Origin of the sequence: Borreliella chilensis (assembly GCA_000808095.1) — a bacterium.
Lineage (GTDB): Bacteria > Spirochaetota > Spirochaetia > Borreliales > Borreliaceae > Borreliella > Borreliella chilensis.
The window spans coordinates 57672-288357 of record CP009910.1 but is presented as its reverse complement, the minus strand read 5'-3'; the positions used below and the strand labels follow the sequence as shown (position 1 = coordinate 288357).

Here is a 230686-nt window from a genome sequence, read left to right as displayed (position 1 = left end):
CAGAAAAAATTGGAGATATAAAAGGTTTTGATTTGTTAAAAGAACTTACAGAAGAGGTTGAGTGATAGTTATGTTATTTGTTACATTATAACTTAAATTGTTAAGAGGTAAATTATGAGTGTAGATGAAAAAGGCGACAATGGAGAAAAGCCTGAAATAAAAGGAGTTAAGCTTCCTGATTTAATTGATACTTTGCCAGAAGGGGTTGATCCTAGTAATTTTGGACTTTTAATGGATGTTTCTATGCAGCTTACTGTAGAGCTTGGAAGGACAGAGCGAAAAATAAAGGATATACTTGGTATGTCTGAAGGTACGATTATTACTCTTGATAAACTTGCTGGTGAGCCTGTAGATATTTTAGTAAACGGTAAAATAGTTGCCAGAGGGGAAGTAGTTGTAATTGATGAAAATTTTGGGGTTAGAATTACTGAGATAATTAAAACTAAAAATGAATAATATATTTTTATTTTTAGTTTTTTTAGCGTTTTCTAATTTTTTTACATATGCTAATTCACAAGAGCAAGTAAATTCAGCGTCTATTGATCTTGAAGTTGAATCTAACTTGCCAATTTTTGAAGAAGTCAAGACAGATCTTGCTGACAATGGCAGTGTTCAGTCAGTTTCTCTTTTTAATATTTCGGATTTGGTAAAAATAGTATTATTTTTATTTATTGCTCTTTTTATTTTTTTCTTGCTTAAGAAGTTGATTTTTCATTCAAAAAAAAGTAAATATGAACAAAATTCTAATCTTATTAAGGAGCTTGTTTTTTACGAAATAGATATTAAAAGCTCAATAAGAATTATAAACATATTAGACAGTGTTTATATACTTTTAGTTTCTAACAATTCTTCTATTTTGCTTAAGGAGATTAAATCTGAAGAAGAGTTAGAAGATTTGAATCTTAGGCTTAGCAAAATTAATAATTCTGTTAAAAAAGATTCTTTTAAATCGATTTTTAAAAAAATGTTGTTTAAAAAAGAAGAGATTCCTTTTCCTGGAAATGATTATATTAAATTTGAGAAGGAAATTGAGATTTCACTTAAAGACAAACAAGATAGATTAAAAAAATTTTAGAGGGTTTATTTTGAGAAAGTGTTTTAAATTTTTTTTATTTTTTAGTATAACAAGTTTATCTTTTGCTCAAACAAAATCTTTTCAATCTACTAATGGTCTTAATTTCCCGTTTTTAAATTTTGAAAATATTACTGGTTCAGAAATAGCTTTTTCTTTGCAACTTTTGATTTTATTAACCATTATTACTCTTTCTCCAGCGTTTTTAGTTTTAATGACTTCATTTTTGAGAATATCTATAGTTTTGGATTTTATTAGGCGAGCTTTATCTCTTCAGCAATCTCCTCCTACTCAGATAGTAATGGGATTGGCTTTATTTTTAACCATTTTTACTATGTGGCCAACTTTTAATGTTATATATAAACAAGCTTATTTACCCCTTAAGGAGTCAAAAATAAATTTTGATGAATTTTATAACAAGGGAATTGCTCCTCTTAGAATTTTTATGTATAAGCAAATGTCTGGTGGACGTCATGAAGAGATTAGATTATTTATGAGTATTAGTAGTTATGATCGACCAAAGAATTTTAGTGAAGTGCCAACACATGTTTTAATTGCAGCTTTTATTTTGCATGAGCTTAAAGTGGCTTTCAAGATGGGAATTTTAATATTTTTGCCTTTTATAGTTTTAGACATTATTGTTGCTTCTGTTTTAATGGCTATGGGTATGATAATGTTACCCCCCGTAATGATATCTTTGCCTTTTAAGCTTATTCTTTTTGTAATGGTAGATGGCTGGACTTTAATTACTAGTGGTCTTATTAAAAGTTTTATGTGAGGCTATATATGACCGCAGGGCATATTCTTTATTTAATTAGAATTTCTATTGAAAATATTATTATCCTATCGGCGCCAATGTTGATTATAGCCCTTATAGTTGGTCTTTTAATTTCAATTTTTCAAGCTATTACTTCAATTCAAGATCAAACTTTAAGTTTTATTCCTAAGATTATTGTTATACTTTTAAGTATTGTGATTTTTGGTCCTTGGATTTTGAATAAGCTTATGCAGTTTACCTATGTGGTTTTTAATCAATTACAAAATGTTTAATTTATTTTTTAAAATTGCATTGTGTGGATGAAATTTTGAATTTTAGTTTTTTAGTTTTAAAATCTTTTACAATTTTACCCGTGATGGTTAGAATTTTTATGTTTTTAAAATTTTCTCCGTTTTTTTCAACAATAAAAATTGGATATTTGAATTTTTTCTTTTCTTTAATTCTATCTATAATTATTGTTGAAAAGATTAGAATTGTTTATCCTTTAGATAATATGCTTTCTTTTATGTTAATTTTATTAGGAGAAGCTGTATTAGGGCTTATTCAAGCATTTTTTGTTAATATAATTTTCAATGTTTTTCATTTAGTTGGGTTTTTCTTTTCCAATCAAATTGGACTTGCTTATGCAAATATTTTTGATGTTTTTTCAGAAGAAGATAGCATGATTATTTCTCAAATTTTTGCTTATTTGTTTTTGCTTTTGTTTTTATCAAGCGATTTTTTGCTTCGGTTTTTTGTGATTGGTGTACATGATTCTGTTTTAAATATTAGGGTTGAACATTTGGTAAATATGAGAAATTCAGAATTTGTAAAGCTTTTGCTTATGTCTTTTGGATTTCTTTTTGAAAAAGCTTTATTGATTTCGTTTCCAATATTGACTTTACTTTTACTTTTTTATTTAGTATTAGGAATACTTTCAAAATCATCGCCTCAGATTAATTTATTAATGATTAGTTTTTCAGCTTCGCTATTTTTAGGATTGTTAATTTTATATATTGGATTTCCAAGCTTAGCAATATCTTCAAAAAGAGTAATTGAACTTTCTTTAGATTCTCTTACTAGTTTTTTAAAATTGTTTTCTAGAGTTTCAAAATAATGACTAAAGATAAATTTTTGATTAAAAGTTGGTACATTCCTCTTGATTTTTTTTCTGCAGATGATGAGGGGAGAACCGAATTACCTACTGACCAGAAAAAGCAAAAAGCAAGAGAAGAAGGGCGTGTATTAAAGTCTGCTGAAATTAATACTGCTGTTAGCCTTTTTTTATTATTTGCATTGTTTTTTTTTATGCTTTCTTATTTTGCTTTAGATTTAGCAGCTGTTTTTAAAGAACAGGCTAGCAAGCTTCCTGAAGTTATGAGGATTAGTGTTTATTCAATGGGATTTGCGTATATTAGATCTATAATAGGGTATGTCATTTGGTTTTTCTTTGCATCTCTAGCTGTTAATTTTTTTGTCAATATTATTCAAGTAGGCTTTTTTATTACTTTTAAATCCTTAGAGCCAAAGTGGGATAAAATTAATTTAAATTTTTCCAGGTGGGCAAAAAATTCTTTTTTCTCAGCAGGGGCTTTTTTCAATTTATTTAAAAGTTTGTTAAAAGTTGCTATAATATGCTTGATATATTATTTTATTATAGAAAACAATATAGGCAAAATTTCTAAGCTTTCGGAGTATACACTTCAGTCTGGGATTTCTATTGTATTGTTACTTGCCTATAAAATATGTTTTTTCTCAGTAATGTTTTTGGCAATTGTTGGGGTGTTTGATTATTTGTTTCAAAGATCTCAGTACATTGAGAATTTGAAAATGACAAAAGAAGAGGTAAAGCAAGAGAGAAAAGAAATGGAAGGAGATCCTTTACTTCGATCTAGAATAAAAGAGCGAATGAGGGATATTTTAAGCACTAATTTAAGGGTAGCTGTTCCTCAAGCGGATGTAGTAATTACAAATCCAGAACATTTTGCAGTTGCTATTAAGTGGGATAGTAGCACAATGCTGGCTCCAAGGGTGCTTGCAAAAGGTCAGGATGAAATAGCCCTCACAATTAAAAAAATTGCAAGAGAAAATAATATCCCTTTAATGGAAAATAAACTGCTTGCAAGAGCGCTTTATGCTAATGTTAAGGTTAACGAAGAGATTCCAAGAGAATATTGGGAGGTTGTTTCAAAAATTCTTGTGAGAGTATATTCTATTACTAAAAAGTTTAATTAGAGGTTCTATTGTTGGATGCTAGAAAAAATTCTATATTAGGATATTTAGGGCTTAGTAATAAGTCTGATTTAATAATTTCGGTTGGTTTAATATTTATTGTTGCTGGGTTTATTTTACCCCTTCCTGCCTTTATTTTGGATGCTTTGATTACAGTTAATTTGGTAATAAGCCTTTTAATTATTTTAATAGTTCTTTATTCTAAGAGGTCGCTAGATTTTTCTGTTTTTCCTACTTTATTACTTGTGATGACTATTTTTGGACTTGTTCTTAATATTTCTTCTACTAGATTAATTTTAACTAAAGGTATAAATTTTGATGGGCAAATGATAAGGGCTTTTGGTACATTTGTTGTGGGTAGTTCTGGAATTCAAGGACTTGTTGTTGGATTTATAATATTTATTATAATTATTGCTGTTCAATTTATTGTAATTACTAAAGGAGCAACAAGGGTAGCCGAAGTTGCAGCTCGTTTTGCTCTTGATGCGCTTCCTGGTAAGCAAATGGCAATTGATTCTGCTTACAGTTCTGGAAATTTGACAGAAGAAGAGGCTACAAGGCAGAAAAATGATTTACAATCTGAAGTTAATTTTTATGGTGCAATGGATGGAGCTTCTAAATTTGTATCGGGTAACGTTAAAGTTGGATTTTTGATAACCCTTATTAATATTATTGGTGGTTTATTGGTAGGAATAACTCTGCAAGGTCTTAATTTTAGCCAAGCTCTTAATAATTATGTGTCATTGACGGTTGGTGATGGACTTGTTTCTCAGTTGCCGTCTCTTTTGATTTCAACGGCAACAGGATTGATCGTTACTAGATCGATTTCAAAAAATAGTTTTGGTGGTGAGATTTTTGATCAGTTTACAAATCATTTGGGAGTTTATTGGATTGTTTCTGGGTTTTTGTTTTTTTTAGCTTTTCTTCCTGGATTTCCAACCTTAATTCTTATTTTATTAAGTTTGATGATTGCATTTTTAGCTTATTCTCTTTCGGGAATAAGACGTAAAGAAGAAATGGATGAAAAGAATAAGCTAGAAGAAGAGCAAGCTTCAAGTTATGCGGATAAAGATGTTGCACCGGTTGTTCCTCTTGATCCACTAGCTCTTGAGATTGGATACAATCTTGTTCCAATAGTTGATGATACAAAAACCTCTGAACTTCTTGATCGTATTGTTAAGATAAGGCGTGAGATTGCATTTGAATTTGGAATAGTTGTTCCTAAGATTAGAATAGTTGACAATATGAGACTTCAGCCTAATGCGTATTCTTTTAAACTAAGAGGAGTTGAAGTTGGGCGAGGTGAGATTAAGCTTGGTAAGTTTTTAGTAATAAATATTGGAATTGATTCTGGAATAGATGGAGATCTTGTTAAAGATCCTTCATTTGGACTTCCCTCTCTTTGGGTAAATGATGATGGGCGAGAAACTGCTGAAAAATTGGGATATACTGTTGTTGATCCCCCATCTATTATTGCTACTCATATGACAGAACTTATTAAAAGACATTCTTATGAGATTTTGACTCGTCAAGATGTTCAAAATACTCTTGATGTTTTTAAGAAAGATTATGGAGCTATTGTTGAAGAGGTTCTTAAAGATTTTTCAGTTGGTGAGATTCAAAGAGTTTTACAAGGTCTTTTAAAAGAGCAGGTTTCAATTCGCAATTTGGTTACAATTTTTGAAACAATTGCAGATTTCACAAGTATTACTAAGGATATATTTTTCTTGATTGAAAAATGTAGACAATCAGTTGGAAGACAGATAACTAGTGGATATTTGGATTTAAATTCTGAGCTTAATGTGATAACTTTAAATCCCGGTTTTGAGCAAATAATAATTGATTCTCGTGTCGAATCTAATCATGATCTTATAAGTTCGATTGATCCTAATTTGAGAACCAAATTTATTTATGAGCTTTTTAAAATTGTAAATGAGGTTCAAACAGATGGGTTTTATCCAGTTATTCTGTCAAGTGAGTCGGCAAGGCCTATAATAAAAGTGATAACAAGTAGGGAAATTCCAGAGCTTGTTGTTATGTCTGTTTTAGAGGTTCCCCAAAATATTAAAGTTAATGTTCTTAAAACAGTAGAGGTTGAAGAATAGTATTATGGTTCAATATTTTACAGAAAAAGGTCCAACCTATAATGAAGTTATAGAAATAATTAAGAAAAAATATGGCAAGAATGCTAGGGTCATGACTTATAAAACAGTTCCTCATGGAGGAATTTTAGGTTTGTTTAGCAAAGATTGGGTTGAAGTTTCAGGTTATGTTAGATATGACATTGGTAATCAGCAGATTAATGTTGAAGATGAAAAGCGAAAGATTCTTCAAAGCATTAAAAGAGAAGAAAATTCTTCAATTGAAGATGTACTTAAGGAAGTAAAGTCTCTTAAGACAGAGCTTGCTCATAAAAAAGAAAATATTAATCATCCAACAATTACAAAAATTGAAGATATTTTAAGAGAAAATGATTTTTCCGAAAGTTATATTAAAGACATTAATGAGTTTATTAAGAGAGAATTTAGTTTGTCGGATCTTGATGATTATGAGAGAGTTAGAGAAGATGTTGTTTTGTATATTGCAAAGACAATTAAATGCTCAGGATCTATTATCGATGATCTTAAGAAAAGGGTTTTTATTTTAGTTGGTCCAACAGGTGTCGGAAAAACTACCACAATTGCAAAACTTGCAGCAATTTATGGTATTAATGGAGAATCTAAGAGTTTGAATATTAAGATTATTACTATTGATAATTATCGTATTGGTGCTAAAAAGCAAATTCAAACCTATGGTGACATTATGGGCATTCCAGTCAGAGCAATTGAGTCTTTTAAGGATTTAAAAGATGAAATTACTGATTCAAAGGATTTTGATCTTATACTTGTTGATACAATTGGGAAAAGTCCTAAAGATTTTATGAAACTTGCTGAGATGAAGGAGCTTCTTAATGCTTGTGGAAGAGATGCCGAATTTCATTTGGCTGTGAGTTCTACTACAAAGACATCAGATGTGAAAGAAATATTTCACCAATTTTCTCCTTTTAATTATAAAACTGTGATTTTTACCAAAGTGGATGAAACCACTTGTGTTGGTAATTTAATAAGTTTGATTCATGAAATGAAAAAAGTAGTTTCTTATGTTACAGATGGACAAATTGTTCCTCATAATATCAGTGTTGCAGAACCACTTACTTTTATTAGAAGAATAAATGGCTATAGAATAAGCGATGATGCAGAGTTTATTAAGAAGATAAAAAGTAAATCTTATTATTAAGGAAAGTTATAATGGAAGATCAAGCTCAAAGTTTGCGAGATATGATGAGATTAAATGGTAAATTTAATTTTTCAGTTGATGAGAAAGTTCAAAACAGTAAAACAAGATTTATTGCTGTTAGTAGTGGTAAAGGTGGTGTTGGCAAAAGCAATATTGCAATTGGACTTGCTCTTAAATACGCTGAGCTTGGCAAGAAGGTGCTAATACTTGATGCTGATATTGGAATGGCTAATGTTAATATTTTACTTGGAGTTATTCCTAAGTATAGTATATATCACATGATTGCTCAAAGTCGTGATATTAGAGAGGTGATAACAAAAACAGAGTACAATATTGATCTTTTAGCCGGTGCTTCTGGTACAATGGAGCTTTTAGATCTTTCTGATATTGATGTTAATAAATTTATAAAAGAACTATTAAAAATATATGAATATGATATAGTTGTAATAGATACTAGTGCTGGGATTTCAAGGCAAGTTATCTCATTTTTGCTTTCCAGTGATGATGTTGTTATTGTTACGACTCCAGAGCCTACTTCGATTACCGATGCTTATGGGATAATAAAGGTTTTGTCTTATAAGATGGAAAATTTAAAAAATTTAAGACTTATTGTCAACAGAGTAGCTAATGTTAGTGAGGCTAAGGGGGTTGCCAAAAAAGTTATAGATATTTCAGGACAATTTTTAAATTTAAATATTGATTATTTGGGATATATTTATGAGGATCAAAACATTAGAAGCTCTGTTTTCAAACAAAAGCCTTTTGTTTTGGTAAATCCAAATAGCAAAGCTAGTTATTGTCTTGATTCTATTATTGCTACTCTTGAAGAGGTTTCTCTAGATAGTAGGAAGAGAAGGGGTGTTATAGGTTTTATATTAAGATTTTTTGGTGTGGAATAGGGCATTATGTTTGTAAGTAAAGAATTAAAATATATTTTATTAGCTAGTGTGTCGGCATTGCTTATTTCTGCAGTTTTAGGTTTGTTTTGTGGTTTGTCATTTTTTACAGTCTTGGTGAGATCAGTTTTGCAGTTTGCATTTTTTTTCGTTATTGGACTTTTAATTGAGTTTATCTATAAGAAATATTTATCTAATCTTTTTTCTACAGAATTGCCTGGTGATATAGAAAACAAGTTTCAAGATGATAATAAGGCTTATAATAATGATTTTAATGAGAGTCAAAATTCTAATTATGAAGGCCTTCAAAATAACAATAGTAGTGTTGATTTTATAGAAGAGGTCAAAAAGTATAAATTTGAGACTGAAGACATGAATAATGGAAATGTCAAAAATAAAAAAATGGCATTTATTGAAGATAATGATCCAAAAGTTGTTGCGGATGCTATTAAAACTTTAATGAGCAAGAAGGAATGAATATGGGAGGCAGGGATATAAATTTTTTTGAACTTTGTGATAAAATGCGAGCTTATTTGGAAAGAGAAAGTCATGTTGATTTGATGGAAATAGAAGCAGATACTCTTGAAGAAGCTCTAAATGATGCTTCTTTAGAACTTTCGGTGCCTTATAAAGAATTGGACTATGAAGTTTTGTTAAAAGGTAGTAATGGTATCTTAGGATATGGAAGGAAAAAATGGAAGATAGTTGCCTATAGAAATTCTTCTAGCAAACCAAATGTATCTCTTGATTCAAGAAATGATTCAGGAGAAGAAAAAACGATTTCATCGGACGGTGAATTTTTTATCAGAAAATCTTCTAAAGGTATATTTTTAAAGGTTGTCTCATCAAAAGGTCAAGGAATTCCTATTAGGTATCAAGATGTTCTTTCCAAATTGGAATTGCACAGTAATATTGAAAAGTTTGACAAGGATACTGTAAAAGATATAGTTGAGAATGCTAGTGGTTATTATGAAAAAATTGCTGATTTTGAATCTGATCCTTCTGAGAATGTTACAATGATGGTTCAAATATCAGAAAATTCAATGTCAGTTACTATTGAATTTACTACACCTGGAATTAATGGGGCAGAAATTTTTGCACAAGATATTTTTAATATTCTTAGAAAATATGGGGTAGTAGATACTGCAATACTTAAGGATAGAGTAGCAAAATTTGTTGATTACCCTGTTTATGGGGAACCTGTTGAGCTTGCAAGAGGATTAGAGCCAGTAAAGGGTAAGGATTCTTATATTGATTTTATTGTTGATGAAAATAGCAGGCTTTGTGAGTATGAGGTTTCAAGTATAGGATTTAGGAATGTTGTTGAAGGTGAAGAGTTGGCCAGAATTGTTCCTTTTGGGAAAGGAGTAGATGGTTATACTGTTTTTGGCAAAGTTTTAAGAGCAGAGAGTGGACAGGATATTAATTTTATTATTGGCGAAAATACTTTTAGAGATGATTATAAAATTAGAGCAAAGTGTAATGGATATATGTCTGTTTCAGATGGTATAATATCTGTTCATAATATTTATTTAGTCAAAGGTGATGTTGGGCCTGCTACTGGAGATATAGTGAATAATGGAATGGTTATTGTCCAAGGCAGTGTTTTAGATGGATATAATATTATGGCTAAAAGTGGAATAGAAGTAAAAGGATTAGTGGGTCGGTGCAATTTGAAAACGGATGGCTCTATTATTTTCCATAGTGGTGTTAATGGCAAGGGTGATTCTAAGATTTATGCACAGGGTAATATTAAGTCTAAGTTTTTAGAAAATGTAACTTTAAATTGTGGTGGGGAAGTTGAAGTTTTAAGAGGTATTGTGAATTCTTCAGTTTCTTCTAAAAAGAGAGTTCTTTGTATCGGGAAGAAATCGAAAATAGTCGGTTCTAATGTTTGTGCTAAGGAAGAGGTTAGAGCTTATTCTATTGGCTCTGATAGGAGTTGTGAAACTTGTATTGATGTTGGCTATGATCCTGAAATTAAAGATTTGCTAACTAGGTTTACTAATCATCTTGAAAAAATTGAAAAGCGGTTAGAAGTTTTAACTAAAGATATTGTTGCTTTAAAAAAAAATATTTTGTTTATTACAGATAAGTCAGAAAAATCTTTAAAGATTGACAGTTACAATGAATTTGTTAATGAGAGCAAAATTCTTCGTACGGAAATAAAAATGATAGAAGCTAAGCAAATTGATTTGCAGAATGAGCTTGAGAATACTAAGATAGAGGGCAAAGTTTCTGTTGAAAATATAGCTTACTCAGGCGTTAAGCTATACATTAAGAATGCTTTTTATGAGCTTTCAAAAGATTACAGTAATGTCACTTTTGTAGAGGATGACAATTATATTAAAGTTATGACCTATATTCCTTTCAAATCTAGGTGAATAATATTTAATAAGGATTTTTATATGAATACATTTGAAGTTTTTAAAATGTCTGTTGACGGTTATTTAAAGACTTGGCAATTTTTAAGTGAAGATGAAAAGCGCAAGAGATCAAAAATTAATAAAAATGCTAGATTTAGATTTTTAAGAGATTATCATACTGATTCTGAAGTTACCAATGTATGTTCAGCTAGTAAAGTTGAGGATGATTTTTTGCTTTCGTTTCCAGTTAAAAAAAATAAGAATGAAGATAAGGTAATGCTTGGCTTATATTCTGATAAATTTGAAGATCCTAAAGTCGGTAAAAATGTTAATGTTAAGAGATAAGATGTCTTAAGGCTTTATATGTTTATTGTTTTTTATCTTATTTTAATTATATTTATTTTTATATATTTTCATGTTTATATTAATTTGAAAATAAAATCTAATAGCATACTCAGAAAGTTCAAAAGCGAGGTAGATAAAACAATTATTGAGATTAATCAAGCTACTGATAGAAATATAAATATTATTGAAATAAAAATTGAAAGTTTAAATAGAATTATTAAAGAGGTTGATGAGAGAATCGAAATTCTTGATCAGAGGTTGTTAGGGTTTAACAATAGTTCTATGCCTGTAAATAGTTCTTCTAATTTTGGGTCTAAGAGTGATGGAATTTATAAAAGCAATTTGGATTATTCCATACCTACTATTGAAAAAAATATAATAAAAGAAAGTTATAATGTCCGCAATCAGGTTATTTTACTCCATGAGCAGGGTGTATCTTTTGAAGCTATTGCTAAAAAGTTTAAGTTAGATTTAGGTGAGGTTGAGTTAATTGTTTCAATACATAGGGGAGGTATTCATGAAAAAATGGATAGGTATTGATCTTGGAACTACAAATACTGTAGCGTCGTATTTTGATGTTAGTTCTAAGATAATATTAAATGAAAGGGGTGAGCGAATGACCCCTTCTATTGTCTCTTTTTTAGATAAGGATGTTCTTGTTGGAAGTGCTGCTAAGAATCAAATATTAGTTAATCCTCAAAAAACATTCTATGATTTTAAAACTAATATAGGTTCTAATGCTTTTTATAAAGTAGGTGGTGAATTTTATAGAGCAGAATACATTTCAGCCCATTTGCTATCTAGCGTCAAAAGGAATGCTGAAAAATTTTTAGATGAAGAAATTGAAAATGCTGTAATAACGGTTCCTGCATATTTTTCCGAGGTTCAAAGAAGAGGTGTTGTTGAGGCTGCAAATCTTGCTGGTTTGAATTGTAAGGCAATACTTAATGAGCCAACAGCAGCTGCTATTGCGTATGCCTTTGAAAGACAGATTGATGGAATTTTTCTTATTTATGATCTTGGGGGTGGAACTTTTGATGTGACTCTTATGGAAAAGCAAAGCGATACTTATACTGTTCTTTCAGTTAAAGGACAAAGCCGTCTTGGAGGAAATGATTTTAATAAAATCATAGAAAAGCATGTTTTAGATAGTTTTAAAAATGAATATCCTGATTTTAATTTGGAAGATATTTTTCTTCTTGAGCAGTTAAGAGAACGAATTGAAGAGGGCAAAAAAAATTTATCTATTATGGAAGAAGTTGACATTACTTTGCTTTTTCTTGATGGTAAGCATTTGAATTATAAACTTAAAAGGAATGAATTTAATTCAATGATAAGTGAATATGTTGACAAAACTATTCAGTTATCTATGGAATGTATTGTTGATTCTGGGGTTGATATTAATAGTGTTTCAAAAATTATACTCTCTGGTGGCTCAACAAGGATTCCTTTGATTGAAAGAGTTTTAAAGGAATCTTTTCCTTCTGTTGCAATTTTAGATGCTTTAAATCAAGATGAAGTTGTAGCTATTGGAGCAAGCATTCACGCTTTTAGTCTTTCTAGAAACGATTCTGTTATTAAATTTAAAGATGTGACCCCTTATTCTCTTGGACTTGAGATAAGGGATAATGAATTCTTTACTTTAATAGAGAGAAATACTGCTTTACCAATTTCTAAGAGCAAATTATTTACTACTACCAATGATTATCAAGATGAAATTGAGATCCATATACTTCAAGGTGAATATAAAAAAGCTTCTTTGAATTATTCTATAGGTAGGTTTTCTTTTGGCAATATTCAAAAAGCTTTAAAAGGAATTCCTAAAATAGAGGTGCTTTTTACTTTAAATGAAAGCGGTATTTTAAGTGTTAATGCAAAAGATTTGGAGACAAATTCTTCCAACTTTATTGAAATAAAAATTACAAGTTCATCTGATAATGTAGCAAAAGACAGTCTTTCAAATACTTTTACAAGTGTTGTAGATTAAATATTAAGAAGAATAAGATAGATTTGGTTTTTAAAAGTAATAAATTATTTTTCCCAATATGTTATCAATTTTTATAAAACCATAATCTCTTGAGTCTAATGAGGTCTGTTTATTTTCTCCTATGACCAGATAGTGGTTATCGGGGATTTTTTTAGTATTGTTTTTTAAAATATTTTCATCTATTTTGAAGTTTAAGTGATGTATGTATATTTCGTTTTTTTCTATTTGCTTAAATTCCTCTCCCGGAATTGCGAAAATTTTTTTGATGGCAATTTTATTTGTTATAGGATCTTTAATAAGTACCATTTCATTTTTTTGTGGATTTTTCCATAAAAAAAGATATTTTTGTTGATTTTCAAGTCTCAATCCATATGCAAATTTGTAACTTACAACCCAATATTTTTCCAATATTATTGGTAACATTGATTCGCCTTTTACTATGTAAAATGATAAGAATAACTTTATTAAGGTTATTAGCAATATAGAAGCGGTTAAAATTGACGCGAGTTCATATTTGTGGGCTTTAAATATTCTCATAACTTTTAAACGGTGCTTTCATTAAAATGCAATTTTCTATTGTATAATGAAATAGCATGTTATGATTATACCAAAAAAAAAGCAAAGGGTAGAAAAGCGTAAAAAACATTTTTTATTCAATAGCAAAAAGAATGTCAATTTTGAATTGAAAGATTTTGCCAATATGAGAAATATTGGTAAAAAAAGAAAAAAAGTTTTCAAATTTAAAAACTTTTTTAAAAAAGATTTGATTTTTTTAAAAAAGTTTTTTTTATTTTTCAGTAAGTTTAAAATACAAAATGTTAATCATTATGAATATAAATATTATTATAATAGCTTAAGAGAAAAAGTTTTTGGCATTTTTAGTGCTAAATTCAATTACAAGCTTATTTTTAAGCTTAATGCAGTAGTATTTATTTTTATATTAACATTTTATATTAACATTTTTTCTTACTACGGTTCATATATTTTTTTAAATAGACTTACTTTGCCAAAAGATTATTTTATTGATACATTTTTATATTATAGTGATCAAGATATAGCACAAATTAGTAGTTATTTGCTTGAATCTAATATTTCAGAAAATGTTCCTGGATTAAAAAAAAATTTTGTATTAAAAGTTCTTGACCATAAAATTAAGCCTGGAGAAACACTCTCTCATGTTGCAGCTAGGTATCAGATAACCAGTGAAACTTTGATTTCTTTTAATGAAATTAAAGATGTAAGAAATATTAAACCAAATTCAGTTATTAAAGTTCCTAATATGAAAGGAATTGTTTATATTGTTAAAAAAAATGACTCTCTATCGTCTATAGCTAGTGCTTATAATGTTCCAAAGGTAGATATTTTAGATTCTAATAATCTTGATAATGAAGTTTTATTTTTAGGGCAAAAATTGTTTATTCCTGGAGGAAGATTGCCCAAAGATTTGTTAAAAGAGGTGTTGGGAGAGACTTTTATTTATCCTGTACAAGGGGTTATTACTTCAGGATATGGTTATCGACCAGACCCGTTTACAAGAGTTATTAGCTTTCATAATGGGATAGATATTGCAAATTTAGCCAATACCCCTATTAAAGCTTCAAGAGAGGGTATTGTTGTAACTGTGGGATTTAATGCGGGGGGGTATGGGAAATATATTGTTATTTCTCACAGTAATGGATTTCAAACTCTTTATGCGCATTTGAATTCTTTTGCTGTTAAAGTTGGGAAAAGGGTTGTAAGGGGGGAGGTAATAGGCTATATGGGAAGTACTGGCTATAGCACAGGAAATCACCTACATTTTACCATTTTTAAGAATGGCAAAACCGAAAATCCCATGAAGTATTTAAGGTAGCGTTTTTATGTGTATTTGGATATGTTAATTTTTTTAAGTATTTGAGTTAGTTTTTTGCCTTCTACCAGATCAATAAGCCTTCCTTCAATCATTTGTTTGGCCTTTAAAGAGAATTTTGATGGAGCAATGCAAAGCCCTTTTATCTTATTTTCTTTGATTTTTGAAATAAAATCTTTTAAGAATAATTCACCAAAAGTATCTTGTTCAGTTCTCACAAAGCGTACTATTAAATTTTCTTCCCACTGATTGTTTGCCAGGTGGAAGTTCATATCAATAAATTGCGATGTTATTTCATTTATTTTAAAATCTCTTACTTGAAATTTGTTTAAATAAAGCTTTAAAATAATTTCATTAGCTATTTTTTCAAAATTTTCTTTTGAACTACGCAAATATATTCTTAATGCTATGTTCTCGTTTAATCTTTTACTAAATTCTAATTTTTCTTTAATTTTTTTGTAGTTTGGATCAATATCCTCAACTTTAGTAAAAGCTTCTGTAGCTTTTTGGTAGTTTTCGACAGAGATTTGAAGTTCTCCAAGATTATAAAAGAGTTCTAGGAAGATTTTTTTTGGCAAATCAGGTTTTACTTTTATTATTTCTTTAATATTTTGTTCTAATTTTTCTAATTCTTTGTTTTTTGAATGAATTTCGGATGTAATTAGTAAAGCCTCATAAATCATTCCGTCTTTTTGTTTTATTTTGTTAGCAATTTCTAGTGCCAGATGATCTTGATTCATTTTTGACAAAGATTTGGCATATGCTAAAAGAGCATCAATGTCGCCTTGTATGTGTTTTTTTATATTATTAAATATTCCAGCAGCTTTTCTATAGCTTTCTAGATTAAATAAAGTTATTCCTATGTGTTTTAGGATGTCTTTATTGTTTTTATTAAACTTGTAGACTTTTGTAAGATAATATAGTGCTTCTTTGTACATTTCGTTTTTTAAGAATGCTATGCCAAGGTAATAATTTGCATCCTCGTCTGCTTTTTTTATCAGGTAAGCTTTTTTTAAAAATTCTAAAGCTTCCCTGTTAAAATTTCTTTTAAGATTGTAAAATCCATAGCTTAAGAAAGCTTTAAATGTATCTATTTCTTGGCTTATTGGATTATCTTCTATTAATTGGCATAATTTTTTTGCATATTTTATGCCATTTTCATAGTCTTTATTTTTATAGTAGTAATTATTTAAAATTTCAAGGGCACCTATTTCGTTTGGATTTGTTTTTAAGAGAGAAATTGCTCTTTCGATTAATTTTCGTGTTCTCTCGTCATCTTTTTTGATTTTTCCTCTATTTTTGCCTATTGTTAGCTTTAATGCTATTTTGAAAAATAAAAATACTAAAATAAACACTATAAATGAAGAGATTACTATAAATAGCGGTAACACTAGTATTGCTCCTAAATTTAAAATATCCCATGAATTAGTATAATCATAGATACTTTTAATAAAAGTTATTTACTTAAAATAAAAGTAACTTGTAAGTTGAACATCACATTATTTATATTATATTATAGTTATTATAATAATGATAACTATAATTAGTACATAAGTTTGTTTTCAATAAAATAAAGCAAAGAGGTTGTAATTTTTGAAAGGGTTTTTAGCGATAAAATTATCTAATAATGAGTATTATTCGGTTTTAAGTTTGGACGACAATTCTGTTAAAAGAGTAATATTGGGTAAGACTGCGGGTGATACTAGTATTAAATTGGATTTTTATGTTAGTGGGCATGAAGATTTTTTAGATCCTTTTTTGGTTGGTTCTTTTTTCTTAGATAATTTAAAAAAGGAAAGTTTAAGTGTCAATGTTTATTTTAAAGTTATGGAAGAAATACTTTATGTTTATAGTGAATCTGATGGGATTCAAGATAAATCAAAGTTTGATTTAAGTCTTTTAGAGTTTAATCAAACTTTTAAAGGATCTGGTAGTGAAAACCTTGTGAATGATTTTAAAAGCGACATTGGGAATGCTTTACCTGTTGAGAATTTGGATTCTGAATTTGATTTAAATTTTGAAGAAAAAGATGATTTTGTCAAAAAAGATGTTTCTAGTTTAAGCATGCCTACTGTTAGTTCTTTGGATCTAGAGTCCGAAGAAGATCGAAAAGTTGAAGCAGATGATTCATATTTTGAAGGTTTTAATGATATTGATAGTAGTTATATTGACTCTAAAGAGTTTAATTTAGAAACTAAAAAACTTGAGTATATTGATGATGAATCTTTGAATCTTAATAATTTTGAGTTTCAAAAATCAGAAGAAGATTCTTCTGAAGAAGATTTGCACGATTTAAGTGTCGAAGACATTATTGCAGATATTGACAAAAATTTAATAGATACTTCAGATGAGGATGTTGAATTAGATCTTAGAGAAGATTTTGAGAATGATGTAGGGAAAAATAATTTTAAATTAAATTCAGGTGAAGGAATAGTACATTCTCCTATGTTGTATTTGAGTCTTATTTCTCTTTTTCTTTTAATATTTTTTTCTTTATTTTTAGTTTTTTCAAAAGTTTTAAAGCCCAGAGATTTTGTTTCATATTATTTTGAATGTGGTAAAAAGGGAATTGAGAGATATGCTAAAGATCAATATGCTTAATAGAAGTTCTTTTATATTGCAAAATTTTCTTTTTGTCTTATTGTTTTTTACTTTATTTTCTTGCTTTGTGAAAAAAGAAATTTTGGGTAGCGATTTTATTAATATGCATTCAAGAGAGTTTGATTTAAATAATTTAAATTGGTTGTGGAATTTTGATTATTCAAAAAAAAATTTTGATAAGCATTTTAACATAGATTCAAGTTCTTATGTATATGTTGCTTATTTGTTTAAAAAAATAGGATTCGAAGAGAAATTTATAGAGTACATGAAGAAGGCTATAGATAATGGAGATAGCATTTCATCGCAATTTGCAGGAATTAAACTTATTGAGTATTTTAACTCAATAAAAGAATATTTTGCATCTGAATTGATTGCGGAGAAACTTTATAAAAAATATGAAAATAATAAATTCATTTTGCTAGGTTATTTTAAAAGTCTTTATTGGCAAAAGAAAAATGATAAGGCTCTTGGTCTTGTAAATAAGCTTGATAAGATGGAATTTTCTGAATATCAGGAAAATGAGAATATTTTGTTAAAAGCAGTTCTTTATCTTAACCTTTCTAATGCGAGTGAATCAAAAATCTACTTTAATAAACTTTTTGAAAATTTACCTGCAAATTCTTTACATGTTAGGGCTTATGATTACTTTATTATTGAAAATAAGTCTAAGTATTTTGGAACAAATTTCTTAAATCTTGTTAAGTTTAAGTATGAAGTAGCAAATGGTAATTTTAATGGTGCAATAAATATATTGAATAAAAATGGTTTAAGTGGATATTATGACAATAATATTGTATTAAGTGATGTTTATAAGGCTTTTATTGGTTCTGGTAAAGTTTTAAATGCTTTAAAATTTTTTAATAAAATAAGAAGCAAATATAAAAATTATTATTTGGGTGTTTTAAATCTTAGAGAAAAGAATAATTTAGGCCTTTTTCTTGTGAAAGAATATCTTGAAGGTTTAAATCTTAATAATGAGATTAACCGACTTTCTATGCTTAATATGGCTTTTGGTAATTTAATTTTTACCAAGAGTGCAAGAGATTATTTTGCAGAAAGTGTGTCCAAGTTTTATACTGAGAGTGATAAAAAAAATCCTGGGTTTATTAAGGTTTTAGAAGAGTATATTTTAGAATCAATTCAACTTGAAGACTATAGCAATCTTTATAAACTTTATTCTACTGCTCAAAGAGTTATTGATGGTTCTATTTTATCTAAGCTTGCTTTTATTAATGCAAGGCTTATATATCACAAATTAATTAAATCTAATGTAAGCGGAGAATATGAGCGTCTTTTGCATTCTGCTGTTAATTATGATAAATGGTCTTATTCTTCATTTATTAGCAGATATCTATTAGATCAAAATGTTAATGAATTTTTTACAAGTGGTGTTGATTTTAAATATGAACAATCTGATTATGAGATTTTTTTAGAGGGGTTTTTAAAATTTAATCTTTGTAGTTATGTTAAAGATTTTATTTCTGAGGATTTTAGGAATGGATATAAATTTTCACTCGATTTTTATCGAAGAGTTTACGATGAACTTTTGAAGAGTGAAAATTACTACTATGCAACTCTTGTGATTAATTATCTTGTAAATCAAGATAGATCTGCTTTAATGGAGAATGACTATAAAAGACTTTATCCTTATTTGTATGGATCTTTGGTAGAATATTGGGCTAAAAGGCGAGGGCTTGAAACCAGTATTGTATTTTCTTTAATAAAAGCAGAAAGCAGTTTTGAGAGAAATGCTGTCTCAAAACCAGGTGCTATTGGCCTTATGCAGGTCATGCCGTTAACAGCTAATGATATTTCTAAAGAACTTAAATATTTTGATTATGATTTAAAGACTCCAAAGGATAATATAATAATTGGAACATATTATTTGAAAAAAAGAATATCTACAACCGGTAGCCTTTATAAGGCTCTTGCATCTTATAATGGAGGTATTGGTAATGTTAGAAAGTGGGAAAAAAGTTATGGGCATTTGCCCAAAGAGCTTTTTATTGAGGCAATTCCTTTTACTCAGACTAGAAATTATATCAAAAAAATATTAGTTTATTCGATATTTTATGACGCTTTGTATGAAAAAAAGGGAATAGATTCGGTAATAGTTGAAATTATGGGTGAATTTCCCAAAAATTAGTATTGGGAGCAGCGTTTAATGACAAATATTTTAAGTGCAATTATTTTAGGTATTGTTCAAGGTATTACAGAGTTTTTACCAATATCTAGTTCGGGACATTTAGCGCTTTTTAGGTATTTTATGTATTTGAAGCTTCCAATAATATTTGATATTTATTTACACTTTGCAACAGTTTTAGTGATTATTATTTACTATCGCAAAAGGATTTTAGAACTTTTTTTAACTTTTATTAGATTCTTTTTAAGAAAAACTGTTAAATCTGATTTAGCAAATTTAAAATTAATGTTGTTAATATTAATAATAACTATTGTTACAGGAGTTATTGGAATTTTTATTTCAAAATATGAGAGAATTTTTACATTGCCTTTTATTTTAATTAATTTTATTATAACAGCGGTTTTAATCTTAATGTTAGAATTTAAATTAATTAAGATTGATTTTAAAGGTAATATTTTATTAATAGGAATTTTTATGGGCTTGATGCAAGGTTTTGGTGCATTTCCAGGAATTTCTCGTTCGGGAATTACGATTTTTTCTGCTATGATTATTGGGTTTAATAGAAAAAGTGCATTTGAAATTTCATTTTTGTCTTTAATCCCAATAGTTTTTGGAGCTGTATTATTAAAATATAAAGAATTTTATGATATTTTTATGGTTTTTAATAATTTTGAAATAAACTTAGGAGCGTTGGTTGCTTTTGTTGTTGGTATTTTCTCAATAAATTTCTTTTTTAAAATGCTTAATAACAAGAAACTGTATTATTTTTCAATATATTTATTTGCACTTTCAATTACAGTTGGTTATTTTTTTTAGAATATGAAGGATTTTTATCAGTATTTTCAGTTTCTGTTTTTTTTTATGCTTTCGGTTATTTCTTTTTCTCTTTTTGTAGCATTGACTCCTTTGAATAATATATTTATATTTTTCGTTTTCAATTTGATAGGTCAAATACTTCTTAATGTTTTTTCATTCTTATCATTTTATTTAATAGTTTATCCACTTGTTAATTGGTATGCTTATAAAAAGCATATTTTTACTAAACGATTTATATTTAATTGGAATTATACCGTAATATTATTTTTTACTTTAATATTTTTAATTAAAATCAATTCTAATGTTGAGGAATCTTATCTTATTAAAACATTCCTTATTAATTTTGGAATAATATTGGGGAATTTTTTTATTTTTACTCTTTTGATTTTAGAATTTGTTATTTGGATTTATTTAAATTACGTCTTTTTTAAAGATATTAATTTTATCTTAGATGCTTTTAAATTTTTAGAGTTTAAGATTAAGATTTTGTTTGAAAATATATTAAGTTATTTTCCCTTTTCAAATTCATTGGGTGTGAAAAAAGATATTAAAGTTTATGGAGATTCTGTAGAAGACCTAAAAGGTTCTCAAGGTTTTGATGAGAAAAACAATATTATCAATGATGAAGAATATCAAGCTTTATGGTCATTTAGTGCTTTCTTAAGAAAGAATAAAAAACCCCCCAATGTTAATTTAGCCAAAACTGTTTTTGAAGATTCAGACTATGCGCAGTCAAGTTCCTTAAATAAGGAAGCTTCAAATAATGGCATTTTAAATGCAGATGAGGATTTAATAGATGGGATTGATGGGTGTTGTGAGTATAAATACTTGGACAATCTTGAAAATAATAAGTTGATTATTAGTGGAAAGGTTAAGGCTGGTGAGATAAGAACTAAAGGTATAATTAGTCAAGTTGTTACTTCTCATATTTATGACGAAAATTCGGTTTTGGATAGAAAGACTGATTCTTACGTTATTGATATTTCAGTTTTTGACCAGAAAGAAGTTAAAAACGATATAGAAGATATTGAATATGAGAGAGAAATTAAAAAGCAATCAGTGATTCTTCAGGAGACATTAAAAGAGTTTAATATTAATGCTAAATTAATTGATATTATTAAAGGACCCGTTGTGACAATGTATGCTGTTCGTCCGGATAAGGGAATTAAGCTTTCCAAAATTACTTCTATTTCTGATAATATAGCTTTAAGGCTTGCAGCTATTAGGGTTAGGATTATTGCTCCGATTCCTGGCAGAGAAGCTGTGGGAATTGAAATTCCTAACAAGAGGCGTGAATTTATTTTAATTTCAGAGATTATAGACAGTAAAGAATTCAGGGGTAATTTTAGAATTCCTTTTGCTCTTGGAAAGGAAATTAGTGGTGAGAATATTGTTTTTGATCTTGTTAATTCTCCTCATTTATTAATAGCTGGTGCAACTGGGGCAGGTAAATCGGTTTGTGTGAATTCTTTAATTGCTTCGATTATTTTTTCAAAATCTCCAGATGAAGTGAAATTAATTATGATAGATCCTAAAATAGTTGAACTTAAGCTTTTTAATGATATTCCCCATTTGTTAACTCCAGTTATTACAGATGTTAAGAAGGCTTTAGAAGCTCTTAGATGGTGTCTTGATGAAATGGAGAGAAGGTACGTACTGCTTGATAATTTATTAGTAAGAGATATTGCTTCTTATAATAAAAAAATAAAAGACGAAAATTTAAATTTAATGGTCTTGCCATATCTTGTAATAATTATTGATGAATTTGCAGACCTAATTCTTTCTGCAAGAAAAGAGCTTGAAAATTTAATCTCTAGACTTGCTGCAATGGCTAGAGCTGTGGGGATTCATTTGGTTCTTGCAACTCAAAGACCTTCAGTTGACGTTATCACGGGAGTAATAAAAGCTAATTTTCCCTCAAGAATTTCTTTTATGGTAGCCAGCTCTATGGATTCTAGAATAATTCTTGGATCTTCTGGTGCTGAAAAGCTTTTGGGAAAAGGTGATATGCTTTATATTAGTTCTTCAAATCCTTTTCCTCAAAGAATTCAGGGTGGATTTTTAAAGGAAAAAGAAGTTTACAGGCTTGTTGAAGAAGTTAAAAAATTTGGTCCTCCAAATTATATTGATGATGAAATATTTATTGATAGTGCAAAAGAATCAGATTTAGTTGCTCTTGGGCCTTCTGATGAGCCAATGTTTGATGAAGCTCTTGAAATTGTTAAAACTACAAAAAAAGCGTCAGCATCTTATCTGCAAAGACGGTTAAAAATAGGTTACAATAGAGCGGCTCGAATTATTGAGCTTATGGAAGATATGGGGTACATAGGCCCTGTTAATGGATCAAAACCAAGAGAGGTGTTAATTTAAAGTAAAGAGATATCCACTTGAACATCTCTTGTTAGGTTACCTATTGGTTTTTTGTTTTAATTTTCTTACTTTTTTTGCTTGTTTTCTTTTAAAAGCTTTTTCTTTTTTTACACGGATTGTGGATGGTTTTTCATAATACTCTCTTCTTTTCCATTCACGAATAATTGCTTCTTTTTCAATCATTCTTTTAAAACGTTTCAATGCTTTTTCAAGATTTTCATTTTTGTCCACATTGACTGTTACCAAAAAATTCACCTCCTTTTACTCTATTCTTTTAATATTATTTATTATTTTATTTTTGTCAATAAGCATGCCATTTAAAAGGAAATCTGGGTTTATAGCTATGCCATTAATTCTTACTTCGAAGTGCAAATGAGGTCCTGTTGAGAGTCCCGTATTTCCAGTGTGTCCAATATATTCGCCCGCACTAACTACTTTATTTTCACTTACCCCTAATTTTGATAGGTGAAGGTAAATTGTAAATATACCTGGTAAATGTTGTATTATAAGGGTATTGCCTGTTAGCTCTCTATTTTGTGCGAATACAACTTTTCCTTTACCGGCAGCAAAAATTGGAGTATTTTCTCTTTTAAATGGGGCATAATCAATTCCATTGTGCATTGTATAATTTGAAATTTTTTTGTTACCCTGCATGTAAAGTCTTAATTCTCCGTAGTAGCTTGTTATAATGTGTTGGTCTTTTATCGGTTTAACTAAAGCATCATAGTGGTATATTGTTGTGTCTCCAATATTGCCAATAATATTCCACAAGACCAAGGATTGTTCTTTTTGTTTTGTTGATCTTTTTTGTGTTATGAGCTTGGCCTTTTCCTTATTAAAACTAATTTGTGTTTTTTTGAAGTTAAATTTTTTTATTTCTATTTCTTTGACATAGCTTTTATTTTTAAATTCTATTTGAATTTTTCTTTTGCCCTCTTTGATCATTGGAGTAATTCCTATAAATGCTATATAGTAAATTTTATTTCCTACTGTAAATTTAAATGGAGAGGAAGTTATGATTGGGGTTTTATTTGTACTCAAAAGTGATAACTTTTTAAAGTTTTCATTACTTGAAAAGTATATGTAATCTCCTTGAAATGCCTCTTTTTTGTATTGAACTTTAGGAATGGTATTTGTTATTTCTGAATTTATGTTTGCTATTCCTAGAATACAAAATATAAGCAAAGCTTTTTGTATTCTACACATTGACTTGAGTACTCTTTTTTATGTCTATTATTTTCAAAATCTTTTCTCTTGGGCAGTAAAAATCTTCATTAACTGTAAAAATGATATCCAAATATTGATCTTCTTTGATTTTCAATTCTTCTATTTTTTTTGTTCCGTTAAAAAAAATAGCTTTATAGTAATCGTTTTGTGATTTAAGACGCATATTTATGTGTTTTGAGCTATGATTTTTGTCAATTATTTTGAGTTCTTGAAGGTAAACATTTTCCATCATTAATATTGGCTCTCTAAATTCATAACCATAAGGTTCAAATATTTCTATTGTTTTAAAAAGAGAATCTTTTGTTAAATCCTTTGGAATAGTAGCATCTATTAGTATTGACTCATTTTTATCAAGAGTTTCATATTCAACTTTTGTAGTTGCATATTCTAATTCCTTAATAAACTCTTCAAGCAAATTTTCATGCAGTGTGAATCCAGCAGCAGCTTTGTGCCCTCCTGAATTTATTACTAAATGAGAAGGTACTATCGATATTAGTGTTTTTGAATTAATTTTATTGTTTGATCTAATTGATCCTTTAATAATATTGCCTTGTTTTGTTAAAAAAATAGCAACTTTTTGATAGTAAGTAGAAAGTCTAGTTGCAATTCTAGAGCTTATTCCTTTTGGAGTATTTTTATCATAGCAGACTATGAATTTATCATTTTTAAAAACAATATTTTTATTGTGCGAATTCCAAGCTTTTTCTTCTTTGTATTTTCTTAGTTGGTTGATTTCTTTTATTTCTTTAAATTTATTTTCTATTTGATTAGTATCGTTAGTAAGTAAAAAATTTATTGCAATATCTGCTTTTTCAAGTCTTCCTGTTGAGTTTAGTATTGGTGCAATTTTATATGCGATATCTATTGAAGTTATATTTGGTTTTGTTAATATGTTTGCATCCTTTAGTAGATAGTTAATAGGCATTCTTTCTCTTAGTGCAATTTCTTTGAGACCCGCTTTTAGGATTATTCTGTTTTCATTAATAATAGGCATATTGTCCGCTATTGTTCCGATTGCAACAAGACTAAGTCTTTTTAAGCATTTTTGTAGTAAATTTTTGTTAGTTTCAAAAATTATGTTATAAAATATGTAGTAAAGTTTTTCTTTAATCTTAATTTCTTTATATTTAAAATACTTGGTTGCTTGAATTAGATCCTTTAATGTTTTTCTTTTAAAATTTGGATATTTTTTTATAAAATTTTCACTAATATCAACTGTATCTATATTTATACTTTTCCCAAAACATTTATTTAATAATTGATCTTGCTCTTCTTTGTTAAAGATTATTATGTATTTGTTTTGTGAAAATTTTTCTAGTTTGTTTAAGTTAATTAAAGGATCATCCTTATTATTTAATCTTATATACCGTTTTAAAATATAATTTTTTATTTCTATTGCATGAAGAATAATTTCATTTTTTGCTTTTTCTAGAAATAGAAATACAAGGTTTTTAGAATAAAGATCTGTAAAGGATATACAAAGAGCAAGGCAAGTTTTAAAACTCACACAACATCCTGCTATTTCTTTGAATGGATATTTGTCATCTTTTAGATGTGGATTTATAACTATGCTTTTAGTTTTAAAGTCTTCGCTTGGAAGATGATGATCTGTGATTATTATTTCTATTCCTTGTGAATTTGCATAGTTTATTTCTTCAATGTTAGAGATACCATTATCAACGGTTATTATTAGAGAGATTTTTTTTTCTAAAGCTATGTTGATTAATTCGTTTGAAAGTCCATAAAATTCTCCGTTCGAAGGTATTTTATAGCTCACATTGAGTCCAAAATCTTTAAGAGTTTCATACATTATTATTGTTGCTGTGATTCCATCAGCATCTTTATCTCCAAAGATTAGTATGTTTTCATTTTCTTTAATTGCTTTATTGATTCTGCTTATAAACTTATCTATATTTTTCAATAAAAATGGGTTGTGCAGCAAATTTATGCTATCTTCAAGGAAAAACATGAAATCTTCTTCTTTGACTTCTCGTTTTATAAGCAAAGTTGCTTCAAAAAGATTGATATTATATTTCTTAGCAATGCGAGTTAGTTCTTGGTTTTGCATATTAGTTTCTTTTTGTTTCCAAATTTTCATTTATTTCTCTAGAATTCAATTTTTTATTGAGTTTTCAAACATTTTTTACTAACTTCACCATAGATTAATTATTTTTAAGCAGTAGTCATTGTATTTATTATTGAATGGTATAGCTTTAGTAGATTATAGCTGTTACCACAATTCAAGTTCTTTGCCATTATTTTAACTATGAAAATTCTCACTATATTATTTTATAATAAAAAAAAATATTATTAAATGAATTTTCATAAAATATTTGTTTTGTTATAATTAAGACTTAAGGAGATTTCAAATTTTATGGATGAATTAAAAAAAGCTAGGTTAGCAGACAAAAAGAAAGAAAAACCTGTAGCTGGGATTTTGCCTCATTCCAATAAACCCGCAAGAGCCCCTTTAATAGCAGTTCCTTCTCATCCAGTTTTTCCAGGTATGTTTATTCCAATTGTTGTAATCTCTGATTCTGATATGAAAGCAATCGAATATGCTATGAAAGGCAATGGAATTATTGCTTTATTTGTTTTAAATGATAAATTTTTAGAAAAAAATAATAACAATAATCAACATAAATTAATTGTTGATTATAGTAAAGATATTTATTCTGTTGGAGTTACTGGAAAAGTAATAAAAAAGATTAATCTTCCAGATGGTGGTTATAATATATTTGTGTCAACTTTTGATAGAATTAAATTTGTTAAAGTTGTTCTTAATGACAAGTTCCCAATAATAGAAATTGACTATTTAAAGCAAATTCCAGTTAGAAAAGATGATATTCAATCAAAGGCAGTTTACAGTAGTATTTTGCTTAGAACTAAAGAGATATTTTCACATAGAAAAATGCCCGAAGTTCAATTGAATATGGTTAATATTGAGGATAAGGGCAAGTTATGTGACATTGTGGCTAGCACCATTTCATCTTCAAAAAATGATCATCAAATAGTTCTTGAAACTTTGAGTGTAAAAGATAGGCTTAAAAAAGTTTTAGAGTTAATTTATGAAGAACTCAATTTAATTGAAATTCAAAATAAAATTGCTAGGGGAATTCAAGAGAGATTAGAAAAACAGCAAAAAGAGTTTTTTTTAAAGGAACAACTTAAAGCTATTAAAGCTGAACTTGGTATAGGCGATAAAAAAAACAGCGATTTAGCAAAGCTAAAGGCAAAGCTAAAGGCTTTGGAGTTAAAAGGAGAGTCTTTAGAGGTAGTTGAGAAAGAGCTGGAAAAATTTTCACTTCTTGAGACAAGTTCGGCTGAATATATTGTTATTAGAAACTATCTTGAGCTTATTACTGAGCTTCCTTGGCAAGATTTGAAAATTAATTTTGATAAGTTAGATTTGCAAAAATCTAAAAAAATTTTAGATAAAACTCATTATGGAATGACGGAAGTTAAGGATAGAATTATTGAATATATTTCTGTTCTTAAATTAAGAAAAACTCAAAAGGGAGCTATTATTCTTTTGGTAGGACCTCCTGGGGTAGGAAAAACTTCTATTGGAGCAGCTATTGCAAAGGTTTTGCGCACCAAATTTTTTAGATTTTCTGTTGGGGGGATGCGTGATGAATCAGAAATCAAGGGACACAGAAGAACTTATGTTGGTGCTTTGCCTGGAAAAATTATTCAAGGTTTAAGAATTACTAAGACAAATTCTCCTGTTTTTTTAATTGATGAGGTTGATAAAATCTCCGCTTCAAATTATGGAGACCCTTTTTCAGTTCTTCTTGAAGTTTTAGATCCTGAACAGAATGTCAAATTTAGAGATCATTATCTTGATCTTCCTTTTGATATTTCAAATGTATTTTTTATTTTGACTGCTAATTCTATTGAAACAATACCAAGACCTTTGTTAAATAGAATGGAGATTATTGAGGTTTCCGGATATGTCGATAACGAAAAAATAGAGATTGCAAGAAAGTATTTAATTCCTAAGGTTTTAAGCGAAAATGGAATTGATAAGGATTCTTTAAAGTTTCAAAGCTCAGCGCTTGTTCAAATTGCCCAAGAGTATGCAAGAGATAATGGAGTGAGAAATTTTGAAAAATATTTAAACAAAATTGTACGAAAGGTTGCAAGAAAGCTTATTGAGAATGCTGAGGTTAAATCTTATCAAATTTCAAATGATAATCTAGAAGAATATGTTGGTGTACCCGTTTTTAGAAAAGAAAGCATGCCTAATATTATGTATTCAGGTATGGTAATGGGTCTTGCTTGGACAAGCTATGGGGGTTCAACTTTGATGATTGAAACTGTAAAAACAGAGTCCAAGGTAGGTGGAATTAAGTTAACAGGTAGACTTGGGGATGTTATGAAGGAGTCTGCTAATATTGCCTATACTTATGTTAATAGTATTAAGGGAGATTTAAGCATTAATAAGTCTTTTTTTGAAAAATATATTATTCATTTACATATTCCAGAAGGAGCTACTCCAAAAGATGGTCCTTCGGCAGGAATTACAATAGCTAGTGCTTTTATTTCTCTTGCTCTTGATAAAGTTGTTAGACCCCATTTGGCTATGACAGGAGAGCTTTCTCTTACTGGAAACGTAATGATGATAGGGGGACTTAGAGAGAAAATAATTGCAGCAAAACGTAGTGGGGTAGAGCACATTATTGTTCCTCAGGCAAATAAAGTAGATCTAGAAGAGATTCCTATTAATATTAAGAGTGGCATTAATTTTTATCTTGTAGAGAATATGCGCGAGGTCATTAAATTATTGTTTTAATTTTTTAAAATTGTTTTTTTGGGCTAGTTTGACTCTAGGTTTAAATAAATGAATTAATAATGGAAGAAGAGTTAAAGATGCAAGAGATGTTGTTAGCATTGTAAAAGCAATTATTGCACCAAGAGTTGATATTATTTTATAAGTCGAAAATGTCAGGGTTAGAAACCCTATTCCAACAGAAATAGAATTTGCAAATATCCCATTAAATACGCTTGGTATTGATTCAAGAAGTGCAGTTTTGTAGATTTGACTTTTTTGGTATTTTAAAATAAATGTATTGAAAAAATGGATTGAATAATCTACTCCGACTCCCATGCTTACAGATGCAATTGTTGCTGTTGCAGGATTTAAGGTTATTCCAAACATCCTCATTACAGCAAAGTTTAAAAACACTGACCATGCTACTGGGATTGCAATAATTATTCCGGTTTTTATAGATCTAAAGAAAAGCATAAGCAATAATGTTATTGATCCAAGGGTTGTTATAATGTTCATAACCTGCTCTTTAACCATTGTTTTAGCAATTAATACTTTATCATATACCCCTGAGAAATGATATTTATTATTTCTCATATGTTCATTAATTGTTTGAATAGCATATTTTTCAAATTTTTTTATTCCTTCAGTTGAGTTGTCTTCAATTCTTACTATAATAGATATTAATGACCAGTCATCATTAATATACAGTTTTTTATTGTCTTGTGTCCAAGCACTTCTATCTACTAAGTTTATTAGTTTGTTTAGTATAGCTTTGTTTTCAGGCAGTTTATATTCTAGTGGGGATTCTTTTTTAATTTTAAAATTTGTAAATTTTAAAATTCCATTAATAGAGCTGGATTGAGTTTTTGCAGAAAATGCATCAAGCTTGTCTGTGATCAAATCTAAGGTTTGCATTGCTTTTGCATTTTTAAATTCGCCGGGGGTGCCTTCAAGTTCTATTTTAAAAACTGATATTCCCCCCATTTCTTTTTGCATTAAGTTTAATGTTTTTTTTACGCTTGTGCTTTCTTTGAAGTAATCTTTTTCATCAAAATTGATTTCTATTTTCAAAAGACCTACTATAGAAATCCCCAGTATTATGACGACTACTATGGAAGATATGTATTTTCTTTTTAATATAGACTTTGTTATTTGTGAATTCATTTTGGCAAGTTTTTCAAGGAAAAATATTTTGTGTATTTTATTTTCTTTTTGTTTTTCAAGTGATCTTTTTTTTGTAAATGGGATTAATGTTATTATTCCAGGTAGGACGGTTAATGATATAGTCATTGAAATTATTACTCCAATTGACATGAAAATACCCATTGTTTTGTAAGCATTAATTGAAGAGGTTGTAAGAGATAAGAATCCAAATGCAGTTGTAAGAGATGTTAGCAGGATAGGTGTTTTAAGTTTTTTAATTGTTTTTTTGATTGATTCTTTTGAAAGTTGATCTTTTTTTATTAATTTGAATATTCCGTTTATTATGTGTACAGCATTAGCGCATCCGATTGAAATAAGTAAAACAATCATTGAAGTTTCTGGCACTGTAATGGGAGATTGTACAAGTCCTTTAATTCCAAAAGTCCAAATCAATGATAATAATGCAATAAAAATAGGAATTAACGCTCCAATTAGATTTTTTATAATCAAATAAAGTGAGATTATTACTACAAAAGTAGCAAGAGGTCCTAAAATTTTGAAGTCTTCAACCATGTAGTTTAAGATTTTTTCTCTTACTATTAAATCTCCTGTAAGATATAACTTTAGGTCGTCTGTTTCATATTTTTTAATTGTGTTTTCCATCTCATCAAGTTCAGCTTTTAAGTTTCTACTGAAATTGATTTTATCGCTTTCTGATGGTATTATTATGAAGTATATTAAATTTTCTGAATTACCCAAGAATGTATTTTTTACGAATGGGGTTGAATTTATTTTATTTTTTATTTCTTCTATGTCTTTATCTGTGTAGGTTTCTTTTTTAAATTGTGGAAAATAAGAAAATATACTTGTAACGGCATTTGGAGATACTTTTAAAATTTTGGTTATTTCATTGATTACACTGTTTATTTTTTTAAAATTTTGTTTGTTGAAAATATTTTTTTTATCTTGAAATATTACTATTGTAGACAAAAGTGAATTACTTTTGTCAATGTCTATTAGGCTTTCAGTTTCTTTGGTTTTGGGGATAAGTTTTAAGATGTTTGCATCGAATTTAAGATTTTTTAAAAAAAATCCTAAAAAAATAGTAATTAATATAAATATTGTGAATATAATGCCTTTATATCTAATGCTTAGACTTTCAAAGTCCATGTTATGCCTCTTTTTTACTTTATCACTATGTTGACAAGTTTGTTTTTAATTGCAATTATTTTTACTATTTTTTTATTCAGTAAGTGTGATTTTATTTTTCTATTTTCCATTGCTATTTTTTTTAATTCTTCCTCATCTATTTCTTTGTCCAGTAAAATTTTGTCTTTTATTTTTCCATTTATTTGCAAGACGATTTCTTTTGTGTCTTTAATAATAAGGTTTTCATCGAATTTTGGCCATTTTGAATTTTTGAATAAACTGGGGGGTTCTCCAATGTGTTCCCACAGCTCTTCTGCTAAATGAGGTGCATATGGGGATAAAATAATGATAAAGGGCTTGAATATATTTAAATAATTTTTTTCATACTTTAGAAGTTTATTTATAAATATCATCATGGCAGAGATTGCTGTGTTGAAATTTAGGTTTTCTGTGTCTTCTGTGACTTTTTTTATTACTTTATGGAGCTGAGATGTTATTTCTTTTGGAGGATTGTCTTTTGATAGTTCTTTTTCTCTTAGGTTCCAAATTTTGTTTAAAAATCGAAAAACACCAACAATTCCTTTAGTGCTCCAAGGCTTAGAGTCTGTTAGTGGTCCCATAAACATTTCATAAACCCTTATTGAGTCTGCTCCAAATTCTTTGATAATGTCATCTGGGGCTATTACATTCTTTAAAGATTTTGACATTTTGGCAATTACTTGGGTTACTTCTTGATTGTCCTTTTTGTCAAAAAATTTATTGTCTTTTTCTATAACTTGATCATTAGGTATTAAAATCCCATTTTCTTTTTGATAAGAGAATGAGGTTATTATGCCTTGATTTATTAGCTTTTTAAAAGGTTCTTTAGTGTTTACATACCCTAAGTCATAAAGAACCTTGTGCCAGAACCTTGAGTAAAGTAGGTGTAATACTGTATGTTCAGCTCCACCTATGTATAGGTCAACAGGCATCCAATATTCAATATTTTTTTTACTTGCAAATTCTTTTTGATTTTTTGGATCAAGGTATCTCAAATAATACCAACAAGAGCCTGCCCATTGCGGCATTGTGTTTGTTTCTCTTGTAAAATCTGTATCTTTTATGTTTACCCAATCTTTAATTCTTGACAAAGGAGATTCTCCCGTTCCAGAAGGTTTATAGTTTGCAATTTCTGGAAGCTTTAAAGGTAGATCATTTTTTTCTAAAGGTATTGCATTTCCAAGCTTATCAAACAATATTGGTATAGGTTCTCCCCAGTATCTTTGCCTTGAAAAAATCCAATCTCTAAGCTTGTAGTTAACTTTTTCTTTTCCCTTTTTGTTTTTAGTAAGCCATTTTATTACTTTATCTTTTACTTCAGAATTTTTAAGATTATTAAATTCATTAGGGGAGTTTATTGAAATTCCATCATTAGTAAATGCTTTTTCCAATGGTTCGTTTTTGCCTGATTTTGATATTACGGATAGAATTTTTAATTTATACTTTTTAGCAAATTGAAAATCTCTTTCATCATGTGCTGGAACGCCCATTACGGCTCCAGTGCCATAAGCTCCTAGTACATAGCTTCCAACCCAAATTGGAATTTTTTCATTTGTTATTGGATGAAATGCATAAGAGCCTGTAAAAATCCCCGATTTATCTTTTTCAAGAGAGGTTCTCTCAAGGTCGCTTTTGAGTTCTTCGTTCTTTATATATTTTAATACATTGTTTTTAAAGTTATTTTTTGTTATTTTTTCTGTTATTTTGTTTTCTGGAGCTATTACTAAGTACGTGACGCCAAAGATTGTGTCTGGCCTTGTTGTAAAGACTGTTACTTTATCATTGTAGCCTTCAATTTCAAAGTCGATTTCAACCCCTGTTGATTTGCCAATCCAATTTCGCTGCATTTCTTTTACAGATTCAGGCCATTCCAATTCTTCAAGGTCGTTTAATAATCTTTCAGCATATTCTGTAATTTTTAAAACCCACTGTCTTAAGTATTTTTTTTCAACATTGTGAAATCCTCTCTCAGATTTTGGCCCGTCTGGAGTTTGGATAATCTCTTCATTTGCCAATACTGTTCCAAGTTCAGGACAGTACCATACAGGCATTTCTTTTGCATAAGCTAGGCCTTTTTTATATAATTGTAAGAAAATCCACTGGGTCCATTTATAGTAAGTCTCATCATGTGTTCTAATTTCTCGATCCCAATCATATGCGAATCCTAAAGCTTTTATTTGTTTTTTGAACTTATTAATATTTTCTTCTGTACTTTTTTGAGGATGAGTTCCTGTTTGTATTGCATAATTTTCAGCAGGAAGTCCAAAGCTATCAAATCCTATTGGATGAAGCACATGAAATCCATTTAAAAGCTTATATCTTCCAAATATATCAGTGGCTGTATATCCTTCTGGATGGCCAACATGGAGCCCGTTGGCAGAAGGGTAGGGAAACATATCAAGTATGTATAATCTTTTTTCTTTGGGAATGCTTGGATCTTCTTCTACTTTGTATGTTTTGTTGTTGTCCCAAAATTCTTGCCATTTTTTTTCTATTTTTTTGAATTCGTATTTAAACATCTATCCCCTTGAAAATTAATCTGCAATTTATTCTCTAGTGCTCTTTAGATCATATTTTTGTTAATTTTATTTAATAAGCTACTAGCAATTTTGATGCTGTGGACTGGACTTGAACCAGCACGAGCTTGCGCCCACTAGCCCCTCAAGCTAGCGTGTCTACCACTTCCACCACCACAGCATTATTAACCATTATATTTTTTATTTTAAATTTTTGTCAACTTTTTTATTTTTTTTAATTACGCAAATTATTATTGTTGTTGTTACTATGGTGATAAATATTGAAAATATAATTATTTTTATTTTTGAAAATGTTATTTCAAATGATTGTCCTAGTTTAAAACTTAGAGTAAAATAAACCATTATTGAGAGTAAAGTGGCAAAAAAGTCAGAGACAATAAACAAATTAGATTTCATATTTCCCATTCCTGCTGATATAAATATTGCGTTTCTAACTCCAAAGGGTATAAACCTACCTATGAATAAAGTTAATACTCCGTATTGCCCATAATAGTAATTTATTTTGTCAAGCAATTTATTTTCTTTTTTATTTTTAAACAGTTTATTCCCCATTAATTTCCCAATGTAAAAAGATATTATGTCTCCAAGATAGGCTCCCCAAAAAATTCCTAAAAATATTAATATTGTATATTCATTTTTTCGACTAGATAAAATCCCGCCCATTAGTACTATTGCATCTTCGGAAATAGGAACATTAAGTCCTGCTAGAATTAGCAAAGAAAAAAATACTATTGGAGAATAAGCTATGTTTGAATCTATGGATTCTATTATTGAATTTATATACATTGTTTTGTCATCTATTTCTTGTTTTGTAGGTTAAATATATGCTTGCTAGAGTTAAATATGCAAAGTACAGTATGAGAATTATTTTTGCTATTTTTAATGCTTTTGTGGATAATTTTAAAAATATTGATATGACAAATATTAGGCAACTTATTACTGTTATTGGTATGGTAATTTGTCTTAATTCTTTAGTTTTTGATGGGTAAATGAATTTAATTGGAATAAAGCTTGTTACAATACATATTGACATTATAATAAGATTTGTTGTTTGCTCTATTTGAAAAATTATGTTTGATATTACAAAGAGATTCCATAGAGAAGGGAATCCTCTAAAGTAGTTATCAGTTGTTTTTGAATCTGTTCTTGAGAATTGGTATGCTGATGAGAGCAGGATTCCAATGCAAATGGCAACTTTATATTTTTCTTCAATAAATTCTCCAAAATAAAAAAATACAACAGGGATAAATGTATAGTTTATATAGTCTGTAATGTTATCAAGTAGAGCGCCATCAATCTCAGGTATTAATTCTTTTACTTTAAGTTTTCTTGCTATAGTTCCATCGATTCCATCTATTATAAGTCCTATTACTGTTAGCTTTAAAAGAAGAGAATAATCACCATTTATAATTGAAATTATTGAGTAAAGCCCTACAATCAAGCCGGATGCTGTAAAAATATGTACAAGCCAAGCTAAAATCAAATTGATATTTTTCACAGTAAATCTCCTTTTTATTGGAATATTGTTTTTATCTCTTCAAGTCTGTATTTAAAAATGTTAATAGTGTTTTCTATTGTTGTTTTTTGTGTTAAATCTACTCCGGTAATATTTAAGGAATCTAATGGATATTTTGAACCACCTGTTTTTAAAAATTTTATATAATTTTCTACCGCGTCTTTTTTATTTTCTTTTATGTCTTTGTATATTGACAAAGCAGCTGCAATGCCTGTAGCATACTGATATACATAAAAAGGCGAATAAAAGTGCGGAATTCTAAGGCATTCAAGGGGGCTTAACTCATCAAATTTTAGACTAGGTCCAAAGTATTTTTTTAGCAAATTCATATAAGTTTCTGTTAGCGTTTCTTTTACTACAGGTTCTCCTTTGCTAACCATTTCATGAATAATATATTCAAATTCAGCAAACATTGTTTGTCTGAAGAATGTTGAAATCATGTCGTCAATTTGGTTAAGTTTTATATACGTTATTTTTTTAATATCGGTTTCGTTTTTAAGTAAATATTCTGCTAATATTTGTTCGTTGATTATTGATGCTATTTCTGCTTCAAAGATGGAATAATTATAGTGGGGGAATGGGTTATTTTTTATACTAAAGTAAGAGTGCATCGAATGCCCTGCTTCGTGGGCAAGGGTAAACATATCTCTTATTGATTCATCTTTATAATTAATCAGTATGTAAGGTTTTCCATTGTATGATCCTGCGCTAAAAGCTCCTGATCTTTTTCCAGTATTTTCGTATTTATCAACCCATCTTTCTTTTAAAAGACCGTTTTTTAAGATTTTTGTATATTCATCTCCTAATATCTTTAAAGATTTTAATATTTTCTCACAAGCTTCTTCAAACGAATTTTTAAATGTTATTCCTTTTGTTAATGGCACATATACGTCGTAGTGATATAGATGTTCTTGGTTTAAAACTTTTTTTCTAAATGTATAATAGTCGTTAAGTGCAGATAAATTTTCATTAACAGTTTCGATTAAATTCGTATAAACTTTTTTGTCAATATTATTTGAAAAAAGCTGCATTGAAAAAGTATTTTGAAACTTTCTTGTCTTTGCGATGAATTGATTTTTTTTAAAGTCAGAAATAAGGAGATTAGCAAGTGTGTTTTCATTATTTTTGTATTTTTGATAAAATTTTAAAAAAGCTTCTTTTCGTATTTTTTGGTCTTCGTTTTGTAGAAATAGTGTGTAGGTAGAATTGGTTAAAGGGTTTCCATTAATTTCTCCAAATTCCATATCAGCGTTTGTGAGTGTTGAGAATATGTTTTGATAAGATGAGTAAAGAGGGGTATAGTTGGCAAGTATTTCTTCTTCTTTTTCGCTTAAAATATGGTTTTTTTCTCTTAGTATTTTTTCAATTGCGATTTTTTTATCTTTAAGCTCAGGTTTATTTATCCAATCTTGTATTTTTTTTTCATCTGTTTTAAGTATTTTGGGCATGAGAAATGAAGTAGCATTAGATACTTTTGTAACTAAATTGACGCATATAGAATATATTTTATTTGCATCCTTATTAGTTACATCTGTTTCTAATTGGAGCATTGAATAGTAAGAGATTCTCTCTAAATCTTCCATAATTTCATAGTATTTATTTAAAGCTTCTTTAAACAAATTAAAATTTAATTCCAATTTTTCATATTTTTTAAATTCTTTGGTTTTCATTTCAATAGCATTGATTGCTTTTATATATTCTTCTTCATTTACAAATAGAAAAGATAAATCCCATTTATCATTTTCATTGATTTCATTTCTATTTATCACTAAATTCTCCTCTTCCTTTTTTCATTGTTTTGAAAGAAATAATACATTGAAATTTTATAAACATTGTGCTTTTTATTTTACAATAAAGTCTGAACTTTATATATAAAATAAGTTTAACTGTTAAATAAAGATTCTAATAAAAATTTTTTAAATTTTAAAAATGCTATTCCCCGATGAGATATTTTGTTTTTTTCTTCAAGCTTTAGATCGCTAAGTTTTTTGTTATTTTTAGTTAAAAATATTGTATCATAACCAAATCCATAAGTTTTATTGTCATTTAAACTTAAGGCAATTTTTCCCTCAATAATTCCTTCAAAATTTGATATTTGCCCATTGTTTGATATGTAGCTTATATTGCATATAAAATATGCGTGTCTATTTTTTTCATTTTTCATTAAATCTAAAATAAATTGGTTTTTTTCATTAGTGTTTAATTTTTTACCAAGTTTATAATTATCATATCTTTTAGAATAAATTCCAGGCTCCAAGTTTAGTGCCTCAATACATAGTCCAGAATCTTCCCCAAAAACATTTTGATTTTTATTTAAAATTTCAAATAGTGTTTTTGCTTTGAGTAAAGAGTTTTCTTTGAATGTTTTTCCTGTTTCTTTTATGTTAAAGTTTTGAGGCACTATTAAGCTTAAATTGGGTATATTTAATATATTTTTTACTTCATTTATTTTATTTTCATTTGCTGTTGCAAAAAATAGTGTTTTCATTTATATAATAATAAAGTATTTATGAGCTTGTTGCATAATTATATTGTTTTTAAATATTATTCTATTTAATTAGGCGTATTTGTTGAATATTTTTGTACCAGGGTTTTATCGAAAAATTTGGATTTTTGTCGAAGCTATTAAAATAAATTTTTAATTTTTTTGTTTGAGCGTGGTAATTATTGGTAAGGTTTGTTATGAAAAAAAGAATTAAATTTAAGATTATTTTAGGTTTTAAAGGAATTTTAAAGTTTTTTTTGGTTATCTATAATTCTTTGTTTATAACCCTTAAAGTTATACATTCTTTTTTTAAGCAAAATATTAGCTTCATGGTTATTCCTCATGTCAAGGGAAATATAAAAAATATCAAAATTTCTTTTTTGACTTTATTTTTCTTTTCTGCTTTTTTTTTAGGTATTTTTATAGGATTTGTTTTGCTTGCTGTTAACTATGTTACTCTCTCGTCAATTGTGAGATCTACAGAGAAAAATTATTCTTTAGCAGAATCTGAGATTGAAGATTTTAGAAATACAGTCGTGGAGATTAATTCTGTTGCAAAAAATTTTTCCAAAATTTTAGATGAGCTTAAAACCTCTTTAAAGATTAGTTCTAATAGTGTTGATTTAAATAAAAATAAACTAGATGGAGATCTTTCTGATTTTATTGATTTGCAAATTTTAGAAGCGAATTCAATAAAAGAGCTAAGTGATCTTAAAAATATTAAAAGCAAGATAGAAAATTCAATTCCTCCTCTTAAAAGCATAGTTAAGGTTTTACACGCTCAAGATAAACTTTTAAATGATATTCCATCTCTTTGGCCTCTTGCAGGTGGATCTGGAATTATTACTTTGCATTTTGGACCTGCTATTGAGCCTTTTACTAGACAGTGGTATATTCATAAAGGCATAGATCTTGGGGGAGTTAGAATTGGAACCCCTATTGTTGCAACTGCTGATGGGGAGGTTGTTAGAGCAAGTTATCAATCAGCAGGCTATGGTAATTTTGTTCAAATTAAGCATAAGTATGGACTTGCAACTCTTTATGCGCATATGTCGCGCCTTAATACTTCTAAAGGTTCTTATGTTAAAAAGGGGCAGGTAATTGGGTTTATGGGGCAGACAGGCTATGCGACAGGTCCGCATGTTCATTATGAGGTTCGTGTAGGTTCTCAAGTTATTAATCCTGATATGTACTTAAATTTAGCAACAGGAGCCTCAAAATAGATGTTAAATTTTTTAACTGTAAAAAAAGAAAAAAAAGCATCTTCTTTGTTTATTTTTGATGAAATAAAAACAATAGTGGGTGTTGGTGATTTTTTTAAAGGAGATTTGGTTTCAAACAATTTTATTCGGCTTGATGGTGATTTTATGGGCACTATTAGTTCTACTAAAAGAGTAATTATTGGAGAGAGTGGTAGGATTAAATCCAGTATTGACGCCAATGAACTTGTTATTTCTGGAATAGTTGTGGGCAATATTTATGCTAAAAGCAAGATTAAGATATTTGCATCAGGATGCGTTATTGGCAATATTTCTTGTAAGTCAATTGAAGTTGAAGAGGGTGCAATTATTGATGGATATATGGATATTGGTGCTGAGTATCTTAGAGCTCCTGAAAGAAATACATTTTTTTATACCGGTTCTTATAAGGTTAATGAAGATCTTTTAATTGAAATAAATAAAGAGTTTCAAGAAGAAAAAAAGTCTTTTCAGTCTTTAGAGAGTAAAGATAATAAATATTTTCCAAGTGCTATGAATAAAATAGATGAAAGTAAATAATTTGATTGCTGGAGCCTTAAACCTTAATTCAAAAGATTATAAAAAAGGCGGCAAAAAAGTATTTTTAGAGAAGAATAGTGTTTTTTCTTCGGTGTTTCAGGCTGAAAGTGTTAAAGAGGACAAGCATTTTATTTTGCTTGAAAACGGTGAATTTAATCTTGATTTGATTAAAAATATGTTAGATGGAATTAACGAGATTGGTGAAAGACTTTTGAGCGAGCCTTCAAGGCAAAATGTGATTTTTTACAAAAAAGTTATTTCGGAGTTTTTAACCATTATTATATCATCTTCTGTTTGCTTGAAAGAACAAAAAGGGGGCGCTTTGGGAGATCCTAAGCGTCCCAAGTATAGAATTATTAAGATTATTAACGACAAGTTGGACAAGCTTGCTTATTCTGTTTTACAAAGTCAAATGACTCAGATTAAACTTTTAGATAGTATTGAAGAGATTCAGGGGTTGCTTGTAAATTTGCTAATGTGAATTGGGGGGTTGAGTTTTTAAACATTAAATTACAAAGGGATTATTTTACAATCCCTTTGTTTAATGGTATAAACTAAATTAATTTTAAATTAAATATTTTTTACTTATTTCTAAGAAGCTTTTTATTTGTTCATTTTTCCACTCTTCAGATTTGTTTAGTTTTTTCATCATTATTTCAGCAACTTTTGGAGCAGCTTCAATTGTAGCTTGAGGATTTAAAGGTAGCGATCTTGTTCTTCTTGCTAGAACATCGTCAATGGTTTTGGCTTGTTCAAATTTAATTGAAAAAGTTATTTGAGCTTCATTTAAATCTAAATTCTCGTGAATATTCTTATCAAATCCTTCCATATTTTTTAGAATTTCAAAATCACTTCCGTAAGCTCTAAAAGCTTCAGGAATTTTTATTGCCTCTTCTTTTTTAAGATAACCGTGTAACTTTAAATCTTCTGTAGTTGGTGGGTAATTTGGTATTAAATCGTTTTCTATGGCTTTAAGCAAGGTTTTTTCTGCCATTTTTCTATATGTAGTATATTTACCCCCTGCTATTGTAATAAGATTTGAATCTGATATAAATATTTTTTCATTTCTTGAAATTTTGGAAGTGTTGCCCCCAGCTTTTGGATCAATTATTAATGGTCTTATTCCTGTATAAACGCTTTTTATGTCTGATTTTTCTATTTTAATATTTAAATAATTGTTTAAATTATTTATTATAAAGTCAATCTCTTCATCAAGTCTTTTAGGCTCTTCTTCTATTTCTTTTATTGAGATGTCGGTACTTCCGCAAACAACACTACCATACCAAGGAATAGCAAATAAAATCCTATTATCACTAGTTTTAGGCATTAATATTGCGTGATTTTGTGGGAATTTATCTTTTTTGATTATTAAATGGCTACCTTGAGAAGGTTTTATAATATTTAAAGTTTTTTCATCATCTAATCTTCTTATTTGATCTGAGAATATTCCTGTTGCGTTTATTACGCATTTACTTTTTAGTGAAATTTGTTCTTTTGACAATTTATTTTGTATGATAACACCCGAAAGCTTTCCATTTTCCTTTCTGAATTTTTTAAGCTCTGTGTAATTAAGGGCAATACCCCCTTTTTCTGTAAAAGTTCTTAACAATGTTATTGCCATTCTAGCATCATCGAATGAATCATCATAATATAAAACAGAACATTTAAGGCCTTCTGTTTTAATATTAGGAGCTTTTTCAATAGTAGATGTTCTTGAGAGTAATTTGGTTTTGTATTTGGCAGCTTTTTCTTTTCCCATAAGATTATGGTAATAACTTAATCCAAAATAATAATAAGGTATTTCTAAAATATTATAAATGGGAGTAATAAAGGCACATTCATTAATTAAATGGGGTGCATTTTTTTCAAGAATTGCTTTTTCGTGTAAAGCTTCTTTAACTAAAGGGATATTCCATTGAGCTAAATACCTTACTCCGCCGTGAATTAATTTACTTGACCTAGAAGAAGTTCCTTTTGCATAATCAAATTTTTCTATAAGTATTACTTTGTATCCTCTTGTTATTGCGTCTACTGCTATACCAAGTCCTGTTGCGCCTCCTCCGATTATTATGAGGTCAAATTCTTGATTTTCGAGATCTTTTAATTTTGTTTCTTTGTTGTTATTCATGAAATTTAAATATTCCTCCATTTTAGTTAATTTGTTTTTTTTAAAAGTTAAATAATATTATCAACTCCTGTTTGTTGTTCATTAATGAATCGTAATTTTTTATCAGACTTGGTCAATTTATTTCTTGTTATTAACATTAAAATAATCATAAAGGAGACATTAGTATTTGTTTTTGCTGATATCTAATAAATAATTTAAAGTATAATAGCAACTTATTGGAGTTTGCTTTCTTAAGTCCTATTATAGCAAATGTGAAAATCTTTTTAGTTAAAAAAAAATTAGCATGTCTAATTAATATCGATGAAAAAACTTTAATTAAGAGTTGCTTGTATAATCGATTTATTTGCTTTCCGGACATTTTTATTATATGTTGTTTTAGTTTTAAAAAATCAAATAAATTATACATAATTTTGTCTCCATTATGGTTTTGTTATCATTGCCAAAGTCTTTGTTTTGAACTTTTATAGGCTATGAGAATCCTGTATCCAAGATTTTGATCTTTCAATTGCGTTGTTCCAATTCTCAAGAAGCTTTTCTTTTTGAATTTTTGGCATTGAAGGCTCAAAGATTTTATCTACTTGCCAGAGACTTATGATTTCTTCAGCGCTTTGCCAATAACCTGATGCAAGACCTGCAAGATAAGCAGCTCCAAGAGCGGTTGTTTCTGTTATTTTTGGTCTTACAACTCTACATTCTAAAAGGTCAGCTTGAAATTGCATTAATAGATTGTTTTGACTTGCTCCCCCATCTACTCTTAATTCTTGAATTTCAAAGTTGGGAACGGATTTTTTCATTGTATTTAGTACGTCAAAACTTTGAAATGCGATACTTTCAAGAGCAGCTCTTGTAATGTGAGCTTTTGTTGATCCTCTTGTTATTCCAATTATTGTTCCTCTTGCATAAGAGTCCCAATGAGGTGCGCCAAGTCCAACAAATGCTGGCACAAAATAAACTCCCCCATTATCTGAGACAGACATTGCTAATGGTTCTGCATCTGAGCTTTTTCTAAAAAATTCAAGACCGTCTCTTAGCCATTGGATTACGGCTCCACCAATAAAAACGCTTCCTTCAAGAACATAGGTTACAGAATTTTTTCTTCCCCATGCGATTGAAGTTAAAAGCTTTGCATGGCTAATAATAGGTTCTTTACCTATATTCAACGTTGCAAAGCAACCGGTTCCATATGTGTTTTTAGCCATGCCTTTTTTCAGGCATGCTTGTCCAAACGTTGCTGCAAATTGATCTCCAGCAATTCCTGCAATAGGAATTTCTGATCCAAATAGTGACTTATCTGTTTTTCCATATATTGTAGAACTTTCTTTAAGTTCGGGTAAAATTGCTTTTGGAATATTTAATATGTTTAAAAGCTCATCATCCCATTTTAATGTTTTTATGTTTAGCAGTAATGTTCTTGAAGCGTTAGAGTAATCAGTTGCATGTACTTTTTTTTGAGTCAGATTCCATAATAACCATGTGTCTATTGTTCCAAAACATAATTCACCATTTTCAGCTTTTTGTCTGGCACCTTTTACATTTTCTAAGATCCACAATATTTTAGTCCCACTAAAATAAGAATCTAGTACAAGACCTGTTTTTTCCAAAATAATTTTATCTTTTCCTTCCTGCGTTAATCGGTCGCAAATTTTTGCAGTTCTTCTGTCTTGCCATACTATTGCATTATAAATGGGTTTCCCCGTATTTTTTTCCCATATAACTGTAGTTTCTCTTTGGTTAGTTATTCCAATCGCATCAACTTCATTTGGTAAAATTCGCGAGTTTGCAAGAGCTTCTGTTATAACGCCAAGTTGTGATCCCCATATTTCATTGGGGTCATGCTCTACCCAACTTGGTTGTGGATAAATTTGAGTAAATTCTTTTTGGGCAAGCCCTTTTATGTTTGCATTTTTATCAAATACTATTGCTCTTGAGCTAGTAGTACCTTGATCAATAGATAAAATATATTTCATAATTCTTCCTTTTTACTTTAACAAAAATAAATATTTTTAGCCTTTGTTATTCTTTAGCGTGAGTTCATAAATTGTGGCACCTATTATTGCTCCAATTATTGGACCTATTATTGGCACAATAAATACACTTAGGTTGTTAAAACCGTGATTTTTAAATCCCGCAAATAAGAGTAAAATTCTTGGTCCGAGATCTCTTGCGGGATTGATGGCATAACCGTTCATTCCCCCAAAGCTTATTCCTATTGCTAAAACCACTGCTCCTGTAATGAATGGAAGAAATGGACTATTATCATCTTTTTTTACAAAATCTCCTACAACCGAAATTAAAAACATTAGCAAAAAAGTTCCAAAAACTTGATCAATAAATCCAGGCAAAAATCCAGGAATAGCAGGAAAAGTTGCCATTATGCCTTGAGTATTTTCTAGGCCAGGATCTATTTCTATCCATTTAGGATAAAACACTATAAGTGTCATTAAGGCGCCTGTGAATGCTCCTAATATCTGAGCTACAATGTAATGAAAAAGTTTTGAAACGGGAAATTTTCCAACACTTGCTAATCCTATGCTGACAGCTGGATTTAGGTGTGCTCCACTAATTCTTGCTGCTGTATAAATACCAAACGTTACACCCATTCCCCATCCAAATACTATGTTTGTATATCCACCTTTTATTATTTCCCCTGTTATTTCAGGGTTTGATGGAAATAATACTGTCATTGCAACAGATCCAGTTCCTAGAGTTATTAAGATAAATGTTCCCAAGAATTCCGATATAAATTCTTGAAATTTTGTATAATTCATATTTAATCTCCTTATTTTTATGTTTTTCTTAAAAAGTTTTAACTTTTGATTTTTTTAATGTAAATATGTTTAATTTTTTAATTTAATTTTATTATTTTTTGCTAATTGTCTAGAATTTGTAGATTCTAGTCCCTTCATTTTAAAAAGAATTAATCTTTTTAATTATAGTTTTATATTATTTGTATTTAATATATTATTTTTAATTAAGATTAATGTCAATAATTTAAAAATTTTAATTTTTAAATTATTGATTTCTTTTCTAAAATTTGTTTAAGGATTTTTTATTTTATATTAAAATTTTTACATTGGATTTTTTGATTAATTAAGTTTTATGTTTTAGTAATTCTTTTTTAGCTTGTATGTGGATTATTTAAGTTATTTGGAGGTAGACTTGGTGATTGTAATAGAAGGATTAATTGGAGTAGGAAAAACTACTCTTGGAAATATTTTGTCAAAGGAGTTGAGAGTCCCGTTTTACAGCGAATTGAATAATGACTTTACTTTGTCTGTATTAGATAAATTTTATAAAGATAAATCTAGATGGGCATTCCCAGTTCAAATTAATTTTCTTAATGAGAGGTTTAAGTTAATAAAAGGTGTTTTTAGAACAAAAGGGGGCATACTAGACAGATCTATTTATGGAGATTGTGTTTTTGCATCTCTTTTAAATTGTGATGGGTATATCTCTGATGAGGAGTATAAAATATATATTGATCTTCTTAATAATATGCTTGAACATTCTCAGCGTCCAAATTTGCTTGTTTATCTTGATTGTAGTATTGATGAGGTTGAACACAGAATTAAAAATAGAAATAGAAGCTTTGAAATGAATATTCCTAGAGATTATCTTGAGGGTCTTAATAGGAAATATTTGAAGTGGTATGATGAGTATAACTTATCTTCAAAGATAAAATTTTCTTACGACAGTATAAATATTTTTAACGAAGAAGATAAGAATAAGGTGATTTCTTTAATTAGAGATAAACTTGTATTATAATTATTTGTAGTAGATTGACATTCTTTTGTTTTGTTTAAAAGGTTGAGTGTTAATGGAGGTTCTTATGAAGAGATTGTTTATTCTTTATTTTTTATGTTCTTTTGTTTTTTTGAATTTGTTTGCCCAAGGTAGTTCTTCTTATACTGATAAGCAAAAAGAGCTTGCTATTTTTTATTATGAAGTTGGTCAAAGGTATATAAATGTTGGTAAAATGAAAAAAGGAAAGCTTTTTCAAGCAAAGGCTTTAAAGATTTATCCGGGTTTAAAAAATGAAGTTGATATCAAGTTTGCAGTTAAAGAGCTTGATGCTAGAATTAAGGATGACAATTCCAAAGTTGTTATGCTTGAGGATGTTAAGCTTGATGAGATACCTGGAATAGTTCACGAAAAAATAGAAATCAATGATTTTACAAATGCTCCTAAAATAGAATATATTGCTCAAAGAGAGAGAAGCAAAAATCAAGATAAAATTATTAAGTTTCAATTTGGAAAGTTTGCAAGAGCTTTAATTTCTCAAGACTTTAGTTTGTTTGACTCTGTTATTGCAGATAAGATTAATGTTATGGGAGAATTTGAATCAAAAGATGATTTTATATCAGCTTTATCAAGTGCTTCGTCTAAGGTTAATGCAGATGATTTAGAGTATTTATCAGTTGATGATTATTATGATTTAAAGTCTTTGAAAATTTCAAAATCCAATGATACTTCTTTTGCTGTTAATGTAAATGCAAAGAAAAATGATATCACTAAAAATTTCCCATTTTGGAAAGAACATCAGACTTTAATTTTTACTAAAGAGGATAATGGCAACAATTGGTTTTTATCTTCTATAAAGTAAAATCTTAGCGTTGTAATTAAAAACATTGTCATTAATATGTATATAAATAAGTCTCCAATTTTTTCATAAATTGTTGTAAATGTTGGGGACAGTTTTACATTTGATAACAAGTATCCTTTTGTAAAAGTTTCTAATCTTATAATGTTTTCTCCGTATTCGTTTATTATTGCCGTTATTCCTGAGTTTGTAGCTCTAATGGTTTTAATTCCATTTTCAATGCTTCTAAATTTAGCCACAACAAAGTGTTGCCATTCTGCTGAGTTTGTTTTTGACCAAGAGTCGTTTGAAAAATTTAGCAATGCATTAGCGCCGTGGTTTTTATAAAATCTTGAAAGTTCTGGAAATGCATCGTCGTAGCATATCAAGGGAGCAAATTTAAATTTTTTCAATTTCAATATTTCAATTTTATTTCCCTTAAGTTGTCCCAAAATTCTAAAGTTTTTCAAAAAAAAGTTTCTTACAAATTCATATTCGTAAAATGGAATTTTTTCTGCAAAAGGAACTAAGAATATTTTAGAGTATATGTTTGCAATGTTAAGGTTTGGTTCTATCATATAAATAGAATTTTGCTGAATCCCCAAAGTTTTGTCGACGTTTGAGGGAGCTCCAATGGCAAATGGGATTTTTCTTTCTTTTATAAAATTTTTAAGCTCATTGTGCAAGTTGTAGTTTTTAAAATATTGATCTTCTTTGGTAAAAGGGTAGGTTAGTACCCCTTCGCTCCAGATTACAAATTCTGTTTTTGGATTTTCTTTTAATGCTTGCTCTGTGATTAAAATGGAATCCTGTATTCCTTTTTTGTCATTTCCAGGTAACCATGGATCAGTATTAAGCTGAATAGCTGCAATGTTTAGATTATCTATTTCTTTTTCCAGTAAGCTTTTTAGTTCTGTCTTTTTAAGCATTCCGTAAGCAAAAGATGATGTTATCAGCAATATTGGAAATATTGTGTTTATCAAATTTGTTTTATTTTTATGGATCAGAAAGTCTGTAATACCTGAGTTTAAAAAATAGACTACAAATGACACAAAAAATACGCCAAAAATGTCTGCTACTTGAATTAAGTTGTTAAAATTATTTACAGTGAAAGCTGCAAGTCCCCAGGGATATGCTAAAAACCCAATTGATCTTGAGTAGTCATAAATTGTAAAAAGTATTGTTATTGTTATTGGCTTATTTTTAAAGTTTTTCAAAGAGTAATAAAGAAAATAACCTAAGGTTAATGAATAGGGAATGTACCCTATTATTACTCCTATGAATGTAATCCAACCGAATGCATGAAAAAATCCAAGCCAAAAATTTTGCAAGCTATTGGCTATTATGAAGTAAAACACTGTTAATCCGATTAATGTTTTTTTACCCTCTAGTTTGTTTAAGGCTATAAAAAGTGGTACGTAAGCAATAAATCCCAGAATTGAATATCCGGTTTCTTTAATTTCATTTGGGATTGCAAGTGTTGTAAGAACTCCTGAAAATGCGGCTAGGCAAAAACATCTAGTTTTCATTTTTCCTCTTTTTTACTATTATTATTAATATAATGATGTAATATATTTAACATTATCATTAATAATTTTATATGATAGCATTAAATTTTTTGTATTATTTTTAGAAAATTTATGCTTGCAGTATGATCTTTAAAAAATAGTAAAGGAAATTATGTTAATTTTTGGTTTTATTGGTTTGTTTTTTTTAAATCTTTTTAGTTTGCATGCTCAAGGAATAGTTACCAATAAAGATGCTCAAGAAGAGTTTAAATGGGCTCTTAATTCTTATAATAACGGAATTTATGATGATGCTCTTTTATCTTTTAAAAAAATTTTAAGCTTTGATCCTAACAATCTTGATTATCATTTTTGGACCGGAAATGTCTACTATAGACTAGGTTATGTTGAGGAAGCTTTAATGGAGTGGAGAAATTTAAAAGATCAAGGCTATAAGGTTCCTTATCTTAGGCATTTAATTTCTACTATTGAGCAGAGGAGGGGTATTTTTTCGAATTATGAGCTTAACTTTAAAAGACTTGTAAAAGTTGCTTCTCTTGATAATTCTATTTATAAAAGGCCACATGGGTATCAGATTACATCTTTGAGAGCTGATAGGTACGGTGGATATTATGCTGCTAATTTTGTAGGTAATGAAATATTGCATTTTGATGCTAACAATAATGTTAATGCTTTGATTAAGGATGGATTTAGTTATTTGAAATCACCTTATGATGTTATTGAAGCTAATAATTTGCTTTATGTAACTCTTTATTCAAGTGATGAAATTGGTGTTTATGATAAAGTACTTGGAGTTAAAAAGGGATCTATTGGTAAGAAAGGTACAAAAGATGGCGAATTGCTTGCTCCTCAGTATATGGCTATTGATAAGAGGAACTATATTTATGTGAGCGAGTGGGGAAATAAAAGAGTGAGTAAGTTTGGACTTGAAGGTGATTTTATTCTACATTTTGGTTCTAGAACTTTGGGTTATAAGGGCCTTTTAGGCCCCACAGGTGTTACTTATTTGAATGAAAACATTTATGTTGCAGATTCTCTGAGAAATACTATTGAAGTTTTTGATACTAGTGGAAATCATTTGTACTCAGTTTTTACTTCTATTGAGGGGATAGAGGGTCTTAGTAGTGATTCTGTTGGCAACAATATTATAGTATCTTCAAAATATGGTGTTTATAAGTACGATATTGCCAAAAGGACAATTGCAAAGATTTTAAAAGCAGATAAAGTGAATTCTAAAATTTCATCATCTATTTTGGATGCCAATAATCAGATGATTGTCTCAGATTTTAATAATGCCAAGGTTTCAGTTTACAAAAGTGATGCAAGTCTTTATGACAGTTTAAATGTTGACGTTAGAAGAATAGTTAGACTTGGAGGGCCTAAAATTTACGTTGAGCTTAATGTTAGCAGTAAAAGTGGATTACCAGTTGTTGGGCTTAAGAGTGAAAATTTTTCAATTGCAAATGAAAATTATTATATTGTTAATCCTAAGGTAGCATACAATGTAAATGCTTCAAAAGATATTAATATAGCAGTTGTTTTTGATAAATCTTCTTATATGAAAAATTATGATCTAGATCAAATTGTAGGTTTGAACGCATTAATAGAGTCGTCAAAAAATAAAAATTTTAGCTTTATAAATGCAACAAATGTGCCCATTATAGACAATATTGAAAGTTTAACGAATACTGTTAGAAATACAAGCTCTCTTGGGCCTTATAGTACAGATATTGTTAAAACAGATGTTAGCTTGAAGTTAGCAGGCTCTGGTCTTATGTCAAAAAGCTCAAGAAGAGCGGTAATTTATTTTAGTGGTGGTATTTTAAATCACAAAGCTTTTGAAAAATATTCTTTAGATACAATTGTAAGTTATTATAAAAATAATGATATAAGGTTCTACTTAATCTTGTTTGGCAACGATCCTGTTAATAGTAAGCTTCAATATTTAGTTAATGAAACAGGTGGAGCTATTATTCCTTTTTCATCTTATGAGGGGGTATCCAAAGTTTATGATTTAATTTTAGAACAAAAAACAGGTACTTATTTGCTAGAATATTATTATCCAGGTCCTCAAGAGCCTAATAAATATTTTAATTTATCTGTTGAAGCCAATATAAATCAACAGACAGGAAGAGGTGAGTTTGCATACTTTATTAATTAGATTACTTTTTGATTTATTAAGAGTTGAGCCATGAAACTTAATGCGGGGATTGTGGGGCTTCCTAATGTGGGTAAGTCTACTTTATTTTCATCGTTGACATCGTCTAGGGTTGAGATTGCAAATTATCCTTTTTGTACTATTGAGCCAAATGTAGGGATAGTAGAGATTCCTGATGAAAGGCTTTTAAAAATTGCAGAGTTTATTGTTCCTAAAAAAGTTATTCCTGCTGTTATGGAGTTTGTTGATATTGCAGGTCTTGTTAAAGGAGCATCAACAGGGGAAGGGCTTGGCAATAAATTTTTAGCTAATATTCGTGAAGTTTCTGTTATTGTTCATGTTGTAAGGTGTTTTGAAGAAAAAGAGATTATTCATATTAATGATGATATTAATCCGGAGAAAGATATCGCTACAATCAATGTTGAGCTTTGTCTTTCAGATCTTGAAACTGTCCAAAAAAGCCTTCAAAAACAAGAAAAAAATGTTAAGAGTACTGATAAAAAAATTAGTGAATCTTCTAAGACAATTGTTTCAATGTTAAAAAGACTTGAAAAGCATTTAAGCAATATGAATCCTGTTGTTGACTTTAGATTTGATGATTTTGAATACAACTTTATTAAATCATTAAATCTTTTGACTTTTAAAAAGGTTTTGTATGTTTGCAATGTTGATGAAAATTCACTTAATGGCAATAAATATACAGATATTGTAAAAAATATTGCTTTGGAAGAAGGAAATGATTTTTTAATTTTGTGTGCCAAAATTGAAGCTGAGCTTGCTGGAATAAAAGATGCATCTTATAAAAATGAAATGTTAGAATTATTTGGAATAAATGATAGCGGGCTTAGCAATTTAATCAAAAAAGCCTATTATAATTTAGGACTTAGAACTTATTTTACGGCGGGTTTGCAAGAAGTTAAAGCTTGGACCTTTAAACAGGGCATAAAAGCTCCTAAAGCTGCTGGGATAATTCACAGTGATTTTGAGAGAGGCTTTATTAAAGCAGAAATTTATTCTTGTGATGATTTGTTTAAATTTCAAAGTGTTCAAAAACTAAAAGAGAAAGGGCTTGTTAGGATTGAAGGTAAAGAATATCTAGTAAGAGATGGAGATGTAATCTTTTTTAAATTTAATGTTTAGATTTATTTTATATTATGGGTAATTTATTTTTCAATAATATAAAATTAGTTGGGTTTTTTGCTTTTAATATTATGATTTCTTTACTCTATTTGGGAGTATATGATACAGGATTTTTTTTCTTTGTTTTAGCTCTTATTCTATTAAATTTTTTTGTAATTCTTTTTTATTTAAGACATTTTTGTTCTGTTTCTTTTAATGGGTCTAAGATTTGCTATAAAGGCATTTTTTTAAGTTATAATTTTGATTTTGATGAGATTGTTTCGTTTGAAAAAAGATTGTCTGACAATCTTTTGATTTTGAAATTAAAAAACAAAAAAAAGATTAAGGTTTGTTATTGGGTAGGCAATGGTTCGGGTGAATTATTCAAAGAGCTTAGATTTAAAAGAAAAGATTTGTTTATCCCAAAATTGGAAGATTTTCCAATAAGGTATTATTTATCTTATGTTTATCTTTTTATGTTTTTAGCTCGCATTATGATTAGTTTATTTGTTTATTATATTTCATTAAGCAATATATTTATTTTTTTATTTATTTGTTTTATTGATATTAAAGTTTTGTTAGGTGATTTTTCAATTATTAGTAGCATAGTTTTGTTTTATGAGTTTAGAAAAGATTCAATTTATGAAAGGAGAATCTTTAAAAGTGATAAATATTTTTATAAATTTTTTGAAGGAATTTTTATTGCTAAGGAATTTGAATTTAGTAATAAAAATTATTTGTGTTTTTCCTATAAAGGAAATAATTCGACAAAAAAAGTATATATTTTGAATAAAAAAATTTCTTATTCTATGCAAAAGGTTTTTGAATATATTAAGAAAAACTATTATATTGATTGACCTAAGCTTTGATTGACTATATTTAAATTAGTTGATATATTAAAATTATTGTTTAATATATTAAGGAGTATCACTTGAGAAAAAATGCATCTGCATTGAAGCGCTCTCGTCAGAATTTAAAAAGAAAGATTAGAAATGTAAGCGTAAAAAGTGAATTAAAGACAATAGAAAAACGCTGTATAAGTATGCTTAAAGCAGGTAAAAAAGACGAAGCTATTGAATTTTTTAAGTTTGTTGCAAAAAAGTTGGACACTGCTGCTAGAAAGAGAATAATTCATAAAAATAAGGCTGCTAGAAAAAAATCTCGTTTAAATATTTTGCTGTTAAAGTAAGGAAATTAGTTTATGTCTTTTTCAAGAAGACCAAAGATTACTAAATCAGATATTGTTGATCAAATATCTTTGAATATTAGAAATAATAATTTAAAATTAGAAAAAAAATACATAAGGCTTGTAATAGATGCTTTTTTTGAAGAGCTTAAGAGTAATCTTTGTTCTAATAATGTTATTGAGTTTAGGTCTTTTGGTACATTTGAGGTTAGAAAAAGAAAGGGACGTTTAAATGCACGTAATCCTCAAACAGGAGAATATGTTAAAGTTTTAGATCATCATGTTGCGTATTTTCGTCCAGGCAAAGATTTAAAAGAGAGAGTGTGGGGTATTAAAGGTTAAATGCCGGTTAATATGGTAGATTCTTATAAATGGGATTGTAAGCTGGATTCTAGTTTAACTTTTAGAGGGAAATTAAAATTTGAAGGAACTTTGTATCTTGATTCTTCTTTTGAAGGCGAAATATCTTCAAAAGGTGGGGTGCTTTTTATTGGTAAAAACAGTAAAGTTGTAACCAATGTGGTAGTTTGTGATATATTGATAGTAGAAGGAATTTTGAAGGGCAATGTAAATGCTGCTAGTAAAGTTTATTTAAACAGTGGTTGCAAAATATATGGGGATGTAAAAACAAAAAAAATATTTATTAATGATAATATAATTTTTGATGGTAAGTGTGAGATGATAAAGTCTAACGAGGTTGTAGATTTATTTTCTTTCACCGTTTCACAAATAAAAGATACCTTGCAATAAGGTTGGTGTTTTTTATTAATTACTAATAAGTAGATTTTTATAAAATCCTTTCTTAAAAATTTAATTCGTAGAGGAAATTATGGATAAAAAAAATGTTGGATTTGATTTAGAAAGTGAGATAAGGCGGTTAGATATTTCTAAAGAATTTAAGCTTGAAGATAATTTAAAGAAAAAAGTGATTAAAGTTGTTGCTAAAAAGGGTTCTGCATCTAATGTGGCAAAATCTGCAGATTTAAGTGATGTAAAAGATTCAAACAATGTAGTGTTCCCTGAATTTGATTATGATATTCCTGCTTCAGGTTTAGAAAATAATATTAAAACCTTAGAGCAAAGTAATATTATTAAGTTTTTTAATGGTAAAGATTACGTAGAGATTGAAAAGCTTTATGACAAGCCGATTACAGAGGTTAGAAAAGTTGTTGAAGGTCTTGGAACTAACCATACTATTGCTGTAACAATGAAAAAAACCGAGTTAATATTTTTATTGGTAAAAATATTAAGTGAGAATAATATTAATGTTTTGTTTACGGGTGTGCTTGACGTACTTAGTGATGGTTATGGGTTTTTGAGAACTGCTTCAAATTCTTATCTTTCAGGGGGTAATGATGTTTATGTTTCTCCTTCTCAGATTAGACTTTTTAATTTAAGAACAGGTGATATTTTGTATGGTCAAATTAGATCGCCTAGAGATGGCGAGAGATTTTTTGCCATGGTTAAAATTAAATCCATCAATGATCAAGATCCTACATTTGCTCAAAATAGAATACCTTTTGATAATTTAACCCCTCTTTATCCTAATATTAAATTGAATCTTGAATATGAAAATTGCAATATTTCTACAAGACTTATTAATCTTTTTTCACCTATAGGTAAGGGACAAAGAGCTTTAATAGTTTCTCCCCCAAAAGCGGGAAAGACCACTTTGCTTCAAAAAATAGCTAATGCAATAACTACTAATTATTCGGATGTTATTTTGATGATATTACTTATTGATGAAAGGCCAGAAGAAGTTACAGATATGATCCGCAGTGTTAAAGGCGAAGTAATTGCATCTAATTTTGATGAGCAGGCTAGTAGGCATGTTCAGGTAGCAGAAATGGTTATTGAAAAGGCAAAAAGACTTGTTGAGAATAAAAAAGATGTTGTTATTTTGCTTGATTCTATTACGAGGCTTGCAAGGGCATATAATCAGACTATGCCAACTTCTGGTAAAATTTTATCAGGTGGAGTAGATTCTAATGCTCTTCATAAACCAAAAAGGTTTTTTGGATCTGCTAGAAATATTGAGGAAGGGGGAAGTTTAACTATTATAGCTACTGCTTTGGTTGATACTGGTAGTAAAATGGATGAAGTAATTTTTGAAGAATTTAAAAGTACCGGTAATATGGAATTAATTCTTGATAGAAGTTTGGCAGACAGAAGACTTTTCCCTGCTATTAATATTAAAAAATCAGGTACTAGAAAAGAAGAGCTATTGCTTAGTGAAGAGGAGCGTTCTAAGATTTTGCTTATTAGAAGAATACTTGGAGGTGTTGATGATTATGAGGGAGTTGAAGCTCTAGTAGAAAAAATGAAAAAAAGCAAAAATAATGAAATCTTTTTAAAGACAATGAGCAATGGCAATTAAATTAATTGACATTATTTCTAATGTCAATTAAACTTTATTCAAGGTTAAGAGGAAGGTTTTATGAGAAAAGGTATACATCCTAAAAATGATTTAGTTGTATTTAAAGACGGGTCAAATGGAGCAATGTTTTTAACCAGATCTACTTTAAATTCAAAGGAAACTATTAAGTATATTGATGGAAAAGAATATCCATTGATTACCGTAGAGATTACAAGTAAATCACATCCTTTTTATACTGGACAGCAAAAGTTTGTTGATGCAGCAGGAAGAATTGATAAATTCAATAAAAGGTACAAAAATGCCTTTTAGGCCTTTTTGTTTAGATTTTGAGAAAACATTAATAAATTTTTTTTACGTTGTAATCTTTTCCTATTAGTTTTTCTAATTTGTCTTTTTCTTCTTCGTATGTTTGGTTATTTACTAAAGACGTAATGCTATTGTGTTGTCTTGTCTGTGTTAAAATCTTTTCGGATACTTCTTTAATATCTTTAGGTGTAATTGTAAAGTATGCATTTCGAATGTTTTGTCTTAAATTATCGCTAATGTTTAACATTTTTCTTTTATAACTTTGTAAAACTTCTGTGGCTTTAGTTTTTACATAGATATTGTTTCCTATTAAACCTATTAAATAGGTATAAATCTCTTCATTTGTCATTTTAGTATTAGCCAATTCTTCTAAAGAGTTTTCAAAAGCTTGGTATGTTTTAATGAAATTGGGGTCTCTGTAAGATGCAAAAGAGAAAATTCCATTATTGATCGATGCGCTTGCTCCGTATGCACCTCCTATTACTCTTATTTTTTCCCAAAAAATTCCGCTTCTTAATATATGCTCTAAAAAGTTTGCTTTTGGATAATCCTCGTCGTTTATTTTGTAACTAGGGAAACATATAGCATTGAAGGCTACTTTTGATGGTATAATTATTATTTCTTTTAATGTTTTGTTGGGTATATTAATATTGAGTAAATCATTGTAATAATTATTATCGTTTAGATTTTCTTTTAGATTAAAGAATTCATTTTCTAAGTTTTTAAGAATATCATTAGTGTTTCCCATTATTAGTGCGGATAGATTGTTTTTAGAAATTATTTTATTTTTTAAATTGTCCAATTTGCTTGCAATTTCTTTTAAAGATTCTGTATCGGTTTTTATTTTTTGCCAAAATTCTCTGCCTGTTATTCCGTTTTGTAATTCTTTTAAATATTCATTTAATTTTAGTTTTGATTTAGATCTTAATATTGCCAAAAGATGTCCTTTGGGGATTAATAACGATTTAAAATCATTTTTTAAGCTTAGTGTTATTTCTTTTAGTCTCTCATAATCATGAAAGTTAATATTAATCAAAATTTCTTTGATAAGTTCAAATGATTCTTTAACTTTATGATTAAAAGATTTAAAGTCAATATTAAATGAATTTAAAATGTTTCCATTAATATCTTCCTCATAACTTTCAGATATATTGATTTGTCCCAAAGTATTTTGAATTTTATTGTTAATATCTATGTAAGAAAAGTTTTTTGTAGATAAATCTTGGAGAGTTCTTTTGAATAAAGATAGGTATATATAATCTTCTTTTTCTAAAAAATTTAGTTTGAAAAATAAGTTCACATTAAAAATATTGTTATTCTTAAATTTAAAAGAATGTAGATTTAGTTCTTTTATTTCGTTAAGATCTAGACTTTTTTCTATTTGTTTTGGCAAATCTTCTACTCTTAATAAAGGAAGTTTTGCTATATCTGCTTTAGAGTCTTTTTTGTTTTGGTATTTTTTAAACTGATTATAATCTTTCTTGAATTGTAAAAATTCTTCAGGATTTTGTTTAATTTCAATTTCCTTTGCCATTAGTTTTTTTTCAATTTCTTCTTCCATTTCTTTTTCTGTATCATGTGATGGGATAAAGCTTATTAATGTATAGTGATTATTAGATATTAGATATTTTTCGATTAAATTTTCAAAGTAATGAATTCCTTTTTCCAATTTATTTGTAATTTCATTTATATAGTAGCTTGTTTGCAATGTTTTAATTGGATGCATGTCATTTAGCCATCCTTTAAAACTTTTTATCATTAAAGCAATGGGAAAATTTTGTCCTTTTTCTTCTTTTAGAGCAAATTCATAGCCAAAAAGAATTCCTTTTATTAGCTCTTTTGGAATTTTATTTTTTACTAAATTTTTAAGCTCATTAAAGACTAAATTTTTGAATTCTTTTTCTTTGTTTTCAATAACATTTTGAAGCCCGAATGAAAAAATGGATTCTTTTAAATCTGTATTGATTCCGCTAATATGGGCTATATCTTCGCCTATTCCGCTTTTTAAGATATTGATTGTAAACGAACAAGAATCATCTAAGAGTATTTCTGAGAGAATCTCAAGACCAATGCTGTCTTCAATATTGCTAATTTCTGTGCAAAGCCAATTTATTGTGTATACCCCAAGAGTATTGCTGTTTTCTTTAGGAATTTTGTATGTTAATTTTTTCCCTTTTTCCCATCTTTTAACATTTTCTATGTTGATATTAACATTGCTTTTTTCTTTTTTATAAGGTCTTATTATATATTTTTCAATAAAATTTAGATTTTTTTCAGTCTGAATGTTACCGCATAAAAATATTTTGCAGTTTTCAAGCGTATAATATTTTTTATAAAAGTCTAAAAAACTTTCGTAGGTGAGATCAATAATATTTGTTGGGATTCCACCTGAATCGTATTTATATGTTCCCTCTTCAAAAAGAGAACTACTTGCGATTTCGTTGATTAGAGAATTTTTATTTGAATAGCTACCCTTCATTTCATTAAAGACAATTCCAGACACTTTGAAATCTTTTGGATTTATATTATATCCTTCTTGCATAAATGATTCTTTTTTAAGCAATGGATGAAATATAGAGTCAGCGTAGATTTTAAATAAATTAAAATAATCTTTTTCAATTGTGGATGCTGCTGGGTAGATAGTTTTGTCTGGAAATGTCATTGCATTTAAAAAGGTATTTAGGCTTCCCTTTAATAGGTAAAGAAATGGATCTTTTATTTTATATTTGTTAGAACCACAAAAAATCGTATGTTCTAAAACATGTGCAACCCCGGTATTGTTTGAAGGTATTGTCTTGAAAGCTATGCAAAATGCATGTTCTTTGAACGAATCGCTTTTTATATGAAATACTTCAAGACCGCTGTCGTGTTTAAAATAAGATCCTTCTGCATCATATTCTTCTAAATAAGTTTTTGAAATTAGCTTGAAAATTTTTTTCTTTTTCATTTATGATTTTAATCCTTATTTTACAAATTGTGCTATTTCGCTTTCATTAAATTCAAATATGTTTTGTAGCTCTTCTGTGTCGTCTAATTTAAATGTATATTCAGGGAATTTAATAATAATTTTTTTGTTTTCAAAGTAAATTACTGCTTGTTGTAAATCAAATAATAATTCGTTAGGTAAAATTTTTTCTTTAATTTTTTTTATAAAAAATGGGAATGCTTCATCTGTTTTAATTATGTCGTCAATATTATAAATATAATTTCTTGTATCTCTAATGTAATAGCTTCTGTAATTTGTAATGGGGCTATCATGGATTTCTTGAGTTGCAACAAGTATTATTGTATAAGTATTGTATCCATGGTGAATTTCATAGTCTATTTTTAAGTTGAGTTTTTTATCCCCAGGTTTAAGTTCTCTGCTAACAATATCAAGTCTTGCTACAATTTGGTTTACATATTCATTAAGTTCAGTATTAAATTTTTCAAGATTTCCTTTTTCTTTTCCTTCAACTATTAATTTAGGTATTCTAATATTGTATTCATAAAATTTTGATTCTTCTTTTGAAGTCATTGAGGTAATTATTAAAGAATCCGTTTTGTTGTTATTTGATTCAATATCTTTAAAATTAATTTTTGTTAGGTTTTTTGTACATCCGTTTAAAATCACTACTGTAAATATTAACACAAAGTTGGCTGTTATTCTTTTTAGATTTAGCATATGATGATTTCTCCCTGCAATATTTATTCTAATCCTGTTATAAAATATTATATAATAACCTTGATATGAATTAATATTATTTGTAATTTTGTTTAAACGTTTTACTTAAAACATATCTTAGGAGCTAAGATGCTTGATCTTAAATTTATTAGAGATAATCTTGATCTTGTTAAGAGGAGTGTTAAAGCAAGGGGTCTTGTTTTAGATATTGATAAGTTAATTGATCTTGACAATAAGAGAAAAGGAATAATTACCAAAATTGGTGAACTTAATGCAAAAAGAAATGAAAATTCTTCTAGAATGCAGCAGTCAAATCTTGATAAGGCTTTGAGAACCTCTTTAATAGAAACCGGAAAGGCTTTAAAAAAACAGCTTATTGAGCTAGAAGAAGAGCTTGAGAGAGTGTCTTTTGATTTTGACCTTGAAAATAAGCGAGTACCTAATATGTTGTCGCCTGATGTACCTGTTGGCAATAGTGAAGAGGATAATTCCGAGATAAAAAAAGTGGGAGATGTTCCAAAGTTTGATTTTAAGCCTAAAGATCATTTAGAGCTTGGTAAAGATTTAGATCTTCTGGATTTTGACAGGGCTTGTGAGGTTAGTGGAAGTAAATTTTATTATCTTAAAAATGAAGCAGTTTTTTTAGAAATTGCGTTAATTAATTTTTCGTTGAATAAGTTAAGAGAAAAAGGTTTTAATTTGTTTATTACTCCTGATGTTGCAAGAGAGTTTATAGTTGATGGGATTGGTTTTAATCCCCGTGGCAATGAAAGCAATATTTATAAGATTGAGGGTACAGATAAATATCTTGTAGGCACCTCCGAGATTACGCTTGGTGGTTATTATTATAATAAAATAATAGATCTTACTTTACCAATAAGAATGGCGGGGTTTTCACATTGTTTTCGAAAAGAAGCTGGAGCATATGGCCAATTTTCAAAAGGTCTTTATAGGGTTCATCAGTTTAGCAAGGTGGAAATGTTTTGTTTTTGTAAAGCTGAAGAATCTGGAATTATTCATGATGAATTTTTGAATATTCAAGAGCAAATTTTTACTGAGCTTGAGATCCCTTATAGAGTTTTAAATGTTTGTTCTTTTGATCTTGGTTCGCCAGCTTATAAAAAATATGATATTGAAGCGTGGATGCCGGGAAGAGATGAGAAGGGTAGCTATGGAGAGGTTACTTCAACTTCAAATTGCACGGATTATCAGTCAAGAAGGCTTAAAATTAGATATAAAGATCAAGGTGGGCAAAATAAATTTGCACACATGGTAAATGGAACAGCAATAGCTACAACTAGAGTTATTATTTCCATACTTGAAAACTTTCAAGATGAAAAGGGAGGAGTTAGAATCCCAAAAAGTTTGGTTAAGTATACAGGTTTTGATTATATTCCTTCTAAGAATTAGAATTGAGTAGTTTTTCTGGCAATGTTTCTATGGCTTTTAGTAATATTTCATGTTTTCTTAAGTTTTTTGGGAATGGTGCTGTTAAATTTTGTCTAAATTTTTTAGCTCCTTCTTTGGAAAATACTATTCCCATAAGATGTTTAAATAATTTATTTATTGACAAGTAATTTTCGTATTCTTTAATGTATTCTACCATTTGTATCAATATTTCTTTTCTTGTAGGAATTTTATCAATCTCGTTTAGAAATTCTCTTGAGGAGTTTGCAATAAAATATGGATTTTCAAAAGCACTTCTTCCAATCATGACAGAATCAACAACAGACAAATGTTTTTTAATTTGCTCTGAGTTGCTGATTCCTCCATTTGTTTCAATAAATAAATTTTTATTCTCTTTTTTTAGATTATATACAAACTCATGTCTTAATTTTGGGATATTTCTGTTGTTTTTAGGTGAAAATTCTTTTAATATTGCAACTCTTGCATGTACAATGAAATTTTTGATACCGAAATCTGAGATTATTTTAACAAAGTTTTTTACTTCAGAGTAACTTTCACTTTTGTAATCACTAGGTAAAAGTCTTATACCCAATCTATGTTTAATTGAAATAGGTTTGTTTGTGTTTTCTTTCATTGTTTTTAAAATTTCACCCACTTGATTAGCATTGCTCATTAGGCAAGCTCCACAGTTTGCATTTTGGATTTTTAGAGATGGACATCCAACATTAAGGTTGTATTCATCAAAATTAAAGTGTTTTTCAAGAATTTGAATGGTTTTACAAGCGTCGTTTTTAGAGTCTGTTGCTATTTGAATTGCAATTGGAGATTCTAAAGGCGCTTGTTTAACAATTTTTTTTACATCACCCATAATTATTGATTTTGCAGAAATCATTGGCGTATATAATGTAACTTTTTTTGATAAAAGTCTTATTAAGTATCTGAAATGTTCGTCTGTAATGTTTACCATTGGAGCTATTGATATTTTTCGATTCATTAACATTATATAATATGTTAAAATAAACGAGTTGATTTAACAATTATTTGGGCTTGGTTTTAGGAGGAATTATTCTATGCTTAGAAGAAAAGATTTGTGTTTTTTATTGTTTTTATTATTTTTCTTAGCATCTTCAATTGTAATTTCTTATGGAATAAAAAATATTGGTACTAGGAATAGTAATTATATTACAGTCAAGGGTTTGAGTGAAAAAGAAATCCTTTCAACATCTTCGAGTTGGAATTTACAATATGATTTAAATGGTAATACGGTTGATGATATTATTAGAACAAATAATTTAAATTTATCTATAATTAAAAATTTTTTTATTAAATGTGGATTTGATGAAGAGCATATAAGAATAGGATCTATGAACTTTAATGCACAGGGTTATAAAGACTCTCTTTATAGGTACAGCGCATATGTTTCTTTAACTGTTAATACAAGGGATCTTGATAAAATGAAAACAGCAGAAAAAAATATTATTGAGCTTTATAATCGAGGGCTGTTGATTAGTAATAATGGAGGTCCAAGGTATTATTTTGATAAAATCAATGATATAAAGCCTGAAATGTTAGCAGAATCAATTAGAAATGCAAAATTGGCAGCTTTAGAATTTGTAAAACATTCTGGTTCCAAATTAGGCAAAATTAAAAATGCAAATCAAGGATACTTTGAATTTCTTCCCGTTGATAGAAGTTTGGGCGATCAAGAGCTTTATCCACAAAAAATATTAAGGATTGTTACAACCATTTCTTATTATTTAGATTAGTTTGTATTAAAGGAAATTAAATGGAGTTTTTATATTCTGATGAAGAGGATTGCTTACAAAATAAATTTTTTGATTTTTTTAATATCAATATAGATAATGATAGGTATGCCAGCATTGGAATTTGTGGTGGTCGAAGTATAGTTACTTTTTTAAGTGTTTTTCTTAAGCAAAATTATTCTCTTAAAAGGTCACATTTTTTTCTAATTGATGAGCGTTGTGTTCCATTAAATGACAAGGAGAGTAATTATAATCTTTTAAATAAAAATTTTTTTTCCAAAATGGTTAATAAAAATTTAATAAGCATTTCCAAATTTCATGCTTTTGTTTACAACGAAATGGATGAAACTACAGCTATTTATGACTATAATATCGAATTTAATTCTAGATTTAATATATTTGATCTTATTATAGTTTCTGTCGGTGAGGATGGCCACATCGCATCGCTTTTCCCTTCAAAAAAACTTTTATTTTCAGATATTGAAGGCTATCAGTATGAATATAATTCTCCTAAATCTCCTAGCAAAAGAATAAGCTTGACCCCAAAATCTTTGTTTAATTCAAAAGCTGTTGTTTTGTTATTTATGGGCGCGGATAAAAAGCGTGCTTTAGAAAATTTTTTAGGTTTTAATAATTCTATCAATGAATGCCCAGCTAAACTTCTCAAAGAGCATCCCAATTTGTTAGTTCTTACAAATATTAAAAGAGATGAAAGTTATGCAGGATCCTAGGCTTTCTAAGTATAAAAATACTAAAAATTTAGGCAAAAAAAATATTGAGAAAATTGATACTTTAAGTTTAAATGAAAACTTTTCTGATTCAGAGATTCAAGGTTCTATGCTTAGATCTTGGATAAGTCTTATTAAGGGTAATAAAAATAAGCCACCTGTTGAATATAAATCCAAGAATATTAAGGACTTAAAGCCAGGGTTCATTCGCAAAGAGAGTAAGGTTACAAAGATTGCAAAATATTTTTTAGCTATTGGACTTGAAAAATCTGCAAAGATTATGTCTGAGCTTGATGATTCGGATATAATCTTGATTACGAGAGAGATTGCAAAGATTAGTTATATTGCACCAGAAGAAAAAGATCATATTATTAAAGAATTTGAAGAGTTGCTAAGAAATGAGAAAAAGTATGTTAAGATTGATGATAATTTTGCTTATGAATTATTGAATAAGACATTAGGAAAATCTAAAGCAAAGTCAATTTATAAAAAAGTTACTGGCAATGATATTTTTATTCCTTTTGATTATTTATCTCAAATTGAGCATGAGCAACTTTGGGCATTGGTTAGAGATGAGAATATTAAAACACTTGTCATATTATATAATTATTTAAATAAAGATCAAAAAAAGTATGTTTTTTCAATGCTAGGAGAAGAAGATAGAAGAGAATTTGTAAAAGATCTTGCTAAAACAAGACAGTTGAGTATGGAGACAGTAGAGGTAATCTCAAATAAACTTAAGGATAGATTTAAGATGCAAGGGAATCTTAAAACAGATAAACTTGATGGATCTAAGATACTTGTTGATATTTTAAGCTATATGGATTCTAATGAAGAGAAAAATCTGCTTAATAAGATTAATCTACAAGATTTAAATCCTGTTGTGGACAGTGAAATTCGAGAAAAAATATTTGATATTAATGTAATATTGAGAATCATGGACAATGATATGCATAATATTTTAAGAGAGTTTACAGACAAAGAGATTGCAATTATTATTAAAGATAAAACTAATGAGGTTAGAGATAAAATGCTTTCAAATGTTTCAAAAAGGCGTAAAGAAATTATTTTAGATGAAGAAGCTTTTTTGGGTAAAATAAGTAAAAAAGAGTTAAAAATTATGACACTATCTTTTATCAATTATATTAAAAGTTTAACTTTAAAAGGTGATTTAGTAATATATAGAAAAAATGAGGAATTTATTTAATGACACTTGACGAGTTGCGTAAAAAATATATAGATTTTTTTAAATCAAAAAAACATTTTGAAATAATGGGCAAATCATTGATTCCTGAAAACGATTCTACAGTTCTTTTTAATACAGCTGGCATGCAGCCTCTTATTCCTTATCTTCTTGGAGAAGTGCATCCATCAGGGAACATGCTTGTTAATGTTCAAAAATGTTTGAGAACAGGAGACATTGATGAGGTTGGAGATTTAAGCCATTTGACTTTTTTTGAAATGCTTGGAAATTGGTCTCTTGGAGCTTATTTCAAAGAGTATTCTGTAAAGTGTAGCTTTGAATTTTTGACGTCTTCTGATTATTTAAATATTCCAAAAGAAAATCTTTATGTAAGTGTTTTTGAAGGCGATCAAGAGATCTCATGTGATACAGAGACAGCTAGAGTTTGGCAAAGCCTAGGTATTTCTAAAGATAGAATATATTATCTTTCCAAGGAACATAATTTTTGGGGACCCGTTGGATCTAAAGGGCCTTGTGGGCCAGATACTGAAATATATGTGGATACTGGAAAGACCAAGTGTTCTTTTGATTGCAATATTACGTGTTCTTGTGGTAAATATTTTGAAATTTGGAATAATGTTTTCATGCAATACAATAAAGATGAAAATGGCAATTACATAGAATTGGATCGCAAATGTGTTGATACGGGGATGGGGCTTGAGAGGACAATTGCTTTTTTACAGGGCAAATCTTCAGTTTATGATACAGATGCATTTATGCCTATAATAAAGAAAATAGAAGTTATTTCTGGTAAAATTTATGGACAAAAAGAAGATGATGATACATGTATTAGAATAATTTCTGATCATGTTAAAGCAGCTTGTTTTATTCTTGCGGATAGTTCTGTTGTTTTTCCTTCCAATTTGGGTCAAGGGTATGTTTTAAGAAGATTAATAAGACGATCTATTAGATATGCAAAGAAGCTTGGAATAAAATCTCATTTTTTAGCTGACCTTGTTGATTCTGTAGAAACCATTTATAGATCCTTTTACAAGGAGTTAACAGAAAAAAAAGATTTTATCAAAAAGGAATTAAACACAGAAGAAGAAAAGTTTTTTAAAACTTTATTTCAAGGTGAGCAAGAATTTATTAAAATGATACGAAATTTACCTTCCAAGACTATTCCTGGTGATATTGCTTTTAAACTTTATGATACTTATGGTTTTCCATATGAAGTAACAGAAGAGATTGCTTTTGAATATGGCTTTAATATTGATAAGTTAGGTTTTAATGAGTATTTTAAAAAACATCAAAGGATTTCAAAGAAAGGGGGTGATAAAGTCTTTAAAGGGGGGCTTGCTGATTATACTTATGAAACCACTAAGTTACATACGGCTACTCATTTGCTTCATAAAGCGCTTCAATTAGTACTAGGTGATCATGTTAGACAAAAAGGAAGCAATATTACTGCTGATCGATTAAGGTTTGATTTTGTTCATTCTAAAAAGATGACAGATGATGAGATAAAAAAAGTTGAAGAGATTGTTAATTTACAGATAAAAAATTCTTTATCTGTAAAAAAATCTATAATGGAATTAAGTGAGGCTCGAGAAAAAGGTGCTATGGCTCTTTTTGGAGAAAAGTATGATAATTTGGTGAGTGTTTACGAGATAGATGGATTTTCACTTGAAGTTTGTGGAGGTCCTCATGTTGAGAATACCAATGAGCTTGGTACTTTTAAAATACAAAAAGAACAATCTTCATCTTCAGGTATAAGAAGAATAAAAGCTATTCTGATTGATGAGTAAAATTGTTTATTATTTGTTGATTTATTTTAATAGGAGACTTTATGATTAAATCAATTTTGGATTATTTGTTGACTTTGCATCCTGTATTGTTGGGACTTTTAGGATCTACTTTCACTTGGTTTACTACAGCTTTTGGAGCAGCTGCCGTTTTTTTCTTTAGAAAGGTGGATAATAAAATAATGGATGCTATGCTTGGTTTTTCAGCAGGTATTATGATAGCTGCTAGTTTTTTTTCGCTTATTCAGCCAGCTATAGAAAGAGCTGAAGAGCTTGGATACATTACTTGGGTTCCAGCTGTTTTCGGATTTCTTGTTGGAGCATTTTTTATATATATTGTAGATGTATTTGTTCCAGATCTTGATAAACTTACTTTTATTGATGAGGATTTAACTAGACACGGTAAAAAAGATTTTCTACTCTTTACTGCTGTTACTTTGCACAATTTCCCAGAAGGATTAGCTGTTGGGGTTGCTTTTGGAGCTTTGGCGTCTAATCCGAATATTCAAACTTTAGTTGGAGCTATGCTTCTTACGCTTGGTATTGGCATTCAAAATATTCCTGAAGGAGCAGCCATTTCTTTACCTTTAAGACGGGGTAATGTTGCTTTGAGAAAATGTTTTAACTATGGCCAGATGTCAGGATTGGTAGAAATTGTGGGGGGTCTTATGGGTGCTTATGCAGTTTATTCTTTTACTCGAATTTTACCTTTTGCTTTAGCCTTCTCAGCCGGAGCTATGATCTATGTGTCAATTGAGCAATTAATACCTGAATCTAAGAGAAAAGATATTGACAATAAAGTGCCAAGCATATTTGGTGTTATTGGTTTTACGTTAATGATGTTTCTGGATGTTTCATTAGGCTAAAATTATCCAAATTTTCCACTGATATATTCTTCAGTTTTAGTATTTTTAGGATTGAAGAATAGTTCATCAGTTGGGCTTTCTTCTTCAATATATCCATTAAGGAAAAATGCAGTCCTGTCAGATATTCTTCCAGCTTGCTGCATGTTATGAGTTACAATGATTATTGTATAGCTTTCTTTTAAGTTTATTATTAGCTCTTCAATTTTTCCTGTTGATATTGGATCAAGTGCAGAAGTAGGCTCATCCATTAGGATTACATTTGGCTCTATTGCAAGAGTTCTTGCAATGCAGAGTCTTTGTTGCTGGCCCCCTGACAGACTTAAGGCATTTGTATTCAGTTTGTCTTTAACTTCTTCCCAGAGTGCAGATTTTTTTAGAGATTGTTCTACTATTTCATCTAGTTTTTCTTTATTTTTTGTTCCATGAATTTTTGGGCCATAGCTTATATTCTCGTAGATAGACATTAAAAATGGGTTAGGAGTTTGGAATACCATTCCTATTTTTCTTCTGAGCTCAAGGATATCGAAATTATTTGAATAAATGTTTTTCCCTTCATATATTACATTGCCTTCTATTTTAATGCCTTCAACAAGGTCATTCATTCTATTTAGAGTTCTTAAAAAAGTTGATTTCCCACAGCCAGATGGGCCTATTAAAGCAGTAATGCTATTTTTTAGTATTTTAATATTTATTTTATTTAAAGCCTTAAAGTCTGTATAAAATAGACTTAGGTTTTCTGCTTCTATTATAAATTCATTTTTTGTGCTGTCTTTTTCTTTTATCATTTATTTAATCCTATATAATTTGTTTATTAAAAATTTTGATGTTAAGTTTATTATTAGTACCATTATTACAAGTATTGAAGCTGTTCCAAATCCTTTGTCCAGGTGTCCTTCTTGAAATAACATCAGTAAGTGCACAGTTAATGTTCTTGATGGTTCATTTAAATTTGTTGCAAGTCCCAAGTGTGTTCCCATTGTAAAAAGCAATACGGCCGTTTCTCCTAAAGCTCTTCCTATTGCAAGAACTATTCCTGTTAGTATTCCAGGAATAGCTGCAGGGAACATAATTTTCATTATAGTTTCTGTTTTGTTTGCTCCTAATGCAAATGAAGCATACTTGTATGATTTTGGGATTGTTTTAAATGTTTCTTCGGTTGTTTTGACAATCATTGGCAATATCATTAATGAGCTTGCTATTGCCCCTGAAAGTATTCCCATTCCAAAAATTGGCACAAAAAATATCAGTCCAAAAAGTCCAAAAATTATTGCAGGAATTGAAGACAATATGTCAATACTCATAGACAGTATTTTGTAAAATATTTTGTTAGAAGTATATTCTGAAAGCATTATGCCAGTTCCTATTCCAATACATATTGAAATAGCAGTTGTTAGTAATATTACATAAAAAGTGTTTAAGATTAAGTAAGAAATTCCACCATATGCACCAGAATCTCTTGGAATAGATAATATGAAATTTGAATTCAACGGAGTGCTATTAGCAAAGTAATACATTTTAATAAAGGGTGCTTTAGTATTGTGAAAATAATGCCAAGGTACGATTGCTAGTGTTCCTTCTGTTTTTTCTATATTTTCTATTAGTTGTTCTTCTTGGCCTGTAAAATTTATTATTTCTAATTTAATGTCTTTTGATATTAAATTAATCCATTGTTCTTTACCTTTAATGAGTTTTTCAACCTCATCAACACCTAGTGTATTGATCATCTCATTTTCATTTTTTGTTAAAGTTTTTTTGCTTATTAGTACAGACATAGTTTTTATTTTTAAAGCTTTAATATTAGAATATCTCTTAAAGTCTAAAGATTCGAATTCTTCTTTTGTTAAATAGCTTATAGCACCTACTGTGCTGTTTATGGTTTGAACTACTTTTTTAATTGATGGTTCTATTTTTATGTATCTTTTATTAAACATATTGTTTTTGATTAGCGTTTTTAAAATAGCTTTGCTAGATACGTTATCAAGTGAATTGGCAATAGGTATAATATCTATTCCTTGATCTGAAATGCTTCCCCAGTGTGAAATTTTATTATTATATATATTGTAAATGTCTTCTGTTGAGATTTTGTCTGTATTGATATTTTTGTTAACAATGAAGGCAATTTTTATTTCTTTGCCTTCTATTTTAAATGTTACAAAGCTTTTCGTGTTGTTTAAAAATAAAGTTTGTTTTTTTTTAAAATAAAATAAAGAGTTGTATAATATGTATGCTATTATAAAAATTAATAGTGCTGTTAACAAATATGCAATAAAATTAATTATAAAGAAATAAAATTTGTTAATCAATTTGTTTATTTGAGTTTTGGTCACTTTTTATTTAACCTTTTGTTTGAAGATAGGATAAGATTTTTTAGTAGATTTGTAATTATTGAAAATAGCAATAGCACTAAAGCTGTAGAGAAAAGAGCTTCTCTATGGTTTCCCGAGGCATATCCCATATCCATAGCAATATTTACAGTTAGCGTTCTAATGGGAGAAAATGCATTTTTTATAAAAAGAGGAGAGCCTCCTCCTACCATTAATACTGCTACTGTTTCTCCAATAGCTCTTCCTATTGCTAATATTGTTCCTGCTAAAATGCCTCGACTAGCTGATGGTATTGTTATTTTATATATTGTTTGCCAATCTGTTGCTGCTAATGCGAGGGATGCAAATTTGTATGATTTGGGAACGGCTTTGAGTGATGAATAGCAAACGCTAATTATTGTGGGAACTATCATTATGCTTAAGATGAGTGATGAGCTTATTAAATTATATCCCAAATTGTCTTCTCTTTGGAAAGTGTTTTTTACTAAAGTGGCAATAAATGTGCTTCCAAAAAATCCGTAAACCACACTAGGGATTCCTGCCAAAAGTTCTATTACTGTTTGTAAAAATTGTTGATAAAATCCTTTTGCTTTTTCAAGCAAATATATTGCAAATCCCAATCCAATTGGCAAAGCAATTAAAATTGAAAAGAATGTAGTTAAAAAGGAATTAATAATGAAGGCTAAGATGCCATACGATTTTTGTAGATTGCTAGTAGGATCCCAATTTGTGCTAAATAAAAAGTTAGAAATTTTAATTTTGTTATGGACAAATGGTGTTATTCCGTTTTTTAATATAAAGACACCTAAAAACACTATTGATAGAAAGCTAATTATTGCAGATATAATAATAAAAGCTTTGAAAATAATTCCAACTATCTTTCTTTTTGTCTTTAAGTTTAGACACATTGTTTAAAAAGATCCCTTAAGGCTCATGTCAGTTCTAAATTGTATTACTTGATTTGATATTAAGTCAAGTTTTCTTTTCTTTAATTCAATTATGTTTTTATCCCTATAAAACCTTGTTCTTCAACGATATCTTGTCCGGTTGGGCTTGTCATAAACTCAATAAATTGAGTTACTATTTTATCCTCATACTTGCTATTTGTAACTATTATTAAATTTCTTTTAATGGTGTATTTATTGCTATTTATTGTTTCTTTTGTAGGGTATGTGCTGTTGACAGAGAGCGTGTTTAAACCCTTTTCTATTGAATTTTTTGCGTATCCAAGGCCTATATATCCTATTGAGTATGGAGTAAGACTTGTTTTTTCAATTACCTCTCCATTAGATTTTACTACTATTCCGTCTTGTCTAAATTGAGCTTCTTCGTGAGTTTTAAATATTTTATTAAGAAGTAGATCTTTTATAGAGGAATAAGAACCAGAAGAAGAGTCTCGATTAATGAAGTTGATTTTAGCATCAGGGCCTCCCACTTGTTTCCAATTTTGGATTTTTCCATTTAGTATTTTAGCTAGATTTTCTTCTGTAATATTTGTAATTTTTATCTCAGGGCTTGTGATGAAAATTAAAGCATCATAAGCAAATACGGTTTCTTTTGCTCCTTGTTCAATTTCCTCTTTTGTTAAATCTCTTGATGATATAGCTATTTTATAGATATTGTTAAATAGCCCGTTTATACCAACGCTACTCCCTTGTGCATCGTAGGTTACTTTAGTATCATTTCTTATTTTATTATATCTTAAAATCATTTCGTCTAGTATTGGGCTTACAGTTGTAGAACCCCCAATTGATACAATTTTTTCATTGTCTTTATTTTTACAGTTGTATAATAGACTTGTTGATAGCATAAGAATTAAGATAATAAATTTTTTCATCAAGTAAACTCCTTTGTTTAAATATATAATAGCATTAATTTAAAATAAGTCAATTGTAAATTAACTTTATTGATTAAGTTATAATTGGGGAATAATAGCAAATATTTTAATTTTTTGGTATAAATTTATTAGATTTGTATGTTGAATTTTGCGAGGTATTAAATGGCGGTAGTGAAATCTAGTGAGATTGAAAAAGGTTCTTTTTTACTTATCAAAGGTGCTCCACATATTGTTCTTGAGAGAGAATTTTCAAAAACAGGTAGAGGAGGGGCAATAGTTAGATTAAAGCTTAAGAATCTGAAAAACAAATCTGTCATTAGAGAAACTTTAAAAGGGGCAGATACTGCTGAAGGGATTGAGATTCATGAGGTTAGTGCCCAGTATTTATACAGGGATAATGAAGTTTTGGTTTTTATGGATTTAGAAACTTATGATCAAGTTAATTTGGATTTAAAGGAAAGTTCTAGTTTTCAAGATAAATTGCCTTTTTTACAGGAGTCGGAAATCTATTCTCTTATAACATTTGACAATTCGGTTATTGATATTAAGTTAGCTCCAAAGATTGCTTTTGAAGTTGTAGAGGTTGAGGCGGCTGTTAAGGGTGATACTGTAACAAATGCAATGAAAAATGTTACTCTTAATACAGGGCTTGTAGTAAAAGCTCCACTTTTTATTAACGTTGGAGATAAAATTTTAGTTAATTCTGAAACTAAAGAGTATGCAGAGCGGGTTAAAAGTTAAATTAATATTATTGTTTTGTTATGTTTTTTGTTCTTGTGAGATAAATTACCCAGAGATAAAAGAAGTTGATTATAAGGTAAATTATTATTTTACTGAGAATCGTTTAGATTATTTTATGAGTTTTGATTTTGCAATTAAAGTATTAAATCCAAAAGATGTTTTTAAATTATCAATAGAGAATAAGGACACTAATGAGTTTATTCAAGTTCTTAACAAGAATTATAGTTCTTCTTTTATTGATTCTAGTCTTGGCAATGATATTCTGTACTGTAGAGATTTGAGGTTTAATTTTTTTGATAAAACTTTTGAAGATTTTACCTCATCTGTTCTTCTTTTTGATAAGGGCATGAGAGTATACGATAAAGAGCTTGTTATTTTTTTAGATATGTCAAAATATGATTTAGATGATGTTCACAATTATGTGTATAAGTCGAAAGACATGGCAATGCTGAATAAGTTAAGTAATTCTAAAGTATTTTTTGTTAAAACTTTTAAAGACAAGCTATATCCCGTTTCTTCAGTTGTTAAGATCGATTCACTAGATGCCTTAGAGATTGATCAAGCACTGGATAATTACATAAGTTTTTATTATGTTGGAAAAAATTCAAATCTTTTTTTTAAGGTAAATTAAAAAGATCAAATTGGGCCCACCAGGACTTGAACCTGGGACCTACCGATTATGAGTCGGGTGCTCTAACCAACTGAGCTATGGGCCCTTAGCTTTAATTATTATATTGATTTTTTATTTATTGTCAAGTTCATTTTGAATAATTTCCATCTTAGAAGTTAATGCATCTAATTTGTTATTGATTTTATCTTTTTCTTTTGCTAAGACTTGCATCTTTTGTTGAATGTTGTTTATTTCTTCCTGTTTTGTTATTTTTATTAAATCATTATTTAAATTTAATATTTTTTGACTTGTTTTGTCTATTTTTTGGATTATTGAGCCGATTGCGTTATTTTTAGCCGGGATTTTATCTTTTTTTGCGGTTTCAATAAATTCTTCAGCAATTTTTTTTAAAATATTTTCTTTGTTTTTTATAATAACGTTAATTTCGGTTTTTATTCTATTCTTTTTGTATATTTTTTCTTTTTTGCTTGTATATATTATTTGTTGTATTTCTTCTTTTTTGCTTTTTATATTTGTTTTGATGTCATTTATTGCTTTAAATTCTTTAGCAATTTCATTGTTTAATTTTTTATTTAATGAAAATTCATCTATTATGTTTTCTAAGTTTTCAGAAAGGTAATATTTTGCAAATACTTGTTTTTCGAATTCTTTTGATATTTTACATATATTTACTATATTGATAATGTTGTTTATTGTTGAATTGATTTTAAGTATTATTTTTTGTAAAAAATTTTTTGTTTTATTATCACTTGTTAAATTTATTTTTTTGTATTTTTCAGGTTTTAATTTATAAAAGTTCATTTTGTATCTTGATATTAATTCTAGATTTTGAGGATAAATTTTGATTATTGTTATAGCAATTTCTTTAAGGTTTTTTTTATATGATTTTCTAATTGATTTATACTCTTTTTTAAGAATACAAATTTTTTTGTTTAAATTTTTTAATATGTTTTCATTTTCTTCTGACTTGCTTAAATTGCTTTTCATTTGATATAATTCTTTTTCTGCTAATTTTAGATTAGGATAGTGTTTTAAATTTTTTAATTCTACTATATTGCTATTTTTCAATATTTTTCCAAGCTCAATTAAGCTTTTTTCTTTTTCTAGTTTTAACAATCTGATTTCTGATTTGATTTTGTTTATCATTGGAACTCTGGTTTCATTTTATGCTCTGGCAACTTTTTTTTCAAGCTCAAATTTAGATATTTTGTAATAAATTTTACGACCGTGTGGACAATGTTTGATTTCTAGTTTAAAAAATTCAGTTATTAAAAATTTGCTAAATTCAACGCTTAATATATCATTGGTTTTAACAGCCTTTCTGCAAGCAATAGTTGCATATAAATCAGATTCAAGAGAATTTATTGTCCTACTTTTTCTTGATTGAAAAAATTGAATAAGAGTATTTTCGTATTGATTGCAAATATTAGGAATAGATTCAAGTTGATATTTTTTAGGGTTTATTTTAGAGATTATAATGTCCATTTTTTTGTATTCTTCGATTTCACTGTCTATGATTTTTTCTGTGTTTTCATCATCTATTGTGAATTCAATTGGTATTAAAAGGTTTTGAATGGTTTTTTTTGAATTTCTAAGGTTTTCATATATTATTTTTTCATGAACTGCGTGCTGGTCTATGAAATAAATTTCATTTACTTGTTCAACGATTAAAAATTCAGAAAATATTTGCCCGATATAGTTAAATTTTATTTCTTCTTTTTCATTTCTGTTTGGCAATTCTTCAAATTCTAAAAAGTCATCAGAGAAAATGTTTGCAATGTTTTCTTTAAATGTTGGTCTGTTTTGTATAATTGAATTATACTTGCTAAAGTCAAGATTATTTTGTATTATGTTTTTGCTTAGCGCATTTGCAAAGTCTTTTGTTTCTACATTTTTGTTTTGTAATGCTTCATGTGTGTCAACTCTGTTAAAGTTTCCTGGTTGGTTTTTAATTTCTATTAAATGGCCATCATCTGTTAACTGTCTTTTTATTATTATGTCGTTATAGTTATTTATGTCTTTATCGAAAAAATTATTAATATTGTCAGAGATTAGTTTAAATAGAAATGGAAGATTGAAAAATCTTACCTCTTTTTTTTGTGGGTGGACATTAAAGTCAATATGTTCAGGATTTATTTCTAAAAATAAATAACATATTGGAAAATTGCCAGGAGACAGTATTCTGCTGTGGCCATTAATTATTGCTTCTAAGAGATCTTTTTGATCGATAGCTCTTCTGTTGATAAATGTTTTAATATTCCTTTTACTTTTTTTAGAAAAATTGTCTGATGCTAAAAATATTTCTATTTTTATATTTTCATATTCTTTTTTTAAAACCTTGAACTTATTATTTTCTATTACATGCCCGTATACATTTTGCACTCTATCAATCAACGATTCTTTAAAGTAAATTTTTCTTAGTTTTTGATTCAAATTAATTTCGAAATTGATCTCAGGGTGGGTTATTATTTTTTCTTCTAAAACTTTTAGACACATTTTTGTTTCAATAGGCTCTTGCTTTAAGAATCTTTTTCTTGCTGGAAAGTTGTGAAATATTTTTGTAACATCTACGATTGTTCCATTTATGGCAGGCTGTTTTTTAAAATATTTTTCAATGCCATTTTCTACTTCTATCCGATAGCTTTCATTACTAGCTATTGAGCTTGTTATTGAAAGGTTAGAGCAAATTGCAATACTGGAGAGAGCTTCTCCTCTAAATCCTAGAGTTTCTATTTTTCTTAAATCTTCTTCTGAGGATATTTTTGAAGTAGTGTGTGGTAGATAGCAGATTTTTAAATCTTCTTGACTTATCCCGTTTCCATTATCTATTACTAGGATTTTATGAATTCCTCCTTCTTCAAGAAAGACTTCAATTTTAGTAGCTCCAGAATCTATTGCATTGTCTAATAATTCTCTTAATATTGAACATGGTCTGTCTATTGATTCTCCTGCTGCTATTTTTTGAACTAGGTATTTATCCAAGAATCTTATTTTGTTCATTTAAATTTATATTCCTATTATTTTTTTAATATTTTCATTTTTTTTGTAATTTGGAAATTTTTTGATAAGTTCTCTTAATGTTTGATCATTGTTATTTTCGTTGTATTCTATTATTCCTAGTGCATGCAAGGCTTCTGGATTGTTTGGTTTTAATTTTGTGTATTCCTTGAGAAGGTCTTTAGCTCTTGTGTTGTCATTCATTTCAATCAAGGTGGTTGCAAGATTATATTTTGCTTCAATATCTGAATTGGTTATTGCTTTTTCAAAAATTTCAATTGCTTTTTGATAATTTTTTTCTTTTTTGTAAAGTATTCCAAGATTGTTTAAGGCTAATTTATTGTTTTTATTTATTATCTTTTCAAGAGTTGAGATTGCTAGAGTTTTATTTCCTGTTTTTTCGTATGCCTTTGCTAGATTTATATAGGCTGAAATATTTTCAGGGTTTTTTTCAATTACTAAACTGTAAAGTGACATGGCATTTTGATAATTTTTGTTTTTAAGATTTATAGATGCTTTTAAATATAAATATTCGCTTTTTTCTGGATTTAAGTTAATGGCTTTGTTTATGGTTTCAAGAGATTCTTCAAGTTTATTGTTCTCAAATTTTGCTATTGATAGGTTATAAATAGCAATTTCGTTATGTTTTTTTGCATTTTCATTAAAAAAGCTTAAATATTCTTCACTTTTTTTGAAGTTGCCTAAGTTGTTTGCTATTATTCCAGCTTTTAATGCATAATTTAGTTTTTTAGTGAGATTGTAGGCATTTGTAAAACTGGTAAATGCTTGTTGCATATTGCCATTTTTTTCCTCTGCTATTCCTTTTTGGTAGTAGGCAATGTCATAATTTTTATCAATTTGTATGGCTTTCTCAAAAGATTCTATTGCTTTTTTGTTTTCGTTTAGCATCATTAAAGCTATTCCTTTGTTATTATGCGCTTTTTTATGATTTGGGTTTAGTTTTATTGCTTGATCAAATGATTTTATTGAATGTTCATACTTTTTAAGCTTGAATCTAATTATTCCAAGTTTATAGAAATCTTCTTGAGTATTTGTGAGGTTTGCAATTTTTTCATATAAATTTTCTGCTTTTGGCAAATCTTTACTATTTTCATAAGCTTGCGCTAAAATTTTAGAGGCATAAATGTCATTAGGGTTTGTTTTTAAGAATTCGTTTAAATCCTTAAGGGCTTGCTGACGAGTTTTTGTGTTTTCAAGATCAACAGGTTTTATTGAATAAACTTTAGATTTAAGGTCTTCCAAGTGTTGTATTTTATTAGCTTGAGCTAAAGCTTTAGAGGCATAAGTGTCGTTAGGGTTTGTTTTTAAGAATTCGTTTAAATCCTTAAGGGCTTGCTGACGAGTTTTTGTGTTTTCAAGATCAACAGGTTTTATTGAATAAACTTTAGATTTAAGGTCTTCCAAGTGTTGTATTTTATTAGCTTGAGCTAAAGCTTTAGAGGCATAAGTGTCGTTAGGGTTTGTTTTTAAGAATTCGTTTAAATCCTTAAGGGCTTGCTGACGGGTTTTTGTGTTTTCAAGATCAACAGGTTTTATTGAATAAACTTTAGATTTAAGGTCTTCCAAGTGTTGATTTTTCTTGTCTTTTTTATTTAATTTGGGGATGTCTTTTTTGTAAGGATCTTTTGGTATATTGACTAGATTTGGTTCAATATCTTTTTTTATTAAGGTTAATAGTAAATTAGAAGCATCTTTATTTTTTAAACTTTCAATCAATTCATTTACTTTTTGGAATTTATTGCTTAAGCCTTTTTTAATTAATTCTTTTAATCTGTTTTTTCCAAGTTTTACCCTGCCTGTATTAATGTCATCTAATATTTCATAGAGTTCTTTTTTTATCAAGTAACTATATGGTCTTTGGATTTTTCCAATTATTGTTTGACTGGGTGGAGAAAGATCACTTTCTTTTTGGGGGTCTGAAGGAATTTTTTTTAAAGGTGTAGTATTATCATTGTCTGGATGTTTATTGATGTCTGTTTTTTTAAAAATATGTTCTGGATTTTTTTCTTTGGGAAAATCTATGTTCTGCTTATCATTTTCTATTTTTTGAGATTTGTCTAAGATATTCTCACTGTTTGATTTTTCATTTAATTTTTTTTTTATCTTTTCCAGATTAAATAAATTTTTTTGGTCATTAATATTTGATTTAAGATTTAGAGGTTGTATTGTTTGATTTTCTTCTTTTGGTTTTGTATCTGGGTTTATTTTTTCTGGGATTTTGCTTTTTTTAAATTCAGATATGTCTTCATCTTCAATGCCAATGTCATCTGCCCTGTTAGAGTAGTTTTCTGTTATTGCGGTGTCTTTAATGTATCTATTATTAAATGCTATATCAAAATTTTCGTTTTCATTTGTTTTTGTATTATCTTGGCCTTTGATTTTGTCTAATATTTGATTTGCAGAATCTCTTTGTAAGTCGTTTGATTCAAAAGGGCTGCTATTAGCAATTTCTGCTAGTGTATTTGTAAGCATTGAAATGTCTTCATTTTGAGGGTATTTGTCTTGCAGAAGTTTTGCAACAGAATATGCTTTTTTATAGTTTCTTTCTATTATACTGTTTTTAATTTCGTTTAGCATTATTTCTTGGTTTTTGTCGTTTAATTTGCTTTGGTATATATAGTAACCAAAGCCTCCAAATGATGAGATAAGTAAAAAAATTAAAAGCAATAATACTGAAAAATTTGTACGTTTTTTATTCATCTATGTATAACTCCTCTTGCCAGTTAAGTTTTTCTAGCTCAATTAAAGAATTTGTTTCTAGGCTGTCTTTAAAACTATCTTTGAGTATTTTATTTTTATCTTCTTTTGCGTATACAATATGCTCAGCACGTCCTTTTAAACTTTTGTCAAGTTTTTCAAGATTAATTTTTTCATCTCTTAAATAGCTTATTATAAGCAAAATGTTGTCTTTTTTTTCTGTTTTTGACCTAAGGGTAATAAATTGTGAATAGTCGTGGATAGCCATAGTATATGAATCCCAGGCTTTTTGATATTCTTTTTCTTTAGATGTTATTTTGCCCTGTTGAACATAAGCATTAGCTCTGTTTAGTAGTGCGCTGTCATAATTGGGCTTACTTTTGATAGAATTAGAATAATATTTTATTGCTAGAGGGTAATAACCTTCTCCTCTGTTAAACATTATGTTGCCTAATTCATAATATAGTATGTAATCAATCTCACCTCCTATTGCAATTCCATCAAGCAGAGCTCCTTCTGCTTCTGTTAGTTGGTTATTTTCTCTGTATGCTACTGATAAAAAGTAGTAGCCTAGTTGTACTTTTGGATATTTTTTAATAGCGTCGCTTAGAGTTTCAATTGCTTGAATGTAATTTTTGTTTTTCATTTCTTCTTTGCCAATTCTAATTAGCCTTTGAGAATATGCCAATTTTGAATTAAATATTAAAATTAGAAATAAAATAAAAATTGTAAAATTTTTATTTAACAATAAATAAATCTTCATTTTGTTCCCATTATATTTATTTTAGATGTAATGTCTTCAGATTCCATAAATTTTTTTAAAATTTATTTTCTTGTTCCAATTTTGTTTTGAAAAAAAGAAATAAATTCTAATAAGCCATTTTTTTCATTAGATTTTATCTCTTTATTGTTTTTTAATTCTACCAGATTCTCACAATATATCAAATAGTATATTGCAGGTAATAATTGTTTTTCATTTTCATCTTTTATTTTTTCAATAAGATTAAATCTTATATTTTTGAGAATAATTTTTAGAATTCTTGATCTTGTTTTTAATAATTTTATTAAAAGATATGATTTTTGGTAATCTAACTGATTGGGATTTATTTTTTGCATTTTTATTATTTTTTTAGGTATTGCAATTTTATTTTCGTCAAGGTAAAGTAGCATATTTGATATAAAATTGAAATGCTCATTTTCGATATTTGGATAAAAAGATAGAAAATATACAAATATTTGATTTTGTACTTCGAAGTTTTTATTTTTGAAAAATTCTTTCATGTGTTGACAAAAATTTTTTTTATCCTTGGAATCAGCATAAATGTAGAATGCAATCCATCCATAAGTTTCTATATTCTGAGAATTTTCTTTGACATAACTCATAATGCTTTTTAAGAATATGTTTTTAATATATTTTTCTTTAAATATGATGGAGCTTTCGTAAGGGTTGAAATTTGTTTTGTCAAAGGATATAAAAAAATCTTCTGCTTGAAGTTTTGCAGTTATAATTTCTTTGATTTTTTCTTTTATGTTGATTAACTTGTATTTTTCAATGTATTCAAGAGCATCTATGAAGGCTTCCCAATTGTTCGAAATTTTATCTTTAAAAAACCAATTTAAATACTTTTTTGTTATTGTTTTTTCAATTATATATAAATAACATTTTAATGTATTTTTAAAATCTTTTGGGGTGTATTGTGTAAAATCACTGAAAAAATAATTAAAGTTGATATTTTTATTCGAACCTTTATAAAAAATTTCGTTAAGATTTAAAGTTTTGATTGCACGTAAATATTTTAAAATTTCATTGTATTTTAGTGCTAAAATTTCTTCTTCCAAGAACTTGTAATGTTTTATTATAATTTTGATAAAAATATTTTTACTCAAACATCCGACTGGCCAATATGTAAGAATGAGTATTTTTTTTAGTTTTATTAGCCTACTTTCTTTGTTGATTAAGCTTGATTTAAAAATTTTTTGATTCTCTGATTGATTTTTTAAATTCTTATTTAATATGCTTAAGATTTTAGTTTTATTTTTGTTTCTTACAGCTATTAGGATATCTATTGTTTGCTCTAAGTTGGCAATGTTAATATTGCTAGAAAAATTTAATATCATTTGTTTGTAAATATCTTTTTTTTCTTGAGAATAATAAGGATTATTTTGTATTTCAATGAGTTTTAAAAAGTTATTGGATTTTAATTTATATTGTATTCCCATCTTTTTTGTGTTGAAATTAGTTTCTTTGCTTATTTGAGATAAGTTTTTATTTCTTATTATTTCTAGTATCCATTTTTTAATTATTTCATTTTGAGTTTTTTTGTAAAAATATTCTTCAAGTGAAGTGTTTAATGCATTTTTTTCCTTTTCATAATTATTGCTAATCTTTATAAGTTCGATTATTTCTGTTTTTTCTAATTTGTAAAGTTGGGAAGAAATACTATATTTTAAAACTTTTTCTTCTATATATTTGATTATGTATTTCTTCAATGTGGTAAGGGAATCGTAAAATTCTAGATCCCTTTTAATCGTTTTCATTAATCTCTTTTTTTATAATTTTTATTAGATTTTTATCTTTTTTTGCGAAATTTATTATTGCTTCTAAATAACCTTCAATAGTACCTATGTCAATTCTTTTCCCCTCAATATTTTTATATAATACTTTTTTTTGATCCATCAGCTTTTTTAAAGCATAAGTGTGGTAATATTCCCCTTTTTGGTGCAATTTGAATCCTTCTTCTAAATGTTCAAAAAACTCATAGTTATACAAAAATCTTCCAATAGATGCTTTATTGCTGGGCTCACTTCCAATTTTTGGTTTTTCAACAATATTTTTTACATGTATTTTATCTTTGTAGAGATCTATTATCCCATATCTGTTTAGATTCTCTGGATTTTCAATAATAGATAATATATTTTGACCAGTTTTTTCATGAAGCTTGATCAATTGTAAGCTTAATGGGGTATTTCCTATGTGAAGATCGTCAGGATAAGCTACAATCACAGGTTCTCTATTTATCCAAGGTTTTGCATAAAGTAGTGCATTTCCTGTGCCCAACATTTCTTTTTGCCTTATGAAACTTGTATTAATGTTTTTGTTTTTGATCATTTCTAATTCATTTTTTTTATTTTCTTTTAAAAAAATATTTTCGAGTTCAATTTCTTTATCAAAATAATCCTCAAGAACTTTTTTTCGTCTTGAGCTTATTATTAAAATGTCTTTTATTCCTGAATCGATAAATTCTTGGATAATGTAATCTATGGCTGGTTTGTTTAAAATTGGTAGCATTTCTTTTGGAATTGTTTTTGTTATTGGTAAAAATCTTGTTCCATACCCAGCTGCTAGAATAATGCCTTTCATACTTTTCTCTCTTAAAATAAGATTATAGCAAAAATTTAATTTTGTATATTTAATGTTTTTTAAAATTGGTTTAAAATCTTCATTTATGTATGTAAGTTCGGGTAAATATAAAGGTAGAAAAGTTTTATTTCCTAAAACAGGTGGTGTTCGCCCCGTGATGTCTCTTGTCAGAGAAGCATTTTTTTCTATTATTTTTAAAGATATTATTAACTCAAAATTTCTAGATGTTTTTGCGGGAACTGGAATAATGTCTGTTGAAGCTCTTAGTAGGGGAGCCGGACTTGCTCACCTTGTCGAATGTAATAAAAAAACTAAAATTGCATTAGTGAAAAATTTTAGTTTTGTTGAAGAACCTTATAGGTTTTTTTTCCAAACAGCAGAAGATTTTTTGGGCAAAAAAGATCTTTTTTATGATTTTATTTATCTTGATCCCCCTTTTAATTATAAAAATAAAGTTAACTTACTTGAGATTATTTTAAAAGGTAAAATTTTAAACGATAAAGTTAATATTATTATGCATTGTCCTTTTAGCGAGGATTTGGATATAAATACATCAAAGCTTTCAGTTTATAATTTGAAAAGATATGGAGGATCAAAACTTATTTTTTTGAGAATACTGTAGGATTTAATTTTCTTTCATCACTAAAGAGAATAAGTTGTATTTCATTTTTATTTAATTCTGGAATGTTATTTTTTATTACAAAATCATCAATATTTTTTAATGGATTTTTTTTGTAATTTCCATTTGCATCTTTGATTAAAATTTCCTTGTTGCCAAAATCCATTATTATTTCTCCTATTTTGTAAGTTTGTTCTTTTTTGTTTATTATCGATAAATTTGGCATAATGTCCATTTTGTATTCAATAACAGCAGCTTTAAAAAGATTCTCAGCGGTATCTTTTTTGCTTATACTTAGTATTTGTCCATAATCAAAAGGTGCAAGTATTGTTAAAAAATTTTCTAGCATTTTAATGTCAAATTTTTTGTTTTTTGTCTGCTCGTTTGGGTCTTTTCTACTCCAACAATATTCTCCGCTATTTTCTATTAAGAACTTAACAGTTTCTAAAGGATTGACGCTTTCTTTTAGTATTATTGGATTTACCAATTCATCGTAAGTATCTATTATGCAAAAAATTCTAACAAGTTCATGAATAAATTTGTTTGATTTTGATTGTGGATATCCTGTGGCATCAAGGTAGTCTTTTTGTCCATTGATTATCATTTTTGTAATGGCTGAAATATCTTCTCTTGTTCTAAATAAATTCTTAGCAATGTTAATATTTTTTTCCAAGTATTCTATTTTTAATTTGTGTTGTTCTTTTAAATTTTTGTCTTTAAGACTGATCTTATTTCCTATGCTTTCTAATATTGTTATATGCATTAATCCTATTGAATGTAGCAATGAACCGAGTGCAGCTTGTAGTATCATGTCTTCTGCATAAAAAAACTCTGTAAATTCGGTATATTCAGTTTTGTCAAGGAAAAATTTGACAGTTGAACGAGGAGCATTTTGTAAAGATCTTATTTTGTTCAAATTTGCGATTGTAATTAGAAAATAAATTGTTGTGTCAACTGAGTGTAGTAATATTGAATCGCCTTCTGTTTTAACTTTTCCTTTAAAAAATTCGAAGTCTCTTCTAGCAGAATATAAATATAATTTTTTTAAAGTTTTTTTATCTTTAAGGTTTTCTTTTGTTCTAATTTTTTGGACATCAAAATAATGATATATTTCTAATAAGATTTTTTGCAAAGATATTATCTTGTGTCTTGGCAGTATTTTAAAGCTTCCTTCCAATATTTCTTTCCAATAAATTTGATTAGGCTCAGTCTCCATTAACGTATTTATTTTCATGAGTGGTTTTTTACCTTTGTTAAAAAATATTGGGTCGTCTTCTTTAAAGGGTTTATATACGTCTTTTAGATTATCTATTAGCTTTTCTCTTAAATAGTTAAGGTCATCATTTAAAATGTCTTCATTTATTTTTTTTATCAGGTCTTCATATGATACATTTTCTTCTTTTTTTATTACGGGAATGTATGGCGTATTACCTTTAGAGAGAATTTTAATAATTTTTTCAGTTACTCTTGTGCCAAGTTTTGATAAATTTCCTATTCCTGCAAAAATTATGTCTTTTTCACTTAGGTCTTTTATTTGCTTTATTTCTTTAAGTATCACTTTGGAATCCTTTTAATCTTTAAATAAATGTCGCCGAGGAGAATCGAACTCCTGACACAAGGATTTTCAGTCCTATGCTCTACCAACTGAGCTACAGCGACAATTGCAATTTAATTAATATGCTGCCGAGGAGAATCGAACTCCTGACACAAGGATTTTCAGTCCTATGCTCTACCAACTGAGCTACAGCAGCCTTTTTATTCTAATACTTTAATTTTTTCATAAGTATATATGTTTGTCAACTCTTTAAAAATTTTGATTTTCAATATAGTGCTAAAAGATGGTTTATAGCTAGTTTTGAATTTGAAAATAAACACCGCTATTTTAATTTAAAATAACAGTGTTTTAGGATTTTTACTTTACAGTTATTTAAAGAAAAAATTTATAAACTAAATTGTCAATTTCTATTGTGCAGATATTTAAAGAAATCCATGTCTGTTGAGAAGATTTTTCTTTTATCTTTTAATACTGCTTTATAGCTTTCTAATGCTTGCCAAAATTTGTAAAATCCAATATTTTTACCATATGCATTTGAATAAATTATTGCAGCTTCCCGGTCTCCCTCAGCTTTTATTTTTGCAGCAGTGGCTTTTGCTTCGCTTAATAACTTTAGCTTTTCTTTTTCTATGCTTCCAAGAATTTCTGTTTTTTCAGCAAGTCCCATACTTCTTTGTTCTTCTGCTATTTGTTGTCTTTCTGAAATCATTCTGTTGTTTACAGATTCAATAAGGCTTGGATCATAAGTAACTTTTCTGATTAGTACATCTACAATCTCAATTCCGATATCCTTGGTATTGCCATTTGCTATACTAATTATTTCTTTTTCTATTATCTTTCGTCCTTTTGTTATTTTATAGATACTATCAATTTTTGCTTCTTGTGGAGTTAATACTCCATTAGCTAAGCGTTGAATTGGATCGTTTGAGCTTCTTATGATTTCAAGCAAAGGATATTTTGCAATAACACCTCTAACAGCTGGTTCAATTGCTGCGTCAATTCTTATGTAAGCTCTATTCATTGTTTTTATTGTTGTATAAAATTTATTTATGTCTGCAATTTTCCATCTAGCTGTTGTATCGATCCATATTAATTGCTTTTCTTCTCCCCCTGTCGGAATTCTTTGAGGTTCTCCATCCCATCTAAGAATAATTTTAGGGAATATTTGTACATTCTCAATTAATGGGATTTTGTATTTAAGTCCAGCTAAATTTTCAGTTCTTTGAATCTTTCCAAGTCGAGTGGTTATTGAAATTTCATTTTCTTTTAAAATATAAATTGGTTGGAAAATAGACAAAATAGTTAAGCAAATTACTACTGTAAAAGTTATAATTTTTGCAGTAGACAATAAAAAATTTATTATAAATTTCATTTATTTTACCTCTTTAAATGGTAGGAAATTTTTTAAGTTTTTATCAATTATTTCAATATTATCTTTGTTTTCAAGTATTTCTCTCATAGTTTCATTGTAAAGTCTTTCTTTTGTAATATCAGGATTTTTTGTGTAAGCATCTAGTATGGCATTAAAAATTTCTGTGTCTGCTAGTGCATTGTTTATTCTACTTTCTTTGTATCCTCGGGCCTCTTCAATAACTTTTAATGCTTCACCTTTAATTTTTGGAACTATTTGATTAAATTCTTTTTTCCCCTCATTAATGAATTTATTTTTGTCTTGAATGGCTATGTTTACATCCTCAAAAGCTTCGTAAACTTTGCCTTTTGGGGGTAGGGCATTTCTAATTTGTACTTGCACTACATCAATTCCCAAATTGTAATTATCAATTATTTCATTCATGGAAGATTTAACGCCTTCTGTTACTCCTACTCTGTTATCATTGATTATTTCAAAAATGGTATTATCTCCAATCAATCTATTCATCGACGATTTTGCAATGTCTTTAATTGTTGTCTCAGGATCTTCTACTTTAAACTTGAATGAATAAGGATCTCTTATTTTGTATTGCACTAGCCATTCGATATTTATGATATTCAAATCGCCAGTAATAATCATACCCTCATCGTTAACATTATCACTTTCTCTGATGTTGTTTGGAGATATTATAAATCCAAATTTAATTTCTTGGACTATTTTGACTGGCACAATAAATTTTTCTTCAATTAATGGAATCTTTACATGTATTCCTGAGTCAAGAGTTCTGTTAAGTTTGCCAAGACGAAGTACAATCGCTTCTTCTGATGGTCCAACTATGAATATGTTTGCAATAATTATTATTGATACTAGTATTAAAGTAATAATAATTATCAAGTATTCATAAGTTTTATTAAAAATTTGTTTTATGTCAAACATTTGTTTCTCCCAATGTTTTTAATTATTTTGTAAACGACTTTTATCGCTACTTTTTAGATTTGATAAAAGTTATTGTTTCAATTTTATTGTTTTGAATTTCCTTAATAAAATATTCCCCATCTTTTGTTTTTACTGTTTCTTCTTTTGTTGGTATTTTATCAAGTAGATCTATTAAGTAACCCCCAATTGTATTTGTGTATTCTTTGTGCTTAATAGATATTCCAATTGTCTCTTCAATCTCGTCAAAAGTAGTTTCGCCAAGTATTAAGTAAGTATTGTCGTTAATTTTGGTAATTAGAGTTTTTTCTTCTTTAATGTCATATTCATCAGAGATTGCTCCAAAAATTTTTTCTACTATATCTTCTATTGTAAGTATTCCTGAGAAACCGCCATACTCGTCAATTACGATTGCCATTATTTTTTGTTTTTTCCTCATAATATCTAGTATGTCTTTTATTCTTTTGTTTTGTTGTACAAATACAGCTGGTTTAATAAATTGAGAAACGTTTTTATTCATATCCTTTTTATTGATTTCGATGAGGTCTTTAGCTATTAAAATTCCAATTATTTGTTCTCTGTTTTGTCCTTTGTATATAGGAATTCTGGAGTATCCTTCTTCTTTGATCAATTTAATTACATCTTTTAGTTTCGATGAGCTTGAGAGTGAAAAAACCTCTGTTCTGTGAGTCATTATCTCAGAAGCTCTTACTTGATCTATGTCTAACATTTTTTGCATAAATATTCTAGAGTCGTTTTTTAAAATTCCTAAATTTCCTGCTAAAGAGAGCATGCTTTTTATGCTTTCTTTAGTCATTTTATGGCTTGTTTTAATTTTTAAGATATTTAATATTTTTTTTATTATTTCGTTTATTATATATATTAATGGACCAAATAAGAAAATTAATGGTTTTAAAAAAAATGAAGTTGATAAGGCAATAATTTCATTATTTAGAATTGCAATTTGTTTTGGAAGTATTTCTGCAAAAATTAAAACGATTATTGTGATTAGACCTGTTGAAATTGCAAGGGCGCTATTTCCATATTTTTCAAGTACAAATTTTGTTGTAAGTGTGGTTGCAACAATATTTGATATGTTGTTGCCAATAAGAATGGTGGTGATTAATTTTGAATGTGATTGAACCAGGTTGTATACCGATATTCCTGATTTGCCTTTTTTTCTTAGATCTTGTATCTGAATTATGCTTAAAGAAGTGTAAGCTGTTTCGGATGCTGAGAAAATGGCAGATAATATTATAAATAGTAATATCACGATTAATTCTAACATATATGTATTATTTTAATTTATCTTTAATAAAAATGCTTTAAATTGCATATCCTAAGCAATAAAAATATTTTTGACTTGGTTTTTAGAAGGCGCTGACCGGAATCGAACCGGCGAATCAAAGTTTTGCAGACTTCTCCCTTAGCCACTTGGGTACAGCGCCTTGTAACATTGCTTAGTTTATTAAAAAAATAGAAAATTGTAAATATATTTTCTGTTGAAGCATAATTTTAAATTTCTTAGCTATTTTTATTAGTTTTATGTAAAATTTTAATGTATGAATAAAAAACTTAATGATGTTTTATTAAAATTAGATCAGGATTTAATAAAACATGTAAAAGGTTCTCTTGATTTAGAGATATTAGGAGCTACTTACAGTTCTAAATTGGTTTTATCCGGGTACGTGTTTTTTGCTCTTTCAGGAATCCATTTTGATGGACATGATTTTATTGAAATGGCAATTCAAAAGGGTAGCAATGTTATTGTGTATTCAAGAGATTTAGATTTTTACAGATCCAATGTTACTTATATTAAGGTAGATGGTTTAAACATAAGAAAATTTATGTCTAATTTTTCAAATGTTTTTTATGATGAGCCTTCAAAAAAATTAAAAGTTATTGGAGTTACTGGTACTGACGGTAAAAGTTCTGTTTGTTATTATATATACTTACTTTTTAAAAAAAAGGGCGTTAAAGTAGGTTTTATATCGACAGTCTTTTTTGATGATGGGAGTGGGAGTTTGATTAAAAATCCTTATAGGCAATCAACTCCTGAGTCTACAGAAATACATTTAATTTTAAGCAATATGGTTAGAAATGGCGTTCAATATGCAATTCTTGAATCCACTTCTCATGGGCTTGATCTTGAAACAGCAAGGCTTATTGATGTTAATTATTTTGCTGTTGTTTTTACTAATATTGGACATGAACATCTTGAATTTCATGGTACAATCCAAAATTATTTAAATGTGAAATTAGGCCTTTTTCGATCTGTTAAGGATGACGATGGTTTTGGTGTTGTTAATCTTGACGACTCTTATTCTTCTGAGTTTAAGAACGCTGTTAAAAAGTCTTTTACTTATAGCTTAAAAAGTAGCCAAGCAGATTTTTTTGTCAGTTTTATTGATGAAAAAATAGATTCTACCAGATTTGAATTTTATTACAAAGGAGTTAAATATTCTGCTAATGTCAACCTATTGGGGAGCTTTAATGTTGAGAATATAATGGCTGCTCTTATTGTAGTTTCTCAAATTTTAAATAGCGATATTCAAGAAATTGTTGACAAGCTTATTTGCATTAAAAGTCTTGATGGTCGTATGGATAGCATTAATTTGGGGCAAAATTTTTCTGTAATCATTGATTATGCTCATACCCCGGGTGCTTTTTCTAAACTTTTCCCTATTTTTAAAAGATTTGCTAAAAATAGATTGATTGCTGTTTTTGGTTCTGCAGGAGAAAGAGATGTTGCAAAAAGATTTTTGCAAGGACAAATTTCAGATATTTATTCTGATTTAATAGTGCTTTGCGATGAGGATCCAAGAGGTGAGAATAGCATGTGTATAATTAAAGATATTGCGAAAGGAATTGTGAATAAAGTTGTAAATCAGAATTTATTTCTTATTCCTAATAGAAGGCAGGCTATTGAAAAAGCAATAAGTCTTGCAAAGGCAGGAGATTTGGTTGTAGCTTTAGGCAAAGGCCATGAAAGTTCAATAATTTATGAAAATAGAGAAATTTTTTGGAATGAAAAAGAGATAGTTAAAAATGCTATTTCAAGTTTAGAGAAATAAGAAAAGGAGGATCTACTTGAAAAAAAATCTTATGTTAATATTTGGCGGTGTTTCTTTTGAACATGAAATTTCTTGTAAATCTGCTTATAGCATTTATTTAGCTCTTTTAGGCCTAAATAAATACAATGTTTATCCTGTTTATATTGATAAGTTTACAGGTATTTGGTATTTACTAGATTCTGTTTCTGAGTCTCCAAAACCTCTTAATATAGATGTTTTGCCTACTGTTAGTTTATTGCCGGGTTTTGGAATTTTTTCAAATAATAAAAATCTTGGAATTGATGTTGTTTTTCCTGTTGTTCATGGAAGAACTGGAGAAGATGGTGCTATTCAAGGAATTTTAAAAGTTATGGACATTCCTTGCGTTGGTGCTGGTATTTTAGGAAGCGCCATTTCTAGTAATAAGTATTTTTGCAAACTTTTGCTTAAAAGTTTTAATATTCCTTTAGTGCCTTTTATTGGATTTAGACAATATGATTATCTTTTAGACAAAGAGGATGTAAAAAGAAATGTAAAGGAAGTTTTAGGCTATCCCGTTATTGTTAAGCCTGCAATATTAGGATCTTCGATTGGAATAAATGTGGCTTATGATGAAAATCAGATTGAATCTTTTATTGATGAAGCTTTAAAGTATGACCTTACTATTGTAATAGAGAAATTTATTGATGCTAGAGAGATTGAATGTTCTATTATTGGGAACGAAAAGATGAAAATATTTTCTCCTGGGGAAGTTGTTGTTCAGGATTTTATATTTTATGACTATGATGCCAAATATTCTGTTATGCCCGGGAATTCTATTATCTTTAACATTCCTGCAAACCTTGAAACAAATCAGTTATTAACTATTAAAGAGTATGCCTTTATTGCTTATAAGAATTTAGAACTCAGAGGTATGGCAAGAGTTGATTTTTTTGTTGAAAAAAAATCAGGAGCAATTTATCTTAATGAAATAAATACTATTCCAGGATTTACTGATATATCTATGTTTTCTAAAATGTGTGGTCATGATGGTCTTCAGTTTAAAGATTTGGTAGACAGTTTAATTGATTATGCTTTTCAAAGTTATATTAATAGGAAAAAAAGGATTAATTTTGAATATTAATTTAATTTTAAAGTTTTTAGATTTTCAATCTCTTTATCATCTTTTAGTTTGAAATATTCAAGATTTTTATATTTTTCTGCTTTAGGCAATATCCCTGAATATTTTATCCTGCAAGAGTAATTTATTTTTATATTTTTTTCTTCTTTATTAGTGGTTTTATTGTAAATTTTAACTTGATTTTTTTTAGTATGAAGATTTGCAAATGCTTCATATGCTATGTCATCTTGAGATTTAAGAGTGAATGCAATTGTTGTTTTTTTAGAATTAATATTTTTAAGTGAAAAGATAATTTTATTAGCTAATATTTTATAAGGAGTATTACTTTGATAAATTATTAGCTTAGATGCGTTTTTAAAATGCAGCTCGATTTGATTTGCAATTTTTTGAGTAACTAAATCTATGCTATAAACAGCTCTTTCTGCTATATCTATTTTTTTAAAATCAATATTCATTAAGTCATCATCGGCTTTAATGCTAGTTTTTAATGTTTTTTCGTTTGCTTGTAAGGTTAAGTTAAAATCATTTGAAATTATTTGGATGGGATTTTTATTACCTTTTAGGTATTCGATTTTTATTTTATTTGTTTTTTCTGGAAAGCTAACTGTTTGTTCTATTTGTATTTCATGTTTTTTATCAATATTGCTAGATATTATGATTGCAATTATTAAAAAAAAAGTTACAAGACTAAGTTTTTCAGCTTTTTTAAAATTTTGTTTTATTTTTGAAAACTTGGATTTTAAATGTTCGGAGATGTTAATAAGTATAGTAGAAAAAAGACAAATTGAGATTATATAGCTTAGCGTAAGTGTGTTAGTGATTGATGTAGTATTTTGTATTAATGTTGTTAATACAAAATTGATTATCCAAATGGTTATTACTGTTATTTTTTGGATGATATTATTTTTGTTTGGTTTTATTAATAGCAGGATGCTTTTTATAATAATTATTAATATAAATTCTATTTTAATAAACATTAATATTATTAGTTCGACAATAGAGGTTGATATTGCCAGATATTTAAGTTGTCTTGAATTTAAATGTATTGTGAAATTATATGTGAAAAGAGATAAAAGATTATGTATAAGTAAAGTTGCAAAAAAAGTTATAAGATATTTAGGATTTGTTATGTTATAGGCTGTTGTGTTGTCATAGTTTACAAATATTTTATTTGTAATTAATAGCGATAGATATGTGCTTAAAAATAGGGTAAAAAATAATCTTACCAATTTGTAGTAATTATTTTTTACTTTCTTTATTACCAATCCAGCTTCTTTAAATTTTCTAATAAATACGATTATAATCAAATTGTAACAAATGTAAATTAATGCTATTAAAGCAATTTCATTGATTATTATTTTTTTAAAAGGTGCATCAATTATAATGTAGTGTATCTCATCAGTATTTTTACTTTTGTACTCACTAGTTAATGCCTCTTCGATTGATTTATAAATTTCAAAAATAGTATTTTTATTTCGGGTTAATATAGACTTTAAATTGTTATTTATTATCAAAAATGGTATTGATTCATCCCGATATAGATTATATAAATTGTTTAATTTTTTTTCAGTTATTTTTGTTGTATTAAAATCAAGTTTATTTTTTTCAAAATTTTTTATAATAGCTTTTAAAAATTCCAAGTTTGTTTTTGAATTTGTTATGTAAGATTCATTTTCTAAGCAAATTTTATTTTTTATTTTATTTTCGCTTAGCATTAGGTATATTGTATTTGTATTTTTCCCTAAATAATTATTGCTAAGCAAAATTCTGCTGCTAATTATTGTATTTTGTTCTAAAGAATCATCTTCAATAAAAAAAAAATTTAGATTGTTTTCAGGGTTAGTATTTTTAAGTTTACTCAAAAACTCAATAGCAATTCCAATTGCTAAATTATTTTTTAAATTATTTTGTATTTTAATCGGAATGATTATATTGTAAGTAGATACACTTTTGCCTTTAATTTTGGAATGTATTATTTTTTGCGAATATCCAATAAATCCAATTTCTTGTAAAGAATATTCCATATATTTAATTTCATTTGTATTAAAATATTCTTTTATATAATTAAAAGTGTTTATTATTTTTTCTTGTCCTTTACTTAATTGATTAATTTTTTTAATATGCGCCTTTATATTCTTTTCAGTTTCTATGCTTGTAATTTTATTGTTTAAATTGGATATATTTTTTTCTATCTTATTTGGTGCAATAGGGGCGCTTGTTGGGTTAATTAATAACAATAATAATATTTTAATTATCATAATTTTTAATGTCTTCTTCTACTTGCATTATTTGTAAGATATTTGGGTTTTCTTTTAAAGCAGAAATAATTTTTGTTATATTTTTAGTATTTGATGAGACTATTATGTTTGTTATTCCATGTCCATTTCCACAATCCTCTATTTTTTCACTAATAAGTCTCACATCATTGATTGTAAAAATGTTTTCAAGATAACTAAATATTCCTTTTAATTCTTTTAAAAGTAAAATAATATGATGTACTTTTCTAGTTGGTGTTGCTTCCCACTCAACTTCAATCAATTGATTTTTTTTATAGTATTTGAGCTTTTGGCAATTTTCATTATGCACTAATATCTCATCTTTATGTATTATTCCGATAATATCTTCACCTGTTGTAGGATTGCATTCAGAGTCTATTGCAATTCTTTTTATTTTGTTTTTGGTATAAGATTTGAATAAGCTAAAAAGCTTTCTTTGTTCTTTATTTGCTCCAACAAGATAAGCAATAATATTGTTGTCTACAAGAATTGTGTTGTCATTTTTGTTAAGCCATGATCTGATTTTTGATCTTGCCTTTTTTGTTCTCACACTGTTTAGCCATATTACATCTGGTTTTGAGTCTTTTGATGTGAATATTTCAACAATTTGTTCGTTTTTGAGTGGCTTTGTAATTGAGCTTATTTTTCCATTTATTTTTGCATAAAGAGCTTGGTCTCCAATATCTGTGTGTATTATGTATGCAAAGTCAATTGAATTTGATCCAAATGGAAGCTCTACTACTTCTCCTTCTGGAGTGTAGACATATATGAATGTATTTAATAGTTCTTTATGTATATCATTCATTGAATATTGACTTTTATTAGCTGATTCTTGTTGCCATTTTTTTATGCGATTTATAAATGAAAGATCATCAGCTTTAAGCTCAATTTGTTCTTTATATATCCAATGGGCTGCAACCCCATAATTAGCAATTCTGTCCATTTCTTCTGTTCGAATTTGTATTTCAATAAGTTGGTTGTCCTCAGGTATCCTTACAGTCGTGTGTAGTGATTGATATTTATTTTCTTTTGGACTTGCAATGTAATCTTTAAGTCTTCCTGGGATTGGTTTCCACACTCTGTGAACAATTTCTAATATCTCGTAGCATTCTTTTTGTTTTTTGCAAATTATTCTTATTCCTAGAGTATCAAAAATTTGAGTAAGTTTGTTTGTTCTTGTTTGCATTTTTCTAAATATTGAATAAAAGTGTTTAGATCTTACTGTAATTTCGGCTTCAATCCCGCTTTTTTGAAGTTCTTTTTCTATTGATAATTTACCTTTATATAATTTTTTTTCTCTTTCTATTTTTGTCTCAGATAGAAAATTTTTGATCTCTTTATATTCTTTAGGATAAAGGTGCTTAAATGAGAGATCCTCAAGATATGTTTTAAGAGATGAGATTCCAAGACGCTCTGCTATTGGAACATAAGTTGAAAGGCAATCTTTTGCAATCCTGTCTTGTCTATTTTTAGGCAAATAAGATAGAGTTGTCATATTATGAAGTTTATCTGCCAATTTTATTATTATTATTCTAATGTCATGCGTCATTGCAAAAAACATTTTTGAAATAGTATTAGCTTCTTTTATGCTTCTAGTTTTATTGTGTAAATCATGAATTTTAGTTACACCATCTATTAAGCTTAAAATTTCCTCGTCAAATTCTTTTACGATTTCTTCTTTTTCAATATTGGTATCTTCAAGTACATCATGGAGTAGTCCGGCAATAGTTGCTTTAAAATCTAGTTGGAATTTAGCAAGAAATAATGAAACCATTATTGGATGAATAATATAAGGTTCTCCACTTTCTCTGTATTGGCCACAATGAAGCTGTTCTGCTATTTCTAAAGCTTTGAATATGTTTTTCCGTTCAAATTCGTCCTTGTAAGTACTCTCAACTGTTTTTTTGAAAATATTTCTAGCTTTTTCAAGATCATTTATTTTTATTAAATGTGCAATCTCATATGCTTGTATCATTTCTTTTTCCTAACACTAGTGCTCTTTCTCTGTTTTCAAGATCATAAATGGTTTTTAGATATAAAAATCCTTTTTTGTTTGCAAAATCTCTTAAACCTTTTATTTGCCAAGGAGCTGATTCTATTATTATCAATCCATTTGGGCTGAGTTTTTCTTTTGCTTGCGTTAGTATTTTTTTAGAAATCTTAAGCCCGTCTTTTCCAAATCCTAGAAGAGCTTTTGTGGGTTCTTTTAGGATTTTATTTTTCATTTCTAATTCTTTTTTGTTTAAATAAGGGGGATTTGTAATAATTATATCGAGCTTTCCCTTTATACATTCTAGCAAATCAGAGCATAGTATTTCTACAAATTTTTCAAGCTTAAGCTTTTTTGTATTTTTTGCAACTATTTGCAAAGCTTTTGTTGAAATATCTGAGAGTATTACTTTTTTTTGTGTGTAATGGGCAATAGAAAGTCCTATGCACCCGCTGCCGCAACATAAGTCTAATATTTTTTTCAAGCTATTTTGTTGGATTTGAATTAAGGCTTCTTCTACTAAGCATTCTGTATCAAATCTTGGAATTAAGACGTGCTTGTTTAGAATAAATTCAATTCCCATAAATTCCTTCTTTTGTAATATGTAATGAATGGGAGTTCCTTTTTCTATTTTATCTATTTGATCAAAAAAAAGTTTTTTTTCTCTTTTTGTTAAGTCTTTTTTTATATTTGCAATTATTAACTCTTTTTTTGTTTTTAAAATTAATTCAAGTATTAGTAGTGATTCTATTGTATCTAAATTTTTACTTTTAGCATAATTTATGACTTCGTTTATATTCATTTTACTATTATATGTTGTTATTTTTTAATGTTTGTTCTTGGAGCTCTATTGCCAAAGGATCAAGAAGCGAATCGAGTTCTCCTTGCATAAATTCTTCTAGCTTATGAAGAGTAATGTTTGCTCTATGATCTGTTATTCTATTTTGAGGAAAATTATAGGTTCTAATTCTTTCAGATCTATCTCCTGAGCCAACTTGTTGTTTTCTATTGTTTGATCTTTGTTCTTGTTTTTTGGAATCTTCAAATTCATAAAGTCTTGCTCTTAGTATTTTCATTGCTTGATCTTTGTTTTTATGCTGGCTTCTTTCGTTTTGGCACTGTACAACAATTCCTGTTGGCAGATGTGTTATTCTGACTGCAGAATCGGTTGTGTTGACGTGTTGTCCACCAGCTCCAGATGATCTATAAACATCAATTCTTAAATCTTTTTCATTAATATCAATTTCAGTTTCTTCAATATTAGGTAGTACTGCCACTGTGGCAGCTGAGGTTTGAAGTCTTCCGTTAGATTCTGTTACAGGGATTCTTTGCACTCTATGAACACCACTTTCGTATTTTAATTTTTTAAAGACATCTTTTCCTTTAATTTCAAAGATTACCTCTTTAAATCCCCCAAGTTCTGTTTCATTGAAGTTTATAATTTCTGTTTTCCATTTTTTTTTCTCTGAATATTTTATATACATACTATATAGATTATTTGCAAAAAGAGCAGCTTCTTCTCCACCTGTTCCAGCTCTAATTTCAATTATTATATTTTTACTATCATTTTCATCTTGAGGCAATAGTAGCATTTTTATTTGATGCTCAAGCTCTTCTTTTTTTTTACTCAGATCAATGATTTCTTGTTTGATTAGTTCTTTCATTTCCTGTTGCTCTTCTTTTTCTAAGATGCTTTTGTTATCATTAATCTGACTTAATATTTTTTCGTATTCAATTTTTTTAGTATTTATTTTTTCTAAATATGTGTATTCTTTTATTATTTTCGAATACTCTTTTTGATTTTTAATTAGATTTGCATCTTGCAATTTTTCTTCTATCGATTTAATCTTACTTGTTGCTGAATTTAATTTTTCTAAAAGCATTATGATTTCTCCTGAAAGATAGTAATAGTTTATATTAATTTTAATTTTTTTTGTTAGACTTTTATCAAGTTTTGCATTAGGACGCTTTTTTATGTTTTATTTCAACAGTTTTTTAAAAGCTGTTTTTATGGAATAAATTATATTTTTTTCATGTTTTTTTATATAATGAATGTTATTAAGTTGGATATTAAAGTTGCATTCGGTTTTGTTGTATTTGTATCTAAATTGAGCTTTACGTATTATTTATTTGTGGTGTGTTCAAGATGGTTAAAGTTATATCTTTGATAAACCGATTTAAAAGGGGTATTTATGTTGAATGAAAAATTTTTGGATGATTTGGGAGATCTTTCAAGCATTTCTGATGATCAGCTTCTTGATGTCACTGAGAAATCAAAAAGAGGGTATCAGTTAATCAAAGAAGAAAGGCTTTCTGAGGCAGAAAGTTTATTTTCTGATATCCTTGAAAAGGATAATGAGAATAATTATGCTCTTGTTGGACTTGGCGACGTTGAAAGGAAGAAGAATAACTACGATAAAGCAATAGTTTATTATCAAAGATGTCTTGTAAAGCATCCAAGCAATAATTATGCTCTTTTTGGACTTGGAGATTGTTATAGAAATTTGGATAATTACAAAAAAGCTACAGATGTATGGGAAGAGTATTTAAAATATGACTCTGAGAATATAACGGTTTTGACAAGAGTTGCTTCATCTTATAGGAAGTTAAAAAATTTTCAAAAATCCAAGCAAACTTATCTTAAGGTAATGGAATTAATGCCTGAGAATGATTATGCGCTTGTAGGTATTGGCCATCTGTATTACGACTTTAAAGAATATAAGGAGGCTTTAAAGTATTGGCTTAAAATGTATGAATTAAATCAATCTAAAGTTGATGTTCGAGTATTAACTTCAATTGGTAATTGTTATCGTAAGTTAAAGGAATTTACCAGAGGAATTTATTTTTTTAAAAAAGCTTTAGAAATTTCGCCTAGCAATTTTTATGCTATTTTTGGACTTGCTGATTGTTACAGGGGGAATAAGGAATATAAAGAGGCTTTAAAATATTGGCTTAATATTATTGAAAAAGATCCAAAAAACAATTTGGTTCTTACAAGAGTAGGAGATGCGTATCGATATTTGAATGATTATGAAAATTCTCAAATTTATTATAAAAAAGCCCTTGATGTTGATTTTGATATGTTTGCTATACTTGGACTTGCGCTTCTTCAAAAGGAACAAGGTAAATATGAAGAAGCATTAATAGCTATTAAAAGTTTAATTAAAAACAACCCTAAAAATTCAACATTATATGTTAGTGCTGCCGAATGTTATGAAGCATTGGGGCAGATTGGAAACGCTATTGATATTTTATCAAGCTTTTTACATCTTGGCATGAGAAATGTTGCTATTATTGATTACCTTTCAGTTCTTAGGAAAAAAATGGAATGATGGACTGCTTGCTTGAAACTGAAAAATCTATTTTTTTTGATAAATTAATAGATACCCATGTTCATTTTTATGAATTAAAGAGAAGATCTTTGGATGTTAATTGTATTATTAGCGAGTGTTTTAAAAACGGCTTTTCTTATTTTATTGACGTTGGTTTGCATCCTAATGATTTTAATAATAGAAAAAATCTTTTAAGCGCTTATTCTAATGTGTTTTTAACAGCGGGTATTCATCCCTTAAATTTAGATGATAATTTTAAAGATGATATTAATCAGCTTGAAAAAATTTTAATTAGTGAGGATATTATTGCTGTTGGTGAGATAGGTCTTGATTATTTCAAAGCAGATAACAAGAAATTCCAAATTAAAATGTTTGAAGAGCAGTTATATTTGGCTAGTAAATATAAAAAGCCAGTTATTTTACACATAAGAGATGCCTATGATGATGCTTATAATATTGTAAGGTCTTTAAATTTTTTGAATAGAGGTATATTGCATTGCTATTCGGGAACTTATGAGTGTGCTAAAAAATTTATTGATTTAGGATTTAAAGTTTCTTTTTCAGGCAATATAACTTTTAGAAATTCAGAATCTTTAAGGACTGTTGTTGGGAAATTAAATACCAATGATCTTTTAATAGAAACGGACAGTCCTTTTTTAGCTCCAGTGCCATTAAGAGGTAAAATAAATTCACCGTTGTTTTTAGGATATGTGTGTCTTGAGATTGCAAGGATTAAAAATTGCTCTGTTGATGATGTTACTCTTGCTCTTTACAATAGCTTTAAAGATTTATTATTGCATTAAGCTGTTCATTTATAATTATTTATTTACACGTTTTATTATTAGTTGTACTTATTGCTTGTAAATACTAAATTCGTATTGAAAATTTTTTTCAATATCTTTTACTATTTTTATCAAATCAAATTCTTTAAGAGTGATTGCGTATTTTAGCTTAATAATGTTCAGGTCTTTTCTTGTATTACCAATTAATATAAATTTTATATTTTTGAAAAAAGGCGAATTTGAGATTTTTTTCAAAATAATATTATTATCCCTTAAGGAGAATAATATTATTGTTTCTATTTCAGGAGTAATTAATGTTTTTATGTAGGATATGTTTCTTTCGTTTATTAGCGTAATATTAACATTTTTTTCTTTACCCTTTTTTTCCAAGTATTCAAGGTCTTCATTATTTAAGGATTTGTCTCTCAATAGTAATGTTTTTTGGAGATTTGTAGGGTTTTCGTTAAGCAAGAAATCAATAGATTTTTTTAGAGAAAATTTTATTTTTGATAAATGAAAAATTTTTTCTTTAAGTCTTGTGGTATTTAGTATTTCATTATTAGATTTGTGGGTTAATAGTATTTTCTTTGTTGTTTCAAGTCTGTCTTTTGCAATTTCTAAATTTTTGTCATTTATAAACAGTATTTCGTTTTTTATGAATGGAGTTTTTTGGATTTCAAAAAAATATTCAGTTGCGTCTGAGAAAATTATTGCGTAATTAAATTGTTTTTCAATGATTGAAGATTTTTTGCATCCTTGTGTTAAAATCGATAACATCGCTATTATAGTAAGCGTTTTTGGGCTGGGCATTTTATTTCCTGGTATGTTTATTATTTATTGCAATAGATAATAAAACTAATGCAAATATTATTAAAGCATAAATGCTCATATTGATTAGAATTAATGTTTTTAAAGTTGCAATAAATAATCCTAATAATAGGATAGGCAAAAAAATCATTTTGTATTCTTTTGTTGAGCAGTTTTGGCATTTTTTAATTTTCTTTTCAAAGATTACAGCTGATAGTATTAATTCTATTGCATTAAGTATTGGCAATTCAATATATTCGTAGATTCCAAAAATTTTGCTATTTAAAATTACTATTTCCAAGTTTTTGGAAAATGTTAGTCCAAATGCGAAATATGTAAGAATTGTTAAATTTTTTTTAAATGGAGAATTTTCGTTTAGAGTAAAAAAAAATATAAATATTAATAAAGGGAATATATAGTAGTATAAGTGATCTTTGATGAATATTGAAATTCCCAAATTTACTCTTGATGTGTAATTTAATTCAAATGGTCTGTATAGGATAAATTCTTGAGTTAAATAAAGAAAAGCAAAAATTGTTATTGCAAAAAATATTATTAAAGCATGAGCTTGGGTGTTTTTTGGTTTTGTTTGCTTTAACTGAGTATTCATATAAATTTTTAATACTATCGGTAAACTTGTTAATAAAAATAAACTCATTGTAAGTATAATTTTACTTTTAAACATGTTTTTAATCAATCAATAGACTAAAAACTTGTTTAATTTAATATTTATTGTATTGCTTTTCCTAAACATTTTTCTTAGAATTTACTTTTTAGTGAATGTATATTAAAATTAAGTATTAATATACATTATTAATTGATTTAGGAGTATATATTTTTTAGATGATAAATAGAAATGCCAATAGAGATAGGGATAGGTCCAGATCAAGTGACAAGGAATTGAAAATTAATTACAGAATTAAAGCTCGTGAGGTAAGAGTTATTTTTGAAAATGGAACACAAGAGGTTTTATTGATTGAAGATGCTATTAGAAAAGCAAAAGAAGCTGAACTTGATTTAGTTGAAGTTTCTCCTAATGTGTCTCCCCCGGTTTGTAAGATTATTGATTATGGAAAATATAAATTCCATCAAGAAAAGCGTCAAAAAGAGCAAAAGAAAAATCAAAAGATAATTAAACTTAAAGAAGTTAGAATGCAACCTAAGATAGATGCTCATGACCTTGATTTTAAATCAAAAAACATTTTAAGTTTTCTCAAAGATGGAAATAAAGTTAAAGTTACAATAAGGTTTAGAGGGCGCGAACTTGCTCATACATATTTGGGGTATGGTATTTTAAATAGTATTCTTGAGAAAGTAGGGGATACAAATTATGTTTTGGAGTCTGCGGCTAAAATGGAAGGCAAGACAATGTTTTTGATTGTTGCGCCTAAGTTTAAAAAATAAATATTAAAGGGGATAAAAATGGCAAATAAGATGAAAACACGTAAAAGTGCAAAAAAAAGATATTCTTTTACTGTAAATGGTAAGGTTAAGCATAAAAAACAAAATTTAAGGCATATTTTGACAAAAAAATCTTCTAAGCGTAAGAGAAATTTAAGAAAATCAGGCAATCTTTCTTGTTTTGAAGTTAAAAGAATTAAAACTTTATTACCTTATGGTTAAAATAATTTTAGGAGATAGATATGGCTAGAGTTAAGAATGGCACAGTGCATGTTGCAAGGCGTAAGCGAATTTTAAAAAAGACAAAAGGTTTTTGGGGTACAAAAAAGAGCAATTACAAAAAGGCTAAGGATACTTTGAGAAAAGGTATGATGTATGCCACAAGAGATAGAAAAGCTAGAAAGAGAGATTTTAGACGTTTATGGATTTCAAGGATTTCAGCTGCTTTAAGTGATATCGGGGTTAGTTATTCAAGATTTATTGAGGGTTTGTCGAAGTCTAATATAAAGATTAATAGAAAGATTTTGTCTAATTTGGCAATTGAAGATGTTGAAGCTTTCAAAAAAGTTGTTTTAGAAATAAGAAAATAGAAAAAAACTCCTGGGAGGTTTAATTTTTAAGAATTAGAGTTATTTTTTTGCGACATCTCATTAAAATTGGGAATTTGAATATTTTTTAGTCAATGATAGCTAAAAAGCAATTCAAAGGTTAAGAATAAAAATTCCATCTTGAAAAATAGCGCTAAATAAAAATGTTCTTATGTTGGCTTTTTGGGAGTTTAATTTATTTTAAGGATTATTATTGTGCAGCTTATTTCTCTTGATAATATTGAGAAGCAAGATAGTTTTATTTATTATAGAAATGTGTATTTTGCTGATGTTGTTTATAAGTATAATGATATTCTAGAAACCAAAAAAGTAAAGTTTGTAATTGAGGCTACACCTTTGGGGGAAAAGCATATCACTATTGATTTTTTAGATCTTTTAAATTATCCCGTTTTAAAGTTAATGGTTGCGATTAAAAGACTTGTAATTGATTTGGAGTTTAAAGGTAAACTTCCTTGATTTTAGAATTTAAATCAGAAAAGAAAATGACAAATTTTTCCAAATCTTTTTTTTCTCCTTTACCAATTAGTAAGATATTTGCATTAAGTGGTGATATGGGATCTGGAAAAACTAGCTTTTTAAAGGGGCTTGCCCTTAATCTTGGAATTTCTTATTTTACAAGTCCAACTTATAATATTGTTAGTGTTTATGACTTTGTAGATTTTAAGTTTTATCATATTGATTTATATAGGTTGTCTTCTTTGGAAGAATTTGAGCTTATTGGGGGGGAAGAAATATTTATGGATCTTGATTCAATTATTGCTATTGAATGGCCTAAAATTGTTTACGATATTATTCCAAAAGATAGACTATTTTCTTTAAATTTTAAAATAGTTGATTCAGGCAGGGTTATAGAATTTAATGGTTAATGCGCTTGCATTTGAATATTCATATAAAGCCTTAATAGTTCATTGCAAAGTGAACAATAAAAATTTTTCATTGGTGGAACCTAAATCAAATTTTAATTTTAGTGTTCCAAAAATTTTCAGTGATTTTGTATTTAAAAATAACATTGATCTTAATCAAATTGAATTAATTGTAAATTCTTGTGGACCAGGTTCTTTTACCGGTCTTAGGATTAGTCTGAGTTTCGTCAAAGGTCTTGCCCTGGGTCTTTCTATTCCTTTTGTCAATATTTCTACATTAGATGTTTTTGCAAATTCAGTTAAAAACAATTCTAGTGTAATTGTTTTAGCCTTTACTGCCGGTAAATATTTTATTGGGCGTTATGAAAATTTCAAATTGATAGGAAAGGTTTTGTGTGTTTCTAGGGAAGATTTGTTTGAATATTTAAGTCAGGTTGATCCAAATTCAGTGCTTATTGGGAACAATCTTGAGAGTGTTTGTAAAGAATCCAATTATAAATTTAAAATAATTGAAGATTTAAATTCTTTTGGAAGAATTTTGACAGAACTTGGGATAGCTAAATACTTAAAAAATCATAAAAGCGATGATATTTTATCGGGGCCTTTTTATATAAGGCCGAGTGATGCAGAGCTTAATTTTCATTCTTAAAATAATGATTGAATAGATTTTTAATTTTGCTTATATTGTACTTGTCTTTCAGTATTGATTTTTTATTTTCTTCTATAATAAATTCATAAATTTCAGATCTAAATATCTTGATGTTTTCAGGAGCCTTAATTGCTATTTTAACAGTATCTTTTTTTATCTCTAATATTAAAACTTCAATATTAGAATTTATTTTAATACTTTCATTTACTTTTCTTGACAATACTAGCATTTTTATTCCTTGAAAACTTTATGGCGTAGTGAGTATTTTTCATCTGTGCATATAGCTTGTTTCCCAAGTAATTTTTTTTTGTTTATTATGATTGGCGCTTTTAGATTAGCTGTAATGTCTTTATAATCATTTACATGCATATTAATTATACATAGTATAACTTTTTCATCTTCTGATTTTGCTTTAATGTCTGACCAATCTTTTTCTTGAATATTTGGTAAGTATTCGCTTAAAAAATTAAAAGGAGATGTTACTAAAAAACTTACGTCTTTATTGATGGACTGCATAATAGAAAAAGGCTTATGTTTAGAGTCTTTTATTATGAATTTTTTAATGTTTTCAAATCCAAGTATTCCTTCAGGGAAATTAAATCCTATGCTTTTTCCATTTATCATTCTATTTTAGAAAATCTAATAAAGTTGTCTGCATTATTTTAGCAGAGACCCCCAAAGATACTTGATAAGCCAAGCTTGCCATGTTTAAATTGGTTATTGCCTTTGTTACGTCAAGATCAGTATATTGGACCATGTCCTCTTTCATGTCTGCAGCTTCTTTGCTTATCCTCTCATAACTTCTATCAAGCCTATTTTCTTTTGCTCCAAGATCTGCAACAGATATAAGCAATCTTTTTAAGCTCTCATCAATTTCTGCCAAGCTTCTACTTCCAACAAGCTCTTCTTTATTATTGTAAAGTGTGTCTCTGAGCTCAATAAGCGCATCAAAAATAGATCTGCTTCTAACTTCTGTGCTGCTAGAAAGGTTGTAAGGAGGTAGTTTGGTATCATTGTTTTTAGTAATTATTCCAAGTGTTTGCAAAACATTTGATTCTTTTGCTTCTGTTATCCAAATTTGGTGTGGAGTTGTAGTTTTAATAGATAATGAGTTTAAAACAGGGTCAACACTTGCTTCAACGGGTGCTGAAGATTCATTTATTTTTGCGACAATGTCAAGAGCAGTATCTCCTGCTGTTAATCCTATTTCAATATTGTCAATATAAATTTTTGTATTTTCTTTTACGGTAAATCCATTGGTGTTTATTGATGAGATAATATTTTGGTTTTGCAAGAAAAATATTTTATTTCCAGGATAATTATTTGATATGTGCACTTCATTGTAGACTTCTGTTTTTTTTTCAGCTTGGTTGCCGTTGTATTCTACGTTGATTATTTGGGGCCCTTCACCGTCTTTGCTTATTTTGCTTATTTTATTCTCTCTAGTTACTTTAAATGCTTCTCCATCAATTTTGGTCCCCGAGAATATACTATACCCATCAGGTCCTTTAGCGTTAGCTATTGCAACAGCATCTTCGAGCAAGGCATTTACTTCTTTTGATATCATTTTTTTGTCATCCGCTTCGTAAGTGCCGCTTGCCCCTTGAATGGCAATTTCTTTAGCTCGTGTTAGAATATTTGTAAGAGATTGTAGGTAGCCTTCTGTATATCTTAGATTGCCTTTAGAAGTGCCAATATTTTTCATGTAGACATTCAGCTTAAATATGTCACTATCTAGTCTAATTGCGTGAGTAACGCCTGTTGGATCGTTTCTTAGTTTTACAATCCTTTTGCCGCCTTTGTATAAATTTTCTAAAAGTTTCGTGATTTTAGACTCTTGCTCTGCTGCAGAGGTTTTTAAATTTTCATATGTTAATGGATGGCTTATTCTATTTATCATATTTATACTCCCATTTTATTTATTACTGTATCTATTAGTTCCGCAGAAACAGTAATAAATTTACTTGCTGCAATGAATGCTTGTTGAAATTCGATCATGTTTGCAAGTTCTTCATCTTTGTTTACTCCAGAAATAGACATTCTTAAGTCTGTTAAATCTTTTAATATTTGAGATTGGCTTTCTTTTGTTATTTCTGATATTTGCCCTTTTATTGCGATATTTGATGCTGTATTTGCAAAGTAATCATTTAATGTTAAATTTTTACCAATCATGATCTGAGAATTCCCAAAAGAGGAGATTCTCAGTGCTGCCTCATTATCCCCAATAGAAATTTCATTTGTTGGATTTCTGGTCCCTGCTGCTATTTTTGAAGGGTCTGAGTCTATAATGTCTGCAACTTTTATCCATGCTGCAGGATTTTTTAGAGGCGAGATTGAATAGGTAGCTTTGGGCGTTAATTTGTCTGTTGTGTCAATATTTTTATAATCATAAGCTCCCTCAGGTCCAGATACATTTAATATTCCTGTATATGTTGTTAGAAATAATCCAGAATCTTCTATATGTTTGATTTTGAATTCTATGTTTTCATCTTTTTGTTCTTTAACCGCTTTAATTTCAAGCTTGCCTTCTGAGTTAATTCTTACTGTAACTTGTGCGCTGGAATTGTTTATTCTATTTATAACATCTTGAACTGTGTCTGGAGCATTATAAGGTATTTCTATGATTTCATTGCTATTTGTAGCCTCAAATTTAAGAGTTCCGTAAAATCCTAATTTTTCTTCTGGGAATATTTCGTTTGTGCTATTAATTTTGAAAATATGAACAGAATCAAATTGACCATTTGAGTTAGTATCGTATCTACCGCGATCATCGGTTAGCTTTAGTTCTTGAGAAAAAAAGTTTCTTCCACTTTTTTTGTCCATTCCGTGTCCTGCTTCATGTATTTCGTTAACCAGTTCTACAATGTTGATAGCTATATTATTCAGTTCATTGATTTCATTTTGGATCTCTTCATCTCTTGTAGTAAGCAGAGATCCCAACTTTCCTGTTTCAAGATGAACTTTGTCATTATTTGTCCACAAAATGTTCCATTTGGTTCTAGTAGGTCCATTTGCGGCTTCTAGTTTAAACTCATTGGCAATTGAACCTTGTACAAGGTGCCTTCCTTCCGAGTGAACCAAAAATTCATTAGGATCTTGTTTGTTTTCAATTGATATATTTATTAAATTGCCTAATTTTTCAACCATTAAATCTCTTGTGTCCATTAAGTCATTTGGATTGTCTTTCATTGCTTGAGATTTTGAGATTTGTTTATTAAGATTTGCAATGTTTCTAATGTAATTGTTTGCTTCATCTGTTGTAATTTTTATTTCATCGTTTGCCATTATATATATTCTTTCAAGTGAATGGAATCTACTTCTTATTACTTCGCAAAAAGATTTGCCTCTCTCTAAGATTATCTTTCTTTCTGCTAAACCTTGCGGTTGGTTTGCTAAATCATGCCAGCTTTCCCAAAAATCATTTAATCTTTTTCTTATTGATTGATCTTCAGGTTCGTTATAAACATCTTCTAACATTGATATAAATTTGTCTTGTGATGTCCAATATCCTAGTCGGTGTGATTCTTCAATTATTCTTGTGTTAAGTAACTCATCTTTTACTCTGTCTATAGATTGAACCATAATTCCCTGACCCAATTGTCCTTGTTTTTTAGCTCTGTTTAGTTGTGGAGCATAAAGAGGAATTTCGGTTTTCATTGTTACCCTTTGCCTTGAATATCCAGGCTTTGTGGCATTGGATAAGTTGTGACCAACTGTATTCATAGCATCTTTATGTGCAAATAAGCTTCTTTTACCAATTTCTATTCCTGAGAATGTTGAATCCACTCTAAACTCCTTTAAAGTTTTTTATTTATTAAAACGGAAGCTTCATTTGAGCGTCCAATTTTTGGCCCGTAAGGGTTTTTGTAAGTTACATTTTCTACACTTTCTTGGATATCTTGAAATATTATTGCTAGCATGTCAAGGGATGTGTTTACATAGTTTTGTATTATGTAATTTACATTTCTGATATTCAGTATTCCAATTTTCAATTTGTGTAGATATTCGTATATTTCTTTTTTATAAATTGTAGTCAATTTTTCTACAGCCTCGTAAGTTGACTCAAAGTTTTTATTTTTGGTGAATTCTTGCCAAATTTCGCTTCTTTTGCTTTCAATTTCTTTAAAATTCTCAAGCAATATTTTTGTTTTGTTTGCAATCTCTTTAAGTTTTATTTCATTCTTATTGTCTATGTGATCTTTTATTTTTAAGTATGATCTATATATTTCTTCTACTAAGGTAAGTTCTTTTTTTAGAATTTCTCTTAGTTCAATTTCTAGCTTTGCTTTCATTTTTATAAAATTAATTATAAGCCATTATAAAGATATTTACAAATCAACTTTGTCTTTTTGTTGTGTTATAATACATTATAGATATGAATAAGCTTTTTGAGAGAGATGATGATATTGTAGCTCTTGCAACCCCTTTTTTAAGTAGTGCCTTATGTGTAATTCGTAGCAGCGGTGATTCTTCTATTTTAAAATTTTCTAAAATCTTTTCAAATCATTTAGCTCTCAATTCATCGCCTGGAAATACCATCCATTACGGTTACATATTAGATAATGAGAACAATTGTAAGGTAGATGAAGTTGTTGTGTGTTTGTATCGGGCACCAAAAAGCTTTACAGGCCAAGATGCTATTGAAGTTATAGCTCACGGTTCTTTGATTGGAATTAAGAAAATTATAGATTTGTTTTTAAAAAGTGGATTTAGAATGGCTGAGCCTGGTGAATTTACTTTGCGATCATTTCTTGCTAAAAAAATTGATCTTACAAAGGCAGAGGCAATTAATGAGATTATTTTTGCCAAGACTGATAAAGCTTATTCTCTTGCAGTTAATAAGCTTTCTGGAGCTTTATTTGTTAAAATAGATACGATAAAAAAATGTATTTTAAATTTTCTCTCAGCTGTTAGTGTTTATCTTGATTATGAGGTTGATGAGCATGAAGTTAGCATTCCTTTTGACTTGATTTTAAATAGTAAAGAAGAACTTAAAAAATTAATTAATTCCTATATGGTTTATGAAAAAATTAATCATGGTTTTGCTTTGGTCTTAGCAGGTTCTGTTAATGCTGGAAAGTCTTCTTTATTCAATTTGTTTCTAAAAAAAGATAGATCTATTGTCTCTTCATATCCTGGTACTACAAGAGATTATATTGAAGCAAGTTTTGAACTTGATGGTATTTTGTTTAATCTTTTTGATACAGCAGGTCTTAGAGATGCTGATAATGTTGTTGAGAGATTAGGAATTGAAAAGAGTAATTCTTTAATAAAAGAAGCATCGTTAGTAATTTATGTAATCGATGTTAGTTCAAATTTAACGAGAGATGATTTTTCATTTATTGATTCAAATAAATCTAATAGTAAAGTATTATTTGTTTTAAATAAAATAGACTTAAAAATAAATAGAGCTACTGAAGAATTTGTTCGTTTGAATGTTTTAAATTCTTCAAATTTAATAATGATTAGTACTAAAAATTTAGAAGGAATAGATATTCTTTATGACAAAATAAAAGCGTTAATCTCTTATGAGAGAGTAGAGATTGGATATGATGATATAATAATATCATCAAGTCGTCAGAAGCAACTTTTAGAGAAAGCTTATTCTTTGATTATAGATTTATTAAGCAAAATTGATCGCCAAGTAAATTATGATATGTTGGCATTTGATGCTTATGAGATTATTAACTGTTTAGGGGAGATAACAGGAGAAGTTAGTAGTGAAGATGTTCTTGACAATATGTTTAAAAATTTTTGTTTGGGGAAATAAATATGGATTTTGATGCAATTGTTATTGGAGGAGGGCATGCAGGAATTGAAGCTGCTCTTGTTCTTTCAAGGTTGAATTTTAAAACTTTAATGATTACCCAAAATTTAGATACAATCGGTAAGCTTTCTTGCAATCCAGCTATTGGTGGTCTTGCAAAAGGTAATATGGTTAGAGAAATTGATGCTCTTGGTGGTGAGATGGGTCGTATTATTGATTTTAGCATGATTCAATTTAGAGTTTTAAACAAAAGTCGTGGTCCTGCAGTTCAAGCTCCGCGTGCTCAAGCTGACAAATTAATGTACCAAACCAAGGCTAAAGAAACTTTAGAACGTCAAGACAATCTTGATCTATTTCAAGATACTGTTGTTGATTTTCTTCTTAACTCTATGAGAAATGAAATTGAAGGCGTTGTTACAGAAAGAGGTAATAAGTTTAGATCAAGCGTTGTAGTACTTACAACAGGTACATTTCTTCGAGGCAAAATATTTATTGGTGAGTATAAAGCCAATATGGGTAGACTTGCTGAAGTTTCTGCTTATGGGCTTGATAAAACCTTGCTTAGTCTTGGATTTGAAATGGGTAGGCTCAAAACAGGCACTCCAGCAAGAATTCATAAAAAAAGTGTGGACTTTTCAAAGACTGAGGTTCAATTTGGAGATTCGGATATCATTCCCTTTTCTTTTTCAAATGGCAAGTTAGACAAATCTCAGCTTTCATGTTATGTTACCTACACTAATAAAAAGACTCATGAAATAATTAGTGAGAATATGCACTTGTCGCCTCTTTATTCTGGTGAAATTGTGGGAAATGGTCCAAGATATTGTCCTTCTATTGAGGATAAAATAGTAAAATTTAAAGATAAAGATAGACATCAAATTTTTATTGAGCCTGAAGGATTTAATACAGAAGAAATGTATCTTAATGGGCTTAGTTCTTCTTTGCCTGAAAGTATCCAACAAAAGTTGATTAACAGTATTAAAGGGCTTGAGCATGCGGTTATTACAAGGCCTGGTTATGCTGTTGAGTATGATTATATAAATCCAATTGAACTTTATCCAAATCTTGAGAGTAAAAGAGTTAAAAGGCTTTTTATAGCAGGCCAGACTAATGGCTCTTCAGGATATGAAGAAGCAGCAGCTCAAGGGTTAATGGCTGGGATTAATGCGGCCCTTAAATTGCAAGATAAAAAACCAATGATTTTAACAAGAACCAGTTCTTATATTGGGGTTCTTATTGATGATCTTGTTACTAAAGGCACTAAAGAGCCTTACAGAATGTTTACCTCAAGAGCTGAGCATAGACTTAATTTAAGACATGATACTAGCGACAAGCGTTTGATTAAGATAGGATATGATCTTGGACTTGTTGATGAGGAGAGATATTCAAGATATCTTTTTAAGAAGAAAAGGGTTGAAGAGATAAAAGAGCTCTTAAGGCAAAGGCGCCTTAGCTTAAAAGATGCTGCTGATGAACAATTAAAAAAACATGTTAGTAAAGATTTTTACCATATTTTAAAAGATCCGTCTATTAGTTTAGATAATCTTATCAAGATTGATCCAAGTTTAAGTGATTCAAAAATAATTTTGGAGCAAGTTGAATTGGATGTTAAGTATGAAGGTTATATTAATAGACAAAAAGATTTGATTAAAAAACTTCATAATCTTGAACTTGTAAAGCTTCCATTTGATTTTAATTATGAGATTATTGAAGGTCTTTCAAGAGAAGCTAGAGAGAAATTTTCTAAGATTCAGCCAGCTACTCTTGCTCAAGCAAGTCGAATTCCCGGAATAAGAAATACAGATATTACTGTTTTGTTTATATATTTTTCAAATCCTAAAAACAAGGTAGTTTTAAATTTTTCTTTATGATAAGTGATATTGAACTTGCTTTGTCAGAACGGAATTTTCACTTTACTTACAAAGATATTCAGAAAATAAATTTATATATAGAGAGAATTTTACTTTTAAATACCAGGTTTAATTTAATTTCAAATAGTCATAGCAACTTCGATTCTATTTTGAATTTGCATGTCATAGATTCTCTTTTGGGATTGCCTGTTATTAAAGAGATTAATCCTTCTGAAATTCTTGATGTTGGAAGTGGAGCTGGATTTCCGGGTATTATTTTGGCTATTTTTGACACGTCTAGAAAATATTATCTTTTAGAGAGAGGTAAAAAAAAGTCTACTTTTTTGAAAATGATAAAATTAGAACTTGATTTAGAAAATGTAAAAATTTTAGAATATGAGATTGAAAGAGAAAAAAACAATTATGAGTTTATTACAATTAGAGCTTTTAGAAATATTAATGAATATGCTTTGATTTTAAAGAATCTTTTAAAGAGTGGTGGTTTAATTATGGCTTATAAGGGTAGATTTGATAGAATAAACTTTGAAGTCAATCAAGTTAAGAGGTTGTTTAGTAAAATAGAAGTAAGATCTTTAGATTTAAAAGCAGGCATGGATAGAAATTTAGTTTTGCTTTACAGATAATTACTGCTACCCTTTGGGTTAAGTTTATATTTTAGAGTGATTTTTATCAGGAGTATTATGAAGAGTGGTTTTCAGATAGATTCAGAAGTAGAGAATGCATTACATTTGATAAATAAATTTAGAAGAGAGGTTTCAAGCAGAATACTTGGGCAAAAAGAAATGATAGATGCTATTTTAATGGGTCTTTTAACAGAGGGGCATGTTTTGCTTGAAGGAGTTCCAGGCCTTGCTAAGACTCTTGCAATTCAAACTGTATCTGATGTTCTTGATCTTGAATTTAAGCGTATACAGTTTACTCCAGATCTTTTGCCATCCGATCTTACAGGGAATATGGTTTATAAAAGTGCTACAGGGACTTTTAAGGTTAGAAAAGGCCCAGTATTTTCAAATATTATTTTAGCAGATGAAATCAATAGGGCTCCTGCAAAAGTTCAGGCTGCTCTTCTTGAAGCAATGGGTGAAAGGCAGGTAACTCTTGGAGACGAAACGCATAGGCTTCCAGATCCATTTTTTGTTCTTGCTACTCAAAATCCAATAGAGCAAGAAGGGACTTATAATTTGCCAGAATCTCAACTTGATAGATTTTTATTAAAAGTGAATGTTCATTATCCGTCAGTACAAGATGAAGTGAGACTTTTGAAAATATTTTCAGTGGATGGGCGTCTTGAAAATATTAAAGTTGCAAAAGTAATGAATGCTTATTCGTTGGCTGATATTAAGAGAACAGTTGGTAGAGTAAAAGTTGATGACAAAATAATGCTTTATATTGTTACTTTAATCTCGGCTTCTCGTGAGAGAGATAAAAAAACTTATCCTTTTGCTAAATATATTGAATTTGGAGCATCTCCCAGGGCTTCTCTTAGTCTATTAAAGTGTGCCCGTGTTAATGCTCTTTATGAAGGGCGAGTATTTGTTCTTCCAGAAGATGTCAAGGCTGTGGCCTACAGTGTATTAAGACATAGAATTACGCCATCTTATGAGGCAGAGGTGGAAGAAATGAGCATTGATGATATTATTAAAATGCTTCTTTCTGCTGTAGCGCTTCCTTAGGAAATAATTTTGAAATGATACAAAATAACGAAATAAGCAATAGTACTAAAACCAGGATAAAAGCTTTAAAGTTTTTTTCAAGGAAAATGCTTTCAGAGCTAAATTTTGGTGGTTATCGTTCAATTTTTAAGGGACTTGGTCTTGAATTTCATGAATTTAGGCCTTATGAGGATTCTGATGATGCTAGATTTATTGATTGGAATGTGAGTTCAAAAGCTGATAGTATTTTTTCAAAGGTTTTCAAAGAAGATAGGGGAATGAGTCTTCATCTTCTTGTTGACAATTCACTTTCTATGAGCTTGGGGGACAAGGTAAATAAAAAGGATGTTCAGGATTTGTTGGTTTCTATTTTTGCACATATGGCATTTTTTAATAATGATAAAATAGGCGTTACCTTTTTTTCAGGCGAAACAGACAAGTTTATACCATCTAGTAAAGGACATTCACACTTGGGGTTGATATTAAGTGAAACGATCAATAGAAATCTTAAGCCAGGTAGTAGCTTAGCTTATATTTTTAAAAATACGGCAGAATATTACAAGAAAAGATCTTTGATTATAATTATTTCTGATTTTAAGGCAGATGCTTATTTTAAATCTTTAAATGTTTTAAGCAAGAGGCATAATGTTGTTGCTATAAGAATTTCAGATTTTTTTGATGAAAATTTTCCCAAAATTGGAACTTTGATTTGCGAAGATATTGAAACTGGAGAGAACTATTTAGTCTCAGGATTTAGCAAGTTAACATTAAATGGTTATAAAAACTATTGGACTCTTGATAAAATAAAGTGGAAAAAAGAATGTATTAAAAAAAATATTAGTTATATTGATATTAATACTAAAGAAGATGTTTTTAAAAAACTTAAAATTCTTCTTAAAAAAGGATAATGGATTTTGAAGGCAGTTATTTCAAATCTTTTTCTTTTTTTACCCGTATTTTTACATTCTTATGAAATAAAAAATGAAATATTTATGCCAACTCGTTATTATGTAGGCGATTCTGTTGATTTTAAAGTTTCATTAATTTTAAATGCTGGTGAGGAGTTTCTTCCTGTAGATTTTAAAGAGATTAAAAATGAATTTGTTGAAGTAAATTCGATTAGTTTTAATAACATAACAAATGAAATAATAGTTAATTTTGTTTCTTTTTATATTGGAAGCAGTTCTCTTCCTTCTATTTATATTGGAGATGTAATTAACAATGGTAAAAAAAATAAATTGATTCTAGAGAATGTAAAAATCAATACAGATAAACTAGTATCTAATAATTCTGATTTTAAAATCAAAAATATAGAGGGTGTTTTGTTTATTCCTGGAACAAGCGCCTATTTGTTTTTATTTATTCTTGTTTTGTTTTTGATTCCTTATTTGATTATTAAGCTTTTAAAGCTTTTAAATAGGTTTTTAATTTATTTGGTAGTTAAACATGGACTTAAAAAGCCTTATAAAATATTGCAAAAACAGCTTGCTATTTTGTCTAAATACGTTAGAGAAGGTGTGGATCAAAGTACATTTTACAATTTAATAAATTCTTCTTTAAGGGTTTATTTATCTAAAAAAACAGGCTTTGATTTTAATGCGATTACTACAACAGAAATTTCAACAATTTTGCAAGATCTTAGGATTCCTTATGAGATTCGTTCAATTTTTATTAATACCTTAAGACTTTCTGATTTTAGTAAATTTAGTGGTGTTAATTTAGTATTTGATAGCTTGTCAGTTGTTTTGGAGGACTTAAGAGCTGCCACGTCGAATTTTGAGGAATTTAATAGAGGCGCTAATGTTGACATTTAATGAGCCTTTGTATTTGTTTTTATTGGTAATTTTACCTTTAATAATTTATTTTAATCATTTTTTTAAAAATAGAGGAGGCAAGATAAAATTTCCAATATCACTTTATGGCAATTCTAACTCTTTAAAGCTTAAGGATTATAGATTAAATTTGATGTATTTTTTTACACATTCTTTTTTATATTTAGCTTTAATAGTTATGGTGTTTGCTTTAGCAGGTCCTTCAGTTTCAAAAAAGAAGATGATGCATCTTAGTGCTGGTGCTGACATTGTCGTTGTTCTCGATATATCGCCTAGTATGGGAGCTGTTGAGTTTTCTTCTAAGAATAGGCTTGAATTTTCAAAAGAATTGATTAGACGTTTTATTTCTCAGCGTGAAAATGATAATATTGGTTTAGTAGCTTTTGCAAAAGATGCTTCAATAGTGGTGCCCATAACAACAGATAGGGATTTTTTTAATAAAAAGCTAGATGATATTTATATTATGGATCTTGGCAATGGGTCTGCTTTAGGATTAGGCATTTCTATTGCTCTTTCTCATTTAAAGCATTCTGAAGCTCTTAAAAGATCGATAATAGTTTTAACAGATGGAGTTGTTAATTCAGATGAGATTTATAAAGATCAAGTGATTAACCTTGCTCAAGGTTTAAATGTTAAGATTTATTCTATTGGTATTGGAAGTTCTGAAGAATTTAGTGTTGATTTTAAATTAAGATCTGGTAAATTTTATCAAGGAAGTCTTAAAGAGGTTTATGATCCTAGTATGCTTGCTGAGATTTCAAATAAAACAGGAGGACTTTTTTATTCGGTTAATGATGATTTTTCTTTTCAATTTGCAATTCAAGATTTTTCAAAAAAGGAGAATTTAGAGAGAAAAATTAAAATAGCTGTGGACAATAAAGATATTTATAAGGAATTTTTAGTTTTAGCGTTTTGTTTATTATTTATTTATTTTATTTTTACAAAAATTTTCTTAAAAGAGATACTATGAGCATAAATAATTATAGCGCTTTCTACTTTTTTTTTATTTTAATATGGATTTTTTTTATATGTGTTCTTGATTTTAGACGAAATATTCCGTTTTTTAAAACCTTAAGCTTTATGTACAGAGATACCTCTTATATCCAGAATTACTACATTAAAAAAGCCCTTATGACAATGTTTTTTATTTTTAGCTTGATTTTTTTGATTTTATCTATTTTAGATATTTCTTGGGGACAAAGAGCTGTTGAAGATGAGAGAAGTAGATTGAGAATTTCTTTTATTTTTGATATTTCTCGTAGCATGTTAAGTATAGATGAAGGTAAAACTATTAATAGACTTGAGAGCGCTAAGAATGTAATTAGTTTAATTTTAAGTAATTTTGAAAATGCAGAATATTCTCTTACGATTTTTAAAGGCAAGCCCATATTGGTTTTGCCCTTTTCTAAGGATAAAAACAGTTTAAACAAGATGTTAAATTATATAGAGCCTGATTTAATAAGCTCTCCTGGGAGTTTTTTAGGGGATGCTGTTTTTAGCGTAATCTCTAGTGTACAGGATGACTCTTATTATAACTTTTTAGTTGTTTTAACAGATGGTGATGATTGGGGAGAGAATAATTACTATAGGTTTTCTAAATTCGTGAATAATTTAAAGTTAGAAAGTTTTATAATTGGGGTTGGTGGTCATAATCCTGTTTTATTTGATAATAACTTAAGTGTTAAAGACAAGAATGGAAATTTTGTTAAAACTGTAATAAATGAAGAGAATTTACTTCTTCTAACATCTTCTCTTAAAGGATCATATTATAACTTATATTTAAAAGGGATTAATTTTGTTGTCAATGATATAAGAAATGGTATAATAAGAAGGACGTCAAATGATATTATACTTGTTGATGTATCAAGGTATAAGATTTTTTTGGTTAGTTCATTATTGTTTATTTTTATGTATATGTTTGTCAGGATGATAAAGTGGGACGAAACTTTTTAGCAATTTTGTATGCTTGTTTTTTATGTCTAAGTTTTTTGTCTTGTTCAAATATTAAGTCCATGTCCTTAATGGCTATTGGTAATTATGAATATGTTAGAGGAAATTATCAAAATGCAATTTCAAATTATTACAATCTTGTAGATGATAAAAAATATTCTGCTTGGGGATACTACAATCTTGGTATTGTATACTATTCTTTAGGTGAATATGAGAGTTCTCTTAGAATATTCTCTTATGCAAAGAAAACTAACGATATTTTTTTAAATTTTAATGTCAATTATAATGAGGGGATAATATATTATAATCAGGGACTTTATCAGAAGGCTGAGATGGCTTTTAAGGAGGCTTTGAAAATTAATCCTGGTAGTTATAATGCTAAATATAATCTTGAACTTGCCATAATAAAAAAACGTACAGTGCGTGACAGTTTAGATTCTTTAAGTGTAGAAAAAAGTAGAAATTTTGTTGAAAACAATGAAAATTTTTTAAGGTATGTTGAAAATCTTGAGAGGGTTGTATGGTTGAGGAAAATAGACGAAAGTTTAGTTGTTCCAAAAGAAGATTGGTAATATTTTTTATTTATTTTTTTTCAATCGTAAGGCTTTATTCGCTTACAGGTATTGATTTTGTTAAAAATATTAATGTTTTAAGAGGTGATAAATTTATTCAGGTTGTAAGGCTTAACAATCCTTTAAAAGACATTGATATAAGTTTGCTAAAAGTTGAAGTAAGCAAAGAAGTCCAATCCAATTCCAATGTTTTGTCAATATCTAATATAACAGATAATAATGTTTCTTTTATAGAGATTAAAGTTGAATATTTTTTTGAAAGTCTGGGATTTATTAAGATTCCCCCATTAAAAGTAATTTATAAAAGCGATTTTTATTTATCTTCAGAAGTTGAAGTGAGTGTGTTAAGAGTAGATGAAATAAATTCTTTTGGGTTGCCAGTTGATTTATATTGGGATCTTGATAAAAGAGATGTTTATGAATATCAAAGCATCGGCCTTGTTTTGCGTTCCAATTGGCTTTCGGATAGCAATTCTAATGAGATGTCTGGATTTTTGCCTGCTATTAAGGATGCAATGATTGAAAAGATGCCCATATTTGGAGACATTAAATATAGAACTTTTTATAACAAAGAAATTTTAGATGTACCTCTTTATAACTTTGTGCTAACCCCTTTAAAGGGTTCAAAAAATGTTTTGATTCCCAGTTTTTCTTTTAACATTGATTCTGGTCTTGTTAGAAAAACTCCCGATCTTTTGTTAAAAGTTAAACCAATTCCTGAAGAGGTTAAATCTTTAGCAGTAGGAACTTTTAGAATTGATTATGAAACTCCGACTTCTTCGATAATTGAGCAGGATATATTTACAATTTTAATAAAAATCACAGGGCAGGGAAATTTTCCACATTTTTATTTTCCAGAGATTGAAACTTATAATTCTAGAATTCTTAATAAAAAGAAAAATTATAGTTTCAATCCTTCTAAGAATGGATATAAGGGCAGTGTTTCTCAAATTTATACAGTTAAGCCTGATAATAAAGGCAGTGTATTTCTAAATATTGGTGATTTTAACTATTTAGATCCTGATAATGGAATGGTTTATACCCTTAAAGGGAAGAAATTGAAGTACGAGTATTTGAGAGAGTTTAACAGCGGAAGCAAACCGCATAATAATGTAGATGCTAGTTTTAAATTATTGTCTTATGCTGATATTTTAAATTGCAAAAATAAAACTTTTTTGTTTTTTGTTCCATACTATTATTTACTTTTAATTCCGGGATTTTTATTATCTTTAGCTATTTTAATTAAATATAAACAATTTTTTGCAGCGTCAAGTTTTGGGCTAGTTATTTTAATATTGGCTGTTGGCATTAGTTTAAATGCCGTAAATGACGATTTGTTGTCAGAAAAAAATATAAATGATTTGATTGAAAACTATAATACCAAAAATTATGATGTTGCGCTTGTTAAGATTGATAATATTCTTAAAAAATATCCAAATTATTCAGGACTTTGGCTAAATAGAGCTCTTGTTTTGAGTAAAATGGACAGGGATTTTGATGCTATTTATTCAGCTTATAAGGCATTTTTAGCTTCTCCAAATAATGAAACTTCTTATAAAGTTATTGACTTGGTTGAAACTAAAAATGGAGCTACAGGCAATGTTCGTAACAATAGTTTTATCTTTTCTAACATTTTTTTTATTATTAGCTTATTTCTAATAAATTTTTTAGTAGTGTCTATTTCTTATAGATTTTTAGCAAAAAATTTAAAAAAAATAATTATATTTTTACTTTTTTCTACTGTTTGTTTTACTGTATTTGAAACATATTATTTTTATTCTAAGCAACAATCTGAAATAGGCATTATTAAAGGTGATTTAGTTTCTCTTTATAAAGTTCCTGACAATTTTTCAAGGAGTTGGAGATTTTTAAAAGGAAATGTGAGCGTTTACATTCTTGACAGCAAAGATGATTTTGTGCTTATTGAAACAAGCTATGGACTTCAAGGATGGATTCATAAAAATTTTGTTGTATCTTTAAAAGATAATTTGATCTAAAAATAAATAATTACATTATTTGCAAATTTTTTAAAAATAATTTAACTTTACTTTTCTCTATATACTATTCTACCTTTTGTAAGATCATAAGGAGATAGTTCAACTTTTACTTTATCACCGGGAACTATTTTTATGAAATGTTTTCTCATCTTGCCGGATAGATGGGCAAGTACAATATGCTTGTTTTTAAGTTCTACTCTGAACATAGTATTTGGAAGGGATTCTTTTACAATACCTTCAGTTTCAATAGCTTCTTCTTTAATATTCAAGACAACCTCCACATTTTCTCTAATAGGATAAATTTTACATGATTAAACATATCATTTCAATTCTTCTTTTTAAGAATAAAAGTATTATTTTTTATTTACATTATAAGAAATTGTGTATATAATTACACGAAGTTTTTTAAAAATGTAATTTATAGGGAGGTATCATGCAAAAAGTTAACTCTGAGCATGAGTTTATTGAGGAGATAAAAAAGTTTCTTTCAGACGAAAAAAGAGAGATATTAGATTCTATTAAATCTGTAGAAAATAGCAAGAAAGAAATAATTAATAATGATATGTATCCCAAAGATGTTGTTGATATTGCTTTTGATAATATGGATGGGAATAATCTTGAAGCTTTAGGTTTTGTTGAAAAGAGAAAGTTGAATTTAATAAATCAAGCTCTTTATAGAATTTCTCAAAATTCTTATGGTAGGTGCTTAGCTTGTGAAAAAGAGATCGCTAGAGAGAGACTTTTAGCAATTCCGTATGCGTTTTTATGTATTAGCTGTCAGACAAAAAAAGAAAAAAAGAGTAAAAGATAACATATCTTAAGTTAGTTATTTAATATTGTAATTTCTACTCGTCTATTTTTTGCCGCTAATGGGGATGATTTTGGATATTTTGGCTTTTGAGATCCCCAACCCTTAAATAGTATTTGATCTTTGTTTTTTACTTTCATTTTTATCAAATAATTTCCAATTGCACGAGCTCTTTTTTCAGAGAGCTCGTGCATCTCTTCTTCTAATCCAAATTGTTCAGTGTGTCCTTCTATTAGGATGTTATTTTCTTTAAATTTTTCAATAAGTTTGGCTATAAGGTCAAGCTTTTTATATTCTTTTTGTAGTATTTGGAATGAGTCAGGATAAAATTCAATATCGAGGCTTAAATTAATGCCTTTATTATTTTTTTCAACATCAATGGATTTTATTTTTTTTTCTTGGATATAATTTTCAACTTCAGTTTCAATTGAATTATCATTAGGAAGTTCAATCGAAATTACTCTTCCAAGAGAATTTCCAATCATTTTAAAATGCTTATTATTGTTGTGCTTTATTTCAAATACATATTCATCATTGTATTTATATGTATTGCCAAGTTCATTGTCAAAATAAATTTTTTGATTGACTTTTTGATGGAAAGAGATGTTTTTTATATTGTAATGTGATTCATAATTCGAAAAAATTATGTCGTAATATTTGCCATTATACTCTTCTTTTCCTTTATATTCGTAGTCAACATTAAATTTTACAATGAAATCTTTTATGCTACTGTCTATTTTTGATGCTTCTATATATTCTTCTGCGGGATATGTCCATTTTTCATTTATTTTGATTGGTGTTTTTGGAAATCTTGGAATGCCTCTGACAGAAGGTCTTTTTTGATTTGAGCGTATTTTATATTCCCCTTGTTTATTTACGCTGAAAGTTTCTTCAAATTCTTCGTTTAGTAGGTAGGGTTCATTAATATTTTCTCTTTTCAAGATTCTAAAAAAAGCTTTAATGTTTGCAAATTTTTCTTTTGTATCTTTTATTTCGCTTGAAATTTGAATATTAGTTGTAGAACTTGAGTTATAATAGCCGTTGAAATATATTTTTTGATTGTCTTTACCTTCTAATCTAAACTTTGCTCCTTTGATATATTTGAATTCAAAGACTTCAGAAGACAAAGCTAAGTTTTGAACTAAAAACAATAGTATAGCGGCTTTAGCACCCATTAATAGATTTTATCATAAAAGTATTTAATTTCTAAATTTTTCTTAAAATCGTTATTTAATGTTTTGTTCTGATCTGATATTGATTATAATTTATAGCACAGCGGATAATTATTTTAAATTATTAATTAATAGGAGATTTTATATGAAACATAAAAAAATAAGAATTAATTTAAATTTAAAAAGAAAAAGCGGTATTTTACTTAACATCGGTTCTTTGCCATCTAAATATGGCATTGGAGATTTGGGTAAAGGGGCTTATAAATTTATAGATTTTTTGTTTTCTTCTTCGCAAAGTTATTGGCAAATGTTTGCGTATTCTCCTTCTGATTTTACAAAATTTCCTTATTCAATTTTTTCGGCTTTTGCTGGTAATGTTTATTATATTGATTTAGAAGCTCTTGATAAATTTATAGATTCAGATTTGACTCTTTTAAAAGAAAATGAAACCAGATATTCTGATTTAAAAAAAATCAATTTGAAAGATAAATTTCTCAAAGAAGCTGCTTTAAATTTTATTAATAGAGCTTCAGTTGATGAGATTAGAAGCTTTGAAAAATTCAAAAAAAGTTCTTCTTATTGGCTTTTAGATTTTGCAAGTTTTGTTGCATTCAAAGAATATTTTTCTAAAGGATCAAAGGATGCATTTAATATTCTTTTTGACAGAGGAATTCTTAAGAGAAATGAAAAAGACTTGTTTAAATTGAGGAATATCCTTTCAAAAGAGATTAAAGTGCAAGAAGTGCTGCAGTATTTCTTTTTTTCACAGCTTCAAGCTTTAAAGCGCTATGCAAATGATAAAGGGATTGAGCTAGTTATGAATGTGCCTCTTTTTATAGCATATGATTCTGCTGATGTTTGGGCACATCAGAAATATTTTAAGTTAAGATTTGATGCAAGCAAAGATAAGGTTGCAGGAATTTCACCAGATTATTTTTTAGAACAAGATCAAGTTTGGGATAGTCCGGCTTATAGCTGGAATGTTTTAAAGAAAGTTAAATATGAATGGTGGATAAAAAGGATTGGGTTTTTAAGAAAGTATGTGGATATAATTAAAATTGACCATTTCAGAGGTTTTGTTTCTACCTGGGAAGTTAGTGTTGATGAGCCTTATGCTTTTAATGGCTTGTGGGTAAAGTCACCGGGACGAGATTTTTTTAATTTTCTTTTAAATGAAATTAAAGATTTAAAAATTTGGGTTGAAGATTTTGAAAATGATCTTGAAGATGTTTCAAGATTAAGAGATTTTTTTAATTTTCCAGGAATGAAAATAATGAAGTTTGCCTTTGACTTTGATTCAGGCAATCAGAATCTTCCTCATAATTATATTAAAAATTGCATAGTTTACACAGGAATTGGTGATAATGATACAATACGTACATTTATCGATTCTTTAGATGATTTGCATAAAAAGTATATTTTTGATTATTTAAATACAAATGAAGATTTTGTTGTTTGGGGCATGATAAGAGGTTCTATGAGCAGTGTTTCTGATAATGTAATAGTGCCAATGCAAGATTATATTGATTTGGGAAGTGAATTTAGGGCAGATACTTCAAAGAGTGCTTTAAATAATTGGATTTTTAGATTATTGGAAAGCGATTTGGATGCTACTTTGAGTAAAAATATAAGTTTTATTACAAGGCTTTATGGAAGAGCTTAATATTTTTTTAAATTGAAATTTGTTATAAGTTTTAAATATTGATCAATTTAATTAAAGTTTAATTAATCAAATAAAAATTATTGTTATTTGATATTTTTTGATTTGCAAGTATCATATATTAATGTATATGAAGATTTTTCTCTGTTGGGTAGTTACTTTCTTCTTTTATTCTTTTAAGGTTTTTAATCTATATTCATTAACTGATGAGGAGTTTTTTAAAAAATATAGTTTGTTTTTTGTCCACAAGGGATTTCTTAGTAAAAATATTAATGGAAGAATAACTAAAGTTCAAGTTAGTGGGATAGATTCCAGATGGGTTTACCCTTTTAATAAGCTTACTCCTGGTCGAATTACTTCTATTTATGAGGATGTTTATTCTTCAAGCTTATTGTTAACTACAAGTAGTAATCTTTATGTTTCTTACGATTATTCGAAAAATTTTAGAAGATTGGTGGGAACTGATAAATTTAATAGTAATGCATATATTACATCAAGTGCATTTTCTCAAGGAGATGATAAGCGTATTGCTATTGGAACCGCTATTCATGGGATTTATCTTAGTATTAATGGGGCTGTTAGTTTTAAAAATTTAAATCATTTAATTCCTCAGGTTTATTTGGGTGCAGGATATTATGACATTATTAGTGCTGTTGAGTTTTCAAAAGAAGAGGTAAATAATTTATATTTTTCTCCTGGAATTTATGGAGATATTTTTTTAATTAGTCATAAAATTGGATTTATTAAGAAAATTTCATTTCCTTTTAAAAAGCAAATAGTACGTATTTTGGATTTATCTAGCAAGAATGTGGAAAAAATTTTAGTGAGAACATATGATAATCATTTTTATTCTTATTTTAATGGTCAATGGGTATTTATTGGAAAATTATCTTTGCAAGATGAGAATTTTATTGAAAAATCACAAAGGATGCAACTTGCTAAAAATAAAGGGTCTATTTATTTAACAGCATATACATTGCGTAATAACAAGGCAGTTGATGAAAAATTGAAATTTATTAAAGATTCAGGCATGAATGCTGTTGTAATTGATTTTAAAGATGACAATGGTAGTTTAACTTATTCTAGTAGACTTTCTTTACCTAATAAGTTGGGATCTGTTAAAAACTTGATTGATGTTTCTTACATTCTTAAAAAAGCTAGAGAGCTTGGGATTTATGTTATTGCAAGGTGTGTTGTATTTAAAGATGCAAAATTATATTATTATAATAATTTTCAACATGCTCTTTGGAACAAAAGGACAGGTAAACCTTGGGCGCATTTAATTAAAAAAATTGATGCTAATGGCCTTGTGAAATATGTGCAAGCAGAGCATTGGGTAGATATTTTTTCTCCTGCTACTTGGGAGTATAATATTTCTATTGCAAAAGAAATACAATCTTTTGGAGTTAATGAGATACAATTTGATTACATTAGATTTCCATCAGATGGGCCTGTATCGCTTGCAACCTCAAGAATTAGTAAGTATGCTATGCGACCTGTTGATGCTCTTGAATCTTTTTTGATTATGGCAAGAGAACAGCTATATGTTCCTATTTCTGTTGATATTTATGGATATAATGGTTGGTTTCCTACTAATAGTATTGGACAAAATATTGCAATGTTATCAGATTATGTTGACGTTATATCTCCTATGTTTTATCCTTCGCACTATACTAATGATTTTTTGCCAAGTGATTCTTATTATACAAAAAGAGCTTATAAAATTTATAAAGAGGGTAGCGATAGAGCATTTGTGTTTTCTTTAGATGGAGTTGTGATTAGGCCTTATGTTCAAGCTTTTTTGTTAGGAAGAGAAAGGTTTGTAGATGATGTGGTTTATTTGCAGTATTTAAAGTCTCAGCTTAAAGGGGTTAAAGAGTCATTTGGCAGTGGCTTTAGTCTTTGGAACGCATCTAATGTTTATTATATGGTTAAAGGCAGTTTAAGAGAATATTTAGATTCTTTTTAATTTTTTTTATAAAGGAGATTCATTTGGAACATTTTATTCATTTTTTTTATGTGGGCTTTGGTATTTTTTTATTGTATCTTGGTGGCGATTTGCTTTTAAAAAGTTCAGTTAGTATTGCTACTTATTTAAAAGTTCCAACGCTTTTAATAGGGGTTACAATAGTGTCTTTTTCAACAAGCGCACCAGAGCTTTTTACAAGTTTGGTGGCGGCTTTTAAGGGTAAAAATGAAATTGTTGTTTCTAATGTTATTGGCAGCAATATTATTAATATGTTACTTGCGCTACCTTTAGCAGGATTTTTTTTAAGGATTAAGGCAGATTTTAAAAGACTCAAGCTTTCTTTTATGTTTCTATTTTTATTAATGTTTCTTCTTTTATTGCTTTCATTTGATTTTAGATCTTACTCTTTTTTTGCAACTCCTTATAATCGTTTTAGTTCATTGAGTATCTTTATTTTGTTTTTGTCCTATCTTTTGCTATTTTATAAAGAAGAAAAAATGTATGGTGGTTTGGAGAATTCTTTTCAAGAAGGTACAGGCAATTTAAATCAAAGTTTAAGTTTAATATTTTTAAATGCGTTAAGTTTTCTTATTAGCATGTATTTTTTATATTTGGGATCGAAATTATTAGTGGATGGAGCTATTTATGTTGCTAATAATGTTTTTAATGTTAGTGAAAAGTTAATTGGAATTATAGTTGTAGCTTTTGGAACAAGTGTGCCCGAACTTGTTGTGTCTTTTTTTGCGATAATTAGAAAAGAATCAGATATTGCATTTGGAAACATTATCGGCAGCAATATTTTTAATATCGGATTTATTTTGGCTAGTAGTAGTTTTTTTAAACCCATTTTACTAAAAGATATTTATATTTTAGATTTTAGTATAATGGTATTTGTAACTTTAGTTTTATTCTTAGTGGTTAAATTTAAAGGGGTTTTCAGCAGAGGCATTTCTTCAATTTTTTTGTTTTTATATATTTTATATAATTTAATGTTATTTAACTTTTATTGATTATGTGATCTTAATTTTAGGTTGTTAATATATTTTTATGTAATATGCTTTATTATTTTAATGTAATATAAGGAACAATATGAAAAAATTACCAGAAATTTTTTATATGAGCAACAAAGAAATAGATATTTTGATTTCTCAATTAGGAATATCTTCTGATACCCAAAAATCAATTTTGAAAACGATTTTGGCTTATAAAAAGGGTGTTATAGAATACTCTTCCTTTATAGAAGAGTATTCTGTTAAAATACGGGGTTTAAAAGGTGAGCTTGATTTTTTATTTCGTAAACTTTATGAAGTTAAAAGAGGAATAATTACTAATAAAATAGCAACAGATGGAGAATTTTTACCAGATAGTATAATTTTGACCGATGAGGCCAGTTATGATTTTTATTATTATTCTATTGACGATTTATTTTTGAAAACTTATATAGGAATAGAGCTTTTTAGTTCTTTGCTTACCCTTAAGAACGTAGAATCTAGTTTATTGGTTTTCCAGAATGAGTTTGTAACTATTGCAGATTCGGATATTAACCATAAGTTTTTTGAAACAAAATCACAATTAAAAGAAATATTGGTTTGGAAATCATTGATAATTCCGTCGGGCAAGGCTTTATATTTTGTTGAGTTTGTTAAAAAAATATTTTTCAATATTGCTTCTAATAATATTGTAAAAGATGTTTTCGTTAGAGTAAAAGGATTAAAACTTAGTGATTATGAGAGAGCTTTAGAAGAGGGTAAGAATATTATTGGAGCTATTTCCAAGATTCTCTCTGGCATGATTGAAATTAAGGAGGAAGTTCTTGCTAAGAAAGGAATCACTTTTTCAAAAAATTATTTTGTTTTTTTGGATTTTCTTAATCTTTTTATTAAAAATGAAAAAAACTTAGAAGAGCTTAAAGCTGTAGAAGCTATTAAAATTGATGAATCTTTAAAAGCAATTGAAAAGACATTAGAGTTTAAAAAGGGACCAATTAATACAGAGGAGTTTTTTAGCATTCTAAAAGTTTACTCTGAAGACCTTAGTGATCCTGAAAATTTTTTATTAGTTGCTAATATGTATTTTTTTGAATCTAAAATTCACGATATTTTGCCAAAAATATTTCAAGTAAAAGAAAATTTTCATTTATACAAACCTTTTGCATATGAGTTTTTTCTAGAAGAGTATGAGAAGGTTTTGCAATTTCTTAATAGTGAATTAAGGGTTAGTATATTTAAAATTCTTAGTTTTGGAGATGATCCTTCTGCTATTTTTACAGAAGAAGGCTTAGAAGAAGTTCTCAATAGATTAGTATCTGGGTATACTATGAATGAATATTGTTTAAAAAATAAAGTTAAATTTCTCGATCTTATTGTTTCTCATTACAGAAGAATTTATAAAACACAAAGTGTTCAGGTTCATCTTAAAGATTTGATTAAGGTTGAGGCGGCAAAATATTTTAAAAACAGTAATGAACTTCTACCTTTATATAAAATATATAAACTTGATTTGTATTCGCTTTTGAATGCTGCTTATAAAGATTTAAGTTTGTTTAAAAGAATTGTTTTGTTTTTAACAGGCAAGCATCAAAGCTATAAAGAAGCTTTATCTAGATTGGATTTTAGAGCTGGCTTAAATAAAAGTGGAAGTGGGCTTTTTGATCCAAACGAAAGGGTTAAAAGACAGTTGGAAAAAATTAGGAGGCAAAGAGAGGAGATAAAAGAGCAAGTTAGAAATTCTTTTCCTAAAAAAGATGCAACATCTAAGCAAGCAGTTAATAAAAATTATACAAAAAAAGAACAAGATGAAGCATGGGTCAAATTTGGTGATAGGATACAAAAAAAATAGTGTTTATAAGTAGATTTATTTGTTAAAATAAATCTCTTGGTTTTCTTGCTGTATTTTTTGAAGTTTGGCATTCTGCATAGTGCTTTATTTTTCCATTTTCAAATTTTGATTTCATTACAATTTTTCCTCCCCATCGACTTGTTAGTTCTTTTGAACCTACTCTTTGGGCGTTTTTAGAAATTTTTGCCATTTTAGCTCCTTTTGATAGATTTATTGTATAATAAATCTATCAAAATAAGTCTGATTTATCAAGGAATTTATTCATGTTATTTATAATATTTTTTATAAGTGCTTCTCTTTTTTCAAAAGAAGTTTACTATAGGTTTGCAGATTATTCTGTTAATTACAATATAGTAGGTAAATATGAGATTACAAAAGAAGAGTCTGAAGAGGAATACGGATATAAATTTACTTATGATCGCAATAATAATCTTATTTTAGTTGATTATATTGGGAAGCTTAGCATTTTAATGCCTTCTTTTTTTAATGCAAACCAAATTAAAATAGAAAGATCTAAGCGCAGTGAAAGGCGTATATTTCTAAATAGAGGACTTGCTTTTAAAAATAATAATGGTGTTTATATTGAGCATATAGAATATATGAGTGATGGCAGAATTAAAAATATTTTTAATTATAATAAGTCTAATGAAATGGTTAGGGATAGATATAATGTTGCTTATTATCATTTTTTATACGATAACGAGAGAGAGTTTAGTGTTTACAGATTTAATGAATCAGGTGTTCAAATTAAAGATTTAAATAATGTATATTTTACAAAGATTAGTTATGATCATACTAAATTTGTCAAAACGGTTTTATATTATGATGAGAATGATTATGTTGTAAGGTCAAAAAATGGTACTTGTGGGTTTAGATTGACGTATGATGCCAATCATAATCTTATTAAAGAAGAGTATCTTGATAAGTCAGCCCATATTGATTCAAATCCATTTTCTGTAGCTACTAAAATATATCATTATGATGTTGATGGGAAGGTTATTGAAATTTTAAATTATGATATTAATAATAACTTGACTCCTGATGAAAACAATGTATCAATATATCGTTATGAATATTATTTTAAAGATAAAGATTGTTATTACAAAGAATATAATTATGATTATAATAATAATTTAACAATTGGTCAAAATGGTTATGCTATGAAGAAAACTATTTTTTATATTCAAAATAATGAAAAGAGGGTAATAAACTATAGTAATAAAATTAATAAAAATTATAAAGGAGATATTCCGACTGTTTATGAAGAAAAGTATGAAATAATGGATAATTTTAAAGGCATTGCTATTTATAGTTATAAATATGATGACAAGTTTTATCTAATAGAGAATATTTTTTTTGATAAAAATTTTAATTTAATGGCTGATGTTAAAGGTGTAATGATTTACAGATACTCTTACAACAAAGAAGGATTTCTTATTTCTCAAGAACATTTTGGGGGAGATTTTATTAATCCAATAGATGATTTTGAAGGAGTTTCAAAGTATAAATTTAGTTACGATTCTAATGGTAATATGATTTCAAAAAAAAATTATTCTAAGGATGGAGTTTTGGTTGCTGATTGTAATTATGTTTTTGAATATTTATATGAATATGATAAGCAAAATAGACTTATTTCTAAAAAAAATTTTGGTAGCTTAGGTCAATTGCAAGATGATATTCATGGTGTTAGTGTTTATAAATATGAATACAATAAATTTGGAAAAATATCAAAACAGTCAAATCATGGCCCAGATTTGAGATTAAGAGATGATGTTGGAGGGTTTGCAATTTATAAGTGGATTTATGATGCTAAAGGCAATTTGATAGATTTTCAAAAATTTGATTCTTTGGGTAATTTAATATAAGTATTTTCTGCTCTCGTATTTTCCTATATTGCATAGTAATTCATAATGACTTCTTTTAGAAGATTTGCTCATTTCATCTATATTTAATTTTTCTGATACAATTTCTACTTTTGAACCCGTTTTAACTTTTAAGTCTTTAGGAATTTCTACTATTGTTAGATTCATGCAAACTTTTCCTAGTATTTTACATTTTTTATTGTTTATTAAAAAATAAAAATTATTATTTATGTTTTGAGGTATTCCATCAAAGTATCCGATTGGAATAATGCCTATTGTTATATCCTCTTTAGCTTGAAATGTGCCTGAATATGAAATTTTTTCGCCCTTTTTTACGTTTTTGATAAATACTACTTTTGAGAATAAATTTAGTACAGGTTTGAAATTCAGGGGAGTTTTTTTATTTTTTGATGATGGGTAATAACCGTAAAGAATAAGCCCTGGTCTTACCATATTAAATTTTGGACTTAGTTTGTAATTGACAATGTGTCCTGAATTAGAAATGTGGATAAATTTGGGATTAATATTTTTTTGTTTAAGTGTTTCTAAAAAAAATAAGAATTTTTCTACTTGTTTTTGCGTGATTTTGGAGTTCTCTGTTGTTGGGAGATGTGAGCAGACTCCTTCTAGTTCTAGAAATTTTGAATTTTGAATATATGTAGCTATTTCAAGGGCACGATCTATTTTTATTCCATATCTATTCATGCCAATATCAATTTTTAAGTGGACTTTTATTTTCTTTTTTTGCAATGAGCACTCTTTTTCTATTGAAAATAGATATTCAAAATCAGCAACAAATGGCAATAACTCAAGTTTAATTAAATTTTTAATTTCTTTTTTATCAACTTTAACGTACATTAATATTTTTGTACTTTTTTCAATTTTTTTAAGTTTTTTAGCATCTTCAATATTGGAAAGTCCAAAATAATTTATTTTCTTTGTTTTTAAAAATTTAAAAACATCTATAAGTCCATGACCGTATGCGTCAGCTTTTAAAGTAGCCACTATTTCTTTTTCACCAATTTTCTTTTTAATTAAACTTAAGTTGTGCTCTAAATTATTTAAATTTATTATTATTGTCTTGTTACTACTCATTGCCATATTATCATATATTTAGCTATCTTAGGGAAGTAACATCTTTTTTTCTATTAATTTGTGATTTGTTCCGTAACCGGTATTGGGAAATTTTTTATTTTATTGCCTTTAAAATGTGATCTTAATTCTTTTTGGAAATCATTATATATTTTGGGGTTAATTCTAATTTGGTACGTTTGAACTTCGTTACTTGTATTATTTTCTACTGTTATTGTTGCTAAAATATAATACCAGTTGCTATTTTTGTAATATCCCGCAATTGTTTGTGAGAGAGACTCAGTTTTTAATGTGCCAAACGAATAAGCATCTTTTGAGAGATCTTTTTTTGATTGCTGTTTCCCGCTGGTGAGTATGCTTAGATGGCTAATAAAATTGCCTTCATCTGGACTTAAAAATTCTAATTTTGTGATTTTGTATTTTTTAGAAGCTTCGTCTGATAGGTCAAATGAAATAATAGCAGAAGATCCAATTTTTGAAAATGCATTTATAAATGAATAGCTAATTCCATCAAGTTCTTTTATTGCGTTTCCATTTAAATCTACTAATTCCATGTAAGGTTGGCTAATGGCAATATCAACAGATGCAAGTAAAAAATTTTGCTTTAGTTTTTTAAGGCTTGTTTTAATATTTTCTTTTACAATATAATTGTTGTTTTCAAAGATATTAATTTCGTTTTTAGAAAAAATATTTTTAGCCAGGGAAAAAATTATCAAGGTTAAAATAAATTTTTTAAGACTCATGATGCATTCCTTTTTGTATATATTTATATATCTTCAAATAGATCTCCAGCTATGTCTTTTAAGATAGAATTCTCTTTTAGAACGTCTTTTAAAAAGTCAATAATTAATTTTGAATTAAGAGAAATTTTGTAAGTTTGGGTTTTTTGAGTAGTTTTGTTTTTGACAGTTAAGTCTGCAATCATATAATTCCAATGACCATTTTGGTATGTTAATTTAAAAGCATTTTTAAGTTCGTCGCTCATTAACATTCCAAATGGGTATGCAGTAACGTATCCTTCTTCTTGTGAATTTTCAACAACCAAAAGTGGATTTTTAAGCTCTAGGTTAGAGCCAGCTGTTATTAATTTAATATCTTCAATTTCATATTCTTTATCCCCATCTTTAGTTGTTTCAAAAAGTATTAATAGTGATGTGAAATTGCTGTGGTTATCATCCATTTTTATAGGAGATAATATGTAAGAATATCCAAATTTGTTTTTAAATTCTGGTATTGCTTTTCCATGTTCATCTAGGATCGTCATTGCCTTTGTTTTTATCCAAGTTACGTCATGATTGCCGGATATTATTGGCAATTTTTTATTTAAAATTTTGCCTGATATTAAATGTAATTTTTCATCGCTTATGGGCTTTCCAATATTACTGTCTTGTTGTACAGATTGTGGTTTTTTAAAAAAAGCGCAACCCAGTATTAACATAAGCATTATTGCTAATTTTAAATATTTATATGTGCTAAATATCATTGTATCTTCTTCCTTTACACCATTTTATGGCTTTTATTGGTTGGTGATTAAAGTCACATTACCAAATTAGTAATAATAATATATAAAGCTTATGCCAAAGTCAAGTTGCTTTTCAATAGCTTTATTTTATTAAAATCATGTTGAAACTGTTTTTTTAAGATCATGAAGAATTGCATTTTTATTTTTGACCTTATAATAAAGGTATTTCTGCTGCTAAAAAATGAATTATTCCTATAATGATTGATATAATGCCAATTAATTGCTGATTGTGTTCAAGTATTGATTTGAATTTTCCATATTTTTTATTATTTTGAATCTCTGTTGGTAATTTTTGGTTTAAAAACAAAATAAATCCAATTAAAAATAAACTTATAGCAGGAATCAAATTTCCAATTATTGGCAATTTGTAGGGCTTGATTATTTCAAGGGTGCTGGTTATTAGAAATAATAATCCAAAAATGCTTTTTACTTTTTTGTTTTCGTTTATTAGATTTACAAAATCTTCAAAAACTTTCAAAAATTTTATTTTTTCTATTAATATTGGGAATGCAAGTATTATTCCTCCCAAGATGTTAAGTGAAACAGACATGAAGTATATTTGTATCATATTTTATCCCCTAGGTTTTATTCTTTTGCTATAAAAAACATTGTTATTACCATTGCTCTTTAGTATTATACTTAATAAACTTTCATTTTGATAGATTATATTAGCATATGTTGTGAAGTTTTTGCTGCTTATATAAATCATATTGCTTTCAATTAATCTATTATTTAGGTAAATATCTAGCTTGGCTTTTCCTAGGTAGGAGATTTTATTTGTTGCTATGTTTATTTTTAAAGATAGTCTGTTTTTATTTTGTTTGTAACTAATTATGATTTTTATATTGTTTTTATTGTTTTCGTGGTTTTGAATTTTAGGAATTAGTACAATTTTAAAAAATAAAAGAATTATAACAAAGATTGTCCCAACAATGATATGTTTTTTTAATTTTTTTCGGTATTCAGTTTCTAATTGTTGATTGAAGCAATCAATTTTTTTCATTATATTGCAAATTTAATCTTATTATAATTTTAACAATGTATTTAAATTCCACCAGTAAACACTAACGCCATTTTTCCCACCATAAAGTATGCTAAGTATTCCATCTTTAGATAAACTCTCAGAGAGGAATATTAAATTTGAGGGTTCAATTAAAGCTATTTGATCTTTAATTAAGCCCTTGTTGTCTAATTTCCATATTAAATTGTTAGATAAGTTTTTCATGTTAGTAGATGCTATTATTTTGTCTTTTTGTATTTTAATAATATTGATAAAGCTTTCCTGTTTATCGTCTAGTAAGTTTTTAGGAAGAACAATTTTATTTATCACTTCAAATTCTATATTTTTCTTTAAACTTAATTTATAGATATATTGATCTTTAATTTTAATTCCAAGGTCGTTTATATTTTCATTGTCACCAATATTTTCATAGTAAGTGATTTTTACATAAAGGGTTTTTTTATTAACTTCAAAAAAAACTTTATCTATTGAAATATTGTATTTTTTCTTTTGATTGTCAATTGTGTCTAGTAAGTTTTTATTGACGTAAATTTTATAAAGCGGAGAGAAGTCTTTATTATAAGAATATATTATGTAGCCTTCGCTATATATTGATATTATTGCAATGTTACCATTCTCATCAACGTTGACATCGTAAATTTGTGGAAATGGTGTTCCGTTTAAACCTTCTTGACCTAAAATTTCTACAGACAAGTTTTTGTTTAGTATCAGTATTCTCATAAAGTAAGCAATATTTTCTTTTTGGTCAAATTTTGATTTTTGATTATTTAGTTTATCTGCGATAATAATGAAATCTTTTAGTGGGTATATTGCTTGAATTCCTTCAAAATCTATTTTTTTTATTTTTAGATCGGGATTTGATTTAAAAATTCCATTTTGATAAGTTTGTATTAGTTTTCCATATGAGTTAAAAATCATCAATTTATTTGTTTTTATTTCTGCAATGTATACCAACCCATTATATGTTTTGATATCAAAACTTGAATTTGTAAATTTGTTATCCAGGGGCATTATTTCGCCAGGAAGTGTTCCAAATGGTATTTTGAACTGTTCTTCTCCTAGTTCGTTTAAAGTTTTAGTATTACATGATATAATTGCAAAAAGTAAGCTTAATATAAGAGTTTTATAGTTCTTTTTCATATTTTTATATTATTATTTAAAATGACTTTAAGTCAATTATTTAGGAGAATTAATACCTAGCATGTTAAAAGCAGTACTTGAGGCAACCATTGGCTCAAAAAGTAAAAGAGATTTAAAAGATTATCTTCCAGCTTTAAGAAATATTAATAAGCTTGAACATTGGGCGTTATTATTAGCAGATGAAGATTTTTCAAAAGAGACAGAAAAGCTTAAAATTGAATTGAAATCGGGCAATTCTTTAGAGAGTATTTTAGAGAGAGCTTTTACTCTTTCTAGAGAAGCTGCTAGAAGGCGTCTTAAAGAAAGGCCTTATGATGTTCAAATCATTGCAGGACTTGCTCTTCACAAGGGTAAAATAATAGAGATGAAAACAGGAGAAGGAAAAACCCTTTCGTCAGTTCAGGCTGCTTATTTGAATAGTTTAACAGGGAATGGGGTTATTATTGTTACTGTTAATGATTATCTTGCAGAGCGTGATTCCAATTGGATGAAACCCGTTTTTGATCTCTTAGGTGTTAGCGTTGGGGTTGTTCTATCTAATATGGATTATGAGTTAAGAAAAGCTCAATATGCCAAAGATATTACTTATGTTACAAATAATGAACTTGGATTTGATTATTTAAGAGATAATATGCGTTATGACTTGAATGAAAAATCTTTAAGAAAGTTTAATTATTGTATTATTGATGAGATTGATTCTATTTTAATTGATGAGGCAAGAACCCCTTTGATTATTTCAGGACCTACTGAAGGCAGTACTAGTGCCTATCTTGAGGTTAATTCTCTTGTATCATTTTTAAAAGAGTGTGCTAAGGATCCCAAAACAGGCGATTATCCTTTAGAAATAGATGATCTTGATGGTGATTATACTGTTGATGAAAAAGCTAAAAGAATTTCTTTTACCGCTAAAGGACTTAATAATCTTGAGCAGCTTTTAGTTTCTAAAGGTATTATTAGTGGGTCTATGTATACTGATTCTAATTTTAATTATGTTCACTATATGACTCAAGCATTGAAGGCTCATTTGCTTTTTTTAAAAGATAGAGAATATATTGTTGGTGATTCTGGGGTTGAGATTGTAGATGAATTTACTGGCCGAGTTCTAACAGGACGAAGATATTCTGATGGACTTCATCAAGCTATTGAAGCTAAAGAGGGGGTTAGGGTTGCTAATGAAAATAAGACTATGGCAACCATTACTTTCCAAAATTTATTTAGAATGTTTGATAAAATTTCTGGAATGACGGGTACAGCTGATACAGAGGCTAAAGAATTTCATAGAATATATAATCTTGATGTAGTTGTAGTTCCAACAAACAGATTGTTAGCACGAATAGATGAGGATGATACTATTTATTATACAGAAGAATTTAAGTTTAATGCGATTACAGATGAGGTTTATAAAACCTACAAGAAGGGACAGCCAGTTTTAGTAGGGACTGTTTCAATTGAAAAATCTGAAATTTTATCAGCTATGTTTAGAAATAGAGGCATTAAGCACGAAGTGCTTAATGCAAAAAATCATTCTCGTGAAGCTTTTATTATTGCTGAGGCTGGAGCAAAACATGCAGTTACAATAGCTACAAATATGGCTGGTCGTGGTACAGATATCAAGCTTGGAGGCAATATTGAACATAGGGTTAGAAAAAAAATTGGAACTAATGTAAGTCTTGAAGAATTTCAAGAGGCTGTTAAAAACGAGAGAGAAAATTATCTAAAAGACTACAATGAAGTTAAAAGCCTTGGCGGACTTTATGTTATTGGTAGTGAGCGTCACGAATCAAGAAGAATAGACAACCAGCTTCGTGGGCGTAGTGGAAGGCAGGGTGATCCTGGACGGTCAAGATTTTATGTATCGCTTGAGGATGATTTAATGCGTCTTTTTGCTGGGGACAATTTAAGATCTTTAATGGGAAAGCTTGGAATGGCAACAGGAGAGCCTATTACGCATTCTCTTTTAACTAAGTCTTTAATCAATGCTCAAAAAAGAGTAGAAGATAGAAATTTTGAAATTAGAAAGCATTTGTTAGAGTATGACGATGTTATTACAAAGCAGAGGGAGTTTATTTATGCTCAGAGGAATTCTATTCTTGAAGATACAGCTATTAAGGATCGTATTCTTATTGCTTTAGAAGAGTATCTTAATTTTTTGCTTGAGGGAACAAAAAGTAGCGTAGTTTCAAATGTTTTTTTAAATGAGGTCAATTTGATTTTTGCCTATATGCTTGATAGTCTTGGGTCTATTGAGAATATTAATTCTTTTGATTTGAAATCTAAGCTGATGCAAATAGCAAAGGCAAATTTAGACGAAAAGGAAAATTTGGTAGGTAAGGACCTTTTTAATGGATTTTTAAGATATGAATATTTGAAAAATATTGATTTTAAATTTCAAGAGCATCTTGCAAATTTAGACTCTTTAAGAGAAGCTGTTTATCTAAGGTCTTATGCTAATAAAAATCCAATTACAGAGTATAAAGAAGAGGGATTTTTAATATTTAGCGAGCTTATTAAAGACGTTAAAGTTTCTACCATAAGGCGTGTTCTTCAATTAAAGTTAGATGGAAATTCTTCCGATTTTAAGTCAGTTAAAAAAACTAAAAATGTTAATGCAATCCATAAAGAACTTTCAGGAATTGTTATTAACGAGAGTAAAAGTGTTTCTAATATTCAAGTGGTTAGAAGTTCTCCTAAAATAGGTAGAAATGAGCCTTGTTATTGTGGAAGTGGGAAGAAATACAAAAATTGTCATGGTAAAAGTTAGTAATAGGAGGTTTTTATGTTTGAACTGCCAAAGCTTGGTTATGCTTATGATGCTGTTGAGCCTTATATTGATGCTAAAACTATGGAAATTCATCATAGCAAGCATCATAATGGTTTTGTAGTGAATTTAAATTCTATTTTTGAAAAAATGGGAAAAAGTCATTTAAAAGACGTATCAACTATATTAAAAAATATTCACAATTTTCCAGAAGAATTTCAAACCCCAATAAGAAATAATGCTGGGGGTTATTCGAACCATACTTTATATTTTAGAACTTTAAAACCAGGAAATAAGAGTAATCTTTTAGAAAAGTTTGAAAGTGATATTAATGCAGCTTTTGGAAGTTTAGAGGCTCTTAAGGCTAGTTTGAAAGATACTGCAATGAAAATTTTTGGAAGTGGTTGGGCATGGTTAGTGCTGTGTCCTGATAGTGGGCTTAAAGTGATTTCAATGCCTAATCAGGATAGTCCTTTAATGAAGCTTTATAAACCGGTTTTAGGTATTGATGTTTGGGAGCATGCTTATTATCTTAAATATCAAAATAGAAGAATTGAATATGTTGATGCATTTTTAAAGGCTTTAAATTGGGAAGAAGTTTCAAAAATTTACAATGAAGCTAATAATTAGTTTTTGTTTTGTAAAGATTATTAATTTTAGGCTTAGTACTTTACCCGAAAGTATCAAGTAATTTATTTTAAGTCATTATTAAAGTTTTCTTTTTCTATGTCGTTAAAGTATTCTACTGTTCCAACTTTTAATTCATAAGTTGCATTTTTGTCAGATACTATTATTGCATTTTTATGTAATTGAAGTGCGCTAATAGTCCACATGTGGTTAACCCCTTTTTCAATAGCATGCTTTAGTGCTCTTGCTTTGTTATGTCCATTTACTATTATTAAAATTTCTTGAGAATCCATAATTGTTCCAATTCCAACAGTTAGTGCATTTTTTGGAACTTTGTTTACATTGCCTTCGAAAAATCTTGAATTAGCAATGATTGTGTCTTGTGTTAAAGTTTTAATTCTTGTTCTTGATGTTAAGGAAGAGCCCGGTTCGTTAAAAGCAATGTGCCCATCCGGGCCAATTCCACCTACAAAAAGCATGATTCCTCCGAAAGCTTTGATTTTTTTTTCATACTCTTCACATTCTTTTTTGAGATTTAAAGCATTTCCATTTAGTATATTTATGTTTTCTTTTTTAATGTCAATTTGAGAAAAAAAATTTTTCCACATGAATGAGTGGTAACTTTCAGGATGATTTTTTTCAATTCCTATGTACTCGTCCATGTTAAAAGTTATGACATTTTGAAATGAAATTTTTCCATTTTTATTTAATGCAATTAAATTCTTGTACATTCCAATTGGCGAGCTTCCTGTTGGAAGTCCCAGAATAAATGGCTTATCTTTTGTTGGAGAAAATTTTTTAATTTTTTGTGCTACGTGATTTGCTGCCCATCTTGATATATCCTCATATGTGGGTCTGATTATTAATCTCATGTTGATCTCCTTTGAATAGGTTAAATTTAGAGATTGTTGAAAATTATTTTTGATTCTATCATTGTTAATTTTAGATTAAAATCTTTATCTAGGACATTGATGTTTGCATCATATCCATGACATATTAATCCTTTTTTATCAATATTGAGAATTCTTGTAGGATTATAAGAGCTTGCTTGAACGGCATCGCTTAGGCTGTAACCAAATTCTACTAAATTTTTAAGGCCTTGTATCATTGTAAGCGCTGATCCAGCTATTGTATTGCTTTTCACGCTGTGAAATAATCCATCTTCTGCAATATAAACTTCATCTCCGTTTGCGATTAGTTTTCCAGAAGTTTGAAGAGTTGGAGTAAGTCCATCAGTTACAAGAACTATTTTGCTTATATCCTTTAGCTTTCGAAGCATTAAAACTAATTTTGGATGTATGTGGTGACCATCTGCAATAATTTCGCAAGAAACATCTCCGTGAATTAATACTGCTCCTATTGCATTCGGATTTCTGTGGTCAAGTTTTGACATTGCATTGAAAAAATGAGTTGTGTGAAGTATGCCAACTTGAAATCCTTCAATCATATTTTCATATTTTGCATTTGTATGTCCTGCTTGAAGGTTTATATTGTTTTCAAGACAAAATATTGCAAGTTCTCTCATGCCTTTAAGTTCGGGGGCAACAGTCATTGTGCTTATGTGTGTTTTCTTTTTGCCATTTGATCCGGTGAATACTCCGCCAGCCGCATCTATTAATTTTTGCATTACTTTAACGCTAGGTTCGTGAAGGTAAGAAACAGGGTGTGCGCCTCTTTTCTCAGGAGAAAAAAATGGTCCTTCAAGATGAAGTCCCAAAATTTTAGCTCCTTTTTCTTTGCCAATTGCGGCTGTACAAATTTTTATAGTTTTGATCATCTCATCTATTGGTCTTGGATAAAGGGTTGGCAAAAATCCTACCACGCCATATTGTGCTAAATGCTCTGACATTTTAAGTATTGATTCTGTTGAGCATTTGTCTGTTCCATGGCCGTGAAATCCATGAATATGGTTGTCGTAAAGACCAGGAGTTATGTAGTTGCCTTTTGTATCAATCATTTGGTATTCTTTAAGGTCCATTTTTTCAAGCCTATCAGATGTTACAATATCAAAAATTTTATTATCTTTAATTAGTACTGCTGAATTATCTAATTTGTCATTTCCAGTTAAAACAGATTTTGAGTTGAATAAGCAAAAACTTGGCATTTTCATGCTCCTCTTAATTAATTTTACTATAGATATTAATTTTTTTTAAAGTTTTTGCTTTTTATAATTTTTATTTTAAAGTATTTGTGTGCTTAAAGCTTATATTATATATAATATTTTATTTTCAATTTTATTGATGATATAATGTGTTGTGGAGGGTATTATTATGGCTTCAGGATTTTTTGTTCCTGGTCTTGAGAGTAAATACAATACTAAAGAAATTCGTGAATCCATGCTTAAGCCCGATAAAGCTAAAGTTGACTCTTCTTTTAAGAAGCTTGAATCTTTAGAGCAAGAGAAGAGCGCTTGGCAGTTAATTAATAGAAAAATATCTACTTTAAATTCTCTTGCAAAAGAAATTACATCACTTAACAGTCCTTTTAATCTAATGTCAGGAAATTCTAGTAATAGCGAAGTTTTAACTTTGTCTACTCGATATGGATCTAAGAATGAAACTCACAAGCTAATTGTTGATCAAATAGCATCAGCTGATGTATTCTTGTCTTCAAATTTTGATCCTAAAAAAGTTAAGATTCCAGAAGGAGATTATATATTTTTAGTTGGTAAAAAAGAAATTAATGCAAGAAGTAATGGAAACATTGATGCGCTTGTTAGAGATATTAATAACAAGGGGAAAGGATTTTTATCTGCAAAAATAGTAAAAAGTGATAAAAATGGCAATAGTCGGTTTGTTTTGCAATCTTTAAAGGATGGTAAAGAAAATAAGCTTGTTATTAAAGGGGAAGGATTATCTTTTGCTAGGCAAATTGGCATTTTAAGTGAGTTGAAAACCAATTTTAATCCAGACCTTTCAGATATTGTTGTAAATCAATCTAGTAGTAATAATAGGCTTGATTTTGATAACAATGGTCTTGTTTTAAATCCGCTTTCAGAGGTATCGATTGAAATTCCTGAAGATATTAAAATTACATCTAGGAGTAAAATTAAATTCGAAGTTAGATATTTTGATACAGGCTTAGAAGAGTCTGATAGTAAGATTATTTTTAATCCCGGAGAAGCTACATTTAAGGATGCAAAAGTTGACAGTGAAGACAGTGTTGTTGATCTTGGATCTGATTTGAAAACTCCTTTAGGAAAAAAGTATATTCAAATGAATATGATTAAAATATCTGGCAAGGAAGGCTCTTTAGAGCTTCCTTCAGTAAATATTTCGAATAACTTTGAAGAAGTTGAAGTTGATGTTGGAGGGCTTTCTAGCTTAGAAGAAATAAATATTGAAAATAAAGCAAATAATAAAGTAGTTGTGATTAGTAATGTCGAAATTTTTGATCCAAAAAATAGAGATGGTCATTTACCAATAAATGCTAAAAGTTTTGCTGAGAATGCAAAAATTAAATTTGATGGAGTAGATGTCGAGAGAGATTCAAATGTTATTAATGATTTGGTTCCAAATGTGACATTAAGTTTAAAAAAAGCTTCAAGTGATATGGTTGAGGCCAAAATCGAGCCTGATTATGAAGGCATTAAGAGGGTTCTTTTGGATTTTATTGGGGCTTATAATGAGGTTCTTGCTGAAATTAATATTGCTAGCTCTAATGAAGACCAACTTGGCAATCAAAAGTCTAATATAATTGAAGAGTTGACTTATCTTAGTGATTCTCAAAAAGAAGAGGCTTATAAAAATTTAGGCATTCTAAGGTCTGAGTTTTTATTGAAAAATCTTAAATCGAGGTTAGAATCAATAATGTTTAAGCCTTATGTTACTAGTGATCCTAATTTTTCAATAATCAATCAAATGGGAGTTTTTACTAATTCTATTTCTTCTTCTGGCGGGATTTCTAGATATTTAAGGCTTGATGAGAAAAAGTTTGATGAGACAATTCGTAATAATATTGACAACGTTAGAGAACTTTTTTTGTTTGACCTTAATGACGACAGAGTATATGATGATGGTATTGCTAAAATGCTAGGAGATTGTTTATCGCCTCTTGTGACTTCCGGAGGAGTTATTTATAATAAAATAAAAAATTATGACTTGAAAATTGTTAATCAAAAAAATAAGGTTGAAGATTATAAAAAAAAGTACTATGAGAGAGAGAAAAAAGTAGAGAGTGAGCTTAATACTTTGGATTTTACTGTCAAGCGTATGAAAGATCAGGAAAACACATTAAAGGCTTTTGATTTTAATCAAAGAAATAAACAATAGTAATTGTTTATATTGCTATTGATATTACTATCTGTGTTTCTTTTTTTTTATTTTTTGTGCTATTCTTTTTAAAAGGTAAAAGGATTTGCCAAAAATAAATAATTAAACTTTATCATGGAGGAATGATATATGATTATAAATCATAATACATCAGCTATTAATGCTTCAAGAAACAATGGCATTAATGCTGCTAATCTTAGTAAGACTCAAGAAAAGCTTTCTAGTGGGTACAGAATTAATCGAGCTTCTGATGATGCTGCTGGCATGGCAGTTTCTGGTAAGATTAATGCTCAAATAAGAGGCTTGTCACAAGCTTCTAGAAACACTTCAAAAGCTATCAATTTTATTCAGACAACAGAAGGAAATTTGAATGAAGTAGAAAAAGTTTTAGTAAGAATGAAGGAATTAGCAGTTCAATCAGGTAACGGAACATACTCAGATTCAGACAGAGGTTCTATACAAATTGAGATAGAGCAACTTACAGATGAAATCAATAGAATTGCTGATCAAGCTCAATATAACCAAATGCACATGTTGTCAAATAAATCTGCTGCTCAAAATGTAAGAACAGCTGAAGAGCTTGGAATGCAACCTGCAAAAATTAACACACCAGCATCACTTTCAGGCTCTCAAGCATCTTGGACTTTAAGAGTTCATGTGGGAGCAAATCAAGATGAAGCAATTGCTGTAAATATTTATGCAGCTAATGTTGCAAATCTTTTTGCTGGTGAGGGAGCTCAAACTGCTCAGACTGCACCTGTTCAAGAAGGTGCTCAACAGGAAGGAGCCCAGCAGCCAGCGCCTGCTACAGCACCTTCTCAAGGCGGAGTTAATTCTCCTGTTAATGTTACAACTACAGTTGATGCTAATACATCACTTGCTAAAATAGAAAATGCTATTAGAATGGTAAGTGATCAAAGAGCAAATTTAGGGGCTTTCCAAAATAGACTTGAATCTATAAAGAATAGTACTGAATATGCTATTGAAAATCTAAAAGCATCTTATGCTCAAATAAAAGATGCTACAATGACAGATGAAGTTGTAGCAGCTACAACTAATAGTATTTTAACACAATCTGCAATGGCAATGATTGCACAAGCTAATCAGGTTCCCCAATATGTTTTGTCATTGCTTAGATAAAATTTTTAATTTAATTAGTACAAATTGTTAGCAAAAGATCCTTTAAAGGGTCTTTTGTTTTTTATTTCGGATCGGCAAAAACTTAATAATTTTAGTATAATTTATAGTGATGTGTTATGAAGTATAATGCAGGCTTATTGAGGAGTTTGCTTTGGATAGGGTTACTGTTAAGATTAGAGATTGTTATAAAGCATTTTATTATCATGTTGATAAAAGGCAGATAAGTCAAGCTATAAAGGATTATGAAGATGGTAAAGATAGAATGAAAATTTACAAAGAATCTTCTATTTTTATTGCAAATGCTAATATTAATCTTGATGTTTATGAAAATGAAATTTTAGTTATTATGGGTATGTCAGGTTGTGGCAAGTCTACTTTAGTAAGATGCTTAAATGGTATTTACAAAATAGATTCAGGATCTATTTTAGTAAATAACATGGAAATGAATGCTATAAATCGAAAAGATCTTTCTAATTTAAGAAAAGAAAAATTTGCAATGGTTTTTCAAAATTTTGGACTTTTCCCCCACATGAATGTATTGAGAAACGTTACTTATGGACTTGAGGTTAAGCATGTTCCTAGGAAGATAAGAGAAGAGCGTGCTATTGAGGTATTAAATCTTGTGGGATTGGAAGATTCAAAATATAAGTATATTAATGAGCTTTCTGGAGGAATGAAGCAAAGAGTTGGAATAGCAAGAGCGTTAGTGGTTAATCCAGATATTCTTTTAATGGATGAAGCTTTTTCAGCTCTTGATCCATTAATTAAAGGAGAAATGCAAGAAGAACTTTTAAGATTAGTGGCTAAGCTTAAAAAAACGGTGGTGTTTATTACTCACGATTTAATTGAAGCTTTTAAATTAGGACATAGAATTGCTTTTATGAGAGATGGCAAAATTATTCAGGTTGGCAAACCTTTGGAAATTTTAGCTAATCCTAGTACGGATTTTATATCTAATTTTATTAAAAATTTGCCTGTTTTAAATATTTTAAAAATAAAAGATATTTTAAGAGATGATTTTGATTTAAATTCTGGTAGTGATAATGGTTTAAATGTTATTATTAAGTATCAGGGTGAAAGTTTTAGTTTATACGATAAAATCCTTAATAAAAGATATGATAATCTTGTATCTTTAAATTTAGAGCTAAATGATGAGATAAAAAAAATTGTTGAATACTTAAATAAGCAAGATTATTTAATAATAAAAGAGAGAGAAGCTATTGTCGGATATATTAATTTAAATGAAATTTCTAAGTTATTGTCGAGATAAAAATTTATGAGTAAAGATTTTTTTATATTAAAAATAGATAATTTTTTTGATTTTTTGGTTGATAATTTTTCAATTTCTGATGGGGTAGGTTTTTCTAAAAGTATAATTTTTTTATATGAAAGTTTAAAAAATTTATTTCTTTTTGTTAATCCCATTTTTTTGATTTTGACTGTATGCTTACTAAGTTTTGTTTTTTTGAAAAAGCGATTAGTATTTTTAATTTTACCCGGGTTCTTTTTTATTTTATATTTTAATCTCTGGGAAGCCTCAATGGATACAATAGCTATTATATTTGTTTCTGTATTTGTTTCTGTTATTTTGGGAATTCCCATAGGTATTTCTGGAGGATATTTTCCAAGATTTTATGTTTTTTTAAAACCCATTTTAGATTTAATGCAGGCTATGCCTCCTTTTATTTACTTGATTCCCGCTATTCCTTTTTTTGGAATGGGTACGGCTTCTGCTATTTTTGCTACAATAATTTTTGCCATGCCTCCTGTTATTAGATATACAAGGTTAGGAATTGTTCAAGTTCCAGATGAGGTAATAGAAGCGGCCAAGTCTTTTGGCAGTAGTGATCTTCGTATTCTTTTACAGGTCCAGCTTCCCCTTTCTCTTCAAAGCATAATAGAGGGTATTAATCAGTCAATAATGATGGCAATATCTATGATAGTAATTGCTGCAATGGTTGGATCGTCTGGTTTGGGTAGGACTGTGATTTACTCTATAGAAAGATTAAATTTTGGTGAAGGTTTAATATCTGGATTAGCAGTTGTTATTATAGCTATTATTTTAGATAGGATTATGCAATCTATTTTTATTAAATTTAGCTATTTGAATACAGATCATTATGGCGGGAAGAGAGAAAATAAATTTAAAAGATTTTTAGAAATTTATAATAAGTAAACAAATGGAGGTGTTTTATGTATTTTATCAATAAATTATTTTTTAGTCTTTGTATTTTTTTCGTTTTTTTGTCTTGTGATGAAAAAACTAGCTCAAAGAATTTAAAATCGATAAAAATTGCATATGTGAATTGGGGTGGAGAAACAGCAGCTACAAATGTAATGAAAGTTGTTTTTGAGAAAATGGGCTACAATGCAGAAATATTTTCAGTTACAACATCTGTAATGTATCAATATTTAGCATCTGGAAAAGTAGATGGTACAGTATCTTGTTGGATTCCTACAGCCGATAAATTTTATTACGAAAAACTGAAAACAAAATTTGTTGATCTTGGTGCAAATTATGAGGGAACCATTCAGGGGTTTGTAGTGCCAAGTTATGTACCAATTTTTAGTATTAGTGAGCTTAAGGGTAAAGGTGATAAGTTTAAGAATAAAATGATTGGTATAGATGCTGGTGCTGGAACTCAGATTGTTACAGAGCAAGCGCTTGATTATTATGGATTGAACAAAGAGTATGAGCTTGTTCCTTCAAGTGAGAGCGTTATGCTTGCAAGTTTAGACTCTGCAATAAAGAGAAATGAGTGGGTTTTAGTTCCTTTGTGGAAGCCTCATTGGGCCTTTTCTAGGTATGAAATTAAGTTTCTTGATGATCCTGATTTAATTATGGGAGGAATTGAGAGTGTTCATACTCTTGTTAGGCTTGGTCTTGAAAACGATGATCTTGATGCATACTATGTTTTTGATCATTTTTATTGGGATGATGATTTAATATTGCCCTTAATGGATAAAAATGATAAAAAACCGGGTAAGGAATATCAGAATGCAATTGAATTTGTTGAAAACAATAAAGAAATTGTAAAGATGTGGGTTCCAGAAAAATATAAGGCTTTATTTGATTAATCTTTTTTGAAATTCTTTTAAAGATGTTGAAATAGGATTGTGTTGGGGAATAAAATCATCTTCTCCTTTGAATAGGGCATTACATCTTATTATTCTTAATGTCATTAGTATTAAGGCTGTTAAAAAATTGTATTTTTTAAGGCATTCAATTGAGTACTTTGAGCAACTAGGTTTATATATGCATTGTAGTCCAAATATTTTAGAAAGAGTGTTTTGGTAAATTTTTATCAAAAAAATAAGAGTATAGTTTAAAATAAATAAAATTTTGAAAATGTTCATACTTAGAATTGTATTATATTATAATGATTAATCAAATGAATTGAAAATAGTAATTAAGTTTTATAAATTTAAAGTTTTAATTTTTATTATAAGGGGGCTTCAAATTAAAAAATTTTTTTTAATTTTTATTACTGTTTCTTTTGCTTTTGCTGAAATTATTCAAATATCACCTAAACAAGCTGTAAATATGGCTTTAAAAAATAGCTTAGATTCAGAAAATGCTCTTTACAAGGAAAATATAAAAAAACTTTATAAAAATAATGCCTGGAATGTTTTTGTTCCAAATGTTAACCTTAGTTCTACGCTTAGTAGAAATGCCTCTGCTTTAAGTGAGTTAGAGAGAGATTATTGGGGTTTAGGGTTTGGAGTTGTTGTGAGTCTTTCTTTGTCGCCTTCTGTTTTAAAGAGAATGGAGCTTGTTATGTTGGAGTATGAAAATGCAAAAATAGAAAGGGAGAGCGCTGTTCGCAATATTAAGCTAAATGTTCTTAAGTCTTACAATCAATTGATAGCGCTAAAGAGTACTTTGAAAGTTTTTGAGAGTCAAATACAAAATAGTAAGCTTAAATTTGAGCAAGCCAGAATTGCTTATAATAATGGACTAATATCAGAAATAGATTTTCTTGATGCACAGCTTAAGCATAAAAAATCTCAGCCAGATTTAGATGGGCAGATTATTAATTTTGAAAAATCTAAAGAAATTTTTAAATTATTAATAGGATTAGATCCAGATCAAGATTTTGAAATTGTTGGAGAATTGCCAGATGAGACAATAGATTTTTCTTTGTTTAATGAAGCTTTAAATTTTAATGAATCATTGGAAATTAAGGAGTTGAATATGCGTTTAAAAATGACAGAGCAGCTAATTAGTTCACTGTGGTTAGATGCTTTTTTACCAAGCCTTTCGCTGTCATTTTCTTACTCTCCTTATAGATCATTTAACGAAAATTCTAAGGGTTTTTCAAGTGGATTTTTGGCATCCTTGAGCTTGAATTATGGGTTAACTGAGATATTTCCATTTTCAAAGAGTTTTACAACAATACAAGATAACAACTATCGACTAAAAATACTGAAAAACAATGTTGAAGGTAAAATTAGAAATTTAAAATCTAGCATTGTGCAGAAAAGAAAGGATATCAGAAGATATAAAGCAATTCTTGATGCTTCTAAAATTAATGTTGAATTAGCTAATAAAAATTATCAAATGGCATTTAATGCTTTTAATTCTGGGGTCATGGATCTTTCTAAATTAAATGATATTGAGCTTGTTTATAAGCAAAGTGATTTGAAGTTTATTGCAGATAAATTAAATTACTCCAACTCTATACTTGAATATAAGGATTTAATAAACTCATTAGACTAGAGGTGTTTTTATGAATTTGATTTTTAATGTTAACATATTTTTTAAAAAATATTGTTTAGTTTTATTCTTAGTTTTTTTTGCTTGTGTAAATAAGAATAAGTTAGATGATAAAAGTATTAATAAGGATAAAGAAAGTTCTTATAGATTTCCAATAGTTGCAATGAATGTCAAAAAAGGTGACTTAAGTGATTATTTGTCTTTAAATGGAGATGTGGATACAAAAGTTAAAGCTGATATTTTCCCAGATGTTTCAGGGAAAATAACTTCTTTGAGAATAAAACTTGGAGCTTATGTTCAAAATGGACAAATAGTTGCAACTCTTGATCCTTCAAGACCTGGTTCTGTATATTTGAAAAGCCCAGTAAGAGCGCCCATCTCAGGATATATTTTAAATATTAAAAAAAAAATTGGCGAAACAGTTAATTCTCAGTCTAGTATAGCAGTAGTAGGAAAGATAGATACAAAAGAAATTTTAACTTATGTATCTGAGAAATACATTTCAAATATTAAAGTTGGAAATGATGCTATTATTGAGGTTGGAGCTTATCCCAATGAAAAGTTTAAAGCTAAGGTTTCAGAAATATCGCCTGTTTTAGATTCTAAGAGCCGCACTATTGAGGTGTATCTTAAGCCTATTGGTAGCAATGTAGATAAATTGATTATTGGGATGTTTGCTAAAATTAAGCTTATTACTAAGCGCTTTAAAAATGTAATTAAAATTCCAAGAGAGGCTGTTATTGAGAGAGAAGGTAAAAAATTTGTTTTTAAGGTTGATTTAGACAGCAAAAGTGTTCGAATGTTACCGGTTACAGCACTTTTTGAAATAGATGGTATTATAGCTCTTTCAGGTGAAGTTGAAGAAAACGATTTAATTGTAGTAGAAGGAATGTCTACTCTTTCTGATGGAACTCTAATAAATTTGGTAGATACAAAAGAGAGTCTTTCAGTTGAAAGCAATATTTAATTTATTAGGGGATGCGTTATGTTGGTAAAGAAAATAGTTGGCAAACCAATAACAATGTTGATTTTATTTTCATTGTTAATGATGATAAGTTTATATACCTTTTCAAGATTAAAAGTAGACCTTTTGCCTGGGATTGATATTCCTCAAATAAGCATTCATACTTTTTATCCCGGTGCTTCTCCTAAAGAAGTTGAGGAGAGTGTCTCGAGAGTTCTTGAGAGCGGTTTAAGTTCTGTAAAGAATTTGAAAAATATATATAGCATTTCTTCTAAGGAAAATAGCAGTGTTTCGCTTGAATTTTATCATGGAACCGATTTAGATTTAGTTTTAAATGAAATTCGGGATGCTCTTGAATTGGTAAAATCTTTATTGCCTAGTAAATCACAGACCCCTAGAATTTTTAGATATAATCTTAAAAATCTTCCTGTAATGGAAATTATTATTAATTCTTCAAGGTCAGTTTCTGAGCTTAAAAGATATGCCGATGAGATCATTAAACCTGGACTTGAAAGGCTTGATGGAGTTGCAATTGTTACTGTTAATGGTGGGAGTAAAAAGCGTGTTTTAATTGAAGTATCTCAAAACAGATTAGAGTCTTATGGACTTTCTTTGTCAAGAATATCTTCAATTATAGCATCTCAAAATTTTGAGCTTTCAGCAGGTAATATATTGGAAAATAATTTGGAATACTTGGTTCAAGTATCTGGGAAATTTAAATCAATTGAAGAGATAGGTGATGTTGTCATAGCTTATAAGATGCCCGATGTTTCTTCTGGTATAAATTCATCTGCTATTGAGATAAAACTTAAGGATATCGCTAATATTAAAACTGATTTTGAAGATTTGTCAGAATATGTTGAATATAATGGTTTACCTTCAATTTCTTTGTCGGTTCAAAAACGTAGTGATGCCAATTCTATTGCGGTTTCTAATGTTGTTGTGAGTGAAATAGAAAAATTAAAATTATCTATGCCTAAAGACATGAGATTGGAAATTGCTTCTAATAGTACGGATTTTATTAAAGCTTCTATTTCAACAGTTGTAAATTCAGCTTATTTTGGAGCTATGCTTGCGATATTTGTTATTTTTTTCTTCTTAAGAAGCTTTAGAGCTACAATAATTATTGGAATTTCTATACCAATAGCAATTGTTCTTACCTTTTGTTTAATGTATTTTGCAAATATTTCTCTTAATATTATGAGCCTTGCAGGTCTTGCACTTGGGATTGGAATGGTTGTTGACTGTTCAATTGTTGTAATAGATAATATATACAAATATAGGCAAAAAGGTGCAAAACTTATTTCATCGTCAATCCTTGGAGCCCAAGAGATGATGTTGCCTATTACATCTTCAACTTTTACTTCTATTTGTGTTTTTGGCCCATTTCTTATTTTTAAATCGGAGCTTGGAGTATATGGAGATTTTTTTAAAGACTTTTCATTTACTATTGTCATTTCCTTAGGAGTTTCTCTTTTAGTTGCGATTTTTTTGGTTCCTGTTTTGTCAAGTCATTATGTCGGTTTATACACTGGTTTTCAAAAAAATATTAAGAGTTCTTTTATTGGTAAAATTGATGCTTTTTTTGCTAATATTTATTATTTTTTAGAATTTTTGTATATCAATTTATTAAATATGGTTTTAAATCATAAATTAATCTTTGGGCTGATTGTGTTTTTTAGTTTTATTGGCAGTTTGTTTTTAGGATTATTGCTAGATGTGACAACTTTTGCTAGAGGTAAAGAAAATTCGATTGTTATTAATTTAAATTTTCCTCATAAAACTAATTTAGAATATGCAAAAATTTATTCTAATAAATTTTTAGAAATTGTTAAGAATGAGGCTAAAGGATATAAAAGCATTATTTCTACATTAAATGCTGATAGAATAACCTTTAATATATTATTTCCTCTTAGAGAAGAGTCAAAAGATAAATTGATTGAAAGTATAGATTATGATGCTATTAAGTATAAAATTATGAATCGTATTGGAAATCTTTATCCTGAATTTAGCGTTGATCCTTCTAGCGGCAATGCTTTAGGTGGTGGGGATTCTATTAAAATTAAAATTTCAGCTAATGATTTTGAATATATAAAAGATTATGGGAAAATTTTGGTTTCTATGCTAAAAAAAGAAATTCCTGAACTTGTAAATCCAAGACTTAGTATAAATGATGATCAACTTCAAATTGGCGTTGAGATAGACAGAGCTCTGGCCTATAATTACGGTATTGATATGAACACCATTTTAAATGAGTTGAAGGCCAGTGTTAATGGCGTTGTTGCTGGGCAATATGTGGAAAATGGACTTAATTATGATATTGTTCTTAAGCTTGATAGAATGGATGTTAAAAATTTAAAAGATTTAGGAAAAATATTTATTACAAATCTATCTGGAGTTAAAATCCCTTTTTCATCAATAGCTACTTTTGAAAAAACCAATAAGGCTGAATCTATTTACAGAGAAAATCAAGCTTTAACTATTTATCTTAATGCAGGTGTTTCTCCAAATGATAATTTAACTCAAATTACCGCAAAAGTTATAGACTTTATTAATAATAAGGTACCCCATAAAGAGGGTGTATTACTTAAAGTTGAAGGGGAATATAATGAATTTTCAAACATCATGAATCAGTTTAAAATAATTATTATGATGGCTATTATTGTTGTTTTTGGTATTATGGCTTCTCAATTTGAATCTCTTCTAAAGCCTTTCATTATTATTTTTACAATACCTTTAACGGCAATAGGGGTTGTACTTATTCATTTTCTTGCAGGTGAAAAGCTTTCTGTTTTTGCTGCAATTGGAATGCTTATGCTTGTTGGTGTTGTTGTAAATACAGGAATTGTTCTTATAGACTATACTGGCTTATTGATTAAAAGAGGATTTGTTCTTAGAGAGGCAATCATTGAATCATGTCGTTCAAGGCTAAGGCCAATTTTAATGTCTTCTTTAACTTCGATAATAGGGCTTATTCCGATGGCATTTTCTAGTGGTAGTGGGAATGAACTTCTAAAGCCAATTGCATTCACTTTTATTGGTGGAATGACAGCTAGTACGTTTCTTACCTTGCTTTTTATTCCTATGCTTTTTGAAATTTTTTCCAATATTGTTTTGAGTTTTAAATCTAAGTTAAAAAGGATGATGCCTAATTCGGATGCTGTTGAATCATTAAAAATTAATAATTCAACTAAAAATAGTTATGATAATCTATTTGAAGAAGATGAGGATTGATATGGCTAAATTTTATAGATATAGAATTGAGATAGTTTCTAATGTATCTTTAGAGCTTGATATTTTTGAATGTATGAAAAAAATAGAGCAAGAGCTTGGAGAATCTATATATTATTCCAAGATAGAAAATGTTTACGGAAAAGGCAAAAAGGGCGAAAAACATGGTGATGGTGTTTGGCCTGAGGAAAATTTTATTTTGATTATTTATACCTCCAATCAATCTGTTGTAAATAGATTGAATGATATTGTAGAGAATTTGAATCGTTCTTATCCTACAGAGGGAGTTAATTTTTTTGTTTTGAAAAATTGATACTTGATGGCAAAATTTCACTTACTGTTTTGGATAATAAATCTTTGAATAATAAAAATTATGTTTTAAGATTTGAGCGTAAAAATATAATTTTCAAAGAAGGTCAATATTTATTGCTAAGTTTGCAGAATTTCCACTCAAGAGAGTATTCTATTTATTCAGGAGTAGATGATAATTTTTTTGAAGTATTAATACGAGAATTAGAAGTGGGTAATATTTCAAAAAAACTTAGAATGTTGCAAGCAGGCGATCAAATTTATGCCGATGGTCCTTTTGGACATTTTGTTTTAAATGATAAGCATTTAAAACAAAATAAACTTCACTATTTTATTGCAACAGGTACAGGCATTTCTCCTTTTCATTCTTTTGTTAAGTCTAAGGCTAATCTATTTTATAAGCTTATTCATGGAATTAAAACAAAATCAGATAAGTATAATTTTAAAGACTATGAAAATTATACTTCTTGTATTTCTAAAGATAAAGAAGGAGATTTCTCAGGAAGAGTGACTGATTATCTTAAAAATGATAAAATAGATTCTAGTAATACTGTTTTTTACATTTGTGGGAATAATTGGATGGCATTTGACGTTTTAGATATTTTGAGGGAAAAAAGCGTTGCTTGCAAAAATATTAAAACGGAAATTTACTTTTAGATTTCAAATTATTGTTTTTTAAATTTTGTTTTGATTTTTTAGGTTTTTATTCTTATTAGCTTTTTGTGTAGTTTTTGCAATAGGAGACTTTATGAATTTATGGTTAATAATGGTATAATAAATGATATTAATTTTGTTTAAAAGGAGGATTGTATGTCAATAGCAAAGACATTCTTTGAAGTGGCTGATCAACAAAAGGATAAAATTGCTCAAATATATAAGGTTTGCAATGGGTATGTCCATGTTACTTATGGCGACTTAAAAAACAATGTTTTAAAGCTCGCTTCCTTTTTAAAATCAATCAATGTTAAGCATCAAGATAAAATATTTATTTGTTCTGAGAATAGGGCCGAGTGGACTGTGATAGATTTTGCAATTTTGTCTTTAGGTGCTGTTGACATTCCGAAAGGTTCTGATGTTACTCTTTTTGAAGCCGAAATTATTTTTAACTCTATTCTTCCAGACATAGTTATTTTAGAAAATTTAAATCTTCTTGATATGTTTGTCCAAATTCAATTTAGAGTAAAACCAATATTTATTATTATTGAAGATTTAGCTAAAGAAGATAGAGCAAAATATAATGATTTTGTAATTTATACTTATAATGATTGTATTTTACTTGGAGACAATTTAATAAAGGATTCAGAAATTGTTAATATTGCAGGCAAAGTTAGTTCTGATGATATGGCAACAATAATATATACTTCTGGAACAACAGGCAATCCCAAGGGGGTAATGCTCAGTCATGCCAATCTTCTTTATCAGGTTTCTAGTTTTAGTTTAATGGTTGATACACAGGTGGGACAAGTATTTATGTGCATTTTGCCAATTTGGCATTCCTTTCAAAGGTCTTTTTCTTATAATATTTTCCTTAAGGGAATGGCTTGTTTGTTTTCCACTATTGTTCCAAGGGCAATGCTTGATGATATTAAGAATATTAATCCCCATTATATTGCAGCTGTTCCTAGGCTTTGGATTGCAATAAGGCAAAATATTTACAAAGAAGTTTCCAAGAAGCCTTTTCTTTCTAGGGTAATTTTTCATTTTTTTGTGAAATTAGCATTTTTTAGTGATATTTGTTATAGGGCGGTAATGGGGTTTTATCCAGATAATGGGTTTAGTTTATTTTTTCCTATAAAGAAAATTTTGGGAATATTTGGGTTAATCTGTTTATTCCCTTTTAAAGCTTTAGGAAATGTTTTAATTTTTAATAAAATAAATAAGATCTTGGGCAATAATTTTGTTGTTGGAATTAGTGGTGGTGGAAGCATGCCTTTGTCTGTTGTTAGGTTTTTTAATTCGATTGGTATTGAACTTGCCAATGCTTATGGATTGACAGAAACTTCACCTGGGGTGGCTTCTAATAAGCATAAAAAAGTTATTATTGGGACTTGTGGTAAAATTTTACCTGGGACTATTGCTGAGATTAGAGATGCTGATGGTAATAAACTTAAAAAGCCTGGAAAAGGAATTTTATTTATAAAAGGGCCTCAAGTAATGCTTGGTTATTATAAAGATAGAGAAGCAACTTGTAAGATTATTGGTTCTGATGGGTTTCTAAACACAGGTGATATTGCAAAATTATCTAAGGATAATGTTGTTCAAATTATTGGTCGAGAAAAAGACACAATTGTTTTAAATAATGGGGAAAATGTTGAGCCTGCTCCGATTGAGATTAAGCTTGAAGAGTCAATATTGATAGAAAAAGCAGTTGTTGTAGGGCAAGATCAAAAATTTTTGGGCGCTCTTATTCTTCCAAATTTTGAAGAAATAAACAAATATCTAGAAAGTGTTGGGCAAAAAATTCTTGATGCTAATAATAGGCGTCAAATTATTGCAAATAATATTGTTCTTAAGGCTATAAATGATGAGATAAAAAAATTGATCAATAGAGCTAATGGATTTAAGCCTTTTGAGCAGGTATTGAAGTTTGCTCTTTTGGAAAAACCATTTGAAGTTGGCAAAGAAATATCTATAAAAATGGATATTAAGCGAAACTATATTTTAAATTTTTATAGAAATGAAATTAAAAATTTATTTACCTAATTATTTCAAATACAGTTCAAGCTCTAAAATATCTTCTAATTTGGTATTAGGAGGTATGCTTTGCTTGTAAACAAATCCATCACCATTTATTTTTATTTTTATAGTGTTTTTATAGTATTTTAGTATATCTATTGTTTCTCTTTTAGAAAGATTAATAAAATTTGGCAAGTATGCTTTATTTTTATAGTTAACGGTGGCTTTAGGGATAGTAATTTTTGATGGCATTTTGATTTTTTTATATGTGCTTGTATTTTGTTGGTATTCAATAAATTCTATTATTTCTTTTGCCATTGGAGCTGCTATTCTTGTTCCATATATTATTTTTTTGGGGTATCTGTATACAATATAAATAATATACTTCGGTTTTTCTGTGGGGTATATTGCTAAGATAGAAGATGTATAGTCTTCTTCTGAATATTTGCCCGTTTTTCTGTCAATAGCCTGGGATGTTCCACTTTTTGCAGAAATGTTAAGATTTTTAATTTTAAGATTTGGAATTCCCCCTTTATTTACAACTTCTCTCATCATTTTTAAAACTTCTTGTGCTGATTGTTTGGATATTACTTTTTTTACTTCTTCTTTATCAAATTCTTTAATAATTTCTTCTTTGTCGGTGCTTATTTTTTTTATTATTCTAGGTTTTAGCATTATTCCATTGTTACTTAATATGCTTGCAGCTTGTAATATTTGAATTGCTGAAACGCCTATTTCTTGTCCAAATCCAATTGTAGCTTTGCTTCGTCCTGACCATTTTGAATAATGATTTAATAGTCCTTTTGTTTCTCCAGGAAATGGAAATCCAACTTTTTCTCCAAATCCAAAATCTAGAAGTTTTTTGTAAAAGTATTCATTACTAACTTTCTCAGTAATGTAAGCTATGCCTACATTTGATGAATAAATTAAAATCTCTGCGGAGTCGATATATTTATAGGGAGGATTTAAAGTTTTGATTGTAATCGTTTCTCCTGATGGAAATTGTTTTTTATATATTCCATTGTCTAAAAATTTTTCTTCTAAATTTAATTTTCCACTTTCTAATATTATTGCAACTGTAAAAATTTTATTAATGCTTCCAGGCTCATAGGTTAGTGATGAAGAGAGGTTTTTTCGTATCTCTTCAGGATATTCATAATAAAAGTTTGCATCATATTGAGGGAATTGAACCATGGACAATATTTCTCCGTTTTGGGAGTTCATTACTAAAGTAATCAAACTTTCAGGATTATTTTCTTTAAAGTATTTTTTAGCTATGTTGCTAATACCTTGTTGCATATTTATGTCTATTGTTAAGTATATGTTGTTTGTTTCTAATTCTTCATTTAAAAATTTTTGTTTGGTTTTATCTTTTCCTAATATACTGTTTAGAGAAAATTCTATTCCCTCAAGGCCAAGATTGTCTGTTCCTACAAAGCCAGTAATATTGCTTGTGGTATGGCGAAAAGGATAAATTCTTGTGTAATCAGGGTACAAAGTAATGTTTGAAAGTCTGCCTTCGGATTGAATTCTTTTGATTAGATCCGATTCTTCTCTTTTTATTTTTCTTTTTATATATAAAAATCCTTTCTTGGAAGAAAGCTTTTCTTTTAAAATTCTTGAATCAATTTGGAGTATTGCGCCAAGAGTTTCAGATGTGTTGACAATATTTTCTATTTTTTGAGGATTTGCTCCGATTGAATATGACTTTGAAGAGAATGCTATTGGTTTTCCATTTCTATCATAAATTTTCCCTCTTTTTACAATATCATTTGATTTTGAAGACATTGTGCTCTCTGAGCTGTTGTTAAAAACCATTAGTGTTAAATATTTATAAATAGTTAACAAAGTTATACCTAAAAAGATTGTCAATATTGACTTTATTCGAAAATTGTTAGACGTGCTTTTAGCCATTAATTTTAGGTCCCTTAAATTATTTTATGAATATACATAATAAAAAACATTCATTTTTTTTTGCATCTATATTATTATATGTTATTATATTCTGAAAAAGTAGATTGTTGTATTAGCATATTAAGCAGAGGTTGTAATATAATGGATGTTAAAACTTTAAAAGGCTTTAAAGATTATTTGCCAAAAGATTCTTTAATTCGAACTCATATTGTTAGGCAGATATTTAGTGTTCTTAATTCTTATAATTTTGATTTAATAGATACTCCAGTTCTTGAATATTCAGAGTTTCTTTTAAAAAAGAGTGGAGATGAGACCGAAAAGCAAGTTTATAGGTTTAAAGATAATGGAGACAGAGATGTTTCTATGAGATTTGATTTAACTGTTCCTTTTGCCAGATTTGTTGCTACAAATGCTTCTGTTTTGAAATTCCCTTTCAGACGTTCTCAATTTGGAAAAGTTTTTAGAGGAGAGAATTCTCAAAAGGGTAGATATAGAGAATTTATGCAATTTGATTTTGATATAGTAGGGGAGGACAGTTTCAGAGGTGATGCTGAGATTCTTTCTGTTGTGTATTATGGACTTGAAGAGATTTTTTTGAATTTTATAGAAGGCATTAATAAAAAATTTGTTATCCATTATTCCCATCTTGGTATATTAAATTCTTTTTTTGAAAAATTAGGCATTAAAGAAAAGTCTATTTTTATTTTAAGAAATATTGACAAAATAGATAAAATAGGAATTGAGAAGGTTGAAGAGACTTTGCTTTTTGAGATTGAAAAAGAAGCCGTAGATTCAATCTTGAGTTTAGTAAATTTGCAAGGTACTTTTGAAGATAAAATACAAGCTTTAAAAAGTATTTTAGGTGATAACGAGTCTATTAAAAGAGTGGAAGATATTTTCCGTCATCTTAGTTTATTAAGGATTCAGGATTCTTTTAACTTGAATCTTAAAATATCTCGTGGGCTTGATTATTATACAGGCATTGTTTTTGAATCTGAGGTATTTGGTAGTAATATGGGCAGTGTTTGTAGTGGGGGAAGGTATGATAATTTAGTTTCTTCGTTTTCAAGCTCTATTCAAAAGATTTCGGGAGTTGGAGGATCTTTTGGTGTTGACAGAATTAAGGACATAATTGATCTTGAAAAGTTTAGTTATATTAAGATATTTGTCACTAAGGCTAGATCTAAAGTTTTAATTGTAAATCTGGATAGTGCTTTGCAAAATTATTATTATGAACTTGCTACTAAGTTTAGGAATCATGATTATTCTAAGATTAAAAATATTTCTTGTGAAGTTTATTTTAAAAATAAAAATGGTAAAAATATTAAAGAACAAATAGAATATGCTTTGAGTAAAGAGATAAGATTTTTGGTTTTTGTTGGTCAGGAGGAATACAAAGAAAATAAAATGAAGGTAAGAGATTTGACAAAAAAGGAAGAATTGTTGCTTTCTTTTGAGGAGGCAACAAATGTTATTAAATGTAATGAAAAGTTATTGTGTACCCCTTTTTAATCTCAAGTCTTTGTACTGAAAAATTTTGGCAAATATTTATTAATATTAATTTGTATTTTTATCTATTTTTCTAATTGTGATTGCATTTAAAGTAAGCTGGTTCTTTTTATATTCTATTTGTCCAAGTATTTCAACAGTGTCTTTAAAATCAATATCAATATCAAAGGTTGTTTTTGTTGGGATGATTCCTGAGAGTATGTTCTTGTTGTACCCTACATAAAAGTCAAAATGAATTATATTGTCTTTTTTTTCAATATTATTTACTATGCCTTCCCATTTTACATATACGTTTGAATAGATCGATGGATCTTTTTTAATATCTTTTAAGTCTAAATATTCATTAAAGCTAATAAAATCTGGTCTTGAGATAAAACTTGCAAGATTTTTGGCTTTTAGTTTTATGGATTCTGATGCATTTGAATTTAATATTTTATTTATTTCTACTCTTGCAAAATTGTCTTTTCCTGTTTTTAAATAATTTTTAATTTTTTCGAATGAATTTTTAATTTCTTCACTGGTAAGTATCAATATAAATTGACCTTCTTCATTTTTTATCTTTTCTTTGTTATTTATTTTAATGTCATCAATGTAAGCAGAAATGTTGTTTAAATTTTTGTTTATTTCTGTTTTTAGATTTGCAAATCTTGTGTTTTTTTGTTCATAAAAAACAAAATAGATTGCTAACATCGAAATAAATACAATTCCCCCAATAATAATAATAATTATTATTATTAACTTTGTTGGATTTCTATCGGGTATTGTTTTAATTATTGGGAATAATTTCTCATATAGTCTGCTATTTTTTAAAAAAACAGGTCCTTTGATAGGGTTTTTCCGAATAATTTCAAGAGATAGCTCTGATCTGTCTACTTCTTGATTTTCTTCTATCATTTTAAGCCATATCTGAACGGCCTTTTCTTCTTTACCTTGGCTTGCTAAAAGTATAGCAATTGCCTGTTTTATGTTTGATTCGCTTGGGTTTAAAGTGTAAGCTTTTTTAAGATATGTTTGAGCGTTACCAAGGTTTCCAATACGAAGATAAGACATTCCTAAAACATAATGATACAGATAGTAATTTTTATAGAAAAAAATTTCTTTTTCTAGTAGCTTTATTGCTTGTGAATATTTTTTTGAATTGTAGTAATAAATAGACTTGTTTATAATTTTATTAGGTTCCATAAAGCTAGAATTTGATCCCATAATTTTCTTTTTAATATTATACATATAAGATTTTATTTTTAAAGAATAATAAATAGAATATTGTTATTTTGCCCTAATTTCTTGTTTGACTAAAAATTGATAAATGGTATAATTACATAAAGCGTGATGGGGTTTGTATATATTTTTAAAATGGTGGGAATGTGTCATCAGAAAGAATCGTTGAATTGATTAAAGAGATTTATTTAGATTTTAGGAAAGGCAACTTTAAAGAGGCTTTAATAAAATCCGAAGAAGCTCATTCTCTTGATTTTGATAATATTGAAATTTTAACAGCTTTAAAAAGCTCCGTTTATTGGAACGGTCAAGTTGAAAGTCTTGATAGAATAGGACAAGATTATGAAAAAGCAGAATTTTTAATAAGAGAGTGGAATAATTTTGCAGGACGGTATTTAAAAAAGATGGGTTGTAATTTTTTACAAGGCCGTAATTCTATAAAATATTTTGTGTTTCAGACTTGTCTTTATATATATAAAAATATATATAAAATTCAGCCAGAAAATTTAGATCTTTTAATAAAAATTGCTAAGTCTTATAAAGGCATGGGTAATTATGAGAGAGCGATTAATGTTTTTTTGCAAATATTAGGAGACACTAAGGAAAATGCAGATGTTGTTGCAGAGCTCGCTGATTCTTATGCGCTTGTTGATGAAATCAAAGAGGCTAAAGTATTATTCAGAGAGGCTTTTTTTATTAATCCTCAAAAGATAGATATATATTCTCTTGAGTCTGATATGATTTTAAGGTTAATAGATCTTATTAAATCTGACAGAAACATTTCAGATGATCTTATAAAAGAATGGATTCCCGTTTATGGTTCTCTTAATGGTGTTTTTAATATTAAAAGAGAATTAAGACCTATAGAGCTTGGGCAATTAAAGCAGTCTGTTTACAGCTTGCGCAATGAACTTAAGGAAAAATCTTATAGAGCGATAAATGAAAGCATATTGCTTCCAAGGCTTATTAATAAGTACTTTTGGCTTATTGATCACTATATAAGGATAAAAGAAGATAGGGCGCGTATTGATGAGATTTTGTTATATATAAAAGAAATAGACGTGGGAATTTATCAACAGTATGTAAATTAGTTGCTTGATGCTAAAAAATCGATATTAGGAGAGTTTGATGTCTAATGTTACCATAGAGAAATTAGATAATATTTTACAAGAAGATAAGTGGACAAGAATAGTTGTTAATAATTATTCTCTTGCCAAGATAAAAGAATTAGATGATTTGATAGATAACATAATTGATGAGGGGTTAACAGAAGATGTGCTTGATATTTGTAGTAGGCATTTAAAGGACGTTAAAAAAAGTATAGCAGGTCTTTATATTTCTGGAATGCTTATATATAGTAGACGACCTTTGAATGATATGAATCTGCTTGCTGTTATTGATTTATTCTCTCAAAACTTAAAATGGGCTCTTGTTGAGCATATATGCAATGAAATGCTTTTTATTTCTGAGAATAAGCATGCGCTTTATACTCTTGCAAAAATATATACCCAAAACAATGAAAATGACAAGCTTCCAAGTATTTGGACTAGAATTGTTGAAGCAGATATTGATGACACTGTGTTTGTAAGGCAACTTGCTTCTTATTATGAAACTATTGATTTGCAAAAATCAATTTATTATTTTAGAAAGGCCATTTACCGTTTTATTGACAAAAAACAAATGTCAGGAATCAGAGAAGTATGGGCAAAGCTCATCCATTATGTTTCAGATGATTTTGACTCTTTTTTGCTTATTTTACAAAAAATTGAAAAAGATCTTGGATTTAAGAAGGCTATAGTTCTTTATGAAGATTTGTTTGATCATTATTCTTTGACGGATAATATTGATGAAACAATAGAAATCTTAAAAGATATTTTAAAACTTGACAATAAAAATCATAAAGCAAGAGAAAATTTAGTTAAATTTTTAAGAGAAAGATATAAAGATGTGAAGAATATTGAGGAATATCTTGCAAAGTCTGATATTGAAAACTTAGATAAAAATTTTGTTGATGTATATTCAGATTTTGAGAAATATTTATTTTTTGCAAAGGGCAACTTTGTTTATCATCAAACTTGGTCTGTTGGAATAGTAAGAGATGTAAATGATCATGGCATTACAGTTGATTTTATTTCTAAAAGAGGCCATTTTATTGGTTTTGATATGGCAATGTCAGCGCTTTCTCCTCTTAGCAGAGAAGATATTAGAGTTTTAAAGGCTGTAACGCCTAAAGAAGAGCTTGCAGATAGAGTAAAAAAAGATATTGAGTGGGCTATAAAAATTATTATAAAAAGTTATAAAGCCATTGATTTAAAGGGAATAAAAAAAGAGTTAGTGCCAAGCTTAATGACTCAAAGCTCTTGGAATTCATGGAGCTTGAAAGCAAAGCAAATCTTAAAGGATAATCCCCATTTCGTTATGGATTCTAGTAAGCTTGATTGTTATGTATATAATGAGAGATCTTCTAATTTAAACGAAAAAATGTATGATAAGTTTAAGATTGAGAAAGATTTTTATAAAAGATATGAAATATTCATTAATTATTGTAATGTCAAGGGAATTGTTAAAGATTTGCATATTGAAGAAGAGATGCTTAATTATTTTTTACTTTATGTTAACAATTTTACAAAGGTTGATCACCATGTAATAAGTTCTTACGTTATTCTTAAGTCTTTAAGTAATTTTTCTCAAGAATTGTCATCAAAAATTAACATAGAGAAGAATGTTAATTTAGAAACTCTTTTGAAGGAGTATTCAAAGGGAATAATAGATCTTTTTGATTCAATTTTGAATGCAGAAATTAAAAAAGAATTGGTTATTTTAATTAAAAGCGAACTTAGTAATTGGATTTTGTATTATAAGGAACTTTTCCCCCATTCTATTAATAAGAGATTGGTTGAGTCTCTTTATAAAGAAGATCCCAGAGAAGTAGAAAAATTATTTAATTATGTTATAAAAAATTATAAGATTTATAAAGACGCTTATATTTGGATTTTAAAGCACTGTAAGATCTATGCTATTGAGCTGAGTTATTCAGATTCAGATCTTTTAGTTAATTTGATTAAAATTTTAACAGATAGTGTTATTAAAATTAATAATAAAAATAATTCTGTTGCAAGTAAAAGAATTTATAAAATGGTAATTAATCTTTTGGTTAAAGATGGATATCTTAAGTCGGTTTTAGAATGCGTAATGGACGAAGAACTTGCAAAGAGAGTTTATATGACCTGTTTTTACGTAAAAGATTTTCCTCCTAAGGATCTTTTAGAGATTAAATCTATAATAAGACAATTATTTAATTCAGTTGAGTTTGAAGATGAAAGGATACAGCTTTCAGGTGATAGAGTAGAAATTGGATTTTTAACCATATTAAGTTCTTTAAATAAAAAACAAAAAGAGCTTAAGCATTTAAAAGAAGTTGAAATTCCAGAAAATTCGAAAGAAATTGGGAAAGCACGTGAACTTGGAGATTTAAAAGAAAATGCTGAATATCATTCTGCTAAGGAAAAACAGCAGTTTTTAACAAAAAGATTAAACTCTTTAATGTTGGAAATAGAGAATGCAAAAGTTATAGATACTAAAGATCTTCAAAGTTCTTTTGTTGGTTTTGGAACTAAAGTCGTTATTTTAAATGAAATTACAGGTAAAGATGAATCTTATTTGATACTTGGGCCTTGGGAATCAAACCCCGATGAAGGTATTATTTCATATAAATCACCTTTTGGCGAAAATTTGCTTGACTCTAAGGAGGGCGATAGCCTCAATTTTGTTATAAATAATACTAATTTTAAGTATTTTGTAAAGAAAATAGAACCCATAAAATTTAACTAGGAAAAATTGAAAAATGTCAAAGTTAAAGGAAAAAAGAGAAAAAGTTGCTGTTAGTAGCATGGAGAGAGCGGATAAAGAAGGAGCTATTGAGCTTGCAAGGGTTCAAATAGAAAAAGCTTTTGGTAAAGGTAGTCTTATTAAGATGGGGGAATCTCCTGTCGGAAAAGGCATAAAGAGTATGTCAAGTGGGTCTATTGTATTAGATGAAGCTTTGGGCATTGGTGGATATCCTAGGGGCCGCATAATAGAAATCTTTGGTCCCGAGTCGTCTGGCAAGACTACTTTAACTCTTCAGGCAATTGCTGAAGTGCAAAAAGAGGGAGGTATAGCTGCTTTTATTGATGCTGAGCATGCTCTTGATCCTGTTTATGCAAAAGCTTTAGGAGTTAATGTTGAAGAACTTTGGCTTAGTCAACCTGATACTGGAGAGCAAGCTCTTGAGATCGCCGAGCATTTAATCAGAAGTGGCGGTATTGATTTAATTGTGGTTGATTCTGTAGCAGCTTTAACTCCTAAATTGGAAATAGATGGAGAAATGGGGGATTCTCAGATTGGTCTTCAAGCAAGGTTAATGAGCAAGGCTCTTAGAAAGATTACAGGCATACTTTCTAAATCTAATACTTGCATTATGTTTATTAATCAAATAAGAATGAGGATTGGCATTATGTTTGGTAATCCTGAGACCACTACTGGTGGGAATGCTTTAAAATTTTATGCATCTCTTCGCCTTGAAGTTAGAAAAATTGAACAAGTAACTAGATCAGGATCAAGTGATGATGTTATAGGCAATAAGATTAGAGTTAAAGTTGTGAAGAATAAGGTTGCTCCACCTTTTCGTAAAGTAGAATTGATAATTTATTTTGGCAAAGGTATTTCTAGGGAAGCTGGTATTTTAGATGCTGCTATTAAGTATAATTTAATACAAAAAACAGGATCTTGGTATTCATTAGGAGATAACAAGTTAGGACAGGGAAGAGAGAGTGTTATTGAGTATCTTAATAAAGAATTCGAACTTGCAAATGATTTGGATAAGAGGCTTAGAAAGATAATTTTTAATAGTTCTGATCAAGAGGTTGCTAATTTTATTGAATTTAAGGAAGATGAATGTGAACAATAGAGAAAACTTAAATGTCAGAATTAGATAGTTATTATATTAATCTTGATAATTTTACAGGCGGAGTAGAACTTTTTTTTGAATATGTTAGTATGAATAGGCATGTTTTAAGAGCTTTAAGTTTAAATCAAATAATTGAAGAGTTTATAATTGTTTCAAATGATCTTAATATAAGCGTTAGGGGATTGATAGAATTTTTTTCTTTTGCTAATAATTTGTTTTATTGGAAGACTCAAATTTTATTGCAATTAAAACTTGAGCGCAAAGATAAAGTAGAGCGCAAAGTTGTTGAAAAGTTGATACATTATAGTAAGAACAGAGAAAATGAAAAATTACAATTAAATCAAAGAAAAAATTTTAAATTTTATGATTCAAAAATGATTAAAGATTTTACTTCTGGTTACAATGGCAATTTTTTCAAAAATATTACTACTATTTCTTATAGTAAAGATAAAAGAAAAAGTTTGAAGAGAAAGTCTAGTGTATTGAAGAAAGAAGTTATTAATAAAAATTTTTTGTATAATAAAACATTTAAAGCTGTTTGTAATAAATATGAGTTGAAAATTTTTGAGAAAAAGACCAGGATTGTTTCTATTTTAAATAAAGAGAATAGTTTAATTTTTGATTCTCTTTTAGATGTTAATTCTAGTAATTATTCTTTTGAGAGATTTTCGTATTTTTTGGTTTCTCTTGAATGTAAAATGCTTAATATTGTGAATTTAGGATATTTAAATAATAAATTAATATTGTATCGAGGTTGCAAAATTAATGCTTGCACTTAAAAACCTCAGAGTACATGTTTTTTTAGCTGAAAAGGGATTAGGGTCAAGAAGATTTTGTGAGGAATTGATAAGGAAAAAACTTGTAAGAATTAATGGTTCTATTGCTAAGCTTGGAGACAAATTAGCTTTAGGAGACAGAATAATTTATAGGAATCAGATTTTTGTTTTCAAAGATATTCAAAGCAAGAGTAAAATTTATTTGGCACTTAACAAACCCAAAAATTATTTATGTTCTAATTTTGATGTTAATAGGAGAAAATTAGCAATATCTTTGGTCCAACCCTTATTTAAAGAGCGTATATTTTCAATCGGTAGACTTGATTTTAAAAGTTCTGGGCTTTTATTATTTACTAATGATGGTAAGTTTGCAAATGACATTATTCATCCAAGACAAAAAATTGAAAGAGAATATATTATTGAATCAAAAAGAAATATTGATGAAAATTTGCTTATTTCTTTTAAATCGGGTATAAGGGTAGAAAAAGAATTTTTTAAATTAAAATCTTATGAAATTTTAAGTAAAAATTCTGCTAGATTGATTCTAGACGAAGGAAAAAATAGAGAAATAAGAAAAGTGTTTTTAAGCAAAAATATTTTTTTAAAAAAAATTCACAGAATTAGAATCGGCAATATTAATTTGGATAGTTTAAAGGAAGGGCAAGTAAAAATTGTTCCTTTAGTTAAGATAAATAGGCTGAAATCCAGGTTGGAGAAGTCAAATGATAATAGCAATTGATGGACCTTCGGCTTCAGGAAAAAGTTCAATTGCGAGAGAGCTTAGTGTAAAACTGGGCTATAAATTTATCAGTTCTGGGTATCTTTATAGAATAATAACTTTAATTGCTCAAAGATATCTTTTAAATGACTGTGGCTTTATTAATGAGAATAGGCTTTTAGATTTGATTTTTGAGAATGATATAAGTTTTAATGATTCTGGTTTTTTGCTTAATGGAGAGAATGTTGAAAATCAAATTTTAAATGGCAAGATTGATTTTCAAGTTTCTTTTTATTCTTCTTACATTGGAATAAGAAACATTGTGAATAAAAAATTAAAAGAGGTTGTTAAATTGAGCGATGATAATTATATAATAGAAGGTAGAGATATTACTACTGTTGTTTTTCCAGAATCTGAATTCAAAATATATCTTGATGCTTCTGTTGAAGTTCGAGCCTTAAGGCGTTATAAGCAAAGAAATGGAAATGAGACTTTAGAAGAATTAGAACGTACTCTTAAGATGAGAGATGATGTTGATAAGAAAAAGCAATATGGTAAGTTGAAATTATCAGAAGGGGTTTTTTACCTTGATACAAGCTGTAAAGGATTAGACGATGTGTGTAATATTATAATAGAAAAGTTTAATTTGAAAAAAGTAAGAGAGAGGTGAGGATGGAAAATCAAAAAGATTTACAAGAAAATTATTTGAAAGTGCTTGAGAGAGTAGAACTTGGCAGCCGTGTTTCTGGGACGGTTGTTAACGTTATGAAGGATTATATTTTAGTAGATATTGGCTATAAATCGGAAGGCTTTATCAAGATTGAAGAATTTGAGAATATTCCTAAAATTGGCGATAAGCTTGAAGCCATAGTTGTAAGAATAGGTGGAGAATTAGGGCTGATTTTAAGTGTTGAAAAGCTTGATTCTTTAAATTTTCAAGATAAAGTAGATGAGTATATCCAAAGTAAAAAAGTAATTAAAGGTAAAGTGTTAGTTGAACTTCCAAATGGCTATAAGATTCAAATTAATGAAAATGTTTCTGGCTTTATGCCTTTTTACTTAAGTTCAAAATCTAAAGATGAAAAATTGAAAAGGGGCTCTATTGTTGAGTTTTATATTCTTGAAGCAAATAAGATAGATGGTTTGAGACTTATTCTTGATAGACGCAGTTTAGAAAGAGAAAGAGATCTTGCTAAGAGAATAGAATTGATAAGTTCTTACAACGAAGAGGATGTGGTCGATGGGGTTGTTGATCGTATTACAGAATATGGTGCTATTGTAAAAATTAAAAATTTTGTTACAGGAATCTTGCATAAAAGAAATATTGCTTTTAATCAAGTTGAAAATATTGAAGATTTTGTTAGGGTAGGTGATAAGTTAAAGTTAAAAATTATTAAGATAAATTCACAAACAGGTAAAATGGAGCTATCGCTTAAAGCCTTAAAATCAAATCCTTGGGATTCTGTAGATATTAAATATAAAATTGATAGTATTGTAAAAGGGAAAGTGGTAAAGATTTTGCCCTTTGGAGCTGTTATTGAACTTGACAGCGAGTTGTCGGGATTTTTGCACATAAGTAATTTTTCTTGGATAAGAGTAATAAGGAGTCCTCAAGAATTAATAAAGCTTGGTCAGATAGTAGAAGTTAAGATTTTAGAGATAGATAAAGAAAATCAAAAAATATCTTTAGGTATTAAACAGATAAATGAGAATCCTTGGGAGAGGTTAACCGAGAAATATCCTATTGGAAGGGTTGTTCAAGGAGTTGTTATTAATATTACAAAAACAGGTGCTTTTGTGAATATTGAAGAAGGTATAGATGCTTATGTGAGCAAGTTTGATATTTCTTGGCTTGAAGAGATTGATCCTGAAGAATATTTTAAAATAGGTGACTTGGTTAATGGAAAAGTGCTTGAGGTGGACAAAAGAAAAAGAAATGTTAGATTAGGAATTAAACAGCTAGAAGAGAGTCCTTGGGAAGATTTTTCTAAAAGTTATAAAAAAGGTGATGCTCTTGAGGTTGAAATTGTAGAAAAAAAGTCAAAAGGTTTTCAAGTAAGAGTTTATAATAAAATAATGGGATTTATTAGTAAAATTCAATTAGGAGATACAAAAGAGTCTAGTTTAGAAACTTTTGAAAAACTAAACATCGGAGATAAACTTAAAGTGGTAATAACAAGTATTGATTCTAAAGATAGATCAGTTTTGCTCTCTTATAGGGAATATGAAAATCAAAGATCAAGAGAAGAAATTTCTTCTTATTTATTTAAGGGCAATGATGAAGAGTCTTATAAGCCATTTGAAAGCTTGCTAAAGAGGGATGAGTAATGGCTAAGAATAATCTTTTAATTTCCTTTATTGCTATTATTTTTGTTTTTATATGTATTATTGCTGTTTTTTATAATTCTTTAGGCAAAGATTATGTAAAGAGTGGTGGAGAAATAGTAGAAAATCTTGAAAAAGATTTAAATGATTATTTAAAAGAAAATGATAATAAAGAGAGAGAAACAATATCTCTTAGAATAAAAGAGCTTATTTCAAGGGAAAAAGAAATTTCATCTTATTTTCTTTCAAGATTTTATTTGTCTAGAGCTACCTATTTCCAAAGTCAAGCGCAGTATGATGATGCTATTAAAGATTTAGATATTGTTATTAAGGCAAAAGGTATCGAAAGAGAAATTGCTTTTATTAATAAAGCTATAGTTTATGAGAAAATGGGATTAAAAGAAGATGCTTTACTGGTTTATGAGGATCTTATTAATAATGCTAGTTTAGATTTTTTAAAGGTTAGAGCTCTTTTGAGTAAGGCAATATTGATTGAGGAAAAAAACAAAGATCTTGCTTTGAAAGTGTATGAAGAGATTGTTAAGTTTCCGTATGAAAATAATTTATATATAAATATAGCAAATAATAAAATTTTAGAACTTAAGCAAAATTAATTTTTAATTTTTGAAGGAGGTTTTATAGTTTTTTTTATCTTATATTTTGTATTTTGTTTGGAATTTTTGGGTTGTGGCCTTGACAATTTTTTAATACTTCCTTCGCCAGAAAAGGTTGATAACCGAATTTCAAGAGATTCTGTAGCCTTTTTTTTGCCTTCAGGTTATTTTTCTAATCAGGCGTCTGAAAAATTAAGAGGTTTTGATATATATTATAAGTTTTATCCGGAAGGCGCCAATTACCACGTAAATAGTTTCAGGAAAAGTGTAGAAAAAGATTTTGAGGCCTTAAGAGGTGTTTTTGACAATGTTAATGAATTTAACAATAGAGGGTTTTATAAAATAAATTTGAGCGCTATTGCCTATTCAGGCAAACCTGTTTTTAAATTGGATAAAGAATGGGTCGATAGTAAATTTCCTTTATATTTTGAAGTAAATTTTGGTGAATTAAGAAAAGATGTTCCTGGTGAAGCTTTTATTACTGTAAGGAAAGGAAATAGCTCTTCGTCCCCTGTGCTGATTGAGAATAAAACCATATATAGATCTTATATTGATAAAGGAGAATATATAGGTTTTTCAAAATCTATTAAAAAGTCTAATCTTTTAGACAAAGAAAAAAGACCAATTGATCTAAAACACATAAATGACGATTTTTTTACAAAAGATGTTGCGCCTAAATATAATTTGGCAATTTTTGTTATGGGTGTGGGTAATATTGTTGATGATACTTATAGTGTTCTTGTTGATCTTGGAGATTTGTCGGGGTTTAGTTTGTCAGACTAGTTGGTTTTAGAGGGAGTATGATAGCATTTTTTTCTCATTTGATGTTAACAAACATTGTTATTTCTTTTTTTGTAAGTTTTTTTGTTATGTTTTTAAACATATTGAATTTTAGGTTTTTAGTAGTTTATTTAATAAGTTTCTTAGGAGGTATTGTATTTCTATTTTTTATTCCTTTTTTCTATTCTGATTATTATGATAGGCAAATAGAACCTATTCTTTATTTATTTCCTATTTTAGGCTCTATTATTTTAATAGGTTTGATTAAATTCTCTGAAAGAAATAAAAACGACTTGTAAAAGATTGATTTTAAAATATTAAGGCATTAACTTGACTTTTAATATTTTTTATTAATATAAGTTGTTAGTAATTTATTTTTAATTGATTATGTAAGAATGTTTATTTTTAGTGTAGTGGACTTATTGAGTGTATTGTTTTATTATATTCTTATTAAAGGGGGGATAATTTCCGCTGTGGGTTTCATAGTGAGTAAAAGAGAAGGATAATAGGAGGTTAATTTGGCAATTATTACAATGAAAAGCTTGTTGGAAGCAGGAGTTCATTTTGGTCATCAGGTAAAAAGGCTTGATCCTAGAATGAAAAGATTTATTTTTTCTGAGAGAAATGAGATACATATTTTAGATCTTCAAAAGACTTTGCAGGGCATTAAAGATTCTTACGAACTTGTTCAAAGGGTGATAAAAGATGGCAAGAAGGTGCTTTTTGTTGGGACTAAAAAGCAAGCTAGTGAGATAATCGAGCAAGAAGCAAAAAGAAGCGATATGCCATACGTTAACAATAGGTGGCTTGGGGGCATGCTTTCTAATTTTAATACAATTAAAAAATCTGTTCAAAAGTTAAAAAAGCTAGAAAAGATGGAAGTTGATGGAACTTTTGATATGATAAGCAAGAAAGAGATTTCACAGCTTAATCGTGAAAAATTAAAGTTAGCTAAAAATTTAACGGGTATTAAAGACATGGAAACGCTTCCTGGTGCTATTTTTATTATAGATCCTAAGCGAGAGCAAATAGCTATTAATGAGGCTAGAAAATTAAGAATTCCCATTATTTCTGTTGTTGATACAAATTGTAATCCAGATGTTATTGATTGTCCAATTCCTGGTAATGATGATGCGATTCGTTCTGTTGCTTTGTTTACCAAAATAATATCTGATGCTATTTTGGAAAGTGATAAAGAGGTTGGAATTCAAATAATTGAAAATTTGAATGAAGAGGATTTAATGAAAGAGATTGAAATTAAAAATGATAAAAAAGATTCTATTGAAGAAAGAGGGAGTAATTTATGAGCATTATTAGTCCTCAAGATGTAAAAAAGCTTCGAGAAGAGACCAATGCTGGTTTTGGAGATTGTAAAAAAGCTTTGTCCGCTGCTGGTGGCAACTTTGAATTGGCTAAAAAAAAGCTTAGAGAAATGGGAATTGCTTCTGCTGAGAAAAGACTTGACCGAGATGCAAAAGAAGGCAGAGTATTCTCATATTCTAATAATATTCATGCTGGGCTTTTGCTTGTTTCATGTGAAACAGACTTTGTTGCTTTAAATCATAATTTTGTTGATTTGGGCAATTCTTTAATAAAAGAATTGGTAGAGAGTGGAAGAAATTCTTTAACAACTTCTCAAGAGTCAGAGCTTAAAAATTTAGCAGCTACTATAAAAGAAAATCTTCAAGTTAAAAAAATTTTTATTACTGAGATTCAATCTAATGAATTTGTAAAAATTTATTTACACGGTGAACAATCTAAGATAGGTGTTTTGGTCAAATTAAGAGTAGATGATTTTTCTAAAACTGAGGATGAAATGTTTCAAAATTTTGCTATGGATGTAGCTTTACATGTGGCTGCGTTTGCTCCTATTTATTTGAGAAATGATGATGTTTGTCAAAACTATATTAAAGAGCAAGAAGAGATATTTGCCAAACAATTAGAATTGAGTGGCAAGTCAGAAAGTATAGTCAAAGGTATAGTTGCAGGAAAAATCAAAAAGCATCTTGCTGAAATTTCTCTTCTAGAGCAAAGTTTTGTAAAAAATGATAAAATCACTGTTAGGGAAATGTTAGAAGAAGTTTCAAAGGTAATTTCAAGCACAATAGAAATAGTTGAGTTTAAGTATTTAAGAATAGGATAGATTAATTTATGTATTGCTTTTAATCAGCAAGTAGGAGTTTGTATGGAAGATTATAAGGCTTTTCTAGATGAAAAGATGAGTAAAGTTCTTTTATCGCTTGATAATGAATATAAAACGTTAAGAACAGGTAGGGTTAGTAGCAATATTTTTGATAAAATTTTTATTCAATACCATGGCCAAAGAACACCTATAACTCAAGTGTCAAGCATTAGAATTCCTGAAGCAAGGCTTGTTGTTATCCAACCTTGGGATAAAAGCATTTTAAATAAGATAGAACAAGCTATACTTAGTTCTGATCTTTCCATGAATCCTTCAAGTGATGGTTCGGTTATTAGAATTAAGGTACCAGCGCTAACTAGTGAAAGGCGACAAGATATTGTAAAACAGGCTAAAAAAATAGCAGAAGAACATAAAATTTCAACTAGAAATATACGACAGGATTTAAATAATAAGGTTAAAAAACAGGGAAAAGAGTCAGAAATTACAGAGGACAATTTAAAAAGAATTTTAGATGATATCCAGAAATCTACAGATATTTATATTAAAAGGATAGATACTATTTTAGAATCTAAAATTCAAGAAATAATGGAAATTTAAAGTTATGAGTAAAAGTTCTCTTCCAAGTCATGTTGGAATCATTATGGATGGCAATAGAAGATGGGCTTTAAGTAAGGGGGTATCCTCTTTAGAGGGTTATGAAGAAGGTCTTAAAAGAGCAAAAGAGATAGTTAAGTATTCTCTAAGCGTAGGTATCGAATATTTATCCTTTTATGTATTTTCTACTGAGAATTGGAAAAGGGATGATTGTGAGATAGAAAAGTTAATGTTTTTAATTGCTAGGTATTTGAAGGCTGAATTTGATTTTTACAAGGAAAATGGAATAAAAATAATAGTTTCAGGGGATGTTGAGCCTTTAAATGAAGAAGTAAAAAGCTCAATAAAAGATTCTGTTAGTTTTTCTAAAAATTTTAACAACCTTGTTTTAAATTTAGCAATCAATTATGGGGGGCGAAATGAAATACTTAGAGCTATTAGAAAATTTGTTTCAAGTGATTTTGACTTAAAATCTTTAGATGAGAATACTTTTTTTCATTTTTTAGACAATCCAGAACTTCCTAATCTTGATCTTTTAATACGCACGGGTGGAAATGTTAGAATAAGTAATTTTTTCTTATGGAGGATTGCTTATTCCGAATTGATTTTTTCAAATGTTTTGTGGCCCGAATATTATGACAATAGGTATAGCAAGGATTTGGAATGTTTCCAACTTAGAAGAAGAAATTTTGGGAGATAATTTGTTGAGCAAGGTTAAGAAATTCGCTTTTTTTGCAAGATTGGGAACATTCATATTTTTTGTCCCTTTGATTTTGTTTTTAATATTTTTAGATTTTAAAAATTATTTACTTCTTAATATTTTGATTTTTATATTTAGTGGTTTTGCGGCAAAAGAAGTTAATGATTTATTAAAATTTAAATCGTCAGGACTATCGGGTATATTATCTTTTTTTTTAGGGCTTGTTCCTCCAATTTTAACATATGTCCATTTTAATGTTTTTTATTTAGGCATGAATGTGGTATATTACTTGGTTATAGCATTAGTGTTTAGCAATTGGATTGTTAATTTGGTATTTATTAAAGAACATGAGATTGTACATTTTTTGTCTCAAGTAACATCAATACTTTTTATACTTATATATCCTGGGGTGCTAATGTCTTTTATAGTTTCTATTACAATTTTGCCCAAGGCTCCATTTTTAATGTTAATACTTTTTTCTATGGTAAGTGGAAACGATACTTTTGCATATCTTTTTGGTTATTTTTTAGGGAAAAATAGCTATCGTCCTACTATTATTAGTCCAAATAAAACATTAATGGGCTTTTTTGGAGGCATTTTGTTTTCTGTGTTTACGGCTATATTTGCGGTAGTTTTTAGATTAATAAATTTAAGCTATGGAGAATCTATTATTTTTGGCATTTTGATTGGGGTTTTTACCATTATTGGTGATTTATTTGAATCTGGATTAAAACGAAGTGCAGGAGTAAAAGATTCTGGGAAAATCATTCCTGGTAGAGGTGGAGCTCTTGATTCTATTGACTCTTTTCTTTTTACAGGTCCTATATTTTATTTATACTTATCTTAGTGATTTTTGGAGGGAATTATGTATATTCTTTTTAGTGTACTGGCTCTTAGTTTTATAATATTTATTCATGAGCTAGGACATTTTTTGTTTGCTAAGCTTTTTAAAGTTAAGGTTGAAGTTTTTTCTGTGGGCATAGGTCCTAGCATATTAAAGTTTAAAATCAATAATACTGAGTATAGACTTTCTCCGATCCTTTTAGGAGGCTATTGCAAGCTTAAGGGATTTGATCACTTAGAAAAAGAGCTTAAGGCAGATAAAGAATTAGAAGCAGATAAAGATTCTTTATTTGGAATTTCACATTTTAAAAAGATTTTAATATATTTTGCAGGGCCCTTATTTAATTTGATTTTTTCATTTATTGTTTTCATTTTTATAAGTATGATTGGTGTTATATATTTTGATCATTCTGCAAAGATTAATGTTTTAAATGAAAATTCTTTTTTAAAAGATAAATTTAGAGATGGTGATGTTATATTAAGGGTTAATAATAAAAAAATTGAATATTTTTCTGATTTGAGAAAAGTTATTTTTGAGGAGAAATCCACAATTACATTTGATGTTTTAAGGGAAAATGAAAATATTACTTTTAAAGAGGATGTTAGTTTACAAGATTTTTTAAAAGAAATTGGTCCTTGGGTTGATCTTGTTGTAGCGGATGTAGTTTTAAATTCACCTGCTAAGGTTGCAGGAATGAAATCGGGTGACAAAATAATTAGTATTGATAATATTTTTTTGAAAAATAAAAGAGATTTAGATTATTTGATTGAGAATTTAAATTCTGATGTTGTGGAGATTAAATTTTCTAGAAATGGAGAAGTTTTTTCTTCAAAATTAGTATTTCAGGATAAAAATAAAATGATTGGTGTATATTTTTTGCCACCTTTAAAAAGGATAGTTAAAGTAGAAAATATTTCAAGTGCTGTTAAAAATTCTTTTTTTAAGATTGTTAATACTTTGCAAGATATTTTATATTCTATTTTTTTATTGATAACAAATTTTTTAAATACTTCTAAGAGTGTGTCAGGTCCTGTTGGGATTGTAGGTCTTCTCTCCTCATCATATTCTTTGGGGTTATTGTATTGGATTAATAGTATTTCTGTCTTAAGCTTAATTCTTGCTGGTATGAATTTGTTTTTCATTGTAATACCTGTTTTTGACGGAGGACAAATTTTTATTAGCCTTGTTGAACTTTTACGTGGAAAAAGATTTAAGGCCAAAACCATTTATTCTTTTTATAGTTTTGGTATTTTTTTAGCGTTGTTTCTTTTTGGCTTAGGCCTTTTTAACGATTTGAAAGGTCTTTTACATATATTTAATTAAAATTAGAAATGTATTTTAGCATAAGCCAAAAGTGAGATACTGATGCAATTATTATTAATATATGAAATACATCATGCATTTTCATGTTGATTATTGGGTTGAATTTTTTACTTAACATGTATACTATTCCGCCTATTGTATACACAATTCCTCCAAAAACTAGCCAAAAAAATCCTTTTCCGTTAAGGGCTCTGTAAATTGGCTTAATTTTTAAAAGGATGATCCAACCCATTATTATAAATATAGATCCATTAAACCACCCAGGGCTATTTGTAAATATTGCTTTGAAGATGATTCCAATGATAGCTAAACTCCATACTATACATAAAATTATTAGTCCCGATTTGTTTGGCATGAGTATTGCACATGCGGGGGTGTATGTTCCTGCTATTAAAATAAATATTGAGATATGATCAAATTTTCGAAATATTTTTTTTATCTTGCTTCCTTTGGGAAAAATATGGTAAAGAGTACTCATCACATATAATAGAGTCATTGAAAATCCGTAAATAAAGAATACAAGCATATGTAAATCTTTTTTCTTAAGAGCAGATACCGTAACAAGAATTGTGGTTCCAATTATAGACAAAATAGTTCCAAAAAGATGCGACATGGAGCTAAAAAGTTCATTTTTTGGTATTTTGCTTGTATTAATATTGCTTAATGAGTAATTTTTAAGTTTGTTTTTTGTATGCACAACTTTTCCCCTTTTTGATCATTTGTTTATAAAAAATATATAATACATTACTTTAATTGTAATTTTTTCTCAATATAAAAAAATTTTATTTAATCTTATTATTTGGCTTATTTTACAAGCAAAGCTTTTTTTTTGTAAAAAAAGCTTTATAATAAATAGTGTTTGCTGAAATTAGCATTGGAGAGGCTTAGCATGATTAATAATTTTATTAAAATAATTAACTTTACAAATTTGCAAAAATTTTCTAAAGCACTAAGAGTGCCTATTTCTATTTTACCAGTTTCATGTTTGTTGATTGGTATTGGTTCTGCATTTTCAAATTCTTCTAATTTTGCCTATGTTGATAAAATTTTTTTTCAAGATGTTTTAGGTTTAATGAAGGCTATAGGCAATGCTATTCTTCTCAATATGCCTTTAATTTTTTCTATTGGGATTTCTATTGGAGTTGCAAGAATGGGGCAAGGGACAGCTGCTTTAGGAGGTCTTATTGGCTATTTAACATTTAATATTACTGAAAGTTATTTTATTGAGGCTTTCTCGGGACTTGTTGAAGCAGAGGCAATGTCTTCTGTAGGGCGCATAAATTTTCTTGGTGTTCAAACTCTAAATACCGGCATTGCAGGTTCTTTGGCGGTAGGACTTGTAGTTGGATATTTGCATAATAAATTTTATAATATGAAGTTGCCAAAACCTTTTATTTTTTTCTCAGAGTGCCACTTTGCGCCTATAATAATAATTATGCCTTTTTGTGTTATTTTGGCTATATTTTTTTGTTTGATTTGGTCAAGATGCGATAAGTTAATCGCATCTTTAGGTATTTTTGTTTTTAAATTTGAATATTTTGGTAGTTTTCTTTATGGCTTTTTAAATAGGCTGTTATTGCCTTTGGGATTACATTCTATTTTATCTTTCCCTTTTGAGTTTACTTCATTAGGAGGGGTTGAGACAATTAATGGCAATACTGTTAGGGGTCTTAAGAATATATTTTATGCTCAGTTGTTAGATCCATCACTTGACAAATTTTCATCAGGCTTTGCTAAGATTAGTAGTGGATTTTATCTTTCTATTATGTTTGGATTACCTGGAGCAGCATTGGGAGTTTACAAGGGTATTATTCATGAAGATAAAAGTAAGGTTGCAGCGCTTCTTTTTTCTGGAGCTTTGACGGCTTTTTTGACAGGAATAACTGAACCTTTGGAGTTTTTGTTTATTTTTACAGCACCTTTGCTTTATTTTGTTCATGCTATTTATTCAGGATTTGCATTGTTGCTTGCTAATTTTTTTGATGTTACGATTGGTAATACTTTTTCTACTGGGTTTTTGGATTTTTTTATGTTTGGAATGCTTCAAGGGAATTCTAAGACCAATTGGATTAGTGCAGTGCCTTTAGGGTTAATCTTTTTTACTCTTTATTATTTTACTTTTAGTTGGCTTTATAGATATTTTGATTTTCAGATATTTATTGCAGACGATCCATTTTTAGAAGGTCAAGAAGGCAAACTGGAGAGTCTTGGAATTGCTCATCTTTTGATTCAAGGCCTTGGTGGATTTGATAATATTACAAAGCTTGATGTTTGTTCTACAAGATTGCATGTAGATGTGGTTAATACTGAACTTATTGACAATGATTTACTTAAAGAGGCTGGAGCTCTTAAGGTAGGGCTTGTTAATAGTAAGGTGCAGCTTTTTTATGGATCTAATGTGCACTATATTAAAAGAGCTATTGATACCTATTCTCCAAAGAGTCTTTTTGAAGCTAGTGTTATGGTTGCAGTTGATAATGTGAAAAAAGGTTTTAAGACTTATATTGAAATGAAAGAAGATAAAAAGCTTGAGAAACAAGGTAAATCAGGAAAAACTTATAAGCTTAGTGAATTAGAAGAAGATTAAGATCTAAGATTAATGTTTTTACTATCTTTTTAATTTATTAAAATCAGTTTTTATTGTTGAAAAAAATTAATCTCTTTTATATACTAACTAAGTAGCCTTTGTTGCATGTTTTGCAATACGATAGACCATAAGGAGTTTTAATAATGATTAAAAGATATGAGGCGTGTTTTTTGTTTAAAAGTGAGGAGATTGAGTATAAGGGTTCCTTGGAAGAGGTTAAAAAGTGCTTAGAATCGTTTGGTGCAACTAATATTGTTAGTAATTCTATTGGAGAAAGAGCCTTAGAATATCCCATCAAAAAGCAGGCTAGGGGTCGTTATGAAATAATAGAATTTAGCATGGAAGGTAATAATTTGAAAGAGCTTGAATCAAGGCTTAAGTTGATTAAAAACTTGCTTAGGCATATGATTTTGGTCAAAATAGTTAGAAAGATTAATACTAAAAAAATCAAAAGAAGAAGTTTTAGAGAGTTTAGAGACAATATTGATAAAGACAATCTTAGAGCTGTCCCTAAGGTGGAAACGCCAATAGTTTCTGAAAGCATAGATGTACAGGAAAAATAAGAGGTTTTTAAATGGCTGATATTAATTCATTAGTATTATCTGGTAGGCTTACAAGAGATTCTGAGCTTTTTTATACAGAAAGTGGTATGGCTGTTCTTAGGTTTTCTTTAGCTAATAATAGAAGGCTGAAAAAAAATGATGAATGGATTGATTATCCACAATATTTTGATTGTGTTATTTTTTCAAAAAGGGCCGAGAGTCTCAATGATTATTTGAAAAAGGGGAAGCAAGTTGTGGTAAGTGGATCTCTTAAGTACGAAAGTTGGCAAGATAAGAATACAGGTGATAAGAGAAGTAAGGTGAATATATTTGTGGATAACTTGCAAATGTTTAGTTCAGGTTCTAATACTCTTCAAATGCAGGATTCAGATGTTGATAGCTTAGCAAATAACAAAAGAGAAGATGCAATTAAGGATATTGATATTGTTGATGATAAGTTTAGCGAAGATATACCTTTTTAATGGAGTTTAAATGTTATGTATAAAGATAGAGATGTAAATCAAAGAGATTCAAGATTCGAAAATCAGCAAGACGGTTTTAAAAAAAATTCAAATTTCAGATTTTTTAAGAGAAAGTCATGTAGATTTTGTGATTCTGGCAAACATCCTGATTATAAGGATTTTGATTTTCTTAAAAAGTTTATTACAGAGCAAGGTAAAATTTTGCCTAGAAGGATTACTGGAACTTCTGCTAAGCATCAAAGGCGCTTGGCATTAGAAGTTAAACGGGCAAGATATATGGCTTTGCTGCCTTTTGTAAAAAAATAGTTATTTAGGGGTAATGATGAAAGTGATCTTAAAGGAAGATTTTATTAATCTTGGGAGAGAAGGTGATACTGTAGAGGTAAAAGATGGGTTTGCAAGAAATTATTTGTTACCTAAAGGCTTTGCAGTTTTTTCAAATAAACACAATATTGAGATTTTTAATCAAAAAAGAAGATCAATATTGAAAAAGCAAGAAACAAAAAAACAAATTGCCAATGATCTTAAATCTAAGCTTGATCTTGTTAAATTAGAATTTTTTATGAAATCTAATGATTCTGGCAAATTATTTCATAGCATTAACAGTTTAAATATTGCCGATGAGCTTTTTAAACTTGGTTTTGATATAGAGAGAAGAAAAATAGATATACATCATGGAACTTTAAAGGCTTTTGGAACTTACGATGTAACAATTAAGCTTTATGAAGGTATTAATTCTATTGTTAAAGTGGAAATAAAAAAAGAAGAAAAGCAAGAGGGTAAAAAGTCTTTAAATAAAAAGTCGAATAAAGTGGATGAGGAAGCTGGAAGAGAAGAGGTGTAGTTTGTGGCTTTAGCAGCTTTTTCAAATTCTGCACTTCTTTTTAATGATGGTGCAGAAAAAGCCGTAATTTCTAGTATATTTTATAATTCAGATAAATTAGAGCAAATTGCTTTTCATGTAAGAGCTGATGATTTTTATAATGAGACCCACAAGTTGATTTTTAAAGCAATGGTTTCGCTTTATGAAAAAAGGGAAAATATTGATCCTATTACTGTTTTTGAAGAAGTATCTAAGCATGTTTCCAAAACACAACTTTTGGTTAAAAAAGATTTAATTAATTTGCCAGATTATTTAGATTCACTTTCAGTATATTTGCCAACAGATAGAACTATAAATGTTTATGCGAAAATTGTAAAAGAGCAAAGTGTTCGTAGAAGTATTTTAAATGTTTCTAAAGAGCTTAATGACTATATAAATGATTCAACAAAAACTATTAATGAGGTTGTTGAAGAGTCTCAACAAAAGATTCTTTCAATTGAATTAGATTATTCTAGTAAAAACCTTTATCATGCTAAAATTATTGCAGAACGTGTTCATAACGAGATATATGAACGTAGCATGAAGAAAAAGGAAGCAAATTTTGGCATTCCAAGTGGTTTTAGAAAAGTTGACTCTCTTATTGGGGGGTTTAGAAATAGTGATTTTATTATCGTTGGTGCTCGTCCTAGTATTGGTAAAACAGCGTTTGCCTTAAATATTGCATCTGCTATAGCATTGAGGAAAGAAGGAAAGAAAAAAGTAGGATTTTTTTCTCTTGAAATGACAGCGGATGCTTTAATAAAAAGAATAATATCGTCTCAGTCTTGTATTGATAGCTTTAAAGTTCAAAATAGCATTTTATCTGGACAAGAGATAAAATTATTAAACGATATTGTAAATGAAATTAGTGATTCTGAGCTTTATATTGAAGATACACCTAATATTAGTTTGCTAACTTTAGCAACTCAAGCTAGGAAGCTTAAACGATTTTATAGTATAGATATAATATTTGTTGATTATATCAGCCTTATTTCTTTTGAAACAAAAAATCTTCCAAGACATGAACAAGTTGCGTCTATTAGTAAATCTCTTAAAGAGCTTGCTAGAGAACTTGAAATTCCTATTGTTGCACTGTCTCAGCTTACAAGAGATACAGAAGGGCGTGAACCTAATCTTGCTAGTCTAAGGGAATCGGGTGCATTAGAGCAAGATGCTGATATTGTAATTTTACTTCATAGGGATAAAGATTTTAAATTTGAATCTTCTGCTGAGATAGAGCCAATAGAAACTAAGGTGATTGTAGCAAAACATAGAAATGGGCCTACAGGTAGAGCAGATATATTGTTTTTACCCCACATTACTAAGTTTGTTAACAAAGATCATCAATATTAAAATGTTATTATTTAATGACTATTCCAATTCCTAAATAATTAAAGTTAATAGAATGTTTTTCTAATTGTTTTTTATCTAGATTATAGGCTAGAGGAACATAATTAACTTTTGAGTATATTTTGAAAATATACTTGGTGTTGTGGTATTTTAGCATTTCGAACAAAAGTCCCAATTCATTTTCAATGCCGGTTTGAAAAACGTTTTTTATTCGGATTGGTCTGAAGATGTTTTTAATGTCTTGGTTATTTTGATTATAGGCAAAAAATAGTCCCGAAATTATATAAGGATTGAATGTTTTTTGAGGAAAAAGTTCATACATAATACCTGACGATAATCGATTTGTAAAACTATTAGTTTCATTGTAATTAGTGTAATAATTTGTTGATATTGAAAAGTAATATTTAAGGTTTTCATTTATTTTATAAAATATTGAATTTCTTATTTTAAATGGGATCATAATATCAAATCCAAAGTAAAAGTTATTACTTATAATATTAAGTTCATTTTTTGATTTTGGCATTTCTATGTATTTCCCAGGTGTAATAATTATTCCAAATCCCCCAACGCTTAAAAAATTTTCTTTGGGTGAAAAATTTTTAATGTTTAAATTATTTGTTATGAAAAAATTTTTAGAGTAAAGACGGTAGTTTATTCCAATTCCTGTTTCTGCTTCTTGTATTTTTGAATATGTTTTAAGGCTTTCAATTTGATTTTGAGTTTGGGCATAAAGCTTTAAATCAAATCCAATATTTTCGTTTTTCAAGGTAATTCCGATACTGTTTTTAATAAAGTAGTCTGCTAAATAAGATAATTCTATATAATTTTCTAAATTTAAAAAATTCATAAAAGAGTAATTTAGTGCAAAACTTAAAAATCCTCTGTAATTATAGCTGTCATAACTTTTTCTACTTGGAATTGGTCGATGTTGGTTTAATAAGAGGTGGATTAGTTTTTGCGTTAAGTATCCCCCCCAGTTTCCAAATAACAAATTTTTAATACCAATTCCTAAGTCTATTTCCCCAAAATTTTTTCCATTTATTAGCAATAAGATTGGAAAGTAGTACATAAAACCTATTTCAATTAAGTCTGCTCTACTGATTAAGGATTCAAGTGAGTCTTTATAACCTCTATAAGTTAACATGTGTGCTTCTAGATTTATTATAAAATTGTATTTTGAAGCATAGGTGAAAATTAGAGAACCACTTCTCAAATCATCAAAAAAATCGCTTAATGAAAATCCAAATCCATCATTTAGTATTTCAAAATAATATTTATCAACACCCTCATTTTTGTATTGAATTGCGTGATTATAAGAATAAGCGTTTAAAGTGGAAATTATAAATATTATTAAAAGTATTTTTTTAAAGTGCATTTCAACTTAAATTATAACACTTTAGTCTGTTTATTAAGCAATTCAGGTCAAATAGTTTATTTTTTATTGAATAAATTTAGTTTTTATGCTGGGCTATTGTATTGTATAATTCAAGGAGGTTAGCTAAGACTTTAGGAGTAGTTGTTATTATGAAAAAAAAGGTAGTTATTGTTGATGGGCTTAGAACGCCTATCACCAAGTTTGGGGGTTCTTTTAAGGGCCTAGATATTATTGATGAATCTTCAAAAGTTGTTAAAGCTTTACTTGGGAGAAATAAGTTGTGCAAAGTAGATGAGGTCATCATTGGGAATGTAATATCTGCAGGACTTGGTCAAAATATTGCCAGACAAATTGCTTTAAAGTCTAGTTTGGGTGATGCTGTGCCCGCATTTAGTGTTAATAAAGTTTGTGGTTCTGGTCTTAAAGCTTTGGAGATTGCATTTAATTCTATTGTTCTTGGAGACAATGATATTGTTTTAGCTGGAGGAGTGGAAGATTTAACCAATTCCCCTTATTTATTGCCAAGAAAGATTAGGTTTGATGGTCTTAGATTTGGTGATCTTAGGCTTGAGGATTCAATCCAAAAAGATGCTTTAGTAGATTCTTTAAATTTTATTTCTATGGGACTTACAGCAGAAAATCTTTCAGAAAAATATGGAATAACAAGGGATATGCAAGATGAATTTGCATATAATTCTCATGTAAAGGCATTAAAAGCAAGAGAGCTTGGGTATTTTGAAGATGAAATTTATCCTTTAACTATTTTTGATAAAAAGACCAATTCTAGTAGGGTTGTTTCGATTGATGAGGAAGTAAGAGATAATTTAACTTTGAATAAGCTGGCATCCCTTAATCCTGTTTTCAAAGAATCAGGGACAGTAACTGCTGGAAATTCTTCTAGTTTAAATGATGGGGCCTGTTTTTTAATTTTAGCAAGTGAAGAAAAAGTAAAAAGCTTAGGAATAAAACCATTGGCTTATATTGGGGGATTTAAAAGCATAGGACTTGATCCGCTTTATATGGGTTTTGGAGCTTATATAGCTATTGAAGGTATTATTAATAAATTGAGCTTAAACCCCAGTGAAATAGACTTGATTGAGGTGAATGAAGCATTTGCGGTTCAAGCATTAAGCATTGAAAAGGCTTTATTTAAAAGATATAATATAACTAGTGATATTATTAATGTAAATGGTGGATCTATTGCTTTGGGACATCCATTTGCAGTTAGTGGTTCAAGAATTTTATTAACGCTTTCTCGTTCTATGAAAATGCAAAATAAGACGAAGGGGATAGTATCTGCTTGTGTCGGCGGTGGACAAGGAATTTCTAGTTTTTTGTATAGATGAAAATGTTTTATTAACTAGATTTAAATGTAAAATTTTGTTAAATTAGTGGGTAAGTGATTCTTTAATAAGAGGTTATGCTATGAAGAGGTTTTTATTTTTGATAATATTGGGAACTATGGGGATTAACTCTTTTGCTCAGAATACTCCTGTTGCTATTATTAATTTATATAAAAATGAAATTATTACTAAAACCGGTTTTGATTCTAAGGTCGATATATTTAAAAAGACTCAGGGCAGAGATTTGACTGTTGCTGAGAAAAAGCAAGTTTTGCAGGTTTTAATAGCAGATGTTCTTTTCAGCCAAGAGGCTTTGCAACAAGGAATTAAGATTTCAGATGATGAGGTTATGCAAACAATTAGGGCTCAATTTGGACTTTTAAATTTTACTGATGAGCAAATCAAGCAGATGATAGAAAAACAAGGTACAAATTGGGGAGAGCTTTTGTCTTCAATGAAAAGATCTTTGTCTTCTCAAAAGCTTGTTTTAAAGCAAGCTCAGCCCAAGTTTTCTGAAATTAAAACTCCTAGTGAGAAAGAAATTATTGAGTACTATGAAGCTAATAAAACCAAGTTTGTAAATCCCGACATTTCAAGGGTTAGTCATGTATTTTTTTCTACTAAGGATAAAAAAAGATCAGATATTTTAGATCAAGCAAAAAATATTTTAAGCCAAATAAGATCAAAAAAAATTACTTTTGAAGAAGCTGTAAGAAAATATTCAAATGATGAGTCTTCTAAAGCCAAAAATGGCGATCTTGGTTTTTTGTCAAGGGGTGATCAAAATGCTCAAAATCTTCTTGGAGCTGATTTTATGAAAGAGGTTTTTAATTTTAATAAGGGTGATATATCTTCACCTATTGCTTCAAAGGAAGGATTTCATATTATTAAAATTACAGAAAAATATGCTCAGAGATTTTTAGGTTTGAATGATAAAGTGTCGCCTACTACAGATTTAATTGTAAAAGATGCAATAAGGAATAATATGGTTAATTTTCAGCAACAGCAAATTGTTGTTCAAGTGCAGCAGGATATGTATGCTAAACTTAATAAGTCCGCAAATATACAAATTTTGGATTCTAGTCTAAAATAAGGCATGTTTTTATTTGTATAGTTTTGGTATGGATTTAATGCATGAAGTTAGAGTTTTGGCTTTTCAAAAGATTTATAGTATTGATATTAATCAAAATGCAATGGATGATATTTTTGATATTTTTAATATTGAAGACAGAGTATTAGAGATAGAAAATGAATCTATTAAATCGTTTTATTCTTCTTTAGTAAATGGTACTTTTAATAATTTAGAACATATTGATAGCTTGATTAGGGATATTTCTTGGAATTGGTCTTTGGATCGCATGGATAAGGTTGATCTTGCAATACTTAGAATGAGTGTTTATTCTATGAAGTTCCAGAATTTTGGAAATTCAAAACGTGCTGTAATTGATGAGGCTATTTTGATTGCCAAGAAATATGGCAGTAAAAACTCTTATAAGTTTATAAATGGCATACTTGATGCTTTATTGAAAAATATGGAGAATTGTATTGAAAAAAAGTAAAACTTTATTGACCGTTGTATTATTTTTATTATCGGTTTCTTTAGGTGTTTTTTATTTCTATTTTAATCCCAACATTTTGTATTTTTTAAAAGGCAAGAAAGATTTTAGCAAGCTGATTATAGAAATTGATTCTTATCTTGAGAAAAAAAAATTTGCTGATGCAAAAAAAGCAATAAAGTTTTCATCATATTATGCTAATACTGAATTTAAGTGGTTGGCTCTTATTAAAAGAGCTAAGGTCTGGGCTTTAAATACAAAAGACTATCGTCTTATGGGGGATATAGTAAATCTTAGTGTTAAAGTTTTGCCAGGTAATTTGAAGCTAAGAGCTTTGGAAGTTTATTCTAAGCTTAAAATTGGGTCTTTAAAAGATGCTTATAGAATTGCAAATCAGTATCTTGTAAATCGTGAAGATTATCGGGGCCTTTATGATGAAGTTTTTATTAAAAATTTAAGTGCAGATAATAAGGTTTTAAATTTTAACAAATTTATTGATAAAATCTATAGAGAAAAGGATGCCCGTGTTTTTGAAGAGATAGGTTTAAATCTTAAAAATAATGCGTTTTTAGTAAATGCAATGCTTTTATATATAGAGAAAAAAAACATAGATGCTGCTAAGCGTATACTTTTTAAAATTAAAGAGGACAAAGATTTTTCCAAAGAGCTTGCATATATTTCATACAATCTTAATGATTTGGATTTTACAATTTCCAATCTTAAGTTCATTGAAAATAAAGATGATCCCACTTTGCTTTTTTTACTTGCTGATGCTTATTTTAGGAAAGGGGATATTAAAAATGCTAAGAATGAATATTTAAAACTTTATACAAAATTCCCTGATTACAATGTTCTTGTTTATTTAAATCTTGCACTTATAGCTAATAATGAGAATGACCCTAAAAGAGCAATTTCTTATTTAAATAAGGCTAATGAAGTGTTTAAAGACAATAAGGCGATAAGTTATTATTTGGCAAATATATATTTTAGAATTAAAAATTATGTTAAAGCTAATGAAATTATAGCTAATTACAAAGAAGATCCTTTATTTTTTAAAATTTATTTTGCGTTAAATTATTCAAACGCTGAGTATGAAGCAAAGAAATCTTATTTGTGGCGATTATTTTACAAGACAGAGTACGATTCTAATATTGCTCAGTTTTTGGCTTGGAATTTGTTGCTTTATTCGGATTTAAAGGATTTAGATTTATTTTTTAAAATTTATAATTTTTCTGAAAACAAACAATATTGGTATGATTTTTATAAATTTTATTATTATTTTCTTAAAAGAGATTTTGTTAATTCAAAAAGAGTAATTTTTGACAATAAATTTCAAAAATATGTGTTTGGAGTTAATTATAATCTTGGAGTTTTAAGCTTTTTTGAAAAGGATTATAAGGAAGCAGAGAGATATTTTAATAAAGGAATATCTTTATTGCCTAGTAGTTTTTATGATAAAGATTCTAATACTCATTATGAGCGTGAGTTTGTATCAAAAATTCACTTAAAACAAGGAATTAATTATCTTTATTTGGGAGAAATGGAAAAAGGGAAAGAGTCTATTTTGGCTTCTTATTCTTTTTACGAAACCGATGAAGGAAAGCTTTATAAAAATATGATAGATACGCTTAGAGAAAGGAATTTAAATTTTGACTAAACTGAGATTAAAATCTAGAGATGAAATTGAAAAAATAAAAGCTTCAGCAAGACTGTTAGCACTTACTTTGTTAGAAGTCGAAAGAAATATTGTTCCTGGTATTAGCACCAAGGAACTTGATTTGATAGCTTATGATTTTATTATTAAAAATAGAGCTAAACCCGCTTTTAAAGGGTATCATGGGTTTAAAGGTACTATTTGTGCATCTGTTAATGAAGAGGTTATCCACGGTATTCCTGGCAAGAGAAAGCTAGCTTATGGGGATATTATTAGTGTTGATTGTGGAGTCATTCTTGATGGATTTTATAGCGATATGGCAAAAACTTTTAAAGTGGGAAGTGTGGATTCTAGTATTGAAAAGCTTTTAGAAGTCACAAGTGCCTCTCTTTACAAAGGTATTGCTGAGATGAAAGTAGGGAATAGAATTTTAGATATATCAAAAGCAATAGAAGGATATATAAAACCGTTTGGCTTTGGAATAGTTAGAGAATATACAGGTCATGGTGTTGGATTTCAACTTCATGAAGAACCAAGCGTTCCCAATTATTATGCTCCGTTTTTTAAAAACATTAGAATTCAGGAGGGTATGGTTTTGGCTATTGAGCCTATGGTAAACTTAAGGGGGCATGAAGTTTCAATAAAAAATGATGGTTGGACTGTTTTTGCATCTGATCTAAGTTATTCTGCACATTTTGAACATACTGTTGCAGTTGTAGATGGATTGCCTTTAATTTTAAGTGAAGTTTAAATTTTAAATTAATCAAATATTATTTATAAAATAAAGTAATTATGTGGAGGTTATAAAAGTGGAAAAAAAGTTTTTTTCTGGATTTATTCTCAGTTTTTTGGCTTTGAGTATTGGGTTTTTTATTGGAATGCATTATTTAGATTATAATAGAAGCAACATTGTCTTTGCAGAAGAAAAGGGCAATACAGTGCAGGCCTTACAAGATTCTTTTAGAGAAGTTTCCAAAAAAATTTTACCATCATCTGTAGAAGTTCATGCAACAGGGGTAATTAAGCAGAGTTTTCCTATTCCATTTTTCTTTTTTGATATGCCAGAATTTGATTCTGAGAGAAAAAGCAATTGGGCGGGATCTGGAGTAATAATTGGTAGAGATTCCAAAAAAAAATCATTATTTTATGTGGTTACAAATAGTCATGTAGTAGATAAGGCGATTGAACTTGAAGTTGTATCTTATGATAAGAAAAAGCATAAAGCCAAGTTAATTGGCAAGGATGAAAAAAAAGATATTGCTCTTATTAGTTTTGAAAGTGAGGATTCAACTATTCAAGTAGCTGATCTTGGAGATAGTGATAAGCTTGAAATAGGCGATTGGGTTATGGCTGTAGGCAGTCCTTTTCAATTTAGTTTTACAGTTACAGCAGGCATTGTAAGTGGATTGCAACGTTCTGCAAATCCTAATTTACAATCAAGGAATTTATTTATTCAAACTGATGCTGCAATCAATAGAGGTAATTCGGGTGGCCCTCTCGTAAACATAAAAGGCGAAGTTATTGGGATTAATGCTTGGATAGCATCAAATTCTGGTGGAAATATTGGGTTAGGTTTTGCAATTCCTGTTAACAACATTAAAAGTACTGTAGATTTTTTTCTTAAGGGTAAGAAAATTGAATCAGCGTGGCTTGGAATTTCTTTTTACCCTTTAAAAACAAGGGATTCTGAAGTGTTAAAAAGCTTGGGATCTAAAGGCGATGATGTTTCAGCCGCGATTATTGCTTCTCTTTATCCAGGCTCGCCTGCTATTAAGTCAGGGCTTAGAGCGGGGGATATTATTATGAAGGTTAATGGGGTTCCTATGAGTATTTTCCAGGATGTTACATCATACATCAGTGATTTTTATGCTGGTGAGAAAGTAAATGTGGAAATTTTAAGAGGCAGTGTTAAAAAAAATATTAATATTGTTCTTGCTGTTAGACCTAAGGACAAAGAACTCTCTTCTTCAAAAATGCTTCCAGGTTTTGTGGTGTATCCATTAGTTGAGGAAATTAAAACTCAGCTGAATTTAAGAAATTGGATTAAAGGTGTTGTTGTCGATTATATTGATAAAAATTCAGCATCAAATATTAAGATGAAATCGGGAGATGTAATTATTTCTGTAAATTCAAAAAGTGTTTCTAATTTAAGAGAATTTTATGATGCTCTTGAGATTGGAAAAAATACTTATAAAATTTTAAGAGGAAACGATTCTTTTGATATTTCATTTTAGTAAATTTTGTTTTTGGGTTAAGAGCTGATCTTAGCCCTTTTTTGCGCTTTATTTTAGGTTATAGTATCTTTTGTACAAAGATTTATGTTACTATCTTGCAAGTAAAACATTTTGATTAAATAAAATTTATTGTTGTTAAGAAGGGATAAGTTTGAATTATGAAAAAATATGTTTCTTATGAAGAGATAAGAATTAATGGTTTTAAGCTTGCTTATAAAATTTATAAAGATGGATTTATTCCAGATATTATGTATGTCTCTTTAAGAGGGGGAGCCTATCTTGGCAATATTATTAGTGAATTTTTTAAATTTGTGAAAGTAGACAAACCCCTTCTATATGCTGCTGTTGTTGCTAGATCTTATGATATTCTCAATGAGCAAAAAGAGATAATGATAGATGGATGGACTTATGATCCAAAATATCTAAGAGCAGGTGATAAAGTGTTATTTGTTGATGATATTTTTGATACAGGTCGTACTATTGTTTATTTGCGAGGAGAAGTTTTAAAAAAGGGTATAGAGAATAAAAATGTTAGAATAGCAGTTTATGATTATAAGAATCATGGTTTTGTAGATTATGTTCCTGATTATTATGTTAATAAATATTCTAACCAAGAGGAATTAAATACTTGGATTCATTATGGAAATCATGAGTTAATAGGTTTGCATGAAAATGAATATAAAAATAGTTTTCAATATATAGATGATGAGCTTAGTGAAGTTTTAAAATTTTTGGCAAAAAAGAAATCTTAATTATTGTTTTCTATATATTCTATTGTGGTGTATCCTTTTGTTTGTAACATTTTAATTATTATTCCCAGATTGTCTTTTAATATTGGGCCTATTAGTGCATGAGTTTTTTCGGTTTTAACTGGGAATTTATTAGTATTTTTTATGGCTTCAAAGGTATCATTTTGGTGTCTAGGATAAACTTTAACATAACTATTTGTTGCAAAGAAGAAGTGTCTATCGGACTTGTTTGCACTTTTTTGATTGGTGTTGTTGCTTAAATTTTTGTTAGGGTAATTAATTTTTTTTGATTTTTGTATGTATATATTGGAATTTGTATCTTTTTTAAAAATCGATTCTTTTTGAGAATTTGAATTTTTATTGTAAGTCTTAGGATTTTTTTTGATGCTTGTTTCGACATTTGAAAATAATTCTAATTTATTGCTTAATTCTTTATCTTTTATTGGAAATAATGTCGTTACAAAAAGAAAAAGTGGCATTAATTTATATATTTTTGAGAATATCATTTCCTTTTCCTTTAGTTTGATTAAAAATAAAGATTTTTAGGAGTTCTTGGGAATGGTATTGAATCTCTTATATTAGATATTCCTGTTGAATATTGCACCAATCTTTCAAGTCCAAGTCCAAAGCCAGAATGAGGAGCAGATCCAAATCTTCTTAGATCAAGATACCAGTTTAGATGCTCAATGTTTAGATTTAATTCTTTTATTCTATTTTCTAATTTTTGTAAGTCATCTTCTCTTTCACTTCCTCCTATAATCTCTCCAATTCTTGGAACAAGCACGTCCATTCCTTTAACGGTTTTGTTGTCTTTGTTTATTTTCATATAAAATGCTTTAAAATTTTTTGGATAGTCAATGACTACTACTGGTTTTTTGAAAGTCTCTTCTGTTAAGTATCTCTCATGATCTGTTTGCAGATCTATTCCCCAGTAAGGTTTTATTTCAAAATTTTTTTTTGAGCTTTCAAGAATTTCAATTGCTTTAGTATAGGTAATAACCTCAAAATTTGAATTTATTACGGTTTCTAGCTTTTTAATTAAACCTTTTTCAATGTAGTTTTCTAAAAAATCCATATCTTGTGAGCATTCGTTTAAGATTGAACTTAAAAGATATTTCAAGAGATCTTCTGCTAGTCTAATATTGTCATCAAGTTTGTAAAAAGCCATTTCAGGTTCTATCATCCAAAATTCTGAAGCGTGACGTGTAGTGTTGGAATTTTCTGCTCTAAATGTTGGACCGAATGTATATATTTTAGTTAAAGCCATTGCATATGCTTCTCCGTGCAATTGTCCGGTGACAGAGAGAAAAGCTTCTTTTCCAAAAAAATCGTTTTTAAAATCAATATTGTTGGATTCATTAGCTGGGGTATTAAATTTTAGTGTGGAGACTCTAAACATTTCTCCAGCACCTTCTCCATCATTTGATGTGATTATTGGTGTATTAATATAAAAAAAACCATTTTTTTGAAAATATTCATGAATTTTGTATGAAATTTTATTTCTTACCCTAGCAATAGCTCCAAATGTGTTGGTTCTTATTCTTAAATGGGGAATTTCTCTTAAAAATTCAAAAGTATGTCTTTTTTTTTGTAGCGGGTAAGTTTCTTGATTTGATTCTCCGATTATATCAAAATTATCTGTTTTTATTTCGTAATTTTGTCCTTTTGCAGGGCTTTTCACTAGTAAGCCTGTTAATGATATACTTGTCCCTGTTGTTAATTTTTTTAGATCCTTTTCATCAAATTGATTTTCTTCTTCGTTTATTACAGCTTGAATTCCTTTAAGTGTTGAGCCGTCATTAATTTCTATAAATCCAATCTTACCATTACTTCTTTTGGTTCTAATCCAGCCGTTTATTGTAACATTGCTGTTTGGAATTGGATTTTCTAAAATATCTTTAATACTTGCAAACATTTTATTTATCACCCTAAATACTTATTAATATATTTCTAAATCAATTTTATTATAGCTTAAAACTTTTTTTAAAAGAAACCATTTAACAATTTTTATTATTTTAATTCTTGAAATTAACTTTGTTAATATTTATACTTTAACTTTTAGGGGTAATTATTATTTTGTAATGAAAAATTTCAAAGAAGTAATAATTGTTTTTGATTCAGGAATTGGGGGACTTTCTTATTTTAAATATATTAAAAGAAAAATAGAAGGGTACCAATATGTTTATGTTGCTGATAATCAAAATTTTCCTTATGGAGAAAAAAGCCCAGAATATCTTTTAGAAGCAGTTTTGTTTTTAATTGATAGACTTCAGAAAGTCTACAATGTTAGCGCATTAATTTTGGCTTGTAATACAATTTCTGTTAGTGTATACAATAAATTAAATTTTGTTTTTCCTGTAATTTACACTTTGCCGGCAGTGAGTTTGGTTCCAGAACTTGCTTTAAAAAAAGTTCTTTTGATTGCAACAAATACTACTATTGATAGCCAATTTGTTAAGGATCAGGAAAATGTGCATAAAGATTTGATTGTAAAAGCTGCTGGAGAGCTTGTTAATTTTGTTGAATATGGGAAAGAGTATAGACAAGATGCTCTTAGATGTTTGGAAGCTTTAAAATCAGAAGTTATAAGCACTAGTAGAGAGATTGTTTTTCTTGGGTGTACACATTATTTGCATCTTAAGAGAATGATAGAAGATTTTTTAAAAATTCCTGTTTATGAGAATCGTGAACTAGTGGTGCAAAGTCTTACTAGATTAATGAATTTTTCTGAATATAAAGGTAAATATTATAAAAATGGTGTTGATTTTGAAGATGAGTTTTATTTAACTAAAAATGAAAATTTGGGTTTTTATCAAAGTTTTTGCAAAAAATATAATCTCCATTTTAAAGGAATGATATTTTGAATTATCTTGAATTTGAGGTTATTTGGGGAGTTAATAATATATATTCTATTTTAGAGCTTGGCAGTAAATTGATTTATGAAGGAATTTTTAAAGGTAAGGTGTTAGAAACAGGCTATAAGGAGTATAGTCCTTTAGTTCCAGGAGATATAGTTTTAGGGTATGTTTATAGTTTTCGTAAGGTATATATTGATAAGCGAGTGAGTAGAAAAAATATCCTTTGGCGTTATAACAAAAAGGCAGATCTTAGACAGACAATTGTTTCTAATGTTGACAATGTTTTGATTGTAAATTCTGCTAATTTTCCTGAGATAAAGAATTTTTTTATTGACAGAGTTTTGGTTGTTGCAGAAGAGCAAAATATTACTCCTTTTATTGTGATTAATAAAATTGATAAAGGAATAAGTCAAAGGGCTAAAGAGTTTTCTGAAATTTATGAAAATCTAGGATATAAGGTTTTAAAAACCTCTGTTAAAACTTTTGAGGGTATTAAAGAAGTAAAAGAGGTTTTAAAAAATTCAAGAACTTCTTTTATTGGTCAGTCTGGAGTTGGTAAATCTTCTTTAATAAATTTGATTGATTCAAGAGCTTCTCAATCAGTAAATGAAATTTCACATAGGTATTCTAGAGGAAAACACACCACTGTTTATTCCATATCATTTCATTCTGAGAGTGGGATAATAGTTGATACTCCCGGAATAAAGGAGTTTGGAGTTGAAACATTGCCCCTTGAGGATCTTAAGCATTATTTTAAGGAGTTTGAAAATTTTTCTAGTTTTTGTAAATATAAATCTTGCTTACACGTAAGTGAGCCTTTTTGTTCTGTTGTAGGCTCTTTGGGCAATGGAATTTCTAGGTTTAGGTATGAAAGTTATTTAAAAATTTTGTCAGAGCTTAAAAATTATAAAAATTATGCAAGATAAATATTTAAGAAATATTGATTTTTATGAAATTTTATCTTTGGTGTCTAAATACGTTTCTAATCCAGACACTGTTGATTTACTAAATAATCAAAAAATATTAAAAACAAGAGAAAGTTTAGAGAAGATGTTTTCCTTTGTAAATCTCATTAGAATGTTTTTCGAGAGCTTTAAAGGATATCCAAATTCTTTTATAAATAGTTTGAAATATACAATTTCATTCTTGTCAAAAGAAAATTCAAGAGTTTCTATTGAAAATTTGAGAGATATTGTAGGGTTTTTAGATGAGGTTTTGAAAATAAATTTATTTTTGAATAAAAACAGTGATATTAAGCATATTAATACTCAGATTTTATCTGATTTATTATTTTTAAGTCCAGAGTTAAAAAGTTTGCTTAGTGAATTGAAAGATTATATAGATATTGATTCTCTTGAATTAAAAAGTGGCGTTGTTAAAGAATATGATTCGATTGAATTTGAAATCAAAAATTTAAATAGGCGAGTTGAAAAACAGATAAAAAGAATAATTAGCTTTAATTCAGAATATTTGGCTTCTAATTTTGTTTATTATAAATCTAATAAATATACTATTGCTCTTAAGTCTAATTTTAAAGGTAAAATCAAGGGAAATGTTATTTCTGTTTCTTCTTCAGGTGAAACATTTTATATTGAACCGAATGAAGTTGTAAGTGATAGCAATAGGTTAAATTATTTGAATTTAGAAAAAAAAAGAATAATTTTGAAAATTTTACAGAGTTTATCTGGTAAAGTTCATAACAACATTGTTCTTTTAGCTAATCTTTATGATAATTTTTTGTATTACGATTCTTTAAAAGCACGAGCAATTTATGGAATCAAAACTAAAGGAGTATTTCCTGAGATTTCAAATGTATTAAATATTTTGGGCGCGCAGCATCCTTTGTTAAAGGATGCAAAGCCCATAACTTTTACTCCTGATGAGAACCGTGTTATCATTATTACTGGTCCTAATGCTGGTGGAAAAACAGTAACTTTAAAGACAGTTGGACTTCTTAGTGCAATGTTTCAATTTGGGATCCCTATTGTTGTTAGTGAGTCTAGTACTTTTAGAATTTTTGACAATATTTTTATTGATATTGGCGATGAACAATCAATTCCCAATTCTCTTTCAACTTTTTCAAGCCACATGAGTAATATTTCTTATATTTTAAAACATGCTACAAAAAATAGCCTTGTAATATTTGATGAATTTTGTTCAGGAACAGATATTGATCAAGGTCAGGCGCTTGCTATTTCAATTCTTGAACATTTGATTATTATTGATGCTTATGTTTTAATATCGACTCATTATAATGCTCTTAAATATTTTGCATATACTAATGAGGGTGTTATTAATGCTTCGATGCGTATGGATTTAAAGACAATGCAACCTGATTATAATTTGATTTTTTCCATTCCCGGTGAAAGTTTTGCGTTTAATGTTGCTAGTAAAGTTTTGATTGACGACAGTATATTAGCTCGTGCTAATGAAATTTATTTATCACAAAAAACAGAAATTAATAAAATTTTAGAAAAATTAATAGAGAAAGAAAAAGATCTGCTTTTAGTTAAAGAAAACATGAATAAAAAATTAATCCAAATAGAATTTCAAGAAAAAAAAGTAGAAAATATTTATCAAAATCTTTTGTTAAAAGAAAAAAGTATTGAGATGGAGCTTTTAAATGAACAGAATGAATTTTTAAGAAATTCAAGAAAAGTTTTAGAAAATTTAGTTAGAGAAATAAAAGAGGGAAATATTAGTATTGCCAAGAATAAAACTTTTATAGCACATTTAGAAAAAAATATAGATTTCAAGTCAAGTAGAATAAATTCTCTTAGTAATAAGAGAAATGTGGCAGTAGATTTTAAAGTAGGAGACAGAGTTAGAGTAATTGATTCTAATGTAAAAGGAGAAATAGTTGGGATTTCAAAAAAGAAGATTACTGTTAATGTAGGTGCTTTTAATGTTAGTGTTTCTAGTTCAAAACTATCTTTGGAAGATTTTGAAGAGCACAAAAAAGGTGTAAATAAAAATTTTAGCTTCTCAATTGATTATAATAAGGAAGATTTATTCAGTCTTACTGTTGATATTAGGGGCATGAGATCTGTTGATGCCCTAGACTTTTTGAATAAGAAAATAGATAATATTATATTAAATGGCATTAGTAAATTTGAGATTATTCATGGAAAAGGGGAAGGGTGTCTTATGAGGGAAGTTCACAACTTGTTAAAAGGATTAAAATTTGTTAAGAAGTATTATTTTGCTCATCCTAGTGATGGAGGGGCTGGAAAAACTATAGTTGAGATTTGATTTAAGTGAATATAGCAAAATTTGATGAATTTGAAAATGTATTGTTTCATATTTGTCTTGATGTTGATTTTGTGCTTGAAGATGAATTTGGTAATTTTTACGATATTCATCCTAATAGGCCTTTTAGGGGTAAAGCTGCAAATGGCCTATTAGACGGTCTTTTTAGTGTTACAACAACTTTTACATCAGGTTATGGGTCAAAGTTTGGACGAGGTTATTTGATTATTATTGAGATATTAACTTTAAATTTTGTTGATGGTGAATTTCGGGATACGATAAATAGAAGGGGTATTGAGATTTTTAGAAAAGGGATTAAAAATAAGTTTCCAAGCAAAAACCTTGATATAGTGCTTGATGGCAATGTTTATAAAATTATTGGGCAATTCTTTTAATGGTTGTCTTATTTCTAATAATTTAGTAATTAATATATTCTCTTAAGAAGCGCTATTATTTTATTAGTAGTAATAAATTTTTTGATATTAAGAATTTATTGTATACTTTTTAAGGATTTGTTTGCTAAAAGTGTTAAGTTATTATTTTTATGTTGTATGACAAGGAGTTTTAATGCAGTTTGAAGTAAAGGACCTGATAAATAAAATTAAAAAAGATGGGCTTGAAGAAGCTGAGAGAGTATCTAATGATATTATCTTGAAAGCTAAAAAAGAGGCAGAAGAAATAGTTTTTAAAGCAGAAGAAGCTGCTAGAGTATTAAAAGCAAAATCAGAAAGCGAAGTTAATGATTATAAATCTCATGCGCTTGAAGCTTCTCGTCAGGCAATCAGAGATTTAATTATTGGTGTTGAAAAGAATCTTAAATCTCTTTTTGAAAATGCTTTAAGAGATAATGTGGTAGAAACTTTTAGTGATAATAATTTTTTAGCAGAGCTTATTATTAAAGTAACAGATTATTGGATTAAAGAGGAAAAATTAGTTATTCATTTAAATGAATCTGATTTTTCTAGCTTAGAATATATTTTAAGGCTAAAACTTGGTAATAAGCTTGAGCAAGGAATAGAGCTTAAGCCTTTTAAAGGTATAAACAAAGGTTTTAAGATTCAGAAAAAGAATATTGGTTTGTATTATGATTTTTCAGTGGATACTATTGCAGACATTCTTTTTGATTATCTTAATCCAAGATTTAAGGAAGTTGTAAAAGTGGTTTAGGAGACTTTTGTGTTGGATTCATATTATTATGTTTTATCTTCTTTGCCTTATATTGATTTAAAATCTCCAAAAAATTACAGTGTTTCGGATTTTTTGAATAATGTCGAAATTTCTTTAAGCAAAAAAGACTTCAATTTTTTAAAAGGGTTACTAGAATTCAAGGTAGATAAGGGTAAATCAAGAGTTGTTGATCTTTTTTTTGATTTTGAAGATACAATCAGATATACACTTGCAGCTTTAAGGGCAGAAAAATTGGGGTTGTCTAAGGATTTTTATTTAGAATCTGTTTATTTTTCGAGCTATTATTTAATTATTTTGAGAAATATTTGTTTGAAAGAGAGTTCTTTTGAAATAGAATTGGATCTTGACCTTCTTAAGTGGCAATTTTTGACTAATCTTGAGGTTGGGCATGAATTTGATTTTGAAAAAATAATAATTTATTTTTTAAAGTTAAGGTTATTTTTAAGACATAATTTATTTAAAGAAAAGTTGGGTATTCAAAATTTTGACAGTATTTGCCAAAATTTGATTGAGAAAACCAATAAAAAAGTTTAGAAAAGGAATTTTAATGGAGACAAAAGGAAAAGTCGTTGGAGTAAATGGTAACTTAGTTACTATTGAGGTAGAAGGCCCAGTTTCTATGAATGAAGTTTTATTTGTAAAGACCGCTGGTCGAAATTTAAAAGCAGAAGTAATTCGTGTTAGAGGCAATGAAGTTGATGCACAAGTTTTTGAATTGACAAAAGGGATATCGGTTGGAGATGGGGTTGAATTTACAGATAAACTCTTAACAGTTGAATTGGGGCCCGGTCTTTTAACTCAAGTGTATGATGGGCTTCAAAATCCTTTGCCTGAGCTAGCTATTAAATGTGGATTCTTTTTAGAAAGGGGAGTGTATTTAAGATCCTTGAATAAAGATAAAAAATGGAATTTTAAAAAAACTTCCAAAGTTGGAGACAGTGTTATTGCGGGAGATTTTTTGGGTTTTGTGGTTGAAGGCACCATTCATCATCAAATAATGGTTCCATTTTATAAAAGAGATTCTTATAAAATTGTAGAGCTCGCAAATGATGGGGATTACTCGATTGATGACCAAATTGCTGTAATTGAAGATGATTCTGGTATGCGCCATAAGATTACTATGTCTTTTCATTGGCCTGTTAAAATCCCTATTACTAATTATAAAGAACGACTTATTCCTAGTGAGCCTATGATAACTCAAACTAGAATCATAGATACATTTTTTCCGGTTGCAAAAGGAGGAACTTTTTGTATCCCAGGTCCTTTTGGAGCTGGAAAAACAGTTCTTCAGCAGGTTACAAGTCGAAATGCTGATGTTGATGTGGTGATTATTGCAGCTTGTGGTGAAAGAGCAGGAGAAGTTGTAGAAACTCTTAAGGAATTTCCCGAACTTATAGATCCAAAAACCGGTAAATCTTTAATGGATAGAACTTGCATTATTTGTAACACGTCTTCAATGCCAGTTGCGGCTCGAGAAGCCTCAGTTTATACTGCGATTACTATTGGTGAGTATTATAGGCAGATGGGGCTTGATATCCTGCTTTTAGCAGATTCAACTTCAAGATGGGCACAAGCTATGAGGGAAATGTCTGGTCGACTTGAGGAGATTCCTGGTGAAGAGGCTTTTCCAGCTTATCTTGAATCTGTTATTGCTTCATTTTATGAAAGAGCAGGTATTGTAGTTCTTAATAGCGGTGACATTGGATCTGTAACAGTTGGTGGTTCTGTAAGTCCCGCTGGTGGTAATTTTGAAGAGCCAGTAACTCAAGCAACTTTAAAGGTTGTGGGAGCATTTCATGGGCTTACAAGGGAAAGATCTGATGCTAGAAAATTTCCAGCTATTAGCCCTCTTGAATCTTGGAGCAAATATAAAGGTGTCATTGACATTAAAAAGACAGAATATGCAAGATCTTTTTTGGTAAAGGGTAACGAAATCAATCAAATGATGAAAGTTGTTGGTGAAGAGGGAATAAGTAATGAGGATTTTTTAATTTATTTGAAATCTGAACTGCTTGATTCGTGTTATTTACAACAAAATTCATTTGATTCTGTTGATGCAGCTGTTAATTCAGAGCGTCAAAATTATATGTTTGATATAGTTTATAACATTCTTAAATCTGATTTTGAGTTTTCTGATAAGCTTCAAGCAAGAGATTTTATAAATGAATTAAGGCAAAATCTTTTAGATATGAATCTTTCTTCTTTTAAAGAATATAAGTTTAATAAATTGGAGCATGCTTTGAGTGAATTGGTAAGCTCTAAAAAGGTAATTTAGGGGGTTGGAGAGATATATATATGAAAAGAGTCTACAGCAAAATAGAGTCTATAGCAGGCAATGTAATAACTGTTAAAGCTCAAGGTATTAAGTATGGTGAGCTTGCTATTGTGAAGGCAAAAGACACAAGTTCTCTAGCTGAAGTAATTAAACTTGATAGAGAAAAAGTCTCTCTTCAAGTTTATGGTGGTACAAGGGGTGTTTCCACTTCAGATGAAATAAAATTTTTAGGGCATTCAATGCAAGTTTCATTTTCTGATAATTTGTTGGGCAGAATTTTTGATGGTTCTGGAAATCCTAGGGATGGGGGTCCTTTTCTTGATGATAGTTTGATTGAAATTGGGGGTCCTTCTGCCAATCCTGCAAAACGAATTGTTCCTAGAAATATGATAAGAACAGGTCTTCCAATGATAGATGTTTTTAATACTCTTGTTGAATCTCAAAAATTACCTATATTTTCGGTTTCTGGTGAACCTTATAATGAGCTTCTTGTAAGAATTGCGCTTCAAGCAGAGGTTGATTTGATAATTCTTGGTGGAATGGGGCTCAAGCATGATGATTATTTGACTTTTAAAGATTCTTTAGAAAAAGGAGGTGCTTTAAGTAGAACAATTTTTTTTGTTCATACCGCTAATGATTCTGTTGTTGAATCTTTAACTGTTCCTGATATTTCGCTTTCTGTTGCTGAAAAATTTGCTCTTAAGGGTAAAAAAGTTTTAGTTCTTCTTACGGATATGACAAATTTTGCTGATGCAATGAAAGAAATATCTATTACGATGGAACAAGTGCCTTCTAACAGAGGTTATCCTGGAGATTTATATTCTCAGCTTGCATATCGTTATGAGAAGGCGATTGATTTTGAAGGTGCAGGATCGATTACAATACTTGCAGTTACAACTATGCCAGGTGATGATGTTACTCATCCTGTTCCTGATAATACTGGGTATATTACAGAAGGTCAGTACTATTTAAAAGGTGGCAGAATAGAACCTTTTGGATCTCTTTCAAGACTTAAACAAATGGTAAATGGTAAAACTAGAGACGATCACAGGACTATAATGGATTCGATGATTAAGCTTTATGCATCTTCAAAGGAGTCTGTAGAAAAGAAGGCTATGGGGTTTAGTATGACTAAGTGGGATGAAAAATTACTCAAGTATAGCAATATGTTTGAAAGTAAGATGATGGATTTATCTGTTAATATTCCTTTGGAAGAGGCTTTGGATTTGGGTTGGGACATTCTTGCTAGTTGTTTTAGTCCAAAAGAAACAGGAATAAAAACAGATCTTATAGAAAAGTATTGGCCTAAGAAAGAGGCCTATTGATTATGTCTAAAATTAAATTGACTAAAAATGATCTTAAGAAGCAAAAAGATGAGCTTAGGATGTTTAAAAGATATTTACCTACTTTGCAGCTTAAGAAACAACAACTTTATATGGAAATTATTAGAATTGAGAATTCTTACAGAATTAAAATTCTTGAGCAACAAAAACTTAAGGATAATATTTCTAATTGGATTTCTCTTTTTAGTGAAAAATTTCCTTTTGAGAGTTGGATTCAAGTAAAAACAGTGGTCAAGAAATCTTTAAATATTGCAGGGGTTGCAATCCCTGTATTCAATTCTATTGAATATGAAAATATAAGGCATGACCTACTTTTTACTCCTTATTGGGTAGATAAGGGGATTGAAATTCTTAAAAATGTGATTCAAATTGATGTAGAACTTAAAATTTTAAAAAAACAGATTGATTTACTTTTAAAGGAGTTTCGAGTAACATCTCAGAGAGTTAATTTATTTGAGAAAGTTATGATACCGACAGCTAAGTTTAATATAAAAAAAATTAATATATATCTTGGAGATCAGCAAACTGCAGCTGTTGTGAGAGGTAAAATTGCTAAGTCTAGTTTGACTAAAAAAAAATAGGAACAAGCTTATGATTGTAAAAATGAAAAAAGTTTTACTTTTGACTTTATCAAAATATAAAAAAGAATCATTAGAGGTTTTAAGAGATTTTGGAGCAGTTCATATTAATTCTTGCAATAAAAATTCAGATTCTTTAAAAAAGAGCATTGATAATCAGCGAATTTTAATACAAGCTTTTTCGCTACTTAAGGAAGATGGAGGTGTTAAGACTTTAAAATCTTCTAATGGAAATTTTTTAGATATTGCAAAAAGTATCATTAATCTAGGCAATGAGATTAAGGAATTTCAAGATATAAAACAATCTTTATTGCATGAAAAGGATTTGATTTCTGTTTGGGGAAATTTTTCTTTAGATTATATTAGCAAATTGAAAGAATCTAATATTTATATTCAGTTTTTTAAAATCCAAAAAAGTGAATATAAAAATTTGTTAAGAGATCCTAATATTAATGTGCTTTTGATTAAAAATGTAAAAAACACTTCTTATTTTGTTAGTGTTGGTGAGTTTGAGCAAAAAATAGAAATTGCTGATGAGTTTAAGTTTGATTTTGATCTTGATTATATTAATAATAAATTAAAGGTTGTAGATGAGATCTTAGATCAAAAATTGACTCAAATTTCTCTTTTTAATAAATACATTGATATTTTAAGAGATGAGATAAAAAATTACGATCAAATTGTAGAGTTTGAACAGGTTTTAGCTGATATGCAAACTGATTTTGAGGATTTTTCGTATATTACAGGATTTATTCCAGCTGAAAGTCAAGAATCTCTTAAAAATTCAGTTTTAAAAGTAGGTTTTGCAGTTCAATTTGCAGATCCTGGAGAAAATGATTTTATTCCAACTTATATAAAAAGAAAAGGAATTGCCAATTTAGCTGCGCCTATTTTTAATATTTTAGAGACAATTCCTGGGTATAAAGAAAGGGATATAAGTTTTATTTTTATGTTATTTTTCTTTGTATTTTTTGGTATGATAATAGGTGATGCTGCTTATGGGGTGATATTTTTTTTGATAGGAATTTTGCTTAGTTTGGGTTTTATTTTTAAAGGGAAGTCCTTAACTCCAATTCATGGTTTAATATTTTATCTTAGTGTTTCATCGATACTTTATGGTTCTATGACTGGGACTTGGTTTGGTAGTCCTTTAGTGCTTGAAATGTTTCCTATTTTGAATTCGTTTAAAATTAGTTATTTGACAGAGAAAAATAGTGTACAAAATATTATTTTTATCTGCTTTTCAATAGGAGTTTTGCAAATTTCATTGGCTCACGCTTGGAATTTTTTCAGACAAATAAAAGAAAAGCCCCACATTCATTCAATTGCTCAGATTGGTTGGCTTATAGGTATAGTTGGCCTTTATTACCTTGTTTTGAATTTAATACTCAGTCAATCTAGATTTCCTATGCATAATGTTGTTTATAATATGATATATTTTGGCGTTGCACTTGTATTTGTTTTTGGAAAGCAAGATGGTTCAAATTTTTTTAAGTGTATATTGAAAAGTTTTGGAGGTATTATAGAACAATTTTTAACCACTGTATCGGGATTTGCAGACATAATATCTTATATTAGACTTTTTGCAGTTGGGCTTGCAGGACTTTCAATCTCTGAAAGCTTTAATGCCATGTCAATACCTTTGTTAAAATCTTCTAATATTGGTCTTATAATAGTTGGAGTTATTGTTATACTTTTTGGACATGTTTTAAATATAATGCTATCTTTACTTTCAGTGGTTGTTCATGGTGTAAGGCTTAATATGCTTGAATTTTCAAATCATTTAGGACAAGAATGGAGTGGATATGCGTATAAGCCTTTTAGAAAAATAAAAAACAAATAAAAAGGAGTACTTATGGATATAGGTTTAATAGGAGTTAATTCAGCTTTGACAATCTCAGCAATAGGTTCGGCGTTGGGTATGGGGGCAGCAGGTAGTGCTGCTATTGGAGCATGGAAGAGATGTTATATGCAAGGGAAACCAGCGCCATTTTTATTGATTGTTTTTGTTTCAGCGCCATTGACTCAGATAATATATGGATATATTTTAATGAATACTTTATCTGAGGTGATGATGCAGACAAATCCATGGTTATTGCTTGGAGCTGGTCTTGGTGGTGGGTTTGCAATTGCTGTTTCTGGGTTTGCACAGGGTAAAGCAGCAGCAGGTGCTTGTGACGCTTTTTCTGAGACTGGAAAAGGATTCGCCACATATCTTTTGGTTTTAGGATTAATAGAATCTGTTGCTCTATTTGTAATGGTGTTTTTAATGATATTTAAGTTTGTTTAATTTTGATATTAATTTTTCTCGTAATTTATGGGTTAATTTAATATATTTATTATTATGAGAAATTTGGTTTTATTTTTTCTTGTTCTACCTTTTTCTATTTCTTTAAGTTCTTTAAGCAATAAGAATTTTCCTTATTGGATTTTGCTTGAAAAGGGTAGGCAATTTCTTTACTCTAAATCTGAATTTAGTAAATCTAGTCTTACAGATGCTATTAATTATTTACAGGAAGCTTTGCTTAGAAAAGGCGTTTATCCTGAGGCCAGTTATTATTTATCAGTAGCTTATGGAATGTCCGGCAATGCTGTTCTTGAAAAATTGAACCTTTACAAGGCTTTTGAAGATAAAGATTATTTACTAGATGGATCTTTTGAAAAAAAAATACTTTTTTCTTTAGCCAAAATGGCCGAACTTGAGAATAATTATGTTGATACAATTGATTATTTAAATAATATATTAAATAAGTTTTCAACTAAAAAAGATTATTATAGTTATCATGATTATTCTAATAATGAAAATAGTGCGTCAAATAATAAATTTAATATTTCATTTTATCTAACTTCTTATTTAAAACAAGTAAGAGGAGCTTTTGGTATTGATTTTACTTTTAATCTTTATAGATTTAAGAACTACAATGTTATTGATACTCACCAATTATTGTCAAAAGTTTATTTGCGTTTGGGAGCTTATGAACTTTCAATTACTCATGGACTTATAGCTGCAGTAGGAATTTTAACAAGAATGTATGATTATGTTTGTTATTATGAACCTGTTTATCAGTTTAGAAATTTAAGGTCTTTTGTTAAAAAAATTAATGAGTATAAGGCAATTAAAAATGCTTTTGAATCTACAGATTTCTGGGAAATAGTTTATAATATTGCTGTTGCTACTTATACATATTCTAATGGTGATTATAGATTTAGAGCAATAGATACCTGGAAATTAGTGGTAGATCTTGCGCCAAGATTTTCTCCTTATATTGCAAAATCAAGAAGTCAAATTAAAAATTCTGTATTTAAGAAAAATATACGTTTTTAAAGCTTGATTTGTAATTTAGGAGGGTCAGTATTAGTATTCGTAAGAAAAATTTTTGCATTATTGCACACATTGATCATGGTAAATCGACATTAGCTGATCGATTTATTCAAAAGGCTAAAATAATATCTGATCGTGATTTTAAAAGTCAAATGCTTGACAGTATGGATATTGAGCGAGAAAGGGGGATTACAATAAAAAGCCAGGCAGTGACAATTACTTATAAGAGTAATGATGGTGAGCTTTATGAGTTAAATTTTGTTGATACCCCAGGCCATGTTGATTTTTCTTATGAAGTATCAAGAGCAATTTCATCTTGTGAGGGTGCTCTTTTGTTGATTGATGCAAGCCAGGGAGTACAAGCTCAAACAGTTTCTAATTTTTATATGGCTTTTGAGCATGATTTGGAAATTATTCCTGTTATTAATAAAATAGATCTTCCAAATGCTAATATTGATTTTGTAAAAAAGCAAATAAAAAATGATTTAGGGTTAAACGAGGAAATTGCTATTTCGATTTCTGCTAAGAATGGAGTAGGGATTGATGATTTGCTTGAAGCTATTTGTAAGTATGTTCCATCCCCCAGAGGAAGTGTTAAAGATCCGTTAAGAGCATTAATTTTTGATTCACATTATGATTCTTATAGAGGAGTTATTGTTCATTTTAGGATTTTTGAAGGGCAAATCAAAACAGGCGATAAGATTAGATTAATGCATACTGATAGCAATTATTTGATTGAGGAAATTGGGGTTTTTAAAATATTGCTTGAAAAAAAAGATAGGTTAGAAGCAGGGGATGTTGGATATTTTATTGCAGGAATAAAAAATATATCAGATGTTAAGATTGGAGATACTGTAACTCTTTATGATTGTCCTGCATTATCCCCACTTGAGGGGTTTAAAGAAGTTAAGCCTGTAGTGTTTTCTTCGGTGTATCCTGTTGATGCTAATCAATATGACGATCTTTTAAAGGCAATGGATAGATTAAAGCTTAATGATGCATCTTTAACATTTGAAAAAGATTCATCATCGGCTCTTGGGCATGGTTTTAAATGCGGATTTCTTGGACTTTTGCATTTGGAGGTTATTCAAGAACGTATTGAGCGTGAATTTGATTTAAATGTAATATTGACTTCTCCTTCTGTTAGATACAAAATTATTCCTAAAAAGGGTAAATCTTATTATATTGAAAGTCCTGAGCAATTTCCTGGAAATGAAGTTATTGAAAATGTTCTTGAACCTTATATTAGAGCCAATATTATTGTTCCTACAGAATTTTTAGGAAATATTATGAGTGTATGTTTGTTGAAAAGAGGAGTACAGACAAATTTAATTTATCTTGATACTAAGCGCGTTGAACTTATTTATAAAATGCCTCTTTCTGAAATACTTTTTGATTTTTATGATAAGATCAAATCTGTGAGTCGCGGATATGCGTCTTTTGACTATGAGCTTTTAGATTATGAGCATACAGACTTAGTAAGATTAGATATATTAGTTAATGGTGATAGAGTTGATGCACTTTCTCAATTGGTTTTTAAAGATAGTGCAAGAATTAAAGCTACAGGGATTTGTAAAAAGTTAAAAGATGAAATAGCAAGGCAACAATTTAAAATAGCTATTCAAGGTGCTATTGGCTCTAACGTTATTGCTAGAGAGACAATTTCTCCTGTTAGAAAAGATGTTACTGCCAAGTGTTATGGTGGCGATATTACTCGTAAGCGAAAACTTTTAGAAAAGCAAAAAGAAGGTAAAAAGCGAATGAAGATGGTAGGAAATGTTGAAATTCCACAAAGTGCTTTTCTAGCAGTTTTGAAGTCTAATGATAGTTAAATGTATTTTTAATTTTTGAAGGTATTTGGTTGGCAAAGCCTTTAAAAATACGATAAAATATTTTTATTAAATAATTATTATTAATTATTTAAAATTAGTTTTATGTAGTTTAAATTTATATGGAGTAATTTATGCTTAAGTCTAATAAAGTTGTTCTTATTGGAGCTGGTGGGGTAGGCGCAAGTTTTGCTTATGCTTTGACAATAGACAATTCACTTGTACATGAACTTGTAATTATCGATGTTAATGAGAATAAGGCAAAAGGTGAGGTTATGGACCTCAATCATGGGCAAATGTTTTTAAAAAAGAATATTGATGTAGTGTTTGGGGCTTACAAAGATTGTGCTGATGCAGATATTGTTGTAATTACAGCAGGGCTTAATCAAAAACCTGGTGAAACAAGGCTTGATTTGGTTGGTAAGAATTCAAAAATTTTTAAAGATATTGTAACGAATGTTGTGGCTAGCGGTTTTGATGGTATTTTTGTCATTGCAAGTAATCCTGTAGACATTATGACTTATGTTACAATGAAGTATTCTAAATTTCCTATTCATAAGGTTATTGGTACTGGTACTATTCTTGATACTTCAAGACTTAGATATTTTTTAAGTGATCGGTTTAGTGTAAATACACAAAATATACATTCATATATTATGGGTGAGCACGGTGATAGTTCTTTTGCTACTTGGGATGAAACAAAAATAGCAATGAAGCCTTTGTCAGAATATCTTGCTGAAGGGAAAATAACTGAGTTAGAGCTTGATGAAATTCATAAAAAGGTAGTAAATGCTGCTTATGAGGTAATTAAATTTAAGGGGGCAACTTATTATGCTATTGGGCTTGGTATTAAGAATATTGTAAATGCAATAATTGGGGATCAGAATATTATTCTGCCAATATCTTCTTACATTAATGGTCAGTATGGAGGATTAATTAAAGATATTTATATTGGAGCACCTGCTATAGTTTGTAAAGAAGGGGTAAAAGAAGTTTTAAACTTTAAAATAAGCCCTAAAGAGCTTGAGAGGTTTAACAATTCTGCTAATCAGCTTAAAAGTTATATTGATAAAATAGAATTTTAGTTTTGAGACCCCAATATTTAGGGGTTTTTATTTTTCAAGCAAATTTTCTCCATTTTTTCTGTGCCCAATTGCCTCAAGTAAGGATTCTCTTGAAATATTTTCTTCTTCCTTTAAGTCTGAGATTGTTCTTGCAATTTTTAGTATTGAATGTGTTGCTCTTGAGGATATATTAAGTTTGTTTAAAATGTAAATCAAGTCATTTTTTAGAATCGCATTTAATTCGCAAAATTTTTCAATGTGATCAGGATTAAGATCAGAATTTTTATTTATGTTTGCAAAATTTTTGTATCTTCTACTTTGAATATTTCTTGCTTTTATTATTCTTTGTTTTATTTCGCTTGAACTTTCGCTTGTTTCGTTGAGTAATTTCTCATTATTGATTGTTCTTGTTGGAACCCTAATATCAATTCTATCAAGCATTGCAGCTCCAAGTTTTTTCCAATAATTTGAAATTTCTTGTTGTGAGCAAAAACAATCTGTATTTTTTTTGCCAAGGTTCCCACAAGGGCAAAGATTCATTGCAAGCATTAGTTGAAAATTAGCAGGGTATTTGAATAATTTGGAACTTGCTCTTGAGATTGAAATTGATTTGTCTTCAATAGGCTCACGTAAAGATTGTAAGATAGATTTTTTAAATTCTAAAGCTTCATCTAGGAACAATACTCCATTGTGCGCAAGAGACACTTCTCCAGGTAAGGGATTAGGCCCCCCTCCAATTATTCCTTCTTTACTAGCAGTATGGTGAGGATTTCTAAAAGGTCTTTGTTTTATTATTTTTTTCTCTATTAATTTTCCTGATATTGACCATATTTTGTTTGTTTCTATCATCTCTTTGTTTGTAAGCGGAGGAAGAATAGATTGAACGCATTTAAGACTAAGTGTTTTTCCACTTCCAGGTGGTCCAAATAGCATGATGTTATGCCCACCGGCAATTGCTATTTCAATTGCTCTTTTTGCTCTTTGTTGTCCTTTTATATTTTTAAAGTCATAATCTAAAATACAATCTTTTTCAACTGTTTTTTGTGGTTTAATATTTGTTTTTGGGGGGAGTATGTTATCATTTAATTGTTCTATTATATTTATAGTTTCTTTTAAGTCTTTAACACCCCAAATATTCAAATCATTTATTAGATAAGCTTCTTCTAAATTTTCAAAAGGAACTATTGCAAATTTTATTTCCTTTTCTTTAGCAAGAGCAATGGCTGGTAAAACGGCTTTTATTGATCTTATTTTGCCATCTAATTGCAACTCTCCTAATATTAAGATTTCCAAATTTTTATTATTTTTATCTTCTTCGATTTTAATGATGCTAATTGCAATTGAAAGGTCAAGAGCTGTTCCAATTTTTCTAATTCCAGCTGGTGCAAGATTTATTAATATTCTATCTTTAGGAAAATGAAAATTTGAATTTTTGATAGCAGATTTTACCCTTTCTCTTGATTCTTTAATTTCGCTTCCAGCAAGCCCTACGATATCAATTCCAGAAATTCCTTTTTTGATATCTATTTCAATCTCAATTAGTTCTCCATCATATCCGATTGATGAGTGTGAGTAGATTTTCATTTAATAGTTCTCCCCAATATGACATAGCTTTCTAAGCTATCTTTTAATGCTTTGTATGGTAGTAAAAAACAGTCTTTTCTATTTGTGTTTTTGAATGTATTAAAAATTTTTAAACTTGCATCAATTTCGTCTAGATTTTCAAAATCATTATTTATTATTTTTTGTACCAAGTTTAGTATTTCAGATTTTGATTTGCCATTACACAATTTGTTTAAAGTGTTGGCACTTGCAAGTAAGATCATGCATCCGGATGCATGATGTTTTAAATTGAATTTTCCGCTGTTTGCTTCTTTTATTTGGAATGAAATTTGATCTCCACATTTAGATTGATGGTTAAAGTTTTGGTTTGCTTCTGCTTTATGTATTATGTATTTATTTATTTTGCTAAGCTTTATTAATTCTCTTTTAATTTTTTCTGTGAGCATAATTTAATTTTATTTTCTTTGATTTATTAAATCAATATAAAAAATAATATGGAGATTTTTTAAATAAAAAATTTTAAGAATACAATTAAAGTTAATCAAAGAGAAAGATTTTGATTAACTTTGTTAATATGTTTGTTATTTCAATTTTCAGGAAAGTTCTTTTATTACTTTTTTTAATCCTGATATGAAAATATCAATTTCTTCTTGTGTGTTATAAAAATAAAAACTAATTCTTAGGAGATGGTTTTTATTTAAATTTTCTGGGAAAAATGCTACATAAGAACAAGTTTTTCCAGCTCGAGTCGCTATTCCCATTGTATCTAGACATGTTTCAATATCGTGTGAGTGAATATTTTTTACTGTAAATGATATTATTGAATTTCTTTTAAGATTTTTATTTAGCAAAAATTCAACTTCATCAAGTTCTTGTAATTTTTTTATCCCATATTCGATTAATTGCTGATCATGTTCTAAAATAAAATCCATAGAGATGTTATTGATGTATTTTATTGCCTCTCCAAGTCCAATAATTCCTGCAATATTTGGAGTTCCTGATTCAAACTTATTAGGAGCATCAAGAGATTTAAATTCAATTTTTTTATTTTCTATGTATATTTTTTCTACTGTATTTCCTCCTAATTTCGAGCTATTAAGCTTTTCAATCATGTTATTTGAAATATATAAAATTCCTATTCCTGTTGGAGCAAGCATTTTATGTCCAGAAAATACCAAAAAGTCGCAACCAATTTTTTTAACATCTATTTTTATATGAGGTGCCATTTGTGCAGCATCTATAAAAAGACTTATATTGTATTTTTTCGCAATTTTACCAATAGATTCTAAATCATTAATTGTGCCCAAGGTATTATTTATTCCTGATATACTGATAAGTTTTGTTTTTTCTGTAATAAGTTTTTCAATTTCTTCAGGATTAATAATTCCCATTTCATTGAATTTGGCAATCTTAATTGTTAGATTAGCTAATTTTGCAAGATTTGCCCATGGTAGCAAATTACTATTATGTTCAAGAGCTGTAAGAATAATTTCATCTTTTTTTTTAAAGTATTTTGAGTAAAAAAATGAGTTTGCAATGGTATTAATGCCATCTGTAGTTCCAGAGTTAAATATTATATTTTTTGAAGATTCTGAATTAATGAAATTTTTTACAAGCTCTCTTGTTTTTTCTATTTTTATGCTAGCTTGAATTGCAAACTTGTGGCCGCTTCTATGTACATTTGAGTTGTAATTTTCATAATATTCAACACCAGAATAAATTACAGTTTTGGGTTTTTGAGAAGTTGCGGCATTGTCAAAATAAATTATATGTTTATTGTCAAGCAATTTATTTAAAATAGGAAAATCTTTTCTTAAAAGCGCAACCTTCTCAGCATTGCTTTTTATTTGTTTGAAGTTCATAATCCCCAAAAGTTCCTTTGTTTCGAGTTTTAGTTTTTAATTATTATAGCATTATTTTTTATTTCATAAAAAAAGTTTAAATTATTTTTTTGTATAAATTTTGTTTATTGGCTATGTTTTTTGATTATGATATACTCGTTTATATGAAAGAAATAATTTATAGGTTTGAAAAAGCTGAAGATTATAAATTGGTTCCTATTAATAATATTTATGGTAGTGTGACTAGTACAGGAGAGATTTTTTGTGATCTTGTTTTTGAGTCTACAGAAATTTCTGAAGAGATTGCTTATACAAAAACCAAAGAAGGCGTTTTAGAAGAGGCTTCAAAAGAACTTAAGAATGGAGAGGGGAAAATAGTATTAATTAACTCTTTTATAGGAATTTCTGTTACAAAGACTACGGCTAGGAATATTGCTTATTGGCTTTTAAAAAAAGTTGATGAATTAGAAGATAATGAATAGCAAAACATCTGAAGATAGAATTAAGATTTATTTATCAAAACTTAGGAAACATAGAAATAAAGTTTTAAGCAAAAAGAGTATAAAAAATATTATTGAAAGATCAGATATTTCTGATAATGATATTGAAAATATGGAGCTTCATTTTAAAAGAACTTATGCGAGAGTCAAAAGATCTTTTAAAATGGGCAAGATAGATTTTGCTTTTAGAGAGCTTGAATCTATCTATTTGTATTCTCTTCACGATAAATCAATCTTTAGTTTATTTTTTTTTCTTTTTAAAGATATTACTGATAAGGTAAATACTAAAGAATCTAAAAAAAAAATGGTCCATGTAAGTTTACAAGCAAAAGAATTTGGAATAAGAAATGATTTAGATTTAATCGATTATTATGAATCTAAAAAATTTAAGAATAGGATATTAATATTAACTTTAAGTTCTATCTTGATATTTTTTATTTCTTTTATTACTTATAGATCCTTTCATACTTTTGTTGGTGGGAATGGGAAAATGGTTTTAGAAGATAAAATAACGTCTCTTTCTACATTTCAAGGTCTTCCGCCTATTACCATGGCTACTGATTTAGTAGTTGAAGCTGTTAATCTTATTTCAAGCTCTAAAGACTTATATTACACAGAAATAGAGGATGCTAAAGTTTTAGTGTTTGAGGATGCCCATTTGTATCAACTTAAAGCGGGGATTGTTTCTAAAGTTCATCCTGTTAAAAAGATTTCTTACAGAGTTACGGTTTACGATGATCTTGGTAAGTCTATTTTTAATCAGGTTTTTGACAAAGAAAGTGATTTTCCTGCAAAATGGGGTAAAAATGTTTATATTCCAATTGATGTTATATCAAATATTCCAAGGACCATTAATGCTAATCCTAAAAAAATAGTTTTAGATATTATTGAGCTTGATTTTTTTGAGAATGTTGATGATAAAAATGGTGTAAGCCTTGATTCAGATTCTTTTATATTAGAATTTAAATATATTGGAAATCATTTTAAAAAGTCTTTTGGAATTTGTGAGGCAAATACTGTAATAGAAGTGTTCAATTCTTCAAAAGATATTATTAAAAATCTGGAGATTGAAATTAGTTATGTTGATAAGGAAGATAGAATTATTAGATCTTTGAGACGAAAATTAATCTCTTCTGCCAATTCTTTTTTAAAATCTAAATCTAAGCAAAGTTTCACAATTAGTACGATTTTCCCAAATGAGATTTATCCTACAATTGAAAAGGATTTTTTAGCTATTAAAATTAATAACGTGATGATTAAATAGAATTTTTAAACTATTTTAAGATTTCTTTTTCTTTTAGATTTGAGATAATGTTAAGCGGAATTAGTGTAGTTAAAATACTTATTAACATATACAAACCAAGAAGTGTTAAGCTGAAGCTTAAGCTTAAATGTATTTGAAGTTCAGATACGTAATATTCTGAGTTTAATATTTCAGAATTTTCTTCTCCTAGTATTTTTAGAAAAAAGTTTAAAACATTATCAATAAAGTTTATTAAATAAGATATTTTAAGTGTTAGGTAGTTGCCAATTATTATTCCAATTCCACAAAAAGTAGTGCTTAATGTAAGTGATATCAAAAGAAATATTATTTTTAAGTTTAAGTTATTCATTCCAATCGATTTTAGTATTGCAATTTTCTTTTTATTTTCAAAAATTAGCATTGAAAGAGATGAGGATATGTTGATGCTTGCAAATATTATAATCAAAGCCATAATGAATATTAAAAGTTTTTTACTTATATCTAGATTATTGTATTTGTTTAAGTAAAGTTCATAGAATGTTTTTATTTGGAATTCTTGAAATTCAGTTTCTAGATTCTGTTTCAAGATTTCAATTTTGTTTCTGGAATTGGAATTTGTTTTAAATCCAATTATGCTTTTTGAAAATTGTTTTGACATTAAATTTTCGTTTTCAAAAGAAATTAATACCAAATTTTTATCAATATCTTGTAGTCCAGTTTCAATTATTCCTGATATGTTAAATTTTCTTATTCTGGGTATTATTTTATTGTTTTTTGTATTTGGAATCAAAATGTCAATTTTTTCATTTAGATTTAAATTAAGTTTATTTTTTATTTGGTTTGAAATCAATATAGAATTCTTTTTTAAATTTTTAGTACCTTTTATTAATTTTATTGATTTATTTTCCAATGTGAATACGTTTTCTATTGCTCTTATTAATACACCTTGTTTTTTATTATTCCCAATAATTCCGTAAGTTCTTTTTTCAAAAAAATAATTTAAATCTTTGTAATTATATTTTTTTTTAAATGAACTTAATCTGTTTTTTAGGGAAAGAGTTTTATTTGTGTCGTTGTATTCTATTTGTATAGAAAATCCTTCGCTTTCAATATATTTGTTAATAGTGGAGCTCATAATATTGCTAGACATATAGTATACAATAATTAATGGGACCATTACTAAGCTTAATGATATTCCAGAGCCTATTAAAGCTTTTTTATTTGTTGAATTTTTAAAAATTATGTAAGCAATTTTTGTAATTTCTGTTAGCTTTAAAAGCATCATATTCTTTTTAACGTCCTGTTTTTAAATTCATATTTTGAATCTGCTTTGTTTGCGAATTTTGGGTTATGGCTAACTAGTATTAAGGTTTTTTTTAAATTTTTTGCTGTATTGATAAGGAGATTTTCTACAGTTTTAGCTGTCATTAAGTCTAAATTTCCTGTAGGTTCATCGCATAAAATTATATTAGGCTCATTGATTAATGCTCTGGCAATAGCAACCCTTTGTGATTCACCCCCTGAGAGTTCTGAAGGGTAATGGTTTGCTCTGTTTTCTATTTTTAGTATTTGCATTAAATCCAGAGCTTTTTTATTTATTGTTTCTTTTGTTTGTTGGCCTGAGATAATTTGAGGTAGAATTATGTTTTCAATTACGTTAAACTCATTTATTAAATTATAATTTTGGAATACTAAACCTATTTGTTTGTTTTTATACAAACTTAATATTTTTTCATTTGCATTTTTCAAAGATACTCCACATGATATTATCTCTCCAGAGTCTATTTTATCTATTCCCGAGATCATATTAAAAAGAGTTGATTTTCCGCAACCACTTTTTCCTTGAATTGAAATAAATTCACCTTTTGTTACAATTAGGTTTAAATTTTCTATTATTTGAATTTTTGTTTTTTTATTTTTTTTGTATGCTTTGCAAAGATTTTGTATAGTTAGTATATTTTCCATTTTACGATCCATTTATAGTTTCAATGTTTTTTTGGTTTCCAATTTTTTTTGTTGCTTTTACGCTTGAATATATTGTAGAAAAACAAGCAAAGGAGAAAGTAAATGCTAAATCACTTAGAAATAATTTAGGGGTAATTGCGCTTTTTACTATTTGTATTTTAATTGTATCTATTTCTAAGTCTAATATTTGATTTAAAAAATTTATTAAAGTATTCACCAGACTGTCAATTGTTTTTAAAATTTCATTTATATTCAAAGAAATTGAAATTCCTAGTATCAAGCCAAGAAGTCCTCCTATAGTGCAGATTATTATTGAGTGGATCAAAAAAATTTGTTTTATTTTTTTGCTTCTAAGACCCACGGCTAATAGTATTAAAATGGCTTTATTTTTGTTTATTATTACTCTTTTTTGCAGATAATACGCATTAACAGCAATGACAATGAAAATGCTTGCTAAAATAATCAACATTGTATTTCGTTCTATTTTCAATGTTTTATAGAACTCTTTATTGTATTCATTCCAGGTTTTTACTTTAATTTTAGGATTAATAGCTGTGATTTTGCCAATTAATTTGCTACTTGGATTTAGATTTGTTGTTTTTACTTGGTAATTAATACTAGAATTATGCAAAATTTTATTTTTAATAAAATAGTCTATATTCATAAAAATTAAAGTTTCATTTATTTTTGCATAACTACTTTTAAAAATTGATTTTATTTGAAATTTTTTTATATCATTTTCTACTGATGTAAAGTTTTTTATTTCATCGGCGATTATTAATCTTAAGGTTTCATTTTCAAATAGGTTTAAATTGTAAGAGAGTACATTTCCAATAATGATTTCATTGTCTTTAATCTCAAGTTCATCTTTTTTAAGTCCTGTAAACGAAATAAAATTTTGGTCGTTTTTAAGATCTTTAATATCAATTGCAATAATATTCAAAATAGTTGGATAATAATAATTTTGAATTCCAATGCCCTGTGTTTCATATATTTTATTTATATGTTTTATTCCTTTAATTTTTTTAATTTCTTTGATTTCTTCTTGTGTGAGTTCATTTTCTATTTTTAAATTTCCACTTTCTACATTTGTAATGCTAAGGAAAAAATCGTTTTGAAAACCATTCATGATTGATATTGTTAAAATAATTATTATTTCACCTAAGGCAATACTTAATATTATTACAATTGTGAGAGCTAAACTATTTTTTTCTCCTAGTATTAACCTTTTAAGCAAAAATTTTCTTATATTCATTTAATTTGTTCCTATTGGTTTTTCTTCGGTAATTTTTCCATTCTTATGTTTTATTCTGAGAGCTGGTTTTTTATTGTAGTATATTTCTTCTTCATATTCATTATCATTGTAGTATTCAGTTTTTAGATAAATTATGTCGTTTTCATAAATTTTTTTGCTTTTTAATTGATTGTCTTGGTTATATTCGTATTCAATTTTAGTATTGATGTATTTATCTTTATCCTTTTCTTTAGTATTTTGAAAAATTATCATATCATATGAGTTATATTGAAAATCATTAATTTTTATCAGTTCATTATCTTTGTATATTTCCTCTTTAATGAGGTTGTTTTTCTGGTAAGTAGAGACAATTTTTGTAGTTTCTTCTTCAAAGGTATTTACTGTTTTTTGTTCATCTAGATATTGATTTTTTTCTTTAGATTTTATTTTATTATTAACAAGTATTATGCTGTTTGAATTTCTTTTCTTGTCATCGTAGTTTATTACTTTTGTTGTTGATTTTTTTATATCAAAATATGTGGATTTTATGTCGCCATTAATTCCATAGTTCCAAATTTGAAAATTTGAGCCTGTTATTTTTAGTAATTTACCATTTTCGTCTTTGGAATAATGTATTGATTTTGAATTTTGGTTTATTGTTTTTAAATCTTTGGATATTAGGTTGCCGTTTTCATAAAAGTAATTAGCTGTTTCAAGGATTTTTCCGTTATTATTATATTCTATTTCTTGTATTTTATTATTTAAATTGTCATAAATTTCTTCTTTTCTTTTTGTAATTTTTGCATCGTAATATGTTATTTTTGTTGTGTTTTCTATGATTTGGAGTGTCTTGTATTTTATTAGATTATTTTCTTTGTACAAGTAAAGTTTTTCGGTATCATCAATATAATGATATTCAATGTAATACCCTGTTTTTGGTTTTTCGCTTAATTTTTGGTATTTATTGAAAAACACATCAGATGCAAAATAGCTTTTTGCATAAATAATTTGGGGTATGAATATAATGAGTATTAATTGGATTTTTTTCATAGCAATTTATTAAGATATTCATTGATATCAAATTCTTTAATATCTTCTAGATTTTCTCCAAATGTAGTAAAGTATATAGGTTTTTTAAGAATTTTTGAAATATTTATTATTGCACCTGCCCTGGAAGATGAATCAAGCTTTGTGATTATTATGCCGTCTATTTCTATTGCTTTATTAAAAATTTCTGCTTGACTATTTGTATTTTTTCCAATAGTAGAATCGATCACAAGTAGTTTTTGATAATTGATGTCAGTGTTGTGTATTTGTTTTAAGATCACATTGTTTATTTTTTGAAGCTCTTTTATTAAATTTTCTTTATTTTGTAACCTTCCGGCTGTGTCAATAATTAGTGCGTCATAATTTTTAAGCTTAGCGCTTGAGATGCTGTCGAATATCACAGCTGATGGATCGCTTCCTTGGTTTTGAGATATTATTCTAATTCCGATTTGTTCACCATAAATTTTTATTTGTTCAATTGCAGCTGCTCTGAATGTATCAGCAGCTGATATTAATATATTTTTGCCTTCATTTTTAAATTTATTTGCAAGCTTTGCTATGCTTGATGTTTTTCCAATTCCATTTATGCCAATTATTAACAAAATGTTTAATTTGTTATTTTTTAGAGTAAATTTTTTTGTGTTAATATAATTATTTAAAAGTTCTTTTAATTTTTCAATAATAGTTTTTTCGTTTTCATTTTTGTCTTTTGTTAATTTGTTTATTATTTCTATTACAATGTCATTATTAATATCTGATTCTAAGAGGATGTCTTCTAAATTTTCAATAATATTTTCTTGTTGTTTGCTTTTAAATAATTCTTTTATTTTTGCTAAAATGCCCAAAAGTTTGTTCTCCTATTTTATTATCAAGTGTTAAATTTATTCTCCTAGATTTGCTTCTTTAATATATTCTACTAAATGGGTTATTAACGCAATAAAGCTTCCAATAGTTAGAGTGATTCCTGCTCCAAGAATAAATGTTGCAGTCATTTGTTCTGCTTTTGCCATATATACATCTTCGGATGTTAATCTTTTGTTAATAAAGTGATTTCCAGTTATTTGATAAAGTTGTTCTGCATTGTTAAGTAATGTTCCTGCAAAAATGGTTCCTATTGTGCTTAATGTAAAAATAGCCAAATTAACATAAAATTTATCTCTTGTTTCGCTAAGTCTGTTTTGATTGGTTTTTATCATTTCTATCTCTACTAGTTCTTCTTCTTTATTTATTAACTTGAATTTATCTTTATACCCTTCAGATTTAAGCAAAATGATGTCTTGATTTTCTGGTTTTTCAATTTCAATTGGAGTTTCTCCAATAAATGTGCCTTTTTTAAATACTTTAGATTTTACATTGCTTGTGATCTTTACTTTTTTAGAGATTGTTCTTCTTAAATCAATATTTAATATTATTGAATCTGCATTTTTGACCTTTCTTTTAATAGATTGGCTTTCAAAATTTGTACTTGTGATTTTTATTTCAATTTCTTTGTTTGAAAGCTTGGAAATGTCAAAAATATCGTCGTAGTATATCCCTTTTGAAACAAATTTTTCATTTATATAGATTTTTGCATCCGTGTTATTTTTAACGTTAATATTTATTTTTAAAAATTCTCTACCTAATATTTCTTTAAAACTGTGTTTTGTTATTTTATCTGCAATTTCATAAACAGAAGATGATGTTTTAAATACTTCTTTTTTAGTTTCAATCTTCTCAGGAGTTATATTGCTGATTTCTAGTAAATAGTAATTTTCTATTTTTTTCAGATCAATATAATTAATAAAAAATAATTCTTCTCTTATGAAAAATTCTTTATTTAAATTTAAGATAGTTGGTTGTTCTTCGATTTTTTTATATTTTGCTTTTAGGTTGTTTAAATTGTTGAAATATTTTGCAAATTCTTTTTTCTTTCTGTTAATATTTTGAATATTTTTTTTAAGCTCATCAATTTTGGTTTTTATGTTGTGTTTTTCTTTTGCATTTATTATGTTTTGAAGTTTTTTTTTATCCATTTCTTCTTTTAATTTGCTAATTTCAATCTCTGTTTTTATTATATCTTGATTTATATAAATGCTTTCAATGGTATTCTTGTCATTATTGTTTACAATATGTTCTGTTATTTTGCCGTAGATTTTGTCTAATTGTTTTTCAATTCCTTTTTTAAGATCAATATTTTCTTTCTTAGTATTAATAATGTAAGAAAATTTATATTCGATGTTACTTTGAGAATGTATTGGATATATTTTAAATATTAGTAGTGAAATTATTAGTGTTAGTTTAAACTTTTCCATTTTAAATACTCTTCTATGAAATTATCTATATTGCCATCCATAACTGAAGTGATGTTTGAATTTTCAAATTTTGTTCTGTGATCTTTTACTAAATTGTAAGGTTGAAATACATAAGACCTTATTTGGTTACCCCAAGAGATTTCTTTTTTTGTGTCTTGCTTGGATTTATTTTTTTCATCTTCTTTGTTTTTGTAGTATTCATAAAGTCTTGATTTTAAAACTTTCATTGCCATGTCTTTATTTTTGTGTTGGCTTCGGTCGCTTTGAGATTGAGTTACTATTCCTGTTTCAATGTGGGTTATTCTTACAGCAGAGGATGTTTTGTTGACATGTTGTCCTCCGGCCCCTGATGCTCTATATGTATCAATTCTTATATCTTCTGGTTTAATTATTATTTCGATTTTTTCATCAATAACAGGATCAACAAATACTGATGCAAAAGAGGTATGTCTTTTCTTAGCAGCATCAAATGGAGAAATTCTTATAAGACGATGTATGCCGACTTCACTTTTTAACATTCCATAAGCATATTCACCTTTGACTTCTATTGTAACAGATTTAATTCCGCCTTCTGATTCAAGCAAATCAACAAGTTCTGTTTTATATTTTTTTCTCTCAGCATATCTTGAGTACATTCTGTAAAGCATCGTAACCCAGTCGCATGCTTCAGTGCCTCCAGCTCCAGAATGAATAGTCAAAAAAGCGTTGTTTACGTCTAGTTCTTCTTTAAAGTAAGAAATTGTGAGCAAATCTTTGTACTGTTTTTCAAGTACATTAAATTCGATTTCTAAGCTGCTAGCATCTTTTTCGTTTTCAATAATTTCATACAGATCGCTTAAGTCTTTGATTTTGTTTATCAATTCTTCCCATGGATAAATTTTGCTTTTTAAGATACTTTGGGCTTTAATGACTTCTTGAGCTCTTCTATTATCATTCCAAAAGTTTTTCTGGTTTATTTCTTTTTCGTATTTTTCGATTTCAGCTTGAATTTCTTTTTTGTCAAAGCTTCCTCCAAATGCTTTCAGCTTGTTTTAACAATGTACTTATTTTTTCTTTCATTTTTAGTTCTCGCTATTATTGATTGTATATTAATATAATTATATTTGGAATTAAAGATAAAATAAATATTATAAAAAAATATATTGGTTCGTTTTCCAATATATTGATTTTAGGTTTTTTATCAAAGGTTTTTTTTATTGATGTTATTGCCATTAAAGCTATGAGTATTCCAAGCACAGACAAAATAAGTATTTCTAGTCCTTCAAAAAATCCGTTATTCTTATCAAGTGCAAAAAATGTTATTGCAATTAAGCTGCTATTTGAAAGCATGAAATCGTTTGAATAATTTGATTTTTTGTTGTAAACAATAAATATGTCATTTAGTACTTTAAATGACAATATCAATCCATAAATTAAAATTACATAAAAAATTGGCATTAAGAACAATAAATTGTTTTTTAAAAGCAGTTTGTATAGATAAAATGATATTGAATATATTAATAAAGAAGTAGTTGTTATTATTATGTATTTCTTTATTAAGATTGCATTATTTTTTATTTTTATGTCTTCAAATCCAATAAAGTGTATTAAAGTTAAGTTATTAATAATCAAGCATGTTATCAAGTTATTAATCATAATTTAATTATATCCTTTTCATTTTCTAAAGGAATTTTTAGTGCTTTTTCTTTGTTTGTTTTTAAAAAATGCATTATTTTTTTAATTTTGAAGGTTAAGCTATACTTTTTTATCAAGTTTGAACTTGCTTGTAAGATAAAAATAGATATTATTATCGATAAAGTTTCAAATGGAATAAAGCTTAATGTTAAAAAGTATGCAAATGCTAAGAGTGATCCGTAGAGTATTTGCTCAAATTTGAAGTGGGGTGCTATTTGAACTTCTGTTGCTATTGTAAATATTAAGAGCATTGGAATTGGAGAAATGAGTAGTGTTAACATATCTGAGCTGATGTGGCTTAGAGTTCCTATGTTTTGTGTTGTGTATGAGACTGTCATCAAGCTTATATAAAATGATAGTGGTATTAATTTATTAATTATATATTTGCCAACTATTAACAAGAGTCCAAAATAAAGCAAAATAGGAGATATTTTTTTTTCATTATTAACCCCAAAAAGACTTTCAATATGGAATCTTGTAACAATTATGTTGAAAACGGAAAAAATGTTTTTATTTATAAAGTTTTCAATTGCATCTATTTTTTTACTTTCATATCTTGTGAAGGTATTCAAACTTTTTAAATTTTTTATGTTTGAATTTATGTCAACTATTTTGTTCCAGGTTGGGATTGTTGACATTGGTGCTTTAAGCTCTTCTTGATAGGTTTGCTTAAAACTTAGTGGAAAATTTAATACAAAAAATATAAAAGAAATCAATATGGGGTTTACTAAAAATGCTGATAGTCTGAAAAAGTAAAAGAATACTAAAAAAGTAAATAATAAAGAGGTTATTTTTAGTGCAATTTCTAGGTTTAAAGGTAATATAATGCTTGTCATTAAGGCGCTGTAAACAAAAAAGGACAAACATTTGTAATTAATTTTTAGCATTATTGGAATATAGATTACCACACTGATAAATACTAGTAGTAAAGTGTCTGTCATGAATTTTGTGTTATTTATGAAGGAAAATATTAGGCTAGGCAATAGTGAGAATATGATAGCAAGGTATATATCTTTTAAATTGTTTTCAGTGTATATGACCCCATTTATTAAATTTTCATTTAGAATTTTGCCTTTGATTTCTTTTTGAACTTTATGTATTTCTTCTTCTACTTCTTTGTCTGTATATTTAAAGATTTTTAATTTGCTGTTATCATTTTTTTTTTCATTCTTTAAATATGAGAAAATAATATCTTCCATTTGTAATGCTGAGAAGCTGGATATAAATAACGCCTTAATTTTGTCATATATTGATTTTTTCTTTAATATGGTAAGACTATAAATATCTCTTGTTACTGGTACATTTAATGTCGCAATTTTTATTTTGTTAGCTGGGTTGTTTAAGAAAATTTCATATTTTTTTGTATCAATTTTTTCATTTATTATTTGGCTAAAAGAGGTCCCAAGTTTTACTTTGAGTATTCGATTTTTTATTTTTTTATTTCCATTTATAGCTATAAATTTTTCTTTATAAGGATTATTATTTTTTATGACAAGATTGGCATTGTATAAATCTTCAATATTTGCTAATAAAATGTTTTTATTGGGGTTTATGTCATCTTTTGTATTTTTGTTGTTATATAAAAAGTGCATTATCATTTCGTGATTTGTATAAGGATATGCATTTTCTAAAGATTTAATTTTAATTTTTCTGTTGTTGAAAATATTTAATTTTTCAAATTCTTTTTTCAATTTGCTTTTATTTGATATTATTATTATTTCTTTGAATTTAAATATTTTGTCGATTATTTGGAATCCCGAAAGAATTTCTTCTAATTTTTCTGCCATTAGTGCTTCTGAAATATTTGTAAACACATCTTTTCCGTTTGTTAATAAAATCATTTTGTCTATTTTTTTGCATTTGTTTATGAATTGAAATAATGAATTTTCATTAAACCAAGGAATTCCCAGTTGAATTAATTTTGCTAAAGTTTTTTCTCTTGAGATTTCGTCTTCGATTATTTTTTTTTCGGTTGTTATTTTTCCTTGGAATTTGATTAATGCTGATTTTAATTCCTTACCATCTGGAAAGTTGGCTGTGTATATTTTTTCTACTATTCCAGATATTGGAGAGTATGTGTGTAATTCTATGTTGAAGTTTTTTGATAATATTTGATTTTCTTCTATTTTTTGTTTTTCAATTATATATATTATAGATTTTGAATTTTCTGTTTCAAGAGGTATTAAGGCATATTCAGGTATTTGAATCTCGTCTATGTTTACTCCGTATTTATTATATTTTTTAAAAATTGTTTTTGTTTTTTCTAAGTCTAGCATTAGCTATTTATCCTTGAATATATTTTTTATAGGTTTTTTCATTTATGTTTAAAAGAATTGTAAATCTTATTGTTTTAAATAGGAATAGTAATACAAGGAAAGGCAAAGAAAATAAGAAGAGTATTTTGTAATTTGCTTTATCTATGTTGATATTATTGCTGTTTTCTTTATATATTATGATTGGGGTTTTATTTTTTAAAAACAGACTTGCAAGATCCTTTTTAAGAGTTTCATCAATAAATGATTTGTTTACCCTGTAAACAGTTTTGGGATTAATTTCTATTTTATCGGTTTTGACTTCAAAGTAATTTTCTTTTATATCTTTAGGCATTTTCCCATATTTAGCAGTTATATTGTATTTTAGTTCGTTTTGATAGAGAATGTGAGATAGGTATCCTACAATGTTAGGCATGTTTTTATTATATCCCAACATTATATAAATGTTGTTAGGATTTAAAAAATCAAAATAACTTAATTTTTTGCTGTAAAGGTAGTTGGTATTTGTGTGAGAATTTAGCATATAGCTTGAATAAATAAATGGAATTAGTGAGAGTGTAAATAGCATCAAGTGTATCGCTATTTTTGATTTTAAAGCTTTTCTTTCTTCTTTTTTTCCCTCTTTAATTTCTATTGGGAATAAGAATGTTTCTTTAAAATTGCTTTCTGTTTTGATCCAGCTGAAAATTAAGAAAATGCAAAGGGTCGGTATTGCAACAAATGCAACAAAAGTTGGATCAATATTTGTAGTAAAGAAGGTTATGATTGCAATGAAGTATATAGTTATGAATATAAATAAATATAATAAGTATTTTATTTTTTTTATTAGTGTTAAAAAACTTATATCTTTTAAATATATTTTACTGTAATTTTTGTTAAAATTATTGATTATTGAAAATAACAAATAAGAGAGTATTGTAAATGGATAAAAATATATTACTTCTTTACTTATCATGAAAGTAAAAGATGAAATTAATAAAAAAATCAAAATAAATATAGAGTTTGCTGGTTCTAAAAAGATTAATAAAGTTGTTATGATTAGAAATGTTACGCTGGAGACAGAATTAATTTTTGTTTTGTAGTCAAGAGAATGCATCTCAACATTAATATTTAGATCTTTTTTTAGTTTTTTGAAATTTATAGTTTTGAATTTATTTTCAACATAAAGAAGTTTTTTGTGTTCTATGTTGAAAAGATTGGGAAGTTTTTTTAAAAATGTATTTTTTCTCAGGTCAAGATTGTTAAGATTTTTTGCCTCGTGTATTGTGATGCTTTTATTTTCGGGAAAGTCTAAAATGTTAATTTTTGTTGTGTATTCTGATATTGTTTTGTATCCTAGCGAATTTAAATATTCATTAGCTGTTTTTAAATCGACTTCATTTTTAAAGTATAAGGGCTTGTAGTCTCCAAATTGAGCCATGTCGCAGGAATTGATAAGTAGCATTGTTGTGGTTAGGCACAAAAAACTTAAAAAACGTACCATTGACTTTTCCCCTATGTTATAAATAGCATACAAGATATGCAGAAGCTATTCCTATTATTATGCCAGTTAGAACCTCTTTCTTTTTGTGTCCTTTTACTACTTTTATTTTTGTTGTGTCAATGTTTATTTCTTTTTTTAATTTTTCTGATAATGCATTTAGATATTCTGCTTGCACTCCAGACATATATCTTACGCCAAAAGAATCTCTTATTGTAATAAGGGCAAAGGCAAGAGCTATGATAAAGCTTGTACTTATTCCTTCAGTTAGTGCAATTGAAGTTGAAAGAGCAGTGACTGTTGATGAATGGCTGCTTGGCATACCTCCTGTTTCTAGAAAGATATTTTTTAGAAGATGCGTTGGAGTTAATTTTAACTGTCTTGTTTTTACAGTTTGGATACTGTATTTAATTACTTGGGCAGAAATTCCTGATACAAGACAAGATAAAAAAAGATCATTGGCAAACAATGCTCTTATCATTATTAAACCCCCTTTTATATTGTAAATTTGCCAGCTTTTATTATTGTGTGTTCTTTCCCGTTTTTATCTACACCAATTACATTCATGTCATTGCTTCCAATCATTAAATCTGTATGTATTAATGAAACGTTGCATCCATAAGTTAATTTATCGATGTCAGTTTTTAGAGCTTCTTCGTTGCTTAAGCAGGATGGATATGCAGCCCCCAGTGCTATGTGGCAACTTGCATTCTCGTCGTATAGTATGCTGTAAAAAATAAGATTGCTTTGATAAATAGGCGAACTGCTGTCAACTAGTGCTACTTCTCCTATATATTTTGCTTGAGTATCGGTTTCAATGTGTGATTTTAATATCTTTTTGTGTTTTTCATCGTTGCAGCCAAAGTCAACGACTTTTCCGTTTTCGAATTTTAACCATATTCCAGATATTAGTGTTCCGAGTACCATCACAGGACGGGTGGCATACACAATGCCTTGTGTTTTTTTATAGTTTGGAGTTGTAAAAACTTCTTCTGTTGGCATATTAGCATTGAATTCTATTTCTGTTCCTTTGATTTTTTCGCTTCCACCTGTCCATAGAGAGGTTTCAAGTAGATACACTTCCAAGTTTGTTTTTTCATTTTTAAAAATCACCTTTTCTAGATTAAGCTCATTTAATGCTTTGCATCTTTTGTGGAGTTTTTCCCCATGGGATTCCCATTCTTTTATTGGATTTTCTGTATCAAGTAGCATTATTTTCTTTTGGATTTTGAAAAATTCTTCTAAAGTTTTATTGTCTTCTTTTTTATTTAAAACTTTAGAAGCCCATTTTGGACCTGGAGCACAAACAACACACCAAGCTATTTCGTTGCTCATTATTGCTTGCGATAAGTTTTTGCTTGCTAGATTTAAGGCTTTTTGATAAATTGACATTTTTTTACTGATGTTTTCTTTTAGAGCTTCAAGATTTTCTGTATCATCTACGTTTATTCTCGCCCATTTGTCTTGAATCATTTCTTCTAAAAAATTCTTTTCGGCATTTGGAATAAATTCCAAGCTTTTCTCTTCTGAGAATTTTAATCTTGATTTTAAAATATCAATGTCTTTAATATTTAGCTTTACATATTTGGCCCCATGCTCATAAGCTTTTTTTGCTAATATTTTTAAAAAATTGTAATTTTCAATTGAGCCTTGAATTAAAACACATTGATTTTTTTGTAAATTAATTCCTTTTAAAATTATAAGTTCTGCGTATTTTATTAAATCTTGCTCCATTTATTCCTCCTGGATAGGTTCTTCTAAAACATTTTCATTAATGTAATTTGCAACAGCTTCTTCATCGTTTGTTCCTATTACTTCTAAGTAAGGTAGCATTACCTTTAATCTATAATTTGCATTTCCCATTAGTAATCCCTTTTTTACATTTTCTAGCATGTCAGTATCATTAAATCCATCGCCGAAAGCCATGGTTTCGCTTAAATCAATATTAATACTTTTTAGAACTTCTTTTAATGCATTTCCTTTTGATACTTTATGATCTACTATTTCTAATGAATTTGGAGTAGAAAGATATGCATTTATTTCTCCTTTATTTTTATCTAAGATCATTGCTTCATATTCTATTAAATTTTCTTCTCTGCCAAATAATATTATTTTTGCAACATTTTCAAAATTTTTAAGCTTGCTAAAGTCTTTAATTTCTTGAATTTTATTAATTGGGCTAACTATTTCATGTCTTAAGTAGCTATTAGATTTTCTTGTAGATTTTTGACATTTGTCAATTGCAATTTTGGTTTTGATGTCAATATTTAATTGGTCGTCGTGTTGATCTGCTTTATGTAAAAAATGAGGTATGTGAGTATATTTTTCGTCCCTTAAATTTAAAATTTTTTTTACAACCTCAGGAGATAAATTATGGCTTTTTATTAATTTCCACTCTTGGTCGTAAACTTTTGCTCCGTTTAACGTAATGAAAAATGAAACTTGCAGCTGATCTATTTTTTTTGTAAGTTGAGTTATTTCATTCTTGCTCCTTCCTGTTGCTATTATGAATTTCTTTTTTTCTTTTATTAGTTTTTTAATTACAAGTTCTGTAAAGGCTCCAATATAGCTTTTTGAAAGTAAAAGAGTGCCATCAAGATCAGAGGCGACTGCTTTAATATTTTTCATACCTTATCCTTTAGGAGTTAATTTTAAGCTAAATTATATCAAATAAAAAATTTTTTTTAAATTGAAATTATTTGGTATACTAGTATTAGTAGGGTTGGATAAAGGGGAATTTTTTGGATATTAATAGAAGAATAACTTTGCTTAGAGATTATATGAGAGATAACGGGATTGGTGCTTATTTAGTAGCAGGTTATGATCCCCATTTTAGTGAATATTCTCATGAAAGGTATAATACCCGCAAGTTTATTACAGGCTTTTCAGGTAGCTTTGGCACAGTGATTGTAACATTATCTAAGGCTGTTCTTTTCACAGATGGTAGGTATTTTTTGCAAGCTGATCAGGAACTTAAGGGAACTGAAGTTGAATTAATAAAACTTGGAGTAAAAGGATTTCCAGATATTTTTACATATATAAATTTAAATCTTCAAGAATTAAAGCTTGGAATTTATTCTGATGAGATTAGTATAAAATTTTATAAAGAGTTAGCTGAGAGATGTAAGAATACTTATATTAAAGTTTTCAATCAAGACCTAATTGATTTAATTTGGAAGTCTAGGCCTCAGCTTGAGTTTAATTATATAGTTGAATTGATTGATGTTGAGAAGAATAATAAAAGAGCTGATAAAATTAGATCTATTTGTATAAGTTTAGAAAAGCATTTGGCAGACTTTTATGTTATTACTGCTCTTGATGAGGTTGCTTGGGTTTTGAATTTAAGAGGAACAGATGTTGAAAAGTCAGCGCTGTTTTATTCATTTCTTTTAATCTCTAGGAATAAAGATCGCAAAAATGTTCTTTTTGTTGATGAAAAAAAACTTGATTCTAGTGTTAAAGAAGTGCTAGAAATGGAAGATTTTGAAATAGAGTCTTACAATAATTTTTATTACTTTTTAAATCAAATAAAGCATGAAGGTAAGTTTTTTGTTTCGTTTTATACTAATATTAGGGTTTTAAAAGTTATTGGTGAAGAAAATATCATTTTTGGTGAGAGTATTATAGGCAATCTTAAGGCATTAAAAACCGATTACGAACTTCTTAAGATTAAAGAAGCGCATGTTATTGATGCTATTAGTTTGATTAAATTTTTACATAAGTTTAGAAGTTTAAGCAAAGTTGAATTGGCAGAATTAGACGAAATAGACATTGCTGACATGCTTTTGCATTTTAGAAAATTGAATAAAGATTTTTTTAGTTCTAGTTTTGACTCAATAGTTGGTTTTAAAGAAAATGGGGCTCTCCCTCATTATAAGCCTAAAAAAGGCAAGAAAATAAATACCAACGGTCTACTTTTGATTGATTCTGGAGGTTCTTATTTTGGTCTTGGAACGACAGACGTTACAAGAGTTTTTTTGATAGGAAATGCTTCTACTGAAGAAAAGCATGACTATACTTTAGTGCTTAAAGCTTTTATTAGTCTTGCTTCTTTAAAGTTTCCATATGGATCGTCGGGCGCTTTTCTTGATGGGATTTGTAGATTTCCGCTTTTAAAAAATGAATTGAATTTTATTCACGGAACTGGGCATGGTGTTGGGTTTTTCCTTAATGTTCATGAGCTTCCAGTTTCGATTAGTTCTAATTCTAACTATCCTTTTAAAGGATCTGAGGTTGTTTCAATTGAACCTGGTCTTTATCGAACATTTAGCCACGGTATAAGGATTGAGAATTTGGTTTTTGTAAGGCCAGCTTTTACAAATGACTTTGGGGTTTTTTTAGAGTTTGAGAATTTAACCCTTGTTCCATTTGAAAAAGAATTGATAGTAAAAGAAATGCTTTCAGAAGAGGAGATAAATTATGTCAATAGTTATCATGAGTATGTGTTTTTAACTTTAAAAGAGTACTTTGATGATGAGGAGTTGAAATTTTTAGCAAAACTAACAAGTAAAATATGAGATTTATAATTGCATTTTTAATGATTTTAAATCAAGGATTTGCAGATTTGTTTTCTCTGCCAGAAAGTATTATTTTTGAGAGTTCTTACAAAATTGCAATTGAAAAAGCTCAAAAATTGGATAAAAACGTTTTAATTTTAGTAGGAAGAGATATTAAAGAAAATCTAATAAAAAATTTTTTAAATTCCTTTAAAAATGACAAAGTTCTTCATTCTGTTGCTAGAAAAAATGTTTTTTTAGTTATTGATAAGGATAATGAAATTTTTAATAAAATTAATCTGCAAAGAAGTCCAACCATTTTTTTTGTTGACTCTAAGAATGAACAAATAAAGGCAGCTTATGTGGGGTCTATTTTAAGTAGTGTTCAATTTGATAAGGATTTTTTGAGTTATGTTATGGGGTCTATAAAATCAACTGGTGTTTCCAAAAATCAAAAAAACTATGAAATTAATACTATTGATGAGAAGATCTTTTTTTACAAAACATTAAAAGGTGATTGGCGATTAAAGTTTGATGGAAAAGACAGAAAGCTTGATCTTTTTGATACAGAGCTTAAAGAATTTTTGGTTTTCAAAGATATTGATGAAAATAAGCTTTATGCTATTCCCAAGTCCAAGATTGGTAATATTTATTTTTCATTATTGGGCAATGAGGAGTGGAAGCTTTTTGGGAAAATAAAATAAGTGCCTTTTTTGTTTTTTGAAGGGAGATAAGTTTTTATGGAAATGGTATTTTATCCTAATGATTTGCTTCGTGTTAAAACAAAGCAAATTGGCAATATTGATAATAAAATTAGAAATTATGCAAAGAAGATGATAGAATTAATGGATATTAGTGGTGGAGTTGGGCTTGCTGCTCCCCAGGTGGGTCTTGACTTGTCGCTTTTTGTAGTTAGAGAGAATAAAATGGCAAGGCCTTTGGTTTTTATTAATCCGTTAATCACAGAGACTTCTTATGAGCTTAGTTCTTACAAAGAAGGATGCTTGAGTATACCAGGAGTTTATTATGATTTAATGAGACCCAAGTCTATTGTGGTGAGCTCTTATGATGAGAATGGAAAATCTTTTACCATAGAAAATTCTGATTTTTTGGCAAGAATCATTCAACATGAAATGGACCATTTAAATGGGATTCTTTTTATTGATTATTACGAAGAAAGGGTAAAAAATAAATTGTTAAAGCCTTATTTGAGAGGAAGAGGTCTTAAAGCAAAATGAAAATATTTTTTGTAAGCTCTTCTTTTATTGCTTTAGAGGTTTTCAAAGAGATTATAAGGCATTATGAAGTGGTTGGAGTTTTGACCTTGCCGGATAAACCTAAAGGAAGAGGGCAAAAGTTGAGTCAAAATGCAATAAAGACGGAAGCTATTGCTAGAGGTGTTAAAGTTTTTGATCCCTTAGTTCTTGATAATAATACCTTAAATTTAATTAAAGACTTGAATCCAGATTTAATGTTAGTTTTCTCTTATGGCAAGATATTTAAGCAGGAATTTTTGGATATTTTTCCAAAGGGCTGTGTTAATGTTCATCCTTCTCTTTTGCCCAAATATAGAGGTGTTTCTCCAATTCAATCTGCAATTTTAAACGGCGATTGTGTTAGTGGTATTACTATTCAGAGTATGGCTTTAGAAATGGATAGCGGTAATATTTTAGTGCAAAAAAAATTTGAAATAAGATCTTGTGATACAAGTTATGATATTTCAAAGCTTGTTTCTAGACTTAGCCCAAGTCTTGTTTTAGAAGCTCTGGAAAAAATTAGCAATGGTTTTTTGGGAATTCCTCAAAAAGCAAGCGAAGCTACTTTTTGTTCTTTTTTTAAAAAAGAATTGGGATTTATAGATTTTAATTTAAGTGCATTTGAGATTAAAAGCAGAATTAATGCGTGCAATCCTTGGCCGCTTGTAAGAGCTAAGCTTAATCATAGTGATATTATTTTCCATAGAGCTGATTTTTTGAAAATAGATTCATATAAAGAGAGAAAAGTAGGAGAAATTGTTGATTTTGACTTTGAAAGAGGACTATTTGTTAATACTGGAAGGGGTATTCTTTTGCTCTTAGAAATTCAAAGACCCGGAAGAAGGGTTTTGGATTTTAAGTCTTTTTATAATGGAAGTAGGCAGCTAATAGGACAAGTATTTTCTTAAAGGGGAGGAATTTATTATTTTGAATAATAATGACAATCTAAAAAATAAATTTTCTAATGTTGAGGAATTGTTTAAAAATAAATTAGATTTGACCGAGAGTGACAAAAATGATGGTAATGAAATTTTAATTTTTCCTAAAAGTATGATTAAGGGATTGCTTTTAGTTATTTTTGGATCTTTAATTGTTTCTTTTGCTATTTTTTTTATGGTTTTAGAAAATAAGGAGATTACAGTTGTTCCAAATCTTTATTCTCTTACTATTGAAGATGCTATTGTTGAATTGCAGAAAAAAGAGCTAATTCCTCACATTGAATTTAAATTTTCTTCAAGTGTTCTTGACAAAGGAAAGGTGATAGAGCAAGGCCCAAAACCTGGAACTGCTTTAAGACATGACAATAAGGTTACAATTTTTATTAGTAAAGGTGCTGTGATAAACAGAGTTGACAGTTTTATTGGTAAAAACATTGATGATGTTGTTACCAATTTAAAGGCTAATTCTTTTGATAATTCTAAATTACTTTACCGTATT

209 protein-coding genes, 5 tRNA genes and 1 pseudogene (2 of these 215 only partly in view) are annotated in these 230686 nt (G+C 28.4%); 133 read left to right on the top strand and 82 right to left on the bottom strand.

Annotation, left to right across the window (positions count from 1 at the left end; genetic code table 11):
* The 15 genes in view from OY14_01375 to OY14_01305 are tightly spaced (at most 49 nt apart) and all read left to right on the top strand, a layout consistent with a single transcriptional unit that may run on beyond the window.
* A protein-coding gene (locus tag OY14_01375; GenBank protein ID AJA90106.1) for a flagellar motor switch protein FliM crosses the window boundary here: on the top strand, window positions 1-65 show its end. It extends 994 nt beyond the left edge of the window; only the last 65 of its 1059 coding nucleotides appear in the window; its start codon lies off the left edge, out of view; it ends in the stop codon at window positions 63-65.
* Window positions 66-114: 49 nt separating this feature from the next.
* Window positions 115-456, top strand: coding sequence for a flagellar motor switch protein FliN (locus tag OY14_01370; protein AJA90105.1), 342 nt, complete (start codon window positions 115-117; stop codon window positions 454-456).
* The gene (locus OY14_01365; GenBank protein AJA90104.1) at window positions 449-1075 is read left to right on the top strand and encodes a flagellar biosynthesis protein FliZ; all 627 of its coding nucleotides are present in this window, start codon (window positions 449-451) and stop codon (window positions 1073-1075) included. Before OY14_01370 ends, OY14_01365 begins: the two co-directional genes overlap by 8 nt.
* 10 nt (window positions 1076-1085) lie before the next feature.
* Entirely contained in the window at window positions 1086-1850 is a 765-nt protein-coding gene (locus tag OY14_01360; protein AJA90103.1) for a flagellar biosynthesis protein flip, read from the top strand.
* Between the two features lie 8 nt (window positions 1851-1858).
* The gene (locus OY14_01355; GenBank protein AJA90102.1) at window positions 1859-2122 is read left to right on the top strand and encodes a flagellar biosynthesis protein FliQ; all 264 of its coding nucleotides are present in this window, start codon (window positions 1859-1861) and stop codon (window positions 2120-2122) included.
* Window positions 2123-2157: 35 nt separating this feature from the next.
* A complete protein-coding gene (locus OY14_01350; GenBank protein AJA90101.1) occupies window positions 2158-2946 on the top strand; it encodes a flagellar biosynthesis protein FliR in 789 nt (262 codons plus the stop codon).
* On the top strand, window positions 2946-4064 hold the full coding sequence (locus OY14_01345) for a flagellar biosynthesis protein FlhB (protein ID AJA90100.1): 1119 nt from the start codon (window positions 2946-2948) through the stop codon (window positions 4062-4064). The genes OY14_01350 and OY14_01345 overlap by 1 nt, the downstream gene beginning before the upstream one ends.
* Before the next feature lie 11 nt (window positions 4065-4075).
* A complete protein-coding gene (flhA, locus tag OY14_01340) occupies window positions 4076-6166 on the top strand; it encodes a flagellar biosynthesis protein FlhA (protein AJA90635.1) in 2091 nt (696 codons plus the stop codon).
* A gap of 4 nt (window positions 6167-6170) precedes the next feature.
* Entirely contained in the window at window positions 6171-7337 is a 1167-nt protein-coding gene (locus tag OY14_01335) for a flagellar biosynthesis regulator FlhF (protein ID AJA90099.1), read from the top strand.
* Between the two features lie 11 nt (window positions 7338-7348).
* Window positions 7349-8236 carry an ATP-binding protein gene (locus tag OY14_01330; protein ID AJA90098.1) on the top strand — a complete coding sequence of 296 codons (888 nt, stop codon included), beginning with the start codon at window positions 7349-7351 and terminating at the stop codon, window positions 8234-8236.
* 6 nt (window positions 8237-8242) lie between these two features.
* Window positions 8243-8710 carry a hypothetical protein gene (locus OY14_01325; GenBank protein ID AJA90097.1) on the top strand — a complete coding sequence of 156 codons (468 nt, stop codon included), beginning with the start codon at window positions 8243-8245 and terminating at the stop codon, window positions 8708-8710.
* A gap of 2 nt (window positions 8711-8712) precedes the next feature.
* Complete coding sequence (locus OY14_01320) at window positions 8713-10617, top strand: hypothetical protein (GenBank protein ID AJA90096.1); 1905 nt, start codon at window positions 8713-8715, stop codon at window positions 10615-10617.
* A 24-nt stretch (window positions 10618-10641) separates the two neighbouring features.
* A complete protein-coding gene (locus tag OY14_01315) occupies window positions 10642-10944 on the top strand; it encodes a hypothetical protein (GenBank protein ID AJA90095.1) in 303 nt (100 codons plus the stop codon).
* Window positions 10945-10962: 18 nt separating this feature from the next.
* Entirely contained in the window at window positions 10963-11484 is a 522-nt protein-coding gene (locus OY14_01310) for a hypothetical protein (protein AJA90094.1), read from the top strand.
* Window positions 11462-12931: a heat shock protein Hsp70 gene (locus OY14_01305; GenBank protein AJA90093.1), complete on the top strand. Its 1470-nt coding sequence runs from the start codon at window positions 11462-11464 to the stop codon at window positions 12929-12931. Before OY14_01310 ends, OY14_01305 begins: the two co-directional genes overlap by 23 nt.
* 30 nt (window positions 12932-12961) lie before the next feature.
* On the opposite strand, the gene OY14_01300 is transcribed toward OY14_01305, so the two are convergent.
* Window positions 12962-13468, bottom strand: a complete 507-nt coding sequence (locus OY14_01300; GenBank protein AJA90092.1) for a signal peptidase — start codon at window positions 13466-13468, stop codon at window positions 12962-12964.
* 61 nt (window positions 13469-13529) lie between these two features.
* Here OY14_01300 and OY14_01295 point away from each other — a divergent pair, with 61 nt between their 5' ends.
* Window positions 13530-14783: a peptidase M23 gene (locus OY14_01295; protein ID AJA90091.1), complete on the top strand. Its 1254-nt coding sequence runs from the start codon at window positions 13530-13532 to the stop codon at window positions 14781-14783.
* A 5-nt stretch (window positions 14784-14788) separates the two neighbouring features.
* Here the strand turns inward: OY14_01295 and OY14_01290 are convergent, their stop codons facing one another.
* Window positions 14789-16171 carry a tetratricopeptide repeat domain protein gene (locus OY14_01290; GenBank protein ID AJA90090.1) on the bottom strand — a complete coding sequence of 461 codons (1383 nt, stop codon included), beginning with the start codon at window positions 16169-16171 and terminating at the stop codon, window positions 14789-14791.
* A gap of 202 nt (window positions 16172-16373) precedes the next feature.
* Between OY14_01290 and OY14_01285 the strand changes: the two genes are divergently transcribed.
* The 4 genes from OY14_01285 to OY14_01270 are packed head-to-tail and all read left to right on the top strand — an operon-like array spanning window position 16374 to window position 22710.
* Complete coding sequence (locus OY14_01285; GenBank protein AJA90089.1) at window positions 16374-17381, top strand: hypothetical protein; 1008 nt, start codon at window positions 16374-16376, stop codon at window positions 17379-17381.
* On the top strand, window positions 17374-19527 hold the full coding sequence (locus tag OY14_01280; protein AJA90634.1) for a transglycosylase: 2154 nt from the start codon (window positions 17374-17376) through the stop codon (window positions 19525-19527). Before OY14_01285 ends, OY14_01280 begins: the two co-directional genes overlap by 8 nt.
* An 18-nt stretch (window positions 19528-19545) precedes the next feature.
* Window positions 19546-20340, top strand: coding sequence for a UDP pyrophosphate phosphatase (locus OY14_01275; GenBank protein ID AJA90088.1), 795 nt, complete (start codon window positions 19546-19548; stop codon window positions 20338-20340).
* Between the two features lie 3 nt (window positions 20341-20343).
* Window positions 20344-22710: a cell division protein FtsK gene (locus OY14_01270; GenBank protein ID AJA90087.1), complete on the top strand. Its 2367-nt coding sequence runs from the start codon at window positions 20344-20346 to the stop codon at window positions 22708-22710.
* Between the two features lie 36 nt (window positions 22711-22746).
* Here the strand turns inward: OY14_01270 and OY14_01265 are convergent, their stop codons facing one another.
* The 3 genes from OY14_01265 to OY14_01255 are packed head-to-tail and all read right to left on the bottom strand — an operon-like array spanning window position 22747 to window position 26035.
* Entirely contained in the window at window positions 22747-22956 is a 210-nt protein-coding gene (locus tag OY14_01265; GenBank protein AJA90086.1) for a 30S ribosomal protein S21, read from the bottom strand.
* A gap of 15 nt (window positions 22957-22971) precedes the next feature.
* On the bottom strand, window positions 22972-23916 hold the full coding sequence (locus OY14_01260) for a peptidase M23 (GenBank protein ID AJA90085.1): 945 nt from the start codon (window positions 23914-23916) through the stop codon (window positions 22972-22974).
* A complete protein-coding gene (locus tag OY14_01255; GenBank protein AJA90084.1) occupies window positions 23909-26035 on the bottom strand; it encodes a single-stranded DNA exonuclease in 2127 nt (708 codons plus the stop codon). The genes OY14_01260 and OY14_01255 overlap by 8 nt, the downstream gene beginning before the upstream one ends.
* A gap of 276 nt (window positions 26036-26311) precedes the next feature.
* On the opposite strand from OY14_01255, the gene OY14_01250 reads away from it, so the two are divergent.
* Window positions 26312-28732, top strand: coding sequence for a Lon protease (locus OY14_01250; protein ID AJA90083.1), 2421 nt, complete (start codon window positions 26312-26314; stop codon window positions 28730-28732).
* On the opposite strand, the gene OY14_01245 is transcribed toward OY14_01250, so the two are convergent.
* From OY14_01245 to OY14_01215, 7 genes are all read right to left on the bottom strand, one after another.
* Window positions 28721-31024 (bottom strand): membrane protein, encoded by a 2304-nt coding sequence (locus OY14_01245; protein ID AJA90082.1) that lies wholly within the window; start codon window positions 31022-31024, stop codon window positions 28721-28723. The two genes, OY14_01250 and OY14_01245, sit on opposite strands and share 12 nt — an antisense overlap.
* Window positions 31025-31038: 14 nt before the next feature.
* The gene (locus OY14_01240) at window positions 31039-33561 is read right to left on the bottom strand and encodes a leucyl-tRNA synthase (GenBank protein AJA90081.1); all 2523 of its coding nucleotides are present in this window, start codon (window positions 33559-33561) and stop codon (window positions 31039-31041) included.
* Window positions 33562-33652: 91 nt separating this feature from the next.
* A tRNA-Leu gene (locus tag OY14_01235) sits at window positions 33653-33739 on the bottom strand.
* 20 nt (window positions 33740-33759) lie between these two features.
* Entirely contained in the window at window positions 33760-34365 is a 606-nt protein-coding gene (locus OY14_01230) for a membrane protein (protein AJA90080.1), read from the bottom strand.
* Between the two features lie 7 nt (window positions 34366-34372).
* Window positions 34373-35077, bottom strand: coding sequence for a phosphatidyltransferase (locus tag OY14_01225; protein ID AJA90079.1), 705 nt, complete (start codon window positions 35075-35077; stop codon window positions 34373-34375).
* A gap of 14 nt (window positions 35078-35091) precedes the next feature.
* A complete protein-coding gene (locus OY14_01220) occupies window positions 35092-36864 on the bottom strand; it encodes an oligoendopeptidase F (GenBank protein ID AJA90078.1) in 1773 nt (590 codons plus the stop codon).
* A 113-nt stretch (window positions 36865-36977) separates the two neighbouring features.
* Window positions 36978-37583 carry a deoxyribonucleotide triphosphate pyrophosphatase gene (locus tag OY14_01215; GenBank protein ID AJA90077.1) on the bottom strand — a complete coding sequence of 202 codons (606 nt, stop codon included), beginning with the start codon at window positions 37581-37583 and terminating at the stop codon, window positions 36978-36980.
* A gap of 194 nt (window positions 37584-37777) precedes the next feature.
* On the opposite strand from OY14_01215, the gene OY14_01210 reads away from it, so the two are divergent.
* The 3 genes from OY14_01210 to OY14_01200 are packed head-to-tail and all read left to right on the top strand — an operon-like array spanning window position 37778 to window position 39839.
* Window positions 37778-38803, top strand: coding sequence for a peptidase M23 (locus OY14_01210; protein AJA90076.1), 1026 nt, complete (start codon window positions 37778-37780; stop codon window positions 38801-38803).
* The gene (locus OY14_01205) at window positions 38804-39358 is read left to right on the top strand and encodes a hypothetical protein (protein ID AJA90075.1); all 555 of its coding nucleotides are present in this window, start codon (window positions 38804-38806) and stop codon (window positions 39356-39358) included. It abuts the gene before it with no gap.
* On the top strand, window positions 39345-39839 hold the full coding sequence (locus OY14_01200; GenBank protein AJA90074.1) for a UDP-N-acetylenolpyruvoylglucosamine reductase: 495 nt from the start codon (window positions 39345-39347) through the stop codon (window positions 39837-39839). Before OY14_01205 ends, OY14_01200 begins: the two co-directional genes overlap by 14 nt.
* An 84-nt stretch (window positions 39840-39923) precedes the next feature.
* Here OY14_01200 and OY14_01195 read toward each other — a convergent pair whose 3' ends face one another.
* The 4 genes from OY14_01195 to OY14_01180 all read right to left on the bottom strand — a co-directional run bounded on the left by OY14_01195 (window position 39924) and on the right by OY14_01180 (window position 44254).
* A complete protein-coding gene (locus tag OY14_01195) occupies window positions 39924-41486 on the bottom strand; it encodes a glycerol-3-phosphate dehydrogenase (protein ID AJA90073.1) in 1563 nt (520 codons plus the stop codon).
* A 145-nt stretch (window positions 41487-41631) separates the two neighbouring features.
* Window positions 41632-41892 (bottom strand): hypothetical protein, encoded by a 261-nt coding sequence (locus OY14_01190; GenBank protein AJA90072.1) that lies wholly within the window; start codon window positions 41890-41892, stop codon window positions 41632-41634.
* 55 nt (window positions 41893-41947) lie between these two features.
* Window positions 41948-43453: a glycerol kinase gene (gene glpK / locus OY14_01185; protein ID AJA90071.1), complete on the bottom strand. Its 1506-nt coding sequence runs from the start codon at window positions 43451-43453 to the stop codon at window positions 41948-41950.
* Between the two features lie 36 nt (window positions 43454-43489).
* Window positions 43490-44254 (bottom strand): porin, encoded by a 765-nt coding sequence (locus OY14_01180; GenBank protein ID AJA90070.1) that lies wholly within the window; start codon window positions 44252-44254, stop codon window positions 43490-43492.
* Window positions 44255-44648: 394 nt separating this feature from the next.
* On the opposite strand from OY14_01180, the gene OY14_01175 reads away from it, so the two are divergent.
* Together OY14_01175 and OY14_01170 are read left to right on the top strand one after the other, a co-directional pair.
* Window positions 44649-45251, top strand: coding sequence for a deoxyguanosine kinase (locus OY14_01175; protein ID AJA90069.1), 603 nt, complete (start codon window positions 44649-44651; stop codon window positions 45249-45251).
* Between the two features lie 64 nt (window positions 45252-45315).
* The gene (locus OY14_01170; GenBank protein ID AJA90068.1) at window positions 45316-46089 is read left to right on the top strand and encodes a hypothetical protein; all 774 of its coding nucleotides are present in this window, start codon (window positions 45316-45318) and stop codon (window positions 46087-46089) included.
* On the opposite strand, the gene OY14_01165 is transcribed toward OY14_01170, so the two are convergent.
* Window positions 46026-47594: an acyltransferase gene (locus tag OY14_01165; protein ID AJA90067.1), complete on the bottom strand. Its 1569-nt coding sequence runs from the start codon at window positions 47592-47594 to the stop codon at window positions 46026-46028. The genes OY14_01170 and OY14_01165 overlap by 64 nt on opposite strands.
* Window positions 47595-47745: 151 nt before the next feature.
* Here OY14_01165 and OY14_01160 point away from each other — a divergent pair, with 151 nt between their 5' ends.
* The 8 genes from OY14_01160 to OY14_01125 all read left to right on the top strand — a co-directional run bounded on the left by OY14_01160 (window position 47746) and on the right by OY14_01125 (window position 54740).
* Entirely contained in the window at window positions 47746-49752 is a 2007-nt protein-coding gene (locus tag OY14_01160; protein AJA90066.1) for a hypothetical protein, read from the top strand.
* 30 nt (window positions 49753-49782) lie between these two features.
* Window positions 49783-50889, top strand: coding sequence for a GTP-binding protein (locus OY14_01155; GenBank protein ID AJA90065.1), 1107 nt, complete (start codon window positions 49783-49785; stop codon window positions 50887-50889).
* A 14-nt stretch (window positions 50890-50903) separates the two neighbouring features.
* Window positions 50904-51725, top strand: coding sequence for a membrane protein (locus OY14_01150; GenBank protein AJA90064.1), 822 nt, complete (start codon window positions 50904-50906; stop codon window positions 51723-51725).
* A gap of 74 nt (window positions 51726-51799) precedes the next feature.
* On the top strand, window positions 51800-52057 hold the full coding sequence (locus OY14_01145) for a 30S ribosomal protein S20 (GenBank protein ID AJA90063.1): 258 nt from the start codon (window positions 51800-51802) through the stop codon (window positions 52055-52057).
* Window positions 52058-52069: 12 nt separating this feature from the next.
* Entirely contained in the window at window positions 52070-52396 is a 327-nt protein-coding gene (locus tag OY14_01140; protein AJA90062.1) for an integration host factor, read from the top strand.
* Window positions 52397-52804 carry a hypothetical protein gene (locus tag OY14_01135; protein ID AJA90061.1) on the top strand — a complete coding sequence of 136 codons (408 nt, stop codon included), beginning with the start codon at window positions 52397-52399 and terminating at the stop codon, window positions 52802-52804.
* Window positions 52805-52883: 79 nt separating this feature from the next.
* A complete protein-coding gene (locus OY14_01130) occupies window positions 52884-54431 on the top strand; it encodes a transcription termination factor Rho (protein ID AJA90060.1) in 1548 nt (515 codons plus the stop codon).
* A gap of 60 nt (window positions 54432-54491) precedes the next feature.
* A complete protein-coding gene (locus OY14_01125) occupies window positions 54492-54740 on the top strand; it encodes a 50S ribosomal protein L31 type B (protein ID AJA90059.1) in 249 nt (82 codons plus the stop codon).
* A 28-nt stretch (window positions 54741-54768) separates the two neighbouring features.
* Here OY14_01125 and OY14_01120 read toward each other — a convergent pair whose 3' ends face one another.
* Complete coding sequence (locus OY14_01120; protein ID AJA90058.1) at window positions 54769-57684, bottom strand: hypothetical protein; 2916 nt, start codon at window positions 57682-57684, stop codon at window positions 54769-54771.
* 15 nt (window positions 57685-57699) lie between these two features.
* On the bottom strand, window positions 57700-58401 hold the full coding sequence (locus tag OY14_01115) for a hypothetical protein (GenBank protein ID AJA90057.1): 702 nt from the start codon (window positions 58399-58401) through the stop codon (window positions 57700-57702).
* A 129-nt stretch (window positions 58402-58530) separates the two neighbouring features.
* Between OY14_01115 and OY14_01110 the strand changes: the two genes are divergently transcribed.
* On the top strand, window positions 58531-59811 hold the full coding sequence (locus OY14_01110; GenBank protein ID AJA90056.1) for a seryl-tRNA synthetase: 1281 nt from the start codon (window positions 58531-58533) through the stop codon (window positions 59809-59811).
* On the opposite strand, the gene OY14_01105 is transcribed toward OY14_01110, so the two are convergent.
* Entirely contained in the window at window positions 59801-60808 is a 1008-nt protein-coding gene (locus OY14_01105) for a tRNA-dihydrouridine synthase A (GenBank protein ID AJA90055.1), read from the bottom strand. The two genes, OY14_01110 and OY14_01105, sit on opposite strands and share 11 nt — an antisense overlap.
* A gap of 70 nt (window positions 60809-60878) precedes the next feature.
* Here OY14_01105 and OY14_01100 point away from each other — a divergent pair, with 70 nt between their 5' ends.
* The 5 genes from OY14_01100 to OY14_01080 are packed head-to-tail and all read left to right on the top strand — an operon-like array spanning window position 60879 to window position 66153.
* A complete protein-coding gene (locus OY14_01100; protein ID AJA90054.1) occupies window positions 60879-61574 on the top strand; it encodes a hypothetical protein in 696 nt (231 codons plus the stop codon).
* 20 nt (window positions 61575-61594) lie between these two features.
* Window positions 61595-62302: a 6-phosphogluconolactonase gene (locus tag OY14_01095; GenBank protein ID AJA90053.1), complete on the top strand. Its 708-nt coding sequence runs from the start codon at window positions 61595-61597 to the stop codon at window positions 62300-62302.
* On the top strand, window positions 62289-63506 hold the full coding sequence (locus OY14_01090; GenBank protein ID AJA90052.1) for a flagellar motor switch protein FliG: 1218 nt from the start codon (window positions 62289-62291) through the stop codon (window positions 63504-63506). The genes OY14_01095 and OY14_01090 overlap by 14 nt, the downstream gene beginning before the upstream one ends.
* On the top strand, window positions 63506-65290 hold the full coding sequence (locus OY14_01085; GenBank protein AJA90051.1) for an alanine--tRNA ligase: 1785 nt from the start codon (window positions 63506-63508) through the stop codon (window positions 65288-65290). The genes OY14_01090 and OY14_01085 overlap by 1 nt, the downstream gene beginning before the upstream one ends.
* Window positions 65291-65331: 41 nt before the next feature.
* Window positions 65332-66153 (top strand): dihydroorotate dehydrogenase, encoded by an 822-nt coding sequence (locus tag OY14_01080; protein AJA90050.1) that lies wholly within the window; start codon window positions 65332-65334, stop codon window positions 66151-66153.
* A gap of 2 nt (window positions 66154-66155) precedes the next feature.
* Here OY14_01080 and pstB read toward each other — a convergent pair whose 3' ends face one another.
* The 4 genes from pstB to OY14_01060 all read right to left on the bottom strand — a co-directional run bounded on the left by pstB (window position 66156) and on the right by OY14_01060 (window position 70314).
* Window positions 66156-66938, bottom strand: coding sequence for a phosphate ABC transporter ATP-binding protein (pstB, locus tag OY14_01075; protein ID AJA90049.1), 783 nt, complete (start codon window positions 66936-66938; stop codon window positions 66156-66158).
* Window positions 66939-68480 (bottom strand): phosphate ABC transporter permease, encoded by a 1542-nt coding sequence (locus tag OY14_01070; protein ID AJA90048.1) that lies wholly within the window; start codon window positions 68478-68480, stop codon window positions 66939-66941.
* Window positions 68477-69385, bottom strand: coding sequence for a phosphate ABC transporter permease (locus tag OY14_01065; GenBank protein ID AJA90047.1), 909 nt, complete (start codon window positions 69383-69385; stop codon window positions 68477-68479). Before OY14_01065 ends, OY14_01070 begins: the two co-directional genes overlap by 4 nt.
* 89 nt (window positions 69386-69474) lie before the next feature.
* Window positions 69475-70314 carry a phosphate ABC transporter substrate-binding protein gene (locus tag OY14_01060; GenBank protein AJA90046.1) on the bottom strand — a complete coding sequence of 280 codons (840 nt, stop codon included), beginning with the start codon at window positions 70312-70314 and terminating at the stop codon, window positions 69475-69477.
* 162 nt (window positions 70315-70476) lie between these two features.
* Between OY14_01060 and OY14_01055 the strand changes: the two genes are divergently transcribed.
* Both OY14_01055 and OY14_01050 read left to right on the top strand, forming a co-directional pair.
* Window positions 70477-71055: an elongation factor P gene (locus OY14_01055; protein AJA90045.1), complete on the top strand. Its 579-nt coding sequence runs from the start codon at window positions 70477-70479 to the stop codon at window positions 71053-71055.
* Window positions 71033-71686 carry a hypothetical protein gene (locus tag OY14_01050; protein AJA90044.1) on the top strand — a complete coding sequence of 218 codons (654 nt, stop codon included), beginning with the start codon at window positions 71033-71035 and terminating at the stop codon, window positions 71684-71686. The genes OY14_01055 and OY14_01050 overlap by 23 nt, the downstream gene beginning before the upstream one ends.
* Window positions 71687-71697: 11 nt before the next feature.
* Here OY14_01050 and OY14_01045 read toward each other — a convergent pair.
* From OY14_01045 to OY14_01015, 7 genes are all read right to left on the bottom strand, one after another.
* A tRNA-Met gene (locus tag OY14_01045) sits at window positions 71698-71771 on the bottom strand.
* 26 nt (window positions 71772-71797) lie between these two features.
* Window positions 71798-72832 (bottom strand): hypothetical protein, encoded by a 1035-nt coding sequence (locus tag OY14_01040; GenBank protein ID AJA90043.1) that lies wholly within the window; start codon window positions 72830-72832, stop codon window positions 71798-71800.
* A gap of 18 nt (window positions 72833-72850) precedes the next feature.
* The gene (locus OY14_01035; protein ID AJA90042.1) at window positions 72851-74686 is read right to left on the bottom strand and encodes a DNA mismatch repair protein MutL; all 1836 of its coding nucleotides are present in this window, start codon (window positions 74684-74686) and stop codon (window positions 72851-72853) included.
* Between the two features lie 6 nt (window positions 74687-74692).
* Window positions 74693-77404, bottom strand: coding sequence for a cell surface protein (locus tag OY14_01030; GenBank protein ID AJA90041.1), 2712 nt, complete (start codon window positions 77402-77404; stop codon window positions 74693-74695).
* A complete protein-coding gene (locus tag OY14_01025; protein ID AJA90040.1) occupies window positions 77397-78164 on the bottom strand; it encodes a hypothetical protein in 768 nt (255 codons plus the stop codon). Before OY14_01025 ends, OY14_01030 begins: the two co-directional genes overlap by 8 nt.
* A 62-nt stretch (window positions 78165-78226) precedes the next feature.
* Window positions 78227-79939 carry a hypothetical protein gene (locus tag OY14_01020; protein ID AJA90039.1) on the bottom strand — a complete coding sequence of 571 codons (1713 nt, stop codon included), beginning with the start codon at window positions 79937-79939 and terminating at the stop codon, window positions 78227-78229.
* Window positions 79926-80762 carry a nucleotidyltransferase gene (locus OY14_01015; protein AJA90038.1) on the bottom strand — a complete coding sequence of 279 codons (837 nt, stop codon included), beginning with the start codon at window positions 80760-80762 and terminating at the stop codon, window positions 79926-79928. The genes OY14_01020 and OY14_01015 overlap by 14 nt, the downstream gene beginning before the upstream one ends.
* A 52-nt stretch (window positions 80763-80814) precedes the next feature.
* Here OY14_01015 and OY14_01010 point away from each other — a divergent pair, with 52 nt between their 5' ends.
* Window positions 80815-81384 (top strand): methyltransferase, encoded by a 570-nt coding sequence (locus OY14_01010; GenBank protein ID AJA90037.1) that lies wholly within the window; start codon window positions 80815-80817, stop codon window positions 81382-81384.
* Here OY14_01010 and OY14_01005 read toward each other — a convergent pair.
* The 7 genes from OY14_01005 to OY14_00975 all read right to left on the bottom strand — a co-directional run bounded on the left by OY14_01005 (window position 81362) and on the right by OY14_00975 (window position 86689).
* Window positions 81362-82939 carry a hypothetical protein gene (locus OY14_01005; protein ID AJA90036.1) on the bottom strand — a complete coding sequence of 526 codons (1578 nt, stop codon included), beginning with the start codon at window positions 82937-82939 and terminating at the stop codon, window positions 81362-81364. The two genes, OY14_01010 and OY14_01005, sit on opposite strands and share 23 nt — an antisense overlap.
* A 28-nt stretch (window positions 82940-82967) precedes the next feature.
* Window positions 82968-83040, bottom strand: a tRNA-Phe gene (locus OY14_01000).
* 19 nt (window positions 83041-83059) lie between these two features.
* Window positions 83060-83132: transfer RNA gene (locus OY14_00995), tRNA-Phe, on the bottom strand.
* A 204-nt stretch (window positions 83133-83336) separates the two neighbouring features.
* The gene (locus OY14_00990) at window positions 83337-84308 is read right to left on the bottom strand and encodes a membane protease HflC (GenBank protein ID AJA90035.1); all 972 of its coding nucleotides are present in this window, start codon (window positions 84306-84308) and stop codon (window positions 83337-83339) included.
* Window positions 84309-85244, bottom strand: coding sequence for a membrane protease HflK (locus tag OY14_00985; GenBank protein AJA90034.1), 936 nt, complete (start codon window positions 85242-85244; stop codon window positions 84309-84311).
* A 46-nt stretch (window positions 85245-85290) separates the two neighbouring features.
* On the bottom strand, window positions 85291-86529 hold the full coding sequence (locus OY14_00980) for a hemolysin (protein ID AJA90033.1): 1239 nt from the start codon (window positions 86527-86529) through the stop codon (window positions 85291-85293).
* A gap of 87 nt (window positions 86530-86616) precedes the next feature.
* Window positions 86617-86689: transfer RNA gene (locus tag OY14_00975), tRNA-Cys, on the bottom strand.
* 114 nt (window positions 86690-86803) lie between these two features.
* Here OY14_00975 and OY14_00970 point away from each other — a divergent pair.
* A complete protein-coding gene (locus OY14_00970) occupies window positions 86804-88315 on the top strand; it encodes a UDP-N-acetylmuramyl peptide synthase (GenBank protein ID AJA90032.1) in 1512 nt (503 codons plus the stop codon).
* Window positions 88316-88331: 16 nt separating this feature from the next.
* Window positions 88332-89417, top strand: coding sequence for a D-alanyl-alanine synthetase A (locus OY14_00965; GenBank protein AJA90031.1), 1086 nt, complete (start codon window positions 88332-88334; stop codon window positions 89415-89417).
* Here OY14_00965 and OY14_00960 read toward each other — a convergent pair.
* From OY14_00960 to OY14_00945, 4 genes are read right to left on the bottom strand one after another with little or no spacing between them, the layout of a single operon-like run.
* Window positions 89414-91672, bottom strand: coding sequence for a membrane protein (locus tag OY14_00960; GenBank protein ID AJA90030.1), 2259 nt, complete (start codon window positions 91670-91672; stop codon window positions 89414-89416). The genes OY14_00965 and OY14_00960 overlap by 4 nt on opposite strands.
* Window positions 91662-93665 carry a guanosine-3',5'-bis(diphosphate) 3'-pyrophosphohydrolase gene (locus OY14_00955; GenBank protein ID AJA90029.1) on the bottom strand — a complete coding sequence of 668 codons (2004 nt, stop codon included), beginning with the start codon at window positions 93663-93665 and terminating at the stop codon, window positions 91662-91664. Before OY14_00955 ends, OY14_00960 begins: the two co-directional genes overlap by 11 nt.
* Window positions 93649-94482, bottom strand: coding sequence for an SAM-dependent methyltransferase (locus tag OY14_00950; protein ID AJA90028.1), 834 nt, complete (start codon window positions 94480-94482; stop codon window positions 93649-93651). The genes OY14_00955 and OY14_00950 overlap by 17 nt, the downstream gene beginning before the upstream one ends.
* A 7-nt stretch (window positions 94483-94489) precedes the next feature.
* Entirely contained in the window at window positions 94490-95563 is a 1074-nt protein-coding gene (locus OY14_00945; GenBank protein ID AJA90027.1) for a peptide chain release factor 1, read from the bottom strand.
* A 309-nt stretch (window positions 95564-95872) separates the two neighbouring features.
* Between OY14_00945 and OY14_00940 the strand changes: the two genes are divergently transcribed.
* Together OY14_00940 and OY14_00935 are read left to right on the top strand one after the other, a co-directional pair.
* A complete protein-coding gene (locus OY14_00940; protein ID AJA90026.1) occupies window positions 95873-97012 on the top strand; it encodes a hypothetical protein in 1140 nt (379 codons plus the stop codon).
* Complete coding sequence (locus tag OY14_00935) at window positions 97009-97815, top strand: hydrolase (protein ID AJA90025.1); 807 nt, start codon at window positions 97009-97011, stop codon at window positions 97813-97815. Before OY14_00940 ends, OY14_00935 begins: the two co-directional genes overlap by 4 nt.
* A 48-nt stretch (window positions 97816-97863) precedes the next feature.
* Here the strand turns inward: OY14_00935 and OY14_00930 are convergent, their stop codons facing one another.
* Entirely contained in the window at window positions 97864-98604 is a 741-nt protein-coding gene (locus tag OY14_00930) for a hypothetical protein (protein ID AJA90024.1), read from the bottom strand.
* Between the two features lies 1 nt (window position 98605).
* The gene (locus tag OY14_00925; protein AJA90633.1) at window positions 98606-99259 is read right to left on the bottom strand and encodes a membrane protein; all 654 of its coding nucleotides are present in this window, start codon (window positions 99257-99259) and stop codon (window positions 98606-98608) included.
* A gap of 185 nt (window positions 99260-99444) precedes the next feature.
* Between OY14_00925 and OY14_00920 the strand changes: the two genes are divergently transcribed.
* The 6 genes from OY14_00920 to OY14_00895 all read left to right on the top strand — a co-directional run bounded on the left by OY14_00920 (window position 99445) and on the right by OY14_00895 (window position 102122).
* Window positions 99445-100005 (top strand): translation initiation factor IF-3, encoded by a 561-nt coding sequence (locus tag OY14_00920; protein AJA90023.1) that lies wholly within the window; start codon window positions 99445-99447, stop codon window positions 100003-100005.
* 18 nt (window positions 100006-100023) lie between these two features.
* Window positions 100024-100224: a 50S ribosomal protein L35 gene (locus OY14_00915; GenBank protein ID AJA90022.1), complete on the top strand. Its 201-nt coding sequence runs from the start codon at window positions 100024-100026 to the stop codon at window positions 100222-100224.
* A 20-nt stretch (window positions 100225-100244) separates the two neighbouring features.
* Window positions 100245-100592 carry a 50S ribosomal protein L20 gene (locus OY14_00910; protein ID AJA90021.1) on the top strand — a complete coding sequence of 116 codons (348 nt, stop codon included), beginning with the start codon at window positions 100245-100247 and terminating at the stop codon, window positions 100590-100592.
* A 213-nt stretch (window positions 100593-100805) separates the two neighbouring features.
* Window positions 100806-101066, top strand: coding sequence for a hypothetical protein (locus OY14_00905; GenBank protein AJA90020.1), 261 nt, complete (start codon window positions 100806-100808; stop codon window positions 101064-101066).
* Window positions 101063-101476: an ATP-binding protein gene (locus OY14_00900; protein ID AJA90019.1), complete on the top strand. Its 414-nt coding sequence runs from the start codon at window positions 101063-101065 to the stop codon at window positions 101474-101476. Before OY14_00905 ends, OY14_00900 begins: the two co-directional genes overlap by 4 nt.
* The gene (locus OY14_00895; GenBank protein AJA90018.1) at window positions 101469-102122 is read left to right on the top strand and encodes a glycoprotease; all 654 of its coding nucleotides are present in this window, start codon (window positions 101469-101471) and stop codon (window positions 102120-102122) included. The genes OY14_00900 and OY14_00895 overlap by 8 nt, the downstream gene beginning before the upstream one ends.
* Here the strand turns inward: OY14_00895 and OY14_00890 are convergent.
* From OY14_00890 to OY14_00870, 5 genes are read right to left on the bottom strand one after another with little or no spacing between them, the layout of a single operon-like run.
* Window positions 102106-102351, bottom strand: a complete 246-nt coding sequence (locus OY14_00890) for a carbon storage regulator (GenBank protein ID AJA90017.1) — start codon at window positions 102349-102351, stop codon at window positions 102106-102108. The genes OY14_00895 and OY14_00890 overlap by 17 nt on opposite strands.
* 2 nt (window positions 102352-102353) lie before the next feature.
* Complete coding sequence (locus tag OY14_00885; protein ID AJA90016.1) at window positions 102354-102746, bottom strand: flagellar assembly protein FliW; 393 nt, start codon at window positions 102744-102746, stop codon at window positions 102354-102356.
* Between the two features lies 1 nt (window position 102747).
* Window positions 102748-104022, bottom strand: coding sequence for a flagellar hook protein FlgL (locus OY14_00880; protein AJA90015.1), 1275 nt, complete (start codon window positions 104020-104022; stop codon window positions 102748-102750).
* A 2-nt stretch (window positions 104023-104024) separates the two neighbouring features.
* Window positions 104025-105908: a flagellar hook protein FlgK gene (locus tag OY14_00875; GenBank protein ID AJA90014.1), complete on the bottom strand. Its 1884-nt coding sequence runs from the start codon at window positions 105906-105908 to the stop codon at window positions 104025-104027.
* An 11-nt stretch (window positions 105909-105919) separates the two neighbouring features.
* Entirely contained in the window at window positions 105920-106414 is a 495-nt protein-coding gene (locus OY14_00870; protein ID AJA90013.1) for a flagellar protein FlbF, read from the bottom strand.
* Window positions 106415-106497: 83 nt separating this feature from the next.
* On the opposite strand from OY14_00870, the gene OY14_00865 reads away from it, so the two are divergent.
* From OY14_00865 to OY14_00820, 10 genes are read left to right on the top strand one after another with little or no spacing between them, the layout of a single operon-like run.
* On the top strand, window positions 106498-107892 hold the full coding sequence (locus OY14_00865) for a tRNA modification GTPase TrmE (protein ID AJA90012.1): 1395 nt from the start codon (window positions 106498-106500) through the stop codon (window positions 107890-107892).
* A gap of 2 nt (window positions 107893-107894) precedes the next feature.
* Window positions 107895-109760: a tRNA uridine 5-carboxymethylaminomethyl modification protein gene (locus OY14_00860; GenBank protein AJA90011.1), complete on the top strand. Its 1866-nt coding sequence runs from the start codon at window positions 107895-107897 to the stop codon at window positions 109758-109760.
* On the top strand, window positions 109757-110383 hold the full coding sequence (locus tag OY14_00855; protein ID AJA90010.1) for a 16S rRNA methyltransferase: 627 nt from the start codon (window positions 109757-109759) through the stop codon (window positions 110381-110383). The genes OY14_00860 and OY14_00855 overlap by 4 nt, the downstream gene beginning before the upstream one ends.
* A 57-nt stretch (window positions 110384-110440) precedes the next feature.
* Window positions 110441-111433: an ATPase gene (locus OY14_00850; protein AJA90009.1), complete on the top strand. Its 993-nt coding sequence runs from the start codon at window positions 110441-110443 to the stop codon at window positions 111431-111433.
* A gap of 14 nt (window positions 111434-111447) precedes the next feature.
* Window positions 111448-112320, top strand: a complete 873-nt coding sequence (locus OY14_00845) for a hypothetical protein (GenBank protein AJA90008.1) — start codon at window positions 111448-111450, stop codon at window positions 112318-112320.
* Between the two features lie 6 nt (window positions 112321-112326).
* A complete protein-coding gene (locus tag OY14_00840) occupies window positions 112327-113226 on the top strand; it encodes a hypothetical protein (protein AJA90007.1) in 900 nt (299 codons plus the stop codon).
* Window positions 113213-114214, top strand: a complete 1002-nt coding sequence (locus OY14_00835) for a hypothetical protein (protein ID AJA90006.1) — start codon at window positions 113213-113215, stop codon at window positions 114212-114214. Before OY14_00840 ends, OY14_00835 begins: the two co-directional genes overlap by 14 nt.
* Window positions 114211-115197, top strand: a complete 987-nt coding sequence (locus OY14_00830; protein ID AJA90632.1) for a von Willebrand factor A — start codon at window positions 114211-114213, stop codon at window positions 115195-115197. Before OY14_00835 ends, OY14_00830 begins: the two co-directional genes overlap by 4 nt.
* On the top strand, window positions 115179-115766 hold the full coding sequence (locus tag OY14_00825) for a hypothetical protein (protein AJA90005.1): 588 nt from the start codon (window positions 115179-115181) through the stop codon (window positions 115764-115766). The genes OY14_00830 and OY14_00825 overlap by 19 nt, the downstream gene beginning before the upstream one ends.
* Window positions 115760-117763 (top strand): hypothetical protein, encoded by a 2004-nt coding sequence (locus tag OY14_00820; GenBank protein ID AJA90631.1) that lies wholly within the window; start codon window positions 115760-115762, stop codon window positions 117761-117763. Before OY14_00825 ends, OY14_00820 begins: the two co-directional genes overlap by 7 nt.
* 47 nt (window positions 117764-117810) lie before the next feature.
* Here the strand turns inward: OY14_00820 and infA are convergent, their stop codons facing one another.
* Window positions 117811-118032 carry a translation initiation factor IF-1 gene (gene infA / locus OY14_00815; GenBank protein ID AJA90004.1) on the bottom strand — a complete coding sequence of 74 codons (222 nt, stop codon included), beginning with the start codon at window positions 118030-118032 and terminating at the stop codon, window positions 117811-117813.
* A gap of 164 nt (window positions 118033-118196) precedes the next feature.
* On the opposite strand from infA, the gene OY14_00810 reads away from it, so the two are divergent.
* Window positions 118197-118574, top strand: coding sequence for a molecular chaperone DnaK (locus tag OY14_00810; protein ID AJA90003.1), 378 nt, complete (start codon window positions 118197-118199; stop codon window positions 118572-118574).
* An 11-nt stretch (window positions 118575-118585) separates the two neighbouring features.
* Here OY14_00810 and OY14_00805 read toward each other — a convergent pair whose 3' ends face one another.
* The gene (locus tag OY14_00805) at window positions 118586-119746 is read right to left on the bottom strand and encodes a membrane protein (protein ID AJA90002.1); all 1161 of its coding nucleotides are present in this window, start codon (window positions 119744-119746) and stop codon (window positions 118586-118588) included.
* Between the two features lie 142 nt (window positions 119747-119888).
* Here OY14_00805 and OY14_00800 point away from each other — a divergent pair, with 142 nt between their 5' ends.
* The 5 genes from OY14_00800 to OY14_00780 all read left to right on the top strand — a co-directional run bounded on the left by OY14_00800 (window position 119889) and on the right by OY14_00780 (window position 128075).
* Complete coding sequence (locus tag OY14_00800) at window positions 119889-121406, top strand: 4-alpha-glucanotransferase (GenBank protein ID AJA90001.1); 1518 nt, start codon at window positions 119889-119891, stop codon at window positions 121404-121406.
* Window positions 121407-121527: 121 nt separating this feature from the next.
* Window positions 121528-123372: a hypothetical protein gene (locus OY14_00795; protein AJA90000.1), complete on the top strand. Its 1845-nt coding sequence runs from the start codon at window positions 121528-121530 to the stop codon at window positions 123370-123372.
* A 23-nt stretch (window positions 123373-123395) separates the two neighbouring features.
* Window positions 123396-124382, top strand: a complete 987-nt coding sequence (locus OY14_00790) for a sodium:proton exchanger (protein AJA89999.1) — start codon at window positions 123396-123398, stop codon at window positions 124380-124382.
* Between the two features lie 79 nt (window positions 124383-124461).
* Window positions 124462-126210 (top strand): hypothetical protein, encoded by a 1749-nt coding sequence (locus OY14_00785; protein AJA89998.1) that lies wholly within the window; start codon window positions 124462-124464, stop codon window positions 126208-126210.
* Between the two features lie 263 nt (window positions 126211-126473).
* Complete coding sequence (locus OY14_00780) at window positions 126474-128075, top strand: membrane protein (protein ID AJA89997.1); 1602 nt, start codon at window positions 126474-126476, stop codon at window positions 128073-128075.
* Here the strand turns inward: OY14_00780 and OY14_00775 are convergent.
* The 6 genes from OY14_00775 to OY14_00750 form a co-directional block, all read right to left on the bottom strand.
* On the bottom strand, window positions 128067-129167 hold the full coding sequence (locus tag OY14_00775; GenBank protein AJA90630.1) for an alanine racemase: 1101 nt from the start codon (window positions 129165-129167) through the stop codon (window positions 128067-128069). The two genes, OY14_00780 and OY14_00775, sit on opposite strands and share 9 nt — an antisense overlap.
* Window positions 129168-129220: 53 nt before the next feature.
* Window positions 129221-129907: a hypothetical protein gene (locus OY14_00770; GenBank protein AJA89996.1), complete on the bottom strand. Its 687-nt coding sequence runs from the start codon at window positions 129905-129907 to the stop codon at window positions 129221-129223.
* Window positions 129908-129930: 23 nt separating this feature from the next.
* Window positions 129931-130647: a lipoprotein gene (locus OY14_00765; GenBank protein AJA89995.1), complete on the bottom strand. Its 717-nt coding sequence runs from the start codon at window positions 130645-130647 to the stop codon at window positions 129931-129933.
* Between the two features lie 190 nt (window positions 130648-130837).
* Window positions 130838-131254 carry a hypothetical protein gene (locus tag OY14_00760; GenBank protein ID AJA89994.1) on the bottom strand — a complete coding sequence of 139 codons (417 nt, stop codon included), beginning with the start codon at window positions 131252-131254 and terminating at the stop codon, window positions 130838-130840.
* Window positions 131255-131257: 3 nt separating this feature from the next.
* Window positions 131258-131689, bottom strand: a complete 432-nt coding sequence (locus OY14_00755; GenBank protein ID AJA89993.1) for a hypothetical protein — start codon at window positions 131687-131689, stop codon at window positions 131258-131260.
* A gap of 21 nt (window positions 131690-131710) precedes the next feature.
* Entirely contained in the window at window positions 131711-132847 is a 1137-nt protein-coding gene (locus OY14_00750) for a hypothetical protein (GenBank protein AJA89992.1), read from the bottom strand.
* A 61-nt stretch (window positions 132848-132908) separates the two neighbouring features.
* Here OY14_00750 and secA point away from each other — a divergent pair, with 61 nt between their 5' ends.
* Window positions 132909-135608: a preprotein translocase subunit SecA gene (secA, locus tag OY14_00745; protein AJA89991.1), complete on the top strand. Its 2700-nt coding sequence runs from the start codon at window positions 132909-132911 to the stop codon at window positions 135606-135608.
* Between the two features lie 15 nt (window positions 135609-135623).
* Window positions 135624-136235 (top strand): superoxide dismutase, encoded by a 612-nt coding sequence (locus tag OY14_00740; GenBank protein ID AJA89990.1) that lies wholly within the window; start codon window positions 135624-135626, stop codon window positions 136233-136235.
* A gap of 62 nt (window positions 136236-136297) precedes the next feature.
* On the opposite strand, the gene nagB is transcribed toward OY14_00740, so the two are convergent.
* Window positions 136298-137104, bottom strand: a complete 807-nt coding sequence (nagB, locus tag OY14_00735) for a glucosamine-6-phosphate deaminase (protein AJA89989.1) — start codon at window positions 137102-137104, stop codon at window positions 136298-136300.
* A 26-nt stretch (window positions 137105-137130) separates the two neighbouring features.
* Entirely contained in the window at window positions 137131-138336 is a 1206-nt protein-coding gene (locus tag OY14_00730) for an N-acetylglucosamine-6-phosphate deacetylase (GenBank protein ID AJA90629.1), read from the bottom strand.
* A 166-nt stretch (window positions 138337-138502) separates the two neighbouring features.
* On the opposite strand from OY14_00730, the gene fliD reads away from it, so the two are divergent.
* The 5 genes from fliD (at window position 138503) to OY14_00705 (ending at window position 144721) form a co-directional block, all read left to right on the top strand.
* The gene (gene fliD / locus OY14_00725; protein AJA89988.1) at window positions 138503-140503 is read left to right on the top strand and encodes a flagellar hook-associated protein FliD; all 2001 of its coding nucleotides are present in this window, start codon (window positions 138503-138505) and stop codon (window positions 140501-140503) included.
* 129 nt (window positions 140504-140632) lie between these two features.
* Complete coding sequence (locus tag OY14_00720) at window positions 140633-141643, top strand: flagellin (GenBank protein ID AJA89987.1); 1011 nt, start codon at window positions 140633-140635, stop codon at window positions 141641-141643.
* A 151-nt stretch (window positions 141644-141794) separates the two neighbouring features.
* Window positions 141795-142913, top strand: coding sequence for a glycine/betaine ABC transporter ATP-binding protein (locus tag OY14_00715; GenBank protein AJA89986.1), 1119 nt, complete (start codon window positions 141795-141797; stop codon window positions 142911-142913).
* Window positions 142914-142919: 6 nt separating this feature from the next.
* Window positions 142920-143819: a glycine/betaine ABC transporter permease gene (locus OY14_00710; protein ID AJA89985.1), complete on the top strand. Its 900-nt coding sequence runs from the start codon at window positions 142920-142922 to the stop codon at window positions 143817-143819.
* 17 nt (window positions 143820-143836) lie between these two features.
* Complete coding sequence (locus OY14_00705) at window positions 143837-144721, top strand: glycine/betaine ABC transporter substrate-binding protein (GenBank protein AJA89984.1); 885 nt, start codon at window positions 143837-143839, stop codon at window positions 144719-144721.
* Window positions 144722-144784: 63 nt separating this feature from the next.
* On the opposite strand, the pseudogene OY14_00700 reads toward OY14_00705, so the two are convergent.
* A pseudogene (locus OY14_00700) lies at window positions 144785-145000 on the bottom strand (hypothetical protein).
* Window positions 145001-145127: 127 nt separating this feature from the next.
* Here OY14_00700 and OY14_00695 point away from each other — a divergent pair.
* The 6 genes from OY14_00695 (at window position 145128) to OY14_00670 (ending at window position 153567) form a co-directional block, all read left to right on the top strand.
* Window positions 145128-146363: a transporter gene (locus tag OY14_00695; protein AJA90628.1), complete on the top strand. Its 1236-nt coding sequence runs from the start codon at window positions 145128-145130 to the stop codon at window positions 146361-146363.
* Between the two features lie 10 nt (window positions 146364-146373).
* Window positions 146374-147327 (top strand): membrane protein, encoded by a 954-nt coding sequence (locus tag OY14_00690; protein ID AJA89983.1) that lies wholly within the window; start codon window positions 146374-146376, stop codon window positions 147325-147327.
* Between the two features lie 18 nt (window positions 147328-147345).
* Complete coding sequence (locus OY14_00685; GenBank protein AJA89982.1) at window positions 147346-150558, top strand: acriflavin resistance protein; 3213 nt, start codon at window positions 147346-147348, stop codon at window positions 150556-150558.
* Between the two features lies 1 nt (window position 150559).
* On the top strand, window positions 150560-150868 hold the full coding sequence (locus OY14_00680) for a hypothetical protein (GenBank protein ID AJA89981.1): 309 nt from the start codon (window positions 150560-150562) through the stop codon (window positions 150866-150868).
* Window positions 150865-151521: a hypothetical protein gene (locus OY14_00675; GenBank protein ID AJA89980.1), complete on the top strand. Its 657-nt coding sequence runs from the start codon at window positions 150865-150867 to the stop codon at window positions 151519-151521. The genes OY14_00680 and OY14_00675 overlap by 4 nt, the downstream gene beginning before the upstream one ends.
* A 153-nt stretch (window positions 151522-151674) precedes the next feature.
* Window positions 151675-153567, top strand: coding sequence for a long-chain fatty acid--CoA ligase (locus OY14_00670; protein AJA89979.1), 1893 nt, complete (start codon window positions 151675-151677; stop codon window positions 153565-153567).
* Here OY14_00670 and OY14_00665 read toward each other — a convergent pair whose 3' ends face one another.
* A complete protein-coding gene (locus OY14_00665) occupies window positions 153568-155454 on the bottom strand; it encodes a penicillin-binding protein (GenBank protein AJA89978.1) in 1887 nt (628 codons plus the stop codon).
* A gap of 141 nt (window positions 155455-155595) precedes the next feature.
* Between OY14_00665 and OY14_00660 the strand changes: the two genes are divergently transcribed.
* Complete coding sequence (locus tag OY14_00660) at window positions 155596-156966, top strand: histidyl-tRNA synthase (GenBank protein AJA89977.1); 1371 nt, start codon at window positions 155596-155598, stop codon at window positions 156964-156966.
* 45 nt (window positions 156967-157011) lie between these two features.
* On the opposite strand, the gene OY14_00655 is transcribed toward OY14_00660, so the two are convergent.
* Complete coding sequence (locus OY14_00655; GenBank protein ID AJA90627.1) at window positions 157012-158145, bottom strand: hypothetical protein; 1134 nt, start codon at window positions 158143-158145, stop codon at window positions 157012-157014.
* Between the two features lie 182 nt (window positions 158146-158327).
* Here OY14_00655 and OY14_00650 point away from each other — a divergent pair, with 182 nt between their 5' ends.
* The 16 genes from OY14_00650 to OY14_00575 all read left to right on the top strand — a co-directional run bounded on the left by OY14_00650 (window position 158328) and on the right by OY14_00575 (window position 173946).
* Window positions 158328-159272: a hypothetical protein gene (locus tag OY14_00650; protein AJA89976.1), complete on the top strand. Its 945-nt coding sequence runs from the start codon at window positions 158328-158330 to the stop codon at window positions 159270-159272.
* Window positions 159273-159309: 37 nt separating this feature from the next.
* On the top strand, window positions 159310-162012 hold the full coding sequence (locus tag OY14_00645; GenBank protein ID AJA89975.1) for a transcript cleavage factor: 2703 nt from the start codon (window positions 159310-159312) through the stop codon (window positions 162010-162012).
* Window positions 162013-162025: 13 nt separating this feature from the next.
* Window positions 162026-163129, top strand: a complete 1104-nt coding sequence (locus OY14_00640; GenBank protein ID AJA89974.1) for a recombinase RecA — start codon at window positions 162026-162028, stop codon at window positions 163127-163129.
* Between the two features lie 11 nt (window positions 163130-163140).
* The gene (locus OY14_00635; protein ID AJA89973.1) at window positions 163141-163908 is read left to right on the top strand and encodes a hypothetical protein; all 768 of its coding nucleotides are present in this window, start codon (window positions 163141-163143) and stop codon (window positions 163906-163908) included.
* Window positions 163895-164644, top strand: coding sequence for a pseudouridine synthase (locus OY14_00630; protein AJA89972.1), 750 nt, complete (start codon window positions 163895-163897; stop codon window positions 164642-164644). The genes OY14_00635 and OY14_00630 overlap by 14 nt, the downstream gene beginning before the upstream one ends.
* Complete coding sequence (cmk, locus tag OY14_00625; protein AJA89971.1) at window positions 164628-165293, top strand: cytidylate kinase; 666 nt, start codon at window positions 164628-164630, stop codon at window positions 165291-165293. Before OY14_00630 ends, cmk begins: the two co-directional genes overlap by 17 nt.
* A gap of 2 nt (window positions 165294-165295) precedes the next feature.
* Window positions 165296-166951 (top strand): 30S ribosomal protein S1, encoded by a 1656-nt coding sequence (locus tag OY14_00620; protein AJA89970.1) that lies wholly within the window; start codon window positions 165296-165298, stop codon window positions 166949-166951.
* Window positions 166951-167562, top strand: coding sequence for a hypothetical protein (locus OY14_00615; GenBank protein AJA89969.1), 612 nt, complete (start codon window positions 166951-166953; stop codon window positions 167560-167562). Before OY14_00620 ends, OY14_00615 begins: the two co-directional genes overlap by 1 nt.
* Window positions 167563-167619: 57 nt before the next feature.
* The gene (locus tag OY14_00610) at window positions 167620-168345 is read left to right on the top strand and encodes a hypothetical protein (protein AJA89968.1); all 726 of its coding nucleotides are present in this window, start codon (window positions 167620-167622) and stop codon (window positions 168343-168345) included.
* A gap of 17 nt (window positions 168346-168362) precedes the next feature.
* On the top strand, window positions 168363-168641 hold the full coding sequence (locus OY14_00605; protein ID AJA89967.1) for a hypothetical protein: 279 nt from the start codon (window positions 168363-168365) through the stop codon (window positions 168639-168641).
* Window positions 168642-168860: 219 nt separating this feature from the next.
* Window positions 168861-169649 carry a 30S ribosomal protein S2 gene (locus OY14_00600; GenBank protein AJA89966.1) on the top strand — a complete coding sequence of 263 codons (789 nt, stop codon included), beginning with the start codon at window positions 168861-168863 and terminating at the stop codon, window positions 169647-169649.
* The gene (locus tag OY14_00595; protein ID AJA89965.1) at window positions 169646-170485 is read left to right on the top strand and encodes an elongation factor Ts; all 840 of its coding nucleotides are present in this window, start codon (window positions 169646-169648) and stop codon (window positions 170483-170485) included. The genes OY14_00600 and OY14_00595 overlap by 4 nt, the downstream gene beginning before the upstream one ends.
* Before the next feature lie 42 nt (window positions 170486-170527).
* Window positions 170528-171082 carry a ribosome recycling factor gene (locus tag OY14_00590; GenBank protein AJA89964.1) on the top strand — a complete coding sequence of 185 codons (555 nt, stop codon included), beginning with the start codon at window positions 170528-170530 and terminating at the stop codon, window positions 171080-171082.
* A 4-nt stretch (window positions 171083-171086) separates the two neighbouring features.
* A complete protein-coding gene (locus tag OY14_00585; protein ID AJA89963.1) occupies window positions 171087-171779 on the top strand; it encodes a UDP diphosphate synthase in 693 nt (230 codons plus the stop codon).
* 4 nt (window positions 171780-171783) lie between these two features.
* Window positions 171784-172626: a phosphatidate cytidylyltransferase gene (locus OY14_00580; GenBank protein ID AJA90626.1), complete on the top strand. Its 843-nt coding sequence runs from the start codon at window positions 171784-171786 to the stop codon at window positions 172624-172626.
* Window positions 172627-172644: 18 nt separating this feature from the next.
* Window positions 172645-173946 (top strand): zinc metalloprotease, encoded by a 1302-nt coding sequence (locus OY14_00575; protein ID AJA89962.1) that lies wholly within the window; start codon window positions 172645-172647, stop codon window positions 173944-173946.
* Here OY14_00575 and OY14_00570 read toward each other — a convergent pair.
* Entirely contained in the window at window positions 173939-174643 is a 705-nt protein-coding gene (locus OY14_00570; GenBank protein AJA89961.1) for a membrane protein, read from the bottom strand. The two genes, OY14_00575 and OY14_00570, sit on opposite strands and share 8 nt — an antisense overlap.
* A gap of 195 nt (window positions 174644-174838) precedes the next feature.
* On the opposite strand from OY14_00570, the gene OY14_00565 reads away from it, so the two are divergent.
* From OY14_00565 to OY14_00540, 6 genes are all read left to right on the top strand, one after another.
* Complete coding sequence (locus tag OY14_00565) at window positions 174839-176533, top strand: PTS mannose transporter subunit IIB (protein ID AJA90625.1); 1695 nt, start codon at window positions 174839-174841, stop codon at window positions 176531-176533.
* Between the two features lie 143 nt (window positions 176534-176676).
* Window positions 176677-177096, top strand: coding sequence for a 30S ribosomal protein S6 (locus tag OY14_00560; protein AJA89960.1), 420 nt, complete (start codon window positions 176677-176679; stop codon window positions 177094-177096).
* An 11-nt stretch (window positions 177097-177107) separates the two neighbouring features.
* Window positions 177108-177557 (top strand): single-stranded DNA-binding protein, encoded by a 450-nt coding sequence (locus OY14_00555; protein ID AJA89959.1) that lies wholly within the window; start codon window positions 177108-177110, stop codon window positions 177555-177557.
* A 15-nt stretch (window positions 177558-177572) separates the two neighbouring features.
* Window positions 177573-177863 (top strand): 30S ribosomal protein S18, encoded by a 291-nt coding sequence (locus OY14_00550; protein AJA89958.1) that lies wholly within the window; start codon window positions 177573-177575, stop codon window positions 177861-177863.
* A 16-nt stretch (window positions 177864-177879) separates the two neighbouring features.
* Window positions 177880-178401: a 50S ribosomal protein L9 gene (locus tag OY14_00545; GenBank protein ID AJA89957.1), complete on the top strand. Its 522-nt coding sequence runs from the start codon at window positions 177880-177882 to the stop codon at window positions 178399-178401.
* 3 nt (window positions 178402-178404) lie between these two features.
* Entirely contained in the window at window positions 178405-179772 is a 1368-nt protein-coding gene (locus OY14_00540; protein ID AJA89956.1) for a DNA helicase, read from the top strand.
* Window positions 179773-179779: 7 nt separating this feature from the next.
* On the opposite strand, the gene OY14_00535 is transcribed toward OY14_00540, so the two are convergent.
* Window positions 179780-181144 (bottom strand): hypothetical protein, encoded by a 1365-nt coding sequence (locus OY14_00535; GenBank protein AJA89955.1) that lies wholly within the window; start codon window positions 181142-181144, stop codon window positions 179780-179782.
* A 149-nt stretch (window positions 181145-181293) separates the two neighbouring features.
* On the opposite strand from OY14_00535, the gene OY14_00530 reads away from it, so the two are divergent.
* From OY14_00530 to OY14_00500, 7 genes are all read left to right on the top strand, one after another.
* Window positions 181294-182490, top strand: a complete 1197-nt coding sequence (locus OY14_00530; GenBank protein ID AJA89954.1) for an acetyl-CoA acetyltransferase — start codon at window positions 181294-181296, stop codon at window positions 182488-182490.
* A 79-nt stretch (window positions 182491-182569) separates the two neighbouring features.
* Window positions 182570-183580, top strand: a complete 1011-nt coding sequence (locus OY14_00525) for a membrane protein (GenBank protein AJA89953.1) — start codon at window positions 182570-182572, stop codon at window positions 183578-183580.
* Between the two features lie 37 nt (window positions 183581-183617).
* Complete coding sequence (locus tag OY14_00520; GenBank protein AJA90624.1) at window positions 183618-184046, top strand: antitermination protein NusB; 429 nt, start codon at window positions 183618-183620, stop codon at window positions 184044-184046.
* Window positions 184033-185700: a hypothetical protein gene (locus OY14_00515; protein ID AJA89952.1), complete on the top strand. Its 1668-nt coding sequence runs from the start codon at window positions 184033-184035 to the stop codon at window positions 185698-185700. Before OY14_00520 ends, OY14_00515 begins: the two co-directional genes overlap by 14 nt.
* Complete coding sequence (locus OY14_00510; GenBank protein AJA89951.1) at window positions 185693-186448, top strand: methionine aminopeptidase; 756 nt, start codon at window positions 185693-185695, stop codon at window positions 186446-186448. Before OY14_00515 ends, OY14_00510 begins: the two co-directional genes overlap by 8 nt.
* A 58-nt stretch (window positions 186449-186506) precedes the next feature.
* Window positions 186507-187931, top strand: coding sequence for a serine protease (locus tag OY14_00505; protein ID AJA89950.1), 1425 nt, complete (start codon window positions 186507-186509; stop codon window positions 187929-187931).
* A gap of 158 nt (window positions 187932-188089) precedes the next feature.
* Window positions 188090-188683 carry a phosphoribosyl transferase gene (locus OY14_00500; protein ID AJA89949.1) on the top strand — a complete coding sequence of 198 codons (594 nt, stop codon included), beginning with the start codon at window positions 188090-188092 and terminating at the stop codon, window positions 188681-188683.
* Here the strand turns inward: OY14_00500 and OY14_00495 are convergent.
* Both OY14_00495 and OY14_00490 read right to left on the bottom strand, forming a co-directional pair.
* Window positions 188680-189186 (bottom strand): hypothetical protein, encoded by a 507-nt coding sequence (locus tag OY14_00495; protein AJA89948.1) that lies wholly within the window; start codon window positions 189184-189186, stop codon window positions 188680-188682. The genes OY14_00500 and OY14_00495 overlap by 4 nt on opposite strands.
* 20 nt (window positions 189187-189206) lie before the next feature.
* The gene (locus OY14_00490) at window positions 189207-190595 is read right to left on the bottom strand and encodes an asparaginyl-tRNA synthetase (protein ID AJA89947.1); all 1389 of its coding nucleotides are present in this window, start codon (window positions 190593-190595) and stop codon (window positions 189207-189209) included.
* 166 nt (window positions 190596-190761) lie between these two features.
* Between OY14_00490 and OY14_00485 the strand changes: the two genes are divergently transcribed.
* From OY14_00485 to ldh, 14 genes are all read left to right on the top strand, one after another.
* On the top strand, window positions 190762-191544 hold the full coding sequence (locus OY14_00485; GenBank protein AJA89946.1) for a glutamate racemase: 783 nt from the start codon (window positions 190762-190764) through the stop codon (window positions 191542-191544).
* Window positions 191541-192464, top strand: a complete 924-nt coding sequence (locus OY14_00480) for a ribosome biogenesis GTPase RsgA (protein ID AJA89945.1) — start codon at window positions 191541-191543, stop codon at window positions 192462-192464. The genes OY14_00485 and OY14_00480 overlap by 4 nt, the downstream gene beginning before the upstream one ends.
* Window positions 192454-194790 carry a DNA mismatch repair protein MutS gene (locus tag OY14_00475; GenBank protein AJA89944.1) on the top strand — a complete coding sequence of 779 codons (2337 nt, stop codon included), beginning with the start codon at window positions 192454-192456 and terminating at the stop codon, window positions 194788-194790. The genes OY14_00480 and OY14_00475 overlap by 11 nt, the downstream gene beginning before the upstream one ends.
* A gap of 5 nt (window positions 194791-194795) precedes the next feature.
* Window positions 194796-195182 carry a hypothetical protein gene (locus OY14_00470; GenBank protein ID AJA89943.1) on the top strand — a complete coding sequence of 129 codons (387 nt, stop codon included), beginning with the start codon at window positions 194796-194798 and terminating at the stop codon, window positions 195180-195182.
* Between the two features lie 172 nt (window positions 195183-195354).
* Window positions 195355-195954, top strand: a complete 600-nt coding sequence (locus OY14_00465) for an ATP synthase subunit E (GenBank protein ID AJA89942.1) — start codon at window positions 195355-195357, stop codon at window positions 195952-195954.
* A 9-nt stretch (window positions 195955-195963) separates the two neighbouring features.
* Complete coding sequence (locus OY14_00460; protein ID AJA89941.1) at window positions 195964-196509, top strand: hypothetical protein; 546 nt, start codon at window positions 195964-195966, stop codon at window positions 196507-196509.
* A gap of 13 nt (window positions 196510-196522) precedes the next feature.
* Window positions 196523-198250 carry an ATP synthase subunit A gene (locus OY14_00455; protein AJA90623.1) on the top strand — a complete coding sequence of 576 codons (1728 nt, stop codon included), beginning with the start codon at window positions 196523-196525 and terminating at the stop codon, window positions 198248-198250.
* Window positions 198251-198270: 20 nt separating this feature from the next.
* The gene (locus OY14_00450; GenBank protein ID AJA89940.1) at window positions 198271-199575 is read left to right on the top strand and encodes an ATP synthase subunit B; all 1305 of its coding nucleotides are present in this window, start codon (window positions 198271-198273) and stop codon (window positions 199573-199575) included.
* Window positions 199576-199577: 2 nt separating this feature from the next.
* Window positions 199578-200174 carry an ATP synthase subunit D gene (locus OY14_00445; GenBank protein AJA89939.1) on the top strand — a complete coding sequence of 199 codons (597 nt, stop codon included), beginning with the start codon at window positions 199578-199580 and terminating at the stop codon, window positions 200172-200174.
* 10 nt (window positions 200175-200184) lie between these two features.
* Window positions 200185-202014 (top strand): ATP synthase subunit I, encoded by a 1830-nt coding sequence (locus OY14_00440; GenBank protein ID AJA89938.1) that lies wholly within the window; start codon window positions 200185-200187, stop codon window positions 202012-202014.
* A gap of 12 nt (window positions 202015-202026) precedes the next feature.
* Window positions 202027-202461 carry an ATP synthase subunit K gene (locus tag OY14_00435; protein AJA89937.1) on the top strand — a complete coding sequence of 145 codons (435 nt, stop codon included), beginning with the start codon at window positions 202027-202029 and terminating at the stop codon, window positions 202459-202461.
* A 54-nt stretch (window positions 202462-202515) separates the two neighbouring features.
* Window positions 202516-203496: a hypothetical protein gene (locus OY14_00430; protein ID AJA89936.1), complete on the top strand. Its 981-nt coding sequence runs from the start codon at window positions 202516-202518 to the stop codon at window positions 203494-203496.
* Window positions 203497-203645: 149 nt separating this feature from the next.
* Window positions 203646-205325: an elongation factor 4 gene (locus tag OY14_00425; protein ID AJA89935.1), complete on the top strand. Its 1680-nt coding sequence runs from the start codon at window positions 203646-203648 to the stop codon at window positions 205323-205325.
* Between the two features lie 131 nt (window positions 205326-205456).
* Complete coding sequence (gene ldh, locus OY14_00420; GenBank protein AJA89934.1) at window positions 205457-206407, top strand: lactate dehydrogenase; 951 nt, start codon at window positions 205457-205459, stop codon at window positions 206405-206407.
* 27 nt (window positions 206408-206434) lie between these two features.
* On the opposite strand, the gene OY14_00415 is transcribed toward ldh, so the two are convergent.
* The 3 genes from OY14_00415 to OY14_00405 form a co-directional block, all read right to left on the bottom strand.
* Entirely contained in the window at window positions 206435-207970 is a 1536-nt protein-coding gene (locus tag OY14_00415) for a magnesium chelatase (GenBank protein ID AJA89933.1), read from the bottom strand.
* Window positions 207967-208395, bottom strand: coding sequence for a hypothetical protein (locus OY14_00410; GenBank protein ID AJA89932.1), 429 nt, complete (start codon window positions 208393-208395; stop codon window positions 207967-207969). The genes OY14_00415 and OY14_00410 overlap by 4 nt, the downstream gene beginning before the upstream one ends.
* Before the next feature lie 147 nt (window positions 208396-208542).
* A complete protein-coding gene (locus OY14_00405) occupies window positions 208543-209811 on the bottom strand; it encodes a cysteine desulfurase (protein ID AJA89931.1) in 1269 nt (422 codons plus the stop codon).
* Window positions 209812-209954: 143 nt separating this feature from the next.
* Between OY14_00405 and OY14_00400 the strand changes: the two genes are divergently transcribed.
* Together OY14_00400 and OY14_00395 are read left to right on the top strand one after the other, a co-directional pair.
* Window positions 209955-210272 (top strand): hypothetical protein, encoded by a 318-nt coding sequence (locus OY14_00400; protein AJA89930.1) that lies wholly within the window; start codon window positions 209955-209957, stop codon window positions 210270-210272.
* Window positions 210265-211554: a hypothetical protein gene (locus tag OY14_00395; GenBank protein ID AJA89929.1), complete on the top strand. Its 1290-nt coding sequence runs from the start codon at window positions 210265-210267 to the stop codon at window positions 211552-211554. Before OY14_00400 ends, OY14_00395 begins: the two co-directional genes overlap by 8 nt.
* Before the next feature lie 10 nt (window positions 211555-211564).
* Here the strand turns inward: OY14_00395 and OY14_00390 are convergent, their stop codons facing one another.
* The 13 genes from OY14_00390 to OY14_00330 are packed head-to-tail and all read right to left on the bottom strand — an operon-like array spanning window position 211565 to window position 226125.
* On the bottom strand, window positions 211565-212818 hold the full coding sequence (locus tag OY14_00390) for an ABC transporter permease (protein AJA89928.1): 1254 nt from the start codon (window positions 212816-212818) through the stop codon (window positions 211565-211567).
* Window positions 212815-213498: an ABC transporter ATP-binding protein gene (locus OY14_00385; GenBank protein ID AJA89927.1), complete on the bottom strand. Its 684-nt coding sequence runs from the start codon at window positions 213496-213498 to the stop codon at window positions 212815-212817. Before OY14_00385 ends, OY14_00390 begins: the two co-directional genes overlap by 4 nt.
* 1 nt (window position 213499) lies before the next feature.
* Window positions 213500-214753 (bottom strand): permease, encoded by a 1254-nt coding sequence (locus OY14_00380; GenBank protein ID AJA89926.1) that lies wholly within the window; start codon window positions 214751-214753, stop codon window positions 213500-213502.
* Window positions 214754-215782, bottom strand: a complete 1029-nt coding sequence (locus OY14_00375) for a hypothetical protein (GenBank protein ID AJA89925.1) — start codon at window positions 215780-215782, stop codon at window positions 214754-214756. It abuts the gene before it with no gap.
* A complete protein-coding gene (locus tag OY14_00370) occupies window positions 215779-216624 on the bottom strand; it encodes a cell division protein FtsY (GenBank protein AJA89924.1) in 846 nt (281 codons plus the stop codon). Before OY14_00370 ends, OY14_00375 begins: the two co-directional genes overlap by 4 nt.
* A 36-nt stretch (window positions 216625-216660) precedes the next feature.
* Entirely contained in the window at window positions 216661-218070 is a 1410-nt protein-coding gene (locus OY14_00365; GenBank protein ID AJA89923.1) for a hypothetical protein, read from the bottom strand.
* Window positions 218052-219095: a peptide chain release factor 2 gene (locus OY14_00360; protein ID AJA89922.1), complete on the bottom strand. Its 1044-nt coding sequence runs from the start codon at window positions 219093-219095 to the stop codon at window positions 218052-218054. The genes OY14_00365 and OY14_00360 overlap by 19 nt, the downstream gene beginning before the upstream one ends.
* 49 nt (window positions 219096-219144) lie before the next feature.
* Entirely contained in the window at window positions 219145-219705 is a 561-nt protein-coding gene (locus OY14_00355; GenBank protein AJA89921.1) for a hypothetical protein, read from the bottom strand.
* Complete coding sequence (locus tag OY14_00350; protein ID AJA89920.1) at window positions 219702-222020, bottom strand: membrane protein; 2319 nt, start codon at window positions 222018-222020, stop codon at window positions 219702-219704. The genes OY14_00355 and OY14_00350 overlap by 4 nt, the downstream gene beginning before the upstream one ends.
* Window positions 222021-222027: 7 nt before the next feature.
* Complete coding sequence (locus OY14_00345; protein AJA90622.1) at window positions 222028-223500, bottom strand: membrane protein; 1473 nt, start codon at window positions 223498-223500, stop codon at window positions 222028-222030.
* 16 nt (window positions 223501-223516) lie between these two features.
* Window positions 223517-223978, bottom strand: coding sequence for a membrane protein (locus tag OY14_00340; protein AJA89919.1), 462 nt, complete (start codon window positions 223976-223978; stop codon window positions 223517-223519).
* A gap of 14 nt (window positions 223979-223992) precedes the next feature.
* Entirely contained in the window at window positions 223993-225231 is a 1239-nt protein-coding gene (locus tag OY14_00335) for an aminopeptidase (protein ID AJA89918.1), read from the bottom strand.
* The gene (locus OY14_00330) at window positions 225232-226125 is read right to left on the bottom strand and encodes a haloacid dehalogenase (protein AJA89917.1); all 894 of its coding nucleotides are present in this window, start codon (window positions 226123-226125) and stop codon (window positions 225232-225234) included.
* A 113-nt stretch (window positions 226126-226238) separates the two neighbouring features.
* On the opposite strand from OY14_00330, the gene OY14_00325 reads away from it, so the two are divergent.
* From OY14_00325 to OY14_00305, 5 genes are all read left to right on the top strand, one after another.
* Window positions 226239-228014 carry a peptidase M24 gene (locus OY14_00325; protein AJA89916.1) on the top strand — a complete coding sequence of 592 codons (1776 nt, stop codon included), beginning with the start codon at window positions 226239-226241 and terminating at the stop codon, window positions 228012-228014.
* Window positions 228011-228697, top strand: a complete 687-nt coding sequence (locus OY14_00320; protein ID AJA89915.1) for a hypothetical protein — start codon at window positions 228011-228013, stop codon at window positions 228695-228697. Before OY14_00325 ends, OY14_00320 begins: the two co-directional genes overlap by 4 nt.
* Window positions 228698-228733: 36 nt before the next feature.
* Window positions 228734-229231, top strand: coding sequence for a peptide deformylase (locus OY14_00315; protein ID AJA89914.1), 498 nt, complete (start codon window positions 228734-228736; stop codon window positions 229229-229231).
* On the top strand, window positions 229228-230157 hold the full coding sequence (locus OY14_00310) for a methionyl-tRNA formyltransferase (protein AJA89913.1): 930 nt from the start codon (window positions 229228-229230) through the stop codon (window positions 230155-230157). The genes OY14_00315 and OY14_00310 overlap by 4 nt, the downstream gene beginning before the upstream one ends.
* Window positions 230158-230224: 67 nt before the next feature.
* A protein-coding gene (locus OY14_00305) for a hypothetical protein (protein AJA90621.1) crosses the window boundary here: on the top strand, window positions 230225-230686 show its beginning. Its footprint extends 546 nt past the window's final position; the window shows 462 of its 1008 coding nt (coding positions 1-462); it begins with the start codon at window positions 230225-230227; the stop codon falls past the right edge of the window.

Bases quoted from the DNA above. Each gene is read 5' to 3' on its own strand.
- OY14_01370 (AJA90105.1), top strand. From the start codon at position 115: ATGAGTGTAGATGAAAAAGGCGACAATGGAGAAAAGCCTGAAATAAAA.
- OY14_01365 (AJA90104.1), top strand. From the start codon at position 449: ATGAATAATATATTTTTATTTTTAGTTTTTTTAGCGTTTTCTAATTTT.
- OY14_01355 (AJA90102.1), top strand. From the start codon at position 1,859: ATGACCGCAGGGCATATTCTTTATTTAATTAGAATTTCTATTGAAAAT.
- OY14_01345 (AJA90100.1), top strand. From the start codon at position 2,946: ATGACTAAAGATAAATTTTTGATTAAAAGTTGGTACATTCCTCTTGAT.
- OY14_01335 (AJA90099.1), top strand. From the start codon at position 6,171: ATGGTTCAATATTTTACAGAAAAAGGTCCAACCTATAATGAAGTTATA.
- OY14_01330 (AJA90098.1), top strand. From the start codon at position 7,349: ATGGAAGATCAAGCTCAAAGTTTGCGAGATATGATGAGATTAAATGGT.
- OY14_01325 (AJA90097.1), top strand. From the start codon at position 8,243: ATGTTTGTAAGTAAAGAATTAAAATATATTTTATTAGCTAGTGTGTCG.
- OY14_01320 (AJA90096.1), top strand. From the start codon at position 8,713: ATGGGAGGCAGGGATATAAATTTTTTTGAACTTTGTGATAAAATGCGA.
- OY14_01315 (AJA90095.1), top strand. From the start codon at position 10,642: ATGAATACATTTGAAGTTTTTAAAATGTCTGTTGACGGTTATTTAAAG.
- OY14_01310 (AJA90094.1), top strand. From the start codon at position 10,963: ATGTTTATTGTTTTTTATCTTATTTTAATTATATTTATTTTTATATAT.
- OY14_01305 (AJA90093.1), top strand. From the start codon at position 11,462: ATGAAAAAATGGATAGGTATTGATCTTGGAACTACAAATACTGTAGCG.
- OY14_01300 (AJA90092.1), bottom strand. From the start codon at position 13,468: ATGAGAATATTTAAAGCCCACAAATATGAACTCGCGTCAATTTTAACC.
- OY14_01295 (AJA90091.1), top strand. From the start codon at position 13,530: ATGATTATACCAAAAAAAAAGCAAAGGGTAGAAAAGCGTAAAAAACAT.
- OY14_01280 (AJA90634.1), top strand. From the start codon at position 17,374: ATGCTTAATAGAAGTTCTTTTATATTGCAAAATTTTCTTTTTGTCTTA.
- OY14_01275 (AJA90088.1), top strand. From the start codon at position 19,546: ATGACAAATATTTTAAGTGCAATTATTTTAGGTATTGTTCAAGGTATT.
- OY14_01270 (AJA90087.1), top strand. From the start codon at position 20,344: ATGAAGGATTTTTATCAGTATTTTCAGTTTCTGTTTTTTTTTATGCTT.
- OY14_01260 (AJA90085.1), bottom strand. From the start codon at position 23,916: ATGTGTAGAATACAAAAAGCTTTGCTTATATTTTGTATTCTAGGAATA.
- OY14_01255 (AJA90084.1), bottom strand. From the start codon at position 26,035: ATGAAAATTTGGAAACAAAAAGAAACTAATATGCAAAACCAAGAACTA.
- OY14_01250 (AJA90083.1), top strand. From the start codon at position 26,312: ATGGATGAATTAAAAAAAGCTAGGTTAGCAGACAAAAAGAAAGAAAAA.
- OY14_01245 (AJA90082.1), bottom strand. From the start codon at position 31,024: ATGGACTTTGAAAGTCTAAGCATTAGATATAAAGGCATTATATTCACA.
- OY14_01240 (AJA90081.1), bottom strand. From the start codon at position 33,561: ATGTTTAAATACGAATTCAAAAAAATAGAAAAAAAATGGCAAGAATTT.
- OY14_01230 (AJA90080.1), bottom strand. From the start codon at position 34,365: ATGTATATAAATTCAATAATAGAATCCATAGATTCAAACATAGCTTAT.
- OY14_01215 (AJA90077.1), bottom strand. From the start codon at position 37,583: ATGAAAACACTATTTTTTGCAACAGCAAATGAAAATAAAATAAATGAA.
- OY14_01210 (AJA90076.1), top strand. From the start codon at position 37,778: ATGAAAAAAAGAATTAAATTTAAGATTATTTTAGGTTTTAAAGGAATT.
- OY14_01205 (AJA90075.1), top strand. From the start codon at position 38,804: ATGTTAAATTTTTTAACTGTAAAAAAAGAAAAAAAAGCATCTTCTTTG.
- OY14_01200 (AJA90074.1), top strand. From the start codon at position 39,345: ATGAAAGTAAATAATTTGATTGCTGGAGCCTTAAACCTTAATTCAAAA.
- OY14_01195 (AJA90073.1), bottom strand. From the start codon at position 41,486: ATGAATAACAACAAAGAAACAAAATTAAAAGATCTCGAAAATCAAGAA.
- OY14_01190 (AJA90072.1), bottom strand. From the start codon at position 41,892: ATGTATAATTTATTTGATTTTTTAAAACTAAAACAACATATAATAAAA.
- glpK (AJA90071.1), bottom strand. From the start codon at position 43,453: ATGAAATATATTTTATCTATTGATCAAGGTACTACTAGCTCAAGAGCA.
- OY14_01180 (AJA90070.1), bottom strand. From the start codon at position 44,254: ATGAATTATACAAAATTTCAAGAATTTATATCGGAATTCTTGGGAACA.
- OY14_01170 (AJA90068.1), top strand. From the start codon at position 45,316: ATGAAGAGATTGTTTATTCTTTATTTTTTATGTTCTTTTGTTTTTTTG.
- OY14_01165 (AJA90067.1), bottom strand. From the start codon at position 47,594: ATGAAAACTAGATGTTTTTGCCTAGCCGCATTTTCAGGAGTTCTTACA.
- OY14_01160 (AJA90066.1), top strand. From the start codon at position 47,746: ATGTTAATTTTTGGTTTTATTGGTTTGTTTTTTTTAAATCTTTTTAGT.
- OY14_01155 (AJA90065.1), top strand. From the start codon at position 49,783: ATGAAACTTAATGCGGGGATTGTGGGGCTTCCTAATGTGGGTAAGTCT.
- OY14_01150 (AJA90064.1), top strand. From the start codon at position 50,904: ATGGGTAATTTATTTTTCAATAATATAAAATTAGTTGGGTTTTTTGCT.
- OY14_01140 (AJA90062.1), top strand. From the start codon at position 52,070: ATGTCTTTTTCAAGAAGACCAAAGATTACTAAATCAGATATTGTTGAT.
- OY14_01135 (AJA90061.1), top strand. From the start codon at position 52,397: ATGCCGGTTAATATGGTAGATTCTTATAAATGGGATTGTAAGCTGGAT.
- OY14_01130 (AJA90060.1), top strand. From the start codon at position 52,884: ATGGATAAAAAAAATGTTGGATTTGATTTAGAAAGTGAGATAAGGCGG.
- OY14_01125 (AJA90059.1), top strand. From the start codon at position 54,492: ATGAGAAAAGGTATACATCCTAAAAATGATTTAGTTGTATTTAAAGAC.
- OY14_01120 (AJA90058.1), bottom strand. From the start codon at position 57,684: ATGAAAAAGAAAAAAATTTTCAAGCTAATTTCAAAAACTTATTTAGAA.
- OY14_01115 (AJA90057.1), bottom strand. From the start codon at position 58,401: ATGCTAAATCTAAAAAGAATAACAGCCAACTTTGTGTTAATATTTACA.
- OY14_01110 (AJA90056.1), top strand. From the start codon at position 58,531: ATGCTTGATCTTAAATTTATTAGAGATAATCTTGATCTTGTTAAGAGG.
- OY14_01105 (AJA90055.1), bottom strand. From the start codon at position 60,808: ATGTTAATGAATCGAAAAATATCAATAGCTCCAATGGTAAACATTACA.
- OY14_01100 (AJA90054.1), top strand. From the start codon at position 60,879: ATGCTTAGAAGAAAAGATTTGTGTTTTTTATTGTTTTTATTATTTTTC.
- OY14_01095 (AJA90053.1), top strand. From the start codon at position 61,595: ATGGAGTTTTTATATTCTGATGAAGAGGATTGCTTACAAAATAAATTT.
- OY14_01090 (AJA90052.1), top strand. From the start codon at position 62,289: ATGCAGGATCCTAGGCTTTCTAAGTATAAAAATACTAAAAATTTAGGC.
- OY14_01085 (AJA90051.1), top strand. From the start codon at position 63,506: ATGACACTTGACGAGTTGCGTAAAAAATATATAGATTTTTTTAAATCA.
- OY14_01080 (AJA90050.1), top strand. From the start codon at position 65,332: ATGATTAAATCAATTTTGGATTATTTGTTGACTTTGCATCCTGTATTG.
- pstB (AJA90049.1), bottom strand. From the start codon at position 66,938: ATGATAAAAGAAAAAGACAGCACAAAAAATGAATTTATAATAGAAGCA.
- OY14_01065 (AJA90047.1), bottom strand. From the start codon at position 69,385: ATGTGTCTAAACTTAAAGACAAAAAGAAAGATAGTTGGAATTATTTTC.
- OY14_01060 (AJA90046.1), bottom strand. From the start codon at position 70,314: ATGAAAAAATTTATTATCTTAATTCTTATGCTATCAACAAGTCTATTA.
- OY14_01055 (AJA90045.1), top strand. From the start codon at position 70,477: ATGGCGGTAGTGAAATCTAGTGAGATTGAAAAAGGTTCTTTTTTACTT.
- OY14_01050 (AJA90044.1), top strand. From the start codon at position 71,033: ATGCAGAGCGGGTTAAAAGTTAAATTAATATTATTGTTTTGTTATGTT.
- OY14_01040 (AJA90043.1), bottom strand. From the start codon at position 72,832: ATGATAAACAAAATCAAATCAGAAATCAGATTGTTAAAACTAGAAAAA.
- OY14_01035 (AJA90042.1), bottom strand. From the start codon at position 74,686: ATGAACAAAATAAGATTCTTGGATAAATACCTAGTTCAAAAAATAGCA.
- OY14_01030 (AJA90041.1), bottom strand. From the start codon at position 77,404: ATGAATAAAAAACGTACAAATTTTTCAGTATTATTGCTTTTAATTTTT.
- OY14_01025 (AJA90040.1), bottom strand. From the start codon at position 78,164: ATGAAGATTTATTTATTGTTAAATAAAAATTTTACAATTTTTATTTTA.
- OY14_01020 (AJA90039.1), bottom strand. From the start codon at position 79,939: ATGAAAACGATTAAAAGGGATCTAGAATTTTACGATTCCCTTACCACA.
- OY14_01015 (AJA90038.1), bottom strand. From the start codon at position 80,762: ATGAAAGGCATTATTCTAGCAGCTGGGTATGGAACAAGATTTTTACCA.
- OY14_01010 (AJA90037.1), top strand. From the start codon at position 80,815: ATGTTTTTTAAAATTGGTTTAAAATCTTCATTTATGTATGTAAGTTCG.
- OY14_00990 (AJA90035.1), bottom strand. From the start codon at position 84,308: ATGAAATTTATAATAAATTTTTTATTGTCTACTGCAAAAATTATAACT.
- OY14_00985 (AJA90034.1), bottom strand. From the start codon at position 85,244: ATGTTTGACATAAAACAAATTTTTAATAAAACTTATGAATACTTGATA.
- OY14_00980 (AJA90033.1), bottom strand. From the start codon at position 86,529: ATGTTAGAATTAATCGTGATATTACTATTTATAATATTATCTGCCATT.
- OY14_00970 (AJA90032.1), top strand. From the start codon at position 86,804: ATGAATAAAAAACTTAATGATGTTTTATTAAAATTAGATCAGGATTTA.
- OY14_00960 (AJA90030.1), bottom strand. From the start codon at position 91,672: ATGATAATTAAAATATTATTATTGTTATTAATTAACCCAACAAGCGCC.
- OY14_00955 (AJA90029.1), bottom strand. From the start codon at position 93,665: ATGATACAAGCATATGAGATTGCACATTTAATAAAAATAAATGATCTT.
- OY14_00950 (AJA90028.1), bottom strand. From the start codon at position 94,482: ATGAATATAAACGAAGTCATAAATTATGCTAAAAGTAAAAATTTAGAT.
- OY14_00945 (AJA90027.1), bottom strand. From the start codon at position 95,563: ATGCTTTTAGAAAAATTAAATTCAGCAACAAGTAAGATTAAATCGATA.
- OY14_00940 (AJA90026.1), top strand. From the start codon at position 95,873: ATGTTGAATGAAAAATTTTTGGATGATTTGGGAGATCTTTCAAGCATT.
- OY14_00935 (AJA90025.1), top strand. From the start codon at position 97,009: ATGATGGACTGCTTGCTTGAAACTGAAAAATCTATTTTTTTTGATAAA.
- OY14_00930 (AJA90024.1), bottom strand. From the start codon at position 98,604: ATGCCCAGCCCAAAAACGCTTACTATAATAGCGATGTTATCGATTTTA.
- OY14_00925 (AJA90633.1), bottom strand. From the start codon at position 99,259: ATGAGTTTATTTTTATTAACAAGTTTACCGATAGTATTAAAAATTTAT.
- OY14_00920 (AJA90023.1), top strand. From the start codon at position 99,445: ATGATAAATAGAAATGCCAATAGAGATAGGGATAGGTCCAGATCAAGT.
- OY14_00915 (AJA90022.1), top strand. From the start codon at position 100,024: ATGGCAAATAAGATGAAAACACGTAAAAGTGCAAAAAAAAGATATTCT.
- OY14_00910 (AJA90021.1), top strand. From the start codon at position 100,245: ATGGCTAGAGTTAAGAATGGCACAGTGCATGTTGCAAGGCGTAAGCGA.
- OY14_00895 (AJA90018.1), top strand. From the start codon at position 101,469: ATGGTTAATGCGCTTGCATTTGAATATTCATATAAAGCCTTAATAGTT.
- OY14_00890 (AJA90017.1), bottom strand. From the start codon at position 102,351: ATGCTAGTATTGTCAAGAAAAGTAAATGAAAGTATTAAAATAAATTCT.
- OY14_00885 (AJA90016.1), bottom strand. From the start codon at position 102,746: ATGATAAATGGAAAAAGCATAGGATTTAATTTCCCTGAAGGAATACTT.
- OY14_00880 (AJA90015.1), bottom strand. From the start codon at position 104,022: ATGATAAATAGAATAAGCCATCCATTAACATATGAAAATTTAAAAACC.
- OY14_00870 (AJA90013.1), bottom strand. From the start codon at position 106,414: ATGAAAGCAAAGCTAGAAATTGAACTAAGAGAAATTCTAAAAAAAGAA.
- OY14_00865 (AJA90012.1), top strand. From the start codon at position 106,498: ATGAATAAGCTTTTTGAGAGAGATGATGATATTGTAGCTCTTGCAACC.
- OY14_00860 (AJA90011.1), top strand. From the start codon at position 107,895: ATGGATTTTGATGCAATTGTTATTGGAGGAGGGCATGCAGGAATTGAA.
- OY14_00855 (AJA90010.1), top strand. From the start codon at position 109,757: ATGATAAGTGATATTGAACTTGCTTTGTCAGAACGGAATTTTCACTTT.
- OY14_00850 (AJA90009.1), top strand. From the start codon at position 110,441: ATGAAGAGTGGTTTTCAGATAGATTCAGAAGTAGAGAATGCATTACAT.
- OY14_00845 (AJA90008.1), top strand. From the start codon at position 111,448: ATGATACAAAATAACGAAATAAGCAATAGTACTAAAACCAGGATAAAA.
- OY14_00835 (AJA90006.1), top strand. From the start codon at position 113,213: ATGTTGACATTTAATGAGCCTTTGTATTTGTTTTTATTGGTAATTTTA.
- OY14_00830 (AJA90632.1), top strand. From the start codon at position 114,211: ATGAGCATAAATAATTATAGCGCTTTCTACTTTTTTTTTATTTTAATA.
- OY14_00810 (AJA90003.1), top strand. From the start codon at position 118,197: ATGCAAAAAGTTAACTCTGAGCATGAGTTTATTGAGGAGATAAAAAAG.
- OY14_00805 (AJA90002.1), bottom strand. From the start codon at position 119,746: ATGGGTGCTAAAGCCGCTATACTATTGTTTTTAGTTCAAAACTTAGCT.
- OY14_00800 (AJA90001.1), top strand. From the start codon at position 119,889: ATGAAACATAAAAAAATAAGAATTAATTTAAATTTAAAAAGAAAAAGC.
- OY14_00795 (AJA90000.1), top strand. From the start codon at position 121,528: ATGTATATGAAGATTTTTCTCTGTTGGGTAGTTACTTTCTTCTTTTAT.
- OY14_00785 (AJA89998.1), top strand. From the start codon at position 124,462: ATGAAAAAATTACCAGAAATTTTTTATATGAGCAACAAAGAAATAGAT.
- OY14_00780 (AJA89997.1), top strand. From the start codon at position 126,474: ATGTTATTTATAATATTTTTTATAAGTGCTTCTCTTTTTTCAAAAGAA.
- OY14_00775 (AJA90630.1), bottom strand. From the start codon at position 129,167: ATGAGTAGTAACAAGACAATAATAATAAATTTAAATAATTTAGAGCAC.
- OY14_00770 (AJA89996.1), bottom strand. From the start codon at position 129,907: ATGAGTCTTAAAAAATTTATTTTAACCTTGATAATTTTTTCCCTGGCT.
- OY14_00765 (AJA89995.1), bottom strand. From the start codon at position 130,647: ATGATATTTAGCACATATAAATATTTAAAATTAGCAATAATGCTTATG.
- OY14_00760 (AJA89994.1), bottom strand. From the start codon at position 131,254: ATGATACAAATATACTTCATGTCTGTTTCACTTAACATCTTGGGAGGA.
- OY14_00755 (AJA89993.1), bottom strand. From the start codon at position 131,689: ATGAAAAAAATTGATTGCTTCAATCAACAATTAGAAACTGAATACCGA.
- OY14_00750 (AJA89992.1), bottom strand. From the start codon at position 132,847: ATGAAAAAGAACTATAAAACTCTTATATTAAGCTTACTTTTTGCAATT.
- secA (AJA89991.1), top strand. From the start codon at position 132,909: ATGTTAAAAGCAGTACTTGAGGCAACCATTGGCTCAAAAAGTAAAAGA.
- OY14_00740 (AJA89990.1), top strand. From the start codon at position 135,624: ATGTTTGAACTGCCAAAGCTTGGTTATGCTTATGATGCTGTTGAGCCT.
- nagB (AJA89989.1), bottom strand. From the start codon at position 137,104: ATGAGATTAATAATCAGACCCACATATGAGGATATATCAAGATGGGCA.
- OY14_00730 (AJA90629.1), bottom strand. From the start codon at position 138,336: ATGCCAAGTTTTTGCTTATTCAACTCAAAATCTGTTTTAACTGGAAAT.
- fliD (AJA89988.1), top strand. From the start codon at position 138,503: ATGGCTTCAGGATTTTTTGTTCCTGGTCTTGAGAGTAAATACAATACT.
- OY14_00720 (AJA89987.1), top strand. From the start codon at position 140,633: ATGATTATAAATCATAATACATCAGCTATTAATGCTTCAAGAAACAAT.
- OY14_00710 (AJA89985.1), top strand. From the start codon at position 142,920: ATGAGTAAAGATTTTTTTATATTAAAAATAGATAATTTTTTTGATTTT.
- OY14_00705 (AJA89984.1), top strand. From the start codon at position 143,837: ATGTATTTTATCAATAAATTATTTTTTAGTCTTTGTATTTTTTTCGTT.
- OY14_00690 (AJA89983.1), top strand. From the start codon at position 146,374: ATGAATTTGATTTTTAATGTTAACATATTTTTTAAAAAATATTGTTTA.
- OY14_00685 (AJA89982.1), top strand. From the start codon at position 147,346: ATGTTGGTAAAGAAAATAGTTGGCAAACCAATAACAATGTTGATTTTA.
- OY14_00680 (AJA89981.1), top strand. From the start codon at position 150,560: ATGGCTAAATTTTATAGATATAGAATTGAGATAGTTTCTAATGTATCT.
- OY14_00670 (AJA89979.1), top strand. From the start codon at position 151,675: ATGTCAATAGCAAAGACATTCTTTGAAGTGGCTGATCAACAAAAGGAT.
- OY14_00665 (AJA89978.1), bottom strand. From the start codon at position 155,454: ATGGCTAAAAGCACGTCTAACAATTTTCGAATAAAGTCAATATTGACA.
- OY14_00660 (AJA89977.1), top strand. From the start codon at position 155,596: ATGGATGTTAAAACTTTAAAAGGCTTTAAAGATTATTTGCCAAAAGAT.
- OY14_00655 (AJA90627.1), bottom strand. From the start codon at position 158,145: ATGGAACCTAATAAAATTATAAACAAGTCTATTTATTACTACAATTCA.
- OY14_00645 (AJA89975.1), top strand. From the start codon at position 159,310: ATGTCTAATGTTACCATAGAGAAATTAGATAATATTTTACAAGAAGAT.
- OY14_00640 (AJA89974.1), top strand. From the start codon at position 162,026: ATGTCAAAGTTAAAGGAAAAAAGAGAAAAAGTTGCTGTTAGTAGCATG.
- OY14_00635 (AJA89973.1), top strand. From the start codon at position 163,141: ATGTCAGAATTAGATAGTTATTATATTAATCTTGATAATTTTACAGGC.
- OY14_00630 (AJA89972.1), top strand. From the start codon at position 163,895: ATGCTTGCACTTAAAAACCTCAGAGTACATGTTTTTTTAGCTGAAAAG.
- cmk (AJA89971.1), top strand. From the start codon at position 164,628: ATGATAATAGCAATTGATGGACCTTCGGCTTCAGGAAAAAGTTCAATT.
- OY14_00620 (AJA89970.1), top strand. From the start codon at position 165,296: ATGGAAAATCAAAAAGATTTACAAGAAAATTATTTGAAAGTGCTTGAG.
- OY14_00615 (AJA89969.1), top strand. From the start codon at position 166,951: ATGGCTAAGAATAATCTTTTAATTTCCTTTATTGCTATTATTTTTGTT.
- OY14_00605 (AJA89967.1), top strand. From the start codon at position 168,363: ATGATAGCATTTTTTTCTCATTTGATGTTAACAAACATTGTTATTTCT.
- OY14_00595 (AJA89965.1), top strand. From the start codon at position 169,646: ATGAGCATTATTAGTCCTCAAGATGTAAAAAAGCTTCGAGAAGAGACC.
- OY14_00590 (AJA89964.1), top strand. From the start codon at position 170,528: ATGGAAGATTATAAGGCTTTTCTAGATGAAAAGATGAGTAAAGTTCTT.
- OY14_00585 (AJA89963.1), top strand. From the start codon at position 171,087: ATGAGTAAAAGTTCTCTTCCAAGTCATGTTGGAATCATTATGGATGGC.
- OY14_00575 (AJA89962.1), top strand. From the start codon at position 172,645: ATGTATATTCTTTTTAGTGTACTGGCTCTTAGTTTTATAATATTTATT.
- OY14_00560 (AJA89960.1), top strand. From the start codon at position 176,677: ATGATTAAAAGATATGAGGCGTGTTTTTTGTTTAAAAGTGAGGAGATT.
- OY14_00555 (AJA89959.1), top strand. From the start codon at position 177,108: ATGGCTGATATTAATTCATTAGTATTATCTGGTAGGCTTACAAGAGAT.
- OY14_00550 (AJA89958.1), top strand. From the start codon at position 177,573: ATGTATAAAGATAGAGATGTAAATCAAAGAGATTCAAGATTCGAAAAT.
- OY14_00545 (AJA89957.1), top strand. From the start codon at position 177,880: ATGAAAGTGATCTTAAAGGAAGATTTTATTAATCTTGGGAGAGAAGGT.
- OY14_00535 (AJA89955.1), bottom strand. From the start codon at position 181,144: ATGCACTTTAAAAAAATACTTTTAATAATATTTATAATTTCCACTTTA.
- OY14_00530 (AJA89954.1), top strand. From the start codon at position 181,294: ATGAAAAAAAAGGTAGTTATTGTTGATGGGCTTAGAACGCCTATCACC.
- OY14_00525 (AJA89953.1), top strand. From the start codon at position 182,570: ATGAAGAGGTTTTTATTTTTGATAATATTGGGAACTATGGGGATTAAC.
- OY14_00520 (AJA90624.1), top strand. From the start codon at position 183,618: ATGCATGAAGTTAGAGTTTTGGCTTTTCAAAAGATTTATAGTATTGAT.
- OY14_00500 (AJA89949.1), top strand. From the start codon at position 188,090: ATGAAAAAATATGTTTCTTATGAAGAGATAAGAATTAATGGTTTTAAG.
- OY14_00495 (AJA89948.1), bottom strand. From the start codon at position 189,186: ATGATATTCTCAAAAATATATAAATTAATGCCACTTTTTCTTTTTGTA.
- OY14_00490 (AJA89947.1), bottom strand. From the start codon at position 190,595: ATGTTTGCAAGTATTAAAGATATTTTAGAAAATCCAATTCCAAACAGC.
- OY14_00485 (AJA89946.1), top strand. From the start codon at position 190,762: ATGAAAAATTTCAAAGAAGTAATAATTGTTTTTGATTCAGGAATTGGG.
- OY14_00475 (AJA89944.1), top strand. From the start codon at position 192,454: ATGCAAGATAAATATTTAAGAAATATTGATTTTTATGAAATTTTATCT.
- OY14_00465 (AJA89942.1), top strand. From the start codon at position 195,355: ATGCAGTTTGAAGTAAAGGACCTGATAAATAAAATTAAAAAAGATGGG.
- OY14_00455 (AJA90623.1), top strand. From the start codon at position 196,523: ATGGAGACAAAAGGAAAAGTCGTTGGAGTAAATGGTAACTTAGTTACT.
- OY14_00450 (AJA89940.1), top strand. From the start codon at position 198,271: ATGAAAAGAGTCTACAGCAAAATAGAGTCTATAGCAGGCAATGTAATA.
- OY14_00445 (AJA89939.1), top strand. From the start codon at position 199,578: ATGTCTAAAATTAAATTGACTAAAAATGATCTTAAGAAGCAAAAAGAT.
- OY14_00440 (AJA89938.1), top strand. From the start codon at position 200,185: ATGATTGTAAAAATGAAAAAAGTTTTACTTTTGACTTTATCAAAATAT.
- OY14_00435 (AJA89937.1), top strand. From the start codon at position 202,027: ATGGATATAGGTTTAATAGGAGTTAATTCAGCTTTGACAATCTCAGCA.
- OY14_00430 (AJA89936.1), top strand. From the start codon at position 202,516: ATGAGAAATTTGGTTTTATTTTTTCTTGTTCTACCTTTTTCTATTTCT.
- OY14_00425 (AJA89935.1), top strand. From the start codon at position 203,646: ATGCTTGACAGTATGGATATTGAGCGAGAAAGGGGGATTACAATAAAA.
- ldh (AJA89934.1), top strand. From the start codon at position 205,457: ATGCTTAAGTCTAATAAAGTTGTTCTTATTGGAGCTGGTGGGGTAGGC.
- OY14_00415 (AJA89933.1), bottom strand. From the start codon at position 207,970: ATGAAAATCTACTCACACTCATCAATCGGATATGATGGAGAACTAATT.
- OY14_00410 (AJA89932.1), bottom strand. From the start codon at position 208,395: ATGCTCACAGAAAAAATTAAAAGAGAATTAATAAAGCTTAGCAAAATA.
- OY14_00405 (AJA89931.1), bottom strand. From the start codon at position 209,811: ATGAACTTCAAACAAATAAAAAGCAATGCTGAGAAGGTTGCGCTTTTA.
- OY14_00400 (AJA89930.1), top strand. From the start codon at position 209,955: ATGAAAGAAATAATTTATAGGTTTGAAAAAGCTGAAGATTATAAATTG.
- OY14_00395 (AJA89929.1), top strand. From the start codon at position 210,265: ATGAATAGCAAAACATCTGAAGATAGAATTAAGATTTATTTATCAAAA.
- OY14_00390 (AJA89928.1), bottom strand. From the start codon at position 212,818: ATGATGCTTTTAAAGCTAACAGAAATTACAAAAATTGCTTACATAATT.
- OY14_00385 (AJA89927.1), bottom strand. From the start codon at position 213,498: ATGGAAAATATACTAACTATACAAAATCTTTGCAAAGCATACAAAAAA.
- OY14_00380 (AJA89926.1), bottom strand. From the start codon at position 214,753: ATGAATATAAGAAAATTTTTGCTTAAAAGGTTAATACTAGGAGAAAAA.
- OY14_00375 (AJA89925.1), bottom strand. From the start codon at position 215,782: ATGAAAAAAATCCAATTAATACTCATTATATTCATACCCCAAATTATT.
- OY14_00365 (AJA89923.1), bottom strand. From the start codon at position 218,070: ATGGAAAAGTTTAAACTAACACTAATAATTTCACTACTAATATTTAAA.
- OY14_00355 (AJA89921.1), bottom strand. From the start codon at position 219,705: ATGATTAATAACTTGATAACATGCTTGATTATTAATAACTTAACTTTA.
- OY14_00350 (AJA89920.1), bottom strand. From the start codon at position 222,020: ATGCTAGACTTAGAAAAAACAAAAACAATTTTTAAAAAATATAATAAA.
- OY14_00345 (AJA90622.1), bottom strand. From the start codon at position 223,500: ATGGTACGTTTTTTAAGTTTTTTGTGCCTAACCACAACAATGCTACTT.
- OY14_00340 (AJA89919.1), bottom strand. From the start codon at position 223,978: ATGATAAGAGCATTGTTTGCCAATGATCTTTTTTTATCTTGTCTTGTA.
- OY14_00335 (AJA89918.1), bottom strand. From the start codon at position 225,231: ATGGAGCAAGATTTAATAAAATACGCAGAACTTATAATTTTAAAAGGA.
- OY14_00330 (AJA89917.1), bottom strand. From the start codon at position 226,125: ATGAAAAATATTAAAGCAGTCGCCTCTGATCTTGATGGCACTCTTTTA.
- OY14_00320 (AJA89915.1), top strand. From the start codon at position 228,011: ATGAGATTTATAATTGCATTTTTAATGATTTTAAATCAAGGATTTGCA.
- OY14_00315 (AJA89914.1), top strand. From the start codon at position 228,734: ATGGAAATGGTATTTTATCCTAATGATTTGCTTCGTGTTAAAACAAAG.
- OY14_00310 (AJA89913.1), top strand. From the start codon at position 229,228: ATGAAAATATTTTTTGTAAGCTCTTCTTTTATTGCTTTAGAGGTTTTC.